We start from the raw sequence: 223,782 nt of genomic DNA on the forward strand, positions 1-223,782 counted from the left end.
CGGCAAGCCGCTCTGGGGCGTTTGACCCCGATCGAATTCGAGACCATCATGAACACGACCGTCGCCCTCGCGGCGTGACTAGAAACTGTCACCTAACCGTGCAGCAGTCCCAAAGGCACGCCGCGCTGCGTGTCTCATAACCTGGGTGTCGCGTAACCCATGGGTTACGAGACACCCAGGTTACGAGACAGGTTGGTCGGGACTGCTGCACGGGAGTGCCGCCCGTCCGGTTCCGTGGTTATGGCAGAAGTTCGAGCATCTGCGGTCTGGCGTTCATGGCGTGAATGATGAGCTCGTTACCGCTGTCGAACACGAGAACAACTGTCTCGAGCAACCGGCCATGTGTGTCGAATCCCAGTCGAAGCTCACGGGCAGGCGATTCGTCGTCAAGGCTCACGATCCAGGTCGGCCACGATGCCGCTTGAATGGAATCTTCGGATGAAACACCGTGCCTGAGCGCGGAGTCGTGAACCTTCACGCCGCGTACATCGCCAGCGCTTCGCGAATGAGCTCCGAACGGGTCTTGTGCTGTCGCTCGGCTGCCATGTCTATCGCGGTGAGCTCCTCGATCGTGAGGCGCAAGGCGACGACCTGTGAGGGTTGTGCACCACGGCCGGGTCGACCGCGACCGCGCCTCTTCAACGCTCCAATGTCGTAGCCGGCCTCTGCCTCAGCTGACCACTCGGCGATCTGTTCTTCAGTGACGGGCACGCCGTTGATTGTTTCTTCTGCTCCCATGTATTTAGTGTATTACGAAAATCACGCCAAGTCACCAGGCCTGGATCCAATGGAGTCGACGATGACGAGCCGTCTCGCATCCCATGGGTTGCGACACAGCAGATACCGAGGCTGTCGGACGGCTGTCGGAGTATCTCAGGGAGCGCGGCCATACTGGCCCCATGAGATTGGTGATGCGTGCAGCCCTGGCCTTGGCCGCGTTGGGTGTCATCGCATCGGTGTCGGGGTGCTCGAGTGCGTCAGATCCTGTCGAGCCTGCCATGTCGCGTCAACTGGACGCCGCAGAAAGTGTCGTCTACGGCGTCATGACTGACCCCACTGCGAGCGCGCCGACGCCCGAAGCGCTCCTTGGCCTACTGTCCGCTGCCGCCGTCCGCTGGGACGCAGAGGAAGATGCGCCCTCCTTCTCCGAGGATGAGGGGACGCCGGTCCTTTACAATATTCAGGTGGGCGCTGGCGATGAAGATGGGGCCTTCGACCTATTCGTCGCGTCAGGGATCGACAAGCATCTTTCGAGACCGGGATGGTTCGATTCCAGGCCGAGTCGGGTCTACACCTGTTATCGGATCGAGGTTTCTTTTGAGGCTGGAACTCTTTCCGACTTCCGTCGGAGTCATGATTACGGTGAGGATCAACTTGCGTGCCCCCCGAAGCTCGTGAGCGTGCTCGGCGATGGTGCCCAGTATCGAGAGCCGTGGATGTTCGACGGGTGACGGACACTCTGAGCGCAGCCTGCCAAGTGTCTCGTAACTCCGGTGTCTCTTAACCCATGGGTTTCGAGACACCGAGGTTACGAGACACTCAGTTGATTTCTGCGAAACTCGTCGGATGGCATCCGACGAGTGCGTAACTCTCGTCGCCAGTGAGCACGAAGCGTGGGCGCGAAAGGCCGCTGAGATGACGGTCGAAATCCTAGAGCACCTACCTCACGCCAAGATCGAGCACATTGGATCCACGTCTGTTCCAGGGCTACCGGCGAAGCCGGTCGTCGATCTAGCGGTCGGCATGGCTGCGGATGAGATCGTGCTTGCTGGTCACGAGCTAGCGCGCCTCGGGTTCGACCTTGAGGAAAACGAGCCGACCACGCATGGCTCAGCTATCCGGATCGCTCCGCTCGGTTATTCGTCATCCACATCTTCGAGTTTCAAGGTGAGGAATGGAACAAGCGGCTGCGCTTCCGCGACATCCTGCTGACGAAAAAGAAGAGCCGGGAGAGATACCTCGCCGTCAAACGGGAGGCGGCAGCATTGGCGGATGGATGGGGCGAGTACACCAGAGCGAAATTATCTGTCGTGTCCGAAATCCTCGCGAACGACTCGTTCGACCGAACCTGCTGAGAACTGAACGTCTCGAAACGCATGGGCTATGCGACACCCTGGTTACGAGACACATCGCCAGCTTCGCTGCTTGAGATCGCATAGCACCACCATTCAGGAGGGTTGGCGGTCTGCGCTGTCGGCGTTCGACGGAACGGAGCATCCGCTGACGAGTGAGGTCAGATCGATTGTCAGTGTTGGCGGAAGCAGGAGGTCGGTGGGCTGGGGGTGAAACATTCAGGTCTCGCTTTCCACAGGTTCGGTAGACAGGCCGTTGTTCGCAAGCGTCGGGTCGAGTGCGTTTCGAAGGAACTCTCTTGCCTTCGCCAGCCGCGATCGCGCCGTCGAAGCGTTGAGGCCGAGGATCGCTGCAGCTTCGTGGGAGGCGAAACCATCCCAGTAAGTCAGGCGTACGAGTTCGGCGTCGACAGTCGGTAGAGCATCGATCGCTGCTCGAATCTCGACAGCAGCGCCCATACTCATGCCCGCCGAGGCAGACGTCGTCATTTCCGACGCGAGACGCTCCACGGCCGCAGATCGTCGAACGCGCGTCCGCCGCGAGTTGAGCATGACATTGCGGGCCGAAGCAAAGAGCCACATTCGCGCCTCGGTCGAGTCGACGGGCACCTTGCGACGAAGTTTCCAAGCAAAATACAACACCTCTCCGAACGCCTCGGCGGCATCTGCGCCGTTGGCTAAACGGCGCTGGAGGTACCGCAGTAAGTCGTCTTCGTTAGCGCGGACGAGTTCGTCAAAACGGGCGTGTTCGGCAGCGGACGTTGCGTCGTGATTCCGACCAACCATTATCAGTTGCAGTTCTCGGATTGACTCGAAAGGCTCACTTCGTGCCCCGGGGTCATCTCATACCCCTCCGCAAGCAGTTCGTTGAACAGCGCCTTTGCAACCAACTCATGCACAGCTTGCTGTGTGAGTTCGGCATCGCTCAACTCAATACGCACGAGATCGCCATATTCGTTCGGCACAGGGTCCGCAGCGGCCATGTCGGCTTTGAGCTCGGCCGCCTGCTTCGTTGTGTCCAGGCTTTCGAGGTCGAGATTTCTGACGAACTCCTGCGCATCCTGAACCAGCGGGTCGTCGGCTGCCAGCCCTTCCCACTGCACACGGATACCTTGGAAACACGCAGACCCATCGGTGCTGTTCGCGATGAACACATTGTCCGCGAACCATCCCCACGGGGTCTCATATCCATCGCCGGCGGTCGCGATCGAACCGCCCCCGACGACCAGAGCGGCCACCGCCACGCTTCCAGCCCAGATACGGGAGCGGCGCGTCCGACGTCGCCGCACATCGCTGAGGATGCGCTCACGATGCACAGCAAGTCCCACGACCGGTGTCACCGGCGGCGCGGAGTCGCGTAACAACGTTTCGAACTCAGTGTCATTCATCGGAGAGCCTCTCTCGAACTCGTACCTCTACTAAGTACATGTCCGCAGCATGAGAGATTGTCCAACAACGGCAGAAGAAGTTCTGCGACCTGAACGTGTGCAAATGAATCGACGGCTTCTCAACTGTTTCGAAACCCATGGGTTGCGAAACACCGAGGTTACGAGACAGCCGGTCTAAGTCGGTGCCGTCTCGTCAAACTCCTCGTTAAGGGCGGCATCTGAGGGACTGATGGGATACGTATCGGGATTGAGCCTCGAGCGAGGGCATGCCATCCTGGAAGCATGTGGCTCTACTATCTGGCGAAGATTCGTTGGTTCATATGGGCGCTGTGCGCGATCCTCGTGGGCGTGGGGATCTTTAGCCTGAGCCAGGGTGTGATGCAGGGTTGGATCCCCATAGCAATCGGCATCGGGCAATCTGTCGTTCAGATCTACATAAACAGAGAAGCGCGACGCCCTGACGTGAATCCGCTCGACACCATCGGATAGCTGTCGATGTCCGAAGTCGTCGACACTTCTGTCCGAAGTCCTCAACACTCGTGTGTGTCAGCCGAACTCGCGGGTGGGCAGCTGTCTCCTATCCCATGGGTTTCGAGACACCGAGGTTATGAGACACATCCGCGAGCCCAGCGCGCCTCGTTCGCGAGGTCGGTTTCCGGGTGTTGCTAGTTCGGCCAGACCGCTCGTAGCAGGCGGATGGCCTCGTCCAGGGAAGCTCCCTCGGACGTGCTGATATCTGCTAGGTGACGCGCTGCTTCGATTACTGGACGTGGAGTGGTGCTGGCCTTCGCGCTGACTCGTGTGCTGCCGCCCGCGCGTGCGTCTACATAGCCGTCTGCGTCGAGCGCTCGATATGCCTTGGCGACGGTGCCTGGCGCGACGCCGAGGTCCCGTGCGAGCTGTCGCACGGAGGGCAGCTTTTCGCCGGCTCCCATTCGCCCGGCCGCGATCAATCCTCCGATCTGTTCGCGGATCTGATCAGCGGGTGGCGTAGACCCCCGAAGCTCGATCTCCATGTCAGGCCGCGCTTACTCGCCGGCGTGCCGGACGCCGCACGCTACTGAGCACGATCTCGAACCAGCATGCGAATCCGAGGATCGATGCCATCACACCCATTGCCCAGAGCAGGGGGCCGAAGGCAGCGAACGGCGCGATGATCGGAATGATGTCCTCGCCTTGAAAAATGCCAACGCTGCTTGTCCCGGTATACCCGAGGAAACTCAAGACAGCGCCGAGGTGCAAGAGCAGACCGCCGACGAGGACGCCCATCACGTTTCGAGTGCGTTCCTTCCGAACTGCAGTGTCCTGGAGGGTGTCGGCAGCCAGCGGCGGACGAGCGATCAGACCGAGCGCGAGGAGTGCGGCTCCTGCAAACAGCACGAGAGCGACGAGGCTAGGGAGCGAGTAGTACCAGCCGTAGATCAGGACATGGATCTCAGCCGCACCAGATTCCATCGCAAATAGGCGGTAACGCCCGCCCTCGTCCGGGCTGGATACACGGCCGGCCGCAATGCTGAGTACGACGATTGCCGCGATGAGGGAGCCAGCGAGAATGAGCCACCACCGGTGCACGAAGCTGAATGCGGTTCGCCGCGCAAGCTGCGCAGATCCTCTTGACCCATGGCCGAGCAATGGCAGCGTCATTACGAGAACACCGGCGAGGCCGGAAACGAGCGGGACCACGTATTTCCAATCGCCTGGCACCCATGCCAATGGCAAGGGAGAAGTCATAGCTGAGTACGCGGTGTTCCCGCTCAGTTCGACGATCAGAGCGCCGAGAAGTGCGATGCCGACGCCAACGAAGGTGAAACCTCGTACGTTCCAAGAGATTCCAGTCGCTCCTCTGGGTGGGCGAAGGCCGACCCAGACCAAGGCAAGGACGAGACCGATAACTGGAGCTATTGTCACGAGCATTTCCACTCCTTCATCCGTATCATTCGATTGATACAGATGACTGTACCACTCAGATGCTACGGAGCCCGCGACATCGACATCACCACAGCGTCCAGCACTGTTGCCGTCTCTTATCCGATGGGATATGACACGCAGGAGTAATGAGACAGGCTCGGTCTGGGTCGTAGGCTCGTCCGTGTGGCGCAGTACTCCGGGGACGACTTCTATTGCGACGTGGCGATGCCTCGACGCGAACCGCTACAGGTGGTGTTCGAGGACCGCGATGTGCTTGCGTTTCATCACACGCGACCGTTCTGGCCGGTGCATATTGTGGTGGTCCCCAAGGCCCACGTGGATTCGCTGCTGACGCTAGAGGACTCCGGTCTCGCTTCCAGATTGTTGGAGGTTGTCCAGTCGGTCGCTGCGGATGTCGTCGCCCGTCACGGCAAGGCAAGCGTCATGACGAACCTCGGCGACTATCAGGACTCGAAGCACCTGCATGTACACGTTCATGCGGGTCGGCCGCTCAGATCAGTTTCTTGATCCAAGCGAACATGGCGTGGAGGGCTCCGGCTCCCCGGCACCGGGGCCAGCTCGCGGGGAGCCTAATCAAGAGCGGGTCAGAGTTGCGACACCGTCAGTCCCGTCCCCTCTCGTATCGCATGGGTTATGCGACACCGAGGTTACGAGACACGTTGGGTGGAGCCCAACGTGCCAGGTGGGAAAGCACGAGCACCTGTCGCTTCTCCGTGCCACACCCCACTGAACACCATCGTTTGGAGTCCTGAGTTTCTCGCCCTCTGAGGGTCCTTAAGGACGTCGGCTGAGAGAGATCGGGCCGCCGCCTTCGAAGCCCATTTCGCGATAGAGCGGCGCGGACGCAGAGCTTGCGTGTAAATCTACGACGCCGGCATCGCGCTCCTCGAACCAGCCAAGAAGTTGAGCAACCGCAGCTCGCGCGAATCCCCGGCGGCGCATTCGAGGCTCGGTGGTTACCCACTCCACATATCCGGAAGTCGTTCCGCGTCGGCGGGGGCTAGGAAGGGTCGTTTGGAGGCGGCCGACTGCGACAGCGACGATATCGCCAGCGATCGAGGGATGCTCGATAACGAACGCCATAACGTCGTCTCCGAGACGTTCCAAAAGCGCTGTCTCCGCAGCTCGCACCCAAGTGGGGTTGGCTGGCGGCCGCGCGCCGGCGTACTCCTCAGCCATCTCGGAGTACATTCCCTCGACGAGACGGATGATGCCGGCGACGTCTCGAGGTCTCGCGGGCCGGGCAATCGAAGGCATGTGGTCAACCCTAGTTCTGTCCGCCCAAGGCCAGCGGAGCTGGCAACGTCGATCGCACTATAGCTGTGTCTCAAAACCCTAGCGATACGAGGCGTCTCATCGGTGCTGGGTGCTGGACCAAGCGCAGTGACGGCTGTCTTGCATCCCATGCGTTTCGAGACACTTAGGTTACGAGACACTGCGGACCAGGGCCCGTAGCCGATGCCGCTGGTTATCGTGGGCACTTGAAGGCCGTTTGCTGCTGTTGCTTGACCTTCAGTCAGGGTGAACGTTGATGATGGTTCCATGGTGGAGTTCCGAGAGCCCGGCGATGTCCAGCTGCGTGTCAGCAGGCGCTCGTTGCAAACGATCAGCGCGTTCGCTCAAGCAGTTGGACTCAGCGCCAGCGCGCTTCGGCAGTATGGCGAGAATGGGCTGCTCGTGCCTGCTGAAATCGAGGAACGAACGGGCTATCGCTACTACGCCCAGGATCAGCAACAGCGCGCGATCTGGATTCGACGTTTGCGGGACGCTGGTCTGAGCCTGGAACGCATCAGGATCGTTCTCGAAGGCGATGCCGTCGGCGCAGCGAGCGTACTGGACGAGTGGTTGACGGATGCTCACGAGCGGTCTGCTGCGGCTGAAGAGTTGGTCAGAGATCTCAAGCTCAGCCTGCGGGCTCGCGTTGACCGGAACCCCACACGACGCACTTGCGTCCGATTCGATGCCATGGTTCTCGAGTCCGCGATCCGTCAGGTTCTGTCTGCGTCAGGTAACGGGGACGCCGACTTCGATGGTGTGCTGATTGACGTTGCATCCGATTCCGTGGCCGTGACTGCGACCGACCGCTACATCCTGATGGGTCGAATGGATATCGCAACGGATATCGATGGGCCCCCTGCCAGGGTGCGGTTCAATCCCACTCCAGCGCTTGACTGGCTTCGCGCTCGTCGACACGTTGAGCTCGTTATCGAGGCTCCGATCGGTCGCGATCATCCTGCGGTTGAAGCCCGCGTCGAACTCCGAGATTCTCAAGGTGAGACGTTCGCGCTGAGTCCGGAGCCGGACCGATTCCCGAGTGTCCATCAACTTCGCCTCGAAGACTCAGATGTGTCAAGCAGAGTTCTCTTCAAGCGAGAGGACGTTCGCGGTCTCGTAACGTCTGCTGAGAGTCAGAGTGTGGTGCTGACGTCAGATGGCAGTGAGAGCCTGTTGGCGTTGGAGAACCGGAACATCTCGGGGTTCGCTAGCGGCGCGCCCGCGTCCCTCGAACTCTCGGCATCGGCGCTGGCGCGTATCGCCGATGCTGCAGTCGGGTCCGAGCTCGTCTGCGATATCGGCGAGCCGAACGAGGCAATCGCGTGGTGTTCACCAAGTCAGCCAGACTTCATCGCGCTGGTCATGCCGCGGCACTCATGACCCGACCCACAGTGCCGACAGGTTTCAACGCTTGGGTAGCTGCGACTGTCGGCTCAGAACTCGGATCTGGCGTTCTCGCCTTTGCTTTGACGTGGGTGGCATCCGGATACGGACCGAACGTCGCCGCGGCTGTGCTCACTCTGACGGTTGCTCCGTCCGTGCTTCTGGGGCTGCTCGGCGGGGCTGTCGCAGATCGGTTCGGGCCACGTCGAATGATGATCCTCTGCACACTCGCGCTGATGATGCTCAGTGCGTGCCTCGCGATTGCCGTCACGCTCTGGGCGACGCCACCAGTGTTGCTGATGATCACCGCAGCACTCATCGGGACAGTCTCTGCATTTCACCGCCCCGCCGCGGGCGTGTTTCCTCGTCTGTTCGTCGCGGACAACACACTCGGCGCGGCCATGGCACGCGTCGGGATGGCAAGCCAGCTCGCACGCACAATCGCCCCGCCGCTCGGTGGATTACTCATCGGCATCATCGCGCTGAGCGGAGTCGCCCTGCTCGATGTCCTCGGATGCGTTGCCATGCTGGTGACACTGCTGATGATCCGCCCACCGATTGAGCACGTGACTGCGCCGCAGGCGGTCACATTCCGTGGCATCGCGAGCGGCATCACGACCGCAAGAACCACCAAGGGCGTGCCGGCGCTCCTGGCCTGCGTCGCGATCGTCGCAGGGGCAGTCATCCCCGCCGTCCTGCTCGGAATCCCTCTCGCCGCACGAGAGCGCGGCTGGAGTGCAACGGAGGCCGGTGTGATCGAAGCCGGATGGATCGCGGGCGGCCTGCTGTGTGGCGCGTGGTTCGCCTGGCGAGGCACCGCCTCCCGAGCCTGGCGCCCCATGGCTGCTGGGCCACTCGTCGTTGCCGCCGGACTTGGACTACTCGCGATCTCCCCGACCTGGCCCATCGCCGCGGCAAGCACAACCCTCGTCGGCATCGGTGTCGTCATCTTCACCGCGCACGTCTTCCCGACCTACGTGCTCCTTGCCCCGGCATCGATGATCTCAAGATTCCAAAGCCTGCTGATACTCGTCCAACAAGCACCCCAACTCATCATCAACCCCCTCATCGGAATCCTCGTCGCCGCAACCGGAACAGGCCCGATGCTCGCAGCGTCAGCGGTAGTCGCGATACTCGCATCCGTGGTCGTCGCCTCGGACAAGACCCTGCGAACTTTCACCACGACATCCGCTTCAGCCAAATAGCGCTCTTCCGGCATGCGTCGGCGTCTCGCATCCCATGGGATGCGAGACACCGAGGTTACGAGACACCTCAATCGGCTCGCAGGGGGGCCAGTTGATGCCGCGATCTGGCACCTCTCTGCGCGGTTATTCCCTTCGTTAGCGATAGTCGACATTGAGATCGAGCGCCGACGCCAGGCCGTCAGCGCTTTCCCGGTAGCGCTCGATTAGCTTTGCGCTCATGCCAGCTGCGATCGCTCCCGCGACGTCCTGTTGAGGGTTGTCGCCGACGAACAAGCACTCGGCAGGTGTGACTCCGAGTCGTTGCGCCAGGGTTTTGAAGGCGCGCGGATCCGGTTTCTGCACGCCGATTGCCTCGGAGACGCAGACGACGTCGACTGATTCGTACAAACCAATCGTTCTCAGTTTCTCTAGCTGCTGTTCCTCGTTGCCGTTGGTCAGGATTCCCAGTCGAAACCCCTGGCTCCGCAATGAAGTGAGGACGTCGACCGCATCAGGGAAGGCCCTCCACGCCGCTTGATATTCGCGGAGATATTCCTCGAACAGTTCGTCGAGGAAAACCGGGTTGTCTTCGATGGCTACGCCGAGCGCAGGCAGCACCGTCTGTAGTCTGCGGCGTCGTTGCTCTTGGAAGCTGATCTGCCCGGTGCGCCATCGCTCGAATTCCGCGTCCTCCGCCGAGAACCACAGTTCCCGCGCGTCGTCCGACGGAAGTGCGCCAATGAGCCGTAGAAAAGCGTCCACCGCGTCCGTCGCTGAGCCACGGTGGTCGAATAGCGTCCCATCAAGGTCAAATCCCACCGCCCGAATCTCCGCCACGTCCCCAACCGTATCCGACGTCGGAATCGCGTCTGGCTGCCTCCAATAGTGCGGTGTGCGGATGGCTGTTCCAGTGACTGTCGATATAGAGTCCTGTCTGTGAACGCATCAGTGCCGCGAATGCACGACAGGTTCTCCGTAGGTCTGCTGAACTTACACGTCCTCGCTCTCGACGACGCTGATGAGCTTCACCGGCTGATCTTCTCCGATCCTGCAACGCATACGATCGGGACCGGCCCATTCTCGGACATCGCCCAGACTCACGAATGGCTTGCGCGACGGCAAGTACGGCGTGAACAACACGGTGTGACCTGGTATGCCGCGCGTGCGGCGGATTGCACATTGGTCGGCATAACTGGACTCTCCTTCGGCAGAACAGGTTCCGAACCCGAGTTCGGCTTCGAGATTCGCCATCAGTTTCAGAGCCAGGGCAACGGCAGTGCCCTAGCGGCCGCCGTCGTTGCCGAAGCGCACCGTGCAGGGTTCGTCAGAGTTTGGGCTACCGTGCGGCCCCGGAACTTGCCATCACTGCGGGCTCTCGACAGGGTTGGATTCGTCCGCGACAGGATAGACGCCGACGACCGCGGCGACCTTGTCTACCTACGCCACGAGATCGGTTGAGCCGGCGTTGGACCGTATCCGGGCTGGGCAATACGCAAGTCACGATTACGCCGGGTCGCCATTCGGTTACACGCGCCGCAGCGTCGCCGGTCATTGCCTAGCGCGGGATCGTCGGGAGAACGAGCAGCGACGATGTGATGCGGCGCGCAGGTTGCGGCCTGTGTCGAAACCTATGCGTTACGAGACGGAGAGGTTACGAGACACCGACCGTGAGCGTGTGGTTGTCGGCTGCTCGCCGATTTCGTGCCATGGGAGACATTGTTGCTGTCCTCTGCCTATGACATGCGGTCCCTGCTGCGTCACCAGTCTTCCTCCGAGCAAGCGCGAGTACGGAGCCACGCGAATGCCCCCAAGTACGACCGATTGGAGCCAACCTCAGTAGGTTGCTTTATATGGCTGAGTTGCAGGACGACACCGACATCACCGCGAGCCTCATCCGCGATCTGCTGCGAGACCAGCATGCAGACCTAGCTGAGTTGCCGCTGCGTGAGGTGGAGGGCGGCTGGGGTAACCAGATGTGGCGCCTCGGGGACGAGCTGGCCGTGCGGATCCAGCGCATGGATACCGACTTCGATCACCAGCTTAAGGAGCGCCGGTGGCTACCGCTGCTCGCCCCGCGATTGCCATTGCCGATCCCTGTCCCGGTGCGAAATGGTGCACCTTCCGAGCGATTCCCCAAGATCTGGACGGTTATGACGTGGGTGCCGGGCCTTCCGTTGGACCACGCGTCAATCACGCGCAGCGAGCACGCGGCGGACGCCTTGGCGGCGTTTCTCCGGGCGCTGCATGTGGCTGCCCCCGTGGATGCACCGGCTGACACGGTTCGTGGTGGGCACCCGAGTGACCTCACGAACGGCTTCGACGACTTTTTCAAATCCGTTGACGTGGACGCGATCGGCTCTGACGCGGACGCAGTTCGGGCCGTCTGGGAAGACGCCGTTGCAGCCCCCGGATGGACAGGGCCACCGGTGTGGGTGCACGGTGACCTGCATCCGGCGAACGTCGTGGTCGAAGACGGGACACTGGCGGGCGTCGTGGACTTCGGCGACCTGTTCGCCGGCGATCCGGCCGCCGACCTAGCGGCCGCCTGGCTACTACTACCGATGGGAGCGGCAGCACGCTTCTTTACCGTCTACGCCAAGGCTGACGACGCGACGATTCGGCGTGCCCGCGGGATGGCCGTACTGAAGTGCCTTTTCCTGATACTGATGGGCCAGAACGGCGATCGCGGTTTGCCCGGCGGCAAGCAGGCGTGGGGGCCGGCGGGCCGGGCGGCGCTCGACCGGGTCCTCAAGGACGTCTGACACGACTCGGCTAGTAGGTCGTAGGCATACCGGCTCTCCGGCCGGCGAATCCTCGGCGTCTTCGGCATGAGCATTAACCGGGGACAACCTCAGCCGAATACCTCCGCCACGCAGTGGTTCCGGACGACGTTAACGACTGCCATTGCGAGGCTAAGAAGTCGCTGCCGCCAGGAACGATCGTTTCGGCGGAAGTCGCGGGGCCTCCTCTTGGATGTGAACTGACAGACGCATCGCTGGCATCTGATCGCAAGATGCTGGAAAAGGTCCAGCCTTCCGGCATTGGACGCCGCGCTCCGCCCCCCGAAGTGTCTCCTATCCCTACGAATACGAGACGTCTCACCGCTAAATCGCTGGTAGGAGTGCAGTTCCTGAAACTATCCGGTGCGGCCGAGTCTCATAACTATGTGTCATAACCGATCGTGGATTCCGCAGTACTCAACCTCGGTTACGAGACACCTTGTGAAGGGTCAGCAATGTTGACGCCGCTGGCGAGAAGCCGGCGTTTGCATCAACGCCAAGGGTTGGAGATCCTCGACGCCCTCATTCCGCGTTCGAACGCGGAACCCGTACCTACATCAGCTGTGTAGGTTCCGGACCGAAGTGGCGAAAATCACGCGGTTTCCGCGCTAGTTGGCATCGATCCACTGAGCTGGGTTCCACGCAAGATGGCGAAAACCTACATTCGCATCGGCGGCACCGACTCCGGCCGCGTCTAGGTCGGGCGCTGTGGGGTCGAGACCTAGCTTGTGCGCTGAGTCGTCTCGGATGGTGTCGACGGGGAGTGGTGCAAACACGGCGACGATGCCATAGAGGGCTCGCCCCATCGGGGTCGTCGTGTCAATCATCGGCTCGGTGAGACTGAAGAGACTGAACTGCGACGTGCTGTTGCATCCGATGCCCTGGCGCCTCATCGGCGGACGAAGCCCGAGGCATTTCGCTGCACCCCGGGCTTTCCATGGCATCCTGACCTCGCCGCGCAGTACCTATCCTGGAAGCGAAGCGGACACGGGCTAGCTACTTGGTCCCGCTCGAAGCTGCCCGAGCCGCCGCCGCATCGAGAACGATGAAGAAGCGGTCACTGAAGGACTCCGCCTGTTCGTGCACCCAATCAGGATCAGCAGAATAGGTGTCGCCACGGCCCAAGTCAGGACGCCAAGCACCGTGATCGCGAGGGTGAACCCGAACGCCACCATATCGATGCCTCGCCCATCACGACAGACGGCGCCCCCGCCGACACCCCCAACTGCCGCGCGCTGGCCACCGCCGGCGACGCCGCGATCGCGAACCGCCTCCCCTGAACATGTCGAGAAACTGGCAGCAACCCCGCGCACTGATTCGTCGATACTGCCCGGCGAAGCGTCGCATTCTCCGATTCAAGCCACGGCGATGTGTCTCCTTGCGCGGGAATCTGAAGATCAGCGAGTGAGCGCCGTGTAAAGCGACGACGGGAGGTGGACAGGCGCTTCAAGAACGCCACGGACGAGGTCGCGGTGCGCTTCAGTTTCGGTGGATAGCTTCTCGGCATGTGACGTGGACCCAGAGGTACGTGGCCGCGTTCTCAAAACGCTAAGTGACGGCCTTCGGTGGCTCAGCGCGACCGAACCCGGTTGCACGCTCTAAACGCCACCGATACTGAGAGAATCGGTGGGGTGCAGACTACGCAGAAGCATCCCCAGCGACTCAGCCTCACCGAGGTCACGCCGGCCCTGGTGTTCGCAGGGATAGCGTTCGGTGGCTTACTGCTCCTGCCGCTGCTGCAGGCGGCTGATCCCGAAGCGGGTGTCGTGCCGCTCTCACCCGCAGCTTTCGGGTGGTGGGTGCTCGTCGCGGTCATCGCAGTTCAGGCCACTGCCTTGCTCCGGGCGAAACGGTCGCCGCGGCTCGTGCTGCTGGTCGTGGCATCCGCGCCGCTGGTCCTCGCGTTCACCGCGCCGGCCTCCACCTTCAATCTCACCGTCGTCGGCATCACCTTCGCTGTCTTCCTCGCTGTGCTGCGCGAGCCGCTGCGCAATCTGTCCGCGGTGATGCCAGCCACGATCGTGCTCGTGGCCTTCTCGCAGGTCGTCAACGATGTGCGTGCCGGAGCACCCTTGGACGTCGCGACGGTCGGAATGGCTGCGGTGCAGGCCCTCGTCGCCGTCGGCGGGTCACTGGTGATCGCGCTGTTCTTCGCCGCCCGCCGAGACGCGAGGGTGAGCCGCGGCAACGAGGTGCTTGCGCTGAGGCGCGAGCGAGACGCCCTCATCCAGGCGGCGGTCTCGAGGGAGCGCATGGCCATGTCGCGCGAGTTGCATGACATCGCCGCACACCACATGTCGGGTATCGCGCTGCTCTCGTCCGCCATCTACCGACAGGTCGATACCGACCCCGAGGCTGCCAAGACCTCGGCGCAGCAGGCGCGGGCTCAGAGCACGATGGCGCTCGACGATCTCAGACGGGTGATCGGCCTGCTGCGTGACGATGCCAACAGCAGTCGCACTGTCGAGACGCTGGCTTCGGTGAGCGAGCTGGTCGAGCTGCGCAAGAGTTCCGGGTTGCCGGTCGAGTACGAGGTGCGCACCGGCGAGAGGACCCTCGGGACCGGTATCGGCCCGCTCGCGCAGTTGGTCGTGTACCGCACCGTTCAGGAGGCTCTCGCCAATGTGGTCGCACACGCGCCGGGCGCGCACTGCGTGGTGATGGTCGACGACCGCGCGCCCGATGTGCTCGTGGTGCAGATCACCAACGACGGATCCCACGCACCCGACCTGGGGCCCGGAGGGGGGTTCGGCCTCGTCGGCATGCAGGAGCGCGCCGACCTCATCGGCGCCGAGCTGCAGCATGGTCTCACCGATCAACTCGGCTGGCGCGTTCGTCTGACCGTGAAGCGAGAAGCAGCATGATCCGCGTCCTCATCGCCGATGATCAGCCCCTCGTGAGAGCCGGCCTGTCGGCACTCACGAATATGGAGGCCGACCTCGAGGTGGTGGGCGAGGCCTCCGATGGCATCGAGGCGTTGGCGATGGCAAGGCAGCTGCGTCCTGATGTGGCGTGCCTCGACATCCGCATGCCCGGCCTCGACGGTATCGCCGTTGCACGTGAGCTCTGCGGGCCTGACGCCGAGCTCTCGATTCCCGTCTTGATTCTCACCACGTTCGACCTCGACGACTATGTCTTCGGGGCTTTAGAGGCCGGGGTTTCGGGCTTTCTGTTGAAGGATGCCGATCCCGATACGATCACGAAAGCCATTCGCCAGGTGGCTGTCGGCATCGGCACGATCGACCAGAGCCTCACTCGCCGCATCATGCGGGAGTTCGTGCAGCGGCGCGGCCTGCGGCCGGTGAGCACATCGCTGAGAAGCGACGTGCTCACCGGCCGTGAGCAGGAGATTCTGATGCTGCTCGCCCAGGGCATGTCCAATGAAGAGATCGCGCAGGCCCTGGTGGTCGAGCTGTCGACGGTGAAGTCGCACCTCGCGCGTATGCTGCCCAAGTTAGGTGTTCGCTCCCGCCTTCAGGCGGTCGTCTGGGCGTACCAGAACCGCTTCGTCGATCTCCCCTGACTGCTCCTTGACGTAACCGAGCCGTCCTCGCGTTGCCAGGATCACGATGGCAGCGGCAATCACTGAGCTGATCGCAAGCGCGTTGGAGGTGGCGCCGTCGCTGATCGACGGGAACATCTCGACGAAGATGCCGGACATGAAGGTGTTCACGCTGACGTGCGCCAGCATGGCGAGCGGCAGACTCTGGCCTGTGCGGTTGAATATCCATGCCATGACGACGTTGAAGCCGATGCAGAAGACGGCGAAGCTCACGGGTCGCGTCCAGTCGGCGTCGGGGTAGCCGCCCCATTCGGTGAGGAAGAGGGGCATGTGCCACAGCGCCCACATCGGGCCCAGGATGAAGGCAGAGCGCATCGGGCCGAACTTGTCCTGCAGGCGGGGCAGGGCGAAGTCTCGCCACCCCGGCTCCTCGGCGAGGCCGGTGGTGAGCATCTGGATGATGAGCATCGGGAGGTAGGCGGCGAGCACCGCCAGCGACGGCGGCACGACCTGACCGCCCGCTACCACCAGGCCGGTGAGAATCAGTGCGGCCGGGACGCCGAGCAGGGCGATGGCGTACCAGTGCCAGCGAACCCGCCAGCGCCACAGGCGGGCCCCCCACTGGCGAAGCCCGGCCACACCGCCGGTGACCCCCGTGACGATCAGGGCAGACGTGATGGGCCCCAGATAGGCGCCGGGAAGCACCCCGGCGATCATGCCGAGCTCGAAGGTGTAGTCCCAGACGCCCAGCCCGTTGTTCGAGAGGATGTAGGGCATCCACGCGATCCAGCTGAGCGCATTTGCGAGCACGAAGAAGCTCACGAGAGGATACCGCCTGATGATCCCCCTGAGGCCCCGCTGTTGTGTGACTTGTTTCATGACTCTTCCCCTCATCGATTGCCGCGGCACGAAATGGCCACATTTCGACGCTAGAAGGCACCCACTTCTGCCACGAGAGTCGAAGGGTTGCACCTCGAGAGAGCCATCGAAGGGCGCAATTTGCATCCAAAGATGTAAGCGCCACAGTTCATCCGAAGGCCCGTAGAAGGGCTCCTCCGGTGTACCTACTGTCGATTGGAGGTGCTCATCGGCACCCTCGATAGAAAGGCCAGCCATGACCTCGACCATCAGCGCCACCACGGTCGATACCGCCGTGCGCCTCATTCATCTCACCAAGACCTACCCCAACGGACCGGAGCAGATTGCGGCGCTGCAGGGCGTCTCGCTATCGATCACACCGGGGTCGTTCACCTCGATAATGGGCCCGTCGGGCTCGGGGAAGTCGACCTTCCTCAACCTCGCCGCCGGTCTGGATACGCCGACGAGTGGCCAGGTCTTGATCGGCGACACCGACATCACCGAGCTGTCTCCGGATGCCGTCACCCGCTTCCGCCGCCGCCACATCGGCTTCGTATTCCAGTCGTACAACCTCATCGGTCACCTGACTGTCGGCGAGAACATCCAGCTGCCGATGCTGCTCGACGGTCGCCGGCCCGACGAGCAGTGGCAGCAGTCGCTGCTCGACTCGGTCGGACTCACCGGCATGACCGACCGGCTGCCGAGCGAGCTCTCCGGCGGCCAGGCCCAGCGCGTCGCCATCGCACGCGCCCTGATCACCCGGCCCACGGTCGTCTTCGCCGACGAGCCGACCGGCGCGCTCGACCGGCGCACCGGTGAGCAGGTGCTCGAGGTGTTGCGCGGCACCGCCAAGCGTTTCGCCCAGACTCTGGTGGTCGTCACCCACGATCCGAACGTCGCAGCGGCATCGGATGACGTGCGCTTCCTGGCCGACGGACGCCTGGCCGGCGAGATCATCGCCCCCACCAGCGCCCAGATCGCCGCCCGCCTCATCGAGTTGGGTAGGTAACGCCATGTGGTCTTTCGCCCGCTCAGCAGTTCTCGCCTACCGCGGCAGCTTTATCGGCAGCTTTCTCATCGTCGTGTTCGCCGCCGCCCTGCTCTCGGCCAACGGGGTGCTCATGGAGACCGGCCTACGCTCGGACGCGCCGCTGCTGTCGACCGTTGCCGCCTCATTCGCCGGCACCGCCATTCTCGTGGTCGTGCTCGTCGTCGCCTCCACCTTCGCGTCGGCCCTGCGCCAACGGCACGAGCAGTTCGCGCTGCTGCGGGCTGTCGGAGCCACCGCCTCGCAGGTGCGCTCGATGGTGACCGCCGAGGTGTCGATCGTCTTCGCGATCGCAGCGCCGCTCGGCGCGCTGCCCGGGCTCTGGGCAGCGAACCTGCTGACTCCCGTGCTCGAGTCTGGCGGCATCATTCCTGTCGACCTCCCGCTCGTCGTCACGCCGCTGCCCGCCATCGGCGCGCTGCTGCTGCTTTTCCCGACCGCCCTGCTCGCCGCGCGCCTGGCTGCCCGCAAAGTCACCAGTGTCAGCCCCTCGGCGGCCGTGCGTGGCTCGGATGCCGAGTCGGCGCACCTCAGTCCTTCGCGCCGCATTGCTGCGGTCGTTCTGCTGGTAACCGGAATCGTGGCCGCCGGCATCCCGTTCGTGATGCCGGGCGTAATGGGCAGCGCTGCCGGGTCGACATCCGCGTTCCTGCTGATCAGCGCCGCGGCCCTCGCCGGCCCGGCGATCGTGGGCTTCGCCGCTCGTCGGGCGGCACGAGCTACCCGGTCGTCGCGATTCGCGTCGCTCATGCTGGCTGTCGTCAACACCCGCGGCTTCTCCCGACGGCTGACCGCAGCCATCATCCCGCTCGCGCTGTTTCTCGCCCTGGGAACAGTGCAGACCGGCGTGAACAGCAGCCTCGTGCAGGGGGCCGCCATTCAATTGCGCGACGGACTGGGATCAGATCTCGTCATCACCTCACAAGACGGCGTGACTGCCGCTCAGCTGACTGAAATCGCATCGACGCCCGGTGTCGACTCACTTGTCGCGAGCTCAGCCGTGCCTGCAGAAATACTCACGCGGGATATGGACGGGGTGACCACGTGGGAGGCCTCCGGCGTGCACGCCCTGACCGGCAGCCCCGCAGGCCTGATCGACGCGGATGTGACGTCGGGTTCGCTCGACGATCTGGCTGCACCTGGCACGATCGCCGTGAGCAATGAATCGGGCTTCGGTACGAGCATCGACCTTGGCGACACGGTTTCGCTTCGCTTCGCTGATGTCGTACTCGACGCAACGATCGTCGCGGTCTACGAGCGCGGCCTCGGTTTCGGTGAGTACATCATCGACGGGCGAAGCCTCCCGACGACACCCGCTGTCGCCGACACCGTCTTCACGCAGGGCTCTCGTGTGGACCTTCCTGGATTGGAGACGCTGACTGTCGACGAGTACGTGGATCAGACGATGGCCGGCGCGGCATCGTCGCAACAGCTCGGAGCGGTATTGCTGTTCGTGCTCATCTTCTTCATCGCCATTGCTGCCGCCAACACCCTCGTGATGCTGACGGGCGCGCGCAAGTCCGAGTTCGCCCTCCTGCGCCGCATCGGAATCACACGCCACCAGCTGAACTCGATGATCGGTATCGAGTCGATATTCGTGGTGCTCGCGGCCCTGGTCATCGGAACCATGTCAGTGCTACCGGCGTTGCTCGGCGTCGCCTACGGTATCCTCGGTGGCTTGTCGCTGGCAATCGACTGGGCGGTGTACGGGGTGCTAGCGGCGGCGGTCGCGGTGATAGTAGGTGCGGCGATGGTCGCGCCGGTGTGGGCTGGACGCCGAGCTTCGGTCTGAGCGAGAGACAGAAGCATGCGTGGCGACGATGATGGCGGCATCGGCCACGGAACACCAGATGCCGTCGTCGCCGGGCTCCGCGGGCTCTCGCCGGAGGCGTGCGACCCCTCCGAATTTGCAGTTGGTTTGCAATGTCCCGTGGAATTTGCAGGTTCTATCGAGAACCTTCAACCAGCGCCACATTTCCAATCTGCAGTTCGTTTGCAAGAACAATCAGCTGTTGAAGTCCCCACCGGGCGCCATGTCCATGAACCTTGAGTAGTGACCCTGAAATGCCAGGTTGATCGTAGCGGTCGGGCCGTTACGGTGCTTGGCGACGATCAGGTCGGCCTCGCCTGGGCGAATGTCCTTGTCGTAGACCGAGTCGCGGTGCAGCAGGATCACCATGTCGGCATCCTGCTCGATCGACCCGGACTCACGAAGGTCGCTGATCTGCGGCTTCTTGTCCGTGCGCTGCTCAGAACCACGGTTCAGCTGCGACAGTGCGATGACCGGCACCTGCAACTCCTTCGCGAGCAACTTCAGCGCACGCGAGAACTCCGAGACCTCTTGTTGGCGCGACTCCACGCGCTTGCCGCTCGTCATCAGCTGCAGGTAGTCGATGACGACCAGGCGCAGGCCCTCGCGCTGCTTGAGGCGGCGGCACTTCGCACGGATCTCGACCAGCGTCATGTTGGGGCTGTCATCGATGAAGAGGGGCGCGTCGTTGATGCGTCCGCGGGTCGCAGCGACCGTGGTCCAGTCGCGCGGATCGAGCGATCCCTTGCGCATGTGCTGCAGCGGAATCGCGCCTTCCGCACTCAGCAGACGCATCGCGATCTCGCTCTTACCCATTTCGAGAGAGAAGAAGACGGCCGGCTGATTGTGACCGATCGCCGCAGCGCGGGCAAAATCCAAAGCAAGCGTTGACTTACCGACAGCAGGCCTCGCAGCCACGACAATCATTTGCCCGCCGTGCAGACCGTTCGTGAGCTCATCGAGTTCTTTGAACCCGGTGGGCACGCCCGTCATCGAGCCGTCACGGCCACTGGCCGCCTCGATCTCTTCCATCGCAGCATCCACCGCAACAGTCAGCGGAACGTAATCTTCTGCGGTCTGCGTACCGGAGACCGCATAGATCTCGGCCTGCGCGTTGTTGACAAGATCGGTCGCATCGCCCTGGCCGTCATAGCCAAGCTGCACGATGCGCGTGCCCGCATCGACGAGGCGGCGCAGGATCGAGCGCTCGGCGACGATGCCGGCGTAGTACCCGGCGTTCGCCGCGGTCGGCACGATCGAGGTGAGCGTGTGCAGGTAGTCGGCGCCACCGGCGCGTCCCAGCTCACCGGTCTTGATCAACTCGTCAGTGACTGCGACAACGTCGGTGGGCTCACCGTGCGAGTACAGGGTAAGGATCGCTTCGAAGATGAGCTCGTGCTTGGGGATGTAGAAGTCGGCGCCCTTGAGCGTCTCGATCACATCGGCGACAGCGTCCTTCGACAGCAGCATGCCACCCAGCGCACTCTGTTCGGCGAGGAGGTCATGCGGCGGAACGCGCTCTGGTTTGCGGTTCCCTCCGAGACGCTCCTCCGAGATGTCGGCAATCGACACGGTGCTCCTTCGGTGCGCTTGTGGCTGGTGTGGCACAGGAGTCTCTGACCCGAGTGCCGTACGACGGCGGTGTGTTCCGCGGTTGCAATGAGCGAACCACCAACCACCGACATCTCGTCGCTCGTCCACGCTACGAGCGACCATTTCCCCATGCAACAGCGCCTGTGGATAACTCTGTGGATAGTCTGCGGAGAACGTGGGAGTGTCTGTGTAAAGCGGGTGTGGATAACTCTGTGGCACGAGGCAATCTTTGCCTCTTATATTGGCCTTGACCTAGTGTTTAGAGTTTCCCCACCCTGTGGATGAGATTCTGTTTAAACACGCTATTGAAGGTTGGTGCCATCGCAGGGGGCATGTGTACAACTTGGGGAGAAGTCAAGTCTTGATTTTCTCGGGCGCGTTCCAGGCAGTGTCGCCTGTAACGCGCCGGTCACACGCAAGATTCTTCAGAGCGCCGTGGACTCGCGTTCGATGAGATCCAACGGAACCAGCATCTCGACGCCGACCTGCTCGCCCTTGATCAGCCGCACGATGGCCGCCATCATCGCAGCGCCCTTTGTGGCGGTGTGCAGGTCGACCGTCGTCAGCTGCGGCGTCGTACTGGTCGAGAAGATGTTGTTGTCGAGGGTCGCCACTGCCACGTCCGCGGGCACGCGCAGCCCACTCTCCTTGAGTACGGTCATCGCGCCCGACGCCATCTGGGCCGATGCAATGAAGATCGCGTCAAACGGTGCATCCGCCTCGATCAGTCGACGGGCAGCCGCCGCTCCGCCCGCCGGCGTGTAGTCGCCCTCCGCGCTTGTGCCGGGCTCTAGTCCAGCGGCAATGAGAGTTTCGCTCCAGCCATTCTGACGTTCCCGTCCTGCGGACGTGTTGAGCGGTCCGGTGATGGACACGATGTGCTTGTGTCCACGATCCACGAGGTGCTGCGTGGCGAGGGCTGCGGCCGCGAAGTTGTCGACATCGACGACATGGATCTCCTCACCCATCTCACCGGGCGGCCGCACACCGAAGACCACGGGCAGCGTACGCGCCAGCTCCCGATACGTCGATGAGTCACTGTGGTGGGAGAGGATCAGAGCACCGTCGACGTTGCCGCGCCGAAGGAGCTGGTGAGTCTTCTCCGGGTCCTTCTCGGACTCGATCAGCAGCGTCAGGGAGTACTCCGTGGACGACGCGTGCATGGCCGCGCCCTGGATGACTTCGGCGAAGTACGGGTCAGCGAAGAACTCGGCTGTGCGCTCCGGAATCATCATCGCGACGGTCTGGGTCTGCCTGCGTGCAAGACTGCGAGCGGCTCGGTTGGGCACGTACCCGATCTTCGCGATCGCATCGTTGACCCGTGCGATGGTCTGCGCAGTCACCAAGGGTGATCCGTTGATCACTCGCGACGCGGTCGAGCTCGATACGCCGGCCAGCGCCGCAACCTCTTCCAGCGTCGGGATCCAAGACTGCGCCGTGCGGGGCGGCTGGGTCGTCACTTCTCGTCTCCTGCTGCCCGGCGGGGGCGCGTTCGTGGGTCCTCACTTTGGAGGTGGACTTCTTCACCGTACGCTACGACGGCATGCTCTTCACGCGGGAATCGCGTGGCCGTCAATGAGCCGTGTCAGCCACTTCCCGCTGTCCTTGACTGTGCGCTTCTGCGTGTTGTAGTCGACGTACACGATTCCGAAGCGTTTGCTGAAACCATAGCCCCACTCGAAATTGTCGAAGAGCGACCAGACGAGGTATCCGCGCAGGTCGACGCCCTGTTGCATCGCGCGGTGCGCCGCGGTGAAATGGCGACGCAGATAGTCGACGCGGGCCTCGTCATGCACTCGGTCATCGACCAGTGTGTCGTCGAAGGCCGCGCCGTTCTCAGTGATCATCAGCGGCAGTGTGGGATGCTCGCCGCTGAGCCTGAGCAGCAGGTCCTCGAGCCCGTCCGGAGCGATGTTCCAGCCCATCGCGGTGTACGGTCCGTCCTGACGCACGAACTCGACATCTTCGCTCCCTGGCCACGACGATCCGGCGGCGCCTTTATGGCCGTCCGCGTGCTGGCGGTCGGAGATGCCGTCCCACGTGCGCACCAGGGTGGTCGAGTAGTAGTTGACCCCAAGAAAATCGATGCTCTGATGGATGATCTCCGTGTCACCGGGGAGCACAAACGACCAGTCCGTCACCGATGCGGTGTTCTCGATGAGGTCGTCCGGATAGCCGCCGACGAGCATCGGCCCGGTGAACGCACGGTTCGCGAGCGCGTCGATCCGACGTACTGCCTCCGCGTCCGCGCCGTCCTCCCCACGGACGACGTGGAAGTTGAGGGTGACTGAGACGTCTGCCTGCGGGACCACCTCGCGGAGAACCTGCACCGCGAGGCCGTGCGCGAGGTTGAGGTGATGCATGGCAGCGAGTGCCGCTGCACCGTCGGTGCGTCCCGGCGCGTGACCGCCCGAACCGTAACCGAGGAAGGCGCTGCACCACGGCTCGTTTAGCGTGGTCCACACCCGTACGCGGTCACCGAGAACCTCAGCGACGTGGCGTGTGTACTCCGCGAATCGGTGTGCCGTCTCGCGGTTGGTCCACCCACCGGCATCCTCGAGCGCCTGCGGGAGATCCCAGTGGTAAAGCGTGGCCATCGGGCGGATGCCACGGGCGATCAGCCCGTCGACGAGACGACTGTAGAAGTCAAGACCGGTCCGGTTCACCGGGCCGGATCCGAGCGGCTGGATCCGTGGCCATGCGATCGAGAAACGGTAGGCCTCGAGACCGAGCTCGGCCATCAGGTCGAGATCTGACTCAAGACGATTGTAATGATCGTCTGCGACAGCGCCGGTGTCACCGCCGACGATCTTGCCCGGGCTAGCGCTGAAAGTGTCCCAGATGGATGGACCGCGACCATCCGCGGTCGCGGCGCCCTCAATCTGATACGAGGCCGTCGCGGCCCCGATCACGAACTCCGCGGGAAACTCGAGCCCCGAGTCCCGGTAGTCGGGACTCGCACTGATTTCCGGGCTCTCGCGAGTGTGGGCGTCTATCTCAATGGTCATGTCAGCCTTTCACTGCGCCTTGCATGATTCCGGCCACGAGCTGTTTGCCCGCGACGAAGAAGAGGATGAGAAGGGGGATGACTGACAGCACGGCACCTGCGAGCACCATGGCGGTGTCGGGGTTCTGCCCGCCGCTGGCGCTGAGCGTTGCCAGCGCCGTCTGCACGTTCGGATTTCGCGGACCAAGCACGAGCATCGGCCACAGATAGTCGGTCCAAGATGCCATGAAGGTGAACAGCGCGAGCACCGCCATACCCGGCCGGGCCGCCGGGATCGCCACATGCTGGAACGTACCCCACATGCTGGCGCCGTCCATACGTGCGGCCTCGATAAGCTCGTCCGGAATCACGTCAACCAGAAACTGCCGCATGAAGAACACGCCGAATGCGGTGACCAGACCGGGCACGATCACGGCCTGCAGCGTTCCGGTCCATTTCCATTCAGCCATCAGCATGAACATCGGGATGATGCCGAGCTGTGTTGGAATCGCCATCGTAGCGATCACCGTCAGCAGCAGACCTGTGCGTCCTCGAAAGCGCAGCTTCGCGAACGCGTAGCCGGCGAGCGTGGAGAAGAACACCACGGAGATCGTGATCGCGCCCGCGATGATGGTGCTGTTCAGCAGCGCCAGCATGAACGGGACCGTCTCGAACACCTTCGCGGCGTTGCCCAGAAAGTTCGGGCCGGGGATCGCGACCGGTGGCACGACATTGGTATCCGACGACTGGCGGCTGGCGATCACGAACGACCACCACAGGGGGAATGCCGAACCGACGAAGAACGCGGTCAGCAGGGCGTAGGTCAGCAGGCCGGGGCGTTCGTAGGCGCGTGCTCGCTTGGCGCGACGCTCACGGGCTGCGACCCGAAGATCATCGTGCGGTGCCCTCGGTGCTGCCTGCGGCGGCGTGACGATGGCGGTCATGATGACACCTCCTGCTTCGTTCGGGCAGATATTCGGCTGGCGCGGGATGCCTTCGCATCGGCGGTGCGCACCGTTCGCGTTGCCGCGTAGCTGAGCAGCCCCACGAGCACGATGACGATGAAGAGAATCCATGCGGTCGCTGAAGCGCGACCGAAGTCACGCCGGGGGAACGCCAGTTCGTAGAGGTAGAGCACGACTGTCTGGAACTGACGGCCACTGCCACCGTTGGTTCGGCTGTCGAAGAGCTTCGGTTCGGTGAAGATCTGCAGCCCGCCGATGGTCGCAGTGATGACGACGAAGATGATCGTGGGACGAATCATGGGAATGGTAATGGACCAGAAACGGCGTATTTTGCCCGCCCCGTCGAGTGTGGCCGATTCGTACACATCGCGCGGGACGGCCTGCATGGCCGCCAGCAGCAGAAGCGTGTTGTACCCGGTCCAGCGCCAGTTCACCATGGTGGCAATGGCGACATGCGAGGGGAAGACGTCGAATGCCCAGCGGATTGGGTCGAGCCCGAACAGTTCGAGCAGGCCGGCGATCGGGCCGTGGTACTGGTTGAACACCTGTAGGAAGATCACCGTCACCGCGACGGGCGCGACGATGTACGGGATCAGAATACTCATGCGCCAGAAGGTCTTTGCTTTGATCGCCTGATCCAGGAGTGCCGCGACGATAGTGGCGACGATGAGCTGTGGGATGGCGGAGAGCAGGAAGATGCTGATGGTGTTTCGGAACGAATTCCAGAAGAACGGGTCGGTCAGAACAGCGATGTAGTTCTGAAGTCCGACGAAGTCGCCCTGCCCCTTGAGTAGGTTCCAGTCGTACAGCGACACGTTCAGCGTGTACGCGATCGGGAAGATGCCGATCAGAGCGAACAGGATGAAGAACGGGGCGACATAGAGGTAAGGGGAGAACCTGTAGTCGAAGCGACTGACCTTCTGGCGGAACGTCAGTGCGGAACGGGCCGTGCGGCCCGGTGAGCTGGTCATCGTTGAGCCAATCCGCGAGAGGTGGATGAGGTGGATGAGCGGGTGGCTCGGCGCGGCGCGCCGAGCCACCCACGAGGATCAGCCGACGAGTTGGTCGAGCAGAGTCATCGCTTCATCCCAGGCCTTGTCGGGATCGGTGACCTCACCCTGACTGACCCGGTCGAAGATCGGGCCGAACACGTTGTCCTGAATGTTCGAGTCCTCCGGTCCCTTGACCTGGGCGACGACACCCTCCGCACGATTCGCGAAGATCTCACCGACGGGCGCATCGTTGAAGAACTTGCTAGTCGTGTCTGCGACGAGCTCCTGCCCCTTCGGCGTGCTCGGGTATGGGCCGGCTACTTCAAACGCTGCGGCCTGCTGCTCAGGCGAGGCGAGCCACAGCGCGAGCTTGGCTGCTTCCTCAGGGTGCTCGGAGGCCGAGGAGACACCCAGGAACGCACCGCCCCAGTTCGCTGAGCCGCCGGGCAGCACGTTTGCGAAGTCCCAACCACTGTCAGTGGTGCCCTCGTCGTAGTAACCCTGCACGATGCCCAGCATCCAGCTCGGGCACATGTAGACGGCGAAGTCGCCAGCTTTGGCTTCAGGGCCGACCTCCCAGCCCGGCAGGCCCGCGCCGAGACCGGCCTTCTCTGCTTCGACGATCTTCGCGAAGTGCTCTTTCAGCACCTCGTTGTCCTTGATGTTGAGAGTCTCGCCGTCCTTCTTGTAGTAGCCCTCCTCCTGCTGGTTCACGAAGGAGTTCCAGAAGAATCGCGGGCTGTGGTAGAACGCCTTGCCGGTGTTGTCGACGTATTCCTTTCCGACCTCGAAGAAGCGCTCCCACGTGGCGTCATCGCCGCCCAGGTACTCCGCGACCTCCGCGCGCTCGCTGGGAAGACCGGCGGCTTCGAAAAGGTCTCCGCGGTAGCACAGACCCTGCGGACCGATGTCCAGACCCGCGCCGATGACCTGTCCGTCAGAGCCGGTGCCCTGTGCATACTTCCAGTCGAGCCAGCTGTCCTTGGCGTCCTCGATGCCGTAATCGCGCAGGTCGACGAAGGCGTCCGAGACCTCGGCGATCGTGCCCAGCCAGCCCTCTTCGATTGCGACGATGTCACTCAACCCGGTCCCGGCCGCGATCTTCGCATACGCGTCGTCTCGGGCCGCGCCACCGCCTTCAAGGTTGGTCGCCTCGATCGTGATGTTCGGATTGTCATTCATGTACTGCTCGTAGTTCGCCTCGACTCCCATCGTGCCGAAGGTCGTGATCGACAGCGTGATGTTCTCGTCACCGCCGGCGTCACCACCGCCCGACGAGCAGCCTGTTGCGATGAGCGCCAGCGCTGTGGCACCGGCGAGGGTTGCGGCGATCCTGCTTCGTGATGATTTCACGGTTCACTTCCTTGTGTGCGCGAGGTGGCAATGGGAGCGCTTGCATTTTCGGATTGAGAGCACTCTCCGTTGATTTATAGCGACAATATGCCCAATTGTCAGAGTCTGTCAACAACAAATGGGCGCGCTCCCATAGATTCTTCAGCGCATGCCCGTGCATCTAGCTGGATGCCGCGGTCGAATCAGGTCGGCTGTGTCGCAACGCAAAACGCCCCCTGCCCTGATGGGCAGAAGGCGTCTCGCGAAGGTGTTGCGAACTACTTGGCCGCGACGACCTGAAGGGTGATGACGGCCACAAGGTCGTCGTGCAGACGCACGGTTGCCTCGTGGTTACCCGTCGACTTGATCGGCGCGGTGATGGTCACCTTGCGCTTGTCGATCGAGCCGAGGCCAGCAGCCTCGACCGCAGCAGCGACGTGATCAGTCTTGACCGAACCGAACAGGCGTCCGGAAGCGCCAGCCTTGACGGCCAGGCGAACCTTCGTGCCCTCGATCGTGTTCTTGAGAGCCACAGCCTCGTCACGATCGTGGATCGCACGCGCCTTGCGTGCAGCCTGGATCGATTCGACCTGCTTTGCACCACCGCGGGTCCACGCCGTAGCGAAACCCTGGGGGATGAGGTAGTTACGGGCGAACCCGTTCTTGACCTCGACAACGTCACCGGCACTACCGAGCCCGGAGACCTCATTCGTGAGAATCAGCTTTGCCATCTCAATACCCCTTAACGGCCAGCGCCAGCGTAAGGCAGGAGTGCCATTTCGCGTGCGTTCTTGATCGCCGTGGCGAGCAGACGCTGCTCCTGCACCGAGACACCGGTGATACGACGGGCGCGGATCTTCCCACGCTCCGAGACGAACTTGCGAAGGGTTGCGACGTCCTTGTAATCAATGACGCCAACCCGGATCGACTTCGCGGGAGCGGTGGGCTTGCCACCCTTCCGCGGCTTGCGGCGGTCGCCGCTCGACTTTCCAGCCATGGTTTTTCCTTTGATGAGCGGATGCCGGTCACTTCAACGAGCGAAGCGGCCGGATCCAGAAGTTGTTTAGAACGGGGTGTCGTCGCCGAAGCTGCCCGGAGTGCTCCACGCATCCGCACTTGTCGACGAGCCGGGAGTAGACCACGGCTCTGACGACGCCTGCTGTTGCTGCGCGGGACGCACCTGTCCACCGCCGCCACCGGCACCGCCGGAAGCCGCGCCAGAACCGCCAGAAGCCGCACGGGTAACCTGCGCTGTCGCGTACCGAAGCGAGGGGCCGATCTCGTCGACCTCCAGCTCGATCGACGTGCGCTGGTTGCCTTCGCGGTCCTGGTAGGAGCGCTGACGCAGGCGACCCTGCGCGATGACGCGCATGCCCTTCGTCAGAGAACCCGCCACGTGCTCAGCGAACTCGCGCCAGACGGACGCACGGAGGAACAGCGCGTCGCCGTCCTTCCACTCGTTCGCGGCACGGTCGAAGCTGCGCGGGGTAGATGCGATGGTGAAGTTCGCCACCGGCAGCCCGTTCTGCGTGTAACGCAGCTCGGGGTCGGCCGTGAGGTTTCCCACAACGGTAATGACGGTTTCGCCGGCCATGAGTCTTAGGCCTTCGCTGCCTTGGCAGCCTTGCGAGCAGCCTTCTCTTCGGAGCGCTTAGCTTCGAAAGCAACCATCGCCTGAGCTTCTTCTGAACGAAGAACCTTGGTGCGCATGATCTGCTCGTTCAGGCCCAGCTGACGGTCGAGCTCCTGTGTGGTCTCGCTCGTTGCCGTGAAGTTGACGACGGCGTAGATGCCCTCGGTCTTCTTCTGGATCTCGTATGCAAGACGGCGCTTGCCCCAGATGTCGACCTTGTCCACAGTGCCACCATCGTTGGTGATGACCTTGAGGAACTTGTCGAGCGTAGGGGCTACCTGGCGCTCGTCGATCTCGGGGGTCAGAATGACCATTAGTTCGTACTGGTGCGTCACTTACCCACCTCCTTCGGACTAGAACGGCTTCCGGGAATTTCCCGAGAGCAGGAGGGTGTGTGCACGTGTCCGTCCGCAGACCGCCGAATGCGGGCCGATAGACAGACAACCTGGACAGTCTACCGGAATCGCGGGCGTGTCGTGACCGACGTCAATCGGCCGAGCCCCGCGGAACGATCCAGCGGTGCGAGAAAGTCGGCTCGATGGCGGCAAGGCTGTCGAAGTCCGCGTCATAGTGGACGACGCTCACCCTCTGGTTCCCCGTCGTATTCCGAAGTGCAGTGGCGGCGATCTGCAGATCACTCACACCAACGGATCGACCTTGTCCGGCGGCGAACAGCCTTCGCTGCAGCTCAACAGCGATACGCGCGACCTCAGCGTCTGGCTGCAGGAATATCTTTGCTTTTGCGCTCGCATCAATCAGGATTCGATGCTCCTCAGTGCTCCTGGCGGAGTACCCCTCCTCGAGCAACTGCGGCAGGCAACTCGCCAGTTCACCGATGGCCAGCAACGCGATCAGCGCGTCGGCCACCGCATCCGAGCGATGAATCCGCTTAAGCGCAGAGTTGTCAACCAGGAAGAGCTGGTTCATCGTTGTGAATCAGTGGTGACATCCGCGTTATCGAGCTCGATCGCCACGCCGCTACGCAGCAGATCGATGTAGCCCATCGCCTCGCCTCGCCGCACGACCTGGGCGAGCGCCTCGTTGACGGCGGCCTTCTTCGTCGTTGCGCCCGTAAAGCTCATCGCCTGTTCCAGCAGCACGTCGTCAATGTCAATGATCGTCTTCGTCATCGCACCTCCTGCGGATATACGAAATCTATCCTGAGTATATACCCTCAGCGGCGAATCGGGTCCCGGTGCGGCGTCGGAGCGATCGTGAAGTCTGTCCCGTTGTCCGCCCACGTGTCCTCGCCTGCCCGACCTCTGGCGCGGCGCAGCGCGACGATCGCGCGGACGGCCGGCGTCCCGACGGCGAGCGCGACCGCGCCCAGGAGCGAACGATCCTCATCGCCCAGCACACTCTTGCGGTGCCAGGCGGCGTGCAACGTACCGCCGCGACCGACCGGTACAGTCCTCGCACGCAGCCTGTCCTCGCGACGCAACGCCACCAGTTCTTCGACCTGGCCCCACCACGTGGACTCGGTGTCCGGGTGGAAGTAGTTATCCTGCATCCACCGCGGGTGCGCATGCCGGAATCGCCGGCCGATGACCTCTTCCGCTCCTCCTAGCAGCCCGCTGCCGAGGAAGACTGTGTTCAACAGCGGCTTGTGCACACCGAATGTGTCAAGCGCGATCACCGGGATGCCCCGGGCAATCGCCTCGACGACCGCAGTGGAACTGACGGTAACCAACCCCTCGGCACTCTCCAAGGCGGCCGCCATCGGCTGATGGGAGAACACCAGGTTCGCGGGGCGCGCGGAGAGCAGATCTGCATAGGCGTCCCGCTCGAGGTGCGTCTCGGTCTCGCCCGGCCGCGAACGCAGCTTGACCACGACACGGCGGGTTGGATCTGCTTCTGCCGCGCGGCGCAGCATGCTTGCGAGCTCGGCACGCTCCGCGCGGTCAGCGGGAACGAGCGCCTGGGCGGCGAACACGAGGTCTGTGCCTGATGCGCGTGGTGCAGGTGGTGCGGCGTGCGTGGCCGAGACCCCCAAAGAGCCGGGGCCACCCCTTGCGACCGAACCCCGGCGCGCTCCAGCCCCGACGAGCTCCCGCACTGCGGCATCCTGCCCAGCCCGCTCGTGCTCCCGCTCCGTGGGCTGCGCGAACGGCAGCGTCGCGAGCGCCGTCGGGACCGGCACGTCGATCTGGCGGCTTAGCTCGGCGAATGCGCGCTCCTCGCGGTGCGAGTGCAGCACGAGCAGATCACTCTCTCTGCGGTATTCGAGAGCTCCCCGTTGGGCAGGGATCGACATCCCTGGTAGCCCACTGACGACCACCGGGCGATGCGCCAGCCGGTCGATCTGTCGCGCGACGAGCCGCACGAACGGCCCCCGCCCTGCCAGCACGACGACGTCGGGAAGGTGACCTCCCAACCAGCCGCCCAACTCGTCGAAGTTGAGCCGCGTGACCCCAGCATCCTGAAACGACGTACCGACAAGCGCCGCCCGCTGCTGCGCGGCGCTCACCGTCAGCGGCGTGCGCACAAGCAGCAGGTGCCGTCGGATGCCGGGAACGGCGTCGAGCAGCGAAGCAGACCACTTCACGAAAGAATCGGCATCCGCGATCGCGACGACCCGCAACTCGCCCGTGCTCATGCCGGGATGCGGCGCAGCTTAGCCATCGGCGCCTGCTCGCCAGGGAAGACCCGCTTGACGCCGTCGCCGAGAGCCGTCTCGATGACACGAATGTCACGCACAAGGTGCTCCAGGCCGGTTGGCTCGAGCGAAGCCGCGTGATCGGAGCCCCACATGGTCCGATCGAGTGTGATGTGCCGCTCGATGGCGACAGCGCCGAGCGCGATGGCCGCCAACGAGATCTGCAGTCCGCGCTCGTGACCGGAGTAGCCGATCGGCACGCCGGGGTAGCGGTCACGGAGCGCCGCGATGACGCGGATGTTCGCCTCATCCGGCTCCATCGGATAGGTGGAGGTGGCGTGCATGAGCACGACGCGATCGGTGCCGAGGGTCTCCAGCGCACGGTCGATCTGATCGATCGTCGACATGCCGGTGGAGAGGATGACCGGCTTCCCCGTCTCACGGATCGCGTCGAGCAGCTCGATGTCCGTGACACTCGCGGAGGCGACCTTGTGAGCGACGACGTTCAGGTCCTCGAGGAAGGCGACGCTGGGCACATCCCACGGGGAGGCGAACCAGTCCAACCCTTGGAGTGTGGCGTGATCGCCGATCTCGACGTATTCGTCGCGCCCGAACTCGACGCGGCGGCGGTAGTCGAGATACGTCATCGTTCCCCACGGCGTCTCCCGCGGAACGTCGCGCATGTGCTGCGGTGTGGATATCTCGGGGGTGCGCTTCTGGAACTTCACAGCATCCGCTCCGGCGCGCGCAGCGACGTCGATGAGGCGCTTAGCGATGTCCACATCACCGTTGTGGTTCAAGCCGATCTCCGCGATAACGTACGCGGGTCGTCCGCCACCAATTACGTGCGATCCGATGCTGACAGTCATATCGTCCTCCAGTCGTGGGGCCCCTCAGTCCTGAGTACGCCGCGATGATGAACACCACGCGAATCGCGGGTTACCGAGGGCGGTCGGCTGTCAGAACGCGTTCAATGAGCTCCCGAACGGCCCCCTGCCCGCCAGAGCGACTCAGCACCACCCGCGCCTGTGCGCGCACCAGCGGATGGGCGTTCGCGACCGCCACCGGCCAGCCCACGATGCGCATCGCACCGAGGTCGTTGACGTCGTTTCCGAGGTAGGCGATGTCCGACAGGCCGATCTGGTTCTCCGCCGCCCACTCGGCGAGCGCCGACTCCTTATCCTCGATGCCGTGCAGCACCGGCACACGGAGCTTGTCCGCCCTGGCGCGGACCACTGGGTTGACCTCGGTGGAAAGGATGAGCATCGGGATGCCAGCATGCCGAAGCCGGGCCACCCCCATCCCGTCCTCCCGGCTGACTCGCACCTGTTCTCGGCCGTCGCTGTCCACCAGGACGGTGTCGTCAGTGTGCACGCCGTCGAAATCGGTCACGACAGCCCTCACGTCGATTCCCCCCGACTCGTCGACTGGGCCCGACTCGTCGACGGTGCCCGCCTCGTCGACGAGATTCGCCAGAGCGGATGCCACGGCAAGGTGCTGCGCGTCGTCGATCTCGACCGCCGACCACTCGGGAACCTCGACGATGCCCACCCGCCCGAAGAAGCGATGCCCGGCCTGCCGGAACCCCTCGGCATTGAAGGCGTAGAACGCGCCGGTCTCCAAATAGTGCGGCTCACGATCCTGTCGGCGCGGGCGGTGCGCGGCATCGTGGTTGATCGCGACCGCGGCATCGTTCTCGTCGCAGCGCCAGAGGAACCCGTAGGTCTCATGAGCCGCGAACACGCTGTCGTACCGGTCGGAGCGGATGTCGTCGACCGCAGCGTCGATCCCGGCACTGGAGATGAATGGAGAGGTGGCCTGCACGAAGACGACAACGCCGACCGACTCTCCCCCGCGCTCAAGCTCGTCCAGGGCGTGCAAGACCGCACTCTCGGACGATGCGGTGTTCCCAGAGAGCTCTGCCGGACGGCGGATGACACGGGCGCCCGCCGCGGTGCTCACGTCGGCGATCTCGTCGTCGTCGGTGGAGACGACGACGAGATCGACGCCGTCGGCACCAGCCGCAGAGCGCACCGCGCGCTCGACCAGAGGGATACCGCCGATGCGGCTCAGGTTCTTGCGGGGCACCTGCTGGGAGCCGCCACGTGCGGGGATGATCGCGACCGTGATTCCCTCGCCGGCCGTCACTGTCCCGATATTTTGATTGATCATCGTCCTCGTATCGCCTTCCATGCGTGAGCGGCCCGGCGGCGCGCCCCCCTAATCGTCAATCGGAGCTCCTCGATGCGCCCGACACCACCAGCGGAGCGGAGTGCTCGACGACCGATCCCCTCCCGTGGGGCACCGGGCAGACGCAGCTCGGCGAGTCGCGCACGGGAAAAGTAGCGATCACGCTCGGCCACATCCAACTGCCGGAGAAGTTCTTCAGCTCGGGGACGCAGGTGCTCCGCGATGATCGGCTGCATCGCATAGCCGACGGCATCGACGAGCAGCTGCAGCCGCTCCGGATCACGGTACGGCGATGAGGGTCGGGTCAGCGCGTCGACGATGGTAGCGGGTACCCGGTTGCTGTTCTCGAACGGGGTCAGGCGTCCCAGCACGAGCGCTGTGCCGGCGGCGGCGATCGGTCGGTCGAACAGTGCCCGCACCGTGGGCAGGGCCGTGGAGAACCCGGCGACCACCCCCAGCGCATCCAGTCGCTCGGCAACGAGCTCGGCGGGCTCCGCGCCGCGATACTCGACGAACTCGGCGCCGTGATGCCGCGCACGCTCACGTACTGCAGCGGAGATGAGCGGTGGCGCGGACGGGTGCGGCTTGAAGACGATCCGCTTCGGTCGCCACACTGCCATCGCACGATCCACCATGTCGCATTGCATGGCGATCTCCTCCTCGGCAGAGACCAGGCCGAGCACAGCAAGGTATTGCCCGAGCACGAGCGCGGTGGACGTTCCGTCCGCGAGGGCGTCTAGCTGCGAGTCGGCAACACCGGCCTCGGCGAGCGCCCTTCGGAAGGCGGCCGGCGGCACCGGCACCCGTTCGGCTCCGGCGCTGGCTCCCGCATCCGTTCCGGCTCTCGTAGCCGCTCCTCCCGTAAAGACAAGTGGCTCGACGCCCGGCACCACATCCGCGTAGACGACGCGTCCGATCCGCTCAACGACCGTGCGCGGCAACTGCACGCGGATCGGCGAGTAGGTCATCAGACCGTCACCGATAATCGTGATCCGCGCATCGGGGAACAACGACAGAAGCGTACGGGCTGGAGCCACCTGCGGGCTCTGCACGAACAGCTCGAGATCAGCATCATCAAGATCCCAGGCGCGCGTGAACAGGCGGTTCAAGATCGGAAGGTCAGCGGGCTCCGGATCCCAGGAACTCGGATGCAGCGGCGAGAGGATGTCGTCGAGAGGTTCGATGCGATCAAACCGGCCGTGCAGCGTCTGAAGGTTCGACTGCTCATGGATCGCGGTGCTCGTCTCCGGCACTCTGGCGGAATTGACCGGGACGAGGACCCGCTGGCCACGAGCTTCGATGAGTCCCTCGTCGAGGGCGGCGACCGCCGTGGCGAGCCCGTAGACGCTGTGCAGAACGAAGAGCTGGGTCATCTCATCTCTCCCGTTCCGCGGAGGGTTCGAGCGAGTACCCGACGCCTGGGACCGTCGAGTCGTTCAAGGGCAACGGCGACCTCTCGAGCTGGAAGAATGGCGAGCAGGTCGCGGATGCCGCGGCGCATCTCTCCCCGCAACAGAGGGGGCATCCGCCGTGAGCGGACCATGTGATGCGAGCTGAGCGCGAGAGCGGTCCACACCACTTTCGGCATGAAGCGTGCCGCCTCGGCATCCTGCTTCACGATCTCTACCGTCTGCGCGAGCGCGCGAACGAAGTCGAGCTGACGCTGATCTCGCACCTGGGTGAGCGACGTCGAGACGCCGCGGCGGTAAAGAAGAGCGGGAGCGTCCACGACTGCAAATGACTCGGCCTGCAGGTGCAGGCGCCAGATCCACGGACGATCTTCCGCGGTGAAAAGGCCTTCTGGGAATGCGGCGAGGCCACGGTCGATGATGCGGCGGTGGAAAATCCCTGCCCAGGCATACGGGTAGTCGACCATCGTGGTGTCATCCGCCGGAAGAATCGCATCGCGAGGAGATGCGACGGTGCCACGCCAGGCAAACGGGGCGCGTACGATTTTGCGCTCGGCACCCGTGACGCGGACATGGTCGGTGCGCAGAAAATCGCAATCCAGATCGCGCAGTCGTGAAGCGAGTACCTGCAGCCGGTGCGGCTGCATCCAATCGTCGCCGTCGATGAAGCAGAACGCGTCGCCCTCTACGTGCGCCAGCCCCTGGTTGCGCGCGCTGGCCAGACCGACGGCGCGCGGATTGGTGATCACCTCGGCATGGGTGAAGCGTTCCGCATACCGTCGCATCTGCACGCCGGTGTCATCACTGGATCCGTCGTCGATCGCGACCAGTTTCAGAGCGTCTGGGTCATCGAACTGGCGCAGCAGCGTCTCCAGTGTCGTCCCGATGAAGGGCGCAGCATCCTTCGCCGGAAGAATGACGGTGACAAGGGGTGTGCGCACAGGGCTCCAGATGGGTCGACGGTGTCCGGCATGGTCGCATTCCCGCCTTTCCGGTTGTCGACGCACGGGTGAACGCCGGGTGTCCGCGCGCGCGACGGGTAGCGTGGGCGACATGGAGTGGAACCCGGATCCCGATTCAGCAGGCACATGGCTGCGTGACCGACTCGACGTCGACTACGCGACCATGCACGGCGTCGTCCCGCACGGCTTTGAGGCGTATGCGCGCATCTTTCACCCAGCGGAGGTTCGATCCCTGCCGGATCGCGCGGTGCCGACGATGGACGAATGGAATCGGATGCCGGACGAGGAGCACGTCCGCCTCATCGAGCTGTTCGTCGACGAGCCGGCGACCTGGGCCGATGCTGCGGCCGCTTTCGACACGAGTCTGCACGCGCTCGCGCAGTGGCAGCGGCTCGTGAAGACGCCGCCGGAGGCGGACTGGCGCACCCGCATCGCCCCAGATGGGCGCGAGTTCACCTCTCCCCGAGAGGGCGAAATGACGCCAACGCTGCTCGCGACCCTCGCTCGGCACCTGGTTGCGCACACGTCAACCCCGGATGCCGGGTTCGCGGCGGTCTGGGAAGGATGGGGCGGCTTCGTCGGACACTACGGCGAGGCCCCGAGCCGCGCCTACCTCGAGTTCACCGATGACCCGCTGCACGCGCAGGTGCTGCAGCAGAGCATCCACGACCGCTTCAACAATCCGTTTCGGAAGGCGCAGTGGCAACCAGGCATCGTCTCTGACGAGGTCTCGAAGGGCGAGCGTCTCTCGCTCCCCGGCCGCGACCACGTGCTCTTCGCTGCACCCCCGTCGGCATTTGCCGATCCGGGGTGGATCCTGGATGCCCCGTGGCGCGACCTCGAGCAGGAGCAGCATGGCTTCCCGCCTGCCGCTCAGCATCCGAGCATCCTCTGGCCCGCCGACCGCGCATGGGTGATGGCCAGCGAGATCGACTACGACTCGACAATCGTGGCCGGCTCCGCCGAGCTCATCCGTGCGATCTGTGCGGATGAGCGCCTCGAGGCGTTGCCGATCCCCGAAGGCGCCGACCTCGGCTGGGAGGCCGACACCACTAACCGCTGACCGCGAGAATGGCTTTCCCGCATGAGACGGGGCCTAACAAGCCCTTTCTCATGCCACAAACCCATTCTCAGGCTCAGGCTCAGCGCACGATCGGCGGCACCGTCGACCACGCCGCGCGATCCTCGGCCGAAGGCGCGGCAGGAATCACACCCTTGCCATCCGGCTCTGGGATCGCCGCGAGCAGCGAACGCGTGTACGGATGCTGCGGCGCAGCCCAGAGCTCGGCCGTATCGCCCGACTCCAACACCTGCCCCGCGTACATCACGAGTGTCCGATCAGCGATGCGCCTGACCACCGCGAGGTCGTGCGAGATGAACAGCATCCCGGCGCCCACTTCGGCGACCAGGTCACGCATGAGCGCTGCGACGCTAGTCTGCGTCGAGGCATCCAGAGCAGAGATCGGCTCATCCGCGATCAGCAGCTTCGGCCGTGCCGCAAGCGCACGCGCAATCGCGATGCGCTGCTTCTGACCACCGGAGAACTGGTGCGGAAAGCGCGTCACCCACGCCGGATTCAACCCGACCCGCTCCAGCCACTCCTCGACCCGAGACCCCTCATCGCCGCGGGCGAGAGCGGTCTGGATGCCGTCCTTGATCTGGTCGCCGATACGTCGGCGCGGGTTCAGTGAGGTCGAAGGGTCCTGAAAGACCATCTGGATGCCGGTCAGCGCGACAGACCTGCGCCGAAGACCCATCGTGGTCACCGGCATCCCGTCGAAGAGCACAGTTCCGGCAGCGGTCTTCTCGATTCCCGCCGTCGCGCGAGCGAGCGAAGACTTGCCGCTGCCCGACTCACCGACGAGTGCGACGGTCTCCCCCACCGCGACGTGGACCGAGACGCTGTTGACGGCGATCACCGGCGGATTCCCCGGGTAACGAACCACGACGTCGTGTGCGTCGAGCACCAGTGCGTCAGTCATCGGTGTTTTCTCCAACGCTGTCTTCTCCAACGGTGCCCCCTTCGTTCTGCGACGCGAGCCGCGAACCTGGCAACGCCGCGAGGAGCGTGCGCGTGTACTCGTGCTGAGGGTTGGCGAACAGCGTCGCCCGATCTGCGCGCTCGACGATCCGACCGTCCTTCATTACCGCGACATCATCGGCGATCGCACTCATGACGCCGAGGTCGTGCGTGACCAGCAGGACGGCGAGATCGCGTTCGACCGCGAGATCGCGCAGCAGCTGCAGGATGCCAGCCTGCACCGTGACATCCAGCGCTGTGGTCGGCTCGTCGGCCAGCAGCACCTCTGGGTCGCACGCCAAGGCGCACGCGATCGCGATGCGCTGACGCTGTCCACCCGAGAACTGGTGCGGGTAGCGACCGAGTGACTCTGCCGCACGCGGCACCTGCACTCGTTCGAGCAGTTCCACGGCGCGCGCCGCGGCTGCCTTGCCCTTGAGCCCCAGGTGCACACGCATGTGGTCTGTGAGCTGCTTGCCGACGGTGAGCTGCGGATGCAGCGACGAGGACGGATCCTGGAACACCATCGCGATGCGGTTGCCACGGACGCGGTTCAGCGCGCGGCGCGGCATCCCGAGCAACTCCTCATCGCCCAGCCGAATCGAGCCGGATGTCTGCGCCTTACGCGGCAGGAGTCCGAGCACGGCAAGTGAGGTGAGCGTCTTGCCTGAACCGGATTCACCGGCCAGCCCCTGCACGCGACCGCGCTCGAGGTCGAGCGAGATGCCGTGCACGAGGGGACGCCCGATGGCGATCGTGAGGTTCTGGATGCTGAGCGCGGTCGAGGTCATGCCTTCGCCCCCTTCGCGGATGCGGTGAGGTCGGCCTGGTTCTCATGGGCGATCTCGGCGGTGGGGTCAAGCACGTCACGCATCGCATCACCGAGGAAGTTGAACGCGACCACGACCGTGAGGATCGCAAGTCCGGGGAACACACCCAGCCACCAGGCGTCGAAGTTCTGCATGGCGGCGGAGATCATCGATCCCCACTCGGCAGTCGGCGGCTGCGCGCCGAGACCGAGGAACGACAGACCGGACAGCAGCAGGATCGCCGTACCGATGTCGAGAGTTGCGAGCACCAGCACGGGGCCGGCGATGTTCGGCAGCACGTCGACGAACAGGCTGCGCACCGGAGAGTGGCCGAGCAGTCGGCCCGCGACGACGTAGTTCTGCTGGCGCAGACTCAGCACAAGGCTGCGTGTGACGCGGGCATACTGCGGCCACGAGACGATGACGGCCGCGATCACCGCGTTGAACAGTGAGGGGCCCAGCGATGCCGCGACCACCATCGCGAGGATGACGGTGGGGAACGCCATGAACAGGTCGGTGATCCGCATCAGCATCTCATCGATCCAGCCGCCGAAGTATCCGGCGACGGCTCCCATGATCGTGCCGATGATGAGGGCGGCGACGACCAGCATGAGGGCGAGCGGAATCGTGACGGTGGCGCCGGTCATCAGCCGGGAGAAGATGTCCCGGCCAGTGCCGTCAGTGCCCATCAGCGTGTCGATGCCCGGCTCCTGCAGGCGCGGCAGCACCTGCGCATTGGGGCCGAACGGCACCCACCACTGCGCGGTGAAGGCGATGATCACCCAGGCCAGGGCGATGACGGTTCCGATAATGCCCAGGGGCGTCCGCCAGGCACGGGGCCAGCGGAAGCGGATCTTCCAGCGGGAAGCGACCCGCTTGTCATCGAAGGCGCTCATGCGATCCTCACTCTCGGATCCAGCACGCCGTACAGCAGGTCGACGATGAGGTTGATGACGAGATAGATGACACCGACCACGAGACCGACGCCCATGATGCCGGTGAGGTCGAGGTTGGCGGCCGCGTTGTAGGCGTACGTTCCCAGCCCGGGCCAGGCGAACACCGACTCGACGAGCACGGTGCCGCTCAGCAATGCGCCGAAGGCGACACCGACGACCGTCATGATCGGCAGCGCCGCACCGCGCAGCACGTAGTCGAGCACGACGCGCGTACCGGAAAGGCCCTTCGCCCGCGCCGCCCGAACGTAGTCGCTGTCGAGCACCTCCAACACCGAGGTGCGCACGAACCGAGTGAGCAGACCGATCGTCACCAGCGAGAGCACCATGACGGGTAGCGCCAGGTGGGCTGCCGCATCGAGGAAGCCGACGCTGTCGCCGTTCAGCAGATAGTCGACCGTGTAGAAACCGGTGATCCGCGGCGGCGGTGTGATCGAAGGCGAGACGCGCCCTGACCCCGGTGCGATCCCGAGCTCGAGGAAGAAGAAGTAGTAGCTGACCAGGGCGAGCCAGAACGTGGGTACGCTCAGTCCGACCAGCGTGACCACGCGCACAACCTGGTCGGTGACGAGCCCGCGGCGGTAGGCCGCGAGGGTGCCGAGCACGATGCTGACCGCGAGGCTGACGATGATCGCGCAGACGGCGATCTCAATCGTGGCCGGCACGGCGGTCGCCAGGTCTGCGGTGACCGCGCGGCCAGTCACGAGCGAAGTGCCGAGGTCACCGCGCAGCAGGTTCCCCATATAGATGAAGTACTGCACGATGAGTGGCTGATCGAGGCCGTGCGACTTGATGAACGCCTCACGCGTCGCCGGGTTCTGGGCTGCGCCCTCACCGAGCGCGGCAGAGACCGGGTCACCCGGCACCAGGTTCGTCAGCAGGAACGTCACGATCGTGACGCCGATCAGCAGCAGCACCGAAGTGCCGAGTCGGCGCAGCAGGTACCCGACCAGCGGAGAGCGGGTCGGGCGCCTGCGCGCGACGGTGGCAGTACTCACTGAGTTGTTCAGCCTGCGGGGGCGATCTCGGCGATGTCGATCTCCCACACCGAGTTGTACACAGCACCGCTAACGTCACCCGCGGTCGCGATGTTGCGACCGGGAACGATCAGCGGCACGAACGGGCCATCGACCTGCATCGCCTCAGCGAACTCGGTGAAGGCTGCCGTGCGCTCGTCTGGGTCGGTCGCGCTGGCAGCGACATCGGCGAGGGCAGCGATCTCGGGGTTCGCCTCTGCGGCCCAGCCTGAGCGCAGACCGACCTTCAGGCCGGGAGCGAACGGCAGGAAGTTCGCGGAGTCGGCGTAGTCCGGACCCCAGAACCACAGGCCGAAGCCCTCGGTGCCGTTGACGTAGGCGTCAAGCTCGGTGGCGAACGGCGCCGGAGCGAGTTCGACCTCGATGCCGGCATCCTTCAGCTGCGCCTGCACACGCTCGGCGAGCGGAGTGAACTCCACTCCACCCACTGGGTAGTCGTTCGGGAACTGCAGCTTCAGCGTCTGACCGGCGTATCCGGCTTCGGCGAGCGCGGTCTCGACGCGGTCGAGATCCTGTTCGACACCGGCATCCAGAGCACCCTCGAACCCGGGAGGGATGACGCCGGTGGCCTTCACGGAACCGGCACCGGCGAGCTCGAGCAGCCCGTCATAGTCGAGGGCGTAGCGGATCGCCTCTGCGATCTTGACGTTCGCGAGCTCGCCCGCGTTGTCCGCAGTCTGGTTCAGCAGCAGGAAGATCGTCTGGCCGGAAGGCACCGAGTCGATGTTGATGTCGTCGCCCAGGGTTGCGACCTGGTCACCGTTGAGGTCCAGGGCAACCATGGTGTCGCCACCCTTGAGGTTCGCCAGCTGCGTGGCGCTCTCGGTGACATTGCGGATGACGACGCGGTCATACTCGCTGGACTCGTCGCCGTTGTATTCGTCACTCTTGGTGAGCACGATCTGCGACGAGAGGTCGAGAGTGTCGAGCACGAAAGGACCGGATCCGGCAGATTCGCCGTCGAGGAACGCCTGTGCGGTGTCGGCGCCATCAGTGGTGCCACCGTTCTCGATCACAACATCCGAATTGACGATGCCGAGTGCCGGGTTCGCCAGGATCGCGGGCAGCTGCAGCTGCGGCGTCTCAGTGGTGAACCTGATGGTCTTCTCGTCGACCTCTTCGATCGTCACGCCGGCAAGAAGGAAGTTCGGCTTGGCCTCGACCATCCCCTGGATGCGCTGCAGAGTGAAGACGACATCCTTCGCCTCGATAGGTGTGCCGTCCGAGAAGACGCGGCCATCCTCGAGCGTGAAGGTGAACTCGGTGGCCTCATCGTTCTGCTCCCAGGAAGCGAGCCCCGGGATCGGCGTGGAGACGTCGGATCCTTCAAAGTCGACCAGCGTCTCGTAGAGCGCCTTGGCCAGCATGTTGCCGGTCGGGTCGTAGCTGTGTCCAGGATCGGCGGTCTCGATGGAGAACGCGGTGTCGATCACCAGCGATGAGGCGTTGCTGGTACCTCCACCGTTTGCAGAGTTTCCACCTGAGCAGCCGGTGACGGCCAGGAGCGCGACGGCTCCGACGGCGACCAGGGACCTGCGGGACAACGAGGACATAGACCCTCCTAGGGAAGGGGAGTGATGGGGAATGGTCGGACGGCTGTGGACGACCGAGTTCAGATTGGCACGATGCGTGACGATTTGTCCAATGAGAGCAGACGTTCAGACACATATCACCCTAAGATTCGAGAATGGGAGACAGTATGTCCAACGATCGGCCTACCGATTCGATATCCGCTGGACGAAGTGCGCCTGCACTCGATGATGTCGGCTACCGCATCCTGGCAGCGCTGCGGGAGAACGGCCGCCTCTCGATGGCCGCACTCGCCGATCGCGTCGGCATTTCCCGCGCGAATGCCTACTCGCGGGTGGAGGCGCTTGTGGATGGCGGCGTGATCACAGGTTTCGCCGCATCCATCAATCCAGCGAAGGCCGGCCTCTCGATCGGGGCACACGTCTTCGTGACGGTGCATCCGCAGTCTTGGCCGTCATTCCGCGAGCGCGTGCGGGAGCTACCGGAGGTCGAGTACTGTGCTGTCACCACCGGCGAGCACGATGCGATGCTGATGATCCGTGCCACGGATGTCGGCGGGGTGCACGACTTCTCCACCGGGGTCATCGCGCAAATGCCGGAGGTGCGCACAGTGGTCAGCGTCGTGATCCTCGACGAGGTCGTGCGCCGGCCGTTCATCCTCCCCACCGACATTCCGGAGCGCGCATCGGCGCCTGCGCAGATGGGGATGACGCGCTGGACTCCCGCGCCAGGGGCCAGGGATCCGCTGCCGCCGCGCTGAGCGCCGCCCCGCTAGCGGGCTGAGGCCGCGGCATCCTCCACGCAGATACTCAACTGCGCCTCACCATGCATCTCGTAGTGCTCAACCAGGCGCAGACCGTTCTCGTCCTGCTCGATGTCACTGTCGCCCGATCCGGTGACGACGGTGCCATCCGCAACGAGCACGTGCACGAAGTGGATGCTGATGACGTTTCCGGTACGAGTGCCGACGAATCGGCCGAACGTCACCGTGTCACCGGTGTAGTCGCCCCAGATGGCGCCGTCTTTCTCGAAGTAGAGGAACACGCTCGGGGCATCGTGATTGACCACAGAGGTGGTCGAAGAGGTCATCCGGAAAGTGCGTCCGTCAAGCGACGGGAGGGTTGTCTGCGTGTTCACCCCTCGATTATGGCAACCGCCACGCGCTGTCGTTGACCAACCATCGCGCTCCTGCGGTTAGCGTGGACGGGTGACCATGCCCTCCTCCGGCCCGCAGCCGATCTCCTTCGATGCACGGCCGCTCACCGATCCGGTCGCCCCAGGCGCCGTGAGTGCGTTTGTGTCCGCGATGCGCGCGCGCCGCCCGTCGTCGATGACCGCGACCAAGATCTTCATAATCGTCATCGGATCTATCGTCGGCTTCGGCTTCCTCACGATCCTGCTCCTGACCACGTCAATGCTCCTCGCGGGGATCAGCAACGGCGGGCCGCTCATCATGCTGATGCCGGTTCTGATCATCGTCGGGATCGCGGTCGTGTTCGGGCTGGTGTTCTGGTCCTCCTCCCGCCAGGACAAAATCGCTCGCTATCGCATTAGCCAGTTCGCCGCGGCGAACAACATGACCTACGAAGATCAGATCAAGGACCCGGCGCTGCCTGGCATGATCTTCAGCCTGGGTAGTTCGCGGCAGTCCGCACGCCTCGTGCGTGGTTCGTCCCCGCGGTTCGTCGAGTTCGGCAACTACCAGTACACAACGGGGTCGGGAAAGAACTCCACTACCCACAAGTGGGGCTACGTTGCTGTGCGACTGGACGTTCCGCTGCCCAACATCGTGCTGGATGCTCTGGGCAACAACGGGTTCGGCACCAACCTGCCGGCATCCTTCCGCAAGGAACAGCATCTGTCTCTCGAAGGCGACTTCGACAAGTATTTCTCGCTGTATTGCCCGCAGGGATATGAGCAAGATGCGCTGTACCTGTTCACCCCCGACATCATGGCCCGCTTCGTTGACAACGCAGCCCAACTCGACGTCGAAATCGTGGATGACTGGCTGTTTCTCTACACGCGGCGCGAGGCATCCACGCTGGACCCGGCGACCTGGGCCTGGTTGTTCGGCGCCGTCGGTGCACTGATCACGAAGTTCGACCAGTGGGCACGGTGGCGCGACGAGCGCTTGCTCGAAGTGCAGGGTCAGGCGCCCGCGGCCGCGGCACCGGCCGGCTCGCATGCGCTTCCGTTCGCCGCACCGGCGGGGATGCTGACGCCACCACCTGGTGTGGCACAGAGCGGACGTCGACTGAAGCGCCGAGGTCAGTGGGTGACAGTCGTGCTCTTCGCCGGCGTCTTGATCTTCTGGTTCTTCTCGCGCCTGCTGTACTGAGCGCTCAGAATTCGGCGGGTGTGGAGGTGAGCGCGGTCTGGGGAACTGCGCTCACCTCATCCCCCCGGGATCAGAAGAAGACGAACTCCCTCCGCATGAACGGCCAAGGCCGTCCGACGCCAGATGTCAGCTGGGGACTGAACAATCGCGGCGTATGACCCCGACGGTATACCAAAACAGGTTGCAGTGGGTTGCAAGTTCGGATGAGCGCGTCAGGCGTTCAACCCGAAATACTCCAGTTCCGCGTCGTTCAGCATCCGCGAGCGGATGAGGAATCGCATCCCGGTCGGGCCTTCCACACTAAATCCAGCACCTCGGCCGGGCACGACGTCGATGGTCAGGTGCGTGTACTTCCAGTACTCGAACTGCGACTCCGACATGAAGACCTCAATCGGGGCATCCATGCCGGCGTCAATGTCACCCAGCAGCACATCGCTGGGGCCGGTGATGAACATGCCCACCGGATAGCACATGGGGCTCGAGCCGTCACAGCATCCGCCGGACTGATGGAACATCAGCGGGCCGTGCTGGGCGGTCAAATCCCGAAGCAGGGATGCGGCAGCATCCGTCACTGCCACCCGGTGGTACGTGCCGATGCTCACCATGTCGCTCTCCTCACGTGGTTCTCGGGTGGGCGCCAGCGGCGACGCCCACCCGAGGGTCAGTCAGATCAGAAGAAGCCCATCGGGCCCCCGGCATACGACACGAGAAGGTTCTTCGTCTGCTGGTAGTGATCGAGCATCTTCAGGTGGTTCTCCCGCCCGATGCCGGACTGCTTGTACCCACCGAATGCCGCGTGCGCGGGGTACTGATGGTAGGTGTTCGTCCACACTCGACCGGCCTGAATCGCCCGCCCGGCACGGTAGGCGGTGTCACCGCTGCGCGTCCAGACGCCGGAACCCAGGCCGTACAGGGTGTCGTTGGCGATGTCGATTGCGTCGTCGTAGTCGTCAAAGCTCGTCACCGCGAGCACCGGACCAAAGATCTCCTCTTGGAAGATACGCATGTCGTTCGTGCCCTCGAAGACGGTCGGCGCAACGTAGTACCCCCCGCTGAGATCGCCGCCGAGGTCGACGCGCTCTCCACCGGCGAGCAACTTCGCCCCCTCCTGCTTACCGATATCGATGTAGCTGAGGATCTTCTCCAGCTGATCGTTGGACGCCTGCGCGCCGATCATCGTGTTCTTATCGAGCGGGTTTCCCTGAATGATCTGTCCGACACGGTCGAGACCGTCGGCGAGGAACCCATCGTAGATCGAGCGCTGGATGAGGGCGCGGGACGGACACGTGCAGACCTCGCCCTGGTTCAGCGCGAACATCGTGAAGCCCTCGAGCGCCTTGTCGTAGTAGGAGTCATCGGTTGAGCGGGCGACGTCTTCAAAGAAAAGGTTCGGCGACTTTCCGCCGAGCTCGAGCGTGACCGGAATGAGGTTCTGCGAGGCATACTGCATGATCAGCCTGCCGGTCGTCGTCTCACCGGTGAAGGCGATCTTGCGGATCTTCTTGTGCTGCGCGAGCGGAGCACCCGCCTCGATGCCGAAACCGTTGACGATGTTGACGACACCGGCTGGCAGCAGGTCGCCGATGATCTCGAACAGATACAGGATGGATGCCGGCGTCTGCTCTGCCGGCTTCAACACGACACAGTTGCCTGCGGCGAGCGCGGGAGCAAGCTTCCACACCGCCATCAGGATCGGGAAGTTCCACGGGATGATCTGGCCGACCACTCCCAGCGGTTCTTGGAAGTGATAGGCGACGGTGTTCTCGTCGAGCTGACTGAGCGAGCCCTCCTGCGCACGCAGTACGCCGGCGAAGTAGCGGAAATGATCGACGGCGAGCGGAATGTCGGCGGCCAGCGTCTCACGGACCGGCTTGCCGTTGTCCCACGTCTCTGCGACCGCGATCTCCTCGAGATGCTGTTCGATGCGGTCGGCGATCTTGTTGAGCACGATACTGCGCTCGGCGGGGCTGGTCTTGCCCCACGACGAGAACGCCTTCCATGCCGTGTCGACGGCACGGTCGATGTCTTCCACGGTGCCACGGCCCACCTCGGTGAACGGCTTACCGTTGATCGGACTGACGTTCTCGAAGTATTGCCCCTTGACGGGTTCGACGAATTCTCCTCCGATGTAGTGACCGTATCGGGGGCGATAGTTCGCCACGGCGCCGGCGGTTCCCGGCGCGGCGAATGCAGTGGACACGATTTCTTCGACGATGGTCATGGTGCGTCTCCTTCGACGGGCCGCAGCCTCAGTGCTGCGCGGCATTGGGTCGAAGGTAGGCCTGGCAACGTTGCACTCGGATGCGCAACGTTGCGGATGGTTGCGGTCAGACCCGATCGAGCTTCTCGATGCGGCTCACCAGACCCCCGCGGCGCGGCGAACGCGCCGGCAGCATCTCCAGGCACAGGCGTAGCACTTCTTCGTCTTCTGCACCCTCGGGGATGTCGGCGTAAACCAGCAGCACGTCGATGCTGGCCTCCGTGAGCATCGCCTCTCTCAGGGCCGCACGCACAGTGTCGCGGAAGTCCTCGATGCCCGGTGCCGTCGACTCCGGCAGCACCGGTCCTCGGTACGCGGTCAGGGCGACGCGGTGCGCACCGCGATCGAGGAGCGACAGCACGTTCTGCGCGTCGGTCTCCAGTGGCACGGTGAGCCGGTATGGGCGCGACTCTGGCACCAAATCCGGGGCGATCCGCTGCAGCACCTTGCGCAGTCGCACCATCTCGGGACGCAACGTATCGGGAGATGCGCCCTCGCCGTAGACGAGCTCGGCGAGCCGATCGGCCGACACCCCCTGTCGATGGATCGCCAGCACGAGCAGGATCTCGGCGTGCCGAGCGCTGAGCTCGATGACCGATTCCGATTCGTCGCCGCAGACCTCCAGCCTCGCGCGATCCCGACCCAGAACTCGCAGCGTGGCGCGCGTCGTCGTCACAGCGCGCCTGGATTTGCGGGGCGAGACGAGCGGAGCGGCGCTGCGCGCACGCAGGCGGGCCACGAGCAACTCTGATTCGACGGCCCTCGCCGTGGCATCCACAAGCAGGCGCGCCTGGGGAGTCGCGACTTCCGGGCCGCCGGTGACATCGATGACGCCGAGGATCTTCCTGCTTTCCGGATCGAAGACCGGGGCAGCCGTGCACGACCACGGATGCACGAGGCGGTTGTAGTGTTCGGCCTGATGTATCTGCACCGATTGTCCGAGCGCGAGCGCGGTGCCGGGCGCTGAGGTACCGACGGCGTCTTCTGACCAGTTCGCACCCGCGACGAGACCCATTTCACCGGTGAGCATGCGCTGCTGCAGGTCGCCCTCGACCCAGAGGAGTCGCCCGGCGTGATCACCGACGGCCACCATCACGCCAGATTCTGCGGGATCGCCCGGCAGCAGCAGACTGCGGATCATCGCCATCACGTCGGCGAGCGGATGCTCGAGCCGGTAGCGTTCCAGTTCTTCTGTGACGAGCGCGAGCGGAGGGAGGCTTTCCGCTCCGACGCGCTGTCTCCAGGACCTCTCCCAGGACTCGCGAACGAGAGGGCGCACATGCTCAAGCCGTCGATCGTCCAGGTTGCCGGCGACGAGCTCTTCATGTGCGCGCTCGATGATGAGGCGCGAGGCTCCAGGAGAAGCGTCACGTGATGACGACCATGACGACGGCATGTGCCCCCGATCGACAGTGATGGAGTGTGAGCACCAGTGTATGAGCACGGCCCGTCCGTGTCAGCCCATCCTTGCGTGGGGAGGGGATGAACTCGTCAACCCCGCGCAGCCCACCACTCGCGCAGGCGCTGCTCAACAACATCCGGGCCGAGCATTCCCTCGTCCAGGCGAAGGTCGAGCAGGAACTTGTAGGCCTGGCCGACCTCGCGTCCGGGCTTGATGCCAAGGATGCCCTGGATCTGATTGCCGTCGAGCTCCGGGCGCATCGAATCGAGCTCCTCCTGCTCACGCAGGTCGGCGATGCGCTTTTCGATGTCGTCGTAGGCGCCGGCCAGACGGGACGCCTTGCGGCGGTTGCGCGTGGTGACGTCTGCACGAGTGAGGATATGGAGGCGCTCCAGCAGGTCACCGGCGTCGCGCACGTAGCGGCGCACCGCGGCATCCGTCCATGCACCCTCGGCATAACCGAAGAAGCGCAGATGCAGCTCGATCAGGGTGGCCACGGCATCCGTGGTGTCACCATCGAACCGCAGCGCCTGCAGACGCTTGCGCGCCATGCGGGAACCGACCACATCGTGGTGATGGAACGTGACCACACCGCCGGACTCGAGCTTGCGTGTGCGAGGCTTTCCGATGTCGTGCAGCAGCGCAGCGATGCGCAGCGCCACGTCTGGCGCCTCACCAGGCTGGCGCGTGTGCTCGAGTTCGATCGCCTGTTGCAGCACGGTGAGCGAATGCTCGTAGACATCCTTGTGGTGGTGGTGCTCGTCGACCTCGAGGCGCAGCGCGCTGACCTCGGGCATGAACTCCTCGATCAGCCCGGTGTCGACCAACACGCGGATGCCGCGCACCGGGTCGTCTGTCTGCATGAGACGGACCAGCTCGCTCTGAATGCGCTCAGGGCTGACAATCTTCAGCGTCTCGCGCAGCCGGGTGATCGCGTCGCTGGTCTCCGGGTCGATATCGAAACCGAGTTGGGCGCTGAAGCGGGCGGCACGCAGCATCCGAAGCGGATCGTCGCCGAAACTCACGTTCGCGTCAATTGGTGTGCGCAGGATGCCGGCAACGAGGTCTTCCACGCCGCCGGTGGGGTCGACCAGCTTGATCTCAGGCACGAGCAGTGCCATCGCGTTGACCCGGAAGTCACGGCGCACGAGGTCGCCATCGATCGTGTCGCCGAACTCAACGGTTGGCTTGCGCGTCACACCGTCATAGCTGTCAGCGCGGTAGGTGGTGATCTCCACCTGTTCGCCCTGCACTCGAGCGCCGATCGTGCCGAACGCCCGACCGATGTCCCACTGGGTGCTCGAGATCGGCGTGACGATCTTCAGAATCTCATCCGGCGAGGCGTTCGTGGTGAAGTCAAGGTCATGCGTGGAGCGCCCCAGCAGCGCATCGCGCACCGGCCCTCCGACGACGGCGAGCTCGAAGCCCGCATCCTGGAACGCATCGGCGACCGCCGAAACGACCGTTCCCTCTGCGAGAGTGCGCAGTCGCGCGAGTCCCTCGGCCATATTCAGCATGGGTTCCAGCGTACCGGGCGCTGCGGGCTCCACCTCAGTTCCCGGTGAGCTCACGCATCTCGTGTGCGTGGCGGCGGACCATGGTGAGCAGGGAGAAGCTGAGGACTAGTCCACCGATGGCCGCGATTGCCACAAGGATCCAGATGCCCTGGTCTACGTCGACGATTCCGAGAACGAAAATAACCAGGACGGCCGCGACCACCAGCAATCCTTCGACGAGCGCGAAAGTGATGAACAAACGGTTCTGTCGCTGCCGATGTTGCTCGCGCAGGGCATCGACGCGAGGATCCTTCGAACTGCCGTTCAGCGAATAGCTCATCCGGTCAGGATATCGCTGGCACCGAGTGTGCGGCGGGGCCGACCGACTGGTACGTGAAGCGTTGAGCAGACCCCAGAATGACCTAGCCCAGGCCGAGGCCGTACCCGCCCCTAGCGTTCGGCGACAACCGTCACCGAAACGTTTCCGACCGCGTTGGGAGGAGAGAAGCGCACTTTGCCGGCAAGAAGGAACACCACGAGAACCATGATGGCGGGTAGAAGCAGAGCGAAATTGAGCGGCATCCAGGTCGCCAGCAACCCGATCAGCACCGGACCCGCGAGCTGGACCACATAGGAGATGCCGACGACCGTCGCCATCGTCCGGCCGGATCGCTCAGGATCGCGGCCGGCGACTGCCGCAGCTCGAAAGATCTGCGGAGTGACACCCGAGAGGCCCAACCCGAGCAACGTCCATCCGATAATCGCGATGATTGCGTTCGGTGCCAGCACGACGATCAGGAGCGCTCCCGCAGCCGCGAGCGATCCCCAGCGCACGACGAACCCTCCACCGAGGCGCTGCACGATGCGATCCGTCAGCAATCTTCCGACAAACATCGCAGCGCTGAACGCGACGAACGCGACAGGTGCCTGCGCCGTGGTGGCGCCCAAGACATTGGCCATGTACAAGGTCGCCCAACTTCCTGCGGCTCCTTCGGCATTGTGCGAGAAGCTGGACATCACTGCCAGCATGGCCACGTAGAGCCACCATTGTCGGAAGACAGGCGGCTCCTTTCGGGCTGTGGTGCCTTCCGGCGCCGGCTGATCGTACTTCGCACGGAGCAAACTCTGCTCGCTCGTCCGCCGGAGTAGCGTGAACCACAGCACCACCGCGATGTTCACGAGAACAAACGACCACAAGCCAATCGTTTGCCAACGCGGCAGTCCCAGCGCGAGCCCCGCCGCACCGACCGCAGCGCCGATGACGCCTCCCACGGACCACATCGCGTGAAAAGAAGTGAAGATCGCCCTCCGGTAGCCATTCTCGACTGCGACTCCGTGGATGTTGATCGAGATGTCGATAGTCCCGATGCCGTATCCCAGGACGAACCATCCGAGCCCGAGCACCCACGCGTCAGGGGCAAGAGCAAGGATATTGATTGCTACGGCGATGATCAGCGCACCTGCGACGACCACGGGTCTGCTTCCCCGTGAATCTGTGAACCGTCCCGTGAGCCGCAAAGCAGAGAACGCTCCGAGGCCACTGAAGACCATGAGCGTGCCCAGGAGTCCGTAGGGCAGATCCAGTTCGCGTTCGACGACCGGGAGATGCGCGGTCCACACTCCGATTGCCGACCCGCCCACGCCGAACCCGATAAACGTGGCTATACGCGCTCGTCGCACTGCCGGCTCCATTCGATTGAGAATCACCATGAATTGAAACGTTATACTTTCGCCATGGCGGCTGGCAAGCCTCCACTACCTCGGGAAACGATCCGTTATGTTCTCGATAACATCATTTACAACACCACTGAAGGAAGACAATGTACACCGCAGATGGTTCTCGTTACGATCGAGCCGATTACCGCGCCGCCGGGGCGAGCGGACTGAAACTCCCAGCCCTCTCGTTGGGGCTCTGGCACAACTTCGGCGACACGACGCCGTTCGATATCCAGACCGGCCTGGTCACCCACGCGTTCGATCGCGGAATCACCCACTTCGATCTCGCGAACAACTACGGGCCGCCGTATGGCGCAGCCGAGACGAACTTCGGACGCATTCTCCACGACACCCTTAGGTCGTATCGGGACGAACTGATCATCACTTCGAAGGCGGGCTACGACATGTGGCCAGGACCATACGGTGATGGGGGGTCCCGGAAGTACATGATGGCGAGTATCGACCAGTCACTGACCCGCCTCGGGCTCGACTACGTGGATGTCTTCTACAGCCACCGCCGCGACACGAGCACTCCTTTGGAGGAGACGATGTCGGCACTGGCCGACATCGTTCATACAGGGAAAGCACTCTACGTCGGAGTGTCGAACTACAACGCGGCGGATACCCGCAGGGCGGCCGCGCTGCTCGAATCACACGGCGTGCCGCTGGTCCTCCACCAGGCCCGATACTCGCTCTTGGATCGCCATATCGAGCATGACACGCCACCACTGCTCGACGTTCTCGAAGAGGTCGGCAGCGGATGCGTGGTCTTCTCCCCACTCGCGCAAGGCCTACTGACTGATCGCTATCTGGATGGTGTCCCTGAGGGATCGCGTGCCGAGCACAGTCGCTATTTCTCGCGCGACGACATCACCGCTGAGCGCATCGATGCCGTCCGAGCCCTCCGCGAGATCGCTCACGCTCGTGGCCAGTCGATCGCGCAGCTGGCGCTCGCGTGGGTGCTTCGGGATGAACGGGTCACATCGGCGATCATCGGCGCATCGCGCACTGAGCAGATTGACGACAACCTCGCGGCATTGGACCGACGCATGTTCACCCCGGAAGAGTCGGCAGCGATCGACACAATCCTGCAAAGGCTCGACGCAGAGAAGGCGCGTGGGTGATGACTGCGCCGTTCGGCCCGCCATCCGCCATCCGCGATGGCACGTGGCCAGTCATGCTCACTCCCTTTCACGCCGATCGCTCAATAGATTGGAAGACCCTCGACCGCTACACGGAATGGTTGATCTCACACGGCGCATCCGGTCTCTTCGCCGTCGCACTGTCGAGCGAGATGTATCAGCTCTCGCCGACCGAACGCCATGCAATCGCGCGACGGGTCGCCTCGGCAGCGGAGGGCCGGGTTCCCGTCGTCGCGTCTGCGATCGCTAGCTCAAGCGTCGATGAGCAAGTCGCGGCTATCCAATCGATGGCTAAGACCGGCGTTGACGCGGTGGTACTGATCTCCTCGCTCATCGCCACGGAGCTAGACACGGACGCCACGCTGTCTCGGCGCCTCGACGAGATCCTCAATCGCTGTCCGGATCAGCCTCTGGGCGTGTACGAGTGCCCTATCCCGTACAAGCGCCCGGTCACCGATGAGATGCTCACCAGACTCGCTCATAGCGGCCAGGTCGTTTTCTTCAAGGACACGAGCCATTCGATCGAGACGATGCACCGACGCATCGCGATCACCCGGGGAACTCCGCTTCGCATGTTCAACGCGGAAATCACGTCTCTGACCGCAACGCGCCGGGCAGGCGGAGCAGGATTCTCAGGTTATGCAGCGAATGTCTTCCCTGAACTCGTGCAACGGCTCTGCGCGGATCCGGAAGCATCGGGGGCGGTCGATATTCAACGACTTCTATCCATCGCCGAGGGCCTGATCGGCGCCGGGTATCCAGCCAGCGCTAAGCTGCTTGTCGACTTTCGCAGCGCGATCGGCATGTCACAGGTCTGCCGAAGCACAGCCTCCGCGCTCAACGCCCACGACGCCGGGCCCATCCAGGATCTCGCCGATTACATCGCCTCTACTGGACTGCTCAGCTTTCGCTGACCGCTCCGTCGATGTCCTTCGCGCGAGCGGTTGACGCCCGCACCACAAGCTCGGGGAGGGGGCCAGTTCCCTCCTGCACCAGAGAGCGACCCTCGATGAGACCGATGAGACGCGCGGCAGCATGTCGTCCGAGCGCCGCGAAGTCTTGACGGCATGTCGTCAACGCAGGGCGCGAATATGCGGTGTCCGCGTGGTCATCGTAGCCGGTGACGCTGATTCGGCCCGGGACATCGATCCCGCGGTCCGAGAGCGCCTTAATGAGCCCGATAGCCATACGGTCATTCGCCGAGACCACCGCTGTCGCCCCCGAAGCGATCACCTCGTCTACCGCGCCGAACCCTGATACCGGCAACCAGTTGCCTCGAGCGACGGTCACAGGTTCAAGATCATGGTGATGCATGGTCTGTTCATATTGAGCCTTCCGGTCACGGGCGGCAAGCCATCCGCTCGGGCCGGCCAGATGGACGATGCGCCGGTGTCCTAGCCGGATGAGGTGCTCGACCGCGGCACGGATGCCCACTGCGTGCGTGTCGCAGTCTTCGAGACCACGCGCGACAACCAGCGGCCCCGAAGTGAAGGAGCGCATGCTGGTCTCGGCGATGTCCGTCGGCGCTGTCGTGATGACACCCTCGACGTGCAGCATCGCCGCGCGGGCAAGTGCATCCGCCATCGATTCCTCACTCAACGGATCGGCGATCATGATCGTCATCGCGTATCCTTCGGATGCGGCAAGTTGGTATGCGCCCTCGACGAGGAGCCCGAGCCCCATCCCGGAGATCTCATGAACGATCGCGGCGATCTGCCGCGATCGGCTCGTCACCAACGAACGGGCGACGAGGTTCGGCCGGTAGCCTAGTTCGATGATCGCCGATGCGATTCGCTCGCCTGTGGATGCTTTGACGCCAGCTGTTCCGTTGAGGTAACGCGAAACGGTGATATGCGAAACCCCCGCGAGAGTGGCAACATCGTAGATCGTGGCGACCCTATGACCGTGCGTCGGAGTCGTTGGGTCATTCATCTGTCAAGTCTGGCATGCACCTCGCCAAGTGCTCAGTAATGAGCCGGGCCGAGCGCTCGCCGCTCGGCAATCCGGTTCAGTGCTGTGTCGATCATCTCGAGACTCGTGGCGAAATTGAACCGCACATGCCCTTCGCCTCCGGGTCCGCACTGCCGACCGTCCAAGACAGCCACGCCCGCATCCCGCCAGCCGACGGCAGAGTCGAGGGCCCCGGTCATCCTGCGCACATCGATCCACGCGAGATATGTCGCATCAGGCGTACGCATTCGGGCGCCATCGATGACCCGCGGGAGCCGATCGGCGAGATGATCACGGTGGCGTCGAAGCCGCACGAGGAGCCCATCGAGCCAATCATCGCTGTGACGATACGCCTCGACAGCCGCGATGGCCCCCAGGATGCTGCCGGACTGACGAGGTACCGGGTCCAGTCGCGTCCACGTGCTCGCGTGGGCCTCTCCCGACAGGATGACCTGCGCGGATTTCAACCCTGGTACGTTCCATCCCTTCGACGCTGCCGTCACGGTGACGGTTCGTTTCGCTGCTGCTGCTGAACGATGTGCGAAAGGAACATGGCGCGGCCCGAAGCTGATCGGAGCATGGATCTCGTCGGAGACGATGAGTGCGTCGAACTCCTCGGCCAACAGCAGCAGAGCATCCAACTCAGCGTCCGAGTGGATCTGACCGAGAGGATTGTGCGGGTTGCAGAGCACAATCGTGCGTGCTCCGTCCGCTAATGCCACCCGTATGGCTTCGAGTCCAAGCGACCATCGACCGTCGGCCGCACGGTTCATGGGTGCCGTGACCACGCGCCGGCCCACCTGCGCCGGCGCCGTGAGGAAGTAGGGGTATGCGGGCGTCGGAACGACGACGGACGAATCCTCCGGAGTGAGGATCGCGATGGCGAGCGTGATGCCGGTCATCACATCGGGCACCAGGCGCACCGATGCGGGATCGACGCTCCATCCGTAGCGGCGGTCCTGGAATCCGGCGCACGCGCTTTCGGCCTGCGCGGCGAGGCGCTCAGGCAGATATGTGAGGAAACCAGCATCTACTGCTCTGTGCAGCGCTCTGCCGATCGCAGGCGATGTACCGAAGTCCGACTCCGCGATGTGCGCGCCGATGATGCCCTCAGGTTGGTCCCACTTGCGCGTCACCCAATCGCTGGCTCGCATGTCGATTGTGGCCGTCACCATGCAAGCACATCGGTGCGGGCGGCGTGCGCAGACACCAATGAACGCACAACCCGATCTGTCTCGCGAATCATATGCGAATTCGTTCCGATGACGGGACTGATGACCGTCCCGCCTTGAGTGTCCTCCGTCGGTATGCCGAGGAGGTGGACGGACGGATCGACGACGCCATCGTGATGGATCAGTCGACTATCGGCGCGGGAGATGTCCGCCGAGCCGGTCTCCCACGACGGTCCACGAACCCCGGGGATGACCGCCGCACGCATCCTCCCTTGTGACGCGAGAGCACGATGCAGCGGATCAGACGGCCGGAGCACATCGGGTGGTGTCACGAACGCATCGAGGAGCACTCGCGCCCGACGCGTCGCACGGCTGGCATCGGAAGTCGCGACGAACGCGTCGTCATCGACCTCTACCCGTGCGCGCGGGCCGAGGAAACGGACGATCCCAGCCTCATGCAGGGCACGGAGCTGACGCATTCGGAAAGCAGGCGGTCCGCTGCCGGCGGCCGCGCCGAGATTGATGAGCTTGCGGTAGGACGGCCACGACGCACCATCGAGGCCTGACCACTCCGCAGCCTTGGCTGCAGGGCCGCGGGCAGCACCGAGTGACCAGTATGCGGCCTTGAGCGGACTGTCTTTGCCGCGCGCCGCTTCGCGCACGTCCTCATCGATGTACTCCCGAACGTACGCTTCGTACTCTGCCTGAGAATCCCATCTACGCGATTCGCTACCGGTCAGCATCTCGTGATCCAGTTTCGGCAACTCGCCCGGCAGCAGGCGCTCGACCTCGCGATCGAACGCCGGCAGATCGTCTGGATCAAGGAGCTCGTCGATCGCCGTCTTCATTGCGCCCCACCACGGTGCACACTGATCCGGGTCAATGCCGGCGAGCGTCTCGTAGAACGCGGACAACGCATCTTTTGTGATCGCCATCCACATCGGAGCGAAATCCAGCGGGCCCTCTGGTGCTTCGGCGAGCGCTCTTTTGAGGTGGGTTTGCGCACTGGCAGGCGGAAGTCCGCCATACAGCGCCTTCGCTCGATACGGCAGCCCACGGCCGGATGTCACATGCATGACAGGCTCTTCACCAGAGGGCTGGTAGTGCAGTCCTGCGGCTTCCTCCTCAACGAACACTCCGCCGCGATCGAGCGTGAGCAACGCCATGGTGTCGAAGAACCCCATGCCGAGGCCGCGCACCAGCACGTCCTCGCCGGGCCGGATTTGCTCAATTCGCTGGTCCGCCGGAGGGGCTGGAGGTATCCACAGCAGAGAGCTCTTCCGTGAAAGGTTGTGAGATAACGCACGATCCTCTGGAGACGGAGCGACGCTGACCCATCCGCCGGTGATCACGACGCGATCGGCGAGCACACTGTCTGTGTTCCGCATCCCCAACAGCTGCTGAGCCGATCCAGGGCGGTCGCTGATGTCAACGACCCGATCGAGCACGAGGTCGACATCGAGCCACGAGCGCAGCCGCGTGACGAGCGCGTTGAAACACCACGTCAGATACCTGCCGAACAACACCCTCGTCGGATGAGATTGCACGCGCATGGACGCCACCTCGTCTCGGAATCCCGAGTCATCAAGATCAGGCGACAGCGGGAGCGCGGCGAAGAGTGACGATTCTGTGATCGGCGGAGACAACACCGTCTCAACGCGCGACACTCGCGCCCATTCCAGACACCATTCCAGGAAGGTCGGCCCGTCAACCGCAGGCGCGGCAACGACAACACTGCGGTCGGGAAAGAACGTCACAGCCCCGGCGAAGGTGTTCATGCACAACTCACGAGACTGCGCTTCACGCCAGGTCATGCCGGCGCCGAACTGCGTGTCCTCGATAACGACGATTCGGGCGATGTCGATATGCTCACCACCGTCGAGCGTCGCCAAGATGCGCTCGAGAAGCGAGATCGCACGTGGACCGCCGCCGACGACAGCGAGAGTCGGAGATTTCGGATGCATGATCCGATGATCCCCGATACCGGACCCTCGACACCAGCAGCCATCACAACCTCTGATCACCCCTGCCGGATGCGCAATGATCCCGGCGGCGGAACGCGTCGCCTCATATTCTCTGTAGAGACGGACCAGAGGATGGAGATGCGATGACCGATGTCGTGAACGAAATGCTCGGTGATCGCCGCGCCACTGCGGTTCACCGAGTGCGCGCCGCCCGAAGCGAGTCCGCGGAACAGATGCAGAAGAGCTTCCACGTGCTCGTGCTCGCCGACGACAATGCCGCCGCGACCCGACGGGAACGCGTGTGCGTCGCCACGTTCACTGCACTACTTCATGGCGAGGATTGCGCCGCTGCGTTCTACACGGACCTCCTCCGACAGCACGACGATGCGCTGCCCGCAATCGTGACGATACTGGCTGAACGGTCGCTGACGCGCGGTCCGTACGGGCAGAGCGAGGTCAACGCGGCAGAATCTGTACCCGGACCGACATTTACGGTCGATGACATCGCGGCGTTGTATGCGCTGGACGATCGACTCACCGCGGCGATCGAGTTCGCGCACCTGTTGGTTTTCCACCCTCGCGACACGCGACGCGCACACCTCCAACAGTTGATCGATGTGGGCTGGACAAACGACGGCATCGTGACGCTCGCTCAACTCATCGGTTTCGTGACATTTCAGATGCGAGTCATTGCGGGGCTGTCGGTGCTTGCCGACCGCATCATCGAGAGGAGCGCCGCATGAACACGGACCGCGAGAACCTTGCCCCGCCTCGAGCAGCTCACGTGCCCTCGCGGTACGTCATGTCCGGAGTGGAGTGGATCCCCTGGGTCCTGCCCTTAGAGATCGATGAACTCACCGAGGAGCATTACGATGCCGTGATCCATCGCCCGCGAGCGCAAGCGGAGTATTTCCGCGTCCTGCTTCGTGACACAACGGCCCTGCGCGCCCGCACCCGCGTCGATGACGACGTGTTCGGCAACACAAATCTGGGTCTGGCGCGGGCCGAACGAGAACTGGCCGCAACGGCAGCATCACGCCTCAACGGGTGCCTGTTCTGCACCGGATTCCACGCCGGGTTGGCCGCCCAACTCTCGGGCCGAGCCGAAGATGTGGAGAGCCTGCTCATCGACGGCGATGCTCGCCGACTGGATGCTCGTTGGCAAGCAATCGTGGATGCCTCTCGCGCACTGACCACCACACCGTCGTCACTCGACGCACAGGCGCTGTCGGCCCTCGAAGACACCGGACTAGACGACCTGGCGGTTTTTGATACGATTCAAGCGTGCGCGTTCTTCGCCTGGGCTAACCGCCTGATGCTCGCGCTCGGTGAGTCGAGCGTTCCCTGACACGCCTCGACGATTCGTCAGCGTTGACAGGAGATCGCATGATACGTACGCACTGCGACGACAGCGCTCTGGCTTTCGCCGCGGCAATAGACATCCAAGCCGTGCGGATCGTCAGCGCCATCGCCGATGCGGGCTCGATCACGGCGGCGGCCAAGACCTTGGGTTTCAGCCAGCCAGCGATCTCACAGCAGCTGCAGCGCGCGGAAGCCCGGATCGGTGCGACACTTGTCAATCGCGAAGGACGCGTACTCACGCTCACCGCGGAGGGTCGAGTGCTCAGCCTGCTCGCACCACGACTGGACGAAGTCCTCCTCGAAGCCGGACGCGAGCTCGCCGGCCTGACCAACGCCCGTTCCGGAGTCATCACGCTCGCCGGATTCCCGTCCGCGTCATCGACGTTACTTCCCGCCTTCTTGAACCTCCTGCGTGGGCATGCTCCAAGAGTGCGTCCCTCATACATCGAGGCCGAGCCTCCCGAGGCGATCGCGATGGTGATAGCGGGAACGGTGGACGTTGCGATCACGTGCGTTTATCCGACCCTGGGCGAATCGAGCCCGCTCGCCCGCAGCGGACTGGTGGGACTCCCCCTCTTCACGGACGAACTCTTCGTCGCCCTTCCCGCTGCCCACCCGCTGGCGAAAGAACCAACCATATCGATCGCCGACCTCGAATCCGATGACTGGGTCGCGGGATGCCACTCATGTCGGGCGCACATGGTGCACGCGTGTGCCACTGCAGGATTCCAGCCGCGCATCACGTTCGAGACAGACAACCACGTCGCCGTTCTCGGGCTGGTCTCCAGCGGCCTCGGTCTCGCCGTACTCCCCGGTCTGTCAATCAGTACTGCGGCGACGCCGGATGATGTCGTCATCCGTCCCACCGAGCCACGAACAGTGCGCCACATCTTCGCAGTCACCGACCGTGAGAATGCATCCACAGAGCACGTGCGTGCGGTGATGGGACTCCTGCGCACGATCGACGGCGCGCAGTGGGGTCTGCGCCGCATGTCCACATCGATGCCCGTTGCTAGTACACCTGAGGAAACGAGAATCAGTGGTTGATGCCGATCGCAAGCCCGACCTGACCGACCTCGTTAGTGAGGGGAGCCCCACGCGATTCGCGATTCGCACGTGGCTGGAAGACCACCGCGACGAGTTAGCACAGGACATCCTGCAGTGGATCGCCGTGCCGAGCGTGAGCGATCCGAGCGCCGCCGAACCTGGCGCCCCGTACGGGAAGGCCGTGGCCAAGATGTTCGACGTCGTCCGCCTCGCGGCGGAAGAACTGGACCTGCGCTGGGAAGACCATGGAGGCCATGTCGTTTCGGTTCTGTGGGGCGCGGCATCCGAAGAGATCGGCATCGTCACGCACGTGGATGTTGTTCCGGCCGGTGACGGGTGGACAACGCCACCATTCTCCCCTCGCTACGTTGCCCCGTACGTCATCGGGCGCGGGGCATGCGATAACAAGGGCCCCGCTGTGGGCACCCTCTATCTCGTGCGGATGCTTCGGGATCTCGGTGTCTCATTGCAACACCGCGTACGGCTGATGTTCGGCGGCGCTGAGGAGATCGGCATGCCGGATCTTCGTGCCTATCTCGCCGACGGTCACCCCGTTCCGGTCCGCTCGATCGTCGCCGACGGGATGTTCCCGGTGAACATCGCCCAGAAGGGAATGCTCACGTGCCTCGTGCGGATCCCTGCCGGGACGGATCGCTTCCGCTCTCTTAAAGCCGGACTCGTCGCGAACGCCGTACCCGCATCGGCGACCATCCAACTCAACTCCGGCTGTCCCATGCCACGCCCGCATGACCGACTCACGGTCGACGGCGATGCGACCGATGCGCTGCTGACGGCTTCCGGCCGCCCCGGGCACGCCGCATTCCCCGAAGGAACTCTCAACGCCGCCGCTGTCCTGGTGGAAGCACTCTTGGCGAGCACAGCATGGGAGGAACGAGATGAGTCCGCGTTACGGACGCTCCTCGCGCTCAGCTCCTCGCCATACGGCGATGGCATCGGTCTCGCCCTTACGGATGACCTCACGGGCGCGCTCACGGCGAACGCCGGAATCGTGACCGGGTCGGCCGACGGGATCGATGTCGTCCTCGACGTTCGCTACCCTGCGTCGTACCGAGGCGACGAGATCACCTCCAGGCTGACGGAATGGTGCGCTGCTCAAGGCGCCACGGTCCAAGATGTGCGTGACAGCTCACCCAGCGTCATCGATCCCGACGACGCCATCGTCTCCCTGCTCTCCGATACGTACGCCGAGATCAGCGGCAGGAACGACGAGCCATACTCGATGGGCGGTGGGACCCACTCGCGGGTGCTTCCTCACAGCGTCACCTTCGGCCCCGGAGCCCACGACCTCGGTCCTTCGCGGCCACCCGCGGGCATCGTCAGCGACTCCGCCGGTGCCCACGGCCCCGACGAATGGCTGCACATGGACGACCTGCTCGACGCGCTCGAGATCTACGCGATCGCACTGATCCGTATGGACGCCCATCTGAGCGCCTGAGCGGCGGAGCCAGTTCGAGCCCATGATGATGCGGCCCAGATCCTCACGGATTCTGGGCCGCATCTTCGTGGGTTCAGCCTTTGACGCCGCCGGACAGCAGATCGAGCTTCCAGAAGCGCTGCAACGATCCCATCAGAATCAGGATTGCGACAATCGAGATTGCCGACCCCATGATCGCCTGGTTCCAGAGCATGCCTTCGGATGTCCCTCGGTTCAGCAGTGTGTACAGACCGATGGTGATCGGGAACTTGTCTTCGCTCGAGAGCATCAGGAACGGAAGGAGAAAGTTGTTCCAGATACCAATGAACTGCAGGAGAAAAACAGTCACAAGCCCCGGCAACATCATCGGCAGCGCCACCGAACGGAAGGCGCGGAACTCTGACGCCCCATCGATGCGACACGCCTCGAGCGTCTCACGGGGGAATGCCGCCTCCGCATAGATCCGCGACAAATAGATCCCGAACGGACTGACGATTACCGGGAGCAGCACCGCCAGGTAGGAATCGGTCAGCCCGATCTCGGCGAAGAGGAAGTACTGCGGAATCGCGAGAACGATCCCGGGAATCAGCACGCCCGCGAGCAGGATCCCGAACAGTGTCTTCTTCCCGCGGAAGTCATACACCGCGAACGCGTACCCGGTGGCGGCGGAGACCAGGGTCGACAGGAGCGCGCCACCCAACGCGTAGATCACAGAGTTGAGTGACCAGATACCGAACGAACCGTCCCCGTAGCTGAACAGCAAACCCAGATTCTCGAAGAACGCTGTCCCCGGAGCGAATGTGAAGGTGGTGAAAAGCTCGTTCACCGATTTGGTCGATGCGACGAAAATCCACGCAACCGGGAACAGGCAGTAGACGGCGCCCAGCAGCAGCACAAGTGTGCTCAGTACGCGACGATCTGTGATCGTGCGTGTTCGGGTGTTCATGTGTTTTGCCATGGTGGTTCCTATACCGCTCGGTTGCGACGCCACTGCACTGCGCCGAGGATCACTGCCGACAGAAGGAGCACGCTCAGCGCGATCACAACCGACGTCGCCGAAGCGCCGTAGACGTTGTCACCGTGGAATGCCTCTCGATACACAGCCATCAGCGGGAAAAAGGTCGACGAGACGCTGCTCGTGATGGTGCGCAGGATCATCGGCTCGCTGTACACCTGGATGGTGCCGATCACCGAGAACAGGCCCGACAGCACCAACGCCGGGGCCATCAGCGGGATCTTGATGCGCAGCGCGATGTGCCATTCGTTGCAGCCGTCGATGCGTGCAGCGTCATAGATCTCCGCGGGGATGGCTCGCAGCGCCGTGTACATGATGATCATGTTGAATCCGAGCGCGCCCCAGATGGCGATGTTCGCCAGCGAACCGAACAGTTGCGGCAGACTCAGCACGTCGAGCCCTGGGTGCCCAAGAGAACGTGCGATGAAGCTGGCCGGACTGGTGCTGGGGAGGTAGAGGAACCCCCACATCAAAGCGGCGATCACGCCCGGCACCGCGTACGGCAGCAGCAACGCCGTACGGGCGAACCGCACGAAGCGCTGACGCGGCAAATCCAGCAGCAGCGCGGCGACGAGAGCGAGACCGAGAGTAGTCGGGATCACCAGGACGGCGTATATCCCGAGTCGTTGCAATGACGCGAGCAGCTCGACGTCCTGGAACGTCGCGATGTAATTGTCGAACCCCACGAAGGTCTCCGTGCGACGCCCGAACGCACCACCACCCGTCACACGAAGCGCGTGCAGGCTCAGGTATATCGAGTACACCAGCGGCAGCAGGAAGGTAAGGATGAAGAGAATTGCCCCGGGAAGGATGAACAGATAGGGGGCAGCGCGATGCTGGCGTCTTGAGACACGTACTCCGCGCTTTCCTGGTCCCAGGATTAGAGTTTCGGTTGTCATCGTTTCGTCCTCTCGGTCAGCGATGCGACCGGTGGGGAAGCGGATCCGCTCCCCCACCGGCCACGCAACGGTCAGTTGACCTCGAACCCGCTCTCCTCGAGATCCTCAATCGCGAAATCCTGCACCTTCGTCAGCATGTCGGGCCACGACGACCCTGCCGTGATTGCTCGTCCGAGCTCATCCCGGTAGGCGGTGAACACCGAGTTGGCGTTCGGCCCCCAGCCGACATCGGCGGTGTCAAGGGCGATCTCGGCGATGATCGAGTAGAAGTCGTCCTGGCCTGCTGCGACGCCGTTGGCCGGAGAGCCGGACAGCGCACCCTGCCCCGTCTTGGACGCGGGATACTCTGCACGGTTGCTGAGAGCCTCATTCGCTACCGGGTCCGCCGAGAGCCACGCGAGCACCTTAGCCGCAGCTTCCGGGTGCTCAGAGCCCGTCGTCACTGACGCCGCCGAGCCTCCCATGAATCCTGAGGGGTCACCCTCGTCCCAGACAGGGAGGGGAGCGACGTTCCACTTGTCGAGCTGGTCATTGCCTTCACCCAGCTGGTTGCCGATGCTTCCGGCGAACCAGGCGCCGGCCGGGAACGATGCCACCTTGCCACTCGTCAGTGCGTTGCTGAACTCCGGGGTCCACCACGGCTCCGCGCGAACGAGGCCATCCGTTGTGAGGGACTGCCAGTATTCGGCGACCTGCTTGTTCGCGTCGTCATCAATGTGAACGCTCCACGCTCCATCTTGGACGTCCCACCAGGAGCCACCGAGCTGCTGGCTGAGGCCGGTGAACTGACCGACATCCGTCGATCCGAAGAGCGTCATTGTCACGTCCGGGCGGACCTCGACGATCGTCTGCGCGGCTGCACGGTACTCGTCCCATGTTGTGGGGACCTCGACGCCAGCCTCCTCGAAGATGTCGGTCCGGTAGAACAGCGCCATCGGCGCGACGTCGACCGGCACGCCGTATGTGAGGCCCTCGAGATTGACGAGATTCCAGATCGAGTCGGTGAAGTCTCCCTTCACGTCACCGACGTAGTCGCTGATGTCGAGCGCGACGTCAGCCACCACAAATGACGGGAGCGTGTGGTATTCGGCCTGGAAGATATCCGGGCCCTCGCCAGCGCGCATCGCGGCCAGCAGCTTCGCCGACTGCTCGTCGCTGCGCCCCATGTCTACGGTCTTGACCTGGATGTCAGGATTATTCTCGTTCCAGACCGCGATGGCCTCCGCTGTTCCCGGCGACCATGTCCAGTAGACGAGTTCGACGGGGCCTTCCGACTCGGCTGGCCCCTCCGATGACGAGCATCCAGAAAGGACAAATCCTGCGCTGACGACCACCGCGGTCGCCGTCAACAGCTTGCTACGCACTGACATGAGTACCTCCGTGTATTCACAGTCAAACATCTTGTCGGGCAGAATGTTCTCGATATCATTGGACCGAATATATCGTTTCAATTGAGAACGTAACTGACGGTAGACCGCCACTGAAGGAGGTGTCAACACGGCAAAACTTATTGCAGCTGTTGATTCTGCAATCGCCGTTGACAGCCCCTCGTGGGCCTCATAGTTTTCCAATTTGAACCGGCCCATCGAAGGAGATGCCCCAATGACCCCCCACACAGACGCCTCCCCTCACATCCGCATCGAGAACAATCAGCTGGTCATCGACGACGCCCCGTTCCTGGTGCTCGGCGGAGAGCTCCACAACTCCTCGGCAACGACGCAGTCGGACCTCGAGGCACGGTGGTCGACGCTGAAGGCACTCAACCTCAACACCGCACTCATCGCCGTCCCCTGGGAATCGGTTGAGCCACGCGAGGGCGAGTTCGACTTCACGATGGTCGACAGGATCCTCTTGGGAGCGCGAACGCACGACATCAAGGTCACACTGCTGTGGTTTGGCAGTTGGAAGAACGGGCTGTCGAGTTACCGCCCGTCCTGGGTCAAGGCAGATCCAGTGCGATTCCCCCTGGTCGCAGGTATCGACGGCGAATGCGTCCAGGTGCTGTCCGTCTTCTCCGAGGAATCACGTGACGCCGACGCCCGAGCGTTCGCCCGGCTGATGCGCCACGTGCGGGAGGCAGATGCGGGACACGACACAGTGATTATGGTCCAGGTGCAGAATGAAGTGGGCATCCTCGGGCCCTCGCGGGATCACACCACGGCGGCTCGAGAAGCATACGGCCAGCCGGTCGACGCAGCACTTGTGGAAGCCGTTGCGTCGGGACGCTACGCTGTCAAGCCCGAAATACTCGAGGCCGCGCGCGCGGCACAACCGGGCACCGACTGGGCCAATACGTTCGGGGAGTCGCTCTCCAGCGACGAGTTGTTCATGGCTCTCGGTTACGCCCGATACATCAATACCATCACCGTGGCTGGCAAGGCCGAGCACGACGTGCCGATGTTCGTGAACGCGTGGTTGGACTCCCCGGACTTCACTCCCGATGTCAGCCACATCGCGCCGTTCGGCGGACAGGTCCCCGGCAACTATCCGAGCGGCGGACCGCTCCCTCAGGTTCTTCCGGCGTGGCTTCACGGCGCGCCGGCACTGGATATCCTCACCCCTGACATCTATTGGGGTGACTTTGCTCAGTGGTGTCAGCAGTACACCGTCGAAGGCGCGCCGCTATTCATCCCGGAGATGAAGCGGAACCTCGACGGAGTCGCCGATCTGCACATCGCAATCGGGAGTTTCGGCGCGATCGGCACGTCACCCTTTGGCGTCGACGGGCGGGATAACGAGTATGCGCCCGAGGTCAAGGCCCTCCTCTCCCAGGCGTACGGGTGCCTGCAGGAACTGTCTTCCAAGATCCTGCGCGCCCAGCGGGCGGGGACCATCGTCGGATTCCACCTCGACGCCGAGCACCCCGAGGTGCTCGCCGAGCTGGGCGGCTTCACTGTGCGGATCCGCCGGGATATGGATAACGGCCGCCTGCCGGCAGCTCCCCCGGCCTGGGGAATCGTGCTGTGCGATGAGAACGGCGACTATTACGGCACCGGCGTGGGCTTCGCGGCGCAGTTCGAGACTGGCGACGGACGAAAGGCCGCTCTCGACCGTGTCGAACGCGTCTCGCTGATCGACGGCGAGTGGGTCGTCGATCAGGTGCTCAATGGTGATGAAACAGTTTCCGGAGAGTACTTCCGCTTCCCATATCTGGGGCACATCCCCGGTATCTCGTTCGGCGAATCGTATGACGAGCCTGCCGTTCGCCGCTGCGCGGTATACACGTACTGAGGACACATGATGATCCCGACGACGATGAGAGCGAGCCAGCTTCAGGGACCGCTCGTCTTAGAGGTGAGGTCGATCCCTGTCCCGGTCGCGCGCGCTGAGGACGTGATCGTGCGGATCGAAGCCGTGGGCCTGTGCGGTTCCGATGTGCACTTCTACCAGCACGGTCGAGTCGGAGACCTCGTGGTCGAGCACCCGCTGGTGCTCGGGCATGAGGCCTCCGGGGTGATCGTCTCAGTCGGGTCGGGAGTGGACCCGCGCCGGATCGGTGAGCGCGTCGCGATCGAACCCCAGCGCCATTGCCGAGAGTGCCGCTACTGCCTCGACGGGCGCTACAACCTCTGTGTCGCCATGGAGTTCGCGAGCGCACCGCCCGTGGACGGCGCGCTCGCAGAGTACATGTGCATTCCGTCCATATTCGCTCATCCGATCCCTGGCGAGATGTCCTTCGTGCAGGCGACGTTCGTCGAGCCGCTATCGGTCGGACTCGCTGCGGCACGGAAGGCCGGCATCGCACCCGGGATGAGGGTCCTCGTCGCAGGTGCGGGGCCGATCGGCATCCTCACTGCCGCCGCCGCGAAGATCCACGGCGCGGATACCGTTGTGCTGGTCGACCCACAGGAGCAGCGTCTCGAAGCGGCCAGGCAGACCGCGGCCTTCCGGACAGCCAGCCCGCTCGACCTCTCCGATGAGACGTTCGATATCTTCGTCGACGCTTCCGGTGCTGCCGCGGCGATCGACGATGGTCTGCGGCGCCTGTCGGCCGGCGGAATCGCCGTTCTCGTCGGTATGGGGTCCGCTCGCTACGATCTTGACGTCTTCCTCGTCCAGAGCAAGGAGCTCAGGATTGAGGGGCTGTTCAGGTATGCCAACACTTGGCCGACTGCGATCCACATGATTGCATCGGGAGCGGTCAAGGTCGACCACCTCGTAGCAGCGATGTACGGGCTCGATGATGTTCAGGCCGCGATGGAGCGCAATGGCGACGCCGACGCCATCAAATTGATCGTCTGTCCGCTGCGGTAGCAAGCAGATGTATCCCTCGACCGGGCCCTATCCAGCCGGTAGCTGCCATTACTCGGATAGTTCAGCGAAAGCGCCAGCTTGGGCGCGTTGAGTGCGAGTCGCCTGAGCGTTCAAGTTCGTGCACCATGCGGGGTATACCCGAAATCCCCTCTTGCCCGGAGCATGAGCAGACTGAACAATACCGAGTCCCACCAGACGCTCACGAGTAAATGTGAATAGCCCGAACCGCGATCCGTCTTTTACGAAGACCAGGAGGCCCTCGCAGCTATCGGTGCTCTCGAAAGGTTGAGTCTTTCCCGATGGTGATCTTTTCCACACCGCAACGAACGCACCAGGCTTTGTTGGAGTGACTCGCGCCGTTCTGATGCGCCAGCAACCCGAACCTATCTCTACTTGACCGGCCTCATAGTCACTGCCCTGCTCCTCCGTGACAATTTCCGAAGAGGCTAAGCCTGATCGAAGTCGATACTCTTCGAAGGCCGAGAATCGCATGACCGTAGCCTAGTCAAGACCCCGGGAACTTCTTGACGAAGTATGTCGGAGGTGCTGCTACCCCGCAGCGGAGCGCCGCGATGGACTCAGATCGCGTACCCCTCGACTGTCCCCTCGGTGTTCGGCTTCCACCCGAGCGCCGGTGCCACGTGCTTCGCGAATGACTCCAGCACGTGCAGGTTGTAATCCACACCGAGCTGGTTCGGGATGGTGAGCATCAGAGTGTCGGAGGCCATCACGGCTTCGTCGGCGAGGAGCTGCTCGATGAGCACATCCGGCTCTGCGGCATACGTCTTACCGAACGTCGAGCGGAACCCGTCGATGATTCCGATCTGGTCGCCGTTCTCGGCACTGCGCAGGCCGAAATAGCCTCGATCGCGGTCATCCATGATCGGGAAGACGCTGCGGCTGACCGAGACGCGGGGCGTGCCGGTGTGGCCGGCCGCCTTGTAGGCGGCTCGATACAGGTCGATCTGTTCGCGCTGCAGCTGGTCGAACGGCACGCCGGTGGCCTCGGTGAGCAGTGTCGAGCTCATCAGGTTCAAACCCTTGCGCCCGGTCTCTTCTGCGGTCGCGCGTGACCCCGAACCCCACCAGATGTGCTCGCGCAACGTCTCGGAGCGCGGTTCGATCGCCAGGTAGCGCCCCTCTCCGACCTGCTGGGGGTCGCCCTGAACGACACCCGCGCCGTCGATCGCCTCGAGGAACAGGTCAAACTTGTCGCGAGCGAGGTCGGCGCCGCGGGGGTCCTCGCTGCCGACGTAGCCGAATGCCTCGTAGCCGCGCAGCGCGGTCTCGGGTGAACCGCGGCTCACTCCGAGGGCGATGCGTCCGCGGGCGATGAGGTCGAGCGCGGCTGCTTCCTCAGCGAACTGCAGCGGATTTTCGTACCGCATGTCGATGACGCCGGTCCCGACCTCGATGCGCTCAGTCTTCGCCGCCATCGCTGCGAGCAACGGCATGGGAGAGGCCGCCTGGCGCGCGAAGTGATGCACCCGCACGTAGGCACCGTTGACACCGATCTCATCCGCGCCGACCGTGAGATCGATGGTCTGGTGCAGCATGTCGCCGGCCGTGCGCGTGCCTGAACCGGGAACGGGCGCATAGTGCCCGAAGGAGAGGAATCCGAAAGCCTTCATGTGCGTATTCAACCGCATGGAAGCGGAGTTATTCCCCCGCCCGCTCCGAGTTGGGGACGAGGAACCCATCCATCACGAGCTGACGGATGCGCGGCTCGAGATCCTGCCACAGCGCCACCAACGGCACCTCGAACAGGTCAGCAAGTGCCGCCACGATCTGCGTGACGGTCAACTCGCCATCGCAAGCCCCGACGAAACCGGCAAGTGCAGGATCCACCAAGACTGTGCGTCCGAACCCGCCGCCCTGGCGGAGCTCGATCACGCTCGGATCGTCGTTTCCGGGCATGAAGTGCCGCGCCTCTGTGACATCCGGCGCCGTGACCAGCGTCATCGGGACGCCATCGCCGAGCACATCGTGCGCAGTCAGTCCGTCACGCAGCGCGCGCCCTGGCGCAGACAGCGGCTGGGCCACCTTCTCGAATCGGCGCAGCGGCTCGTGACCCACCGGTCCACGCCGCAACAGCACGTACCCGAAGCCGATGGCGGTGACGCCACGTGCGGCGAAGTCGTCGAGCCAGGCTTCCAGCATCCGCCCGAAAGCCGCTTCACGCGGGGTGGTGCCGCCATCGCGGATCCACAGCTCTGCATAGGAGAGAGGCGTGAGCTCTTCGCGCTCGACGACCCACACGTCAAGAGTGTCGTGCACCCACGATTCCACGCGCTCAAGACCCGCGGCAGTGCGCGATTCCCAATTGCCCAGCAGCTGTGCCACCCCGCCGGGCTTCAGGTGCGCGGGAACTTCACGCACGAACTGCTCGACGAGCGCGTCGCCAATGAGTCCGCCATCGCGGTATTCGTACTCGGTCACGCCGTCGACGCGCGGAGTGATGACAAACGGTGGGTTGGAGACGATCAGATCGAATGCCTCGCCTGCAACGGGCTCGAACATGCTGCCCTGGCGGAACGTGATGTTGTTCACACCGTTCAGGCGCGCGTTGAACTCGGCGAAAGCGAGCGCCCGCGCGGAGATATCGGTCGCGACGACTTCGCCGGCATGACGAGCCACAAGCAACGCCTGGATGCCGCATCCGGTACCGAGATCGAGCGCCCGCGCGACCGGCTCTGGGATGATCAGCTCCGCCAGCGTGCGGGATGCCCCACCCACGCCGAGCACATGGTCCGGCGGCAGCGCAGTGCCGAGGGCGAGTTCGTCGAGGTCGCTGGCGATCCACCACTCCCCTACGCCGTCAGCATCGACGAAGGACTGCGGATGCAGGAGCACAGATGGCGCAGCATCCGCGCCCGAAATCGTGGCGAATCCGAGTCCGACCAGACCGTCAACTCCCAGCCGCGGCAGCGCCGCCGCAACGAGGGTGCTGGGCTGCGCCATCCCGAGCACGAAAAATCGACCGAGTGTGGCGAGGGCGCCGTCGTCACCATGGATCGCCCGAAGCAGCGGCTCACGCACCCCACGTGCGATCGCATCGTCTGCTTCCTCTCCCCACAGCTGCCGGAGCGGCTCTGAGCGGAAATCTGCAGCATCGAGATCGGCCGACAGCGCAGCGACGAGGGAGGGATCTGGAGTGGGCGGGAGAGCGTCGGACACGGCCGTCACTCTACGCGCCTTCAGGGTTCCGCGATGCCATCCGCCTAGAATTGCGAGGTCACAACTCACGGGCTGGCCGCCACGGCGCCCGAGGAAGACCAGAGACGTTGATCAGCCCCCGAATCGGCAGTCGTGTGCGCGCGCAGCGCTGTGCACGCGGTTTCGTCGCGTTCTCACTCACTGCCGGCCTCCTCGCTGCGCCGCATTTCATCGCCGTCTCGCCGGCGGCCGCCGCGGTCACGGCGGTCACGGCGGTCGAAGACACCGATGCCGGAACTGTGGAGCTTTCGCTCTCAGCGGGTCTGCACGGCGTGATCCAGCCGGGTGTTGCGCTGACGACGAGCATCACCATCAACAACAGCAGCGACGAAGAGCTCCCCGCGGGGCGCGTCGCCATCGAACTCAACCGCACGCCGCTCGCAGACCGCACGGCGGTCACATCGTGGCTGGATGCCGGCGAGACCGGTGGCGAATTCGACCTGCTCAGCAGCGAGCTCTCCACGGCCGTCCCGGCATCTGAGACTGCGATGATCTCGGCTGTCACCCCCGTCACCACACTGGGTGTGCTGGCGGACGGTGTCTATCCACTGCGGGTCACCCTTGAGGACGGAACGACCGGCGATGCGTCGGACACGGATGCTCCTCGCAGCATCACGGCGAACAGCGTGCTCATCGTCAGTGCGGGCGCAGCAACCCAGGTGACGATCATGGTGCCGATCACGGCGACACCCGCCGATGGCGCCCTCCTCACCGCCGATGAGCTGAGTACACTCACCGCACCCGACGGCGCCCTCACCGCGCAGTTGGACGGCATCTCCGGCACCGCGGCTGTGCTCGCCGTCGACCCGCTGATCCCTGCCGCCATTCGTGTGCTCGGCTCTGCGGCGCCGCTGACCGCGAGTGATTGGCTCTCCCGGCTCGAGACGCTCTCCAATGATCGCTTCGCGCTGCAGTACGGCGATGCGGATGCCACCGTTCAGGCCCAGGCCGATCTACCGGAGCTGCTTTCTCCGTTGCCATTCACGTCGTACCTCAACGAGGCGAACTTCCTCCAGACAGAGGGCACCGCCACTCCTTCGCCTTCACCCTCGCCCTCACCGACGCCGACCGCGCCGGCGCTTCCGACCGATGACGAGCTGACGGTGATTGATGCTGAGGAATCTGGGATCCTGTGGCCCCTCGGAGACGTCAACACGGCTGATCTCGCCAAATTCGCCACGTACTTCGACAGCGATGTCACGACGATCCTGCCCTCATCATCCATCGCCGCATCCACAGGCACACTCATCGAGATCGACGGCGACAATGTGCTGGTGATGGATGCCACGGCCTCCGCCACACTGTCGGATGCCGCCGCTGAAGAAGACGCCGCGCTCCGCGAGCATGAGATCGCTGAAGCCCTCGCTCAGCTCACTTTCACCGGTGGCCACACGCCCCTGCTCGTCGGTCTCGACCGCGATGAGAACCGCACGGCGGATGCTCTGCGAGAAACGATTCTGTCGCTCTCCACGATCTCTGAGCCGATCGGTCTGGATGCGCTGCGCACAGCGGCACCGGTATCCGCCACGCTCGCCGTCGAGTCCTCGGCGGATCGTGTGGCTGTCCTGAGCAAGTTACTTGCCGACGAGGCGCATCTAGCCGCGTTCTCGTCGATTCTCGACGATCCGCTTGTACTCCGCTCGCCGGAGCGCCTGCAGATTCTCCGCCTGATCGGCGTCGGGGCATCCGACAGCTATGCAGAGGATGCCGGTGCACACCAGACGAAGACCCGCACGACGCTCAATGCGGTGGGTGTACAGCAGCCCAGCCCCATCCAGCTGTTCACCTCGGCGGCGCCACTGCCGGTGTGGGTACGCAACGATCTGCCGTGGCCAGTGAATGTGACACTCACCTCAACTCCCTCGGATGCCCGCCTCGATGTGCAACCGACGAAGGATTTCGTGGCGCAGCCCGCGAACAACGAACGTGTCAAGGTACCTGTCGAGGCTCGAGTGGGCAGCGGTGAGCTCGAAGTCAGCTTCAGCCTCAGCTCGCCCACCGGTGTGCCGATCGGGGTCGATCAGACGGCGAAGGTGACCGTCCGCGCCGAATGGGAGAACATCGGTCTGGGCATCCTCGGCGGAGTCATCGCTCTGCTGCTCGTGCTCGGTGTGGTGCGCACCGTCGTGCGGCGTCGGAAGGCTGCGGGCCAGCCGGCCTCCGTCACTTCAGAGGAATCGGGCGACTCTACGGAAGAGGTGACCGGTGAGTAGTCTCGGGCGCGCCAGCGCCGTCATCGCCGCGGGCACCATGGTGTCCCGGGTGACAGGGTTGCTGCGCAGTATCGTGCTCGTCGCAGTCATCGGATCCTACGGCGAGGTTGCTGACTCATTCGCGTATGCCAATCAGCTACCGAACAGCGTCTTCGCGCTGATCTCCGTCGGCATCCTGACCGCTGTCATCGTTCCGCAAATCGTGAAGGCGACAGCTGACGCCGATGGTGGCAACGCCTTCATCTCCAAACTGTTCACGCTTGGCACTGTCGTGCTGGTCGTCACCACCGCCATCGCCACGATCGCCGCGCCATGGCTGGTGATCATCGTCGCAGGACAGGCAGATCCGGACATCATCGCGCTTGCCACTGTGCTTGCGTACTGGTGCCTTCCGCAGATCCTCTTTTACGGTCTCTACGCTCTGCTCGGTGAGGCGCTGAACGCCCGCAAGATATATGGTCCGTTCACCTGGGCGCCGGTGATCAACAACATTGTCTCGATCATCGGGTTCATCCTGATCGGCATCGCGTTCAGCCCCGTGTCCACGGATGCGACGCGATGGACGCCAGGCATGATTGCCGCGCTCGGTGGCACGGCGACTCTCGGCATCGCGCTCCAGGGTCTCGTGCTGTTGATCTTCTGGCGCCGCACCGGGCTGTCTCTCAAGCCCGACTTTCGCTGGCGCGGCGTCGGTCTGGGCAACGTCGGGCGCCTGGCCGGTTGGACCTTCCTCATGGCTTTCGCCAGCCTCACCGCCGGCATCCTGCAGGGAAACATCGTCAGTGCTGCCGCGGGCGTCGGTGCATCCGCAGCGGTGACGGGGAACGCGTGGCTGATCTTCATGCTGCCGTATTCAGTCATCGTGCTGTCGATCGGCACTCCATACTTCACGCAGATCAGCGAACACGCTGCGGCTCGTCGTCACGACGAAGTACGTGCAGACATCAGCCGAAGCATCCGCACTCTCGTCTTCTTCATCGCTGCAGCCCTCGCGGCCGTCGCGGCCGCTGCGATCCCCGCTTCCCGCGTCTTCACGAGAAGTCCCGATGAGGCAAGCGGCGCCGCCATTGTCCTCCTGGCGTACCTCATCGGCTTGCTCCCGTTGACGATTCTGTTCATCGTGCAGCGGACGTTCTATGCGTACGACGACACCCGCACGCCCTTCTGGTTCACGATTATCCAGTGCGCGCTGATCGTCATCACCGCCCTCACTGCCGCGGCGTTGTTCGCCGCTGACGTGCTGCCGCTCTCCCTGCTCGCGGCGGCTGTCGCGCTCGGGCAGTCGATCGCCAGCACGTTGCAGGTGATCCTGGCCACATGGCTGCTGCACCGCAAAATCGGTGGGCTGCAGATCCGTTCCTGGATGACGGCAATCGGACGCTTCGCGATCGCTGCGATCCCCGCCGGATTCGCAGGATGGGGTGTATTCCTCCTGCTCGGCGGTTCGAACGGATGGATGCTCTCCAGCCAACTCCTCGGTGCGGTCGGCACCGCGATCATTGGGCTCATCGTGGTGGTCGTCTACATCGCGCTGCTCGCTCTCATGCGCGCGCCCGAGCTCAAAGTCGGCGCAGACCTGCTGAAGCGCTTCTTGCCCGGACGCTGACGCACAGCGCGGCTCTCAGGCCCGGGAATGTCCCGCGGCTACCATTGGTTGAAGCAGTGGAGCGTCCTGCCCAGGCAAAGAGAGAGAACACATGCGCAAGGTCATCATCATCGGCTCCGGCCCCGCCGGATTTACCGCCGCCATCTACGCGGCGCGCGCGAACCTCGAGCCGCTTCTCATCGCGAGTTCGGTCGAGGTCGGCGGTGAGCTGATGAACACCACCGACGTGGAGAACTACCCGGGCTTCCCCGAGGGCATCCAGGGACCTGAGCTCATGGCTAAGTTCCAGGAACAGGCAGAAAAGTTTGGCACTGAGGTCGTCTACGACGATGTCACCTCACTGGATCTAGACGGCGATGTCAAGACGATCACGCTCGGCAGCGGCACCGTGCACGAGACTCAGTCGCTGATCTACGCGACCGGCTCGGCGTACCGCAAGCTCGGCGTCGAGGGTGAAGAGCGCCTCTCCGGCTACGGCGTCTCGTGGTGCGCCACCTGCGACGGCTTCTTCTTCCGTGAGAAGACCATCGCCGTCGTCGGCGGCGGCGACTCGGCGATGGAAGAGGCCACTTTCCTCACCCGCTTCGCGGACAAGGTCTACGTCATCCACCGCAAGGACACGCTGCGTGCGTCGAAGATCATGCAGGATCGCGCCTTCGCGAACGAGAAGATCGAGTTCATCTGGAACAGCGAGGTCACCGAGGTTACCGGTGGCGACAGCGTCGCAGGAGTGAAGCTGCGCAACACTGTGGACGGCACGCTCTCCGATCTGGCGCTCGATGGTCTGTTTGTCGCGATCGGCAACGACCCGCGCACCCACCTGGTGCACGAGAAGCTTGAGCTCACATCCGAGGGCACGATCTGGGTAGAGGGTCGCTCCTCGCGCACCTCTACGCCTGGTGTGTTCGCCGCGGGTGACGTCATCGACCCGACCTACCGTCAGGCGATCACCGCTGCCGGGTCCGGCACGGTTGCGGCCCTCGACGCCGAGCACTACATCGCAGCCCTTGAGGACACCGCCCCGATTGGGGCATCCGTCTAGGGAACACAATCCATTCACTCGCTGTTGTAGCGGATGAACCTCAATTCAAGGAGAAACTGATGACTGCGAAGGTAACGAGCCAGGCGACATTCGAGCAGGATGTACTGCTGGCCGAAGGCCCCGTTCTGGTCGATTTCTGGGCCGAATGGTGTGGTCCGTGTCGCATGGTCGCACCGGTGCTCGATCAGATCCAGGCGGAGAATGCCGACAAGATCACCATCGTCAAGCTCAACGTCGACGAGAACCCCGAACTTGCCATGAAGTACCAGATCACGTCGATTCCGGCGATGAAGGTCTTCCAGGGCGGAGAGGTCAAGGCGACCATCATCGGCGCCAAGCCGAAGCCCGCGCTCGAGAAGGATCTCGCCGCGTTCCTCGCCTGACCCCAAACGACAAAACCACGCCGAGACGACACGTATAGGACGTGGTTTCGGCGTGGTTTTGTCGTTTCGCGAAGCGTTCGTGGATCAGGACACGTCAGCGACCGTGGTGTCCCACTTTCGGTGACGTGTCTTCTCGCCCAGGAGTCCCCAGACGGCCGGAGTCAGTTCCGGATACTCGAGTGCGATCTGTCGCATGACGCGGTAATTACGCGCAGCGTTCGGACGCACGCCGTCGTTCGCGGAGATATTGTCGGCGCGCAGAAGATAGACGACCAGCTCATCGACGCTGGGGAGATCTTCCATGAATTCCCACGGATCCTCGCCGCCCAGCAAGCGCTCCTGAACGATAACAGCCAGTTCGTCAGTCGCCTCCGCGCGTAGAACTTCCAAACTCGCGCGACGCGGAACAGCTTCTGACATGCCTTAAGCCTACGCGGGCTTGTGCCCACCTCGGCGCGGGAGATTCACAACATCCGTCATCGTCTCGAGCTCTCGGCCCTTCGTCTCTGGCACCTGGAAGTACACAAAGAAGAACGACACGATCGCGAAGAACGCGTAGAAGCCGTAGGCGAACGTGAGCCCGATTTCAGCGAACGCGGGGAACGTCGTCGAGATGAAGAAGTTGGCCACCCACTGGGCGGCGGCGGCCACCGCGAGTGCGCCGGCACGAATGCTGTTCGGGAACATCTCCCCCAGCAGCACCCACACCAGCGGGCCCCATGTCGCACCGAAGAAGACCACGAATCCGTTCGCGCATACCAGCGCGACCAGCGACCAAGGCTCCGGCAGCACGACATTGCCGTCCTGCAGCGTCCCGAAGGAGAAGGCCACTGCCATCATCCCCAGGGTCACGGCCATGCCGATGGATCCCGTGAGCAGCATGGGGCGACGGCCGACCTTGTCGACCAGCAGAATGGCGATGATCGTGACGACAATGTTGGTTATCGAGGTGATGACGGAGGTCATCAGAGCCTGAGACTCGTCGAATCCCACCGACAGCCACAGCGTGGTCGAGTAGTAGAAGATCACGTTGATGCCGACGAACTGTTGGAAGACACTGAGCAGAATGCCGACCCACACAATGGGTTTCAGGCCGAACTTGTCCCCGCGCAGGTCACGCAGTGACTCCTTCTGCTCGGCATTCAAGGTGGAACGGATCTCCTCGATTTTGAGATTCACGTCGAGCTCGCCGGTGAAGTCGTAGAGCACCCGCGAGGCCTCGTCGATTCTTCCCCGTGCGACAAGGAATCGAGGAGACTCTGGCAGGCGCAGTGCCATCACCCCGTAGACCACGGCCGGAATCGCCTCAACCATGAACATCCAGCGCCACGCCTCGATACCAAACCAGAGAATGGATGCTGCGGAGCCGGCGATACTCGCCAGTAGGGCGTTGGAGAGCAGCGCAGTGAAGATACCGGTCACGATTGCGAGCTGCTGGAGGGAACCGAGACGGCCGCGCACCTTCGCCGGCGATACCTCCGCGATATATGCCGGCGCGATCACGGATGCCGCACCCACGCCGAGTCCGCCGATCACACGCCACACGATCAGGTCGATGACCCCGAAGGCGAGCCCGGAGCCGAATGCCGAGACGAAGAAGAGAATGGCGGCGATCACCATCACCGGGATACGGCCGAGCTTGTTCGCAAGGCTCCCCGCAAACCAGGCACCGACAGCGCAACCGATCAGCGCGGAAGATACGGCGAAGCCCTGAAGACCGGGCCCAAGAGTGAACGCTCCCGCGAGAGCTGTCACCGCGCCGTTGATCACGGCCGTGTCGAAGCCGAACAGGAAGCCGCCGAGTGCTGCGGCAATGCTGATCCCGATGACCCGGCCGTTGATGCGTGCGGCCGGACTCTTCTTATCTGCCATGATCTCTCCCCCGTTGTGCCCACTCTAGGAGTTGGGCCCACCTGAACGCGAGGGCGAGATCAGGATCCGTACTGCTCTTCGCCCAATTCGGAGAGGATGCGATTCAGGTCCTGGATCGACGCGAATTCGATCGCGACCTGGCCTTTTCTCGCGCCCAACGTGATCTTCACGCGCGTGTTGAGACGGTCACCCAACTTGCCAGACACCTCATCGAGGTAGGCACGACGAGCTCCCGGCTGCGCCTTGACCTTCTTCGTTCCGGCACCGGGGAAGGCCTTCGCGGCTTCTTCGGTGGCGCGCACCGACAGATCCTCGTTGACCACCTTGTCGGCGAGCTTCTGCATCGCTGCGGCGTCATCAAGCGAAAGTAGCGCACGAGCATGACCAGCGGTGAGGACACCTGCCGCAACCCTCTGCTGCACGGGAACGGGCAGTTTCAGCAGGCGAATCGTGTTGCTGATCTGCGGCCGAGAGCGGCCGATGCGTGTTGCGAGCTGCTCCTGCGTGATCCCAAAGTCTTCCAGCAACTGCTGGTAGGCGGATGCCTCTTCCAACGGGTTCAGCTCCGAGCGGTGAAGGTTTTCCAACAGTGCATCACGAAGCATGTCCTCGTCTGCGGTATCGCGGACGATCGCAGGGATCTCTGTAAGACCAGCCTCACGTGCGGCGCGCGTGCGGCGCTCCCCCATGATCAGTTCGTAGTCGCCATCGGCGTTCTTGCGAACGATTACCGGCTGCAGAACGCCGAACTCGCGCACACTGTGAACAAGTTCTGCGAGATCGTCTGTGCCGAAGTGAGTGCGCGGCTGGCGCGGGTTGGGAACGATCTGGTTCGGATCTATCTGAATCAGATGGAGGCCCGGAATTACGGCGAGATCAGCCTCTTCTTCGACGGGAGTTGTTTCCTCGCCGATACCAGCGTCCGTCTTCGGACGAAGGGAGGCACCCGGGAAGAACACATCGACCGGACGCTCAGACTGAATTCCCGTGGGGATGAGTGCGCCGATTCCTCGACCCAATCCAGTGCGCTTGGCCATCAGTTCTCCTTGCTCTGCGTCTTCTGGGACGCGATCTCAACAGCGGCCTCGCGGTATGCGATCGCTCCGGCGGAGTTCCCGTCATAAGCGATCACCGTCTGACCGAAACTTGGTGCTTCTGAAACACGGACTGACCGCGGGATCATCGTTTTAAGTACCTGATCCGGGAAGTGGTTGCGCACCTCATCGGCGACCTGCTGTGCAAGACGGGTGCGTCCGTCATACATCGTGAGCAGAATCGTGGAGAGATAAAGACTCGGATTGAGGTGCTTCTGAATCATCTGGATACTGCCCAGCAGTTGGCTCAGCCCTTCCAGCGCGTAATACTCGCACTGAATCGGGATGAAGACCTCGGACGCCGCCGTAAATGCGTTGATGGTGAGGAGACCGAGCGAAGGCGGGCAGTCGATGATGACAAAGTCGAGAGAATTCTCGCGGAGGTACACGTCCAGTGCTTTGCGCAACCGGTGTTCCCGTGCGACCTGCGAAACGAGCTCAATCTCCGCACCTGCAAGATGAATCGTGCTCGGTGCGCAGAGTAGATTCTCGGATTCCGGGCTCTGCTGCACGATATCGGCAAGCGGAACGTCGTCGATCAGGACGTCATAGACGCTGGGTATGTCAGCACTGTGTGGAATCCCCAGAGCTGTAGAGGCATTTCCCTGAGGATCGAGATCGATGACCAGGACCTTCGCACCCAAGCTTGCAAGAGCGGATGCGGTATTCACCGCCGAGGTGGTCTTACCGACACCGCCCTTCTGGTTCGAGACCGTCAAAACACGGGTCTCGCCACTGAATTCCATCGAGGTCGCTTCAAGTTGGCGACGACGAGCGCTCAAATCGGCGATTTCACGCGCCAAAGGCGTGTCTACCCCGAAAGTATTGTTCGGTGTTACCTTCTCGGATTGTTTCACGTGAAACATCCACTCCTTTCGAGGGCCGTATTCCACTCTAATCGCTAGGTCAGACGTTTCAGAACGCAGCTACCACTGGTGGATGTTTCACGTGAAACATCCCCGCGGATGCCATGATCGAACCCTAAGGAAAGTAACTACGAGACCCGAACCTGAGCCCGAACAACGCGGGTGGTCTCTTCCAGCAAACCTTCGCCAAGTACTTCAATCCGCACATCACTGAGCCGATACTTCTTGATCTGCTTGGCGGCAGCGTCAATCTCTACTCCGGCATTCTTCCCCTTGAGGAGTGCGAGCTCTCCCCCGTTGCGCACCAGAGGCGCCGTATAAGGGAGAAGAGTGCGCAATGCGCTGACCGCACGAGCTGTGACGACATCAAACTTCTCGGTCGTGCGCACATCCTCCGCACGGGAGCGCAGCACCACGACGTTATCCAACTCAAGCTCGTTGACCTGCTCGGTGAGCCAATTGACGCGGCGCTCCATCGGTTCGACCAGCGTCAGCTTCACGTCTGGCCGTGCAATCGCGATAATCAGGCCGGGCAGTCCAGCCCCAGAGCCAATATCGGCAGCCGAGCCATGGAAGAGCGGAGCGGCGATCGCGCTGTTGAGGATATGCCTTGTCCACAGACGGGGCAGCTCCAGCGGACCAATCAGCCCACGTTCCTCCCCCTGCGCAGCCAATGCCGCGGTAAAGGCGCGGGCAACATCGATCCGCTCTCCGAAAATGGATGCCGCAGCCGCGGGCTCTGTCTCAACCGAAAGTTCTGCCTCAGTATCTGACATGCTCACACCTCACGATGTTTCACGTGAAACATCAGCGACGGCGGATGACCGTGTGGCGGTCAGGGCCCTCGCCGTATGACTCCGAGATTAGGTCGCGATCGGCGGCGATATCGTGCACAAGCTTTCGCTCGTAACTGGACATCGAAGGCAGCGAAGCCTGCGACGCTCCCTCGTCTAGCTTGATGAGAGCGGCATCGACCAGCTTCTCCAGCTGACGGCGGCGAGCGTCACGCGAGCCGCCAACGTCGAGGATCAAGCGGGAGAAGGATCCCGTCTTGTTCTGAACAGCCAGGCGGGTGATCTCCTGCAGTGCCTGAACCGTGTCGGGATTCGAGAGCACCGAGATGTCCTCGCCCTCAGCCTCGACCGAAACGTAGGCACGCCCCTGACGCACGTCGAGGTTCAGGTCACCATCGATGTCCGCGATGTCCAGCAGCTCCTCGATGAAGTCGGCAGCAACGTCACCTTCGTGTTCAAGCTGTTCGACTGTGGGTTCGGTGCGTTCGGGACGCTCGACGACATTTTCAGCGGTCATGAGTTGGGACCCTTCTTCTTCGAACGCTTCTTACCCACCGGCTGCTGACGCTTCGGAGTGTTCAGCTTGGCCTTCTCAACCTCTTCGAGCTTGCGCTGCTGCTCAGCCTCATACGCTGCCATCGGAACAACCTTGCCGGATGAATCGATTGCCTTGCCCTTGCGTGCCAGTCGCTCTTCGCGAGACTTGGCCGCTTCCGAGCCAGGGGTGGGCATCTCACGGATAACGAGGAACTGCTGTGCCATGGTCCACAGGTTCGAGACGAACCAGTACACGACAACACCGAGGGGGAAAAAGACGCCCGAGAAGATGAAGCCCAGCGGCAGCACGTAGAGCATGATCTTCTGCATCTGGTACGCCTGGCCGGTCTTCGCTTCCGGCGAGAGGTTCTTCGAGATGATCTGCAACTGCGTGAAGAACTGCGAACCGATCATCAGGACGACGAGGATCACGAGGAGAATGATCGCAACGGTGTTCTGCGTCTCGACAGCGTGGCCGAGGGTGCCGTGCAACGAGACTGATCCGAAGATCGTGGCGTCGTAGAACTCCTTGGTCAGCTCAGCGCTCAGTAGGCCCACACCGCCAACGCCATTATTGGCATGCTTGGTGACGTCGTTTAGCACGCTGAACAGGGCAAAGAAGATCGGCATCTGCACGATCATCGGCAGACAGCTCGACATCGGCGAAGTGCCGTGTCGCTTATACAGCGCCATTGTCTCGCGGCTCATCGCCTCGCGAGACAGCTGGTCCTTCTTGCCCTTGTACTTGGCCTGGACCTTCTTCATCTCAGGAGCGATTTCCATCATCTTGCGCTGGCTCTTGATCTGCCGCACGAAGAGGGGGAACACCGCACCACGAACGACGATCACGAGACCGACAATCGAGAGGATCCAAGTGATGCCGGCTGCTGCGGGCAGCCCGGCCGTGGTGAACAGCCAGTGCCAGGCCACGAGGAGGAGCTCAACGACCCACTTGAGCGGCCACAGGATCGTGCCGAGCAAATCGAAGCCGCCGCCGGTATCGGCATCCGCTGTTGGCATCGCAGAGGCGAGCAGAAGGTCAAGACCCACTGTTCAGTCCTTTCGAGAAGGTACGACGAAACCTCGGGCGGTCAGGTCGAATCGGAAATGGTCGTGAGGGCGAACGTCATCAACGCCGCCTTTTGTCCAGGGGTTGCACCGCAGAATTCGCCATGCCGAGAGCACGGCTCCCTTGACCGCGCCGTGCTGCTGCACAGCACCTACAGCGTAAGCCGAACAAGACGGATAAAACGCACACACATCGCCATAGATCGGCGAGATGACGGTTCGATACCCGGTGAGAAATCCCAGGATGAGATTGCGCGGTACGAGAGGGATGCTCCGCACCAGGTCACCGGGCTTCAGATGCGCTGACCCCATCGCATAGGAGGGCAGGGCACTCATGCCGACATCCTTGTGCGGTCAAGTTTGGCAAGACACCGCGTGACATCGGCGTTGAGCTCGCCATATGTCGCAGTGGCAGACGCAGGAAGGGCACGGATGACGATATCCGTGCCCTCGGGCACCATTGACAGCGCTTCCGCGCACACAGCTTTGAGCCGTCGACGCACGGTGTTGCGGATCACAGCTGTGCCCACCTGCTTGCTAATGATGAACCCGAATCTGGGTTCGCGTGCTTCACCGGTCGTCAACAATGAGGTGATGACCGTTGCGCCCCCGCACCGGACTCCGCGACGGACAACCAACCGATAGTCGGTACCTCGCGTCAGTCGGAACGGACGGGCGAGCACGAGGCTTACGCCGAGAGCTCGACGCGGCCCTTCGCGCGGCGGGCCGAAAGGATGCCACGGCCGGCGCGGGTGCGCATGCGCAGGCGGAAGCCGTGCTTCTTGGCGCGACGGCGGTTGTTGGGCTGGAACGTACGCTTGCTCATGGAATCACTCCGGGAACGCTGTCACCGGATGTGTACGACCGGAGACATAGGGATCTGCCCTTTTTCGGGCATAAGTCAACCGATTAAGAATACGTCGCACGGGCCCAGAGATCAAATCTCCGTGCCACGACCGGTCTGAGCGTGTTGCCCCGCACAGTAATTATCCACAACCTCGGCGCTGATGGCGTGCTCGACACACCGTTGATTTTCCGTGGGTAGGTTGCCGTTCTCAGGTTGGATGACTACCGTTGCATCCGAAGTTATCCACAGGGGGGAACTGCCAAAATCGGCCTACCCTCCGCGAACCTTTTCCCGGAGCACCATGTCCTCTCCTGCCCAGCCCGACGTTCCGATCTGGGCACAGGTTCTGGACCTGCTCGATCAGGATGATCGCGTCACCCCACAGTTGCAGGGATTCCTGAGCCTCGCTGTTCCCGCCGGTGTCATGAGCGCAACGCTCTATCTCGACGTCCCCAACGATCTGACCGCCGCTCAGATCAACAAGCGCCTGCGTGTTCCGATCATGGAGGCACTGGGCCTGCTGGGTGAAGAAGTCACATCGTTCCGTGTTGTCGTGAACCATGAACTCGCCGAGCACCCTACGGCCCCGATTGCGGTCGCCGACTTCGGTCGCCCTGAGGCACCACGCACCGACTACCCGATCGAACAGCCCACCCAGCTGCGTCACGAGTCGCGACTGAATCCTAAGTACACCTTCGACAATTTCGTGATCGGCCAGTCGAACCGTTTCTCACACGCAGCGGCGGTCGCTGTCGCTGAGGCGCCGGCGAAGGCCTACAACCCGCTGTTCATTTACGGCGATTCCGGTCTCGGTAAGACACACCTGCTGCACGCGATCGGCGATTACGCACAGTCGCTCTACACCGGGGTGAAGGTTCGATACGTCTCCAGCGAAGAGTTCACCAACGACTTCATCAACTCGATCGCCAATAACCGGGGCTCTGCGTTCCAAGCGCGCTATCGCGACGTCGACATCCTCCTCATCGATGACATCCAGTTCCTACAGGGTCGCGCCGAGACGCAGGAAACCTTCTTCCATACCTTCAACACCCTGCACGACCACAACAAGCAGATCGTCATCACCAGTGATGTCGCGCCGAAACACCTGACCGGGTTTGAGGACCGGATGCGCAGCCGCTTCGAGTGGGGCCTGATCACCGACGTACAGGCCCCTGACCTCGAGACCCGTATCGCCATCCTTCGCAAAAAGGCCCAGAGCGAGGCACTCCATATCCCAGACGACGTGCTGGAATACATCGCGACTGTGGTCTCGTCGAACATCCGTGAGCTCGAGGGCGCTCTCATCCGCGTCTCCGCATTCGCAAGCTTGAACCGATCAGCGCTCGATATCTCCCTCGCACAGACAGTGCTGCGGGACATCATCGATACGACCGAAGACAACATCATCTCGCCGACCGACATCATCACTGCCACTGCGCAGTACTTCAAGCTCACAGTCGACGACCTGTACGGATCGAGTCGATCCCAGCAGATCGCGACTTCCCGTCAGATCGCCATGTATCTGTGCCGCGAACGCACGAACCTCTCGCTTCCGAAGATCGGTCAGCTGTTCGGCAACCGCGATCACACAACGGTGATGTACGCCTATAAGAAGATCAGCGACCTCATGAAGGAACGTCGTTCCATCTACAACCAGGTCACCGAGATCACCACGCAGCTCGGTCGACGCTGACATATCACGAGATTCATGCCTGTTTACACATGTGGATAACTTGTGGATGAATCCGCTTAACATCGGGACGAATCTGTGAAAAACACCTCTACCTGTGGATAACTCTCGCGACAGCGGCATCCACCGCCTCCCCGTATTAGTGCGGATTCCTCAGGGTTTCCACATCTCACACGCTTGTAGTTCCTTACTCGCGAGTGCTATCCACCGAGTTATCCACAGTATCCACAGGTGTTAAGACTGTTAAGGAGTTAACCCTTAGAGAGCGCGATCCGATCACCTCAAAGGTGTTGAAACCCGGCGTATGGCGCAGCCCAGACGTAGGGATACGATGGGAACCCCTGACGTGGGCCCATGCTCATCAGGTTTTGTAATTACGACGAGGGAGCGCCCGTGAGGTTCCAGGTCAACCGCGATGTCTTCAGCGAAGCTGTGTCCTTCGTCGTCAAGCTTCTGCCGCAGCGCAATCCCCAGCCAATCCTGGCTGGAGTGCTCATCGAAGCAAGCGACTCAGGGCTGACACTTTCGGCCTTCGACTACGAAGCATCCGCTCGCACGACGATCGAGGCGACAGTCGAGTCACCCGGCACGATCCTCGTGCACGGTCGATTGCTTTCTGACATTGCCAGCCGGTTGCCGAACGCGCCGATTGAGATCGCGGTCGAAGAAGACGGTGGCATCGCTGTCACCTGTGGTTCGGCTCGATTCACTCTGGCAGCCATGCCTGTTGAGGAATATCCCTCGATTCCTGAGGTTTCAGGTTCGTCGGGTGTCGTTCCGGCAGACGATTTCGGTACCGCGATCGCGCAGGTCGGTTTCGCCGCGTCTCGCGATGACGTGACTCCCGTGCTCACGGGTGTGCAGCTCGAAGTATCCGGCCACAGCCTGAGCCTTGTCGCCACCGACCGGTACCGCGTTTCATTGCGTGATGTTCCGTGGGACGGCGAAGCTCCCGAGAAAACTGCGCTGGTTCCCGCGCGCACACTGACCGAGGTCGGTAAGACCTTCGGGCATGCCGGAACCATCCAGGTTTCCTTCTCCGGTGCAGGTGACCGCGAGATCATCGCGTTCACCGCCGGCAACAAGACGGTCACATCTCTCCTGATCAAGGGGAATTTTCCGCCGGTCCGGCGACTGTTTCCCGAGCAGACCGAACACTACGCGGTGGTCAATACCGCCGACTTGATCGAAGCCGTTCGGCGTGTGGCATTGGTGCTTGATCGCGCCGCTCCCCTGCGATTCACGTTTACGTCAGACAGCGTGACGATGGATGCCTCTGGCAGCGAGCAGGCTCGAGCATCCGAGTCAGTCGACGCACATCTGACCGGTGGCGATGACGTGACGCTCGGCTTGAACCCGCAGTATCTGATCGAGGCACTCAGTGCGGTCAAGAGCGGTTTCGTACGGATCACGTTCACATCGAGTGACAACGCGAACAAGCTCAGCCCGGTGCTGATCACGAGTCAGACGTCTGTCGACCAGGCAGGAAACGACTCGTACAAGTACCTGTTGCAGCCGAACCTTCTGCTTCGCTGATCGTCTCCGTCTCACTCGACGAGCGATCTCGAGGAGAGTGTTCGGGGAGAGTGTCTGCCCCGAAAGGTAGGGTGAATCCGTGATTGTGGAGCACCTGAGCCTTGTGGACTTCCGCAACTACGCGACCGCAGAACTCAGCCTTCATCGAGGGCCCAATGTGCTCGTCGGCCGTAACGGCCAGGGAAAGACAAATCTCGCCGAGGCGGTCGTCTTCCTTGCTACGCTCGGCTCGCATCGGGTGTCATCGGACGCTCCGATGGTGAGAGATGGTCAGGAATTCGCGGTTATTCGTGCCCGGCTTTCGGTGGGAGAACGCAAGGTTCTCGCCGAAGTGCAGATCAATCGGCAGGGGTCGAACAAGGCCCGCATCAACGGATCACCATCCAAGACCAGTGAGCTGCCGCGTTACGCCCATGTCGTGTTGTTCGCGCCAGAAGATCTGCAGATCGTTCGGGGAGACCCGTCATCGCGGCGTCGATTCGCGGATCAGCTGCTGATCCAGCGCGCACCGCGCATGTCTGCGGTGCTCGGTGATTATGACCGCGTACTCAAACAGCGCACCGCGCTACTGAAATCCGCTCGCGCACGTGGCATCCGAGGCGAAGCGCTCACGACCCTCGAGGTGTGGGACGACAAGCTCATCGCCCTGGGATCTGAAATCATCGACGCTCGCCTCCGGCTCGCGACTGATCTGCAGCGGCCACTTGCCGACGCGTACACCGCGATCGCCGGCGCCGATCATCAGCCTGAAGTGGAATGGGCGCTGTCTGTGCGTGGCGGCGACCCCGAAGAAGGCGAAGAGGTGGCGTCCGAGACTCGCGGTGAAATTGCCGACATGTTCCGCGCAGCTCTGCTGGCCAAGCGCAAGCAGGAACTCGACCGCGGACTCACTCTCGTCGGCCCTCATCGGGACGATCTTCTGATGCGAGTGCGCGGACTTCCGGTGAAGGGTTATGCCTCGCACGGCGAATCTTGGTCGGTTGCGCTCGCTCTGCGCCTGGCATCCGCGGAACTTTTGCGTGCTGAATCTCCGGCGGGAGATCCGGTTCTCATTCTCGACGATGTCTTCGCCGAGCTCGACGCTGATCGCCGGCACCGTCTGGCGGCTCTCACCGTCGGATACGAACAGGTGGTGGTGACCGCGGCTGTCGAGGAAGACATTCCCGAGGCGTTGCACCGGCACGTCGTGCGCATCAGCGACGGAGTAATCAGCGACGATCGCAGCGACAATGACAGCGAGAGCGACAACAACGGTCAGGTCGAACAGAGCGATCAGGAGGAAGACGATGAGTGATGCAGCATCCGATACTCCGGAAACGGTCGCGACATACCTGCGTCTTCGGGGTCTGAAGCCAAGTTCGAAGTCGTGGAAGCGCAAGCGTCGCATCCGAGATGATGACGACAACGCGCCGTTCACTCCCGGTCGTGACCCTGGGGCTCTTGGTGCCGTGCTCGACAAGCTCAGTCGAGACTCTGGCTGGGAGATCACGCTGGCGCGGGAAGACCTGGTGCGGCAGTGGGCCGACCTCGCCGGCGCCGATACCGCGAAACACTCCGAGCCCGTAGGTCTCGACAACGGCATGCTGACCGTCAAGTGCGATTCGACGGCCTGGGCGAAGAACCTGCAGTTCATGCGCGCGACCATCCTGACCGAGATCGGACGACGCTATCCGCAGGCGGGTGTGAACAACCTCCGATTTATCGGACCGGACGTTCCCTCTTGGAAATGGGGTCCGAGAGCCGTTCCAGGCCGGGGTCCACGCGATACCTACGGGTAGGGCATCAACGGACGCCCCTTGATCGATTTCAGGGCCACACACGGCCGTATAGCCACGTCAAGGTGCCTGAGTCAGGGTAGACTGGAGATTCGAGATATCGATGTGGAGAATCACCTCTGATGACGCCTGAATCCCCTGCTGACGAGCCTGAATCGACAACCGGGGGCACCCCCGTTGATAACCCGACCGCCGAGTATGGCGCGGATAACATCCAGATCCTCGAAGGACTCGAGGCCGTGCGTAAACGGCCCGGAATGTACATCGGCTCCACTGGTCCGCGTGGCCTGCACCACTTGGTCTACGAGATCGTCGACAACTCTGTCGACGAGGCTCTGGCTGGCTACTGCGATGCGATCCTGGTGACGATCCTCGAAGACGGCGGTGTGCGTGTCGTCGATAACGGGCGTGGTATCCCGGTTGATCCGCACTCTTCTGACCCGAACAAATCGAGTGTCGAAGTTGTGCTCACAATCCTGCATGCCGGTGGAAAGTTTGGCGGCGGCGGATACGCGGTCTCTGGCGGTCTGCACGGCGTCGGCTCCTCTGTCGTCAATGCGCTCTCCACGCGCTTCGATGTGGAGATCAAGCGCCAGGGCCACGTCTGGAACCACAGCTTCTCCCACGGTGGCCAGCCCCAAGAGCAGGGACTGATCAAGGGTGCGGCGTCCGATGAGACCGGCACCACGATCACATTCTGGCCCGATACCGAGATCTTCACTGAGGGCGTCGAGTTCGAGTACGACACTCTGCGCACTCGCTTCCAGCAGATGGCGTTCCTGAACAAGGGACTGCGTATCGAGCTCAGTGATGAGCGTGAAGGTGCCACCTATGAGGTGGAAGAAGATGGCGCGATGCTCACCAAGCAGCGCGGCGATGTCTTCCTCTACGAGCGCGGTCTCGTCGACTACGTCGAGTACCTGAACCGGGTGCGGCATGCCGAGGTCGTCAATGACGAGATCATCGACTTCGAGTCGGAAGACACCGAGCGCAAGATCTCGCTCGAGATCGCGATGCAGTGGACGACGGGTTACACCGAGAATGTCTTCACCTACGCGAACACCATCAACACTCATGAGGGCGGCACGCACGAAGAGGGTTTCCGTGCGGCACTGACGACTCTCGTCAACAAGTACGCCCGCGCGAACAACCTGCTCAAGGAGAAGGACGAGAACCTCTCCGGCGATGACGTGCGTGAGGGTCTGACTGCGGTCATCTCGATCAAGCTCGGCGAACCGCAGTTCGAAGGTCAGACCAAGACCAAGCTCGGTAATACCGAGGCGAAGGCTTTCGTGCAGAAGGTTGTCGGCGATCAGCTCGGTGACTGGTTCGGTCGAAACCCGGCGCAGGCGAAGAACATTATTCGCAAGTCGATCGACGCGGCGACCGCGCGTATGGCTGCCCGCAAGGCACGCGAAACCGCTCGTCGAAAGAGCGTTTTCGAGTCTGCGGCGATGCCGGACAAGCTCAAGGACTGCACCAGCAAGGACCCGTCGATCAGTGAGATCTTCCTGGTGGAGGGTGACTCCGCCGGCGGTTCTGCCGTGCAGGGTCGCGATCCGCACACGCAGGCGATTCTCGCGCTGCGTGGAAAGATCCTGAACGTCGAGCGTGCTCGCCTGGACAAGGCTCTGGGAAACCGCGAAGTCCAGGCGATGATCCAGGCCTTCGGCACAGGTATCGGTGAAGACTTCGATATCGCCAAGGCGCGCTATCACAAGATCGTTCTGATGGCGGATGCCGACGTCGACGGCCAGCACATCACCACGCTGCTGCTGACGCTGCTGTTCCGCTATATGCGGGGCCTCATCGAGGCGGGCTTCGTCTACCTTGCGATGCCGCCGCTGTACCGGCTGAAGTGGACGAACAAGCCGCACGAGTACGTGTACTCGGATGCCGAGCGTGACGCGCTGATGAAGCACGGACTCGAAAACGGAAAGCGCATCGGCAAGGACGGCGTGCAACGGTACAAGGGACTTGGCGAGATGAATGCCAAGGAACTCTGGGAGACCACGATGGATCACACCACGAGGACGCTCCGTCAGGTGACCATCGAAGATGCCGCCTCTGCGGATGAGATCTTCAGCGTGCTCATGGGTGAGGACGTTGAATCCCGACGCAACTTCATTCAGCGCAACGCCAAGGACGTCCGCTTCTTGGACATCTGACGCGTAGGCAACGCTCAGCGAACGATTGAAAGATACCAATGACTGACGATAATTCGACGGGCGAAACGACCGGATCCGGTCGCGAAGAGCCGTATCACGAGCACGGCAAGATCGACCAGGTCGATCTGAAGTTCGAGATGGAGCGCAGCTACCTCGACTACGCGATGGCGGTCATCGTGGGCCGCGCGCTGCCTGATGTGCGCGATGGCCTCAAGCCCGTGCACCGCCGGGTGATCTACGGCATGTACGACGGTGGCTACCGCCCAGACAAGGCGTTCTCGAAGTGTGCCCGCGTCGTCGGTGAAGTCATGGGTCAGTACCACCCGCACGGTGACACCGCGATCTATGACACCCTGGTGCGTCTGGTTCAGCCCTGGGCACTGCGGTACCCGCTCGCTCTCGGCCAGGGAAACTTCGGCTCCCCCGGCAACATGGGTGCGGCTGCACCGCGTTACACGGAGACGAAGATGGCTCCGCTCGCGCTCGAGATGGTGCGCGACATCGAAGAGGAGACTGTCGACTTCCAGCCGAACTACGACGGCCAGACTCAGGAGCCGACGGTTCTGCCGGCGCGTTTCCCGAACCTGCTTGTCAACGGCTCCGTCGGCATCGCGGTCGGCATGGCGACGAACATCCCGCCGCACAACCTGCGCGAAGTGTCCGCTGCCGCGCTCTGGGCACTCGACAACCCTGGTCTGCCGCGCGAGGAGCTTCTCGAGGGGCTCATCCAACGCATCTCTGGTCCTGATTTCCCGACTGGAGCGCAGATTCTGGGCACCAAGGGCATCCAGGAGGCCTATCGCACCGGTCGTGGTTCGATCACGATGCGCGCAGTCGTGAATGTCGAAGAGATCCAGGGCCGCAACTGCCTGGTGATTACCGAACTCCCCTACCAGGTGAACCCCGACAACCTCGCGGTGAAGATCGGTGATCTGGCGCGTGACGGCAAGGTCACCGGCATCGCCGATATCCGCGACGAGACCAGCGATCGTACCGGTCAGCGTCTCGTGGTGGTTCTCAAGCGGGATGCTGTCGCCAAGGTCGTGCTGAACAACCTGTACAAGCACACGCAGCTGCAGGACAACTTCGGCGCGAACATGCTCGCGATCGTCGATGGTGTTCCGCGCACGCTCGCGCTCGACGGCTTCATCACGAACTGGATTTCACACCAGATCAACGTGATCGTCCGCCGCACGCAGTTCCGTCTGCGCAAGGCGGAGGAGCGGATGCACACCCTGCGCGCCTACCTCAAGGCGCTCGACGCGCTCGATGAGGTCATCGCGTTGATCCGACGCTCGCCCACTCCGAACGAGGCGAACGAGGGGCTGCAGAGGCTGCTCGACATTGACGAGGTTCAGGCTGATGCCATCCTCACGATGCAGTTGCGTCGCCTGGCAGCTCTCGAACGCCAGAAGATCATCGACGAAGCCACCGAGATCGAGATCAAGATCGCCGACTTCAAGGCGATCCTTGCCGATGAGATGCGCCAGCGCACCATCATCCGCGAGGAGCTCACCGAGATCGTCGACCGCTTCGGCGATGACCGCCGCACGCACATCCTGCACGGTTTCGACGGTGACGTCTCAATGGAAGACCTCATCGCCGAAGAGGAGATGGTCATCACCGTCACCCGCGCTGGCTACATCAAGCGCACCCGCAGTGACAACTATCGTTCACAGCACCGCGGCGGCAAGGGCATCAAGGGTGCTCAGCTGCGCGCAGATGACATCGTCGAGCACTTCTTCGTGACGACCACGCACCACTGGCTGCTGTTCTTCACCGATAAGGGTCGTGTCTACCGCACCAAGACCTACGAGGTGCCGGAGGCCGGTCGCGACGCCAAGGGTACGCACGTTGCGAACCTGCTCGCACTGCAGCCGGACGAGAACATCGCTCAGGTGCTCGATATCCGCGACTACGAGGTGGCAGATTATCTGGTGCTCGCGACGCGTAATGGTCTGGTCAAGAAGACCCGACTGGATGCGTACGACACGAACCGTCAGGGTGGCGTCATCGCAATCCGTCTGAACGAAGACGACGAGCTCGTCAGTGCGCTCATGGTCAATGCAGAAGACGACATCCTTCTGATCAGCCGTCGCGGTATGTCGGTACGCTTCAGCGCGACCGATGAGGCCCTGCGACCGATGGGTCGCGCGACCGCCGGGGTGAAGGGCATGAAGTTCCGTGAGGGCGACAGTCTCCTGTCGGCATCCGTCGCCGCGCTCGATCAGTTCGTGTTCGTGGTGACTGATGGCGGATTCGCGAAGCGCACAGCTGTAGGTGAGTATCGCGTGCAGGGACGCGGCGGATTCGGCATCAAGGTGGCGAAGCTCAACGACGATCGAGGTACTCTCGCGGGTGGTTTGATCGTGGCTGAGGACGACGAGGTTCTGGTGGTTCTGTCCAGCGGCAAGGTGGTACGCTCTGCCGTGGCCGAGGTACCCGCGAAGGGTCGAGACACCATGGGAGTGGTGTTCGCCCGGACTTCCGAGAAGGACCGGATCCTCGCCATCGCCCGCAACAGTGAGCGGGGCCTTGCCGAAGAAGAGGCAGAGGCGGAGTCTGACACAGAGGCTCTCGAATCGACACAGATCTCTGAATCGACACAGATCTCTGAGGAAAGCACGGACGAATGAGCACAGTAGCCGACAAGTTGGCGAAGAAGTCCACGCGCAAGACCGGTGGCAAGCAGGTTCGCCTGCGCCTGGTCTATGTGGACTTCTGGTCGGCCGTGAAGCTGTCTTTCCTCGCCGCGGTTGCGCTCGCGATCGTGACGATGGTGTCGTTCTTCCTGATCTTCCTGGTGCTGCAGGCAACGGGAATTCTGGCGGGGGCCGACGAATTCGTTGGTGAAATCACCGATGGTGCCATTTCGATTGCCTCGATGATGGGCCTGCCCCAGGTCATGGCGTTCGCCGCGGTCGTGTCGATTCTGAACCTGATCGTGGTCACTGTGCTCGGCGCCGTGTGCGCCGGCATCTACAACCTCGCAGTGAAGGTGACGGGTGGCCTGCTAGTCGGCTTCATGTCCAACTAATAACAACCTTCCGAGTGGGCGCTCGTGGCTCGCTTTCGCCGCGGCGAAGCGCCACAAGCGCCCACTCGCACGTGTATGAGTAGGGGAAACCCGAAGGCGTCGCGGGGGCTGGCACGGTGTTCGGGGCGCGGCCTGCGGCCTACGTTTGAGACATGACCACTCAGACCACCCCGGCCCCGGTCGGCGCCTCCCCATCGGAGAAGCCGCCACTGCGGCTGTTCCTGACAATCCTGCAGCTCGCCTGCCTCGGTGTTTTCGGCGCCGGTGCTATCGGCATCCTCAGCGCGCTCGTCGGCGCCGGTGTCGCATTGCTGTTCGTCTTCGGAATCGGCGCGGTGTTTCTCGTCGGTCTGGTTTATGCCCTGTACGGACTGGGCTGGTTCGAGATCGCTCGCGTTGACGGCCTCTACCGTCTAGGTCTCCCGCCGCTGGCTCCGCGTCCGCGCCAGCGTCCCGGCTTCGGAGGATGGCTGCGTTCACTCGGTCGCCAGTCGATTGACGGGCGGATGTGGCGGGCCGTGGCGAACTTCACGATCGCCTGCATCTTCGGGACGCTGGTTCTTCGACTCTTCTGGGGGATGCTCTGGTCAGCGATTTACACGATCTCACCGCTGTTCGGTGGCGGCTCAACAGCCGGTCCCTTCGGCACAGTCGTCACTGCCGGATGGGCGCCGCTGGTCGGCATCCTCGGCGTTCTCGCTGCGGCTGCCGGCATCATCGGCCTCGCGCTGCTGCACCGCGTTCTCACCCGAGCAATCGTCGTGCCGAACCGCGAGGCTGAGCTCACCGAACAGGTTCGCACGACCAGCGCACAGCGCGAAGGCGCCGTGCGCGCTGCAGATCTCGAGCGCACGCGTATCGAACGTGATCTGCACGACGGCGTTCAGCCGCGACTGGTCTCGGTCGGCATGACCCTTGGCCTTGCGCAGCAGAAGATCGAGAGTGACCCGGACGTCGCGAAGCAGCTGATCAGCGAGGCACACACCTCCACAAAGGCCGCAATCACGGAGCTGCGTCAGCTCGCCCGTGGCATCCATGCGTCGGTTCTTGACGATCGTGGGCTGGATGCCGCGCTGTCAGCGATCGCCAGCAGGTCGCACGTCCCGGTGCAGCTTGACGTGCGGATGACCGGCCGATGCAGCCGTGAAGCTGAAGCCGCCGTCTACTTCTGTATCGCTGAGTCGCTCACGAACGCCGCCAAGCACTCGCGAGCCAGCGAATGCCGAGTCATCGTGCGGATGCGCGAGGGCGGGGTGCTCTGGGCCCGCGTGGAAGACAACGGTATCGGCGGTGCGCAGGTGCAGCCCGGCGGTGGCCTCGACGGCATCTCGAACCGGGTGGCAGCCGCCGGCGGCACGTTCCGACTCGACAGCCCGCAGGGCGGTCCGACTTCCCTGGAGGTGAGTGTGCCATGCGCATCCTGATCTGTGAGGACTCGGTTCTCCTTCGCGAGGGTCTGGTTCGTCTGCTGGAGGATGCCGGACACGAGGTGGTCGCGGCCCTGGCCGACACCGAGGGTCTGACCGAAACCGTGCAGAGCACGGACCCTGAGCTCTGCATCCTCGATGTGCGGCTGCCCCCGACTTTCACCGACGAGGGCATTCGTGCGGCGCTGGCGCTGCGGTCCACGCATCCGACATTGCCGCTGCTGGTGCTGTCGCAGTACGTCGAGGAACGCTATGCCAGCGATCTGATCGCCGCGCAGGGTGGGCCGCTCGGCTACCTGCTCAAGGATCGCGTCGCCGATGTCTCCGAATTTCTCGCTTCAGTGGAGCGGATCGCAGAGGGAGCATCCGTGCTCGACCCGGAGGTGGTCCAGCAGTTGCTGACACGTCGCAATCGTGACGATCGGATGCTGCAGCTCACCGAGCGGGAACGGACGGTGCTCGCCCTGATCGCCGAGGGAAAGTCGAATCAGACAATCGCGGGTCTTCTTTTCCTCTCGGAGGCGAGTGTCGAGAAGAACATCACCGCCATCTTTCAGAAGCTGGGCCTTGAGCCAGAGGCCGGCAACCGGCGCGTGCTCGCAGCTCTCGCTCATATCGAAAACACCGGCGGTACGCCCCCGCTCGGAAACCAGACAGGAATGACACGATGAACACCGAACCTCAGCACACGCCTGGCGGCGCACGCACCCACGCCGGCGTCACGGCAATCACCGTGACGACTGCGATCGTGGGCGGGATCGCTCTGCTCGGCGCCGGCGGTACGGCTGCCTTCGCCGCAGTGAATGACGCGACGGTGAGCAGCGAAGCCCAGTCCGTGGAAGTTGGTGGGATCGAATCGTTGGAGATGGACGTCAGCGCCAGCAGCGTCACTGTGCGCTTTGCCGACGTCGACGAGGCGCAACTGCAGGTGGAGGGCAGCCGTGGCGGTTGGACGATGCGTCGTGACGGCGATGAGTTGATCGTGCAGAGTCCGCGGGGGCTGTTCGACGGCTGGTTCGGCGGCGGACTGTTCGGCAACTGGTTCAATGACGACGAGCGCGTTGTACTGACCCTGCCCGAAGCGCTGCAAGATTCTCGACTCGACGCCGACTTCACGCTGAGTGCGGGCAGCCTCGACGTGGACGGGGCGTTTGACGGCCTGGACATAGAGCTGGGGGCTGGCGGCCTCATCCTGAGTGGATCGGCGTCGTCTGTTGACATCGATATGAGCGCAGGTCGTGCTGACGTCAACCTCGCAGACGTGGAAGAAGCCGACTTCACCGTGGCGGCCGGCCAGGTGGTGGCGGAGCTTGCTGGGAGGGCGCCCAGCGAGGTGACCATCGACGTCAGCGCTGGTTCTCTCGAGCTGACGCTTCCGGATGTCGCCTACGACGTGCAGCAGGAAGTCAGCGCCGGCTCCCTCGACAACAACCTGCAGACGTCCTCGAATGCGCGGAATTCTGTCGTGGTCAGCCTCTCTGCTGGCAGTGTGGATCTGCACCCCGGTCGCTGAGCACCGTCGATTCGGATTTTCCTCAAATCTCAGGTAAAGTCTTGGAGGTTGACGGGGATATAGCTCAGTTGGTTAGAGCGCTTCACTGATAATGAAGAGGTCCCAGGTTCAAATCCCGGTATCCCCACTCCGTCACCATAATTAAATAGTTTTTGGGGCCTTAACTCAGTTGGTAGAGTGCCTGCTTTGCAAGCAGGATGTCAGGAGTTCGATTCTCCTAGGCTCCACATTCAGAACCGGCCAGACATCACGTCTGGCCGGTTCTTTTTTCTCAGGTGCATCGTTTCTCAGGTGCACGGTTTCTCAGGTGCATCGTGCAGTGATCGTCAGGGCCGCCTGTTCAACCACCTGCTCCTTCTCTCCGTCAGTGAGAGCCCATCCGCCATGGACCAATCTCGGCCAGAACACCATCGTCGCGATCATCCCGAGGAACTGCGCTGAGATGGCCTCCGCATCGTCGAAGTCGGCAGTCCCTGTGTCCCGCGCAGCGATGAGGAAGTCTTTGAGAGCCGTGAGCACGGGGAGTGTACCGAAATCGAAGGTTCGCTCACGAAGTTCAGGGAAGCGCGGTGATTCCGAGATCACGATCCGCATCAGGTCGGCCATGCCGGAACGATCAAGTAGCCGCACGTAGGCCTTCCCGAGAATCACGAGTCCGCCGAGGAAGTCATCAGGATCTGGCGCAACCGGTTCGGTGCCCGGCATGCTCCCAGCCGCGAGCACGGTCGCTTCGAACAACTCCGCCTTTGTGGGGAACTGCTTGAACAACGTGGCCTTCGATACACCTGCTTGCCTGGCGATCTCCGCGAGCGAGGTGCGATCGTAGCCGTTCTCCAGGAACGGGCGCGCGGCCGCCGCGAGAATCGCCGCGCGGTTGTTCGCCGCGATATGCCGGTGGTACACGGAGAGCTTGCGAGTCATTGCCTCAGTATCGCATTGTGGTGAGCTACTTGACTCACCTTAAAGAGAAGAATATGTTTTCGTTATGGTGAGTCGCTCGACTCACTTCTACGAAAGGGCAAAGCATGTCAAAGGTGATGATCCATGCCACCGTGTCGGTCGATGGGTTCATGGCGGATCCCGACGGAGGAATGAACTGGATGAACGGATTTTCCGTCGCCCCGGAGGACGAGCAGATCGTGGAAGCGATCTGCTCCGACATCGGATCCATCGTCGGGGGCGCGAACAAGACTCAGACCATTGAGGACGGGGAGATCCCGTACGGCGGGTTCCTGAAGGTGCCGGTGTACTTGATGACGCACAGTGAGCAAGCGGCGGTCGAGCAAGACGGGACCAGGTTCATCTTCGTCGTCGACGATATCGAAGAGGCTGTGCGGCGTGCGCGGCAGGATGCTGGAGAGAAGTGGGTGAGCCTTTTGGGGGGCCGCGTCGCGAGGCAGTGCCTCACCCTAGGGCTCGTGGACGAGCTCCGCCTGCATGTCGTGCCCGTCGTGCTGGGCGAAGGGATCCCTCTCTTTGCAGGCCTGCAGCGTCAGCTCCGCCTCGAACGCATGGAGACCTCTGCATTCGCCAGTGAGGTCCACCTCCGCTACCGGGTCTTGCGGGATGTGCCTGCGTCCGGAGACTGAGTACCGATGCGAACCTCGTCAGCGCCGCACGTCGTAGACGAGCCTCACCACTCCGTTCGCATACGTCGCGGAGTCGCGCAGCGCTAGGCCGCGGCGATCGGCGCCACTCTCGCCGAAGATCCTTTTGCCGCCCGGCAAGAGGTAGGGGAACATCAGCAGGTTGTAGCGGTCGATGAGGCCCGCTTCGCCCAGGCGCAGAGCGAGGTCAGCGCTGCCGTGAATGAAGATCGCGCCGCCGTCGGTCTGCTTCAGGCTGGCGATGTCCTCGGTGGTGCGCAGGATCGTCGTCGGACCCCAGCCGTCGACCAGGTCGTCGTCGCCGAGGGTCGTGGATGCCACGTACTTCGGCAGGTCGCGGTACGCCGCGTGATCAGGCGACGTCGGCCAGAAGTTCGAGAACGCCTCGTAGCTGTTGCGGCCGAACAGCAGAGCCGTCGTCTCCTCGAGTTCTTCCGCCTTCAGCGAGAACGCTTCGGGGACGAACTCGGTGTCGAATACCCAGCCGCCACCTGGGTGCCCCTCGGCTGCGCCGCCGGGAGAGTCGACCGCCCCGTCGAGAGTGATGAATCCGGTGTAGATCAGTTCGCGTGCCATGGTTTCGCTTTCGTGTAGGGAGGACATCCGTTTGTGTCTTCATAAGGACGTCGAACGAGGCGTCCGCAGATCGACATCGCCCGGACATTATTTCCCGAGGATGCCGAGATTCGGTTCACGCGCCTATCGACGCCGGCGCTCGTAGCCAGGGCGTGCGCCGAGGCTTCGTCCCCGCTCGACGTAGGATCAAAGAGTGCTGATCGGTCTGATGCGTCCCGTGGAAACCACCTCTGTTGACGTTGAGGCGGCAGATCTCGCCGCTGTCCAGACCCAGCTTGCTCTGCAGAAGCCACAAGGCTTTGATCTCATCTCCGCACCCGTCAAAATGATCAAGGGTGCGTCGACGCTCAAGGCAACGGGCACTTTCGCCCGACGTGACCAGATTCAGCAGATCGACGCCGACGATATGGATGCGCTGCTTGCCAAGGTGCCCGAGGGCTGGCAGTTACTAAACGTCCGCGACGCGTCCTGACCTGAGCCTTTCCTGTCGCAGCGGGAAGAAAAATCCGGCTTGCGGGGCGGATTAAGCCCGGAAAGTCTTCCCGCCACGGCCAGATTCCACCCGGACCGCCTCACCCCCGACGCCGGCGCACACCCTCGGCAAGAGCGGTCAGCGAGACGGCCGTGGCGTCCCAACCCATGCAGGCATCCGTCACGCTCTGGCCGTGCACGAGCCGGCTGCGTACAGACACATCAAGCTTCTGGGCCCCGGCGACAAGGTTGCTCTCGAGCATCACGCCCGCAATCGCCGCGCCATCCACAGCGATCTGCTCACCGAGCTCGGCAGCAACCTCGGCCTGACGCACGTGGTCCTTGCCGCTGTTGCCGTGGCTGGCGTCGATGATGACGCGCGACGTGAGAGACGCAGCATCCAGACGCTGCGATGCACGCCGCACGGTCTCGGCGTCGTAATTCGGTCCGTCGGCTCCGCCGCGCAGGATCACCGAGGTGTCGGGGTTTCCCGTCGTGGCCACAAGGCTCGCCCGCCCGTCGGCGCCGATGCCGAGGAACGCCTGCGGGGCGGATGCTGAGGCCGCAGCATCCAGCGCCACCTGAAGTCCGCCGTCGGTACCGTTCTTGAAACCGATCGGCATCGACAGCCCGGATGCCAGCTGCCGGTGAATCTGGCTCTCCGTGGTGCGCGCGCCGATGGCGCCCCAGCTGATGAGGTCGGCGGTGTACTGCGGGCTGATCGGCTCGAGGAACTCGGTGCCACACGGCATCCCGAGTGCGGTGACATCGCGCAGGAACCCGCGCGCCATCCGCAGTCCAGCCTCGATGTCGTGGCTGCCGTCGAGGTGCGGGTCGTTGATGAGGCCCTTCCATCCGATCGTCGTGCGCGGCTTCTCGAAGTACGTGCGCATCACGATCAGCAGGTCGTCGCGGTGCTGTTCGGCCTCGCGCACCAGTCGACCTGCGTATTCGAGCCCTGCGGCGGGATCATGAATCGAGCAGGGGCCGACGACGACGAGCAGTCGGTCATCCTCTCCCGCCATGATCGCGCGCACCTCATTGCGGGTGCGGGAGACGAGCGCCGCGCGCTCATCGCCGACCGGCAACTCGGTGGCAATGTCGCTGGGTGCGGGGAGCGAAGTGAACTTCGCGACGTGCAGGTCAGCCGTGGAGTCAGTGCTGGCGGTGGCTTCGATAGTGCTCATGGGTCCTGGGTCCTGTCTTCGGTGCGAAGGCGGACCCCGGATGCAGAGCCCGCCGAAACGGCGAAAGCCAGAGCAAAAATGCTCTGGCTTGTCAGCTCTGAAGGTGTCGGTACGCGCTAGATTAGCGCCGGCCCCTCCAGAGCCGACTCATAATACGCATACCAACGGGTTGTCATGGGAATGACCCTACAGCATGCGCACGGGGTGCGTGCGCATGCTGTAGGGCTCACACCAGCGCCGTGAAATCGCGATTCGCGATGTGTCCGGGTCTGGCCGTGTTCGCCGCGAACGGCTCTACGAGCGTGTTCTCGACACTGTTGAACACCATGAACACGTTCGAGCGCGGGTATGGAGTGATATTGTTCCCGGACCCGTGCATGATGTTCGAGTCGAACCACAGTGCGCCGCCCGCGCCGCCCGTGAATTGATCGATGCCGTACTTTTCAGCCATCGCCGTGATGGCGGCGTGACTCGGCACCCCCGCCTCCTGTGCTTGCAGCGACTGCTCGTGGTTGTTGTCCGGAGTCTCGCCTACGGCGGGAACGAACGTGCGATGAGAACCGGGCATCACCATCAGCCCGCCGTTGAACGGATAGTTGTCCGTCAGCGCGATCGACAGGCTGACGGCTCGAGGGATCGGCATGCCGTCCTCGGCATGCCAGGTCTCGAAGTCCGAATGCCAGTAGAACCCCGTGCCGGTGAAGCTCGGCATGTAGTTGACTCGCGTCTGGTGCAGGTACACGTCGGACCCGACGATCTGTCCGGCACGGTCGAGCACCTTGGGGCTGCGGGCGAGGGCATCCAGCACTTGGCTCAGCTTCTCGACCTCGAAGACTGAACGCACCGTTCCAGTGCTGCGTTCGGTGACCATTCGATCGTCGTTCTGTAGCGCAGTGTCTGCGGCGAGCCTGTCGAGCTCACCGGAATACAGCGCAACCTCATCAGCCGAGATGAAGTTGTCGAGGATCGTGAAGCCGCGCTGCTCATGCGCGCCTAGCTCGGTTTCCGTGAACGGTCCGTCATCCGGGGATCCCCACACCGTCGGCTGGGTGCGGGTGATGAAGTCCGAGGGCTGGGTCAACCGGGTCGGGAACAGGTCCTCTGCGGTCTTTGTGGTGGTCATGCGTCCTTCTCCTGTCTCTCGTGCTGGTGTCGTTCGGATGCGGTCAGGCGGGCTCGACGACCAGCGGATACACGCCGTTCTCGTCGTGCACCTCGCGCCCGGTGATGGGTGGGTTGAACACGCACACCGTGCGCATCTGCGTGCGCGGGCGTACTTCGTGCTTGTCGTGGTTGTTCAGCAGATACAGCGACCCCGGTGCGAGCTGGTGGGTCTCACCGGTGGCGAGGTCGGTGATCTCTCCCTCGCCCTCGACGATGAACACCGCCTCGATGTGGTTCGCGTACCAGAACTGATTCACCGTGCCCGCGTACAGCGTGGTCTCGTGCACTGAGAAGCCCACTTGCTCCTTCGCGAGCACGATGCGCTTGCTGCGCCAGTTCTCGGTCTTGATGTCGGCGTCGGTGTCGGTGATCTCGTTGATGGTACGGACGATCATGCGGGGGTGTGCTCCTTGCTCTCGGCGATGTGGTCGATGTGGTCGGCGGCATCCGGATCGGGCTCGCCGAGCACGGCGCGTATCGATTCGTCGATGATCATGAGGCCGCGTTCGAGCTCGGCATCGGTGATCGTCAACGCCGGGAGGATCTTCATGACCTCGCCCTCGGGCCCGGACGTCTCCATGAGCAGGCCTCGCGCGAACGCCGCCTGGCAGACAGCATCCGCCAAGTCACCCGACGGGAACTGCAGACCGCGCGCGAGACCGCGGCCTTTGGCGACGAGGTCGTGCTGCGGGTACCGCGCGACGAAGGTGTTGAACCACCCTTCGACGCGAGCCCCCTTGGTCAGGGTGGAGTCGCGCAGGGAGTGGTCGGTCCAGTAGCGACGCAGGGCTTCGGCTGCGGTCGCGAAGCCGGGGCTGATTCCGCGGAAGGTGCCGTTGTGCTCACCGGGCTGCCAGACATCCAACTCTGGCTTGATCAACGTGAGCGCCATCGGGATGCCATAACCGGAGATCGACTTCGACAGACAGACGATGTCTGGGACGATGCCGGCGTCTTCGAAACTGAAGAACTCACCCGTGCGGCCGCAGCCCATCTGAATGTCGTCGACGATCAACAGCATGTCGTACTTCTTGCACAGCGCTGCCAGCGCGCGCAGCCACTCTGCACGCGCGACGTTGATGCCGCCCTCACCCTGTACTGTTTCGACGATGACGGCGGCCGGAGCGTTCAATCCGCTGCCGGTGTCCTCGAGCAGCCGCTCGAAGTAGAAGAAGTCTGGGTAGTCGCCGTCGAAGTAGTCATCGAACGGCATAGGCGTCGCATGCACGAGCGGCACGCCAGCACCGCCGCGCTTGAGCGAGTTTCCGGTCACGGACAGTGCGCCGAGCGTCATGCCGTGGAAGGCGTTGGTGAAGTTGATGACCGATTCGCGGCCGGTGACCTTGCGCGCCAGCTTCAGTGCGGCCTCGACGGCATTCGCGCCACCCGGGCCAGGGAAGACGACCTTGTAGTCGAGATCGCGAGGCTTCAGGATCACTTCATTGAAGGTTTCGAGAAAGTCCCGGCGGGCCGAGGTGAACATGTCGAGCGAGTGCACGATGCGGTCATCGGCCAGATAGTCGAGAAGGACTTTCTTCAGCGCGGGATTGTTGTGTCCGTAGTTCAGTGCCCCGGCGCCGGTGAAGAAGTCAAGGTATTCCTTGCCGTCTTCGTCGTACATCGCGGTGCCGACAGCACGGTCGAACACGACCGGCCATGAGCGAGAGTAACTGCGGACTTCGGATTCCAGCTGAGTGAAAATATTCATGTGCTGTGGTTTTTCTCCTGGTTTTTGTCGCGCGGGAGTGCACGCCGCCCTCAACGGGCGGATGGGGGACGGCTAAGTCGGCGGACCGATCTCGTAGAGCCGTTCGGGATCGTGGGACGCCGCATCCGAGCTGTCGAGGCTCAGGTGTGCGCTTTCGAAAAGCGGGGTGACAACCATCGGCGCGTCACTCCAGCGACGCGCAAGACTGCGGAACGTCTGCTGAGAGCCGACGTTGTCGTCAGTGATCGTGGTCTGCAGCGTGCGCACCGGAGGATGCACAGCGGTGTCGTGGATCAGGTCGTCGAGCATCCGCCCCGCGAGACCGAGTCCGCGGAAGCGCTCATCGACGGCGACCTGCCAGATAAACAGGCATTCGGGATCGGAGGGTCGGCGGTAGCCGAGCACGAACCCGGCAGGGCGCTCATCGACAAGAGCGATACGACACGTCGCGGCGAAGTCGCGGGCGTAGAGAACGTAGGCGTATGACGAGTTCAGGTCGAGTGTCTGAGAGTCGCGCGCGATGCGCCAGAGCTCGATTCCCTCGTCGATTCTCGGTGCCCGAATCAGGCTCGTCCTGCCCGACCGCGCATCGATATGCGCGGCCCGTGCTGACGTGCTCGGCTCAATAGAGCCGGGGGAAGTCAGAGCGTTTCACCGTCCCGGATCGGGGGGTGCAACGCTGGCAAGTTCATGTTCATAAGGGTGTGACCTCTGCGGAGAAACAGCTTCGGTTCGCTCTTCACACTGTCATGCCCATGCCGAGACCTCAAATTCAGGCCCGTCTCCGCGACGCAATATGTGATCGGGAGCGCAGCGGCCTCATAGGCTGGCCGCATGGCACGTTCGAAGCGTAAAACGCTCCCGAAGAACTTCGATGAGATCCTGCGTTCCGGTGATCTGGTCGCCGTGCAAAAAGTTTTCGACAAGAGCGCTCTGGACGCTTATGGGGGATATCGCCGGCAGTCCGCGATCGGGTACTCGGATGCCGGGGAGGACGTCATTCGATGGCTCATCGCGGAGGGTGCTGATCTTGAAGCGGGTGATGAGAAGGATGCGACGCCGCTGATCGCGCATGCCGGAGCATGGAACGGCAAGGTCGCGCTGCTCCTGGAGATCGGCGCCGACATCACCGCACGTGACCGGAACGGGAAGACGGCTTTGCACGAGGCGGTCCCGTTCCACGCCCAAAACGTGCGTGTTCTTCTGGATGCCGGAGCCGACGCGCTCGCCCGCGACGACGACGGGCAGACCCCGCTCGCGCGCGGTCTGCAGCAGTGCTCGACCACCACGATCGAGGAGATGGCCGAGATCGCCGATCTGTTCCTCACGGCGGGTGACGTGGTCGACGACGGGATGCGTGAGTCCGTGCGCCGAATCGCGGCGAACTTCCAAGACATCCGCGAAGTCTTCAACGAGGAGTCTCTGCCGAGAACGGATGCTGCGCTGCGCCGTCTCTACGAACTCTTCAGCGTTGCCCCCATCATCGCCCGTGAGCGCCATGACGGTACCTCGCCGATCCTGCTCCCCGAGGGCGGCTGGGTCGAACAACACAGTGCCCTGTTCGACTTCCTTGTCCCGGCGATGGGTGCGGCGACCACGGCGCAGGGCGAGGCGATCCGCATCAGCGGGCGCGTGGCCAACGAGTTCGACGGCAACGGCGGCGTCAACTGGGGCGACGACTTCCGCCAGATGGTCGACATGCTGCTCGTGCTGCTGCGTCGCGGCATCCCGCTCGATGATGAAGACCTGGTGGATGCTGCGAATCGTGCAGCGCGCGTGCGCAAGGCGCGACCGCGTGAAGACGACGTCGCAGCCCTGGCCCGGTATGCCGTGGTCTGGGTCGGGCGCAACCCCACTCCTCTTCCTCTCGGCGAGGTGCCGTACAAGCGCTGATGGCCGCGCGATGAACTGGTAATCTCAGCGGGTCTGTGCGTGATGCACAACGATCACCGCGTCGGGGAGGACGAGATGACCAAGATCAAAGCTGCGATGGGTGTCATGGGAGCAATCGTGCTCCTTTCCGGCTGCGCTGCCACGGCACCCGAGTCAGAGAACGCCGAGAAGCCGGATGCCGTGACATCGGCGGAGCCGGTGGTAGAACCTGCAGGCTGGGTCGCACCGGACTCCTGCACCTCGCTGAGCCTGCTGCCGGGGAACACGCTCGCCGGTGACGCACTTGGCGCCTGTGTCGAAGAGATCATGCCGAGCCTGGGCAGTGGCAAGGAGATCTTGCACAACTCCTACGGAACCGGGCAGGCGGTCTTCCGCTTCGTGCCGGACTTCGCGCTTCAGGGGACGACCGCGGGATCTTCCGGCGGCATCGGCGTTACCTTCCTCGGCGATCAGATGTGGGTCGACTTCGGCAATGGACCAGTCAAGGGCGATGTGAACTCGACCGACCCGGAGGAAGTGATCGCGGGCGCAGCCAGCGAGCTCTACCGCTTCTTCACGCTGCCGAGCACGAACGCCACCATGGTCGCTAGCAGCCCGTCGTGGAATGTCTCCGAGATCGAGACAGTCGACATCGGCAACGGCGAGACCGCCGAGGCATACCGCATCACCAGCACTGAGCCCTTCACCTGGCTTGAGATGCCGGTGGATGAATACGTGCTGTGGTTCGCCCCAGACTGGACTCCCGTTGGCAGTGAATCGACGGCGACGATGATGGGTGTGACCGAGACCAGCCGCCAGACGTACTACGACATGGGCGAGCCGGTCGAGATCACGCCGGTTGAGTGAGCGCGGTGTGTGGGATGCTGGGCGCATGATGACCCAGCCGCACCTGCCGCACGAAGATGTCGACCCGGATGGCCTGCTCGAGTACTCGGTGGTCTTCACCGACCGGTCCCTGAATCACATGTCCGCCCGATTCGTGGGCGTCATGCAGCAGACCCTTGAGATCCTCGGTGAGGCGTACAACGCGCACACCTCGGCGATCGTCCCCGGTGGCGGCACCTATGGGATGGAAGCGGTCGCCCGCCAGCTCGCCAGCGGCCGGCGTACCCTCGTCGTGCGCAACGGTCTGTTCTCGTTCCGATGGTCGCAGATCCTCGAGGCCGGCGGCATCAGCGACGACGTCACCGTGCTCGCGGCCCGCCCCGACACCGATGACCTGCAGGCCGCGTGGGCCCCGGCGCCGATCGACCAGGTCACCGGAGTCATCCGCGCTCGTCGCCCCGAAGTCGTCTTCGCACCTCACGTGGAGACCGCCGCCGGCATGATCCTGCCCGACGATTACGTGCGTGCCCTCGCGGATGCTGCGCACGAGGTCGGCGCTCTGCTCGTGCTCGATTGCATCGCTTCCGGTGCGATGTGGGTCGACATGAAGGCCCTCGGCGTCGATGTGCTGCTCAGCGCTCCCCAGAAGGGCTGGAGTGGATCGCCGTGCGCCGGGTTCGTCATGCTCAGCGACGCGGGCGCAGATGCCGTGCGCTCCCGAGTCTCGACGAGCTTCGCGATCGACCTCGCCAAGTGGCTGACGATCGCTGACGAGTATCGCGCCGGACGAGCGGCGTACCACGCGACCATGCCGACTGACCCACTCACCCATAACCTCGCCGCCATGATCGAAACTCGTGAGCGCGGGTTTGAGGCACTGCGTGCGGCGCAGATCGAGCTCGGCACTCGTGTTCGGTCGTTGCTGGCCGAGCGCGGATTCCGCTCGGTCGCGGCACCCGAGTTCGCCGCCCCCGGCGTTGTCGTCGTGCACACGGATGACCCCGCGCTGAAGTCCGGTGCGGCGTTCAAGGAGCAGGGCCTGCAGATCGCTGCCGGAGTTCCGCTGCATTGCGATGAACCGGAGGGCTTCTCGACGTTCCGCCTCGGGCTGTTCGGCCTCGACAAGCTCGGCGACGTCGATGGCACGGTGGCCCGGCTCGAAGCAGCGCTCGACCGGATCGGAGCCTGACGTCGTGACGACAGTTTTTACCGGCAGCATCCGTCCGCTCGCGACCGACATCGATGAGCAGGTCGAGGCGATGGCCATCGATGACGGCCGTATCGTCGCGCTTGGAACGACGACCGAGCTGGTTGGCCGTTTCCCGGATGCCGAGACCGTGGTCCTGGACGGCTGGGTCATGCCGGGGCTCATCGAGCCGCACGGCCACCCCGCGTATTCGTCGATCCTGTTGTCGCATCTGGTCGTCGATATCCGTCCTGTCGTGATTCCGGATGCCGCTGGCGTGCTCGCCGCGCTGACGCAGGCGGTTGCCGCCGCCGATGGCCAGGCCGTCTTCGCGAACGGGTGGGATTCGCTGCTGCAGCGGGGGCTCCCCGACCCGGACATCCACTGGCTCGATGAGTTCGCCGGCTCCACTCCGATCGTCGTGATCCACAACTCTGGCCACTCCGCGTACTTCAACAGCGCCGCCGCTCGTGCAGCAGGCATTGACCGCAGCACTCCCGATCCGGCCGGCTCCCGCTTCGCTCGTGACGCGAACGGCGACCTCGCCGGAGTCGCCTTTGAAGAAGCCGCGGTCGAGCAGGTCGTCGCCCCGATGCTCGGCAGTGCGAAGCAGCATCTGCCCGAGTTGCTCGTCGCGCATCTGCGCGATCTGTCGCGTCGCGGAATCACGACGGTGTCCGACCTGTCCTGGAACCCTGACCTCAACCCGCTCATCGAGGGTCTGCACGCTCAGGGCGCGTTGCCGGTGCGGCTGCGCTGGTACGAAATGTCGCGTCCTGGCGGCACGGCGGCACCTCGCGGAGAGGACGATCCGGTGTTCCGTCAGATCGGGGTGAAGACCTGGTCAGATGGCTCTCCGTGGATCGGCAACATCGCGACGTCCTTCCCCTACCTCGACACCGATGCGACCCGTGGTCTGGGCCTTGAACCGCACCACGTCGGCACCGCGAACTACACGACGCAGCAGCTGCTCGCCATCGCCGAGCCCTACGCGGCGGGCGGATGGCAGCTCGCCTGCCACGCGCACGGCGATCTCGCGATCGATTCCACGCTCGACGTCTACGAGCAGATCATCACCAGGCACGCCCTGACCGACCATCGCTTCCGGCTCGAGCACTGTGGTGCGATGACTGCGGCACAGTTCGAGCGCGCAGCATCCCTCGGCGTGACCGTCAGTCTGTTCGTCGACCACATCACGTACTGGGGAGAGGTGCTCGTCGACGATCTTTTCGGCGCCGAGCACGGCGGAGCCTGGGCGGATGCCGGCGCCGCATTCGCCGCTGGGCACCGCGCAACTTTCCACAACGATGGCTGGGTCACGCCGAACGAGCCGTTCCGCAACATGGCCGTCGCCGAGTCGCGCACCACTCGTAGCGGATTCCGGATGCCTGGTGGCACGCCGGTCACTCGCGCGCAAGCCCTCGCGGCCCAGACGACGAACGCGGCGTGGCAGCTGTTCAGCGAGCACGAGGTCGGCGCGCTCGCACCGGGACTGTTCGCGGACTTCATCGTCGTCGACCGCGATCCGGTGACCGTCTCCGCGGAGGACCTCGCTGAGACGGTGGTGCGGGAGACCTACCTGGCTGGTGCGCTCGTCGACTGAGCACGTCGCACGAGGCGCATGCTACAGTGACTCAAACCGACTAGACGGTATGTAGTTGCGCAAGGAGGCGCCATGTCCGCAGCACGCTTCGACGGCACAGCACGATCTAACGGCACTGCACGCTTCAACGGCACAGTTTCGCTCATCACCGGGGCAAGCCGCGGGATCGGCTTTGCCATCGCTCGGCGCATCGTCGCCGAGGGTGGCTCCGTGGTCATCACGGGTCGCAAGCAGGATGCGCTCGATGCTGCCGTCGCAGAGCTCGGGCCTGCGGCATCCGCCGTCGCTGGCCGCGCCGATGATGCCGATCACCGCGGCGCAGTCTTCGCGCACATCGCCGCTCAGCATGGCCGCTTCGACCACCTCGTGAACAACACCGGCATCAACCCCGTTTACGGGCCCATCGTCGACGTCGATGCAGACGCCGCACGCAAGATCCTCGAGGTCAACGTGGTCGCAGCTCTCGACTGGACGCGCGCCGCACTTGCCGCCGGCCTCAGCCGCAGCATCGTGAACATCGCCTCGGTGGCGGGTCTGAGTGCAAGCCCCGGCATCGCGTTCTACGGCATCTCCAAGGCGGCGCTCATCAATCTCACCGCGCAGCTTGCCTTCGAACTTGCTCCCGACATCCGTGTCAATGCCGTCGCACCGGCGGTGATCAAGACCGCGTTCGCTCGGGCGCTTTACGAAGGACACGAGGGTGCGGTGTCCGCAGGCTATCCGCTCGCGCGCCTCGGCGAACCCGACGATGTGGCCGGTCCCGTCACCTTCCTGCTCTCTGATGATGCCGCGTGGATGACCGGGCAGACCGTGTCCATCGATGGCGGCGCCAGTATCCGTCCGCTCTGATGGATGGCGCTGATCCATATGTACGACGCGTGATCATGATTCACGGAAAGATGAGGATATGAAGGATTCACACGTCCCTGAAAACGTCACCCGCGCCGCCGTCGAGTTGTTCGCCACCCGCGGCTACGCGAACACGAGCGTGCAGCAGATCGTCGAGGCTGCCGGCGTCACCAAGGGTGCGATGTACCACTACTTCGAGTCGAAGGATGATCTGCTCTTCGGCATCTACGACTCGCTGCTGACGCTGCAGAAGGCGCATCTCGACGAGATCATCGCGCGGGGCGGGACGACCGATGAGGTGTTGCGTGCGGCGTGCATCGACGTGCTGGAGACCTCGATCGACCACATCGCCGAGGGGGCTGTGTTCTTCCGCAGCATGAACATGCTCTCGGCGCCCAGACAGCAGGATGTCACCCGTCGCCGTCGCGGATACCACGACGAGTTCGCCGCCCTCATCGGGAGCGGACAGCGCGAGGGGATCTACCGCGATGACATCCCTGTTGCGCTGCTTGTCGCGCACTTCTTCAGTGACGTGCACTATCTGTCGCATTGGTATTCACCAGAGGGACCGGAAGGTAAGACGCTCATCGCCGAGCAGATCACCGACCTGTTTCTCGCCAGCTTGAGGAGAACGGATGCCGTCCCCCATTGAAGTTCCGCAGTCCATGCGCGCCTGGCAGGTCACCAGTCTCGGTGAACCCGCAGAAGCGCTGACACAGCAGAGTGTGCAGACACCGGTGCCGGCTGAAGGAGAGGTGCTCATCCGGGTCGCGGCAGTCGCAGCGAACTTCCCGGATGTGCTGCTTGCTCGCGGCGAATACCAGGTGAAGCCGGAGCTGCCCTTCATTCCCGGCATAGAGTGCAGCGGAACAGTGATTGCCGTGGGCAGCGGTGTCTCCACACACGCTGTGGGCGACCGGGTCGTCGCGGGGAAGATCGGCGTTCTCGCCGAATACGCGGCCGTGGATGCGGCATCCGTGCATCCGATTCCGGACAGCTTCGATTTTCTGGCGGCGTCAGGATTGAACATCGCCTACCAAACCTCGTGGTTCGCGCTGCACCGTCGCGCGAAGCTGCAGGCGGGCGAGTGGTTGCTCGTGCATGCGGCGGCGGGCGGAGTTGGCGCTGCCACCGTGCAGCTGGGCGCCGCCGCCGGTGCCAGGGTAATCGGCGTGGTTGGCAGCGAGGCGAAGGCAGAGGTCGCTCGCGCCGCGGGCGCTGAGCACGTCATCCTGCGCGGCGATGACATCGTCGGCGAGGTCAAGCGCATCACCGGCGGCCACGGCGCAGACGTGGTGTTCGATCCGGTGGGAGGAGCGGCATTCACCGCATCCACCCGTGCGGTCGCTTTCGAGGGACGCATCGTCGTGATCGGCTTCGCGAGCGGTGAGATTCCGCAGCTCGCGGTGAGCCACGCTCTGGTCAAGAACTACGCCGTGCTCGGGCTGTACTGGGGTCTCTACCAGGAGCGTCTGCCGCACCTGGTCGATGAAGCGCACGAGGAGCTGATCCGCCTGTTCGAGTCTGGGAAGATCGCTCCGGTCATCGACAGTGTGGTGCCATTCGACGATGCACCGGCTGCCATCACCAAGCTCGCCACAGGCACGACGGTGGGTCGCGTGGTCATCCAGGTCTCGTCATGAACGATCTGGGCGGGCGGGTGGCGCTGGTCACCGGTGGTGCGCGCGGCATCGGCGAGGCGTACGTCCGCGCGTTGCATGCTGCGGGCGGACGGGTCGTGATCGCGGACATCCTCGAGGATGCCGGACGGGCTCTTGCCGCGGAGCTGGGGGAGCGGGCGCTGTTCGTCTCGTTGGATGTCACCCAGGAGATGCAGTGGGATGCCGCGGTGGATGCGTCGGTTCAGGCCTTCGGCGCCGTCGACGTGCTGGTCAACAATGCCGGTATCGCGAATGCCGCGCCGATCGAGCATCTCAGTACCGAGAAATGGGACGCCGTGATCGCGGTGAACCTCACCGGCACCTTCTTCGGCTGCCGCGCGGTGGTGCCGATCATGAAGCAGCAGGGCAAAGGATCGATCATCAACATCTCCTCGGTCGAGGGGATGCGCGGCAGCGCAGGGTTGCACGGTTACACGGCGGCGAAGTTCGGGGTGCGCGGCCTCGCCGCGTCTCTCGCAGTCGAGCTCGGACCGTTCGGGATCCGGGTCAACTCGGTGCACCCTGGATTCATCAATACCTCGATGACGACAAGGATCGACCCCGCGCATCTCGACATTCCGCTCGGGCGCCCCGGCGAGCCGGAAGATCTGGCGGGCACCATCGTGTTCCTTGCGAGCGATGCGTCGTCGTTCACCAGCGGCGCGGAGTTCGTCGTCGACGGCGGCATGATCGCCGGTATTCCGCACCGCTGAGATGTTCGCATCGCTAGGCTCTTCGCCCCGGTCCGCCCCGTGCTCAGACGGTGGCCGGTTGTCGATGGCGAGGTGGAGATTGAGGTCGTGGTCGCCCGGCCGGCCGCCAACGCTGTTCACGGTCCCACCAGAGGGGGCCGCGCACCTCGGGAACGCCGCCGTTCATCCGGATACGCCACTCTGACAGGTGCAGATTCCGGTGGTGCCACCAGCACAGCAGCACGCCGTTGTCAGTGTGCGTCGGCCCGCCGTCGGCGTGCTCACGAACATGATGGATTTCACACCAGGTGGCCGGGATCGTGCAGCCGGGGATGATGCAGCCACCGTCCCGCAGCGTGATCGCACGCCGCTGAAGGGCGTTGAAGATGCGGGCCGAGGTGCCGATCGAGACGATCCTGCCCTGGCTGTCGAAGAGGACGCGTTGGATGCCGCCCGCGCAGCCCGTTTGTGCGGCGACACGTGCAGGAATGAGGTCACCGGTGTTCTGCACGCTCGCGTGACCTGCGCCGGTGGCGTAATCGTCTGCGTTGACGGTCACCACCAGGGTCGGCGCGGCGCCGCCCAACGTCGGGAAATTGCCCGTGCGCGCAGCGGTGTTGAGTATCGCGGCGAACGCATCGTGGCGCTTCTGCGCACGGGTGCGCGAGTCGACGGGGGAGAGGCCGTGGTCGGCGTCAGTGCCCACGCTGGCGTCATCGTCCGTCGGCGCGAAATGCACTCCGCCCGTGGATGACAGGTCTTCCGGACCGTCGACCCGAGGATTCAGCAGGCTGTCGAGCAGAAGCTGCAGCTGCCCCGCCACCTCAGGGAGCAGGTCGGCGCGGACAGGAATGGTCCCATCACGCAGGCGCCCGATCGTTAACCCGCGTTTGCGGGTGGCGGTGTCATCCGTCGGCTCGGCGCCGTCTGGGTCGAGGTACGCGACGAGCACCTGCGAGAGGAGCCCGAGATCTTCGGGTGTCGGTAGCGGTCCGCGGCCGATGGAAGCGTCGGACTCCGCGTCGGTGTCGATCCCTCGAGCGAGCGCCCCGAGTTGCCGGTCGGCGTCGAGTCGCTGATCGTCGAGGATGCGCGCGCGTGCCTGCTCCAGCGGAGTGATCGCGGCCAGCAAACCCGACAGCCCCAGGTATCCGTCAGTGACGGCCTCGCGCAGCGCGGGATAGCGCGCCGGAAGGAACACGCCCTCGGTGATGCTGCGGGTGCGCTTCAGGAAGCCGGCGGCCCGCACCAGCCGGTGAGCCTGGCGGGAGTCGACCAGGGTGAGCATCCGAATGAGGTCCACCGCCGTCGCGCACCCGTAGGTGAGGGTGATCCGGTCGTCGCGCATCGGAGCCGAGCGCTCCTGCACCTGCACGGCCGCCTCGATCTGGAGGGCTTCAAGTCTGCGCTGAACTCGGCCGGTCGCAGCGAGCAGCGCAGCGACGTCGGCATCACTGAGATCGGGAATGACTTCGCGGCCGAACGCGTCCCGCGTCAGCACGGCGAGGGTCTCATCGAGACCCTCGAGCTGTGTGACGACGTTGTTCATACTGACCATTCAACACGGGGGCACGGACATTCGAATATTTGTTCATCACAAGCCCGCAACAACTACATACCGCCCGGTCGGTTTCTGATGTAGAGTGATCAAACCAGCGACACGAAGAGGTGCCGATGTACCCGCACACCCTGCAATCCGACCAGCCGCCCGTCCGGCTCGACGTGAGCCATCTCACGGTGACCTTCGGGGGACTCACTGCGGTCGACGACGTCTCCTTCGACGTCCGGTCCGGCGAGATCGTCGCCCTCATCGGGCCGAATGGCGCGGGTAAGACGACGGTGTTCAACGCGATCTGCGGTCTCGTTCGCAACCGGGGGACCATCTCGCTCGACGGCCGTCCCGCGCCGCGACGCACGGCTCGCCTCATCGGGCAGGGACTGGCCCGCACGCTGCAGGGACTGGGACTGTTTCCCAGCCTGACGGTGCGTGAGAACGTCGGCGTTCCGCTATCTGGGCGACGGGATGCCGAGACCGCGGTGACCGCGCAGCTGGAAGCCCTTGACCTCACCGCGCTGGCTGATCGTCCGGTTGCGGCGCTCGCGTACCCCGACCGCAAGCGTGTCGCCCTCGCCAGGGCCCTCGTCTCAGAGCCCACCATGCTCTTGCTCGACGAGCCGGCCGGTGGCCTCGGCGCCGATGACATCGATGCACTCGCGGAGACGGTTCGCCGGGTGGCGGATGCAGGATGCGCCGTGCTGCTGGTCGAACACCACGTCGACTTCGTGATGGGGCTTGCCGATCGCATCGTGGTGCTGGACTTCGGCCGCGTTATCGCCCACGGGACGCCCGATGCGGTGCGTAACGACCCCCGCGTGGAAGAGGCCTACCTCGGCGTGAAGGCGGATGCTGCCGCACCAGAGGGAGCCAGTTCATGACCGAAACCACCACGCGCACCGGCGCCTCTCTCACCATCAGCAGTCTCACCGTCGGCTACGGCGGCGCACCCGTTCTGCACGACGTCAGCATCGACCTTCGCCCCGGTGAGGTGGTCGCGCTGCTCGGCGCCAACGGTGCGGGCAAGACCACCCTGCTGCGCACCCTCGCGGGGCTCGTGCCCGCGGCATCCGGTTCCATCACGCTGGACGGAACCGATCTCGGATCCGTGCGCACCGAGGACCGCGCGCGCCGCGGACTTGCGCTGGTTCCTGAAGGGCAGAGCGTCGTCGCCGAACTCACCGTCGAGGAGAACCTCCGCCTCGGCGCCCTGTGGCGTCATCGCGGTGCCGCCCGCGAGCGCGCGATAAATGGCATCTACGAGATGTTCGAGCCGCTCGCCCGTCGCCGTACCGCCGATGGGCATCAGCTCTCCGGCGGTGAGCGGCAGATGCTCGCCCTGGGCCGGGCGCTCATTTCTGAGCCCCGAGTCCTCGCGCTTGATGAGCCTTCGCTCGGCCTCGCGCCACTTGTGGTCGCACAGCTGATGAGCACCCTTCGTGATGCCGCAGAGCAGCGCGGAATCACCGTGCTCCTCGCCGAGCAGAACGTCACAGGAGCCCTCTCGATCGCCGACCGCGGCGTTGTGCTCGACCTCGGTCGCGTGGTGGCGGATGCTCCGGCATCCGAACTCGCCGGCGACGCCGCCCTCCGACACGCCTACCTGGGGTTCTGATGGATCGTCTCGCCTTCCTGCTCGCCACCGGCCTCGCCCGCGGCGCGATCTTTGCGCTGTTCGCGCTTTCGCTCGTGCTGATCTGGCGTGCTGCGCGCATCATCAACTTCGCGCAGGGCGCGATGGCGCTCGTCGCCACCTACGTCGCCTTCGCGGTCAGCGCGCTGACCGGCAACTACTTCGCCGGACTCGGCGCGGGGCTGATCGCCGGCGCAGTCGTCGGGCTCGTCATCGAACGCGGTGTGATGCGATTCGCCCCGCACGCCAGTCCGCTCACCGGTGTGATCGTCGCGATCGGCCTCGTCATGGTGCTGCAGTCGCTGCTCGGCATCCTGTTCGGACCGCAGTATCGTCCCATGGCGGCGCCGTTCGATGACGCACCCATCCTCGTCGGCGGCGTGCCGCTGCTCTCACCGAACGATCTGTTCATCCTGATCGTCGCGCTGGTCGTGATGGCCGCCCTTGCGCTCTTGTTCACCCGCACCTCACTCGGCCTGCAGTTGCGCGCAGCGGCATTCGCCCCCGAAGTGTCACGCGTGCTGGGGGTGCGGGTGAACAAGATGGTGACGATCGGATGGATGCTGTCGAGCGCCGTCGCCGCCCTCGCGGCGATCCTGCTGGTGCCGACCGAACTCGGATTGAACCCGCACTCCACCGACATGCTGTTCGTTTACGCCTTCGCGGTCGCGGTAGTTGGCGGCCTGGATTCGCCCGCCGGCGCGATGCTCGGCGGCCTCGTCGTGGGCGTCGCCATAACCCTCGTCACCGGCTACCTCGGCGCCACGGTCGCCCCGATCGGCGTGCTCGTGCTGCTCGTCGCGGTGCTGCTGTTGCGGCCAGGCGGAGTGTTCTCCCTACGAGAGGCGCGCAGCGCATGAACCGCATCCTGCCCTCCCTGCGCGGCCCAGGTCGCACGATCGTGTTCGGCGCGATCCTCACCATCCTCGCGATCGGTGGCACATTCCTGCTCGATCCGTACCGCAACTTCCAACTCGCCACGATCGCCGCCGCCTTCTGTACGGTTGCAGGACTCACACTGCTGGTCGGGCAGAGCGGACAGCTCTCCCTCGGCCACGCGGCCCTCATGGCCACCGGTGGCTACGGGTATGCGCTGTCTGCCAATGCTCTGACCGAGGCAGGCATCGCCGGTGCGCCGCGATTACTGCTCTCCCTCTTCGTCGCCATCCTCGCTGCCGGTGCTCTCGGTCTGCTGCTGGGGCTTGCCGCCGCCCGCCTCCGTGGGCCCTATCTCGCCGGTGTCACTCTGGCGCTCGTGATCGCGGTCCCCGCCGTCACCGCGGTGTTCTCCGGAGTGTTCCGCGGCGACCAGGGACTGCAGATCTCCTATGACGGGGTGCCGGAGGCGCTGAGCGCGATCATCGCCCTCGAGCAGTGGCAGGCGTGGGTCGCCGTCATCGTCGCCGGAGTCGTCGTCACGACGCTCACCGTACTTCGCGGAGGCTCGCTGGGGCTGCGGATGCGTGCCGTTCGCGATGACGAGACCGCGGCCCGCCTCAACGGTGTCGCCGCCGCGCAGGTGAAGGTCACCGCTTTCGTAGTGAGTGCGGTTGCGGCAGGTGCTGGCGGCGCGGTGCTCTGCTTCGTCACCCAGTCGGTGAGCCCTGGCGCCTACACTCTGGCGTTCTCGCTGCTGCTGCTGGTCGCGGCCGTGCTCGGTGGCCTCGGCAGCATCGGCGGTGCGGCGATCGGCTCCGCGCTGATCGTCATGCTGCCCTGGCTCATCGGCACCGCGACCTCGGCGCTTCCGCTGCCGACGGAGGTCGCGCAACGCCTTGCGGGCAACCTCCCCGTGCTCGTTTTCGGCGCACTTCTCATCATCACGATGCTCGTGCGGCCCGGCGGTCTCGCAAGTCTTCGCATCCGTTCTGCAATCTCCCGTACCAAGAACGATTCCGGTCCCAAGAAAGACTCCCACTCCAAGAAAGAGGCGTTACATGTCACAGCAATCACCGCTCCGGCGGATCGCGACTCTCGCCATGGCATCCGCCGTCGTGATCGCGCTCGCCGGTTGCAGCACTCCCGCCCCGGCCGATCCTGAGGCCGCCACCCCCGGTGTCACCGACGACACCGTCACGATCGGCACACACACGCCGCTCACGGGTCCCGCAGCTGCGGGCTACTCGTCCATCTCGGCCGCAGCCACCGCCTACTTCGCGTACCTGAACGATCAGGGCGGCATCAACGGGCGCGATATCGAGTACATCGTCAAGGATGACGGCTACAACCCCGCCACCACTTTGACGGTTGTGAGAGAACTTGTTCAGGAGGACGAGGTCTTCGCCATCGTGAACGGTCTGGGAACCGCGCCACACACGGCCGTGCTCGACTTCCTGAACCAGAACGAGGTGCCCGACCTGTTCGTCGCGTCCGGTTCCACGAACTGGAACCAGCCGGAGAAGTATCCGTTCACCTTCGGATTCAACGCCGACTACATCGTGGAATCGGCTGCGCTGGCGCAGTATGCCACCGACGAGTACCCCGACAAGAAGGTCTGTCTGCTCGGGCAGGACGATGACTTCGGCGACGAGATGATCGAGGGCGCCGAGCTCGTCCTCGGCGAGGGCGGGCTCACGCACGTCGAGCGTTACTCGACATCCAACCAGGACGTCACTGCGCAGATCGGAGCGCTCAAGGCCGCCGGCTGTGAGATCAACATCCTCGGCACAATCAATGGGTTCACGGCGCTCGCGCTGGGTACCGCTGCACAGCTGGGCTGGTTCCCGCAGTGGTTCTCGTCCTCCTCCGGTGCCGACTACCCGACCCTCATCGGCTACCTCGGTGAAGAAGTCGGCCCGCAGCTGCTGCAGGGATTCGTGGGGACGAACTACCTGCCCGCACTCGGTGGCGACAGTGACTGGGTGACGCTGTTCCAGACGGTCAACGACGAGTACAACAACGGCGCACCGTTCGACGGCAACACCATTTACGGGATGAGCGTCGCGTACCTGTTCGCTGAGGCATTGGCTGCCGCGGGTGAGAATCCGACACGCGAATCGCTGGTGGATGCTGTGCGCTCCGGTGACCTCGCCGGCAACGGCATCCTGCCCCTGTCGTTCAGTGACGACAGCCATGCCGCCTACCTCGGCGTCGGCATCAGCATTGTCGATCAGGGTGTGCAGGCCTACGTCGGCACGACGTACTCGGTCGAGGGTGGCAACGTCACCTCGGTCGAACCGGCGCCGGTGGCGCTCACCGCAGAGGGCGTGCCAGGGTCCTGACCTCACGTCCTCGCGAAGAGGCGGCCCGGATCTGGGGATCCGGGCCGCCTCTTCATCTCCAGGATCTCTGTCTCTAGGATCTCTGTCTCTACGACCGCCGCCGCCTACTACTTACCGGCGAGAGTGGCGGTCAACAGGTTGGGGTTGTCCTGGGTGACATAGGCGGCGCTGGGCACGTAGATCGTGTCGTCCTGCACGAGCACCGAGGTCGGATTGCTGAGCCCGTCATCTTCGGTGAGCACCGTGGTGCGCTCACCATTGGTCACCAGGACGACTTCACTGCTCGGATCGAGGGTTGCGACGATCTGATCTTCGCGTCCGGTGAAGGCGAAGTCATCGACGCCGACAAGATCCTCGGCTGCGACGGTAATCTCACCCGCAGCCCCGTCATCCTGAATGTCGATCTGGAGAATCGTCCCGGCGTCGAGATTTGAGACGTAGACGTCACCGCCGTGCAGCTGCACACCGTTCGCACCGAGGAAGCCGTCCTGAGCGAGAACAGCATCCGCCGACCAGGTCGACACGTCTCCGTCGAGCGTGATGCTGTAGATCGCAGAGAGGACCGAGTCTGCGGCCAGAAAACGGTCATGCTGCTCGTCAAAGGCCAGTCCGTTCGGCAGGCCGGCCGACGGAAGCAACGCGACCAGGTCAAACTCCCCGGCGGCGTCAAGCTTCCACAGGCCGGTAGTGTCTGCCTCCCCGGTTGCGTACAGCGCGTAGTACGCGTCGTCGACGAGCGCGAGGCCGGTCGCCAGCGGGAATCCGAGCACGGGGGTGGCCGTGCCTCCGCCGGCGGGGGCGGGGAGTGTGCCCAGGATGTCGACGTCGCCGGCGGCGGAGATCTCGGCAATCTGGCGGCTGGCCGCGAAGGTGACCGCCACTGCGTCGCCGGCGGCGCTCACGATGTTCTCGGGCAGCTGCCCGGCGGTGAGGTCGAAGGACGCAACGATGGTGGCGTCGGTCGCTGTGGAGAAGACTGCGGGTGAGGCGTCGGCAGGGGCCGCGTCGGCAGGTGCCGCTGGCACAGAGCAGGCGCTGAGCGTGAGTGCAGCCCCCACGGTGAGCAGGCCGAGACTGGCGGTGGCGAATCGTGTGGTGAACATGAGCGTGTACCTCTTTGGTTGGTGTCGGTGCGGGGGGATGCCCGAATCCCACTGTGCGACCGTGGCCGAGAACGGACCAGCCCGCCGTGTGGGTATCCCTGAGCGGGATACCCAGCCGTCGGCAGTCGCAGGCACAATGGGAGGATGACCGAGAAGAACGGGCTGGGGATGTTCCTGCGTGCGAGCCGCGCCAGGATCACGCCGGAACAGGCAGGGTTGACGCTGTATGGCGACAACCGCAGGGTGCAGGGACTGCGCCGCGAAGAACTCGCGGTGCTGGCCGGAGTCAGCTCCTCGTACTACACGCGTCTCGAGCAGGGCCAGGCAAACGGCGCTTCCGCCCAGGTGCTCAACTCGATCGCGGCAGCCCTGCTACTCACCGATGATGAGCGCGCGCACCTCCACGAGTTGGCCAGCCATCACGATGGGACTTTGCGCACGCGCGCCATTCGCGGCGTCGAAACGGCTGATCGGGCGCTCCTCGAACTGATCGACTCGATGCCTGACGTCCCGGCGATGGTGCTGGGGCGGCGCAGCGAGGTCCTCGCGTGGAATCGGCTCGGCCACGCGCTGCTCACTCCGCATCTCAGTTACGAGGCCCCGCAGCATCCGCGGTCGCGGCCTGTGCTCGCAGAGCTGGTCTTTCTCGACCCGGCGCTGAGGACCCTCTACGTGGATTGGCCAGCGAAGAGTCGTGCCGTCGTCGGTGACCTGCGGTTGGCCGTGGGCACGTATCCGGATGACACCGCATTGGCATCGCTGATCGGGATGCTGTCGATGAAGAGCCCCGAGTTCGCCCGGCTGTGGGCAGACAATCGGGTGCAGGCTCGCAACACCGCCGTCTACGAACTGCGCCATCCTCTGGTGGGCTCACTCACGGTGACGAAGCAGTCGCTGCAGTCACCAGGCTCGCATGCGCAGTTGCTGGTGACACACACCGCCCCCGCCGGTTCGGCATCGCGGGAGGGACTGGCGCTGCTGCACCATGTCGTTCCACCCCATGCCGTTCCGGGCATGCTCAGCGAGAGTACTGCTCCACCAGCTCACGCTTGAGTACCTTGCCGCTGCTGCCAAGTGGCAGCTCGGTGACCAGATGCACGACGCGCGGGTACTTGTAGGCGGCGATGTGTTCGCGCACGAACGCGATGACTTCGTCTGCATCCAAGGACACGCCCTCACGGGCCACGACCGCGGCGTGCACCTCCTGACCCTTGACGTCGTCGGCGATGCCGAACACGGCGGAGACAGCGACACCAGGATGCCGCGCGAGCACAGCCTCCACCTCGGTCGGATACACGTTGTAACCCGAGCGCACGATCATGTCCTTCTTGCGGTCGACGATCGTCAGCACACCATCGGCGTAGGTGCCGAGATCACCGGTGCGGAACCATCCGTCCACGACCGCGGCGGCCGAGGCCTCCGCACGCCCGAGATAGCCCTTGAAAAGGTTGTGTCCGCGCACGACGATCTCCCCGAGCGCCCCCGGTGAATCGTCGAGCACGGTGCGGTCATCGATCTCGGCATCCGCGATCGCCACATCGACGCCCCACAGTGTGCGCCCGACGGTGCCGGGGCGGATCGGCGTGCCGAGCGGGTTCGACGACACCGTCGGCGCGGTCTCGGTGAGGCCATACCCTTCATGCACGTCCGCGCCATAGGCATCATGGAATGCCTCCAACACGGCGACCGGCAGCGCGGCCCCACCCGAGACGGCGAACCGCAGCGGTGGGCGTTCTGCCGAGCGGCGAGCAGCTTCCAGCATCCCGACGTACATGGTCGGCACGGCGGTGAAAACGGTCGCCTGGTGCGTCATCATCAGCGCGAGCGCCTCATCCGGGTCGAAGCGCGGCAGCAGAATCACCGCAGCGCCGACCCGGAACGCGATGTTCATCACCGCGGTCTGCCCGAATGTGTGAAACAGCGGCAGGCCGCCGAAGACGGTGTCGGACGCGCGGATGTCGAAGGCATCGATGAGAGTGCAGTGCACCTGCTCGATGATCGACAGGTGGCTGCCGACCGCGCCCTTCGGCGTGCCGGTGGTTCCGCTTGTGTAGAGGATCGTCGCAGGATCCAGTGGTCCGGTCGCGACATGTCGCACGATCGGCTCGGATGCCGCGGCCTCCAGTTCCAGGCGGGGAAGCTCGATACCGGCATCCGCAGGAAGCAGCACGGTGGTCAGCGGCACGCCCGCCTGCTGCGCGGCAGGGACAGCCTCGCCGAGCATAGGGGCGGCGACCACGAGCAGATCCGCCTCGGCATCGCGCAGTACGTAGGCGATCTCCTCCGATTTGAACAGCAGATGCACCGGCACCGCGATCGCGCCGAGCGACAGCACCGCGTAGTACACGCGGGCGAAGTCGGGCACGTTCGGGATCAGCATCGCCACCCGGTCGCCCTTGCCGATGCCCCGATCACGCAGCGCCCCGGCATACGCACGCGTCTGGTCCCACAGATCGCGGTAGGTGGTTGCGGTGCCAGCGAAGTGCACGGCCGTGCGGTCGGCATGCCGGACGGCTGATTCGGCGAGGATGGCGGCGACCGACAGTGTCGGAAAGCCGGGGCCGTCGATGGCGGGGTCAGCGGTGTGGGTCATCATGTCTCCTTTGACGTGAATATTTGAGATGAACAGGGCTCGATCAGAGGCGCAGTTGCGCGCGCCCGAGGCTCGACAGGTGCACCTCATCAGGGCCGTCGGCGATCCGCAGCGAGCGGATGCCGGCATACAGCTCGGCGAGCGGAGTATCACCCGATACGCCGGCACCTCCGTGCACCTGGATGGCGCGGTCGATGATCGTCTGCACTGCGCGCGGCACCGCGATCTTGATCGCTTGGATCTCCGTCGACGCCTGCCGGTTGCCCACGGTGTCCATCAGCCAGGCGGTCTTCAGCACGAGCAGGCGCAGGGCCTCCAGCTGGATGCGCGACTCGGCCACCCACTCACGGATCACGCCCTGCTCGGCCAGCGTGCGACCGAAAGCATGCCGTTCATTGGCGCGCGTGATCAGCAGTGAGAGGGCACGCTCACCCATGCCGAGGGCGCGCATGCAGTGGTGGATGCGACCGGGGCCGAGACGCGCCTGCGCGATCGCGAAACCGCCGCCCTCCTCTCCGATCAGGTTCGCAGCCGGCACACGCACGTCATCGAAGACGACCTCGGCGTGGCCACCATGATCGCGGTCGTCGTACCCGAACACCGTCAGCGGGCGCACGATCTGCACCCCAGGAGTGTCCCGCGGCACCAGGACCATCGACTGCTGGCGGTGGCGCGCAGCATCCGGATCCGTCTTTCCCATCACGATGAAGATCGCGGCATCCGGATTCATCGCGCCCGTCGACCACCACTTGCGTCCGGTGATGATGTACTCATCACCCTCACGGCGGATGCTCGTGCCGATGTTCGTGGCGTCGCTGGATGCGGCATCCGGCTCCGTCATGCAGAACGCACTGCGGATCTCGGCGTTCAGCAGCGGGGTGAGCCACTGCTGCTTCTGTTCGGGAGTGCCGAAGTCGTTCAGCACCTCCATGTTGCCGGTGTCGGGGGCCGCGCAGTTGAATGCGACGGGAGCGAGCCGGGGGCTCCATCCGGTCAACTCAGCCACCTGCGCGTACTGCAGGTTCGTGAGCCCTGCGCCTCCCGTCGCTGCGGCCTCGCCCGGCAGGAACAGGTTCCACAGTCCGCGTGCGCGTGCCTTCTGCTGCAGCTCGCGAACGATCGGGCGGAACGACCACTCGCCCGGCATCGCTGCGAGCTGCGCATCGAGGGTGGCCTCGGCGGGGAACACCTCCTCGTCGAGGAAGGCGCGCACCTGCGCGGTGATCTCGGTGGTTCGTGTATCCGGAGCAAAGTCCATCAGTGCACCTGCAGCCCTTTCCTTGCGAGCGGCTCGACGAGCCCGCCCATGCGTTCGAAACCTTCGCCGACGGTGTCGCCTGCGCGAAAGCGGTAGTGGATGCCTTCGAGGATGACGGCGAGTTTGTACGCGGCGAAGGCGCGGTACCAGCTGAGGTTCGGCAGCGTGATGCCGGCGTGCGCCGCGTATGCGTCGGCGAGCTCGTCGAAACCGGGGTAGCCGGCCGACGGATCGACGGCACTCGGCACTGCTCCGCCGCCACCGGGGAGGTCGGCGATGTCCCAGTACAGCGCGAAGATGCCGAGGTCGACGAGCGGATCGCCGAGTGTGGCCATCTCCCAGTCCAGGATCGCGGAGATGTGCGGATGCTCGCGCGGGCCGTCGACGAGGGCATTGTCGAGGCGGTAGTCGCCGTGCACGATGCCGGTGCGCGCAGTCTCGGGTACGCCGCCGGCGAGAGTCTCCTGCAGACGGTCGAGATCGGGGGTCGCACGCGAACGTGAGGCGTCGAGCTGTCTGCGCCAGGTCGCGAGCTGACGTGCCAGGTAGCCGTCGGGGCGGCCGAAGTCACCCAGGCCGACTTGCGCTGGGTCGACGGCGTGCAGGTCGGCGAGATGTCGCACGAGCTCAAGGCTCAGCGCGTGCAGCCCGTTGGGGGAGTAGTCGGCGTTCTGCGCAAGGGATGCCAGCACTCGGCCCGGCGCGCGCTCCATCAGGAAGAACGGGCTGCCGGTGATGGCTCCGCCGGTGTCATCGACGAGATCCACCGCCACCGGAACCGGAATCGGTGTGGATGCCAGGGCAGAGATCACGCGGTGCTCTCGCCCCATGTCGTGCGCGCTGGAGAGCACGTGTCCGAGCGGAGGACGGCGCAGGATCAGCGGAATCGTCGCCCCGTCGATGGCGTAAGTGAGGTTGCTGCGGCCGCCGGCAATGACCTCGGCGCGCAGGCCGTCACCTGTGGAAAGCTGCGCAGGCGCGAGTTCAGGGTGGGTGGTGGCCAGCCATGCGGTCAGCGCCGTCACGTCGAGCCCGGGTACCTCAGGCATCTGTGCCCGCCTTCCTGCAGCTCTGCGATGAGCCGTCATGAATACCATACCGGATGGTCGGTATGTCCACGACTACTCCTTGCGCGGCCATTCCTTGCACGGATGCAGGGAGATCGTACGCCTGCAGGGCGAAACGCCGGTGAATGGCCGTGCATCCGTTCATCGGCCCTGCATGTGTGCGGGCCTGGCGGGCCTGGCGGGCTCGGCGGGACGTGCGGGCGGATTCGACGTGTGGGCTCAGTGCGCGGGGACGATCTGCGACTCGATCGCCTCTCGGATGGATGCCGGAACTGGTGTGGGCTTTCGGGTCGCGGCATCCACGAACACGTGCACGAAGCGACCCGTCGCGATCTGCTCATCTCCGAGCAGGATGCCCAGCTTCCACGTGATGCTCGTGGTGCCCAGGCGCTCGATCCCGATGCCGACCGCGAGGGGATCAGGAAACGACGCTGAGGCGTGGAACTCGCACGAGGATGCTGCGCACAGCGCGATCGCGTCGCCTTGGGGATCGAGGCCGCCTTCCCTGATCATCCAGGTGTTCACGGCGGTATCCATTGCCAGGTAGTAGACGGTGTTGTTGATGTGGCCGTACTGGTCGTTGTCGTTCCACCGCGTCGGGAACGGCTCGTGCACACGAAAGGTCGTCATGGTCTGCTCCTTGAGAGGTCGCGAGTGGGGGCGGGTGCCGGCGAGTTCTGGTGAGTTCTGGCGAGTGACGGGGAAGCCTCAGGCGTCGACGCGCAGCAGCAGTCGGAAGGCGATGCGGGCACGCGCGGCGCTGGGCTGGTCGCCGGAGATCAGGTCGGCGTAGGTGAACGACTCCGACATCCGCACCAGCAGGTAGGCGAGTCCGGCCGGATCGATCGCGCCGCCCAGCGGTTCATCGCCGATTTCGCGACGCACCAGCCACTCGGCGGTCGCGACGTAGCGGCGCTGAATGGGACTCTCCTTGGTGGTGAGCAACCGCAGCGCGCGGGCGGGCTCGCGACGAAGAAACTGGCGGAAGTAGTCGGCCGTGATCAGGTCATCGACGAAATGCGTGAGGATGCTGGCGATGCGCTCGCCACCGCTCAGCGCGGCGGCCGCATGCTCAGCGTGTATGAGTGTGGGGACGGCGAGTGACCAGAGCACTTCGCCGAGCAGGGCATCGCGGTTGCCGACCCAGCGAAACAGCGAGGTGCGCTCGACGCCGAGTGAGGTGGCGAGGCTGCCCATGTCGATGCGATGACCGGCGATGAAGCTCTCCCGTGCCGCATCGAAGGCCCGCCGCGCATCGGTGTGCGTGCTCAGGCGATCGGATAACCAGGACGGTGCCGCGATTAGGCCAGAGTCGGCGATCGTCACTGCAGTCGTGGTCTTGGCGACAGCGTGGGTGGCGGCGGTGCTGGTCATGCCAGAACTCTACCCGCGCAACACTCGGCAAATGCAACGTTTCCAAATATGTTGTGCAACATTCTTGAAAATGATGCATACTCGATCGTGATCACCGACGATCGGAGACACAATGACGTCCACCCTGAGCCCGTCCACCCTGCCCACACCCACGCCGAACCCGACTGCACTGACGGATGCCCCGCGCGCTGCGCTGCTGGCTGCCGACTTCTACGAGTTCCAGACCCGACTCACCGACACCGAGCAGCGGGCGCTGACGTCGATTCGCGCGTTCCTCGACACTGAGGTGCGACCGTTCGCCGATGACCATTGGGAGCGCGCGGAGAGCCCGCGCCACCTGGTGCCGCGAATCGCGGAGCTGGGCCTGTACGGCAACGCATTCCCGGAGACCTGGCAGTTCGAGAACAGCGCGGTCTTCCGCGGGTGGGTGGCGATGGAGATCTCCCGCGCCGACCCGTCGACGGCCACCTTCATCGGTGTGCACAGCGGCCTGGCGATGACTGCGATCTGGGTCGGTGGCTCCGACGAGCAGAAGGCCGAATGGCTGCCCACACTCGCCGCCGGCGAACTGGTCGCGGCATTCGGTCTCACCGAACCTGACCACGGCTCCGACACGGCCAAGGGGCTGGAGACCACGGCGGAGCGCCGCGGTGATGAATGGGTGCTGAACGGCGCGAAACGATGGATCGGCAACGGCGCCTTCGCCGATCTCGTCGTCATTTGGGCGCGCGACGTCGCCGACGACCAGGTGAAGGGGTTCCTCGTACGCACGCCAGCGATCGGATTCACCGGCACCAAGATCGAGCGCAAGCAGTCGCTGCGCGCAGTCGAGAATGCCGACATCGTGCTCGAGAACGTCGTCGTGCTGGAAAGCGATCGGCTGCAGAAGATCGACGGCTTCCGCGACCTCGCGGTGGTGCTGCGCCTCACTCGTGGCGATGTCGCGTGGCAGGCGCTCGGTGTCGCAGTGGGTGCCTACGAGGCATCCGTCGAATATGCCAAGACTCGTATTCAGTTTGGCAAGCCGATCGCGTCGTTCCAGCTCGTGCAGCAGAAGCTCGCCGACTCGCTCGCCGACATCACGGCATCCATCGCGATGTGCATGCGCGTCTCGCAGTTGCAGGATGAGGGCGCGCAGCGCGATCATCACTCCGCGATGGCGAAGGCATTCGTGACGAAGCGGATGCGTGAGGTCGTGGCCCGCAGTCGCGAGATCTGCGGCGGAAACGGCATCCAGCTCGATCACGGCGTCGCACGGTACTTTGCCGACGCCGAGGCCGTTTACACGTTCGAGGGCACCTACGACATGAACTCGCTCATCGTGGGGCGTGCCATCACTGGCATCCCCGCCTTCGTCTGACTCATCACCCACACGCGCACACCCACAGGAGATCTCATGCCCGAGGCATACATCGTCGCCACCGCCCGCTCCCCGATCGGCCGTGCCGGAAAGGGATCGCTCACCTCGCTGCGCGGTGACGATCTCGCCGCGCGCATGGTGCAGGCCGCGCTCGACAAGGTGCCGGGCCTGGATCCGACTCGCATCAATGACCTGCTGCTCGGCACCGGGCAGCCGGCCGGCGAGCAGGGGTTCAACATCGCCCGCATCGTCTCAGTACTGCTGGGGCTGGACACCGTGCCAGGCACCACGGTGAATCGCTACTGCTCATCGTCGCTGCAGACCACCAGGATGGCATTTCACGCGATCAAGGCCGGCGAGGGCGATGTCTTCGTCTCGGCCGGCGTCGAGATGGTCAGCCGGTACGTACACGGCGCTGCGGATGCCTCGCCAGGGCATGTAATCGAGAACCCGGTGTTCGGTGCGGCCGGCGAGCGATCGACGGGACGCGCGGCGGCCGGGACTCCGGCATGGACCGACCCTCGCCTCGGCGGCGCGCTTCCTGACCCCTACATCGCGATGGGGCAAACGGCCGAAAACGTGGCCCAGGTGCATGGCATCACCCGCGACGAGCAGGATGCCTTCGCCGCACGGTCGCAGCAGCGGGCCGAGGCCGCGATCGCCTCGGGATTCTGGGCACGGGACATAACGCCGGTGACCCTTGCCGACGGCACGGTGGTCTCGGCCGACGACGGGCCTCGTGCCGGGGTGACGGCCGAGACGCTCGCGGGACTGCAGCCGGTGTTCCGCCCGGACGGCACGGTCACCGCGGGCAACTGCTGCGCGCTCAATGATGGGGCAGCGGCCGTGGTCATCGTGTCGGATCGCGTCGTCGACGAGCTGGGGCTCGAGCCGCTGGCGCGGATCGTCTCGACCGGGGTGAGCGCTCTGTCGCCAGAGATCATGGGGCTGGGGCCCGTTGAATCCTCGCGACGCGCGCTCGCCCTGGCGGGACTCAGCATCTCAGACATCGACCTGGTCGAGATCAACGAGGCTTTCGCGGCACAGGTAATTCCTTCGGCGCGTGAGCTCGGCATCGACGAGGGGCGTCTGAACGTGCACGGCGGGGCGATCGCCGTCGGGCATCCGTTCGGCATGACCGGTGCGCGCATCACCTCGACGCTGCTCAACGGCCTCGCCGTGACCGGTGGCCGCTACGGGCTCGAGACAATGTGTGTCGGCGGCGGCCAGGGCATGGCGATGGTGCTCGAGCGGGTGTGAGGTGATTCGAGCGGGAGGCCGGCTGGCAGTCAGTCGTAGATATCGCCGCGGTGCCCAAGGTCGAGGGCGACAATGACGACCTGGCCGCGGTTGATATCAAGGATGACGCGGTAGTCTCCCACGCGATAGCGCCACAGCCCGATCATCGGACCGCTGAGTGCTTTGCATGAGACGGCGGGGTCTTCGAGCGAGGCGAGCCGGACAAGCCCGTCTCGCACACGACGCGCGACTTGCTTGTCGAGCTTGCGCATTGCCTTCTCAGCACGAGGCGATAATTCAATGCTCCACACGGCTCAACCCCGACTCGCAACTAGCGAAGTTGCTCAGTCGAGTTCGAGTTCTGTCGCAACCTCGTCGAGGGAGCGGGTGCGAACTTCGCCTCGGCGAATCGCCTCAGCCTCCGTGCGGAGTGCGTAGGCATACTCGATGTCGGCGAGATGCTCGGCGACAGCTTCACGCACGTAAAAAGCAGCGGGGCGTCCCGTTGCTTCGGCGAGGGCATCCAGCCGAGCCTTGATCTCCTCTGGGAGTCGCACACTGAGAACGCCTGTAGACATGTTTACAGTCTCGCACACTTCCGTGCACGCGTCTCAGGGCGTATACCTGCAGGTATGACTGAGATCACCCTCACCGATGCTCGTGATCGCCTCGCCTTCGTGGTCGATCAGTCGCGACGTGAGCCCGTCTATCTGACTCGGGGTAACGTGCGAGTCGCCGTCGTCGTCGATACGGACTCACTTGCTCGACTCCTCAGTGACGCGGAAGAGCTCGCCGACATCCGCGCGGTGGATGCGGCGTGGGATGAGACTGACCGGCTCGGCGAGACGCCGATTCCGTGGAAGGACGTCACGCGTGAAGTCGGTCTGTGAGGCCGGTAGCTCCTGCTCCTACGCCGGGATGAACAGCGCGACCGTCTCGGCGACCAACGCCGGACGCTCAGAGTCCTCGATCTCGACCGTCGTACGCATCCCCACACGCCAGCCCTGCGCGCCGCCTTCGGCAGAAGTGACCTCGGTGACCGCGCGCACGCGGGATCCGGCCGTCACCGGCTGCAGGAAGCGCACCTTGTCGAGACCGTAGTTCACGACCATGGCGGCACCGTCGACCTGCAGCAGTCCTTCGGTGAGGCGCGGCAGCAGGGAGAGGGTGAGATAGCCGTGCGCGATGGTGGCGCCGAACGGACCGGAGGCCGCACGCTCAGGGTCAAGATGAATCCACTGCCAGTCTTCGGTGGCATCCGCGAACGCCTGGATGCGTGCCTGGTCGATCGTGAACCAGTCGCCGGTGGCGCTGTGTCCGATCGCTCCGACGAGCTCTGAGGGGTGCCCGGCGACGATGCTCATGATGCCGGCCCGCCTGCCACGTACAGCACCTGACCGGATACGAAGCCGGCCTGCTCGGAGATGAAGAAGGACGCCGCGGCAGCGATGTCTTCGGGCTGTCCCGCACGACCCACGGGGATCTCCTTCGCCATATGCTCAACGAAATCGTCGAAGCCGACACCCACGCGCTCGGCGGTCGAGCGGGTCATATCGGTGACGATGAAGCCGGGTGCGATCGCGTTGGCAGTGACCCCGTAACGACCCAGCTCGATGGCAAGGGTCTTCGTGAAGCCCTGCATCCCGGCCTTTGCCGCCGCGTAGTTCGCCTGGCCGCGGTTGCCGAGCGCCGAGGTGCTCGACAGGTTCACGACCCGACCCCAACCCGCGTCGACCTGATGTTTCTGCACTGCCCTGCTCATCAGGAATGCGCCGCGCAGGTGCACCGAGATGACGGAGTCCCAGTCATCCTCGGTCATCTTGAACAACAGGTTGTCGCGGATGATCCCGGCGTTGTTCACCAGGATTGTCGGTGCGCCGAGCTCGACGGCGATCAGGTCGACGGCCGCGGTGACCGCGGCGGCATCGGCGACATCCGCACCGACAGCGATGGCGCGGCCGCCCGCATCGGTGATGATCTGCACGGTGTCGGCGCAGGCGGCTTCATTCAGATCGAGCACGGCGACGGCGTGACCGTCGGAAGCAAGGCGAATGGCCGTCGCGGCGCCGATGCCGCGGGCGGCTCCTGTGACGATGGCGGTGCGGGTCATGGAGTGTCCTTTCGGTGGGGATAATCGCCATCATACCGACCGGGCGGTATGTAATCTAGTGTCGTGCGATCTTGGCGCCCCACTAGTGTGAGTCCCATGGATCTGCGGGTCGCAGCGTACGCGGTCGTCACCGACGACGAGGGCAAGGTGCTGCTGGCGCGCTGGACCGAGGGGCGCCGCGTCGCGTGGACGATGCCCGGTGGCGGGCTCGAAGCCGGTGAAGATCCAGAGGACGCTGTGCGCCGAGAGGTCCGTGAAGAGACCGGCTACACGGTGCACGTGCAGGAACTGCTCGGTGTGCATTCCCGAGTCATTCCTGCTGGTCGTCGGGTGAAGAAGGCCAACGTGCCGCTGCACACGCTGCGCATCGTCTACCGCGCGAAAATCTCTGGCGGCAAGCTGCGCTTTGAAGAGGATGGCTCGACCGACATGGCCGGCTGGTTCACCGTTCCCGCTGTCGCAGAACTGCAGCGCGTGAAGCTCGTCGACATCGCCCTGCGCATGGCCGAGGTTATCTGAGCCGGATGGTGCCGTTCGGGCGGGCCGTTCTTGTCAGGCGGTGCCGTACTGCTCGCGCAACCGCTGTGCGTGCGCCCCGGCCACCGCAGCTTCCGGTTCGTGCCCGACACGCGTGAGCACGAACACCTTGGCCTCCTGCAGCTGGATCTCGGCGAGCACGATGCCATCGCGGTGTGCGCGCGTCAGACCCTCGTCGAGCAGACGGCGCGATCCCTGCGGGTCGGTGTCGACGATCGACCGCGCGCGCCAGGCGAGTGCCAGCGCGATCAGCTCCGTTTCTCGGGTGCGTCGGGCAAGCTTCAACGCGGTTTCGAGGATGGCCGCCGCTCGGATGCCATCATCACGGACGAGCGCTGCCCGGCCCAGTACCAGGGTGGCGTAAGCCTCAATCACCAGATTGGCATGCTCGCGCGCAGCCTCAATCGATTGATTGGCCAACGCGGCTGCGCGGTCGACATCGCCGCTTTCGATCGCCCACTCGGCGAGATGGCACGCGCTGTACGCCAGCCTCGACCGTCGGCCCTGCGCGAGGTCCACCTCGTACCGCTCCACCAAGATCGGCTCGGCTTCATCGAACCGGCCCAGCTCGGTGAGCGTGGTGCCGATATTGCTGTCCGCGACGCGGATGCGTTCGGCATCATCGAGCTCAACAGCGAGGGCGCGCGCCTCCCGATACAGGTCGAGGGCTTCCTGTTGCCGGCCCACCACCGCCAGCAGTACTCCGAGATTGTTCGCGATGACCGCGCGGGTCGCGGGATCTTGGGCGCGCTCGGCCAATTCGCGTGCGTGCAGCAGCTGTTCGATCCCGTCCTGCGGCCGGCCGCGTCGATGCGCAGCGATGCCGATCGCCCCGATCGCGCGCGCTCTCGCAGAAAGATCCCCCAGGCGATCCGCCGCTGCGAGCGCACTCGCAAGCAGCCGATCCAGCAGGTCGTGAGCGGACGCCCGGAGCAAGACGAGATAGAGGCTTTGCGACAGCTCTACAACGGTGAGATCGCAGCTCACCGGCAGATGGGATGCGGTGTCGACAATGAGTGGCAGCGCGTGCAGGAGCCAGTCCCGCGCCGCATCCGAATCATCGAACTCGTCGGTTTCCGTACCGGTCTCCCACGCGTCGCGCGCAGCGCTGCTGCGCGCGAGCAGATCGTCGGCAAGCCCGATCAGCATGTGCTCCCGGTTGTCGTTCTCAAGCTCGCCTGCGCAGTCGCGGGCGTAGGCCGCGAGCAGGTCGTGCTGGTGCACCCACCCGTCCTCGAGGGTCGCGAGATGCGCGCGCACGAGCGCGTCGACGCCTCGGCGGGCCCGCGCAGTGTCGAATCCGGTCAACGCCTGGATGCCGGTGAGGTCGATCGTTGCGCTTGGCTGCACGCCGAGAGCGCGGAAGATGGCCGCCGCATCGTTGGGGAGTGCACGGTACGACCAGGAGAGCACGGTTCGTGCGCTGCCGGCGGGCTCGCCGAGCTCGAGCCGGTCGAGCGTCTCGCCGGTGGGCGCGGAGACCAGCGTGTGCAGCGCGGTCGGATCCTCGCGGACGAGCTCGCCGGCGACCCGCAGCGTCAGCGGCAGGCGGCCGCAACGGTCGGCGAGATCGAGCCACGCGGTGTCGGACTCTGAGGCGGCGCCCGGCGCATCGCGCGATGCCTTGCGCAGCAGCGTCACACTCTCGGCAGCGCCCAGCCCGCCGAGTTCGACGCGCAGCGCGTCGAACTCGGCGGTAAGCCCGCTCAGACTGTCGCGACTGGTCACCAGCGCGAGGCAGCTCGGGCCACTTGGTAGCAGTGGGCGCACCTGCTCGGCCGAGCGCGCATTGTCGAGCACGACCAGCACAGATCGGTGGGCAAGGATGCTGCGGAAGGTGGCGGTGCGCTCGCGGATGTCGCGGAGGCCGCTGGGATCTGCGCCGAGCGCGCGGATGAAGCCGTCGAGAACGGCATCCGGGCGTAGTGGTGTGGTCTCGCTGTAGCCCTGCAGGTCGACGAAGAGTTGTCCGTCGGTGAAGGCATCGCGGTGCCGTGACGCCCAGGTGACTGCCAGTGCACTTTTGCCGACCCCTGGCGGCCCGCTCAAGACGGCGAGGGTTCCGGACGCCATACCGTCAAGTACGTCGAGTTGTGTGAGCTCCGTCTCGCGGCCGATCAGGGGTCCTGCGGGCGGCAGCTGCGCGGGCGTCGGACCCGACTGGATCGACGCGATCGCATCCGAGCCGGTGAGCACCGCCTGCTGGATGCTCTGGAGCGCACCGGACGGCTCGATGCCCAACTCGTCGACGAGGGTGTCGCGCGTGATCCGGTAGACCTCGAGAGCATCCTGCGACCTGCCCGACTGGTGCAGCGCCGACATCAGCAAACCCTGCAGTTGCTCGCGAAGCGGGTGTTGCTGGGCTGCCCTGCGCAGGTCGAAAAGCACGTCGAGGTGGCGACCCTCGTCGATCTCCGCGGCGAAGAAGGCCTCGGCGACATCGATCCGCAGTGCATCGAGCAGTGCCGACTCGTCACGGCACGGCGGCGCATCGGCACCGGCGAAGGCGACACCACCCCATGGTTCCGACCAGGTGTCAAGCGCCGCGCGTGCGGCGGCGCTACGGCCCGGCGTACCGGGTGTGAGCGCGAGCGCGGAGTGTGCCGCGCGCTCGAACCGCAGCGAATCGACAGCATCAGGCGCCGCCTGCAGTCGGTAGCCGCCCTGCTCGCCGACGATCAGCTCGGGCTCTGCGAGTTCGAGGCGCAGTCGGTGGATGTGCAGGTGGAGCCGCTGCTGTGCGTTGGCGACCGGCTCACCCCACAGAGCCTCAGCGAGCGCGTCATACCCCACGAGCTCGCCCGGGCGGGTGAGTAATACGGCTAACAGTTGTTGCCGGAGCTTTCCGCTCGGTCGCCGCCAGACACCGCCCGAACTGAATGACACCGGCCCGAGCACGCGGAATTGCATGACCTCGCCCTTTCAGCCGCGAGGCTGCTCAGGAACTGAGATGTCGGCAACCGTTGCGCCGTACGCGGCGATCAGCGCATCCGCGTCGACGAACAGGCTGAAGCCATGCGAACCTGCGCCCATGGCGACCTGCTGGCCGACGATCGACTCATCGGCGTAGATCGGCCAGTCGGTGGTGCTGCCGATCGGAACGATGGTGCCGCGCGCGTAACCGGTCGCGGCCAGGGCCAGCTCGGGTTCGGGCAGGCGCAGCTTGTTCACGCCGACCAGAGCGCGCAGCTTCGGCCACGAGATCGAGCGCCCGCCCGGCACCAGCGCGAACAGGTATGTGTTGTCTGCGCGCTTGACGACGAGCGTCTTCACGATGCCGGACGGGTCGATGCCGAGCAGCGAGGCAGCCTCGTGCAGGCTGTTCGCCTCTGGTCGTTCGCGGATCTCGATGTCAAGACCACGGGCCGCCGCAGCTTCCCTCACCCGCGAATGCAGGTCAGGTGAACTCACGCGTCCGGTGCGGAAAGCGGGTCGTCAGCAACCCAGAGCTCATCGTCGGTGCGCAGCGCCTGCCACGCGGCGTAGAGCACACCAGCAGCTGCAGCGACACCGAGGATGACGGCGATGACCGATCCGAGGCCGGGGCCGTTCTTCACGGGAGCTGCGGGCTGGTGCGAGAACGACAGGCCCTGACGCTTCGCGTTCGCGACATCCCACGCCGACAGCGCGGTGCCGACGACGCCGCCGACGATCGGGACAACCTTGTCGTCCATCACCTGGCGGCCGATCTTGATTCCGCGATCGACGGTCGGTGCGACACGACGGTTGTAGGTGTCCTGCACGACAGGAAGAACCTGCTCGCGGCCGACGTTGCCAAGCTGGCGACCAGCTTCACGGGCGACGTCTGCTGCATGACCGACGAGTACCTGCTGGGATTCCCAGAGTTCCGTGGCGTCGTTCTGCAGACGGCGCAGTTCCTTCTTGCGCTTGCGGGTGAGGCTCACAATGTTCTCCTGCCGAGTTGGAGTACGGGGTTCCCCATCTTGCCAGACGAGTCTGGATGCAGGGGGAGAATCGACCATCTCATATGAAGCTCTGCGAGAATGTAGTCATGGCTCAGCACTCTCACATTGCAACTCTGCACACCAACCACGGCGATATCGTCGTCAACCTCTTCGGCGACCACGCTCCGAAGACGGTCAAGAACTTCGTCGGACTCTCCGACGGCACCCAGGACTGGACGAACCCCGCCACCAACAAGCCGGGCGAGGGCGCACTGTACAAGGACGTCATCTTCCACCGCATCATCCCGAACTTCATGATCCAGGGCGGCGACCCGCTCGGTCAGGGCGTCGGCGGCCCCGGCTACAACTTCGACGACGAGATCAACATGGAGCTCAACTTCAGCGAGCCCTACATCCTCGCCATGGCGAACGCCGGCCTTCGTCGCAACGCGATCACCGGAAAGCCTGAGGGCACGAACGGCTCGCAGTTCTTCATCACCACCGATCCGACCCCGTGGTTGCAGGGCAAGCACACGATCTTCGGCGAGGTTGCCGACGACGCCTCCCGGAAGGTCGTCGACGCGATCGCCGCTGTTCCCACCGCCGCTGGTGATCGCCCGGTCAAAGACGTCGTCCTGCAGTCGGTCGACATCGTCGCCGTCTGATCACGTCAGCTCTGGCCGATCCGGATGACTTCGCCTGAATTCGCGAACAATCGCGAGAATTACTGCTATCGCCATCCGGATCGGCAGAGCTTCGTGCTCTGTCAGCGGTGCATGCGCACCGTCTGCCCCGAGTGTCAGACTCAGGCGCCCGTCGGCGTCATCTGCCCGGAGTGCATGAAAGAGCAGCGCACCAACCGCACCCCCGCGCAGAAGCGTGCCCAGCGGCAGTGGGGTCGCCGCTCCACAGTCTCGATGGCCACCGTTCAATCCGGCAATCCGGTCATGACCTACAGCATCATCGGTGTCACCGCATTCGTCGGCCTGCTGCAACTGGTACCCGGTCTGAACATCACCGGACTGTTCCAGTTCTGGGTGGGCTACCTCTTCCCTGAACTTTCCGGTGCGCCCTTCCAGCCCTGGCGTCTGATCACCGCGGCGCTCGTGCACAGCGGAATCTGGCACATCGCTCTGAACATGCTTGCGCTCTGGATGCTCGGACGCAGCCTCGAGCCCATGCTGGGCCGCTGGCGCTTCCTCGCCCTGTACGTGCTCGGCGCACTCGGTGGTTCGGTCGCGGTCGCTCTGATCGCGCCGGACACGGCGACGATCGGCGCATCCGGCGCGGTCTTCGCCCTATTCGGTGCCCTTTTGGTGATCGGCCTGCATCTCGGTGCCAACATGACCGGGCTGTTCGTCCTGCTCGGCATCAACCTCGTGATCGGATTCGTGCCGGGCTTCAACATCGCGTGGCAGGCGCACCTCGGTGGTGCCGTTGTCGGCGCACTGGTCGGACTCATCGTCCTGCGCACGCGCAAGCGCTCGCAGCGGCGCTGGCAGATTCTGCTGCTGATCGCCCTCGCCGTGATTCTGCTCGCAGCCGTCTTCATCGTGCCGCCGTTGATTCTGACCTGATCAGAAGTTGTTAACAGGGTTTTCCACCCCTGTGAATAACAAGCGTGTAATTCTCCCCAGGCTGTGGATAACTCTGGGGATAACTTCTGGGCATGCGAAAGGCCCCTCGCCGAGCTTCACAGCGAGGGGCCTTTTCAGAAAACTGGGTGCGGGGCTCAGCGCCAGCGCGTGGTCATGAGGAAGCCGATCATCGCGATGCCGAGGCCGATGGCAAGGTTCCATGAATCGATGCCGGGAATGGGGAACTGCATCCCTGAGACGTAGAACACGAGAATCCACGCCAGGCCCAGCAGCATGAAGCCCAGCATCACCGGCTTGAACCACACGGCATTCGGGGCCTGTTCGCCTTCCGCGCGCTCAACAACGGGTTCTTCGCTCTTACGGTCACGTGCCATGGGGTCATTCTACCCAAGACGGTCCGGTTTGCAGTTTTCACGGGTTTCCGTTCACCCGCGGGGGATAAGATCGCCCCTATGACTGCCTCCGCCGCGCCGCTGACCAGGCGTGCCCGGCGTCAGCGCAGGCGCCCTCCCGCCACCGTCACCAGTGTGCTCGGCGAGCTTCTGCTGACGGCGGGAGTGGTCGTGCTGCTGTTCGTCGCCTGGCAGATGTGGATCGGCGACCTCATCATCAGTGCACAGAGCAACAGCCAGGGCCAGGAGATCACGCAGGAGTGGGAGCAGTTGCCCGTTCCGGAGCTGCCGCCAGTCATCGAAGACGAAGAGACTGGTGCCCTCTGGTACGAACCGCCGCTTCTGGAGCATCCGGGCAGCGGTCAGTCTCTCGCACAGATGCGCATTCCTCGCTTCGGCGACGACTACAACGTCACCATCGCGGGCGGAACCAGCCGTTCCGTCACCCTCGATAACGGTTGGATCGGTGTCTACGATCAGTCCGTGATGCCGGGGCAGGTCGGCAACTTCTCGGTCGCCGGTCACCGGACGACCTGGGGCTTTCCGCTGAACCGCATGGACAAGCTCCGCCTGAATGACGCCATCGTGATCGAGACGCAGGAGGGCTGGTACACCTACCGGTTCCGCACGCTGGAATACGTCCAGCCGAACGAGGTCGATGTGCTTTTGGATGTTCCCCAGGTTCCCGGTGTCGCCACGGGGGAGCGATACCTGACACTGACCGCCTGTTCCCCCCTTTACTCGCTGGCCGAGCGCATCGTTGGTTACTCCGTATTCGAAGGCTTCCAGCCTCGCGCCGAGGGGGCGCCAGAATCAATGGCATCCGTCGACGAAGTCGCATCCCTGTCATGGTGAGGAAGATCTGATGTACGCAGCAATCTGGCGCATCCTGCCCGGCCCGTGGTGGATACGAGTGCTGATCCTGCTCGTCGTGGTCGCCGCGATCCTCTACGGGCTCTTCTTCTACGCCTTCCCGTGGGTCAGCCCGCTCATCACCCCGGGCGAGGTCGATCTGGAGTGAGCGTGCGCGTGCTCGTGGTGGACAACCACGACAGCTTCGTGCACACGCTCGTCGGCTACCTTCGTGAGCTCGGTGCGGACGCCGAGATGATCGAGGCGGATGCCGAGACGGCAACGGGCTTCGCCCGAATACTGCCTGCGTTCGATGGCGTGCTGCTCTCGCCCGGCCCCGGCCGGCCACGGGATGCCGGAGCGTCGGTCGAAATCGTCCGCCTCGCGGCCGACCGACAGCTGCCACTACTGGGGGTCTGCCTCGGACACCAGGCGATCGGCGCCGCCTTCGCCACCGAAGTTTCCGAGGCGCCGGAGCTCATGCACGGTATGGTCTCGACGATCACGCACGACGGATCGGCGCTGTTCGACGGCATCCCCTCACCGTTCGATGTGGGTCGGTACCACTCACTGGCCCTGCCGGAGGCAGAACTGACGCCGGAACTCATCGTCACGGCACGCACTGCGTCGGGCACAGTCATGGCGCTCTCCCACCGTGAGTTGCCGATCCGAGGCGTACAGTTCCACCCGGAGAGCGTGCTCACTCAGCATGGCTACCGGCTACTCGCCAACTGGCTCAGCGAGGTCGCGTCAGCGGCTGGAGTAGCGTACGACGCGGGAAAGGCATCGGCGGGGCTGACGCCGCTGCCCTCGGATCACTCGCAGTAGCGCAGTTCGACCTCAGAGTGCACCGGAACATCACCCGGCGCGAGTGACAGCGACAGCACCACCCCAGGAGAATCCTCCGCACCGCACGCGCCCATCAGCGTCGGCACGGCGGTGAGTTTGAGATTCTCCAGCTCAGCCGTGGCAGCATCCAAGGTGAATCCGGTCACATCGCGCATCGCGACTCGCCCACTGGCAACGACGAGATCCACGATCGAGCCCGGCGCGACTTCGTCACCTGCCTCGACGTTCGTCGTCTCGAGCACCGTGTCGGCGGCGCTCTCCGCATCGTTTCTCGGATTCACATTGCCCAACGTGAGGCCCTCTGCCACCAGAGCCTCCATCGCCGCTGCTTGCGAGAGACCGATGATCGTTGGCACGATCACCGTCTCGACGCCCGCAGAGACATAGACGGTGACGGTCTGTCCGACCTCCACCGACTGCTCGGCGTTCGGATCGGTGCGGATCACATTGCCCTCGGTGACCTCGGCATTGGCTTCGGTGACGATGGTGGAGAGGAGGCCGAGTTCTTCGAGGTCGGCCTGTGCGCGCTGTGAGGAGACATCGATGAGGTCGGGCACGACGCGAGATGAGGTCGGAATCTGCTCGCCACGTGGCATCAGAATCACCCACAGCAGCACCGAGACGAGCAACACGGCCAGCAGCGCGACGCCTGCCCAGATCCACACCACAGGCGGACCCGACTGGGTACGGGCCATCGTCGTGTCGGTGCTGAGCTGACGAAGGGAGCGCGCCGTCTCCTGCGCTTGGCGCGGGCTCGGTCCATACAGTTCGCTGGTGAGTGCGCCGAGCTGCTTCTTACTCGGAGCCTTGCCCGCGGCGGCGCTGTCTAGTGCCGCACGGAAGCTCGCTGCATCCGGATAGCGCTGATACGGGTCTTTCGCGAGAGCACGCAGCACGATCGGGTCAAGAGCGCCGGGGGCGTCCTCATTGACCTCAGTGGGCGCCAGGGGCGTCTCGCTGACGTGCTGGTACGCGACAGCCACCGGCGACTCGCCGCGGAACGGCTGACGGCCGGTGAGAAGTTCGTAGAGCACGACGCCGGTCGAGTACAGGTCGGCACGTGCATCCACCGGCTCGCCCTTGGCCTGCTCGGGAGAGAAATAGGCGGCCGTGCCGATGATCTGGGTCGTCTCAGCCACGGTCGATGATGAGTCGGACACCGCTCGCGCGATGCCGAAGTCCATGACCTTGACCTGGCCTTTTTCAGTGACCATCACGTTGCCGGGCTTGATGTCGCGGTGCACGACGCCGGCGCGGTGCGAGTAGTCGAGCGCCTCAAGGATGCCGTCGACGTAGCGGAGCGCATCCTCGACCGGCACGGGGCCTGCAGCGATGATCTCCTTCAGCTGGCGTCCCTGCACGAGCTCCATGACGATGTATGGCTCGCTGCCCGGCGAGCCGGCCACAGCAGAACCGTCGCCACCCGACATCGGGTCTCCGGCGTCGAACACGCGCACGACCGATGGGTGCGACATGCGCGACGCCGCCTGTGCTTCCAGACGAAAGCGCGTGCGGAAAGCCGTGTCGCGAGCGAGGTCAGGATCAAGGATCTTGATGGCGACTTCGCGACCGAGCGTGATGTCGTAACCGCGATAGACCTTCGCCATGCCGCCGTGGCCGATGGGTTCGTCCACACGGTATCGCTCGGCAATGATGCGCGGCTCTGCGGACACGGAAGGCTCCCCCTGGTCTAGCAACGACGTGAATCTACCAAGGATACCCTTAGCTTTCGCCGGTCTTGTTGTCGGTGCCGTCCTTGTTGACGACGTCGCCGCCATCGACGACTCCGCCAACATCGCCGCTGTCCGCGCCAGGCGTAGGCGTCGGCGGTGTCGGCTCCGGTGCCGGCTGGGTGATGGTCACCGAAAGATCATTCGAATTCGCCGAGGTGCGCGGTTCTCCGCCGCCAGCGCAGATCCCGGCGTAAGAGGCGACCATGCGCTCGGCATCGGAGACCAGAACCTGCACGCTGCGCACGTCCGCGGCGAACGTGGGTCCGACGCCGTCGACGAACGTGGCACCGGTGAGATTCACCGTGTAGCCGTCGACATTGGTTCCGCTGGGGCACGTGAACCCTGCGCCCCACGTGATCGTCACGGTCGAACCGGCCTCGACCTCGGTCGGGTTCCCGTTGATCACCGGGGTGTCCGACGGCGCAGTCAGCGGTGTGCGATCCCCGTAGTGCGTGAGCGTGATTGTCTGGTCGACCGCCACGTTGCCGCCCGGCTCAACCTGGTAGATCCGGCCCACCTCTTCGTCTGAACTTGCCGCGTTGCCAGGGACGCAGCTGAACAGCGTGAAGCCGTTCTCGGTGAGCGTTGTCGTGGCCTCTTCGCAGGTCAGCCCGCTCAATCCCAGCGAATCGACGTTCACGCGTGTCGGCTCCGGTGCCGGGGTGGGAGTGGTGGGTGGTGGTGTCGTCGGCGCTGCGGATGTGGGCGTATCGACCGGCGTCGGATCACCCTGGTTCGTCAGCGCGTACACGGTGCCGGCGAGCACGATCACGAGCAGCGCGATCAGTGCGATCAGCGGCCACGTCCACGAGCTGCGCTTCTTCTTCGAGTGACCTTCGTCATCCGCGCTGCCGGCAGGCAGCTGCGCCGTGGTCGCGAGGATGCGCGTGGCGCCGTCCTCGCCGTTCGAGGTGAGGAGTCTGGTCACGTCATCGGTTGCGACGCCGCCGGATGCGATCGCCGGTACGGCGATCGCTGCGGAGTTCAAGTCGCCGCGTCGCAGGGCCTGCGCGGCACGTGCGACGGTTGCCGAGGACGATGGTCGGTCGGCCGGCTTCTTCGCGATCATCGCCATGACGAGGTTCTGCACCGGGATCGGCACCGTCGGCGGCAGCGGCGGGGGCTGCTCGTTGATCTGCGCCATTGCGATCGCGACCTGAGACTCGCCGGTGAACGGGCGCTTGCCTGCCAGGCACTCGTACGCGACGATTCCCAGCGAGTACGTGTCGGTCGCCGGGGATGCCGGGTGACCCGAAGCCTGCTCAGGCGACAGGTACTGCACGGTGCCCATGACCTGACCGGTCGCCGTCAGTGGCACCTGGTCGGCGATTCTGGCGATGCCGAAGTCGGTGATCTTCACCCGGCCATCCGGGGTGATCAGCAGGTTGCCGGGCTTGATATCGCGGTGCACGAGACCAGCGGCATGTGCGGCCTGTAGAGCGGATGCCGTCTGCGCGACGAAGTCGAGCGTCTTGTCGGCGCTCAGTGCACCATCGCGCTCGAGAAGCGTGGAGAGTGCCTCACCGGGCACGAGCTCCATGACGAGGAAGGCACTGCCATTCTCTTCGCCGTAGTCGAACACGCTGGCGATGCCCTCGTGGTTGACGAGTGCGGCGTGCCGGGCCTCAGCGCGGAAGCGCTCGAGGAAGCCCGGATCCCCCATGTACTCGTCCTTGAGGATCTTGATAGCGACGATGCGTCCGATGACGTGATCAGTCGCTTCCCACACCTCGCCCATACCGCCGATCGCGATACGTGACTGGAGCTCGTATCGACCACCGAACGACACACCCTGCGTCGGCCTCATTTGTAAAGCACCGCCTCTATGACCTTCTTCGCGATCGGGGCGGCGAGCAAGTCACCGGATCCCGACTGTCCCATTCCGCCGCCGTTTTCGACTACGACCGCCACCGCAACGCGGGGGTTGTCCGCCGGCGCAAAACCGGTGAACCACAGCGTGTACGGATCGTCATCATCGTGCTCGGCCGTCCCCGTTTTACCGGCGACGTCGATACCGTCTATTCTTGCACCCGTCGCCGCGCCGTTCGCGACGCTCGCCACCATGGAAGCGGTGACCGCATCGGCGACGTCGGCATCGACTGCGCGGTCGAACTCCGTGTTCTCGTATTCACGGATGACCGAGAGATCGTTGCCGATCACGGCATCCACCAGGCGAGGGTTCATCACGACTCCATCGTTAGCAAGGCCGGCCGAGATCATCGCAACTTGCAGCGGCGTTGCCGTGACGTCTCCCTGACCGAACCCGGTGAGCGCCGTCTTGTCGTCGCTCAGCCCGCGGGGGTACTTGGAAATGGCGGATGTCAGCGGCGTGTCGAAGCGCTGATTGAAGCCGAACTTCTCGGCGGTCTCGAGGATCGCCTGGTCACCGATCTCGACGGCGAGCTCCGCCATCGGGATGTTGCAGCTCAGGCGGAGGGCCTCGGCGATCGTCACAGTCTCCCCGGATCCGCACGTGCCGTTCCAGGCGTTGAACACCGGATCCGTGGAACCAGGCAGCGTGTAACGGGCAGGGTTGGGCAGCGTCGACTGCGCAGTCCAATCCCCGGTGGCGTATGCCGCGGCCGCGACCAGAACTTTGAAGGTCGACCCGGGCGGATTGAGTTCGCCGATCGCGCGGTTCGCGAGCGGGTTGGGCTTCAGGGCGTCGAGAGCATCGTAGGCGGCTTCGGCCTGGCTGCCGCTGTGCACCGCGAGCGAGTTCGCGTCGTATCCGGGCGTGGAGACCATGGCGAGGATCCTGCCCGTCGCAGGCTCGATGGCGACCACGGCACCCTGCAGATCGCCGAGTCCTTCGTACGCGGCCTGCTGCGCTGCGGCATCCAGAGTCAGCTCGACGCTGAATCCGCGCTGCGGCTGTCCCGAGAAGATGCGCTCGATCTCCGTGAAGAAGGCGCTCGCTCCGGTTCCGGAGAGCTCCGGGTTCAGGGCGTTCTCGATACCTGTGGAGGACTGCAGCACCGGGTTGAAGAAGCCGGTGACGGTCGACCAGATCGGCGAGTCGGTGTACACGCGCTGGTACCGATACTCGTCGTCTGAGGTCACCGACGTCGCGATCGGCATACCATCGGCGATGATCGAGCCGCGCTGGATCTCAAAACTGTCCAGCACAGCGCGCCGATTGCCCTCCGCCTGCGCGAGGGGGTCGGCTTCGATCACCTGAATCCAGCTGGTCGCAGCGAACAAGGCCAGGAACATGAACAGCATCACGATGCTGAGGCGTCGGAGTTCTTTTGTCATCAGCCGATCACCACCCGGGGTTGGCGCCGTACGCCGTCAGAGATTCGCAGCAGCAACGCCACGATGAGCCAGTTCGCGACCAGCGACGAGCCGCCGGCGGCGAGGAACGGCGTGGTGAGACCGGTGAGCGGAATGAGGCGGGTGACGCCGCCGACCATGATGAACACCTGCAGGGCGATCGTGAAGGAGAGGCCGATGGCGAGAAGCTTGCCGAAGTCGTCTTGGCCGGCGATGCCGATGCGCACGCCGCGACTGACGAACACCATGTAGAGGCACAGGATTGCGAACAGGCCGATCAGGCCGAGCTCTTCACCGAGGCTGGGGATGATGTAGTCGCTCTGTGCGAGCGGGGTGATGTCGGGCCGACCCTGACCGAGACCGGTACCGATCAGCCCGCCGTGTGCGAGTCCAAAGATGCCCTGCACGAGCTGGTATCCGGAACCGGAAGGGTCGACCACTTCCGGATCGAATGCGAACAGCCAGTTCGTGAAGCGGCCGCGCACGTACGCCAGGATCTGGGTGGCGGCGAACACTCCGGCCGCCACGAGCGTCAACCCGATCAGCACCCAGCTCGTCTTGCCGGTAGCGACGTACAGCATGGCGATGAACATGCCGAAAATCAGCATTCCGGTGCCAAGGTCGCGCTGCACGACGATGATGCCGAGCGAGATTACCCAGACGACGATGACGGGTCCGAGCTCTCGCATCCGGGGCCAGGTCATGCCAAGGAATGACTTCCCCACCGAGGTGAGGCTTTCGCGGGTACGCACCAGGTAGCCGGCGAAGAAGATCGCCAGGCAGATCTTGGCGATCTCACCGGGCTGGAAAGAGAAGAGGCCACCGAGTGAGACCCACACGTCGGCCCCGGCGTCGCTGACGCCCAGCCCGGGGACGAACGGCAGCAGCAGCAGCACGATTCCGGCGAGACCGAACACGTAGGTGTACCGGAAGAGGATGCGATAGTTGCGCAGCAGGATGACGATCGTGATGGCGCCGGCGAGTGAGATCGCCGTCCACACCAGCTGCTTCGTCGAATACGCCGCCCACCCGGTGAGGTGCTCGGCGATGTCGAGCCGATAAATCATCGAGATACCGAGGCCCGTCAGCAGGGTAGCGATGGGCAGCACGAAGGGGTCAGCATCGGATGCCACGAACCGCAGCACGAAGTGCAGAGCAAAGGCGAGCACGGCGAGGCCGCCGCCAATGAACAGGATGAACGGGTCGATACCCCCGAGGGCACCCAACTGCACGAGTGTGAGCGCCGCGCCGCTCAGGGCGCAGGCGAACAGCAGCAACCAGAACTCACGGTTGCGCTGCGTCTGCGGCATCCGCATCCGGCGCAGTGCCTTGATGACCGCGGTATCGGCGGCGACGTCGGCGCTCATCCGGCGTCCTCGCCTTCGGCAGGGGCAGTCGGGGTCGCGGGCGGCGCCGTGGGAGTGGGCGTCGGCGTGGGGCGGGGCATGGTGGTTTCGCCGGTGACGGCTTCTGCCCCAGCGCGCAGGCGGTCAACGATCGCCATGGCATCGGCGAGCGAACGCGCGTTGATCGTGCGCTCCACGGAGGAACGCTGGTACGGCGGCAGGTCGGCGAGCAGGATGTCGGTGTCTTCGAACTCGGTGGACAGCGAGATCGGGCCGATGCTCTGCTGCACGCCCTGGAAGATCACGACACTGTCTTCGTCAGCGCCGATGAAGTAGCGCGTCTGAGTCCAGCTGTACGCGAGGAATCCCGCGCCGGTGAGTGCGAGGATCACGACGACCAGCGCAGCGATCCAGCCGATACGACGGCGCTTGGCGCGGCGGCGATCCTCTTCGATGAGTTCTTCGAGGTAGTCGGCGGCCGGCTCGAAGTGCGAGGGCTCGTTGGCGGCCTGCCGCACGGGGTGCAGCCAGCTGGCGCGGCCAGCGCGCGCGGCCGGGATGAGCATGCCGGAGGGGTTGGATGCGGATCCGACGATGGTCGCGGGGCCGGAGGAGAGCGGATGCGCGCCACCCACCTCGACCAGCACGATCGTCACGTTGTCGGGGGCGCCGCCGTCGAGTGCCTGCTTGAGCAGATTGTCGGCGGTGCGGCCCGGGGGCAGGCCCAGACGCATGGCCTTGAGGATGTGCGGGTCGTCGACGACACCCGTGAGGCCATCGGAGCAGAGCAGCCAACGGTCGCCCGGGAGCGTGGGCATGACGAAGAGGTCGAGCTCTGGGTCATTGTCCATGTCGCTGAGCACGCGCATCAGCACCGAGCGGCGCGGATGGTATCGAGCCTCTTCCAGGGTGATGCGGCCGGAGTCGACCAGGCGTTGGACGAAGGTGTGGTCGGCGGTGATCTGCGTCAGCTCGTCATCGCGGTAGAGGTAGATGCGCGAGTCGCCGATGTGACCGATGACGGCGTGGTCATCGACCATGATGATTGCGCTGACCGTGGTGCCGAGACCGGCAAGCTCCGGGCGCTCTTTGGCAGCACGGATGAGGTCTGCTGCGGCCGTGGTGACCACCGCCTGGAGGGACGCTTGCGCATCATCGGTGGAGTCGTAGTCCTGGTCGAGGCGTTCCAACCGTTGGATGGCGATGCTGGATGCGACATCGCCTCCGGCGTGGCCGCCCATGCCATCGGCGACGGCGAACAGGTTGTCGCCGGAGTAGCCGGAGTCTTGGTTGTTGGAGCGGATCTTCCCGGTGTGGGAGATCGCAGCACTCGATCCTTCGAAGACCATGCCCGCGTCAGGCTCGCAGCTCGAAGGTTGTGGCGCCCACCTTGATGGAGTCGCCGATGCTGATCGGTGCCGGAGCCCCGCTCACGCGTGCGCCGGCGAGGAACGTGCCGTTCGTGGAGTCGAGATCCTGGATGATCCAGCTGTCGCCACGCAGTAGCAGACGGGCGTGGTGGCTGGAGGTGTAGTCGTCGCGGATGACGAGGCCGGATTCGCTCGAGCGGCCGATCGTCATCGGCTCGGTGCCGAGGGGAAGCTCAAGTCCCGCTTTCGGGCCGGAGGTGATCATGAGCTTGGAGACAGTGCGTGTGGTGGCGGCTCCGCTGGTGCGCGGTGCGCCCTGCGGCCTTGCGGCCGGTGATGCCACTGCTGCGGTGACCGCGGCCGGTGTGGCGATCGGTGCCGGTGCGCCGGCCGCTGCCTCGGCGGGAAGCTTTCGCACTTTCACGCCGAACAGGTCGGCGCGCAGCGAGTAGACGACACCGAACACGAAGAACCACAGGAGTACCAGGAATCCGATGCGCAGCAGCAGGAGCGTCAGTTCAGGGACATCGCTCATCGATTCACTCCCGACGTGCGATCGATGGTCACGGGGACGATTCTAAACACGAGGTCGGTGCGCCCGATCGTGATGGTGGTGTCGGTGGGCAGTGGCGCTTCGCGCACCTTGTCGCCATTGACCTTGGTGCCGTTGGTGGAGCCGAGGTCGCGCATCATGGCGCGCTCGCCGTCCCACAGAATTTCGACGTGCTTGCGACTGGATCCGGCATCCGCGATCGTGATGTCCGCGTCGCTGCCGCGCCCGATGACGCTGCGCGCGTGGGTGATGGTGTGGCGGCGTCCGTCGACGTCGACGACGGCCTGCCAGCTGACCCGACCTTCGACGGTGCCGGAGTCCACACGGACTGTTCCGGTGGCGACCTTTTCATCGGCTTCGAGTGCGATGGAGACGGGGCCAGCGAAGCTGTAGCCCTGTGCCTTCGCGTGGGTGTCGATGAGTGCGTGCAGTTCGTCGGTGAGGGTGCCGCCGAGTGCGCGCATCCGGTCGAGGTCGTCTGCACTGAGGTGCACGACGTAGCTGTTCGGTGCGATGATGCGATCACGGCTGACGACTGCGGCTTTGATGTCGGCTTCGCGGCGGATGGCCGAGGCGATCTCCACCGGTTGGATGCCGCTACGGAAGGTCTTGGCGAATGCGCCGTTTACGGCGCGCTCAAGACCTTTCTCAAAGCTGTCAAGTAGTCCCACTGGGCTCCTCTGGCATTGCCGACCGGTAGACACATCGTAGCCAGGTGAACTGAATGTGCGCCTGCCGGGTGTCGCAATTGGCGTTGTTCCGGTCGCGCTGAGGTCGAGAATGGCTTTCCTGCACGAGGCAGGGCTTGGCATCACCCGTCTCATGCCGCAGGGCCTTTCTCGCCGGCGTGGGGCGTGAGCGGGGCGGCCCTGGCGAGTTCAGGGAGAGCGATTCTGCGTGATATCCTCTTCAAGTTGAGTTCTTCGGAACAAAACGTTCGCGCGAGTGGCGGAATGGTAGACGCGCTGGCTTCAGGTGCCAGTGTCCTTACGGGCGTGGGGGTTCAAGTCCCCCCTCGCGCACGCGAATGAATACAGCCCTTCACCAGGTCTTCGGATCCAGGTGGAGGGCTGTTTCGTTTCGCGGCCTGATACTCGCTCATCGTCGGTTCGCGACCGTTCTCCTGCTGGAACGTCGCGGCCCACTCTGCTGCGGCCACAGGGGCGGGGCCCTGAGGCTCTGGCGGCAGTAAATGCCGACATGTCCTTGGCTGGGCGCACACGGCCGCGCCGTTTCGTGCAGTGCCCGTGTCATATTGCGCAGCCCGCGTGCTGCGCCCTCTGGTTCTTCATCTCCTCTGTGAACGCCCGAAGACTCGCTCGCTCGAGATCCGCAGGAGTTCTGAGCGGTTGCCGACTGGCATCCGCCCGCAGATCGAAGGAAAGAACCAGTGCCCGGACGTAGGGTGCACCGCCTCGGAGCGGTGTTGGGGATGCCCCTTCACGGATCGAGAGGATTGTCATGAACACGAGATATCGAGACGACGAGAGAGGTCCTCGGCTGCGAAAGGTGTCGTGGGCGGTGGCTATCGCAACCGGTTTGGTGCTCGCTGGCGGAGTAACACCCGCATCTGCGGCAGCAACGGTGATTACGCCTGACTACGAGTCGTCAGAGGATGCGCCGGGTGGCGTGTATACGGGGTTCGTTCTTGCGCCGGACGGGTTTGGTGCCTCTTTTGATAACCTGCCGACTTCCGCCACACCGACAGAGCTCATGGCGCTGGACCCGAACGTCCCCGGGTACACAGTAGATGCATCAATGCATGGCACCGCAACCATGACGAGCGAGCTGATCCTCGCTGGCAACGTTTCTGCGGCCCAATTCTCCACCGGTGGTTTCCAGCCGCCTTGGGGCCATGGAGCGCCCAACGACACGTTCCATGGTTCGACATTCGTCCGTACCCTCTGGAACGGAACTTGGCGATTCACGCTGGACTTCAGCGGCCTCGACGCTGGCGTTCTGCCCGCCGGGTCTCGGGTTTTCTTGGCTGATCTGGATCTGGCTATCGGCGCAGGCGAGAAAATCACGCTCACCTCTGATGCCGGAGGACCATGGTTGAGCTATGACTACGATCGCGTTCCGGATGGTAACGCTGCGCCCGCAGTGGAACCCGTAGTCACCTACGACCCCGCGAGCAATGAGTACGCGGCGACGGGACAAGGGCCCAACGTTGAGCTCTCCCACTGGTTCACCTTGACTCAGCCAGTGTCTAGTCTGGTCATCGAGGCCATCCATGCGGATTCGCCACACCGTGGCGCGCTGGTCTGGGGGCTTGCGATTCCGCTCGTCGACGCTGAGCCTGCCGTGGGGTTGGATAAGCGCGTCGCCGAAGTAACGGATGTGAACGACAACGGCGTCACGGACACGGGTGATGAGATCACGTGGGAGTTCGAGGTCACAAATACAGGCAACGTGCTCCTTGATGATGTTGCCGTTGACGACACCATGCTCGAGACCGTGGGTATCGGGGTCACGTGTGACCCCACGACCCTCTCGCCCGGCGAAAGCACAGTCTGTACGGCTGACGCACCGTATGTGATCACGGCAGCCGATGTCGATAACGGCAAGGTAGTGAATACCGCCATAGCGGAAGGCACCCCTCCGGGACTGCCCCCGGTGCAGAGCCCTCCGGACACGACCGAGACACCCACGGAAATCCTGCCGGAGCCGTCACCTGAGCCGGAGCCGTCACCTGAGCCGGAGCCGTCACCTGAGCCGGAGCCGGCGCCTGCACCTGAGCCGTCACCTGCGCCGGAGCCGGCGCCTGCACCTGAGCCGTCACCTGCGCCGGAGCCGGCGCCTGCACCCGAGCCGTCACCTGCGCCGGAGCCGGCACCAGCGCCCGAGCCGGCACCAGCGCCCGAGCCGGAGCCGGCACCAGCGCCCGAGCCGGAGCCGGCACCAGCGCCTGAGCCGGAGCCGGAGCCGTCGCCTGCGCCTGCGCCCGAGCCATCGCATGCGCCCGTTCCGAGCGAGCCCGAGGAATCAGGTCTCGCAGCGACGGGAAGCGATATCGCGGGAGGAACGATCGTAGGAGCGATTGCCGCCATCCTCATCGGTGGCAGCCTCTTCTTTGGCACCAGGAATCGTCGTTTCGGTAAGGACGGCAAGCTGATCCGCTGAAGTTGACAGACGGTCGGCCCGCTCCCGTCAGGTCCGATCCAAGTCCCAGGAGGGGCGAACTTTTTGAGCAGATCGCCCCTCCTCGTCTGTCTCTCGCCGAATCGCCGGTTTCACCTCGGCGGACGGCGCCCGGCGCGTCCGAGAGCCAGTGCTACAGTTCGGGAACCTGCACCCAGTCGTTCATAGGTGACGCCTATGTCGCCTCCATGATCGGGCGCACACCGTGAAAGGAAGCTGCCGTGCGAACGCTACGCGCTCGTTATCGCACACCTCTCCTGAAGGAGGAGTTCCGCATCACTGATCCGTCTGACGGAGCGAGCAATGCGGGCCTCGGAGAATATCTGCGCAGCGCGAACTTTGAAATAACGGAATTGGGGCGGGAGTTGGCCCTCGACGCACGCCTCGCTCACTATGCGCAGACCACGTTGGCGATGGTCACGACGCCTCGTGTGAGGGTTCGCTGGAAACGCGACGAAGCATCGAAAGCGCGCACCCTTCTCCTGTTCGCGCGCAAGGGCAAGCTGTCGGTGTCGACACAGGGACCCGTTGTCCGCCGCGGGGATAACGCCATCATGCTCTTGCCGAGTGACCGTCCGGCTGAGATTTCGGTCACGGGACCACAGAGCGAACTGATGTACATCAGCGCTGGGGCCGGAGTTGTGCCGCCACTCGCCCTTAATCTGTCGAACGACGTGCAAGGAACAGCTCTCCCCTGGCACCGGATCGCGCCGCTCTACGCTTTCGTGCACGCCGTGTGCGCCTCGCCGCCGCCCGCGGAGGATGAGCCGGATGCTCTTGCGGCCTGTTCGGAGGCGATCGTCGAATCCTGCGCACGAACGATCATCGGAGACATCTCTGCGCAGGGGAGTGTCGTTCTTCAGGTCCGAGCCTTCATCGCCGAATATCACACCAATCCGAACCTGACGCTGCCTTCTATCAGCGGTCGTTTCGGCATCGCAACCCGGACGCTGCAGGCAGCTTTCTCGACACAGGGCTCCACCGTGCGTCGGGAACTGCGAGAGGCACGCACGCGCACGGCGCAGGGGCTGCGTCGAACCCACTCTCAGCTTTCCCAGTCGCAGGTTGCACGTCTGTCTGGTTTTACATCACTTTCCGCCATGTACCGTTCACTTCACGCAGAATCCGACGCTGCGGTGGCCGCCACCGATAATTTGGTCATGACGCCGCCAGGCGTCAGCTCAACCCGATGAGCAGCTTCCCTCCCCAGGGCAGGGGGCGGGTACCGAAGTTGGTGCTCGCCCCGTTCGGATTCTGACCTTCGCGCCAGTTGATCAGCGGAACACTCGACTGATCGCTCCGCCGGTCTGGAACAGTTGCAGCCACACGAAGAAGCGCTGCAGCGGGCGCAGCAGAAATCCGACAATGCGGCGCCAGCCGCCCTGGCGCTGCCAGGATGACGTGAGAGTGACTTGCGTGCCGCCTGCAGCGGGCGAGAGCTCGATCGCCAGCGTTCGGGTAATCGCCTGAGGGGCGTCGCGGAACTCGATCAGCCAGACCACCGATGTCGGCTCCAGCGCCACCGCCCGCGTGACCCGTCGCCGCCGAAACGACTCCTTGATCTTGGCAGGCTTGCCATCGGGGTACTCGGTGCGTGAATGGACGATCCAGGTGTCCGCGGTCTCCGCCTCGACGGTTCCCGATTGCGGTTCCCACTCCGGCATCCGCTCAGCATCTGAGACGAGTGCCCACACTTCCGCGATCGCAGCGGGGACAAAAGTCTCGAATCGTCCCTGCACCATGTTCTTTGACGACGTCGGATGCTCGGGAATTCGTTCGGCATCATCGAGGCGTTCGGTCACAGCGGCTGGTGTCGTCCCTACTCGTTGAAGGATGCCCGCGATCAGCCCGCTCGGTTCCGTCAGCAGCTCGCGCAGAATCGCGGCTGCATCTCCTGTGCGCCGGCCCTCGCCGGCACGGGACATGATTCCCAGCGCTCGCTCACTCCATTCGTACCCTTCGGTCTCATGGAATGTAATGCGACCCGGCTCATCCTGCGCGATCGAGACGCCGAGCGACCGTAACTGCGCGGCGTGCTGTTCTCGTGTGGCGTCGCGCGCAGCATCCAGAGTGATGCCCAGCCCTCGCAATACCTGACCTGCTTTCTGCTCGCTGAGCACCAGCGCGAGCAGAAGATGTTCGATGTCGGCCTCACGACGACCCTCGCGGGATGCCTCTTCCATGGCAGTGGCGCTCAGCGTCTGCATGGTCGCGGCGGCGGTAAGGAAGCGGCTCATGAGGTCCTCCTCGGGACGGGGATGGTCGGATCGACGCGTTTGGCGTATTTCTTGTGCACGGCCTGCCGGCTCACACCGAGCGCATAGGCGATCTCCTGCCAGCTCATGCCCGCTCGCAGCGCGGCCTCGACCTGCTTGAGCTCGAGCGTGTCAGCGAGAACGCGCAGCGATGACACCGCGCGTAGACCTGCCCGGGGATCACTGAGATCGGCGGCGACGGCCGCAATGGTTGTTGACTCCATGTTGTCAACTTACGTTGCTTACGCGGATGCTGTCAACTTGGGTTGCTAGTGCCTTGCCAGCACCTGGCCGATGATGTGCGCGGCCTCGGGAAACGCGCCGGGATTCGGTCCGGAGTAGTTCAGGCGCAGGTACCGGCCGGTCGGTTCGGCCGGGAACCAGTCGTCGCCTGCCGCGAGGATGACTCCGCTGACTTCGCATTCGCGCGCGAACCGTACGAGAACGGTCTCATCGGGTAGTTGCAGCCAGAGATTCAGGCCGCCGGCGGGCACGGACTCCAGGTGCGCGGTAGGCGCATGCTCCCGCAGCGAGTCGACAAGCAGATCACGGCGTGCGGCCAATTGCTGCCGTAGCGACTTCACATGTGTGCGCCAGGCGGGCTGGGTGACGACATCGAGTGCGGCGGTCTGGAGTACTCCACTGACATACATCGCCTGCGACTGCGTGTCGGCGAGGATGCGGTCATGCGCAGGTCCGCGCGCGATCAGGCCTGCAACGCGGATCGCCGGTGAGACGCTCTTGGTCAGTGAACGCAGGTACACGACGTGTCCGCTGTCATCGCGGGCCGCCAGCGGTGCGGCTGTGGTGGTGATGCCGAAGTCGTGCGCCCAGTCGTCCTCGATGAGGAATGCACCTCGTTCGCGCACGATCCGCAGTATTGAGTCGGCGAGGTCAGGAGACCACTGCGCCCCGTTCGGGTTGGCGAAGTTCGGCTGGGCGTAGAAGGCACGCGCACCGGTCTGGGCGAATGCCCGATCAATCTCATCGGGGTCTGGGCCGTGGGGTCCGCTGGGGATCGGGACGAGCTGCACTCCCACCTGGGCGGCCGCGAGAATCGCGCCCCAGTAGCTCGGTGACTCGATCAGCATGGGCCTGCCGGCTCCGACGAGTGTGCGAAAGAGGGTACTCAGGCCGCTCTGGCTCCCCGGCAGAATCACCACATCGCTCGCGGTCGGAGGTGTGAGTCCCGTCGGCGTGTGCGCGCCGAGCTCGGATGCGAACCAGGCCTGCAACTCGGGCAGACCCGCGGCGGGAGTCTTGCTCATCACTGCATCCCCGCGGGCAGCCCTGGTGAGCGCAGCGCGCACAAGTCGTTCGGGGAGCAGTTCTCTGTCCGGGTAACCGGAGTGCAAGGCGATCACATCGTTGGGCGTCGCGCGCAGTGCGGCTGAGGCGTGTGGCATGCGATTCTGAGGTGAACCGAGCGCCGCGGTCTGCCAGCCATAATCGTGCGGACGAGCCACGCGGATGCTGCGCACGAAGGTGCCCACGCCGGGCCGGGTCTCCACCAGCCCCTGTCCGATCAAACTCTGCAATGCCTTCTGCACGGTCACCGGGCTGGCCTCATATTCAGCGACCAGTGCACGCGTGGAAGGGAGCTGTGCACCGGAAGGTGCGTTCGACACCCACTCGCGGAGTCGCTGCGCGATTCGCTCACTGCTACTGTCGGACATGAAGCAACATAGTAGCGCTACTCTGCAAATCTCGCCTCCGATATCGAGCGCACACGCCGGGCTCTGGTGGGGCCTGCTCGGAGTTACCGCCTTCTCATTCACCGTGCCGTTCACCCGCCTCGCAGTCGAAGGCGGTCATATGTCGCCACTGTTCGTCGGCGCCGGTCGCGCGGTCGTTGCCGCCCTGCTCGCCATCGCCGTGCTTCGCCTCACCCGTCAGCGGATGCCGCGGGGCACCCAGTGGTTTCGACTGGCGATTGTCGCCGGCGGCGTTGTCCTCGGATTCCCCCTGCTGACCTCGTACGCTCTCACCACGGCATCGGCCAGTCACAGCGCAGTTGTCATCGCCCTGCTGCCCGCCGCGACCGCGGTGATGACAGTGCTGCGCGGCAAAGAGCGACCCAGCCGGTCATTCTGGATCGCCGCCGCACTCGGTGCGGTCGCCGCCATCGGGTTCGCCCTGGTCCAGAGCAGTGACATCGTAGGGCTGAGCTGGTCAGACCTACTGCTGTTCGCTGCCGTCATCGCGTGCGCGATCGGATACGCCGAGGGCGGTCTCCTTTCCCGTGAGCTGGGATCGTGGCAGACGATTTCCTGGGCCCTTGTCGTCGCTTCACCCTGACGCTGATTCTCACCGGCCTCGCGATCATTCAGCATCCGCCGACCGGAGGGGTGATCGAATGGGGCGCATTCGGGTATCTCGCCGTCGTGAGCATGTTCTTCGGGTTTTTCGCCTGGTATCGGGGGCTGGCGATCGGTCCGATGGCGCAGGTCAGTCAGGTGCAGCTCGCGCAGCCGGTGATGACCATCTGCTGGGCGGCGCTGCTGCTCGCCGAGCAGATCGGGTGGCCCACCATCCTCGGTGGCGCCGCGGTCATCGCCTGCGCCCTGCTCGCCGTGCGAGCCAGAGTTCTCAGGCGACGATGAGCGCGCAGTAGATTTGCAGCACACCTCCCCTCACCACACGGAGTGCCTCATCATTCGTTCTGTTCTCTCCCAGGCTGCCGGTCGCGGCATCGCGGCATCGCTTCTGGCATCCGTGCTGTTCGGCGTGATCAGCGTGCTGGGCGGCCATCTCGACGGCTTCGCGCCGGCGGAGACGACGGCGTGGCGTGTGCTGTTCATCCTGATCCCGCTCCTCGCGGTGCACGCGTCCTCGAGGGCGCGCACCGCACTGAAAGCCGTGACCGTGCGTATCACGCGCAGCCCGAAGCTGCTGCTGATCGTTCTCGTCAACAGCGCGATCATATGGGTGCAGTTGTGGGTGTTCATGTGGGGGCCCGCCAACGGGCACGCGCAGGACATCGCCTTTGGCTACTTCCTGCTGCCGCTGGCGATGGTCGTCGTGGGGCGCGTGTTCTTCCGGGACCGGCTGAACAGGATGCAGTGGTCCGCTGTGGCGGCCGCGTGCGTAGGCGTGCTCGCGCAGCTGCTGATCGCCGGGGGCGTGAACTGGCCGGTCGCCATCATCGCTGGCCTCTACCCGATCTACTTCGCTCTTCGCCGCTGGACGGGTCTCGATTCGATGCAGGTATTCCTGATCGAGATCATCGTGCTCATCGTGCCGGCGGTCGTCGTGATCGTCGTCTCCTACGCGTCCGATCCCGCGCGGACAATTCCGGATACCTGGCCGTTGATGTTGCTGATGGCATCGCTCAGTGGCGTGGCGATGACCCTCTACATCCTTGCCTCGCGCCTGCTGCCGCTGTCGCTGTTCGGCCTGTTGTCATATCTCGAGCCGGTGCTGCTGCTCGGCGCCGCACTTCTGCTGGGTGAATTGTTCACGGTGAACGATGCGTTCGTCTACATCCCCATCGTCATCGCCCTCGCGCTGCTCGGAATGAGCGGGCGTCGTTACCGTGGCCGCTCCCGCCTCCATCTGGAAGAGCCGCCGCTCTGACGTCGCATCACAGGTCAAGTCGGGCGAACGGGATGCCGCGCACGCCGCGGCGTCGGTGGCGCATCGGGCGCCACATCGATCCGAAGGGTCCGAACACCGCCGTCAGTCCCCCAGTGCGGCGGTGAGCGCGGCGTCGACGTGAAGCGAGGTCGTGGGATAGACCGGCACTGCCGCATCGTCGGAGCCGATGAGCAGCTCGATCTCTGTACAGCCCAAAATGATCCCCTCGGCACCGCGATCGACGAGGTCTTCCATGACGCGTTGATAGCACTGCCGAGATTCCTCCCGGACGACGCCGTGCACGAGTTCGTCGTAGATCACGTCGTGCACCGCCCGTCGCCCTTCTGCGTCGGGGACGATCGTCCGGATGCCGTGAGCACCGAGTCGATCCGCGTAGAACGGCCGCTCCATGGTGAAAGCCGTGCCAAGCAACCCGACGGTTCGCACACCGGTGGGGTGGATCGCCTCGGCCGTGACGTCGACGATGTGCAGGAACGGGATGCTGACGGCATCCTGTATCCGTTCTGCCACGAGATGCATGGTGTTGGTGCACAGCACCAGCAACTCGGCTCCCGCGTCTTCGAGGGCTCGGGCGCGCCCGGCGAGCAGCTGTGCGGCGGCATCCCAGTCGTCTCGCGCCTGCATCGCCTCGATGTCCGCGAAGTCCAGCGAATCCAGCAGAATTCGGGCGGAATGGTGCCCACCCAGACGCTCCCTGACGCGCTCGTTCGCGAGGCGATACCACTCCAGCGACGACTCCCAGCTCATCCCGCCGAGCACTCCGATCGTCTTCATGGCATTACCTTTCGAGTCAGATCCAGCCACGCTCTTCGGCCATCAGAACCGCCTGCTGGCGAGTGGCGACGTGAAGCTTCGCGAGCACCGCCGAAATGTGATTGCGCACGGTCCCCGGTGCGAGTAACAGTGAGCGCGCGATCTGACCGGTCGTCTCACCGCGTCGCCCTGCGCGCAGCACGTCGAGCTCGCGATCGGTCAGCGGGCTTCGCTCATCACTCAGAGCATCGGCGGCGACCTCTGGGTCGACATAGCGCCCGCCGGCAGCGACCCGACGGATCACCTCCGCCACCTCATTCGCACCGCGAGACTTCGGCAGGAAGCCGGCGACTCCGGATGCCAGCGCTCGCCGCAGGACGCCGGGACGCGCATGCCGCGTCACCACTACGCAGCGCGTCGCCGGCAGTGTGCGGCGCAGCCGCTCGGCCACCTCGACACCGTCGAGCCCAGGCATATCCAGATCGAGCAGGCAGATGTCGGGCTGCAGCCTCTCGGCCATGACGACCGCCTGCTCGCCATCGGCACACTCTGCGACCACGTCGATGTCGTCCTCGAGCCGCAGCAGCGCCGCCAGGGCGGAGCGAATCATCGCCTCATCGTCGGCAATCAGCACGCGGATCATCGCTGCTCCCCCGGATCAGTCACATCGGCCACTGCATCGGCCACTGCTGGCACGCTCACGACGACAGTGAACTCATTCTTGCCTCGCTGCACTTCGACGGACCCGCCGACTTCTGCGGTGCGGCGGCTGATGCCGTCCAGCCCGGATCCATCGTCGCTCGCGGAGGTGTCGGATGCTGCGTCGTTCGAGATCTCGTAGCGCCAGGACTCCGCCTGCCGCACGAGTGAAAGACGCGCCCAATGTCCCCCGCCATGGCGGAGGACGTTCGTCGTCGTCTCACGGATCACGGGCCCCAGAACGGATGCCGGTGCACGATCTGCATCCTCATCCACGCGCGCTTCCGCTGCCGTACCCGCCGCCCGCAGCAGATCGACGGCGTTGGCGATCTCATCCCGCAGCGGTACAGAGCGGAAGCGCAGGGCGAGGTCGCGCGTGCCCTGTTGGGCTTCGGCCACGCTGGCTCTCGCCGCGCGCAGCTGCTCTAGCGCAGCATCCGTGTCTTTCGTCATCAGGCGCTCCGCGAGTTCGAGCTGAAGCGCGACCACCTGCAGGTGGTGTCCCTGCAGGTCGTGCACGTCCGTCGCCACCCGCAGACGTTCCTGGGTTGCGGCGAGGCGACTCTCAGAGGCTCGCGCCCGGTCGAGCCGGGCCAGCACATCCCACCACCACAACGAGGCGACGGTCATCGCGGGAAGAATGACGGAGAACGAGACGAGTAGCCCCCAGCCCGACGCCGCGGTCCCGACGTCTGTCGCATTCGCGTCGATCACGGCGAGTGCGACGAGCAGACCAGTTGCGGCGAGCAATGCCCGAACCCGAACGCCAGACTGCCAGTTGAGAAGCATGAGCGACTGCAGCAACGGCAAAGCGCCGACGATCCACAATCCGCAGACCGCGCCGGCCGTCACTCCATATGCCAGGGACAGCAAAAGTGGCAGCAGCTGCCTGCGCCACCGCACCAGCGGTGCGGAGTCCGTCCGATGCCGGTAATCGATCAGCAGCGCCACCGTCGCTGCAACCCACGCCAGACCGCCGAGGCCGACTCCAGCGATCGCGACGGGCGGTTGGGCTGGGGAGGAGGCGACGACGAGGAGCGTGGCAAGCACGATCCCCAGTTCGAAGAAGAGGAGGGCCGCGACCGTGTACCACCAGGTGGCCGACACACCGCGTGCGAGCCGCAGTGAGCCGCGCTCGGCCACAGCTGCTGAACCGGCCGGCACCGGGGTGGATTTGTTGCTCATGCGTCCAGCCTACGGGCGTGACACATGTCACCCATCAGCCATGCAAAGCACCCTGCAAGAGGTGACAGAACGACACTTCCCGCAATCGATGAGAAGCGATGGACTGGTTTCACACCGAGATCCGGTGCAGAACGGCAGGAGCAAATCATGAACCTCATCGAGATCTTCCAGAACCTCGTTGGCCAGGTGCCCGAAATCGTACAGCCCCTCATCGTTGTGCTGGCCGGCGCGATCCCCTTCATCGAGGGAGAGGGCGCCGTCTCGATCGGCATCCTCGGTGGAATCAACCCGGTCATCGCGGCGATCGCGGCGATCGCCGGAAACTTCCTCACGGTCGCACTGCTCGTGCTGCTCAGCTCGGGTGCACGCACCGCGGTCGTGAACCGTCGCCGTGCCAGCGTGCTCGCCGGATCAGGCGGCAGCGTCGATCTGGATGCCGCAGCCGAGGCGCTTGCGGCCGAAGACGGGAGCGAGCGCAAGACCGCGCGTCGCCAGAAGTTCCTGCGGGCGCTGGAGCGCTACGGTGTTCCCGGTGTGAGCCTGCTTGGCCCGCTGCTGCTGCCGACCCAGTTCACCGCGACCATGCTCGCCGCCGTCGGCGTCGGCAAGGCGCGCATCCTCATCTGGCAGGCCATTGCGATCATCGGCTGGACGACCGTGTTCGCGGTGATCATCAGCGGCGTCGTCCAAGCTGTGAGCTGAGCATCATCGGGCCAGCATCGCTGGGCAGCGCCGCATTGATGGCGCTGCCCAGTCGACCTACTTCTTGAAGGCGTCTTTGACGTTGTCGCCGGCCTTCTTGAGATCGGCCTTGGCCTGGTCAGTCTTGCCTTCTGCTTCCAGCTTCTCGTTGTCGGTGAGCTTGCCGGCGGCTTCCTTCATGTGACCGGCCATGTCCTCAGCGACGTGCTTCGCCTTGTCTCCAATACCCATTGATCCGTTCCTTTCGTCGGGGATCAGGTGATCCATGCCATCGACTGTCACACGGATCTCGAGGTGGGCCGACGGGGTTGACGCGCGGTGGTGGGGAAGGTAGTGCGACTACTCCTACGTCGTCGGGGCGGGTTTGCGGTAGGCCTCGCGCATGTGGTCGCTCGTGAGGAAGTCGGCGATGCCGATCATGATCAGGCTGAAGATGATCTGCTCGGTGACCATCCACGCCGGGTACAGGCCAGGAATCGCCGCCATCACCAGTGTGATCACGGGGAAGATCTGTGCGAACAGGCGAAGACGCTGATAGCCCCACCGCCAGCCGAGCTTCGCACGCCATGCAAAGTAGAACAGCGTCACGGTCATGCCGAGCACAACGACCGTGCGCATCCAGACTGCGAAGCCCACTGATTCACCGTTTGTCGCCAGCAGCATGGCCACGACGAGGGCGCCGACGCCGATCACGAGTTCGGCGACGAGCAGCCACGTGATCCAGCGGAATGCGCGCACTGTCTTCGGATGGGTGCGTGCATCTTCGGAGATCATGATTCCGGACCCGCGGCCGCCGGCGAGTCGATCTACCCGCAGCAGAAAAGTTTCGAGCGACATACCCGGAGCCTATTGCGCTGTTCGTCTGCGGGCGAGTTCGCGGTCTCCACCTTTTGAGCGATGCCATCGAGTGAACTGCTTGGTGAGCTTGAGGCATGACAACTTCTCGCGCGCGCTTCTCCGACCGACTCACCTCGCGGCGCGGTGCATGGATCTCGCTCGGCATCGTCCTGATCGTTTTCACCGCGCTGTTCGGCCTGTTCAGCCGGATCGATGCCCCCTCCGCAAACGAGGCGGCGCCCGCCGACTCGGAATCCTCCCGCGTGAGTGCGCTGCTGGACAAATTTCCGGATGCTGACGAGCAGTCGGTTCTGGTGGTTGCTTCACGGGCGGATGCCACGATCCTGACCGATTCCGACATCGAAGCGCTGAAGGAAGTCGCTCGCGTGCTGGGCGCGCACACCGGCCTGGCGTCGTCCGGTCCGAGCATCAGCGATGACGGAGAGGCAGCGGTGATCGTCACCCCGATCACTGTCGGCGCCGACAACGCCGAGACGGCCACCGTCATCAAGGACCTGCGCGGTTCGATCGCGGGCCTCGCTCCAGACGGCATCATCCTGCAGGTCACTGGCGGGCCGGCCTTCGGCGCCGACATCACCTCCGCGTTCGATGGCGCCGACTTCACGCTGCTGCTGGTGACGATCATCATCGTCGCGCTGCTGCTGATCATCACCTACCGCTCCCCCATCCTCTGGCTGCTGCCGCTGACCGTGGTCGCGTTCGCAGATCAGCTCGCTGGCAAAGTCACTGGCGCCGTCGGTGCATGGCTCGATCTGCAGTTCGACGCCGGCATCATCAGCGTGCTCGTCTTCGGTGCCGGCACCAACTACGCCCTGCTGCTGATCTCCCGGTACCGGGAAGAGCTCGCAGTGAACGAAGACCATCGCCAGGCCCTGAGCGCCGCCTGGCGCAAGACCGTGCCCGCGATCGTGGCATCCAACATCACCGTTGTGCTCGCGTTGCTGACGCTCGCGCTCGCAGTGATCCCCGGTACCCGAGGGCTCGGTGTCTCGTCTGCCGTCGGCCTGCTGATCGCGCTCGCCGCCGTGCTGTTCGCGCTTCCGCCGGTGTTGGCTCTGTGCGGCCGGAGGGTGTTCTGGCCCTTCATGCCGAAGCCGTTCACGTCTATGGCCGGTGCAGATACCGCGCGTGACACGATCTGGCACGGCATCGCGACACGGGTCATGCGGCGACCGGTGGTGAGCCTGGTCAGCGGCCTCGCCCTATTGGCGATCATGACCACTGGACTCCTCGGAACTTCGGTCGGTCTCGATCAGGTTGAGAAGTTCCGCGTGCAATCCGAATCTGCTGCCGGACTCGAGGTGCTTGCCGACCACTTCCCGCCGGGAGAGTCTCAGCCGATCTTCATCGTTGCCGACAGCACGCACGCAGACGAGGTCGTGAGAGCCGCAGCCGATGTCGACGGTGTGCTGCGCGCGCATCCGCTTGGCGAGACCGACGATGGCTCGCTCACCAAGATCATGGTCATCGGTGAATATGCGCCCGGTACTGCCGAGAGCCTTGCGCTCGTGACAGAGCTACGGACGACGGCCCACGACGTGCCGGACGCCGACGCTCTGGTGGGCGGCGCGATCGCCACGGATCTGGATGCCAGGGCAGGAAATGAGCAGGACCTTCTGCTCATTGCGCCGCTGGTGCTTGCCGTCAGCTTCATCGTGCTTCTGGTGCTGCTGCGATCTGTGCTCGCACCTGTCGTGCTGCTGCTGGTCAACCTGGTCAGCGCCGTCGCAGCGATTGGCGCCGGCGCCTGGCTGAGCAGGGTGCTGTTCGATCAGCCTGCACTTGATCTGCAGGTGCCGCTGCTCTCCTTCCTCTTCCTTGTCGCGCTGGGGATTGACTACACGATCTTCCTCGTGCATCGTGCGCGCGCTGAGGCCGAGACGCTGGGCACGCGAGAAGGCATGGTGCAGGCGGTCACGCACACCGGTGCCGTCATTACCAGCGCGGGGATCGTGCTTGCCGCTGTCTTCGCCGCCCTCGGAGTGCTGCCACTGGTCACGCTCGGGCAATTGGGCTTGATCGTCGGGGTCGGAGTGGTAGTGGACACTCTGATCGTGCGCACTGTGGTCGTACCGGCGCTGTTCGGGCTGCTGGGCGAGCGCATCTGGTGGCCGCGCAGGTGATCCCGCAGTTTCGGGAGAGGCGAGGCGCCGGATCAGATCCGTGCTGTGCGTCCCATCTCATCCCGAAACCTGTGATCCCTACGGGATCAGTCCCCGACCTCTGCCGGACTCGACTCCCCGAATACTTCGTGGACGAGTCATGCATCCTCCCCTAATGTGAGGTGCATGCGCACGGGGTTTGACCGTCACCGTCGTCCCCAGCTCAAGCCCGACGATCCGCGCATGCGAGTGGGCCCTCGTGAATAATTCATTCCCCAACGGACTATTCCAGAGGGCCGCTTTCGGGTTATCCTCCCACGTTTTTTCGAATTTGTCCCCCATATGGGGGACAAGAGTAACCATTTAGGGATAGGGTGTTTTCTGACGCACCCTCCGGTCGTCTTTGGCCCTCATCGCTCCCCCCGCGATGAGGGCCGTCCTCTTCTCTACCGTCGTGCGCCACGATGTGTACATTGCAGGCGAAAACTCCCCCCGAAAGTGGGTAGTTTCGGCGATTCTAGGTTTCTGTGTATGCACAAGATCCGGGTTGGTGTGTCAGAATCGCCGCACGCGAAGGAGAGTTCGATGATGAACAAAGCAGGCGACATCTACCGCGAGGCCTACCGGAAAAGTGTCGAGGACCCCGAGAAATACTGGCTTGACGCCGCACAAGCGATCGACTGGTACCGCGCACCGAGCCGTGCGTTCGATCCTGACAGTGGTCCCTACGGGCGTTGGTATCCCGATGGTGAGCTGAACACCAGCTACAACGCGCTTGATCGGCATGTGCTGGCTGGGCACGGTGACGACGTCGCTCTCATCTACGACTCCCCCGTCGTCGGCAAGGTGCGCGAGTACAGCTATGAGAATCTGCTCGGCCGAGTCGCACGCTTCGCGCACGTGCTCGCGGATGCCGGAGTCGCGAAGGGGGATCGCGTCATCCTCTATATGCCGATGATCCCGCAGGCAGTCGTCGCGATGCTCGCGTGCGCTCGTCTGGGAGCCGTGCACTCCGTCGTGTTCGGCGGGTTCGCAGCCAAGGAGCTCGCTGTGCGCATCGATGATGCTCGACCCAAGGCGATCATCACCGCATCCGGCGGTATCGAGCCGAGCCGCACCGTGGAGTATCTCCCCACTATCCGCGACGCGCTCGCCCTGGCATCACACACGGTCGAGACGGTCATCGTGAAAGATCGACCCGAGATTCCGGGTTCCGCGGCGGATTTCGAGGGCACCACCGAAGGCACCCGATGGTGGGATTGGGCGAGCAGGTCGATTCCGACCACGCCGTACCCCGCCATCCCGGTGCGGGCGACCGATCCGCTCTATGTTCTCTATACCTCTGGCACGACAGGTACGCCGAAGGGTGTACTTCGTGACAATGGTGGGCACGCGGTCGCGCTCGCATGGTCGATGAAGAACATCTACGACATCGGACGCGGTGACGTCTTCTTCACCGCCAGCGACATCGGATGGGTCGTTGGCCACAGCTATATCGTTTACGCACCTCTGCTCGTCGGCGCGACCACGATCCTCTACGAGGGAAAGCCGGTCGGAACCCCGGATGCGGGCGCGTTCTGGCGGGTGGCAGAGCAGCATGGCGTCAAGGCGCTGTTCACCGCACCGACTGCCTTGCGCGCCATCCGTCGCGTCGACCCGGAAGGCGTGTTCGCGAAGGGACGCGACCTGTCGAAGCTGTGTACCTTCTACCTTGCCGGCGAACGACTCGACACCGATACCCTGCGATGGGCGCAGGAGCTGCTCGGCAAGCCGGTGATCGATCACTGGTGGCAGACCGAGACCGGCTGGTCGATATCAGCGAACCTGCAGGGGTTCGACCCGATGCCGGTCAAGCCAGGATCGCCCTCGGTACCGGTGCCCGGCTATCAGATCGACATCCTCGACGAGCACGGCCGATCGCTGCCGACGGGCGAAGAGGGCAACATCGCGATTCGTCTCCCGTTGCCACCAGGAGCGCTGTCGACGCTGTGGGGTGGTGACGATCGATTCGTATCGTCATACCTCAACGCCTTCCCCGGCCACTACGCGACGGGCGACTCGGGTTACCTCGACGAAGATGGCTACCTGTTCGTGATGGGTCGTGCGGATGACGTCATCAATGTCGCCGGTCACCGGCTGTCGACGGGGACGATGGAGCAGGCGCTGCTGGAGCATCCTGCGCTCGCCGAATGCGCGGTCGTCGGCGCCGCGGATGCGTTGAAAGGCCAGGTTCCGGTGGGTTTCGTCGTGACGAAGGCGAACATCGATCAGGGCGAGGCTGAGCTGGTGCGCGAGCTCGTGCAGCGCGTGCGGGATGACATTGGCGCGGTGGCCGCGTTTCGAGACGTGGTCGTCGTGGCCAGGTTGCCGAAGACGCGGTCGGGCAAGATGCTGCGTAAGACAATTCGCGAGATCGTCGACGGGGTCGAGGATGTGAAGATCCCTCCCACGATCGAGGACATGAGCGTGATTGATGACATCCGGGAAGCCGCTCTGCGATTGAACGCCACCCGCAATCGCTGACGTGCTTCCGCGGCGTATCGCTCGTGCAACATTTGGATTACCTTCTTGCGAGAGCTATTCCACTCAGGCGCTACGCCGATAATGTGGGCTTCGTCGGGGCACCCTGCGTCGACAACATTCCAGCAGAACGGCAGTACATGAGTACCCAAGGCACGGTTAAGTGGTTCAACTCGGAGAAGGGCTTCGGCTTTATCTCCCCCGATGACGGCGGCGCTGACGTCTTCGCGCACTACTCCGCCATTGAAGCAAGCGGCTACCGCTCACTCGACGAGAACCAGCGCGTCGAGTTCGAGGTGGCGCAGGGCCCCAAGGGCCTGCAAGCCGAGAACATTCACCCCATCTAAGGGCGATAACACCGCACTCCCCGCTCCGGCGTGCGTCACCTCGTGCGCTGGCGGGGAGTGTTGTGTTTTCTACGCGGTCAACTGCGCCTGCTTCTGCGGGAGCAACAGCGCTCGCAGTGCCTTCGCGTCCGTGGCGCGGAACGCGGCCGGGTCGCCTTCTGCTGAGTCACCGAATCCCCATTCGGCGAAGATGACGGGGATGCCGAACCGTGCGGCGCCCTCGACATCGTGATGACGATCACCGACGAGCACAGGCTTCGAGGTGTCGGCGCCCGCGGCCTGTAGGCGTTCGAGGGCCCAGCCGACGACGTCGGACTTGCTGTCGCTGCGTCCGATGGTGCCACTGCGCGCGCCCGAGATCGCGGTGAACAGGTCGGTCAGGTCGTTGTGATCGAGAATCGCCCGCACCTGGTTCTCGGGCTTCGTGCTCGCGGTTGCCTGAGGAATGCCGGCCGCTGCCACGGCGCGGATCACGTCAGGGACACCGGGGTAGATATCGACGGATTCCGCGTATCCATCACGCGCCGCGAGCTCGCGGTAGCGACGGAGCGCATCCTCGGCCTGCTCTGGGCTCAGACCCGCGAGGAGCTGGAAAGATTCGTACATCGGTGGACCGACCCAGCGTGACAACGCGGTGGGATCCGGCGCCGGAACATTGAAGGATGCGAGCACCTCGAGGAGTCGAGGGAAGATGCCGGGCGTTGCGTCGGCGATGGTGCCGTCGACATCCCACAGCACGCAGGAATAAGGGGAGTGAGGCATGCTTCCAGCCTAGGCGCGGGTGGTCGTTCCCTCGGACCGATGGCTGACGGGACCTCTTAGTCTGCACCAATTCGATCTCATTGCGGTTATCCACAGAACACGTCTCTGGCGCCGATGGCTATCGGATCCTCGTGACAATCTGAACAACCAGGGAGACAATGGAGGTGTGTTCGTGTCAATGGATGTGGTGACGATGCTCGCGAGTCTCGCGACAATCCTCGTCGCGCTCTTCGGCGGGTTCGCGTGGATGATTCGCCGAATGGACGTCGGATTCGAACGGGTGGACGCGCGGTTCGCGGCGCAGGATGCGCGGATGGATGCGAGGTTCGACCGCGTTGATGACCGATTCGATCGCGTCGAGGATCGACTGGGTCGTGTCGAGCAGGAACTGACAGAGGTGAAGATCGCGATCGCGCGACTGGAGGGTCCAGCGCCGCGTCTCGTCACGACGCGCTGATCGGGCTCAGAACAGGCGCGGCACTCCGGACTCGATGCCCTTCATCTCGTCGTAGTCGAGCACGAGGCAGCGGATGCCTCGGTCCTCGGCCAGGACGCGCGCTTGAGGCTTGATCTCCTGAGCGGCGAAGATGCCGGTGATCGGGGCCAGGTGTGGATCGCGCCCGAGGAGTTCGAGGTAACGCGTGAGCTGCTCGACGCCGTCGATGTCGCCGCGACGCTTGATCTCCACCGCGATGGCGGCACCATTCGCATCCCGCACCATCAGGTCGACCGGACCGATCGCGGTCGGAAATTCGCGCCGTACCAGCGTCGCGCCCTCGCTGATCAGTTCGACCTGCTCGGCGAGCAGACGTTGAAGGTCGGCTTCGACGCCATCCTTCTGCAGTCCGGGGTCGATGCCGAGCTCGTGTGAGGAATCGTGGATGACCTCGTAGATCTGTACGCGCAGCGCATCGCCGGTCTTCTTGTGGGTGACGCGCCACACCTCGACGACGCCGGCGCTGCCTTCGCCCTCTCCTGGCTCCTCGGTGGTGAGGGTGCACGGCGGGCTCATCCAGTTCAGCGGCTTGTAGCTGCCGCCGTCGGAGTGCACCAGAAGACTGCCGTCACCCTTGTGCACGAGCAGACGCGTGGCGAGGGGGAGGTGGGCGTTGAGCCGCCCGGTGTAATCCACGGAGCAGCGGGCAATGACGAGACGCACCCGACGAGCCTACTTCGTCGTCAGTAGATCACGTGACCTGCCGGGTCAGGGACGCCAGACTTGCGGAAGAAATATGTCCGCACCTGGTCCCTCCACTCGACTGCGTTCCGTCGCTGTTCGGCGAGGAGTTCGCGCATGCGTTCGTCGTACTTCGATGTCAGCGCCGTGGTGCCGATGAGATCGGCGAGTGAATCCCACGCCTCGTCGACCGCGTCGAGCTGCTGCACCGCCTCCTGGCGCGAGTCGTAGATGTGCTGGATCACGGTCTTCCCAGAATGCAGCGCATGCTCGTATGGCACATGGTGGAAGAACAGCAGCAGCTCATCGGGGCAGGTCTGTGCTGACTCATAGATCTCACGCCAGGGCGAGGGGTACTGCCCTGCATAGCCGGTTCCTGTAGCTACCGAGCGATCCACACCCACGCCGTCGCGGTCGGCAAAGTGGTATGTGCCCCACTTGGAATACTCGTAGTCGTCTATGCCCGGTCCGTAATGATTCTGCGCGCTGACCATGAATCCGACCCCGAGTGGTGCGGTGTAGGCCTCGTAGCGGAGCCAGGACTCGTCCATCATCGCGTGCAGCGCGCTGCGGATCCGTGGCAGCTGTGCCTCTGATGCCGCGGCGAACGTGAGCGCGATCCATTCGTCGAGAAGCGCGATCGGCTCTGCCATCGGGTCCCAGCTGAGGCGTCCGAAGGCGTACAGGTTCGCCTGGGCGAGAGGATGCCCCGTCCAGAACATGTCGGCGCCGATGTTCGATACCGCGGTGATGCCGCCGCGTGCGCCATCGGAGCCGGCGACGATGTCGGCGACGCTGCGCTCTCCGTCCATCCGGAACCGCAGGTACTCGCTCCATGCGGGGGCCAGATAGCAGACATGCTTCTGATGACCGGTGTACTCCTGCGTCACCTGCAACTCCAGCGCCAATCGCGTGTTCGGCATCGCGGCCAGCACAGGTGACAGCGGTTCGCGCACCTGGAAGTCCAACGGTCCATGCTTGATCTGCAGGATGACGTTCTCGGCGAACGATCCGTCGAGTGGTGCGAAGTGGTCGTGGGCCGCGCGGGCGCGATCAGTCGAACGATCTTGCCAGTCCTGGCTGTGGTTGTAGACGAACGCGCGCCACAGCACGGTGCCGCCGTGCGGGCGAAGCGCCTGGGCGATCATGTTCGCGCCGTCGGCGTGGGTGCGCCCGTAGGCGAAGGGTCCGGGCTGACCCTCGGAGTCGGCCTTCACGAGGAAGCCACCGAAATCGGAGATCGCCGCGTAGACGTCCGCTGTCGTCGCGGACCACCAATCGGCCACGGTGCCCTCGAGCGGATCGTTCGTCGAGAGCCCGCCGAGCATCATCGGTGAGCCGAACGAGACCGACAGGAAGGTGCGGATGCCGTAGGCGCGGAACATTTCGGCGATGCGGACGACCTCGTGCAGATCGTCGGTGAGCAGCCGTGCTTCCCGGGCGTGCACGTTGACGTTGTTGATCGCGACGGCATTGATGCCGCAGTTGGCGATCAGTCGCGCGTATGCGCGCACACGCCCCAGATCGCTGCGGATGTTGCCCGCATCGTAGAAGATCGAGCCGCCTGCGTAGCCGCGCTCGACCTGTCCCATCCAGGGGTGCACGTCGATGTTGTCCCAGTGATCGAGCATGCGAAGTGGCTCAGCTGCAACGGAGATGCGTGTGCCGTGGGGGAGAGGCTCGCCGGTCAGCCTGGCCGTCGCCTCATCGCGCACCAGCGCGTAGAAGCCGCGGAGCGCGTCGGCATCCGTTCGTCCGATGATCAGGACGCGGTCTGCCGTACGGACGGTGACGTGGCCGTCGATCGGGGCATCGGGGAGATCGTTGAGCCCGGCGATAGCTGCGGCATCCGCTCGTGCAACGACGAGCTGCGCGTCAGCGACGCTTTCCGAAGGGGCTCCGGCGAGCTCGGCGCGCACCGTGTCAAGACACGGGCCTTCGCCGAGCACAGCGACTGTGCGGGTGAGTAGTGCAGCGAACGCCGCGTCGGGTAGCCAGGCGGGATGGGGCGTCAGGTCGGGGGAAGACATGATTCCGATCAGGGTCAGCGAGGGTCAGCGAGATTCGGCGACCAGCGGCGGCACGAGGAGGGTGGTCAAGGACGCGCGCCACAGCGGTGCGATGTGCCAGCCGATATGGAGGCCATCGCCGCCGCGGGTGACGATGAGCCGGTGCGGTGAGGTTGGCACGACGACGTGAACGAGAACGCTGCCGTCTGCGCGCTGCTCACCACGTGTGACAAGGACAAGCAGCTCGTCGCCGTCGCCTACCACTGTGCGCTGCCAGCCGTCGGCGCGCACTGTGATGACGCCGTAGGGCGTCATCAGCTCCCACTGGCCGGACTCGGTATCGACGAGAGCCCACCCTGTCGGATCCTCCACGGGAGTGGTGACGGAAAGAGTGGCCCGCGCATCCCAGGAATCAAGCCTGGCGGCACGCGTCGCGAGCGCAGCCGTCGCGGAAGCATCATCGGCGACCGCCGTGTTGTCGATGACGTCCACCAGTCGCCAGAATGCGTCAAGGACGGCGCCGGTGTCCGTCGTCGCGCCCTGGTAAGCGATGACGATGTTGCGCTCGGGGACCACGAGCACGAACTGGCCGAAGGCCCCGTCGAGGCGGAAGCCGTACCGGCTGCGCCACAGCTGATAGCCGTAGCCGAGCGCCCAGTCGCCGCCGCCTTCATCGGTCGTATCCGACCACGGGTGCGTGGCATCCGCGATGAACGCCTCCGGAATCACCTGGCGTCCACCGAAGCGTCCTTCATCGGCGAGGGCGATTCCGATTCGACTGAGGTCGTCGACGTTCAGGTGCAACCCGGAGAAGCCCTGCTCCAGGTCGTCCAGCTTCATCCACCAGCGGGGTGTGATTCCCAGCGGCTCGAACAGCCGCGGCGTCAGGTACTCGGTCAACGACAGACCGCTCACCGTCGTCACGATGGCGGAGAGTGCGTAGGTGGCGGGGGAGTTGTAAGCGAAGGATGCGCCGGGCGCATGTGCGGCCGGAATCGTCAGCACCGCCTCGATATCGAACGAAAGCTCCAGCGTCTGCTCGCGGCTGTGCCCGGTATTCATCGTAAGGAGGTGGCGCACTGTGATGCCATGCGGATTCGGTGTATCGAGATACCGGTCGACGGGGGCGGAGACATCGACGAGCCCCTCCGCTTCGAGGAATCCGATCGCGAGGGCGGTGAAGGTCTTCGAGACGGAGTAGACCAGGGCAGGCTGATGCATCGCCCATGGCTGCCACGCTCCGCGGAACAGCACGTGACCGCCCCGGATGACGGTGAGCGCGTGTGGATCCAGCCCGGCGTTCTCTAGTGAGTCGATCAGGTGCAGCAGGTCGGCCGAGCGCAGGCCGTGCTGCTCAGGGGACGCGGTGGGCAGGGGCATCGTTGCTCCGGGTTCGGGTGTGGTGGGGATCAGAGAGACGCGGGGGCAGCTGTGGATTCGCGCACGACGAGTTCTGTCATCAGATCCACCCGGGTCGACGACGGGGCGCGGCCGTCGGCGAGGGTGAGCAGCATCTGTGCGGCGAGGCCGCCCATCTCCCGCAGTGGCTGGTTGACGGTCGTCAGTGCAGGATTCAGCCATGCGGTGATGGGCAAATTGTCGTAGCCGACCAGGGAGAGGTCGTCGGGGATGCGAAGGCCGCACTCGCGTGCCGCGCGGGTTACGCCGAGTGAGATCTCGTCGGACCCCGCGAAGATCGCGGTCGGACGATCCGGGCGTGAGAGTAGATCGAGACCGTGCTGGTAACCGTTCACCGCCTCGAACTCGCCCCAACGCACCAGTGCCGGATCCCACGTGACCTCGGCCTGATCGTGCGCGCTGCGGTATCCGTCGACGCGGGCGCGGGAGCACAACACATCCGAGGGGCCCATGATCACGGCGATGCGCGTGTGGCCGAGTTCGAGTAGATGCTGGGTCGCGATGAGGCCGCCGTTCCAGTTGTTCGACCCGACCGTGGGGACATCCGTGGGCGGCTTGCCCTGGGTGTCGAGCACGACGAAGGGGATGGAGCGCGCACTGAGCTGGTGGCGCTGAGCCTCATCCAGATCGGAGAGGGCGAGCAGCACACCCAGCGGGCGGCGGGCCATCACATCGTCGAGCCACTGCTGGGTCGGACGGTGCGATCCGCCGAGCTCGGAGAGGACGACGCCGACCCTGGCGGGGCCGGAGATGCGCTCGACGCCGGCGATGATCTCCTGCGCCCAGAGATTGTCAGCCTCGTGGAAGACAAGATCGAGCAGTCGTGCCGACGTGCGGGGTCGTCCGTTGCCGCGCGCTGTCGCAACCGGCTTGCGGTACTCGTGGGCGGAAAGTGCAGCCTCGATGCGCGCGCGGGTGGCGTCTGCAACATCGGTGCGTCCGTTGAGGACTTTAGAGACGGTGGGCGCGGACACGCCCACCTCGGCGGCGATCTCGGCGATCGTCGGACGGCCATTCGCCATTGTGCACCCCTCGAAACTATCGGTAAAGCGTATCCAAGTCGTGTGGTGATTGTCACGTCTTTCACCAACTTTACGAAAGGGATTGACGACAGCGCCGTGTTTCCATAGTGTCAACCGATGTAATTGTTTCGCACTAAGTACCGAAACTTTCGACCTCCCGAAGAAGTGAGATTCATGCTCGACTCGTCTTCCACCACCCGCGTGGACGGTGCATGGCACGACGTCACCCTGCCCGCGACCGACAGGGCCCGCGCACTGGTGGCGCAAATGACCCTCGAGGAGAAGACGAGTCAACTCGTCGGCCTCTGGGTCGGTGCGGATGCCTCCGGCGGAGACGTCGCCCCGTTCCAGAGCGAGATGGTCGATGCGGGGCTCTCCTTCACAGACATCATCGCCAACGGCCTCGGCCAGCTGGTGCGGCCGTTTGGCTCTGACCCGGTGGATCCTGAACTCGGAGCGCAGTCGTTGGCCCGCGCGCAACGGCAGATCATGGCGGCTGGCCGATTCGGCATCCCGGCACAGGTGCACGAAGAGTGCCTGGCCGGCTTTGCCGCCTGGCGCGCAACCGCTTATCCGGTACCGCTGTCCTGGGGTGCCGCGTTTGACCCCGACCTGGTCGAGGAGATGGCCACGCAGATCGGCGAATCGATGCGGTCAGTCGGCGTTCATCAGGGCCTCGCCCCCGTGCTCGATGTCGTCCGCGACTATCGCTGGGGACGTGTGGAGGAGACGATCGGCGAAGACCCCTACGTCATCGGCGCGATCGGCTCCGCCTACGTGCGCGGTGTCGAGTCGACCGGCGTGGTCGCGACTCTCAAGCACTTCGCCGGCTACTCCGCCTCGCGTGCCGCCCGCAACCACGCACCGGTCTCGGCCGGCCCTCGCGAGATGGCTGATGTCTTCCACCCGCCCTTCCTCACTGCGCTACGCGAGGGCGGTGCACGCTCGGTGATGAACTCCTACGCCGAAGTCGACGGAGTGCCAGCCGCCGCCGATGCGTCGCTGCTAACCGGACTGCTTCGCGAGAAGTGGGGCTTCGGCGGCATCGTCGTTGCCGACTACTTCTCCATCGCGTTCCTGCGCACCATGCACCGGGTCGCAGCCACCGACGGTGAGGCGGCCGCGCTCGCGCTCGCCGCGGGCATCGATGTCGAGCTGCCATCCGTTGCCGCCTACGGCGAACCACTGGTGGATGCCGTGCGCACCGGTCTCGTCGACGAAGCGCTCGTCGACCGGGCCGCGATCCGCGTCCTGACGCAGAAGGCGCAGCTCGGGCTGCTCGACCCCGACTGGGCTCCCGAGATCGACGAGACGCCCGACTTCGACACGCCTGCTCAGCAGGAGACCGCGCTGAAGCTGGCACAGGAGAGCATCGTGCTGCTCGAGAACAGCGCCGGCATCCTGCCCCTGTCGCCAGCATCCCGCGTCGCCGTCATCGGTCCGCTCGCCGAGGACGCCTTCGCGATGCTCGGATGTTATTCCTTCCCGCTGCACGTCGGCGTGCGCCACCCCGACGTCGAGGTCGGCATCGAGATCCCCAGTGTGCGCGAGGCGCTCGAGGCTGCTCACGCCGGCGAGATCGCACACGCTCGCGGATGCGACGTGATGGAGCCTGGTCGTGAAGGATTCGCGGATGCCGTGGCCGCCGCCCGCTCGGCCGACATCGCCATCGTCGTCGTCGGAGATCGCGCTGGCCTGTTCGGTCGTGGCACCTCGGGCGAGGGTTGCGACGCAGCCGATCTGCGACTGCCTGGCGAACAGCACGCCCTCGTCGAGGCTGTGCTGGAATCGGGCACACCGGTCGTTGTGCTCGTGCTGTCCGGTCGCCCGTACGCGCTCGGAGAGTTCACGGGACGGGCGGGCGCGATGGTGCAGGCGTTCTTCCCCGGCCAGCGCGGCGGTCAGGCCATCGCCGAGGTTCTGACCGGGGTCGTCAACCCATCCGGACACCTGCCCGTCGGCATCCCCCGCCTGCCGGGCTCGCAGCCGTCGACGTATCTGGCCCCGCCGCTCGGACTCGCTGACGCTCCATCGGATATCGACCCGACGCCGCTGTTCGCGTTCGGGCATGGTCTCTCCTACGGCGAGCTCACCTGGGGTGCTGTTGCGGCCTCCGGTGCCGAATGGGCCGTGGATGGCGAGACCACCGTCACGGTCGAGCTCTCCAACGATTCAGATCGGGCCATCGCCGATGTCGTACAGCTCTACCTGCATGACTCTGTCGCTCAGGTGACCCGACCTGACATGCGCCTGATCGGCTTCCGGCGCGTCGAGCTGGAGCCGGGTGAGAGCTGCACCGTGACCTTCACCGCGCACGCCGATCTCACCTCCTTCACCGGGCTTTCCGGCGATCGGATCGTCGAACCAGGCGCTGTCGAGCTGCGCATCGGACGCTCCAGTGCTGATGTGCACCACGCCGTTGCGCTGACGATCGTCGGTGATACGCGCCGCATCGACGACACCAGGGCGCTGCTCAGCAGTGCCGAGGTGTTGGTGGGCGAAGGGACCCGCGGATGAGCGAGACCAGAACCCTCATCACGCCGAAGAACCCCAAGGAGCGGCGGCGCCGGATCAAGGCGGACGGCGGCAAGCTGACCTGGCGCCGGGCGCTCACCCGCGACTGGCGGTTGTACACGTTCCTCGTCATACCGGTGATCTTCCTGCTGATCTTCCGGTACGTGCCGATGATCGGAAACATCATCGCCTTCCGCCGGTTCCGTCCCGGTGGATCGATCCTCGGCGACGAGTGGGTCGGTTTCTACTACTTCGAGACCTTCATCCACAATCAGCAGTTCTGGACGGTGTTCTGGAACACCGTCATCCTCGGCGGGCTCACCCTGCTGATCTGCTTCCCTCTGCCGATCGTGCTCGCACTACTGCTGAACGAGCTGCGTTCGAGCCGGTTCAAGCGGATCGTGCAGACGATCTCGTACCTGCCGCACTTCATGTCGATCGTGATCGTGGCAGGCCTTGTGCTGCAGCTGACCTCACTCACCGGAACGATCAACCAGGTCGTCGAGGCCTTCGGCGGCGATGCGGTCGCGTTCATGCAGAAGCCGGAATGGTTCCGTACTGTCTATGTCTCGTCCGAGGTGTGGCAGACCGTCGGCTGGGGCACGATCCTCTACCTCGCCGCCCTCACTACGGTCGATGACCAGCTGTACGAGGCCGCACGTATCGACGGCGCCAACCGCTGGCAGCAGACCTGGCACATCACGCTCCCCGGCATCCGCCCCACGATGATGGTGTTGCTCATCCTGAACATCGGCTCGTTCATGGCGGTCGGCTTCGAGAAGGTGCTGCTGCTGCAGAATCCCCTGATCTACTCCACTGCCGACGTCATCTCGACCTACCTGTACCGCGTCGGCATCCAATCTGCCCAGTTCTCCTACGCGGCCGCCATCGGCCTCTTCGAAGCACTCATCGGCCTCGTGCTGGTGCTGGGCGCGAACTTCATCTCCCGTCGATTGGTGGGTACCTCGCTGTGGTGACCGAAATCCTTCCTCCCAAGCCCGATCTCGCTCACGTCCGCAAGGAAGGCGGTGTCATCAAGGAGTCCGTTGGATTCCGGGTCTTCCGTGGGGCGAACGCCATCGTGCTGATCCTGGTGTGCGTGGTGACGTTGTACCCGTTCGTCAACCTCATTGCGAAGGCGTTTTCCTCGGAGGGTGCGATCTCGGCGGGCCAGGTAAACATCATCCCGGTGGGGTTCAACGTCGCCACGTTCGGAGTAGTGCTCAGCGACTCGATGTTCTGGACAAACTACGGCAACACCGTGCTCTACACCGTCGTCGGAACGATCATCGCGATGGCGATCACGACGACGTATGCCTACGCGATCAGCCGTCCGCACCTGAAGGGACGCACCTTTTTCGTCGGCATCGCCGTGTTCACGATGTTCTTCGGCGGCGGGCTCATCCCGAACTACATCCTGGTGGCGAGCTTCCTCGGCTGGCGCAACTCGATCTGGGCGATCGTCATCCCTGGCGCGCTGAGCGTCTTCAACCTGTTGGTGATGAAGTCGTTCTTCGAGAATTTCCCCGCCGAGCTGGAAGAGGCAGCAGCGATCGACGGACTGTCGACGTACGGCGTCTTCTTCCGAATCGTGCTGCCGCTGTCGAAGGCCGTGCTGGCGACTATGACCCTGTTCTACGCGGTTTCACAGTGGAACTCGTGGTTCAGTGCGTTCCTCTACCTCGATGACAAGCGGTTGTTCCCGGTGACCGTCTACCTGCGCAACCTGATCGCCGCTGCGACCGGGTCGCAGGAGATCTCCGGCGGTGCCGGTGACGCCGTGCAGATCGCGTCCAACATTCAGTCGGTCACCATGCTGCTGACCGTGCTGCCCATCATCTGCCTCTATCCGTTCATCCAGCGCTACTTCGTATCCGGCGTGATGCTCGGCTCCGTCAAGGGCTGATCGCCACCTCCCCCCCCACCTCGTATGTCGAACGACGATGTCCATCACGAGGAACCAATCACAGAGAAGAGAAAGCACCATGAAGACAACTCGATTCCGGCTTGCGGCTGTCGCGGGCATCGCCATCGGCGCTATCGCGCTGAGCGGATGCTCCGGTGACAGCTCGGATGCCAGCGCCAATGGCGATGACGCCACGATCGACGCGGAGCACTCCGCCGGTGCGATGGAGAACTTCGCAGCAGGAGACACATTCAAGGCCACCGAACCTGTCGAGTTCTCGCTGATGTATCGCGACCACCCGAACTACCCGGTGCAGGAGGACTGGTCGATTCTGCAGAACATCGAGAAGAACAACAACGTCACCTTCGACCGCACCGACATCCCGCTGGCCGATTTCGATGCGAAGAAGGCTCTGCTGATCGGCAGCGGCGAGGCGACCGACATCATCTCCGTCACCTACGCCGGTCAGGAGACCCAGTACGTTTCCGGCGGAGCCGTTGTCCCCGTCTCGGACTACTTCGACTACATGCCCAATTTCCAGCAGAAGATCAAGGACTGGGGCCTGCAGGAAGAGCTGGACACCCACCGCCAGGAGGATGGCAAGATCTACATCCTTCCCGGCTTGCGTGAAGTTCCGGACGTGCAGTACTCCGTCATCATCAACGAGACGATGTGGGACAAAGCCGGTATCACTGAAGACCCGACGACGTGGGATGAGTACCTCGAGGACCTGGTGAAGGTCACCGAAGCCAACTCGGAGATCGCGTACGGCATGTCGGACCGCTGGACCGACTCGAGCACGCTCGGTGCATTCCTGCAGACCGCGGCACCGAGCTTCGACACCGTCGCCGGATGGGGCTACGCGAACTCGTACTTCAACCAGAAATCTGGCGAGTTCGAGTTCACCGGCACGACCGACGGATACAAAGATCTCGTCTCCTACGCCGCCGGCCTCGTCTCCAGCGGCGCACTTGACCCGGACATCACCCAGAGCGACGATCAGGCCGTGCAGAAGTTCATCTCTGGCGAATCGTCTGCGATCTCCGGCAACACGCAGATGCTTGCGGACTACCGCTCCAAGCTCGCGGATGCCGGCAAGAGCGACGTCACGATCCGCATGATCAACGTTCCTGGCGGACCTGCGGGCAGCAACCTGACCGGTAGCCGCTTCACCTCGGGCATCATGATCGGCAGCGACGCGGTCGATCAGCCGTACTTCAAGGCGCTGCTGCAGTTCGTCGACTGGCTGTACTTCTCCGACGAGGGCATCGAGTTCGCACAGTGGGGCGTCGAGGGTGAGACTTACACGAAGGATGCCGATGGTGTCCGCACCCTGGAGAGCAACGTCGGCTGGAGCGCGCTGAACCCCGATGCGGAGAAGCAGCTGAACGCTGACTTCGGCTACAGCAACGGCGTATTCATGTTCGCCAACGGCTCGTCGGCCGAACTCACGCAGTCGATGATGACCGACGAGATCGCCGACTGGACCGCGGCCCAGCTCGACGCGAAGACCGTGCTTCCGGTCACACCTGCAGCTCAGCTCAATGACATCGAGCTCGAGCAGATCACACTCTTGGACACCCAACTGAAGGACGCCGTTGCCACCGCAACCGCCGCATTCATCACCGGCCAGAAGTCGATCGACGCCGACTGGGACAGTTACGTCAGCCAGATGCAGAGCCTCGGCGCAGACCAGCTGATCGATACGTTCAACACCGCGCTCAAGCGCGCTTCGAAGTAATCCACCTGGCGGTCGGTCGTGCCACGTGCACGGCCGACCGCCGCATCAGTGAATCAGGAACATCCTCATGATCCGCGTCCCGTCCCAGCCAATCGCCTCGCTCGGCTCCGCTTGGCGCGCCTGTGTGGGGACCGGTCGCACGCGCGAGGTGCTGCATGCCGATTACCGCGACAGTCTGGAGGTCGTGCAGGCCGAGATCGGTTTCGCGGCGACCAGGGCGCACGGCATCCTGCATGACGACATGGGGCTGGTGCGACGCTACGAGCATCAGGGCCGGACGGCGACCAGGTATGGCTTCTCGTATCTCGATCTCGTGATCGATACCTGGTTGGATGCCGGGATCGCTCCGTTCCTGGAACTGGGGTTCATGCCGGAGGCGCTCGCTTCTGGCCCAGACACTGTGTTCTGGTGGCAGGGCAACATCACTCCGCCCCGTGATCAGGCAGAATGGGCCGAGCTCGTACAGGCCGTGCTGCGGCATCTGATCGACCGGTATGGGATCGAGCAGGTGCGCACCTGGCCGATCGAGGTGTGGAACGAGCCGAACCTCCCCGTCTTCTGGAAGGACGCCGACGAGGCCGCCTACCACCGCCTGTACGCGACCACCGCGCGGGCCGTCAAAGAGATCGATGCTGCTCTGCAGGTCGGCGGGCCGGCGATCTCTCCCGGCTCGGATGAATGGCTGCCGAACTTCGCCGAGTTCGTGGCGCACAACGACGTCCCCTGCGACTTCATCTCCAAGCACGCCTACACGACGGGGCCTGCCCAGCACGTGCCGTTCGGTGTGCACCAGACACTTCGCCCGCCGCAGCATCTGCTCGAGCAGTTCGCTTCTCCGCAGCATCTGCTCGCCGGGACCTCGCTGGCCGGTCTCCCCGTGCACATCACAGAGTTCTCCTCCTCTTACCGGCCGGACAACCCGATCCATGACACCGCCTACCAGGCGGCCTACCTCGCTCCCGTGCTCGCGCGCGGAGGAGAGCACGTGGCCTCCTTCTCGTACTGGACGCTGTGCGATGTGTTCGAAGAGGTCGGCATCCCCACCGCGCCGTTGCATGGCGGGTTCGGCCTGCTCGGCCACCGGCAGCTGCGCAAGCCCGCTTTCCATCTCTACGCGTTCATGGCGCGCATGGGCGACACGATCCTCGCCCAGGGCGACGACCACCTCATCACCCGGCATGCGGACGGGCGGATCGCAGCCCTCCTCTGGCAGTCGCTCGATGGCTCCGCGGTCGCCAGCACCGGCCACCGCGTGCGGCTTTCGCTTCCGGCATCCGGCCCCGCTCATGTCGTGGAGCGGCATGTGGATGCCGAGCGCGGCAACGTACGCGCCGCCTGGCAGGCGATGGGCAGCCCACTCGCTCCGGATTCCAGAGCGATCGCCGACCTGCATGACGCGTCCTCTCCCGCCGTGCGCATCCACCGGGTGCAGCCCAGCGAGGGCCGCTGGGAACTCGACGTCGCTCTCGGCCGGCACGGCATCGCTCTCGTCGAAGTCACCGGTTCCGCCGATGAGGTGCCGGAGTGGTTCGACGAGCAGCGCCTCCTCGGCGCCGATGGAGGTGCACAGTGAGCGAGCCGGCCGCACGTCGCAACTATGCGGACGAGGTCGGCCGCGGTCCGCTGTCGCGCGGCGCGGCGGCCATCTATCGGACGCTCGTGCTGGAGGGGCTGCTGCTGGTCGCCATCCTGCCGACGATCGCCGTGCTCCTGCTTCTGGGCAAGGACGCCTCCAACATCCCACTCTTCATGCTCGCCCTGATTCCGGTCGCCCCGGCGCTAGTGGCCGCCATCGCTGCCGTGCGGGCCTGGCGTGCGGCGCCCGATCTATCGCCTGCGCGCGCCTACGTCCTGGCGTATCGGCGCGACCTCGTGCCCACGCTGGTCTGGGCAGCGCCGGCGTTCGCCGTCCTTGCGCTACTTACCTTCAACCTCGTGCACCTGAATGCTGTCGCCGGAGGCGATCTGATCCGTCCTGTGCTCGTCGTCATCGCCGTACTCCTGCTCGTGTGGAGCGGGCACATGCTGCCGCTCACCGCCGGATTCCACTTCCGCACGCGGGATGCCGCGCGCATCGCGCTGGCGATGATACTGCCGCAGTGGCGCTTCTCGTTGGGCATCATTTCCCTGCTGATCGTCGCCGGCGCCGTGGTGCTGGCGGCATCCGAGATGGCGCTCCTGCTGTTCTTCTGGGCCTTCGCAATGATGCTCGCCCTGCTTTCCCGTCCGCTGATCACCACCGTCACCGAGAGGTTCACCTGAAATGCCTGAATCGGCCCCCGCGCGCCTGCCGCGCCTGGACCACGTCGCCTACGGTGGCGACTACAACCCGGAGCAGTGGGATCGGGAGGTGTGGGACGCCGACTACGAGGCGTTCGAAGCAGCAGGCATCACCCTGGTCACGGTCGGCGTCTTCATCTGGTCGCTGACCCAGCCCGATGAGGACACCTTCGATTTCTCCGAGCTCGATGACATCGTGCAGCGTGCGGCCGATGAGGGGCGCAAGGTCTGCCTCGGCACCGGCACCGGTGCGCTCTCACCGTGGATGGCGCGCAAGTACCCCGATGTCACGCGCACCGACCACGAGGGGCGTCGGCACGGCTACGGCCAGCGACACAACGCGTGCTGGAGCTCGCCGGACTACCGGCGCCTGGCCGCGCAGATCGCGGGCCGGATCGCCGAGCGCTACGCATCGCACCCCGCCGTTGTCGCCTGGCACATCGGCAACGAGTACGGCGGCCGCTGCTACTGCGAGCGGTGCGCTGCGGAGTTCCGCCTGTGGTTGCAGCATCGATACGAGACCCTCGAGGCGCTGAACACGGCCTGGAACACGACGTTCTGGTCGCACCGGTTCACCGGCTGGGACGAGATCGAGCCGCCGAGCGCCCTGACCGAGCACTGGCGCGGGCCCGGCTACACGGCGTTCCAAGGCATCACGCTGGACTACCACCGCTTCTCCACCGACAACGCGATTCGCCAATACAACGAGGAGAAGGCGGCGATCCGCGCGCACTCCGACCTGCCGGCGACGACGAACTTCATGGGCTTCTACGAGCCGCTCGACTACCATCGCTGGGCGGCGCACCTCGATTTCGTCTCCTGGGACAACTACCCGCGCAGCGTCGACGAGCCCTGGGTCACAGCGCTCGCCCACGACCTCATGCGCGGGCTGAAGGACGGCGCGCCGTTCTGGCTCATGGAGCAGACGCCATCGGTGACGGCATCTCGAGACGTGAACCCGGTGCGCCGCCCAGGAATCATGCGGCTGTGGTCGTGGCAGGCCGTTGCGCACGGTTCGGATTCGGTGCTGTTCTTCCAGATGCGGCAATCGCGCGGCGCCTGCGAGATGATGCACGGTGCGGTGCTGGACCACTCCGGCAGGCTCGACACCCGCACTTTCCGCGAGGTGGCCGGGCTCGGTGCGGAACTGGCCAGAACCGGGGATGCCGTGATCGGCGCGCGCACGCCGGCACGCTGCGCGATCGTCGTGGACTGGGACTCGTGGTGGGCCGTCGAGATGGCCGACGGGCCGAACCGTCTGCTGCGCTACATGCCGACCGTGCAGGCGTGGGGGCGGGCTTTCTGGGAGGCGGGAGCTCAGGTCGACATCGTACCGGTGACCGCTGACCTGACCGGATACGACGTAGTGGCAGCGCCGCTGTTGCACATGATCAAGGGCGATGTGGTCGAGCGGCTGACGCAGGTCGCCGAGCGCGGCGGAACCGTGATCACCGGTTACCTGTCTGGCCGTGTCGATGAGGATGATCGCCGCTTCCTCATGGATGGGCCAGGCCCGCTGGCATCCCTCGCCGGGGTGCGCGTAGCCGAGACGGATGCCGCCGAGCCAGAGGTGGGCAACCGCATCCGCTTCGAGGGTGCGGATGACTCCGTCGGGCGGATGCTGTTCGAGGTGCTGATCGCCGATGGTTCCGAGGTCGTCGCCCGCTACGGTGACGACTTCTATGCGGGTGAACCAGCCGTCACCCGGCGCGAGACTGAAGAGGGTGGCCACGTCTGGTACCTGGGCACGCAGCTCGAGCAGGCTGGCCTGTCCGGGATCATCCGGCAGGCGCTCGCCCGGCATAATCTCGTCGGTCCGTACGCGGATATCGCGGGGCTCGAGCACGCCGTCCGGGTCGCCCCTGACGGAACCCGGATCGAGTTCCTGCTGCATCACGGCGCCGAGCCCGTCACTGCAGCGCTGCACGCCGGCGGAACTGACCTGCTGACCGACCGTGTGTTCACCGTCGGGGATGCGGTGACGCTGCAGCCGACGGACGTGCTCGTCATCCGCTCCGCGCCTGCGAACGACTGAGGCGCGGGCATGGAGCACACCTGGCGCTGGTTCGGGCCGAACGACCCCGTGAGCCTGTCGGAGATCAAGCAGGCGGATGCGACCGGCATTGTCACGGCGCTGCACCACATCGACGTCGGTGAGGTCTGGCCGTTGGAGGAGATCCGCCGTCGGCAGGCGGAAATCGAGGCGGAGGGGCTGACCTGGTCCGTGGTCGAGTCCATCCCGGTGCACGAGCACATCAAATGGAGCGGCCCGCGGCGCGACGAGGCCGTCGAGAACTACGCGCTGACTCTCGAGAACCTGGGACGGGCGGGGCTGCGCACCGTCTGTTACAACTTCATGCCGGTGATCGACTGGGCGCGCACGGACCGGCGTTGGAAGCTGCCCAACGGCGGCTACGCCATGCGATTCGACTTCGCCGCGTTCGCCGCCTTTGACCGCCACATCTTGCGTCGTCCCGGGGCGGAGGACTCCTACGATGCCGAGGATCTGGAGCGCGCGGACCGCTGGTTCGCCGAGGCCGACGACGAGGCGCGCGCAGCCGTTCGACAGACGGTCCTCATCGGACTGCCGGGATCCTCGGACGCGCGGGAACTCGACACGCTGCGCAGCGGATTCGAGCCCTACGCCGATCTCGACGCGATCGGACTCCGCTCGCACTTGGTCTCGTTCCTGCGGGAGCTGATGCCGGCCGCGGAGGCCGCCGGCATCAGCCTCGCCATCCATCCGGACGATCCGCCACGGCCGCTGTTCGGGCTGCCGCGGGTCGTATCGACGGCCGACGATGTGCAGGCGCTGCTGGACGCTGTGTCGTCGCCGTCGAACGCACTGACGATGTGCGTCGGCTCATTCGGCTCGGTGCCGACGAATGACGTCGTCGCGATGACGGAGCGCTTCGCTGGCCGCATCCGATTTGCGCACCTGCGCAACGTCACCATCGAGGCCGACGGAAAGAGCTTCTTCGAGGACGACCACATCGACGGCGGCACCGACATGATCGGCGTCGTCCGCGCGCTGCTCGTCGAGGAGCGCCGGCGAAAGGATGCCGGAGAGCATGCCGCGATCATCCCGATGCGGCCGGATCACGGGCACTTTCTGCTGGACGACCTCGAGCGTCCCACCTACCCCGGCTACGCGCTGGTCGGGCGGCTCAAGGGTCTAGCCGCGCTGCGTGGTGCCGAGCGGGCGATCGCCGCCCAGCTCGATGCCCAGCTCGATGCGCAGCGGGCATGAGCAGGGGGCCGACTGCCGCCCGCCCCGACCACGTTCACTTCGTGCCGCGGCCCACCTTCGTATCTGCGTTGAGCGGTTTCGCGGCTCCCGTGAAGAGACCGGATGCCACGACCAGCGCGACCAGAATGAACAGCGTGTTCAGCAGCCCGATGTGTTCGCTGATCAGGCCCAGAATCGGCGGACCGCCGAGGAATGCAACGTAGCCGATCGTCGCGGCCGCGCTCACGCGGGCGGCCGCCTTCTCCGGTTCATCGGCTGCCGCTGACATGCCGAGCGGGAACCCGAGTGAGGCGCCGACGCCCCAGAGCGCCGCACCCACGAACACGAGGGGGAGCGACGGCGCGAGGATGAACAGCAGAATGCCTCCCGCTGCGGCGACAGCGAGGATGCGCAGCACGAGCACACGGCCGAACGTGTCAACCAGTGGGCCGCCGAAGATCCGTACCGCAGTCATGCACACCGAGAAGACGGTGAGTGCGGCGGCGCCCATGGCCGTTCCGCCACCATGGTCTTCAGAGACACCGAGCGCGAGCCAGTCATTCGCTCCACCCTCGGCGAACGCCATGCCGAGCATGACGACCCCGAGCGCGTAGGTGCGAGGCTCGCGCCAGGCCGACAGTGCGACGTGCATTCGCTCACGCCAGTGCGGCTTCTCGCCGGGCTCTGCCGGATCGAGTGTGGCCTCGCGGTTCGGCACGTTCGCGATGCAGACGAACGCACCGACGAAGATGATCGCGGCGGCGATGAGTGCGTGTGTGGCGACGCTGATGTGCCAGTTCGTCGCAGCCCACCCCGCGCCCGCGCCGATGACTGTGCCGAAGCTGAAGAACGCATGGAACAGCGGCAGGATCGTCTTGCCCGCCTCCTGCTCGATTGCGGTGGCCTCGACGTTCATCATGACGTCCAGGCATCCGTTGCCGAAACCGAACAGAGCGAGACCGATGATGACGACGGGGAACGACGCGAGCACGGTCGTGCCCACACCGATCAGGGCGATGCCGATCGAGAGCGTGATCATCAGGGCGAGCATCCCTCGTCGCGCGCCGGTGCGCGCCATGACGGCGGGGCTCGTCGAGATGCCGAGAATCGAGGCGATACCCATGCCCAGCAGCAGCAAGCCGATCTGTGCGTTATCGATCTCGAGTGTGAGCTTGATGTCGGGTACGCGTGAGGCCCACGTGGCAATCGAGACGCCGCTGGCGAGGAAGATCGCGAAGATCGCGTTGCGCCAGCGAACGTACTGCGAGCGGGTGAGGGCAAAGTCCATGCACAGAGCGTATCGAATCGATTCGATCTACGCCAACGAATTCGGGTTATCCTCGGGATATGACCGCTGACTCTGCACCACGACGTGCGACCATCGCCGATGTCGCCCGCGAGGCGGGAGTGTCGACATCGACGGCATCCGTTGTGTTCAGTGGCAAGACGAAAGTCTCGGATGCGACGCGCGAACGGGTCCTCGTCGCGGCCACGAAGCTGGGTTACGCCGGTCCTGACCCGAGGGCTGCGTCCCTGCGCAGGGGCCGCAGCGGCATTGTTGCGGTGGTGCTTGAGGGTCAACTACGCGCCGCCTTCCTTGATCCGGTCACCATTGCGATGATGGATGGGCTCACGGATGGGCTTGCCTCGCTCGGGGCCGGTGTGCTGCTGCTGCGAGATGATCCGGAAGATGACGAGGCCTCAGCGCTGACGACGGCGCCGGTGGACGCTGTCGTGCTGATCGGATGCTCCGGACGAACTCGCGAGTCGCTGGAGCTCGTGCGAAGTCGCGGACTGCCGGTCGTCGTGATCGAAGGGGACGCGGGGGAGGGCGTCCCGCGCATCACTCTGGACAATGGTGAGGCGGCCGCTGAGATCGCGCGGTACGTGCAGAGCCTCGGACATGAACGCGTCGCCACCGTGACTCTGGCCCTCGACAGCGATCGCGTGCGCGGGCCGATCAGCCCGGATCAATGGAAGCGGGCAACAGTCGACGTCACGCGTGATCGTTTCGCTGGCGTACGGGGAGTCTTCCCCGATGTGCAGGCGATTTCGGCCGGCGGCAGTTCGATCGACGAGGGTGTGATCGCCGGGCGTGCGTTGCTCGCCGATCCCACCAGCAGGCCGTCGGCCGTACTCGCGCAGAGTGACCTGCTTGCGGCGGGCGTGATTCGCGCAGCGGAGGAGTTGGGGCTGCGCGTGCCAGAAGATCTCAGTGTGGCCGGCTTCGACGGCATCCGTGTCGACGGCATCGGTGAGCACGTTCTCACCACGATGGTGCAGCCTGCCGTCGAGAAGGGGCGCGCCGCCGGGGAGCAGGTCGCGCGGATGCTCCGTGACGAACCCTCGTCATCGTTGCACTTCACATGCCGTTTCCGCGCGGGCACGACGACGGCGGCGCCCGCCTGAGTTTCGCAATGTTTCGTTCTTGGGTGTCAATGGCGTTGAATTCGTAGCTTCGAAACTAAACGCAACATGAAGATGCAACTTCATAAGTAAACGCAAGATGACGTCTCAGCCAATCTCACTCAAACGAAGCATCTTTCGGCCGGATGGACAGGTATCTCTAGAGAGGTACAGGTCAGCAATCTGGGTGGAGGACGCCGCGTGGGATCGATTGAGTTTCGAAGGATTACGAAGAGTTTCGGTGACAACACGGTCATCGATGACCTGAATCTCAAAATCGAAGATGGCTCGTTCACGGTTCTCGTAGGTCCGTCCGGGTGCGGCAAGACCACGCTTCTGCGGATGATCGCAGGACTCGAGACTCAGACCTCGGGACAGCTTCTGATCGACGGGCGGGACGCGACGCACACTCGCCCAGGTGAGCGGGACATCGCGATGGTCTTCCAGAACTACGCGATCTATCCGACCATGACCGTTCGCGGCAACATTGAATTCGGCTTGAAGAACAACAAAGTCGGACGCGCTGAACGCCGCGAGCTTGTTGAAAGCATCAGCGAGACCGTCGGCCTCGCGGACTACCTCGAACGCAGCCCGAGCACACTTTCCGGCGGTCAGCGGCAGCGGGTAGCGCTCGCCCGCGCGATGGTCAAAAAGCCTGGTGTCTTCCTCATGGACGAGCCGCTGTCGAACCTGGATGCCAAGCTCCGATTCCAGATGCGCGTGGAGCTCATCGAGCTGCACAAACTTCTCGGCACCACGTTTGTCTACGTCACGCACGATCAGGGTGAGGCCATGTCCATGGCAGACACGATCGTGTTGATGGACGCGGGGGCGGTGCAACAGCAGGCCGCACCAGAGGAGATGTACCGGCATCCGGCGAATGTCTTCACCGCGCAGTTCATGGGGATCCCGCCGATGAACGTCGCCGACGCCGATGTCGACGGCATCCGCATCGGATTCCGGCCCGAGGATGCCCTGCTCTCCTACGGCCCCGCGACTGAGGAATTCTCGACGCGAGGCACCATCGTGACACGCGAGATGCTCGGTTCAGAGACGGTCTACCAGGTGCGCACGCAGAACCAAGTCTTCATGGTCAAGTCGACTGATTCGAGTCTTGACGTCGACCGAGAGGTGAACCTCGCAGTGGCCGCCGCGAACCTGGTGCGGTTCGGCACGGACGGCATCCGGATCGAATCCAATGCGGCGAGCATCCATGCCTGAGAACGTGGTGACGGAAAAAACCGCGCACCGGGAGCAGGCGAACCGGAGAGCGCCGAAGCGGATCACGAGTTCGAGGACAGTGGGCTCCCGCCTGCGGCCATATCTCATGGTCGCGCCGGTGCTCGTCGGAGTCGGCTTGTTCGTCTTGTACCCCATCATCTACCTGGGCCTTCTCAGCGTGCAGGACTACAACCTGCTCAACCCGGCGATGAATGAGTTCATCGGGTTCGATAATTACCTGGAGATATTCTCGCGCGGCGATTTCTATGTCGCGTTGGGTAACACCCTGATTTACACCCTGGGCACAGTCACGCTGACTCTGGCCTTCGCGATCATCTGTGCACTGTTCCTGAAGAAGCACGGGGCGTTCAACTCCTTCGTGCAGGCGGGTATCTTTACTCCCCACATCATCTCGATCGTGTCGATCTCCCTGGTCTGGCTGCTGATGATGGAGCCGAGCTTCGGGCTGATCAACACCGTGCTCAAGTCGCTCGGGTTGCCGACCTCGATGTGGCTTCAGAGTTCGGAAACCTCGATGCTCTCGATCATCATCGTCTCTGTCTGGCACAGCACCGGGTACTTCACGCTCATCGTGCTCGCCGCGTTGCATTCCATCCCCGCTTCGATCTACGAAGCGGCCGCGCTCGACAACGCCGGTGTCTTCCGCGTCTTCTTCCGCATCACGCTGCCGATGCTGTCTCCGCAGCTGTTCTTCATGCTGATCATTTCAACCATTGGCGCATTGAAGGTCTTCGACACCGTGAACATCATGACCGGAGGCGGTCCGAACAACTCCACGACGACGCTCGCCTACTACATCTTCCAAAACCGCACGAGCAACATCGGCTATGCCTCGGCGTCCGGCATCGTTCTCATGCTCATCGTGGCGGTGTTCACCGTGGTCTACTTCCGCGTTCTCTCGAAGAAGGTGCATTACCAATGAGCATCGACATCAAGGAACCTGTTCTCGTCGCGCAACCGGCGGAGCCTGAGCGCGACGTCATCCTCCCCCCGCGCAAGCCTGTCCTGGCGGCTGTCGGGCGTGTGCTCGCCGTAATCCTCAAGGTCCTTCTTCTGTTGAGTTTCATCGGACCTTTCCTCTGGATGCTGTCGACTTCGCTGCAGACGACAGATGAGACCATGCGGTTCCCGTTGACGCTGATTCCCGAGGTGCCGCAGTTCAGCAACTATGTCGATGCGATGACCGCCGGCCCCTTCTTGACGTACTTCCGAAACTCGGTTGTGGTCACCGGCAGCATCATCGTGTTGCAGTTGGCGCTCATGATCCCGGCGGCATATTCTTTCGCCCTGTACGAATTCCGGTTCAAGAAGATCCTGTTCGGCGTGGTCCTGTTGGCGTTCATGATCCCGGGCCAGGTGACCTTCATTCCGGTATATCTGATGATGGCTGACTGGGGCCTGATCCAGACCCTGATACCGCAGATCGTGCCGGCGATGACCAACGCATTCGGCGTCTTCCTGCTTCGTCAGTACTTCATGCAGGTGCCCAAGGAGATCATCGAGGCTGCGCGTCTAGACAACGCCAGCGAATGGCGGATCATGCTCCGCATCATGGTCCCGATGTCGATCCCCGCGTTGGCAACCGTCGTGCTGTTCAGTTTCGTCTCCCATTGGAACGACTACTTCTGGCCTCTGGTGATGACCGACTCGGCAGATGTGCGGCCGTTGCCGATCGGTATCGCGATGCTGCGCCAGACCGAGGGCATCAGCCAGTGGAACGTGATTATGGCCGGAAACGTCATCCTCGTCGTGCCGATCCTGATCATCTACTTCTTCGCGGCGAAGCACATCATCCGTGCCTTCGCATACTCCGGGATCAAATGATCGTCCCCCCTGAACCATTCCTTTCCCTGAAACATCCCTGTTCCGCGCGCTTGCGCACATCACGAAAGTTAGGAAATCCATGAAGATCTCGAAGGCGGTACGCACAGGCCTTGGCCTCGTGGCTGTGGCCTCGTTGGTTTCGCTCGTCGGTTGCTCGAGCAGCGGCGGCAATGACGGCAATGACGGGGAGTCGTCGTCGGACGGCCCTGTCACGATCCAATTTTGGCACTCGATGGGCGGCGCGAACGGTGAGAGCCTTGATCGCGTCGTCGAAACGTACAACGAGTCGCAGGACGATGTCGATGTCGTCGCCACATTCCAGGGCGGCTACGGTGAGGCGCTCACCAAGCTGCAGCAGGCGATTCCCGCAGGAACCGCGCCGGACATCTCAATGCTCGAGCGTGCGTTCGTGCCGCTTCTGGCGGAGTCCAAGGTGCTCGCCGATATCAATCCGTACCTCGAATCGTCCGGCATGTCGGAAGACGATTTCGTCGAGGGGCTGATGGGCAACGTCACCTTCGACGGCGCGTTGAATGCCATCCCGTTCAACCGCTCGAGCCCGATGCTGCATGTCAACAAGACGGCGCTCGACGAGGCTGGGCTTGAGATCCCGACGACATGGGAGGAACTCGAGACGGTCGCCAACGCGCTTGTGGTGAAGGAGGGCGAAGAGGTCTCCCGATACGGCGTCACGATGAACTATGAAAGCTGGTGGCCGATCTCGCTCATCGTTCAGCAGGGTGGTGGCTTCTTCAACGAGGACGCTACTGACCTCGGCTTCGATGAAGAGGGGGTGGAGGCATTCGACTTCATCAAGGGCATGCAGGAGACCGACGCGCTGTACTACCCGCCGACGACCGATTCCGGAACGGTGGTGTCGCAGATGTTCCTGAGCGACCGAGTCGCGATGGTGATCAACTCCAGTGGCAGCATCGGCGGCTATATCGAGGGTGCCGATTTCGACTACCAGACAGCATTCCTCCCCGAGGGTGAGCGTGCAGCGGCACCCACCGGAGGCGCGAATCTCATCATGCTAGATGCGTCTGAGAAGAAGGATGCCGCGTGGATGTTCCTCGAATGGCTGGTGACGGACCCAGAGGGTGGCGCTCAGTTCATCATGGACACCGGCTATGTTCCCTTCACGCCTGCGATGGCGGAGTCCGATGCGTTCCAGGAGCTGTTCGAGGCTGAGCCGCAGCGTGAGGTGGCGTACGAGCAGCTCGCGAACTCGATCGACACCAACAACAGTGCACACTTCGCTGAGGTCGACGCAGAGTTCCTCAGCACGATCCAGGCGATCATGTACGACGACGCCGACATCGAGGGGTCGCTGGCCGAGTTCCGTCAGCGCGCACAGGCGATCCTGGCCGACTGAGCAGTCTACGCAGGCGGCCCGGGTGGGCGTGAGCCCGCCCACCCGGGCCCGGATGAACGGAAGAGCAATGAAGATCAGAGGCATCGCCCACCGCGGATACTCGGGCAAGCACCCCGAGAACACACTCACCGCGCTGAGGGCAGCGGTGGACTTGAACTACAGCCACGTCGAGTTCGACGTGCAGCTGACACGCGATGGCATCCCCGTCTTGATGCACGACTACACGGTCGACAGGATCGCCGGTCGCCCGGGGGCAGGTGCAGTAGCTGATCTGACGCTGGCCGAGCTGCAGTCATTTGAGCTTGCCGAGGGTGAGCGTGTGGCGACGCTGGAGGACGCGCTCAACCTCGTCCATGGCAGGATCACCGCGATGGTGGAGATCAAGCAGGCAGGCCACCTGTATCCCAGGCTTGAGGAGAAGACCCTCGAGTTGCTGCACTCGACGGGGGTAGCCGATGACTGCATCGTCATCAGCTTCGATCACTTCGCCATTCAGCGACTGCGACGCCTCGACGATGACATCCCGCTCGGGCTGACCAGCAGCTGCGCTATGCCATATGTCTTTGACTTCATGGACGAGACGCGGTGCGAGTTGCTTGGCGTGCCGGTGCGAATGCTGACACCGGAGTACGCCCGTATGATCTCTGAGCGCGGACACATCGTGGGTCCGTGGGTGGTCAACTCGATCTCGGACATGGAGCTCATTGCTGCTTCCTATCCCGACACGCTGATCACGACCGACGAGCTGGAGCGTTGGTCTGAGTTCTATCTGTCTCATCCGGAGCTGCACCGCGAGGGAACGGCATGACGGTCGTCGATGCCAACCAGCCGATGATGACCGCAGCTGTGCTGCACGGTCCGAACGACCTGCGCGTCGAGCAGATTCCGCGACCAGCTCCCGGGCCCGGCGAGGTATTGGTCCGCGTCATGGTCAGCGGAATCTGCGGATCCGACCTGCCACGCGTGCTCGCAGGCGGCGCGCACTTCTATCCACTCGTCCTCGGCCACGAGTTCTCGGGAATCGTGGCCGAGCGCGGCGCCGGCGTATCGACAGCTGTCGGCACTCGCGTGGCGGGTGCGCCGCTGCTGCCGTGTCGGGACTGCGAGCACTGCGAACGCGGTCACTTCAGCCAGTGCGGGCAGTACTCCTTTCTCGGATCGCGCATCAATGGTGCGTGGGCGCAATACGTCGTCGTGCCGGAGACCAACGTGCTGCCAATCGCGGACAGCATTTCGTTCGAGTCGGCTGCGATGATCGAGCCGTCCTCCGTCGCGCGCCACGCCTTCTCGCTGGCCGAATATGCCGGTGGCGGTCGTGTCGCGGTCGTAGGGGCGGGCAACATCGGGGTCATGGCGATTCAGTGGGCGCGCATTCTCGGTGCCGAGCAGATCACCGCGTTCGATGTCGACGACTTACGGTTGCAGACGGCAACACAACTGGGCGCGCATCTGGTCGTGCGGCCCGATCAAGAGAGCGATCTCTGGCTGAACGCCACGGAGGGCCACGGCTTCGATCTTGTGATCGAATCGTCCGGCGTTGCGGAGATATTCGCCCAGACTCTGCAACTGGTCGCGAAGAAGGGGCAGATCGCCTTCGTCGGCACGCCTACCCGAGCGGTCTCCTTCGAACCAAGCGTGTTCGAGCTCCTCAATCGCAAAGAGGCGAAGATCGTCGGCTCTTGGATGTCATACAGCGACCCGTTCCCTGGACTGGAATGGACCGAGACCATAAGCGAGCTCGAAAGTGGACGGTTGGTGTGCGAAGACTTCGTCGCAGCACGTGTACCGCTGAACGACGCAGATCAGGCCTTTGATCTTTTTCGCGCAGATGAACCAGTTCGTGGGAAAGTGCTGTTGTGCGATGCAGGGTACTTAGCGACCGGGAGGGTGTGATCGGATGATGGTCAAAGAGGAACGTCGTCGCTATCTGGCGATCGAACGGCGGGAGCTGATCCTGGATCTGCTCCGCGAGCACCGAAGCGTTGAGGTGTCGGCTCTCTCAGAGGAGCTCGGTGTCTCTGAGGTCACAGTTCGCAAGGACCTCGAGAAGCTTGAGATCGAGCGGCTCATCGTGCGCAGCCATGGTGGGGCCGTTCTCAGCGCCGGACTTCTCATCGAACCCTCATTCGTGGAGAAGGATGATCAGCTCGCCGAAGAGAAGGCAGCGATCGCCGCCGAGGCGGCATCCTTGGTCGGTGACGATTCCATCGTCGCGCTCGCGACCGGCACGACCGTCGGTCGGCTGCCGGCGATGCTGGCGGGCCGTGGAGGTCTGCGAGTGGTCACCAACGCCGTCAACGTCGCAACCGCCTTCCTTCCTCATGGTGTGGATGTCTTCCTCACCGGAGGAACGATCCGCCCTCGTACCTTTGGTCTTATCGGCGAGGTGGCGGAGCGTTCGTTGGATGGTGTGATGTGCGATTTCGCGTTCATCGGCACGAACGGCATCAGCTTGGAGAGCGGGCTCACGACCCCGAACATGGACGAGGCTCGTGTTGTGCGCGCCATGATGAACAGCGCTCGCCGCGTGGTTCTGCTCGCAGACCACAGCAAGTTCCCGCACACCGCGTTCTACCGCATCACGCCGGCGGAGCGTGTGCACATGATCATCACGGACGCCGGAGCGCCCGTGGAAGAGGTCGAACGGTTGCGCGCGGCCGGAATCGAGGTACGCGTCGTCTGAACAGGAGAACGAAACCCCACCTGTTCGTGATGACGGTCGACGGAGTACGAGCTAAGGCAGCTAGGAGCGCGGCGGACCCAGCGGCAGCGCGACCGGCGTGAAGTCGTAGATCGTGTACTGACCGCACTCGATCACGTCGGTCGGCAGCGCGTTCGTGTGCAGCCCCCAGGCGACGCTCTGCGCATCCTCGATCAGGAACGTCACCTCGCCCACCTCGAAGTCCGTGCGATTGACGAGCCACGCGTAGGCGTTCAGCTGGTGGTCGACCTGCACCAGTTGCGATGGGTCATCGAGGTGCAGCTTCGGAAGACGGACGGTCCAGAACTGTCCGGCGCCGGTCTGGCCCGATGCGCCTATCCAGTCGTTTACACACGCCAAGTCATCGTTCGGATGCTGCGCCGCTGTCGCCAAACGCGGGACGCTGAGGCCCCCACCAACGACAAGCACGACGCCGACGGCCGCGGTGATCGCCGTCATGGTGCGTCGCGGCATCCGCACGGCGCGAGGCGATGCGACCAGCGCGAGTATCGGGGCGAAGGCAGCGGGCTCAAGGTATCGAGCGGCGTGCGTGCCCAGTGCCACTGCACCGACCGTCACGAGCACCGGCATCACCCAGGCGGATGCAGCGACGAGCCGGGCTCCCACACTCTCGGCGCGCAGCGTCTGTCGCACGGCGAACAGCAACAGCACCAGCAGCACGGCGCAGCTGATCGCACCGAGCGGTGAAGAGAGACGGTCGGCGAGCAGGTCTCCGTAGTACCGCACAGACTCGGGCCAGAGCGCGGGTCGGGCGTACTCGGCGCCGGTTTTAGTGATCCATGCTGAAAGTGGAATGCGTCCGATGAAGCCCAGCACTGTGCCGCCGACGAGCCAGCCAAGAAGCATCAGCGCGCGCTGCCGAGATGCGGCGTAGACGGCAGCTGCGCCGAGCATGATGCCCAGCGGCACCGTTGCCCATGCGGCAAAGAGTGGATTTGAGAGCACGGATGCGGCAGCCACGACGCCCAGCCACACGGGAAGTGCCCGGCCCAGAATCGGTCGGTCAAAGCTGCGCCGGATGATGCCGACACTCAGTACGACCGCGATCACGGTCGCCGAGTAGTACGTCGTCGTCGTCAACAGCGATGCCAGCTCGAGAGAATCACGCGAGCTTGTGGTCTCAGTGGCGGCGATCAGGCAGAAGGTCGCGATCGCGATGACAGACCACGCGACGGGGGCATAGCCGCTGCGTCGGCGCCCAGCGGCCAGGCGTACGGCGCCGTACAGCGCCACCAGATTAACCACTGCGCCTGCGGCCAACACGACGTTGATGTCGAGGGACAGCAGCTGGCCCAGCATCCAGAGCACACCGAAGACGAGAATCTCGGGAAGGAAGAGCACGCTCGACATCGCCCAGTCGAAGCGCTCTCCATCTGCAATCGACCGCACTAGCAGCGCGACGGCCATGGAGTCTCCGTCACGGAAGACCAGCTCCGCGCGCGCCGTGGACGCGATCTGAGCCACCGTGGCGATCGCGATCAGGATAGCGGCGATCCAGCCACTGGTCTCTCGTGTCCACGTGCGCCGCATCTGTCCACTCTTTCATGCTGGTCCCGGTCGGAAGGCCGAAGCCCATTTTGGGGATGGCGTGACTATGCGGCGGGTAAACTGTGAAAAACCCCTGCCCGCCTGTGCCGCAAGGCCGACGAGCCCTTTGAGGAGCCGCCGATGCTAGTGCTCCTCGTCGTGTTCCTTCTCGGGGCTCTTCTTCTTCCCGTGTTGGTCCGTTGGCTCGGAGCGCAGGCGTTTGCCATCGCCGCACTCATTCCCGCTGCGGCATTTGTGCACGCGCTGGTGTTGACGCCGCAGGTGCTGGCTGCTGATCCGGCGCCGTTCGAGACGATCGAGTGGATCCCGCAGCTGGGGCTGAATCTCTCCATGCACATGGATGTGCTCGGGTGGGTGCTCACTCTCATCGTTACCGGTGTCGGTGCGCTCGTGCTGCTCTACTGCCGTTGGTACTTCTTCGACGACTCCACCGATCTCGGTCAGTTCGCCGGCGTCCTGCTCGGTTTCGCGGGTGCCATGTACGGCCTGGTGCTCACCGACGACCTCGTCCTGCTCGTGATGTTCTGGGAAGTCACCAGCATCCTCTCCTACCTCCTGATCGGTCACTATCGTCGTCGCGCGGCCAGTCGTCGTGCGGCGCTTCAGGCGCTTCTGGTGACGACCCTCGGTGGACTGGTGATGTTCGTCGGCGTCGTGCTGCTGGTGGTCGATACGGGAACATCGAGCATCGCCGAGATGCTCGAACTCGCGCCGACCGGTCCCGTCGTGAACGCGGCGATCGTGATGCTGCTCGTGGGCGCGCTGAGCAAATCGGCGATCTTCCCGTTCCATTTCTGGCTCCCCGGAGCCATGGCCGCTCCCACGCCCGTCAGCGCGTATCTGCATGCGGCGGCGATGGTCAAGGCCGGTATCTATCTCATCGCTCGGTTCGCGCCGATCTTCGCGCTGTCTGATCCCTGGCGACCGATCGTCGTCTCGCTCGGTGTGTTCACGATGCTGCTCGGCGGAATCCAGGCGCTGCGCGAAACTGACCTCAAACGCATCCTCGCGTTCGGCACGGTGAGCCAACTGGGGTTCTTCACCGTCGTGGTCGGCTATGGCACTCAGGCGACCGCACTCGCCGGCCTCGCACTGGTGATCGGTCATGCACTGTTCAAGTCGGCGCTTTTCCTCATCGTCGGTGTCATCGACCGTCAGCTCTCTACGCGAGATATCAACGAACTCTCCGGCGTCGGCAGACAGGCACCGGTGATGGCGACGGTCGCCTTCATCTCGGTGGCCTCCATGGCCGGTATCGCGCCGACCATCGGCTTCGTAGCCAAGGAATCAGCGCTGACCGGTCTTCTCGACGATGCGCTGGGCGGCTCGACGTGGGCGCTGGTGGCACTGATCGGCGTGATTCTGGGATCCATGCTCACCGCGGCATATGGCGTTCGATTCCTGTGGGGCGCGTTCTGGAAGAAGCGCGATACGCACGGCGCCCCTCAGCCGGACACGGTCTGGCCTGACCCCCCGGTCGGCTTCCTGTCGGCGCCGATCATCCTCGGCGGTCTGACGCTCGCCGCCGGCATCGGCGCCCCGGCGATCGACGTGGCATTGCACGGTTACGCCGTCACCGCCACTCCGGGCCTGGACGCCGCCGGCCAGGCTGTCGAAGGGCCGGGCCATCTCGCCCTCTGGCACGGATTCGAGCCCGCTCTCGGTATCTCGGTGCTCTCGGTGCTGCTCGGTATCGTACTGTTTCTGCTCACCCGCCGCACCGGATGGGATCGCAAGCCGCGTCTGCTGAAGTTCACGGCCGCCGACGTGTATGCCCTGGTCATGCGTGGCGTCGACCGACTCTCGGTCATCATCACGACGTTCACCCAGCGCGGTTCACTGCCCGTCTATGTCGGCACGATCTTCATCGTTTTCGTGGTCGCCGAGACCACTGCCCTCCTCGCCAGCGACCTCGACCGCATCAATCTCTCCGCGTGGCACACCCCGACCCAGATCGCCGTCGCCCCGATCATGGCCATCGCCGCCGTCGTCGCCGTGCAGGCGCGCAAGCGCTACACCGGCGTCGTGCTCGTCTCTGTCACGGGCCTCGGCATGGTCGTACTGTTCGCGACGAGCGGTGCACCAGACCTCGCCCTCACGCAGATCCTGGTCGAGACCGTCACGCTGGTGACCTTTGCCCTGGTGCTGCGCCGACTGCCGGCTCGCATGGGAGAGCACAACGCCTCGGTGTCGCGCATCCCGCGCGCGGTTCTCGCCATCGGCGTCGGCGTCACGATGGCGTGCATCGCTGTCGTGGCGACACAGGCACGCATCTCTGACCCGATCTCGCTCTCCTTCCCAGAACTCGCGTACGAACTCGGTCACGGCAAGAACGTCGTCAATGTCGCCCTCGTGGACCTCCGTGGCTGGGACACCATGGGCGAACTCTCGGTGCTGGTCCTTGCCGCCACAGGCGTGGCATCCCTCGTGTTCGTCACCCATCGCGATGACATGCTCTCCCAGCGGCCCTCGCTGCCCAAGCGTGTCAAGCGCAAGGTGCGGATCGCACCACTCGTCGAGACGACCGAAGGCATCCGATTCCAGACCGCCGAGAACCGCAGCAACCCGCGGGCCTGGCTGGTCGGCGGCCAGCAGATGAAGCCCGAGGACCGCTCGATCCTGCTCGAGGTGATCGTGCGCATCCTGTTCCATACGATCATCGTCGTGTCGATATATCTGCTGTTCGCCGGACACAACGGTCCCGGCGGCGGTTTCGCTGGCGGCCTGGTCGCGGGCATGGCTCTCGTCATGCGATACATCGCCGGCGGGCGCTGGGAACTGGGCGCCGCCGCACCGGCGGATGCCGGTCGCCTCCTCGGCGCCGGACTCATTCTGTCCGTCGGCACCGCAGTGGTGCCGCTGTTCTTCGGTCTGGCCCCGCTGACGAGCTCGTTCTGGGAGTGGGAGATCCCCGGTATCGGACACATGGAATTCGTCACCTCCACGATCTTCGACGTCGGCGTCTACCTCGTCGTCATCGGGCTCGTCCTCGATGTGCTGCGCAGTCTCGGTGCCGAGGTCGACAAGCAGGCGCACGAGCTGCGCATGCGGGGGGTGAGCCGCTGATGGACGTCTCGCTCACGCTCATCCTCGTCATGGCGGTGCTCTTCGCGGCCGGCGTCTACGCCATGCTGGAGCGCAGCCTCACCCGGGTGCTGATCGGCTTCCTGCTGCTGGGCAACGCCACGAACCTGCTGCTGATGATCGTGATGGGCGTACCAGGCAATGCGCCGTTCTACGGCGAGACCGACATCAGCGATCCGCTGCCTCAGGCCCTCACACTGACAGCGATCGTGATCACATTCGCCGTCTCAGCATTCCTGTTGGCGCTGATCTATCGCTCCTGGCAGCTGGGCCAGGCAGACACCGTTGAGGACGACGAGGCCGATATCGCCCTGCGTGAGCGCACCGACGACGACGAAGACGTCCTGGACGACGAGGACTTTGCCGAGGACGAGGATGCTACAACCGACTTCGTCGACGTGCGCACCTCTCCGATCACGGTGCTGCAGATGCGCGATCATCCCGCGATTCACGACGACGCACCCGTGGACAGGGTGTGGACGCCGCCGGACACCACCACAGCATCCGACGCAGCAGCACCTGACGACGAAGCATCCCGCGACGGAGAGGAGGATCGCACGTGACCGCGCTCGTTCCTCTTCTGGTCGCACTCCCGCTGCTGGGCGCGGCGATCACCCTCGTGTTCGGGCGCAGCCCGCGGCTGCAGGTGTTCGTCAGCGTCGCCACCCTCGTCGCCGTCGCGGTGATCGCCGCGGTGCTGCTGATCGCGGTCGACGGCGGCACTCCGCTGGCGGTATCCGTCGGCGGTTGGCCGGTGCCGTTCGGCATCGTGCTCTATGTCGATCGACTGGCCGCGCTGCTGGTGCTGATCTCGAGCATCGTGCTGCTCGCGGTGCTGTTCTTCTCCATCGGCCAGGGTGCGGCAGACGGCACGGATGAGACACCGATTTCGATCTTCAACCCGTCGTATCTGATTCTTGCCGCTGGTATCTTCAACGCCTTCATCGCGGGTGACCTGTTCAATCTCTACGTCGGCTTCGAGATTCTGCTCGTCGCGTCGTATGTGCTGATCACGCTCGGCAGCACCGAGTCTCGCATCCGCACTGGTGCGGTCTACATCGTCGTTTCATTGGTCTCGTCGATCATCTTCCTTGCGGCGATCGCAATGATCTACGGCGCCCTCGGCACCGTGAACATGGCACAGATCGCCGAACGCATGACCGAGCTGCCGCAGGAGACCCAACTGGTGCTGCACCTGATGCTCCTCGTGGCATTCGGTATCAAGGCGGCCATCTTCCCGGTGTCGTTCTGGCTGCCTGACTCCTACCCGACGGCCCCTGCGCCGGTCACGGCCGTCTTCGCCGGCCTGCTGACGAAGGTCGGTGTCTACGCGCTGATCCGGACCGAGACGCAGCTGTTCCCAGACAACAGCATCAACACGCTGCTGCTGATCGTCGCACTGGCGACGATGGTCATCGGCGTACTCGGCGCCGTGGCGCAGGCCGAGCTGAAACGAATACTCTCGTTCACGCTGGTGAGCCACGTCGGATACATGATCTTCGGCCTCGCCATCGCGACACCTGCGGCCGTCGGCGCGACGGTGTACTACATCGTGCACCACATCGTCGTGCAGACGACCCTGTTCCTTGCCGTGGGTCTCATCGAGCGCAGAGCAGGCAGCACATCGATTCTGCGGGTGAACGGACTACTGAAGGCGGCGCCGCTGCTCGCTGTGCTGTACTTCGTTCCCGCCATCAACCTCGGCGGTCTGCCACCGTTCTCAGGGTTCATCGGCAAGTTCGCGTTGTTCGAAGCCGCGGCATCCGTGGGTACTCCGCTCATGATCGTGTTGATCTTCGCTGGCATCCTGACCTCGCTGCTCACTCTGTACGCGCTGATGCGCGCATGGAACCTCGCGTTCTGGCGCGAGGAGGCGGACTCGACGGAGACCGATGCTGACCGCCGCATCTCCTACCTCGACAACGCTCCCGCAGCTGACGAGCAGAAGGAGCGTCGCAGGATCCCGCGGATCATGACTGTCGCCACCGGCGGCATGGTCGGTGTCACACTGCTGTTGACGATCTTCGCCGGTCCTCTCTATGCGCTATGCGACCGCATTGGTGACTCGCTGTTGCAGCCCGTGAACCTCGTCCAGTTGGAAGAGGAGGTGGCACCGTGAGTCCCGACGCCCGCCACGTGCTGCGTGATGTGTGGCTGCAGATGCCGTTCCTCGCCTGGCTCGTCCTGCTCTGGATGCTGCTGTGGAGCCAGTTCACGGTGCTGTCGTTCGTCACCGGGTTTGTCGTCGCGATCTTCGTCACCCGTGTCTTCCGGCTGCCGACGATCGAGCTATCGGGGCGCATCAACCTCTGGTACGCGGCGTTGTTCGTCGTGCAGTTCCTGTTTGCCGTGTTCGCCGGCGCGATCGCCGTCACCCTGCAGGTGTTCGACTTCCGCCGTCAGCCGGGCGCGGCGATCATCGGCGTGCCCTTGAAATACGCGGATGACCTGATCATGACCCACGTCTCTGTCACCTCCTCTCTGATCCCCGGTTCGCTCGTGGTCGAGACGGATCGTGACCGAGGCATCCTCTACCTACACATCATCGGCGTGCGCACACGGGCCGATGCCGATGCACAGCGTGAGGGTGTTCTGCGCTGGGAGAAGAGAATCGTGCGGGCGCTCGGCAGCCCGGCGCAGTATCGCGCGCTGAAGGCGGACGAGCGCGCAGGAGGTGAGCGATGAGCATCCTGATGACTTTGATCGTGGTGGTGTTCGGGCTCGCGGCGATCCTGGCAGTGTTCCGGATCATCCGCGGTCCGTCGATTCTTGACCGCGCCGTGGCATCCGACGTGCTCCTCACCGAGGTCATGTGCGTGTTGGGTGCCGAGATGGCGATCAACGGACACACCCGCAACATTCCCGTGCTGCTCATCATTGCCGCTGTTGGTGTGTTCGGATCGATCTCGGTCGCCCGCTACGTGGCGCGAAGGGACAACACGACATCATGAACATGCTCGGTCTTGAGATTCCGGATTCCGTCATCGACATTGCGGTATTGGTGCTGATCCTGCTTGCCGCTGTGTTGTGCCTGTCGGCGTCGGTCGGCCTGCTGCACTTTCGCGATGTGCCCTCTCGCCTGCACGCTGCGACCAAGCCGCAGGTGCTCGGCGTCATCCTGATCTGCCTGGCGATCGCACTCTCACAGCGCTCGGTCGGGGGCATCCTGCTCGGCCTCGCGCTGGTGGCGCCGATCGTGCTGATGCAGTTCGCCACCGCGCCACTGTCGGCGCACATGGTCGGACGTCAGGCGTATCGAAACGGCTCGATTGAGGAGCGTCGGCTCGTCGTTGACGATCTTGCAGACTCGAAGCAGACCCCGCCCGGCGCGGGCTGAGCCACGGAACACTCGGGGGACAGATGGGCGCACAGCCTGGTTGGTATGACGCGGGCATTCCGGGGCGAGAGCGCTGGTGGGACGGCCTTCAGTGGACGGCACATGAGCGTGAGGTGGCTGCAGGGCTCCCGCCCACAGGATGGTACTCGGTCGGCGACACTTCGGATGTGCGCTGGTGGGATGGCGCCGGATGGACCCCGTATCGCATCCGCGCGGGTAGGCCCCGACCCGATGCCCTCGCCATCGAGCCTTCGAAGACCGGCATCATGCTCGGTGTTCTGTTCATCGCCCTCGGGCTGATGCAGTTCGGTCTGTATAGCGTGTCGAGCAGTTCGAACTCCGCATTCCTCCCGGTGCTGACCCTCGCGGCTGGCGCGATCTGGCTCATCGGCGGCGTCCACACCAGTCAGCTGCGCAAGCTGCCGGTCCCGCAGACCGCAGCCGTATTCGATCCGTCAGCCAGACCTTTGCCCGGCGAGGTCGAAGGCGTGGGCGCCGGTTGGTATCCGGTCGCTGGCCAGGTGACCCGGTGGTGGACCGGAACGCGGTGGAGCTGGTACATCGGGCAGAAGTTCGGGGTGCGTCCTGGGCATGCGGGCCCGCGTGGGTATCTCATCTCGGTGATCGCGGGAGGGGTCCTCGCTGGCCTCGGTGTGCTGGGCGTGCTCCTGGGCATCACGCTGATCGGCGCGCTGGGCTCTATCTGGGGCGTCGCCATCATCATCTTCGGGGTGTTCATGGTGCTGATGGGCGGCCTCATACTGCTGTTGACCCGGTTCCGCCGCTTCGCGATGATCCTGCCGCCCGGGCCGCCGCCGCTGCGGTGACGTCAGATTCCGGGCCGTTCGAGATGAACAGCAACCCTCTCAGAGACGGTCCGCGAAGCCCGCAATCAGCGCTGCGGCGAGCCCGGCGTCGCTGATGAGCGTGCCATGGCCGTGGTCAGGGATGGTGCGCAGTTCGGCACCGGGGATCGCGTCGACGATCTCCTGGCACCAGCTTTCCGGTGCCAGCGGGTCACTCTCTCCGCGCAGCACGAGCGTGGGGCAGTGCACCTTCGCATAGGCCTTCTCCGGCTCATGCACGATCGTCGCGCGCATCTTGCGGATGAGATGCGGCCCACCGCGCAGATACTCACGCGCACCGCGCCAGAGTACGATCGGACGCTCGCCGATGAGATCGCGCAGCAGGTACGACGCCTGGGCGCGGATATTGCGCGAGGCGCTGTTCACGGTAGGGCCTGCGAGCACGAGACCCGCGACCAGATCCGGATGCCGCGCAGCGAGCTCCGCCCCGATCTGGCTGCCCATCGAGTGCCCGATGATTACGGCTTCGGTCACGCCGGCGCTGCGCAGATAGGCGGCCACGAGATCGGCATGCCGCTGCATCGTGAGCGTGCGGGTCGGCTCAGGCGCTTCGCCGAAACCCGGCAGATCGAGGCCGATGATGCGGCCAGGCAGCTTCTCGATCAGGTCGAGGTAGACGCTGCGCCCCATGCCAATGCCGTGCAGCAGCACGAATGGCCGCCGGCCGACGCCGAAGGACTCGGCGACGAGGGTAGCCCCGCCATGGGTGAACTCGACGATGGATGCCGGCATGCCCTGAGGGGCGAGAAGACGAGATGGCACGGTTCGAGCCTATAGCGCCCCGCCGGCACGCACCCGACGGGCGCCCGCGGCACCCCTCAGAGCACCGCCGACAGGAAATCGCGCGTGCGCTGTTCCTGTGGATTACTGAAGATCTGCTCCGGCGAACCCTCTTCGACGATGCGTCCGCTGTCGAACATCAGCACGCGGTTCGAGACGTCCCTGGCGAACTGCATTTCGTGCGTGACGATCAGCATCGTCACGTCAGTGTCGCGGGCGACGTCGCGGAGGATGTTCAACACCTCGCCGACTACCTCGGGGTCCAGTGCGCTGGTGACCTCGTCGAGCAGCAGGATCTCCGGCTCCATTGCCAGTGCGCGAGCAATCGCGACACGTTGCTGCTGACCACCCGAGAGCTGAGTGGGATGAGCGTTCTCCTTGTCGGGCAAGCCGACCTTCTCCAGCAGGGCACGTGCCTTCGTCAGGGCTTCCTGCTTCGGCATCCCCAGCACGTGCACCGGCGCCTCGATGATGTTCTCGATGACTGTCATGTTCGGGAACAGGTTGAACTGTTGGAACACCATTCCGATGCGTTTGCGCATCTCGTTCTTGTGCTTCTCTTTCAGCTCGACGCGCTTGCCATCACGGAGATAGTGCGTGAGGGGATTGCCGTCGATGAAGATATACCCGGCATTCGCCTCCTCAAGGGTCATCACCAGGCGCAGGATCGTCGTCTTGCCCGAGCCGCTGGGCCCGATCAGGGTGACGCGGTCACCCTTGCGCACCGTGAAGTCGAGATCGTGCAGCACGACGTGATCGCCGAAGCGTTTCTCGACCTTGTCGAGACGGATGGCGGGCACGTCGCCGTCGTCCAGCGTGATCGCGCCGGTGTGCGTATCAAGCGGTGGTGTATTCAAGACGTTTCTCCAATCGCCTGGTGAGCAGTGAACTCACGTAGCTCGCAACCAGGTAGATGAGGCCGGCGAGGATGATCGCCTCGACAAAGCGGAAGTTCTTTCCGCCGTAGAGCTGTGCCTGGCGCACCAGTTCGACGACGGTGATGACCATGAGGAACGGGGTGTCCTTGAACATCGAGATGACGTAGTTGCCCAGCGCCGGCAGCGTCGAGCGCAGCGCCTGCGGGATGATCACCGCGGTCCAGGTGCGTCCGCGCGACATCGACAGCGCGGTCGACGCCTCCCACTGACCGGGCGGCACCGCGTCGATGCCCGCGCGGTAGACCTCGGCCATGTAGGTCGCGTAGTGGATGCCGATGATGACGGTGCCGAGCACGAGTGGCGGCACCGAGGTGAACACGTAGTAGGCGAACAGCAGCTGGACCACGAGCGGAGTCATGCGCACGAAGTTCATCAGCAGGGTGATGATCGCGCTCACCGGGCGCGGTGCGGTGCGGCGCCCGAGCGCGATGAGCAATCCGAGCACAGCGGCGATGATGCTGCCGATGATCGTCACCACGAGAGTGACGGTGAAGAATTTGAGCAGTAGCTCGGGAAGCACGGCGAATGCGTGGTCCCAGCTCCAGAAACTATTGTCGTCGTTCATCCGGCGGTACCCGCCCCCTTCATATCCGGGATCGGGGTGGTGGTGGCGGTGTCGCGCCACCTTCCGCCGTACCCGAGGCGGTGCTTGGCGCGGGTCTCGAGCGCGTTCATGCCGAGGGTGAGCGCGTATGCGATCGCGAAATAGATGAGCAGACCCAGCGAGTAAGCGAAGAACACATCGGTCTGGATGCGAAGTTTGTTCAGCTCCGCGGTGAGATCGACGATCGTGATCAAGTAGACGGCTGCGGTGCCCTTCAGTAACTGGATCAACAGATTGTTCAGCGAGGGCACCATCAGCACCCAGGCCTGAGGGAAGATCACGCGCCACATGCGCTGGGTGCGCGACAGGCTGAGCGCGGTCGTCGCCTCCCACTGGCCGATCGATACCGCATTGATCGATCCGCGCACGACCTCGGCGCCGTAGGCGCCATAGTTCATGCCCAGGGCGATGATGCCGGCGAGCACGGCGGGAATCTCGATGTTGAACGGCGGAAGTGGCAGCACGAAGAAGATGAAGAAGAGCTGCACCAGCAGCGAGGTGCCGCGGAACAGCTCGATGATGACGCGTGCGGTGCCGCGCAGCAGGATGTTGTCGAATCGTGCCAGCAGGCCGAGACCGATGGCGGCGACGAACGCCAGGAGGGCGCCGCCAGCAGTCAACTGCAGGGTCATCAGGACCCCGTCGATGATCTGCGGCAGCGCCCTCCAGAGCGCTTCGAAATTCTCAGTCACGGCAGTGTGATCAGCCCAGGTCGCCGGAGCAGAGCTGTTCGGTGGTCAGATCTGCCGGGGGCAGGTTCTCGGCGGTGAAGCCGAACGGCTCGACCAGGTCGAGGTAGGACTTCTCATCGGCGGTGATCTTGGCGAGCTCAGCGTTGTATGCCTCGAGCAGGTCGGTGTCCGCCTGGCGGAACACGGTGGCGCCGGCGCCGATCTGCTCGACCCCGTCGATCTCCTGCACGAAGGCCTCAGTCGTCTCGACGTCGTCCAGATCTTCCGTCATCCAGTTCAACGAGACGGCGGTGAGGGCGAAGGCATCCGCTCTCCCGGCCTGCACGACCTCGATGCCGGCCTGTGCGCTGTCGACCTGAACGATGCCCGCGATGCCGAGGTCTGCGGCGTAGCCCTCTTCGATCGCGCCCGACTGCACGGCGAGCGTGACGCCATCGGCGGCGGCGACCGAGTCGAGGTCACTGAGACCCTTGGGGTTGCCCGCGGCCACGACGAGCGTGGTGGTGTACATGATCTCCGGGTCACTGAACGCCGCCTCTTCACAGCGGTCAGGGAGAATCGACATGCCGGCGCTGACAGCATCCCATCGGCCGGCGTTCAGGCCGGGGATCAACGAGTTCCAGTCGACCTCTTCGATCTTGATGTCATCGATGCCGAGGTTCTGGAAGATCTGCTCATGCATCGCGATGGTGGCGCCGGTAGGCTCGCCGCCCTCGACCCACGAGTAAGGCTGCTCGGAAGCGATCGCAAGGGTGATCGTGCCGTCTTCCTGCGCCTTCTCGAGCGTGGTCATGTCGCCGGCGTCACCGGTGGACTCGCCGCCCGTGTCTCCAGCGTCGCCGCCCGATGCGCATCCGGCGAGAAGACCGAGGCTCAGGGCCCCGATGGCTACTGTGGCGATGCCGATTCGTGTCGTTCTCTTCGTCATGATGTCCTCGCGTTCCGTATGGGTTCCTTATTCGGGCGCTCCGCACGGGCGCCTTTGACCGTGCCCCAGACTAGGGAATCTGTCGAGCGATGTACAGTCAGACGCGCATATTGTCGACACGTATACAAAAACGTGATCATGCGGCAGACTGAGAAACCGGCGTCGACTTCGCTTCTCGGCGCGGAGGATCGACAATGAGATGTTCGCGGTTTCGCGCGACAGCTTGAAGGGATGCAAATGGCTTCACACACCCCTCGTGCGGTATCTCCGATCTCGATGGTGCGCGTCGCGCGACCGTCGACCGTAGACCTCATCACCGCCGAGTTGCGCAAGGCCATCTTCACCGGAGCACTGCCGGTCGGCAGTCCGATCGGAGAGGTCGAGATGTCGTCCCAGCTCGGCGTCAGCCGCAGCCCGCTGCGGGAATCGACGCAGCGCCTCGTGCAGGAGGGGCTGCTCACGGCATCCCCCGGCCGAGGCATGCGCGTGAGCGTCATCGGACCCGAGCATGTCGCCGATGTGTATGACGCGCGCCTCGCCATCGAAGGTCAGGCCGTCAGGCTTATCGTGAAGTCTGGCTCTGTGTCGGCCATCCACAATCTTGAGCGCGCGTACGCCGAGCTCGTCGAAGCCAGTGCAGGCACGGATGCACGCACCATCGGTGATGCGGATATCGAGTTTCATCGGCTGCTCGTCGATTCCGCAGGCAGCCGCCGGTTGTCTCACTACATGGCGACGCTCGCGATCGAGACACGCATCGCCAGTCTCAGCGATCCGAACGGGTACACCGTGCGTCGCTCAGTCTCCGAGACCTATCGCGAACTCCTCGACGCGCTCACCGCAGGTGACGTGTTGGCCGCGTTCGTCGCGCTGGAACGTCAGTTCGCCGAGGCCATCGCGCGGCTGACTGGCCGGGACGAGAACGTCGAGACAGTCGAGACGCCTGCCGACGAGGAACCGCCTGCGATCGGTCCGATCGAGTTCGTCGAAGAGGTCTGAGTCACCCCTTCGGCGCATTACCCCTTCGGCGACAGCACCAGGGTGTCGACGGTCGCATCGTCGACGGCATCCGTACTGAACGCCCATGGCGTCTGGATGCCGGCAGCCCAGTCTTCGGTCTGATCGACGTAGTTCGGGTGGAATGCGTGACCAGATGCTCCGGTCAGGTTGTTCCACGTTGAGGTGTCGAAGTCTGCCAGATCGACCACCATGCGCATCGAGGGCACCGTCGTCGTCGCATAGGACTCGCCAAGCTCCCAACCCGTGGCGTTGACGACGGATGGGCCGCCACCAACCGGGTACGGTCCGCGGTTGAACAGTGCTTCGATCGGCGCAATGCCGGACGAGCCGAGAGTGTCGCTGGTCAGCGTGATCGCGTGCAGGCTGCCCCAGTTCCATCGAGCTGTGACGTTGCCCTGTAGTGAGACCAGCTCGTCGTACGCGTCCTCAGCGGAGAGCGCGAGCATCTCCTCCATGGTGCTGACACCGATGCTCTCGTTGATCCAGAGGGGATCGTCTGGATTGTCCAGCAGAGCGGAGACGACCGTGAAAAGGCGCGCCTGACCGCCGTGAGGCAGCGGCTCCTCGCGGTTCTGGAACACGTTCAGCACCAGGTTTGACCACAGCACGTTCGCGTACGCGGCACCGGCCGAGTCGACATTGTTCTGGGCATCCCAGGTACGTAGCAGCGCGACGGCTTCCTGCGGTCCCTTACCCGACACCTCAACATCGCCCATCACGGTGGCCAGTTTTTTGCCGATCCACATCTCGTTGTCGTTCTGGATGTCGCGCATGTCCTTCGCAGTGAGCGGTGCGAGCGCGGCGCGACGCTCGATCATGTGCGCGATGCGTGCGGCGCGGTAGCCGTAGTCCCAGTCGCGGGACAGAAAGTACTCGTAGTCGTCAGTAACGATCGCGTTGTTCGCGGTGACGATGAATCCTGACGTCGGATTATACGAAACGGGGAGCTCTTCGAACTCGATGAATCCCGTCCAGTCATATGCACTGTCCCACCCCGGCTGTGGCATCCATCCGTCACCGGCGCCGCGGATCGGCAAACGGCCGGGTGCCTGATAGCCGATGTTGCCGTCGACATCCGCATAGATGAGGTTCTGCGCGGGGACATCGAACAGCGATGCTGCGCGCCGGAAATCCTCGAAGTTCTGGGCCGTGTCCAGGGCGAAGATCGCGCTGGCGGCGGTGCCGGCATCCAGCGCCGTCCAGCGCAGGCTTACGGCGTACTCGCCCGACATGGCTCCTGCGGCATCCGTCTCGCCGTGTGCCAGTGCGCCGCCGTCGGCCATGACCAGGTCGTCGGCCATGGCAGTGAAGTCATCGGTGAGCCCAGAGATGATCGGACCATGCACGGTGGAGCGGATCGTGAGGTCGATGTCGTCTCCGCCAGCGACCTTAACGGTCTCCTCGCGCACGTCGAGAGGAACGAGGGCACCGTCGCGCCAGTATTGATCGCCGTCGATCTTCTCGATGTAAAGGTCTGCAACATCGGTAGTGAGGTTCGTGAAGCCCCAGGCGACCTGGCTGTTGTGCCCGATGACGACGCCGGGAAGCCCCGAGAAGGAGAAGCCGCCCACGTCGAACGGGCACTCAGCGCTGACCGTGGAGCATTTCAGCTGCACCTGATACCAGACGGAGGGAAGCGCGGCGCCGAGGTGTGGATCGTTCGCGAGCAGCGGCATCCCGCTTTCGGTCAGCGAACCGGACACAACCCAGGAGTTCGAGCCGATGCCCTCGCCGACGTCGCCGAGTAGCAGGCTGGCAGCTTCGATGACGCTGCCTGCCTCTTCCCACTCGATCGTGGTCACTGCTGCCTGTGCCTCATCTTCGCTGCTCAGGTTGAAGGATGCGGGTTCGGCGTCTGTCTCTGGTTCCAGCGCCGGAACGGTGGAGATCGTGGGGACGATGACCGGGTTCTTATCGAATGGATACGTGGGGTAGAGCTGCTCGAGCATCGACATACTGTCGGCGGGGGCGGTATCATCGCCCACCTGCGCCACCAGGAGGGCGCGCTCGGTCTCATCCTCGATGTTTGTGCGCAGATCCCAGGCCATTGCCTTCAGCCAGGCGACTGAATCCGCGGGTTCCCATGGCTCTACTTCATATTCAGGATTCTGTATTCCGAGAACGGCATATTCCAATGAGAGCTCTGCGCCGTCGTTCGACGCGAGATACGCGTTCACTCCATCGGCGTATGCGTCGTAGTACGCGCGAGTGGTTTCATCCAGTGCCTCAACCTCTTGCTCTGCGACGTCCCGCCAGCCGAGAGTGCGCAGGAACATGTCGGTGCCGGCCTGTGATTCGCCAAACATCTCGGCGACTCGACCAGCGGTGACATGGCGGCGGAAGTCCATTTCGAAGAAGCGATCCTGCGCGTGCACGAAGCCCTGCGCATAGAACAGATCGTGCGTCGAGTCGGCGGTGATCGTCGGCACTCCGAGCTCATCGCGTTGCACTGTGGCCGGGGCTTCAAGACCGGAAAGTTCGAGTTCACCCGCGGTCTGCGGGAAAGAGCGTTGGATCGTCCAGACGACGAAGAACGCGACCGCAACAGCGATGACGAGCAGGCCGGCGATCACGCCGAACGCGATGCGGCCGATCTTCGGGCCGAGGCTCCGGCGCGAAACAGGTTCCGAGGATGCAGTCGTCATTGAGAGTTCTTTCGGGTCGTCGGTGGGACTCGGTTTCACCGACCCCGGTACGCGTTTCGGGCGCGCGTGTGAAAGCCTATCCGGGCGCGCGTTGCGTTGCGAACCTTCCCGTGTTCCAGATTGCGCAGGTTGTTGCACCTGACGGAGGAATCTGCGGGATTAGTCCGTCATTTGCAACAGCTTCCGTCATTTGCAACAGGGGCTGTCAGGCAACAGGGGCTGCCGGATGGAACGAGTGAGGGGCGAATGCCGCAGCATCCGCCCCTCAGAAATCCGCAGTGTCAGTAGAAAACCGCAGTGTCAGTCGGTGCCGGAATCGAAGGCGGCGCCCTCGGATGCCGAGTCGACGGCGTCCGCGAGCTTCTCGTCTTCTGCCGAGAGCGTGCCCTCGGTGATCTCGGATGCTTCGCCTGCGGTGACGCGTCCGACGAGCTCGCCGGTGGCGCCGCCGACGAGGCCGAGGCTCGCGTACTGCTCCAGGCGTGCACGCGAGTCTGCGATGTCGAGGTTGCGCATGGTGAGCTGTCCGATGCGGTCGACGGGGCCGAAGGCGGCGTCACCCACGCGCTCCATCGAGAGCTTTTCCGGTCCGTAGGACAGATTTGCGCTGGTGGTGTCGAGGATCGTCCAGTCGTCGCCGCGGCGCAGGCGAATGGTGACGGTGCCGGAGATCGTCAGACCGACCCAGCGCTGGATCGACTCGCGCAGCATGAGCGACTGCGGCTCGAGCCAGCGGCCTTCATACATCAGGCGGCCGAGGCGGCGACCCTGCTCGTGATAGGTCGCGAGGGTGTCTTCGTTCAGGATGCCGTTGACGAGGCGCTCGTAGGCGATGAAGAGCAGCGCCATGGCCGGAGCCTCGTAGATGCCGCGTGACTTCGCCTCGATGATGCGGTTCTCGATCTGGTCGCTCATGCCGAGGCCGTGGCGTCCGCCGATCGTGTTCGCCTCGTTCACCAGGGCAACCGGGTCGGCGTACTCGACGCCGTTGAGAGCCACAGGGCGGCCACCCTCGAAGGTGACGGTGACATCTTCGGTCTCGATGGCAACCGAGGGGTCCCAGAACTTGACGCCCATGAGCGGGTCGACGGTCTCGAGCGAGACGTTCAGGTGCTCGAGAGTCTTCGCCTCGTGGGTGGCGCCCCAGATGTTGGCGTCGGTCGAGTAGGCCTTCTCCGCAGAATCGCGGTACGGGAAGCCGCGTTCGATGAGCCATTCGCTCATCTCCTGGCGACCGCCGAGCTCGGTGACGAAGTCAGCGTCGAGCCACGGCTTGTACACGCGCAGGCGAGGGTTGGCGAGCAGACCGTAACGGTAGAACCGCTCGATGTCGTTGCCCTTGTACGTGGATCCGTCGCCCCAGATGTCGACGCCGTCATCCTTCATGGCGCGCACGAGCATGGTGCCGGTGACGGCACGGCCCAACGGCGTCGTGTTGAAGTAGGTCTTGCCGCCGGAGCGGATGTGGAACGCGCCACACTGCAGCGCGATCAGGCCCTCTTCTACGAGCGCGGTCTTGCAGTCGACCAGGCGAGCGATCTCAGCGCCGTACTCCAGGGCGCGGCCGGGGATCGAGTCGATGTCGTCTTCGTCGGGCTGGCCGAGGTCGCCGGTATAGGTGCACGGCACTGCCCCCTTTTCGCGCATCCACGCGACGGCGACGGAGGTGTCAAGACCACCGGAGAAGGCGATGCCGACGCGCTCGCCGACGGGAAGAGACTGAAGGACCTTGGACATGGTTTCCATTCTACCGGCGCGCGGCGTGTCGCCATGCTCGCGGGTGGGTTGCGCACTGGGTGCGCCCGAGATCAGGACGATCGCCCTAGATCAGGAGGAATCTCGGGAAATGTCCTGATCTCGGGCTGAGTTCCTGATTTCGGGCGGCGATTCCGCGGATGCCCCCGCTCAGAGTCCCGGGTACTCCTTGAGTCGCGTTTGGAACTCTTCCTGATCGGCCTCGCTGAGCAGTTCGGGGGCCAGGAAGTAGATCTGCAGACCCTCCAGCGGCTCGCCGGTACGCGCGCTCTGTGCCTCGCGCTCGCCGAGGAACTCCCCGGTGCGGTCGTTCGAGAGGTCGTACATCACCGCGTAGAAACGCATCGGGTCGGGGTAGTTGTCGGTGTACCACTCCCATGTGTTCTGCGTACGAGGGTCCGTGCTGCCGTAGAACTTCTCCAGGATCGTGTCATCCAGGCCAGATGACGGGTCGTTGAACGAGTACAGGCTGTACATGTCGTAGTCGTACAGCACCTCTTCGATGATGCCCATCACCTGACGTTTGCGGTTGTAATCCTGGATCGGCTCGTTCGTCATCCACGGCACCGATATGTACTGCACGAGCATCGACTCGCCACCGTAGCCGTTGCGCTCGGGGCGCAGATCTTCCTCCGCGACCTCGGTCCATGTGTACCCGAACTCATCGCTCAGCCGCGCGCGGATCTCGCCCAGCGCCTCATCACTGAGCGCGCGGACCTGTTCCAGAGACATCTGGGACAGGATCGTGCTCGGCGGGACATCCTTGATGCCGGGGTATGCCTCTTCATGCTTCTGTTCGGCAGTCTTCTCGCCCTGATAGTTACCGGATGCCGACGTCTGCAGCGCACTCATCGCACCGACGGTCGCGACGTTCAGCAACAGCGTGATGACAAGAGCGGATGCGCCGAGCGCCCGTCCGCGCGGCGTGACGAGCGCCGCGATCACGACACCGATCACCACCAGCTGCAGTGTCAGCATCGTGACGCCGTAGAGCGTGTCAGTGAAGCCGGCGAGCAGCGTGCCGAGCAGGGTCAGTGCGAACAGGATCGCGACCACGAGAGCGCTCCAGCCGATCGCGTTCGCCGGTTGCTTGTCTGCGGGGGCCGTGGCCGAGCCGATGATCGGTGCAGTCGGGGCGCCGTAGGGGCCGCCGTAGGAAGCACTGTCTGAAGTACTGGGCGCCTGCGCGCGGCGGGCGCCGTGATATCCGCCGGGTGGCGGCACCGGGGGTGCACCCTCAGTGCCGGCCACATAACGTGCGCGCTGCTTCTCGGGTTCTACCATGGCTTATCCGTCCCGGAGCCTGGGCTATCTGGATCGTCCTGCTGGTTCTGCTCGCGTTCCTTGGCGCCCTGCTCGAGCTTCTCCTGGATCTCGTCGAGCTTGCCCTGATCGGGCTGCTGCGGCTGCTCTTCCTGACCGTCCTCGCCGTCAGCAGGCGGGGGCGGCTGCTGATTCCGCTGCTTCTCCTGCAGGCGGTCCTCCAGCTCGTCGAGGGTGTCACTCATGCTGCGATCCGGATCCGGTGACTGCGAGTCTGCCTCTTCGCTGTTGCACTCCTCCGGCGTCTCAGCCGTGACGAGCAGAGCCTCGCCGTAGAGCGCGGCGCCGCCGACCCCATCGCCCTCATCGACCAAGGAATCACCCTGCCGCTCGATCACGATGGCGAGGTTCACGCGCACGGCGCAGACTTCGAGTCCGGTCGCCAACGGCAGCGCTTCCTCGAATTTCGTGCGTGCCCCGTCAAGCTCCTCGGCACCGGCCAACGCCGTGCCGACGTTGTAGGGGGCCTTGAACGGTTCGAACCAGTTCAGGAACTCCTGTCTCTCGGCGGCTGCGGTGGATCCCGAGTAGTCCGCGACGACATACGACGTGATCGCCTGGTGCGCGAACGCGTACATACTCAGCAGCTTGCCGACGAACAGCAGGGCTGCCAGCGTCAGGGGCAGCGTGCCGATGGCGACCCAGCGACGGATGCGCCGGCGGCGCAGGTTCGCCGCACGCAGAGCGGCAGCGGCATCCGCGTTCGAAGGGGTGAGGGGATTCGTCACGCGCCACCTCTCCGAATCGCGAGTCCGCGCATCTGCGTGATGAGCATCGTGGCGCGTGCGAGTTCGACGCCGAGCAGTGCCACCATCACGAGCGCGAAGATCCAGTACAGCTCGATCACGTTGCCGACCGAGCCGGACTCGGTGTAGTTCTTCGTCGCGGTCGGCGCCTCCGGAAGCTCGATCGCGGTGTCGGCGGAGCGCAGCTGATAGCTCACGCCGAGGTCACCGGCGATGGTCTGCAGGTTCGCGTCGTCGATCACCGACATGGCGGGCTGGCCCTCGTACTCGATGTATCCGTCAGCGCCGGCTGAACCGTCCGTCGAAGAGCCGAAGCCACCCGTCGTGATCTTCATCGGTCCGCCCTCGCTGGTGCCGTAGCCGAGCACGGAGCCGGCGTCGATGTACTGCGCGCTGCCTGCGAACGACTCCGGGTCGCGACTGTCCGTCTGCTCCCCGTCGCCGAGATAGAACACCATGCGTGAGCGATCGGATGCCGATTCAGCGGCCGATGCCAGAGTCTCCTTCAGCATCCTGTTCGCGATGCCGATCGAGCTGCCGCGCGACTGCGAGGTGACCTCAGGGTGCAGAATCTCCAGTGACGAGATGAGTGCGGTGGTGTCGGTGGTCAACGGCAGACGCAACTCGGCCGATGCATCGAACGTGATCAGGGCAAAGCGTGCACCGGGGTATTCGTCGACGATTGACTGCACGTCTTGGCGGACGCCGTCCAGTCGCTGCTGGCCGTCGTCCCAGTCTTCCGCGACGATGCTCGCCGTGGTGTCGACCACGATCACGATGTCGGTTTCTGTCGCGAGGGTCTGTGTCGCGCCTCCGGGGATGCCTGGGCGCAGCAGCATCATGAAGCAGGCGAGCAGCATCAGCAGTCGCAGCACCCACATGAGCGCAGGGGCGCCGGCCGCGGGCCCCGCCGAAGCTCCAGCTACGGGGCGCAGGCACTTCACCAGCATCCACCCCGCGAGGAACACCACCGGCGCGAATAGCAACACGAGCAGGAAGACATTGAGGACGGGCTGAAAAATCACAGTCTCACCCTCCACAGCAGCACGATGAAGCCGAGGCTGGCGACGAGCAGCACGGCGATCCACAGGTTCGGGGTGTCGGTCCACACGACCTGTGCCTGGCCACGCAGCTCCGCGGCATCCTGCTCCTGCACGTCCGCGATGATGTCGGCGACGGTCGTCGTTTCGCGGAGGCCATAGGCCTCGCCGCCGGTGATCTGGGCCGCAGTGACGAGCTCGTCACTGATCTCAGTGTTGACGCCCTGCACCGGGTTCAGAGCGAAGACGCGCACTCCGACGGATGCCGCATAGTTCGCGGCTTCTTCCAGAGTGACGATGGATGCTCCGGCGAGCTCGTTGTCCGTGGCGAGGATGATCGAGCGGCTGCGTTCCTCATCGAGGTGGTCGAAGCGCATGGCGCACGATGCAAGCCCATCGCCGATCAGTGAGGCACCTGGACCATTCAGCGTGCCGACCCAGTGCTCGGGGATCTCTTCCATGAAATCGAAGCTTTCCCGAATGCTCTGCAGGTGTGTGCGGATGAAGTCATAGTCGTCGGTCAGCGGGAAGACCTGCACCGGCGAACTGTTGAAGATTGTCAGGCCGATGCGCTCGCCCTCGAAGCCATCGAGGAGCTCCTCGAAGACGGCGAGCACCTCGACATCCACGTCACTCATTGACCCGGAGACGTCGAGGCAGAGCATGATGTCGCGGCTCGAATTGATCGGCTGGATTGTTTCGGATGACATCGGGCGGGCGGCCACGACTCCGCCGATTGCGGTGGCAATTACGCCGAGCGCGACGACTCCGACGAGGGCCGCTGTGCGCCTGCGGACAGCGTGCTGGAACGACGGTAACGCGCGCAGCCGCTCGGCACGCGCGATCGGAGCGCTGGGCGTTTCGCGGTGTCGCGCGCCGCCACGAAGTCCGATGAGAAGACCGACAGTGATCGCGATGACGATGACGGCGACCGCGATGAGGATGAGCCACCAGTTCGCTAGTGCCATGACGCCACCACCGTGCGCGCGGCCTCGATGCCAGCGGTTGGGTCGTTCGCGGATTCCCTGCGGAAGATGCTCGGGTAGTAGTGCCTCTTCATCGCGTCGATCAGCGCGGGTTGCACGCCGAGTCGCTGCAGATCATCGAGCGCGAGCACTGGCGCTTCCAGGCCGCTGTACTCATTGACGAACATGCGAACCGTGCGACTGAGTTCGAGATTGGCGCCGCGCGCAGTGAGGGCGCCCGTACGGTAACCGGCCTCGATTTGGCTGATGCGGTCGTTACATTCCATTCTCAGCATGGACAGCACCTCGCCGGTGGGCGGAGTGATCTGTGGTGGCGGATCCTGCACAGACGTGGCGCGTCTGGGCCTGGTCAAGAAGATCAACAACCATGCGGCGAGGATGAGCACGGCGATGATGCCGATCGCGAGCAGCATCCAGCCCCAGCCGTACTGGGCGGGAGGGTAGAGCTCGTCAGTTCCTGACATGCGCCCTCCGATTCAGCATGCGCAGCAGCTGAGGGACCGCGTCGTCCTGGGTGTCGAGGGTCGTGTGGCTGATCTCGAGCCGGTCGAGCAAGCGGGTGCGGTGCTCGGCATCCGCCTGCGATTGCGCGAGCAACTCGCCGAGAACTTCCGTGTCGCCGTGCACGAAGTCGGGAACAGCCCACCGGGTGTACACATCGGCGCGTGCCGCGTGGGACGTGTGATCGAGCACTGGGTCGGCATCGCGAAGGGTGATCCACAGCACGTCGTGCTGCACGCGGAGCCGGCGCAGCATCCGCTCGCTCTCGTCGGTGACGGGAGCGTCATCCGTGATGATGACGACAATGCAACGTCGTGCGATCGTTCTCGCGACAAAAGAAAGGAGTGCATCGCGGTCGCTGGGTGCTGTGGCGGTGGAGATGGTCTGATCGATCGTGCGCAGGGCGTGTTCGAGTGCGCCCTCGCTGCGTCCAGGAGCGCGGCGACGGATGCGCTCGCTATCGCCGTGAACGACGCTGAAGTCGTCTCCGTGGCGGAGCGCCAGGATGCCGAGTACACCCGTAGCCAGCACTGCCAGATCCTTCTTGGGCTTCTCATCGTGCGCGAGCGCGGTCATCGCGCGTCCGGTGTCGACGACGAACAGCACGGTATGCATACGGTTCGCGCGATGGCGTTTGACCAGCGGGGTGCCGAGCCGGGCAGTCGCCCGCCAGTCGATGTCGCGCACCTGATCGCCGTACTCGTAATTGCGCAGGTCTTCGAAGTCGAGGCTGCGCCCGTGCAAAAGCGACGCGTAGGCGCCATCGAGCGCATGCATCGACTTCTGCGAAGAGTGGATGAAGAGTTTGCTCTTCACCTGCGTGATCAGGCTGGCCATATACGCGGATGCCGTTACGGCGTCGGCACCGAGGTGAAGATCTGGTCGATGATCTCCTCGCTCCGGGTGCCCTCAGCATCCGCTTCGAACGTCAGCAGTACGCGGTGGCGGAGGATGACGTGACGGAGCGTGCGGATGTCTTCGGGGATGACGTGCGTGCGGCCGTTGAGCATCGCCAGGGCGCGGGATGCCTGCAGGAAGGCGATGCTGGCACGGGGGCTGGCACCGTACTTGATGTAGCGGGCGCGGTCCTCGCCGATGTACGGGCCCGGGTTACGCGTGACGTAGGCGAGCGAGACGATGTAGTTGCGAATCGCGTCGTCGACGTAGATGCGGCTGGCGACCTCCTGCAGCATCTTCACGTCTTCGAGGGTGACGGCGCTGGTGACGTGCCGGTCAGGATCGAGTACGCCGGAGTCGATGCGTCGGAGGATCTCGAACTCGTCTGCCGGGCTCGGATAGTCGACGATCTCCTTGAGGAGGAACCGGTCCATCTGCGCCTCGGGGAGCTCGTAGGTGCCCTCCTGCTCGATCGGGTTCTGTGTGGCGATCACGAGGAAGGGCTTCGGCAGGTGATGTACCTCGCCGCCGATCGTGGTCTGGTGCTCCTGCATCGCCTCGAGCATCGCCGACTGGGTCTTGGCGCTGGAGCGGTTGATCTCGTCGAGCAGCACAAAGTTCGCGTGCACCGGACCCAGGATGGTGCGGAACGAGCCCGTCGCGGCGTCGTAGATCTGGTTGCCGGTGATGTCGCTGGGAAGAAGATCAGGCGTGCACTGGATGCGCTTGAAGCTGGCCTTGATGGTGTCGGCCAGCGTGCTTGCGGCCGTGGTCTTCGCAAGCCCCGGCACAGACTCGAGCAGGATGTGCCCGCCGGCGATGAGGGAGACCAGAAGGCTGGTGCGCAGTCGCTCCTGGCCGACCATCTTCGCCGAGTACGCGTCGGAGATGACCTTGAGTACTTCGCCGGCACGCTGCATCTCCGCGGCGCTGGGCCCGGCGTCTGAGCCTGGTGTGGGGCGTGCGGGTGCCGGTGCGGGCATCGGAGCCGGTGCTGGCGGGCTTGCGGGCGCTGTCGGGCTTGCGGGTGCTGCCGGTGCCGGAGCCGGAGGCGCTGGCGGCGGAGGAACAGCCGAGCCGGGGTTCGACGCGGGATACGGCTGGGTCATCTGTGTCTCCTCGATTTCACCAGGGATACACACCACTGCATTCCCCCGCAGAACAGGCTAACCCCCCGCATCCTAAGAGCGCGCGCGGCGCCGGCCGATCCACACCACGAAGGCGGCGGCGCCGACGATCGCCGCAGCGATCCCGACGATGTAACCGGAGACCCCCAGATACCCGCCAGGTACGAGGTGCGGATCGAGGAACGGGTACGGGTACCACCAGGCGTCACCTGTGGCGGGGGCGATGATGACATTCGCGCGCAGCAGGGTGTAACCGGCCCAGACGACGGGGAAAATCGCCGTAATCGCCACGGCGCTCCACGGGAGCGCGCGCCGCTTCGGCGCGAAAAGCACATCAGCCAGCAAGAAAAGCGGAATGACGACGTGGAGCACTTCGTTCGACCATGGCACCGTGACACCCTGCGGGAGTTCAACGTTTCTCAGCAGCAGGTTGTAAACGATGCCAGTCACGATCATGTACGTGCTCACGCAGGTGAGCAGCACCGCGAACCAGCCCGGTTCGCGCTCTTCCTTTCGACCGCTGGTCCACGCCCAGATCGCGCCGATTGAGAGGACGATCACGGCGAGAAGATTCGATTCGATCGTGAAGAAACTGAGGAAATTCGCCGCGAGCGTCGGAACATGCGCGCCCCACTCGGTCGGCGAGATGGCACCGTTCTGCAGGGATCTCATCAGCTGAGTGATGATCGCGGCTGCGCCGAGTACTGCTGCGGCAAGTCGTGCGTATGGCCACCAGGTTGTCATGGTTCCTCACTGTATTGGGTACGATCACGACCTACGATATATCGGTGGCTCATTGGGGTGAGTTTGCGATGGAAGGCTGGGGAAAACATGGAGCAGGACACGCGGTTGCCGTTGAGTGATCGAATCGGCGCGCTGGAGGTTCAAGGCCATGCGCTGGGCGACCGGGTCTACGAGAGCATCAGCGGCGCGATCGTCGACGGACGGCTGGCCCCCGGTGAGCGGGTGAGCGACAAAGAGCTTGCTGAGGCGCTCGGTGTCTCGCGGACGCCGGTTCGTGAGGCGCTGCAGCGACTGAGCTGGGCAGGGCTGATCGAGATGTCGCCGAGCCGGTACACGCGCGTGACCGAGGTCACCGAGGAGATGATCGCCAGCACCCTCGAGTACACCGGCCTCCAAGCAGGCATCGCCCTCCAGCTCGCGGTGCGGCGGATGGATGATGCAGAACTGGCCGAGGCGATCGCTCAGCTCGACCGCATGATCGAGGCGTCCGACGCCGAGGATGCCGCGGACCTCATGTTCGCGTCTCGGATCTTCGTCGGGTACCTCACCCGGCTATCGGGCAATCCAGTCCTCGGCAAGGTCATGCATGAGGCCAGTCTGCTGGCCGAACGCAACCTCCGCCAAGCGCGACCAGTGCTGGGCACCCGTGAATTCCGGGGGGATTGCTATCGAAAGATGCGGCTCGCGATGCTGGCCAGAGACGCGAATGCCGCGGAGCACTGGTTCCGCGTTCAGCACGGCATCGCCGCCACGGGTCTGATGTCCTCCTGACCGATGTCCTCCTGACCGATGTCCTCCTGACCGACGTCCCGCTGTCGCGCCGCGATGCGCCGCGCGGAATAATTTCTCTCGCCGATGTACCGGTATATCGCTAGGGTCGTGACTGAGTTGCGTTTCCGATGCGCAGAACGGCGGAGAGCATATGAGTGGCAGCGGTATTGACGCGGTGGCGACGAATGCACGGTCCAGTCGGTGGCGAGGTGGACTGAGCATCCAATCGAAGCTCCTCATCATGCTGCTGGGGGTGAGCTTGGTCTCCTCGGTCGTCGTGGGAGCGATCGGGTTCATTAATGGTCGGCAATCGCTGCAGGCCGCGGCAATCGATCAGCTCACGACCATTCGAGAGTTGCGAGCGGATGCGATCGAACGGGAGTTCCAGAGTCTGCAGACCGGAGTGGAACTGGATTCGCGCAATGCCAGTGCCGTCGAGGGGACGAAGGCGTTCGTCGACGGTTTTGCGGCGCTCAAGGATGTCGAAGTCACCGAGGAGCAGGCAGCGTCTGTTGCAGCGTTCTATGAGGATGAGTTCGTTCCCGCGCTGGAAGATCGCTCCCAACTGGAGTACGTCTCGTCAACATTTGTGCCAGCGACAGCGGCAGGAACCTATCTGCAATCCTTCTATACGGCTGGCCGAGCATACGACGACTATGACGCCGGCCTGGCGCTGAGTGATGCCGGAGATGGCAGCGCATGGAGTGCCGCAAATGCAACCTTCGGCCCCTATTTTCAGAGCCTGGTCGAGACGCTGAACTACGAGGATGTGGTCCTGCTCGATCGCGATGGCAACGTCGTATACAGCGCCTATAAGAGTGTCGACCTTGGCGTTGACATCCATGAGGAACCGTATTCGGATTCCTCGCTTGCCGGCGCATTTGATGAGGTGATGCTGAGCGGATCTCTGAACAAGGTCGTCACCACCGATTTTGAGCGTTACCTGCCCTCTCTGGGCCTTCCCACCTCGTGGGTCGTGTCGCCTGTCGGCGAGGGCAGCGACATCATTGGCGCGATGGCAGTCCAGATTCCGACGGATCAGATCAACGAGGTCATGACCGGAGACGGAAACTGGAGCGAGCAGGGTCTTGGTGAAACCGGCGAGGTGTATCTCGTCGGTCGTGACGATCTCATGCGCAGCAATTCGCGCCAGCTTTTGGAGGACCCAGACGAGTATGCGCAGCTCGCCATCGAGGGCGGCACTGCCCCGAGCATCGCGAAACGTGCTGCGCAGGTGAACGGAAACGTCCTTCTTCAGCCGGTCAACACCTTCGCGGTAGAGGAGGCGCAGACCGGGCGCAGTGGAATCACCACGGGAATCGGCTATCTCGGTTCGGACAGCGTCACCGCGTACGCACCGTTGGAAATCGATGGCCTCGACTGGGTGATCATCGCGCGGATGGACTCCTCGGAGGCTTTTGCGCCCGTCACCGATTTCACCAGGAACGTCCTGCTGTCAATGCTGGGCATCCTGCTCGTCGTTTCGCTTCTCTCCCTGCTGCTCGCACAGGTGTTCACTCGTCCGGTCCATCGCCTCGTCGGGGCTGTCCGTCGGGTCGCCGAGGGCGATCTCGATGTGCAGGTGCCGCAAGGCTCTCGCGACGAGTTTGGGGATCTCGGCAGCGCCTTCAACGACATGGCCTCGAGCCTGCGCATCAAGCAGGAACTCATCGACGAGCAGAAGATCGAGAACGAGAAGCTCCTGCTCACACTCATGCCGGAAAGTGTCGCGGCCAAGTACAGGCAAGGCGACGAGGCGATCACCGAGGCCCATGAGAACGTCTCGGTCGTGTTCGCGGAGATGGTTGGTTTCGATGAACTCGCGAAAGGCCTCAGCGGTGAAGAGGAGATCGGGCTGCTCAACACGCTCATGCGTGGCTTCGACGAGGCTGCGGAGAAGTCGGGCGTCGAAAAGGTGCGCACGCTTCGCGGTGGATACCTCGCGTCGTCTGGGCTGGTTGTACCCCGTGTCGACAATGTTCGTCGCAGCGTCGAGTTCGCTCGAAGCCTTGTGGACGTGCTTGAGCGCTTCAATGCGCAGAACGGCACGCACATTTCGCTCCGCGCCGGAGTTGACACCGGCGCTGTGACGAGCGGTCTGGTCGCGCGGACCACACTCGCCTATGACCTGTGGGGCGACGCGGTGAGCCTCGCATACCGGGTGCGATCGGTGACCGGCGAGCCGGGAATCTACGTCAGCCAGGCGGTCCGCGACCGCACCCAGGAACTGGTGACCTACGTCGAGGCCGGCACAGTCGAAGCGCAGGGAAAGACCGAGACCGTGTGGAAGGTCGCCTGACATGGCCGATATCTTCAACGACGGCTGGGCATGGTGGGTGATCGCACTGGCGGTCGGCGTGCCCGTCGTGCTGGTCGTCCTCACCGAGCTTGTCGGCGCCTTCAGCCGCCGGGGCAATCCGATCGCCGGGCCACTCCGGCTGCTGCGCAATTGGGTGGTTCCTGCTGGCGCCGTGTTCGCGCTGCTGGGATTCGCGATCCAATCGCCCGCCGATCAAGTGTGGGTGCGAGTTGTGGCGACCGTCTTCGGCTTCCTCCTCATCCTGCTGGTGCTGTCGTCGTTCAACGTGGCACTGTTTGCGAATGCGTCCCCCGGATCCTGGCGCGAGCGGATCCCGACGATCTTCGTGGAGATCGCACGGCTTGCGCTGGTCGTCGTCGGGCTCGCACTGCTGTTCTCCTGGGTGTGGGAAGCCGACGTCGGCGGACTGCTCACGGCGCTGGGGGTGGGGTCGATCGTCATCGGACTCGCCCTGCAGAACGCCGTCGGCGGTGTCATCTCTGGGCTCCTGCTGCTCTTCGAGCAACCTTTCAAAATCGGTGACTGGCTCGACACCGGCGGCGTCAAGGGGCGTGTCGTCGAGGTGAACTGGCGGGCAGTGCACATCGAGACCGGGTCCGGCATCCAGATCGTGCCGAACTCCACGCTTTCCGGGGCATCCTTCACGAACCTGAGCGAACCGGCCGGTCCCCACTCCGCGACCACGTCGGTGAAGTTCTCCACCGACGATCCGCCGCACGAGGTGATGGCGCTGCTGCGGGAGATCGCCGATGCGCTGCCTATGCGAGTCCAAGGTGAGCGTGCATCGATCGACTACGCCGGGTCTGGCGCATACGGCGTCTCGATCCCGGTCACAGGTCCCGCGGACGCCGGCCGCGCGCTGTCGATGTACCTTTCCTGGCTCTGGTACGCGGCCCGTCGTCGCGGGTTCGCACTGGACGGAGACTCCACCGATCCACTCACCGAGCCCCAGCGTCTCGTCGAGGCCGTTGCGGCGATCGCACCCACTCTGCATCTGCGCGAGGAGGACACCGAGCAACTACTCTCCTCTGCACGTCTCGAGCGATACGGCGTCGGGGAGGTCGTACTGCCGGCCGGTGTCATTCCCGACGAGGTGAAGGTCGTGCTGTCTGGGCGGGCGACGCTCGCCCTTGAGATTGACGGCGCTCGGATCGAGTTCTCCTATGCAGAGCGAGGCGAGATCGTCGGGCAGACCGCCCTTACGCGCGAGCGCACGCAGTCGGTCACGGTGGCGGGAGACATCCTCACTCTTGTGGTCCTCCCGCTCGAGACGGTGGATGCCCTGATCCGCACCCGCCCGAGGCTGGCCATGGAGATCGGTGAGTCGCTCGAGTTGAAGCGAAAGCAGGCCGCGGATCGGCTCGCCGAGCTCGGTCTCGGGCGTGGCGTCATCTCGGATCGCTGAGTTCGACGGAGACGGCAGGGGGGCCTTCGGTAAGATGGACAAGCCCGACTAGGGCCAGCTCATCCGCCGGTGCAATCCCGGCGAAAGCAGAGGCATATTTTGCCAGGGGGTACCCATGCCAGGAATTGTGATCGTCGGAGTCCAGTGGGGCGACGAGGGCAAGGGAAAGGCCACCGACCTGCTCGGTGACCGCACCGACTGGGTGGTGAAGTTCAACGGCGGCAACAACGCCGGCCACACCGTCGTCGTCGGCAACGAGAAGTATGCACTGCACCTGCTGCCCTCTGGCATCCTCTCTCCTGGTGTCACGCCGGTGATCGGCAACGGCGTGGTTATCGACCCCGAGGTGCTCTTCGATGAACTCACGGCGCTTTCGGCGCGCGGGATCGACGTCTCCAAGCTCAAGGTGAGCGCGAACGCGCACCTCATCACGCAGTACCACCGCACGCTCGACAAGGTCACTGAGCGCTTCCTCGGCAAGCGCAACATCGGCACGACCGGTCGCGGGATCGGCCCGGCGTACGCCGACAAGATCAACCGCGTCGGCATCCGCGTGCAGGATCTCTTCGACGAGAACATCCTGCGCCAGAAGGTCGAGGGCGCGCTCGATCAGAAGAACCACCTGCTGGTGAAGGTCTTCAACCGTCGTTCGGTCACCGTCGATGAGATCGTCGAAGAGCTGCTCTCCTACGCCGAGCGGCTGCGCCCGATGGTCGCCGACACCGGCCACCTCCTCGACGAGGCACTGGATCGTGGCGAGGTCGTCGTCTTCGAGGGCGGTCAGGCGGCCATGCTCGATATCGACCACGGCACCTACCCGTTCGTCACCTCTTCGACCGCGACGGCGGCAGGCGCGGCATCCGGATCCGGCGTCGGACCCGGCCGTCTTGACCGCATCGTCGGCATCGTGAAGGCCTACACGACCCGCGTCGGATCTGGACCGTTCCCGACCGAGCTGTTCGACGAGAAGGGTGACTGGCTGCGCTCCGCAGGTTTCGAGTTCGGCACGACTACCGGCCGTCCGCGCCGGGTCGGCTGGTACGACGCCCCGATCACGCGCTACGCGACGCGCATCAACGGCATCACCGACCTCGTGCTCACCAAGCTTGACATTCTTACCGGTCTCGAGCACATCCCGGTGTGTGTCGCCTACGACGTCGACGGAGAGCGCTTCGACGATGTTCCGGTGAACCAGACCGACTTCCACCACGCGAAGCCGA

At 64.2% G+C, this 223,782-nt stretch carries 215 protein-coding genes, 3 tRNA genes and 2 pseudogenes (1 of these 220 only partly in view); 104 read left to right on the plus strand and 116 right to left on the minus strand.

From position 1 onward, the window contains the following. Positions 1-238 precede the first annotated feature (238 nt). Together ACSU1G_RS26115 and ACSU1G_RS26120 are read right to left on the minus strand one after the other, a co-directional pair. Positions 239-478: a toxin gene (locus ACSU1G_RS26115; protein ID WP_439283139.1), complete on the minus strand. Its 240-nt coding sequence runs from the start codon at positions 476-478 to the stop codon at positions 239-241. Next, positions 475-738 carry a ribbon-helix-helix protein, CopG family gene (locus tag ACSU1G_RS26120; protein WP_439283140.1) on the minus strand — a complete coding sequence of 88 codons (264 nt, stop codon included), beginning with the start codon at positions 736-738 and terminating at the stop codon, positions 475-477. Before ACSU1G_RS26120 ends, ACSU1G_RS26115 begins: the two co-directional genes overlap by 4 nt. A gap of 161 nt (positions 739-899) precedes the next feature. On the opposite strand from ACSU1G_RS26120, the gene ACSU1G_RS26125 reads away from it, so the two are divergent. From ACSU1G_RS26125 to ACSU1G_RS26135, 3 genes are all read left to right on the plus strand, one after another. Further along, positions 900-1,451 (plus strand): hypothetical protein, encoded by a 552-nt coding sequence (locus ACSU1G_RS26125; RefSeq protein ID WP_439283142.1) that lies wholly within the window; start codon positions 900-902, stop codon positions 1,449-1,451. Positions 1,452-1,566: 115 nt separating this feature from the next. After that, entirely contained in the window at positions 1,567-1,932 is a 366-nt protein-coding gene (locus ACSU1G_RS26130; RefSeq protein WP_439283144.1) for a GrpB family protein, read from the plus strand. Then, the gene (locus ACSU1G_RS26135) at positions 1,872-2,075 is read left to right on the plus strand and encodes a GrpB family protein (protein WP_439283632.1); all 204 of its coding nucleotides are present in this window, start codon (positions 1,872-1,874) and stop codon (positions 2,073-2,075) included. Before ACSU1G_RS26130 ends, ACSU1G_RS26135 begins: the two co-directional genes overlap by 61 nt. A gap of 216 nt (positions 2,076-2,291) precedes the next feature. On the opposite strand, the gene ACSU1G_RS26140 is transcribed toward ACSU1G_RS26135, so the two are convergent. Beyond that, positions 2,292-2,858, minus strand: a complete 567-nt coding sequence (locus ACSU1G_RS26140; RefSeq protein ID WP_439283146.1) for an RNA polymerase sigma factor — start codon at positions 2,856-2,858, stop codon at positions 2,292-2,294. A gap of 2 nt (positions 2,859-2,860) precedes the next feature. Further along, positions 2,861-3,460 (minus strand): hypothetical protein, encoded by a 600-nt coding sequence (locus ACSU1G_RS26145; protein ID WP_439283148.1) that lies wholly within the window; start codon positions 3,458-3,460, stop codon positions 2,861-2,863. A gap of 282 nt (positions 3,461-3,742) precedes the next feature. Here ACSU1G_RS26145 and ACSU1G_RS26150 point away from each other — a divergent pair, with 282 nt between their 5' ends. Beyond that, positions 3,743-3,949: a hypothetical protein gene (locus tag ACSU1G_RS26150; protein WP_439283150.1), complete on the plus strand. Its 207-nt coding sequence runs from the start codon at positions 3,743-3,745 to the stop codon at positions 3,947-3,949. A 176-nt stretch (positions 3,950-4,125) separates the two neighbouring features. Here the strand turns inward: ACSU1G_RS26150 and ACSU1G_RS26155 are convergent, their stop codons facing one another. Continuing rightward, positions 4,126-4,476: a GntR family transcriptional regulator gene (locus ACSU1G_RS26155; protein ID WP_439283151.1), complete on the minus strand. Its 351-nt coding sequence runs from the start codon at positions 4,474-4,476 to the stop codon at positions 4,126-4,128. Between the two features lies 1 nt (position 4,477). After that, complete coding sequence (locus tag ACSU1G_RS26160) at positions 4,478-5,143, minus strand: hypothetical protein (RefSeq protein WP_439283153.1); 666 nt, start codon at positions 5,141-5,143, stop codon at positions 4,478-4,480. Between the two features lie 408 nt (positions 5,144-5,551). Between ACSU1G_RS26160 and ACSU1G_RS26165 the strand changes: the two genes are divergently transcribed. Then, positions 5,552-5,896 carry an HIT domain-containing protein gene (locus ACSU1G_RS26165; protein ID WP_439283155.1) on the plus strand — a complete coding sequence of 115 codons (345 nt, stop codon included), beginning with the start codon at positions 5,552-5,554 and terminating at the stop codon, positions 5,894-5,896. A gap of 267 nt (positions 5,897-6,163) precedes the next feature. Here ACSU1G_RS26165 and ACSU1G_RS26170 read toward each other — a convergent pair whose 3' ends face one another. Continuing rightward, a complete protein-coding gene (locus ACSU1G_RS26170) occupies positions 6,164-6,646 on the minus strand; it encodes a GNAT family N-acetyltransferase (RefSeq protein ID WP_439283156.1) in 483 nt (160 codons plus the stop codon). Positions 6,647-6,931: 285 nt separating this feature from the next. Here ACSU1G_RS26170 and ACSU1G_RS26175 point away from each other — a divergent pair. The 3 genes and pseudogenes from ACSU1G_RS26175 to ACSU1G_RS26185 form a co-directional block, all read left to right on the plus strand. After that, a pseudogene (locus ACSU1G_RS26175) lies at positions 6,932-7,135 on the plus strand (MerR family DNA-binding transcriptional regulator); the annotation flags it as partial. 321 nt (positions 7,136-7,456) lie between these two features. Then, positions 7,457-8,044, plus strand: a complete 588-nt coding sequence (locus ACSU1G_RS26180) for a hypothetical protein (protein WP_439283648.1) — start codon at positions 7,457-7,459, stop codon at positions 8,042-8,044. Then, positions 8,041-9,252: an MFS transporter gene (locus ACSU1G_RS26185; RefSeq protein WP_439283158.1), complete on the plus strand. Its 1,212-nt coding sequence runs from the start codon at positions 8,041-8,043 to the stop codon at positions 9,250-9,252. Before ACSU1G_RS26180 ends, ACSU1G_RS26185 begins: the two co-directional genes overlap by 4 nt. 135 nt (positions 9,253-9,387) lie before the next feature. On the opposite strand, the gene ACSU1G_RS26190 is transcribed toward ACSU1G_RS26185, so the two are convergent. Continuing rightward, positions 9,388-10,068 (minus strand): HAD family hydrolase, encoded by a 681-nt coding sequence (locus ACSU1G_RS26190; protein ID WP_439283160.1) that lies wholly within the window; start codon positions 10,066-10,068, stop codon positions 9,388-9,390. Between the two features lie 99 nt (positions 10,069-10,167). Between ACSU1G_RS26190 and ACSU1G_RS26195 the strand changes: the two genes are divergently transcribed. The 4 genes from ACSU1G_RS26195 (at position 10,168) to ACSU1G_RS26210 (ending at position 15,534) form a co-directional block, all read left to right on the plus strand. Next, a complete protein-coding gene (locus tag ACSU1G_RS26195) occupies positions 10,168-10,689 on the plus strand; it encodes a GNAT family N-acetyltransferase (protein ID WP_439283162.1) in 522 nt (173 codons plus the stop codon). A 392-nt stretch (positions 10,690-11,081) separates the two neighbouring features. Continuing rightward, positions 11,082-11,993, plus strand: a complete 912-nt coding sequence (locus tag ACSU1G_RS26200; RefSeq protein ID WP_439283164.1) for a phosphotransferase — start codon at positions 11,082-11,084, stop codon at positions 11,991-11,993. Between the two features lie 1,649 nt (positions 11,994-13,642). Beyond that, a complete protein-coding gene (locus tag ACSU1G_RS26205; RefSeq protein ID WP_439283166.1) occupies positions 13,643-14,875 on the plus strand; it encodes a histidine kinase in 1,233 nt (410 codons plus the stop codon). Next, positions 14,872-15,534 carry a response regulator gene (locus tag ACSU1G_RS26210; protein WP_439283168.1) on the plus strand — a complete coding sequence of 221 codons (663 nt, stop codon included), beginning with the start codon at positions 14,872-14,874 and terminating at the stop codon, positions 15,532-15,534. The genes ACSU1G_RS26205 and ACSU1G_RS26210 overlap by 4 nt, the downstream gene beginning before the upstream one ends. Here the strand turns inward: ACSU1G_RS26210 and ACSU1G_RS26215 are convergent. After that, positions 15,466-16,335, minus strand: a complete 870-nt coding sequence (locus ACSU1G_RS26215; protein ID WP_439283170.1) for a CPBP family glutamic-type intramembrane protease — start codon at positions 16,333-16,335, stop codon at positions 15,466-15,468. The genes ACSU1G_RS26210 and ACSU1G_RS26215 overlap by 69 nt on opposite strands. A gap of 292 nt (positions 16,336-16,627) precedes the next feature. Here ACSU1G_RS26215 and ACSU1G_RS26220 point away from each other — a divergent pair, with 292 nt between their 5' ends. Both ACSU1G_RS26220 and ACSU1G_RS26225 read left to right on the plus strand, forming a co-directional pair. Beyond that, complete coding sequence (locus tag ACSU1G_RS26220) at positions 16,628-17,380, plus strand: ABC transporter ATP-binding protein (RefSeq protein WP_439283172.1); 753 nt, start codon at positions 16,628-16,630, stop codon at positions 17,378-17,380. Positions 17,381-17,384: 4 nt separating this feature from the next. Continuing rightward, a complete protein-coding gene (locus ACSU1G_RS26225) occupies positions 17,385-19,211 on the plus strand; it encodes an FtsX-like permease family protein (RefSeq protein ID WP_439283174.1) in 1,827 nt (608 codons plus the stop codon). 213 nt (positions 19,212-19,424) lie between these two features. Here the strand turns inward: ACSU1G_RS26225 and dnaB are convergent, their stop codons facing one another. The 17 genes from dnaB to ACSU1G_RS26310 all read right to left on the minus strand — a co-directional run bounded on the left by dnaB (position 19,425) and on the right by ACSU1G_RS26310 (position 35,866). After that, on the minus strand, positions 19,425-20,801 hold the full coding sequence (gene dnaB / locus ACSU1G_RS26230; RefSeq protein ID WP_439283176.1) for a replicative DNA helicase: 1,377 nt from the start codon (positions 20,799-20,801) through the stop codon (positions 19,425-19,427). A 446-nt stretch (positions 20,802-21,247) separates the two neighbouring features. Next, positions 21,248-22,282: a LacI family DNA-binding transcriptional regulator gene (locus tag ACSU1G_RS26235; RefSeq protein WP_439283178.1), complete on the minus strand. Its 1,035-nt coding sequence runs from the start codon at positions 22,280-22,282 to the stop codon at positions 21,248-21,250. Between the two features lie 90 nt (positions 22,283-22,372). After that, positions 22,373-23,830 (minus strand): GH1 family beta-glucosidase, encoded by a 1,458-nt coding sequence (locus ACSU1G_RS26240; protein ID WP_439283180.1) that lies wholly within the window; start codon positions 23,828-23,830, stop codon positions 22,373-22,375. 1 nt (position 23,831) lies between these two features. Beyond that, positions 23,832-24,752: a carbohydrate ABC transporter permease gene (locus ACSU1G_RS26245; RefSeq protein WP_439283182.1), complete on the minus strand. Its 921-nt coding sequence runs from the start codon at positions 24,750-24,752 to the stop codon at positions 23,832-23,834. Beyond that, positions 24,749-25,744: a carbohydrate ABC transporter permease gene (locus tag ACSU1G_RS26250; protein WP_439283184.1), complete on the minus strand. Its 996-nt coding sequence runs from the start codon at positions 25,742-25,744 to the stop codon at positions 24,749-24,751. Before ACSU1G_RS26250 ends, ACSU1G_RS26245 begins: the two co-directional genes overlap by 4 nt. A 78-nt stretch (positions 25,745-25,822) precedes the next feature. Continuing rightward, complete coding sequence (locus tag ACSU1G_RS26255) at positions 25,823-27,118, minus strand: extracellular solute-binding protein (RefSeq protein WP_439283186.1); 1,296 nt, start codon at positions 27,116-27,118, stop codon at positions 25,823-25,825. 257 nt (positions 27,119-27,375) lie between these two features. Then, complete coding sequence (rplI, locus tag ACSU1G_RS26260; protein ID WP_439283188.1) at positions 27,376-27,828, minus strand: 50S ribosomal protein L9; 453 nt, start codon at positions 27,826-27,828, stop codon at positions 27,376-27,378. A gap of 11 nt (positions 27,829-27,839) precedes the next feature. Next, positions 27,840-28,094 (minus strand): 30S ribosomal protein S18, encoded by a 255-nt coding sequence (gene rpsR / locus ACSU1G_RS26265; protein ID WP_439283190.1) that lies wholly within the window; start codon positions 28,092-28,094, stop codon positions 27,840-27,842. 66 nt (positions 28,095-28,160) lie between these two features. Further along, on the minus strand, positions 28,161-28,691 hold the full coding sequence (locus tag ACSU1G_RS26270; protein WP_439283192.1) for a single-stranded DNA-binding protein: 531 nt from the start codon (positions 28,689-28,691) through the stop codon (positions 28,161-28,163). Between the two features lie 5 nt (positions 28,692-28,696). After that, positions 28,697-29,065: a 30S ribosomal protein S6 gene (rpsF, locus tag ACSU1G_RS26275; RefSeq protein ID WP_438253718.1), complete on the minus strand. Its 369-nt coding sequence runs from the start codon at positions 29,063-29,065 to the stop codon at positions 28,697-28,699. A gap of 151 nt (positions 29,066-29,216) precedes the next feature. Further along, the gene (locus tag ACSU1G_RS26280; RefSeq protein WP_439283194.1) at positions 29,217-29,657 is read right to left on the minus strand and encodes a PIN domain-containing protein; all 441 of its coding nucleotides are present in this window, start codon (positions 29,655-29,657) and stop codon (positions 29,217-29,219) included. Next, on the minus strand, positions 29,654-29,860 hold the full coding sequence (locus ACSU1G_RS26285) for a type II toxin-antitoxin system VapB family antitoxin (RefSeq protein ID WP_439283196.1): 207 nt from the start codon (positions 29,858-29,860) through the stop codon (positions 29,654-29,656). The genes ACSU1G_RS26280 and ACSU1G_RS26285 overlap by 4 nt, the downstream gene beginning before the upstream one ends. Before the next feature lie 44 nt (positions 29,861-29,904). Continuing rightward, a complete protein-coding gene (locus ACSU1G_RS26290) occupies positions 29,905-31,326 on the minus strand; it encodes a DUF6716 putative glycosyltransferase (RefSeq protein ID WP_439283198.1) in 1,422 nt (473 codons plus the stop codon). After that, positions 31,323-32,195, minus strand: a complete 873-nt coding sequence (locus ACSU1G_RS26295; RefSeq protein ID WP_439283200.1) for an N-acetylneuraminate synthase family protein — start codon at positions 32,193-32,195, stop codon at positions 31,323-31,325. The genes ACSU1G_RS26290 and ACSU1G_RS26295 overlap by 4 nt, the downstream gene beginning before the upstream one ends. 70 nt (positions 32,196-32,265) lie before the next feature. After that, the gene (locus tag ACSU1G_RS26300) at positions 32,266-33,498 is read right to left on the minus strand and encodes a cytidylyltransferase domain-containing protein (RefSeq protein ID WP_439283202.1); all 1,233 of its coding nucleotides are present in this window, start codon (positions 33,496-33,498) and stop codon (positions 32,266-32,268) included. Then, complete coding sequence (locus ACSU1G_RS26305; protein ID WP_439283204.1) at positions 33,495-34,889, minus strand: polysialyltransferase family glycosyltransferase; 1,395 nt, start codon at positions 34,887-34,889, stop codon at positions 33,495-33,497. Before ACSU1G_RS26305 ends, ACSU1G_RS26300 begins: the two co-directional genes overlap by 4 nt. Continuing rightward, complete coding sequence (locus tag ACSU1G_RS26310; RefSeq protein WP_439283206.1) at positions 34,886-35,866, minus strand: glycosyltransferase family 2 protein; 981 nt, start codon at positions 35,864-35,866, stop codon at positions 34,886-34,888. The genes ACSU1G_RS26305 and ACSU1G_RS26310 overlap by 4 nt, the downstream gene beginning before the upstream one ends. A 112-nt stretch (positions 35,867-35,978) precedes the next feature. Here ACSU1G_RS26310 and ACSU1G_RS26315 point away from each other — a divergent pair, with 112 nt between their 5' ends. Beyond that, positions 35,979-36,950, plus strand: coding sequence for a hypothetical protein (locus ACSU1G_RS26315; RefSeq protein WP_439283207.1), 972 nt, complete (start codon positions 35,979-35,981; stop codon positions 36,948-36,950). Positions 36,951-37,029: 79 nt separating this feature from the next. On the opposite strand, the gene ACSU1G_RS26320 is transcribed toward ACSU1G_RS26315, so the two are convergent. From ACSU1G_RS26320 to ACSU1G_RS26340, 5 genes are read right to left on the minus strand one after another with little or no spacing between them, the layout of a single operon-like run. Further along, positions 37,030-37,869, minus strand: coding sequence for an ABC transporter ATP-binding protein (locus ACSU1G_RS26320; protein ID WP_439283209.1), 840 nt, complete (start codon positions 37,867-37,869; stop codon positions 37,030-37,032). Then, positions 37,862-38,698: an ABC transporter ATP-binding protein gene (locus tag ACSU1G_RS26325; protein ID WP_439283211.1), complete on the minus strand. Its 837-nt coding sequence runs from the start codon at positions 38,696-38,698 to the stop codon at positions 37,862-37,864. Before ACSU1G_RS26325 ends, ACSU1G_RS26320 begins: the two co-directional genes overlap by 8 nt. Continuing rightward, positions 38,695-39,612 carry an ABC transporter permease gene (locus ACSU1G_RS26330; RefSeq protein ID WP_439283213.1) on the minus strand — a complete coding sequence of 306 codons (918 nt, stop codon included), beginning with the start codon at positions 39,610-39,612 and terminating at the stop codon, positions 38,695-38,697. The genes ACSU1G_RS26325 and ACSU1G_RS26330 overlap by 4 nt, the downstream gene beginning before the upstream one ends. Further along, entirely contained in the window at positions 39,609-40,667 is a 1,059-nt protein-coding gene (locus tag ACSU1G_RS26335) for an ABC transporter permease (protein ID WP_439283215.1), read from the minus strand. Before ACSU1G_RS26335 ends, ACSU1G_RS26330 begins: the two co-directional genes overlap by 4 nt. Positions 40,668-40,675: 8 nt before the next feature. Next, positions 40,676-42,259, minus strand: coding sequence for an ABC transporter substrate-binding protein (locus ACSU1G_RS26340; RefSeq protein ID WP_439283217.1), 1,584 nt, complete (start codon positions 42,257-42,259; stop codon positions 40,676-40,678). 134 nt (positions 42,260-42,393) lie between these two features. On the opposite strand from ACSU1G_RS26340, the gene ACSU1G_RS26345 reads away from it, so the two are divergent. Next, positions 42,394-42,996, plus strand: a complete 603-nt coding sequence (locus tag ACSU1G_RS26345; protein WP_439283219.1) for an Lrp/AsnC family transcriptional regulator — start codon at positions 42,394-42,396, stop codon at positions 42,994-42,996. 11 nt (positions 42,997-43,007) lie between these two features. On the opposite strand, the gene ACSU1G_RS26350 is transcribed toward ACSU1G_RS26345, so the two are convergent. Beyond that, positions 43,008-43,373 carry a hypothetical protein gene (locus tag ACSU1G_RS26350; RefSeq protein WP_439283221.1) on the minus strand — a complete coding sequence of 122 codons (366 nt, stop codon included), beginning with the start codon at positions 43,371-43,373 and terminating at the stop codon, positions 43,008-43,010. Positions 43,374-43,449: 76 nt separating this feature from the next. Between ACSU1G_RS26350 and ACSU1G_RS26355 the strand changes: the two genes are divergently transcribed. Then, complete coding sequence (locus tag ACSU1G_RS26355; protein WP_439283634.1) at positions 43,450-44,574, plus strand: hypothetical protein; 1,125 nt, start codon at positions 43,450-43,452, stop codon at positions 44,572-44,574. Positions 44,575-44,786: 212 nt separating this feature from the next. On the opposite strand, the gene ACSU1G_RS26360 is transcribed toward ACSU1G_RS26355, so the two are convergent. From ACSU1G_RS26360 to ACSU1G_RS26385, 6 genes are all read right to left on the minus strand, one after another. Then, the gene (locus ACSU1G_RS26360) at positions 44,787-45,179 is read right to left on the minus strand and encodes a DUF779 domain-containing protein (RefSeq protein WP_439283222.1); all 393 of its coding nucleotides are present in this window, start codon (positions 45,177-45,179) and stop codon (positions 44,787-44,789) included. A gap of 65 nt (positions 45,180-45,244) precedes the next feature. After that, positions 45,245-46,795: an acetaldehyde dehydrogenase ExaC gene (gene exaC, locus ACSU1G_RS26365; RefSeq protein ID WP_439283224.1), complete on the minus strand. Its 1,551-nt coding sequence runs from the start codon at positions 46,793-46,795 to the stop codon at positions 45,245-45,247. Between the two features lie 106 nt (positions 46,796-46,901). Continuing rightward, positions 46,902-48,230: a GAF domain-containing protein gene (locus tag ACSU1G_RS26370; RefSeq protein ID WP_439283226.1), complete on the minus strand. Its 1,329-nt coding sequence runs from the start codon at positions 48,228-48,230 to the stop codon at positions 46,902-46,904. A gap of 95 nt (positions 48,231-48,325) precedes the next feature. Then, a complete protein-coding gene (locus tag ACSU1G_RS26375; RefSeq protein ID WP_439283228.1) occupies positions 48,326-49,753 on the minus strand; it encodes a CCA tRNA nucleotidyltransferase in 1,428 nt (475 codons plus the stop codon). 34 nt (positions 49,754-49,787) lie between these two features. After that, positions 49,788-50,072, minus strand: coding sequence for a hypothetical protein (locus tag ACSU1G_RS26380; RefSeq protein WP_439283230.1), 285 nt, complete (start codon positions 50,070-50,072; stop codon positions 49,788-49,790). 110 nt (positions 50,073-50,182) lie between these two features. Then, entirely contained in the window at positions 50,183-51,412 is a 1,230-nt protein-coding gene (locus ACSU1G_RS26385; RefSeq protein WP_439283231.1) for an MFS transporter, read from the minus strand. A 140-nt stretch (positions 51,413-51,552) separates the two neighbouring features. Here ACSU1G_RS26385 and ACSU1G_RS26390 point away from each other — a divergent pair, with 140 nt between their 5' ends. Beyond that, positions 51,553-52,572, plus strand: coding sequence for an aldo/keto reductase (locus ACSU1G_RS26390; RefSeq protein ID WP_439283233.1), 1,020 nt, complete (start codon positions 51,553-51,555; stop codon positions 52,570-52,572). Beyond that, positions 52,572-53,504: a dihydrodipicolinate synthase family protein gene (locus ACSU1G_RS26395; protein WP_439283234.1), complete on the plus strand. Its 933-nt coding sequence runs from the start codon at positions 52,572-52,574 to the stop codon at positions 53,502-53,504. Before ACSU1G_RS26390 ends, ACSU1G_RS26395 begins: the two co-directional genes overlap by 1 nt. Here ACSU1G_RS26395 and ACSU1G_RS26400 read toward each other — a convergent pair. From ACSU1G_RS26400 to ACSU1G_RS26410, 3 genes are read right to left on the minus strand one after another with little or no spacing between them, the layout of a single operon-like run. Beyond that, positions 53,491-54,522: a LacI family DNA-binding transcriptional regulator gene (locus ACSU1G_RS26400; protein WP_439283236.1), complete on the minus strand. Its 1,032-nt coding sequence runs from the start codon at positions 54,520-54,522 to the stop codon at positions 53,491-53,493. The two genes, ACSU1G_RS26395 and ACSU1G_RS26400, sit on opposite strands and share 14 nt — an antisense overlap. 32 nt (positions 54,523-54,554) lie before the next feature. Then, on the minus strand, positions 54,555-55,715 hold the full coding sequence (locus ACSU1G_RS26405) for a MalY/PatB family protein (RefSeq protein WP_439283238.1): 1,161 nt from the start codon (positions 55,713-55,715) through the stop codon (positions 54,555-54,557). Further along, positions 55,709-57,676, minus strand: coding sequence for an FAD/NAD(P)-binding protein (locus ACSU1G_RS26410; protein WP_439283240.1), 1,968 nt, complete (start codon positions 57,674-57,676; stop codon positions 55,709-55,711). The genes ACSU1G_RS26405 and ACSU1G_RS26410 overlap by 7 nt, the downstream gene beginning before the upstream one ends. A gap of 143 nt (positions 57,677-57,819) precedes the next feature. Between ACSU1G_RS26410 and ACSU1G_RS26415 the strand changes: the two genes are divergently transcribed. Genes ACSU1G_RS26415 through ACSU1G_RS26430 form a run of 4 tightly spaced genes read left to right on the plus strand, consistent with a single transcriptional unit; the run spans position 57,820 to position 61,541 of the window. Continuing rightward, positions 57,820-58,419: a CMD domain protein gene (locus tag ACSU1G_RS26415; RefSeq protein ID WP_439283241.1), complete on the plus strand. Its 600-nt coding sequence runs from the start codon at positions 57,820-57,822 to the stop codon at positions 58,417-58,419. Beyond that, the gene (locus tag ACSU1G_RS26420) at positions 58,416-59,024 is read left to right on the plus strand and encodes a peroxidase-related enzyme (RefSeq protein WP_439283243.1); all 609 of its coding nucleotides are present in this window, start codon (positions 58,416-58,418) and stop codon (positions 59,022-59,024) included. The genes ACSU1G_RS26415 and ACSU1G_RS26420 overlap by 4 nt, the downstream gene beginning before the upstream one ends. A 38-nt stretch (positions 59,025-59,062) precedes the next feature. Next, a complete protein-coding gene (locus ACSU1G_RS26425) occupies positions 59,063-60,085 on the plus strand; it encodes a LysR family transcriptional regulator (protein WP_439283245.1) in 1,023 nt (340 codons plus the stop codon). Next, entirely contained in the window at positions 60,078-61,541 is a 1,464-nt protein-coding gene (locus tag ACSU1G_RS26430; RefSeq protein WP_439283247.1) for a Sapep family Mn(2+)-dependent dipeptidase, read from the plus strand. The genes ACSU1G_RS26425 and ACSU1G_RS26430 overlap by 8 nt, the downstream gene beginning before the upstream one ends. Positions 61,542-61,614: 73 nt before the next feature. Here the strand turns inward: ACSU1G_RS26430 and ACSU1G_RS26435 are convergent, their stop codons facing one another. From ACSU1G_RS26435 to ACSU1G_RS26445, 3 genes are all read right to left on the minus strand, one after another. After that, a complete protein-coding gene (locus ACSU1G_RS26435; RefSeq protein ID WP_439283249.1) occupies positions 61,615-62,466 on the minus strand; it encodes a carbohydrate ABC transporter permease in 852 nt (283 codons plus the stop codon). Between the two features lie 20 nt (positions 62,467-62,486). Then, positions 62,487-63,434: a carbohydrate ABC transporter permease gene (locus tag ACSU1G_RS26440; protein ID WP_439283251.1), complete on the minus strand. Its 948-nt coding sequence runs from the start codon at positions 63,432-63,434 to the stop codon at positions 62,487-62,489. A 71-nt stretch (positions 63,435-63,505) separates the two neighbouring features. After that, complete coding sequence (locus ACSU1G_RS26445) at positions 63,506-64,804, minus strand: ABC transporter substrate-binding protein (RefSeq protein ID WP_439283253.1); 1,299 nt, start codon at positions 64,802-64,804, stop codon at positions 63,506-63,508. A gap of 232 nt (positions 64,805-65,036) precedes the next feature. Between ACSU1G_RS26445 and ACSU1G_RS26450 the strand changes: the two genes are divergently transcribed. Together ACSU1G_RS26450 and ACSU1G_RS26455 are read left to right on the plus strand one after the other, a co-directional pair. Then, a complete protein-coding gene (locus tag ACSU1G_RS26450; RefSeq protein ID WP_439283255.1) occupies positions 65,037-66,665 on the plus strand; it encodes a GH35 family beta-galactosidase in 1,629 nt (542 codons plus the stop codon). Between the two features lie 24 nt (positions 66,666-66,689). Beyond that, a complete protein-coding gene (locus ACSU1G_RS26455; protein ID WP_439283635.1) occupies positions 66,690-67,688 on the plus strand; it encodes an NAD(P)-dependent alcohol dehydrogenase in 999 nt (332 codons plus the stop codon). A gap of 48 nt (positions 67,689-67,736) precedes the next feature. Here ACSU1G_RS26455 and ACSU1G_RS26460 read toward each other — a convergent pair whose 3' ends face one another. From ACSU1G_RS26460 to ACSU1G_RS26470, 3 genes are all read right to left on the minus strand, one after another. Continuing rightward, positions 67,737-68,180, minus strand: coding sequence for a MepB family protein (locus ACSU1G_RS26460; RefSeq protein ID WP_439283257.1), 444 nt, complete (start codon positions 68,178-68,180; stop codon positions 67,737-67,739). Positions 68,181-68,266: 86 nt separating this feature from the next. Then, entirely contained in the window at positions 68,267-69,319 is a 1,053-nt protein-coding gene (locus ACSU1G_RS26465) for an LLM class flavin-dependent oxidoreductase (RefSeq protein ID WP_439283259.1), read from the minus strand. Between the two features lie 28 nt (positions 69,320-69,347). Next, positions 69,348-70,874, minus strand: a complete 1,527-nt coding sequence (locus ACSU1G_RS26470) for a class I SAM-dependent methyltransferase (RefSeq protein ID WP_439283261.1) — start codon at positions 70,872-70,874, stop codon at positions 69,348-69,350. Positions 70,875-70,972: 98 nt separating this feature from the next. On the opposite strand from ACSU1G_RS26470, the gene ACSU1G_RS26475 reads away from it, so the two are divergent. From ACSU1G_RS26475 to trxA, 4 genes are all read left to right on the plus strand, one after another. Continuing rightward, positions 70,973-73,117, plus strand: coding sequence for a DUF6049 family protein (locus tag ACSU1G_RS26475; RefSeq protein WP_439283263.1), 2,145 nt, complete (start codon positions 70,973-70,975; stop codon positions 73,115-73,117). After that, positions 73,110-74,723, plus strand: a complete 1,614-nt coding sequence (gene murJ / locus ACSU1G_RS26480; RefSeq protein WP_439283265.1) for a murein biosynthesis integral membrane protein MurJ — start codon at positions 73,110-73,112, stop codon at positions 74,721-74,723. The genes ACSU1G_RS26475 and murJ overlap by 8 nt, the downstream gene beginning before the upstream one ends. Positions 74,724-74,814: 91 nt before the next feature. Next, the gene (trxB, locus tag ACSU1G_RS26485; protein ID WP_439283266.1) at positions 74,815-75,765 is read left to right on the plus strand and encodes a thioredoxin-disulfide reductase; all 951 of its coding nucleotides are present in this window, start codon (positions 74,815-74,817) and stop codon (positions 75,763-75,765) included. Between the two features lie 59 nt (positions 75,766-75,824). Then, positions 75,825-76,148 (plus strand): thioredoxin, encoded by a 324-nt coding sequence (gene trxA, locus ACSU1G_RS26490; RefSeq protein ID WP_439283268.1) that lies wholly within the window; start codon positions 75,825-75,827, stop codon positions 76,146-76,148. A gap of 84 nt (positions 76,149-76,232) precedes the next feature. Here trxA and ACSU1G_RS26495 read toward each other — a convergent pair whose 3' ends face one another. From ACSU1G_RS26495 to rpmH, 10 genes are all read right to left on the minus strand, one after another. After that, on the minus strand, positions 76,233-76,568 hold the full coding sequence (locus tag ACSU1G_RS26495) for a tryptophan synthase subunit alpha (RefSeq protein WP_439283270.1): 336 nt from the start codon (positions 76,566-76,568) through the stop codon (positions 76,233-76,235). Positions 76,569-76,577: 9 nt separating this feature from the next. Further along, the gene (locus ACSU1G_RS26500) at positions 76,578-78,020 is read right to left on the minus strand and encodes a sugar porter family MFS transporter (protein WP_439283272.1); all 1,443 of its coding nucleotides are present in this window, start codon (positions 78,018-78,020) and stop codon (positions 76,578-76,580) included. 59 nt (positions 78,021-78,079) lie between these two features. Continuing rightward, positions 78,080-79,057, minus strand: a complete 978-nt coding sequence (locus tag ACSU1G_RS26505; protein ID WP_439283274.1) for a ParB/RepB/Spo0J family partition protein — start codon at positions 79,055-79,057, stop codon at positions 78,080-78,082. Then, on the minus strand, positions 79,057-79,980 hold the full coding sequence (locus tag ACSU1G_RS26510; RefSeq protein WP_439283276.1) for a ParA family protein: 924 nt from the start codon (positions 79,978-79,980) through the stop codon (positions 79,057-79,059). Before ACSU1G_RS26510 ends, ACSU1G_RS26505 begins: the two co-directional genes overlap by 1 nt. A 128-nt stretch (positions 79,981-80,108) precedes the next feature. Then, the gene (rsmG, locus tag ACSU1G_RS26515) at positions 80,109-80,756 is read right to left on the minus strand and encodes a 16S rRNA (guanine(527)-N(7))-methyltransferase RsmG (protein WP_439283278.1); all 648 of its coding nucleotides are present in this window, start codon (positions 80,754-80,756) and stop codon (positions 80,109-80,111) included. Between the two features lie 31 nt (positions 80,757-80,787). Next, positions 80,788-81,291, minus strand: coding sequence for a protein jag (locus tag ACSU1G_RS26520; RefSeq protein WP_439283279.1), 504 nt, complete (start codon positions 81,289-81,291; stop codon positions 80,788-80,790). Continuing rightward, positions 81,288-82,361 (minus strand): membrane protein insertase YidC, encoded by a 1,074-nt coding sequence (yidC, locus tag ACSU1G_RS26525; protein ID WP_439283281.1) that lies wholly within the window; start codon positions 82,359-82,361, stop codon positions 81,288-81,290. Before yidC ends, ACSU1G_RS26520 begins: the two co-directional genes overlap by 4 nt. A 3-nt stretch (positions 82,362-82,364) precedes the next feature. Beyond that, a complete protein-coding gene (gene yidD / locus ACSU1G_RS26530) occupies positions 82,365-82,715 on the minus strand; it encodes a membrane protein insertion efficiency factor YidD (protein ID WP_439283283.1) in 351 nt (116 codons plus the stop codon). Next, a complete protein-coding gene (gene rnpA, locus ACSU1G_RS26535) occupies positions 82,712-83,062 on the minus strand; it encodes a ribonuclease P protein component (protein ID WP_439283285.1) in 351 nt (116 codons plus the stop codon). Before rnpA ends, yidD begins: the two co-directional genes overlap by 4 nt. A 5-nt stretch (positions 83,063-83,067) precedes the next feature. Continuing rightward, positions 83,068-83,205, minus strand: coding sequence for a 50S ribosomal protein L34 (gene rpmH / locus ACSU1G_RS26540; protein WP_439283287.1), 138 nt, complete (start codon positions 83,203-83,205; stop codon positions 83,068-83,070). A gap of 322 nt (positions 83,206-83,527) precedes the next feature. Between rpmH and dnaA the strand changes: the two genes are divergently transcribed. The 12 genes from dnaA to ACSU1G_RS26600 all read left to right on the plus strand — a co-directional run bounded on the left by dnaA (position 83,528) and on the right by ACSU1G_RS26600 (position 96,599). Next, a complete protein-coding gene (dnaA, locus tag ACSU1G_RS26545; protein WP_439283289.1) occupies positions 83,528-84,919 on the plus strand; it encodes a chromosomal replication initiator protein DnaA in 1,392 nt (463 codons plus the stop codon). Between the two features lie 390 nt (positions 84,920-85,309). Then, on the plus strand, positions 85,310-86,452 hold the full coding sequence (dnaN, locus tag ACSU1G_RS26550) for a DNA polymerase III subunit beta (RefSeq protein WP_439283290.1): 1,143 nt from the start codon (positions 85,310-85,312) through the stop codon (positions 86,450-86,452). Positions 86,453-86,531: 79 nt separating this feature from the next. Further along, positions 86,532-87,746 (plus strand): DNA replication/repair protein RecF, encoded by a 1,215-nt coding sequence (gene recF / locus ACSU1G_RS26555; protein WP_439283292.1) that lies wholly within the window; start codon positions 86,532-86,534, stop codon positions 87,744-87,746. Further along, positions 87,739-88,230 (plus strand): DUF721 domain-containing protein, encoded by a 492-nt coding sequence (locus ACSU1G_RS26560; protein WP_439283294.1) that lies wholly within the window; start codon positions 87,739-87,741, stop codon positions 88,228-88,230. Before recF ends, ACSU1G_RS26560 begins: the two co-directional genes overlap by 8 nt. A 119-nt stretch (positions 88,231-88,349) precedes the next feature. Then, positions 88,350-90,395: a DNA topoisomerase (ATP-hydrolyzing) subunit B gene (gene gyrB / locus ACSU1G_RS26565; RefSeq protein WP_439283296.1), complete on the plus strand. Its 2,046-nt coding sequence runs from the start codon at positions 88,350-88,352 to the stop codon at positions 90,393-90,395. Between the two features lie 38 nt (positions 90,396-90,433). Beyond that, positions 90,434-93,031 carry a DNA gyrase subunit A gene (gyrA, locus tag ACSU1G_RS26570; protein ID WP_439283298.1) on the plus strand — a complete coding sequence of 866 codons (2,598 nt, stop codon included), beginning with the start codon at positions 90,434-90,436 and terminating at the stop codon, positions 93,029-93,031. Beyond that, positions 93,028-93,432, plus strand: coding sequence for a DUF3566 domain-containing protein (locus tag ACSU1G_RS26575; RefSeq protein ID WP_439283299.1), 405 nt, complete (start codon positions 93,028-93,030; stop codon positions 93,430-93,432). The genes gyrA and ACSU1G_RS26575 overlap by 4 nt, the downstream gene beginning before the upstream one ends. Before the next feature lie 152 nt (positions 93,433-93,584). Then, positions 93,585-94,856: a histidine kinase gene (locus ACSU1G_RS26580; RefSeq protein WP_439283301.1), complete on the plus strand. Its 1,272-nt coding sequence runs from the start codon at positions 93,585-93,587 to the stop codon at positions 94,854-94,856. Further along, entirely contained in the window at positions 94,844-95,530 is a 687-nt protein-coding gene (locus ACSU1G_RS26585) for a response regulator transcription factor (protein ID WP_439283302.1), read from the plus strand. The genes ACSU1G_RS26580 and ACSU1G_RS26585 overlap by 13 nt, the downstream gene beginning before the upstream one ends. Beyond that, entirely contained in the window at positions 95,527-96,372 is an 846-nt protein-coding gene (locus ACSU1G_RS26590; RefSeq protein WP_439283303.1) for a DUF4097 family beta strand repeat-containing protein, read from the plus strand. The genes ACSU1G_RS26585 and ACSU1G_RS26590 overlap by 4 nt, the downstream gene beginning before the upstream one ends. 53 nt (positions 96,373-96,425) lie before the next feature. Further along, positions 96,426-96,499: transfer RNA gene (locus ACSU1G_RS26595), tRNA-Ile, on the plus strand. Positions 96,500-96,526: 27 nt separating this feature from the next. Beyond that, positions 96,527-96,599: transfer RNA gene (locus ACSU1G_RS26600), tRNA-Ala, on the plus strand. A 76-nt stretch (positions 96,600-96,675) separates the two neighbouring features. Here ACSU1G_RS26600 and ACSU1G_RS26605 read toward each other — a convergent pair. After that, on the minus strand, positions 96,676-97,293 hold the full coding sequence (locus ACSU1G_RS26605; protein WP_439283305.1) for a TetR/AcrR family transcriptional regulator: 618 nt from the start codon (positions 97,291-97,293) through the stop codon (positions 96,676-96,678). A 104-nt stretch (positions 97,294-97,397) separates the two neighbouring features. On the opposite strand from ACSU1G_RS26605, the gene ACSU1G_RS26610 reads away from it, so the two are divergent. Next, positions 97,398-97,961, plus strand: a complete 564-nt coding sequence (locus ACSU1G_RS26610; RefSeq protein ID WP_439283307.1) for a dihydrofolate reductase family protein — start codon at positions 97,398-97,400, stop codon at positions 97,959-97,961. 18 nt (positions 97,962-97,979) lie between these two features. Here the strand turns inward: ACSU1G_RS26610 and ACSU1G_RS26615 are convergent, their stop codons facing one another. Then, complete coding sequence (locus ACSU1G_RS26615) at positions 97,980-98,555, minus strand: dihydrofolate reductase family protein (protein ID WP_439283309.1); 576 nt, start codon at positions 98,553-98,555, stop codon at positions 97,980-97,982. 193 nt (positions 98,556-98,748) lie between these two features. Between ACSU1G_RS26615 and ACSU1G_RS26620 the strand changes: the two genes are divergently transcribed. Next, positions 98,749-99,027: a hypothetical protein gene (locus tag ACSU1G_RS26620; RefSeq protein WP_439283311.1), complete on the plus strand. Its 279-nt coding sequence runs from the start codon at positions 98,749-98,751 to the stop codon at positions 99,025-99,027. Between the two features lie 100 nt (positions 99,028-99,127). Here ACSU1G_RS26620 and ACSU1G_RS26625 read toward each other — a convergent pair whose 3' ends face one another. The 5 genes from ACSU1G_RS26625 to ectA all read right to left on the minus strand — a co-directional run bounded on the left by ACSU1G_RS26625 (position 99,128) and on the right by ectA (position 103,730). Continuing rightward, positions 99,128-100,213 (minus strand): 3-deoxy-7-phosphoheptulonate synthase, encoded by a 1,086-nt coding sequence (locus ACSU1G_RS26625; RefSeq protein ID WP_439283313.1) that lies wholly within the window; start codon positions 100,211-100,213, stop codon positions 99,128-99,130. Between the two features lie 226 nt (positions 100,214-100,439). Beyond that, a complete protein-coding gene (gene thpD / locus ACSU1G_RS26630) occupies positions 100,440-101,336 on the minus strand; it encodes an ectoine hydroxylase (protein ID WP_439283315.1) in 897 nt (298 codons plus the stop codon). Between the two features lie 43 nt (positions 101,337-101,379). Further along, positions 101,380-101,772 carry an ectoine synthase gene (locus tag ACSU1G_RS26635; protein ID WP_439283316.1) on the minus strand — a complete coding sequence of 131 codons (393 nt, stop codon included), beginning with the start codon at positions 101,770-101,772 and terminating at the stop codon, positions 101,380-101,382. Then, positions 101,769-103,085 carry a diaminobutyrate--2-oxoglutarate transaminase gene (ectB, locus tag ACSU1G_RS26640; RefSeq protein ID WP_439283318.1) on the minus strand — a complete coding sequence of 439 codons (1,317 nt, stop codon included), beginning with the start codon at positions 103,083-103,085 and terminating at the stop codon, positions 101,769-101,771. The genes ACSU1G_RS26635 and ectB overlap by 4 nt, the downstream gene beginning before the upstream one ends. Positions 103,086-103,157: 72 nt before the next feature. Beyond that, complete coding sequence (ectA, locus tag ACSU1G_RS26645; protein WP_439283637.1) at positions 103,158-103,730, minus strand: diaminobutyrate acetyltransferase; 573 nt, start codon at positions 103,728-103,730, stop codon at positions 103,158-103,160. A gap of 189 nt (positions 103,731-103,919) precedes the next feature. Between ectA and ACSU1G_RS26650 the strand changes: the two genes are divergently transcribed. From ACSU1G_RS26650 to ACSU1G_RS26685, 8 genes are all read left to right on the plus strand, one after another. After that, complete coding sequence (locus ACSU1G_RS26650) at positions 103,920-104,978, plus strand: ankyrin repeat domain-containing protein (RefSeq protein WP_439283320.1); 1,059 nt, start codon at positions 103,920-103,922, stop codon at positions 104,976-104,978. Between the two features lie 75 nt (positions 104,979-105,053). Further along, positions 105,054-105,824, plus strand: coding sequence for a hypothetical protein (locus ACSU1G_RS26655; protein WP_439283322.1), 771 nt, complete (start codon positions 105,054-105,056; stop codon positions 105,822-105,824). 25 nt (positions 105,825-105,849) lie between these two features. Then, positions 105,850-106,992: an aminotransferase class V-fold PLP-dependent enzyme gene (locus tag ACSU1G_RS26660; protein WP_439283324.1), complete on the plus strand. Its 1,143-nt coding sequence runs from the start codon at positions 105,850-105,852 to the stop codon at positions 106,990-106,992. Positions 106,993-106,996: 4 nt separating this feature from the next. Further along, complete coding sequence (locus tag ACSU1G_RS26665; protein ID WP_439283326.1) at positions 106,997-108,592, plus strand: amidohydrolase; 1,596 nt, start codon at positions 106,997-106,999, stop codon at positions 108,590-108,592. Positions 108,593-108,664: 72 nt separating this feature from the next. Further along, positions 108,665-109,441, plus strand: coding sequence for an SDR family oxidoreductase (locus ACSU1G_RS26670; RefSeq protein WP_439283328.1), 777 nt, complete (start codon positions 108,665-108,667; stop codon positions 109,439-109,441). A 58-nt stretch (positions 109,442-109,499) separates the two neighbouring features. Then, positions 109,500-110,093, plus strand: a complete 594-nt coding sequence (locus ACSU1G_RS26675) for a TetR/AcrR family transcriptional regulator (protein WP_439283330.1) — start codon at positions 109,500-109,502, stop codon at positions 110,091-110,093. Then, complete coding sequence (locus ACSU1G_RS26680; protein ID WP_439283331.1) at positions 110,077-111,084, plus strand: NADPH:quinone oxidoreductase family protein; 1,008 nt, start codon at positions 110,077-110,079, stop codon at positions 111,082-111,084. Before ACSU1G_RS26675 ends, ACSU1G_RS26680 begins: the two co-directional genes overlap by 17 nt. Further along, the gene (locus ACSU1G_RS26685) at positions 111,081-111,815 is read left to right on the plus strand and encodes a glucose 1-dehydrogenase (RefSeq protein WP_439283333.1); all 735 of its coding nucleotides are present in this window, start codon (positions 111,081-111,083) and stop codon (positions 111,813-111,815) included. The genes ACSU1G_RS26680 and ACSU1G_RS26685 overlap by 4 nt, the downstream gene beginning before the upstream one ends. 43 nt (positions 111,816-111,858) lie before the next feature. On the opposite strand, the gene ACSU1G_RS26690 is transcribed toward ACSU1G_RS26685, so the two are convergent. Then, the gene (locus tag ACSU1G_RS26690; protein ID WP_439283335.1) at positions 111,859-113,343 is read right to left on the minus strand and encodes a DUF222 domain-containing protein; all 1,485 of its coding nucleotides are present in this window, start codon (positions 113,341-113,343) and stop codon (positions 111,859-111,861) included. Between the two features lie 125 nt (positions 113,344-113,468). On the opposite strand from ACSU1G_RS26690, the gene ACSU1G_RS26695 reads away from it, so the two are divergent. From ACSU1G_RS26695 to ACSU1G_RS26715, 5 genes are read left to right on the plus strand one after another with little or no spacing between them, the layout of a single operon-like run. Then, positions 113,469-114,230: an ABC transporter ATP-binding protein gene (locus ACSU1G_RS26695; RefSeq protein ID WP_439283336.1), complete on the plus strand. Its 762-nt coding sequence runs from the start codon at positions 113,469-113,471 to the stop codon at positions 114,228-114,230. Then, the gene (locus ACSU1G_RS26700; protein ID WP_439283338.1) at positions 114,227-114,964 is read left to right on the plus strand and encodes an ABC transporter ATP-binding protein; all 738 of its coding nucleotides are present in this window, start codon (positions 114,227-114,229) and stop codon (positions 114,962-114,964) included. Before ACSU1G_RS26695 ends, ACSU1G_RS26700 begins: the two co-directional genes overlap by 4 nt. Further along, complete coding sequence (locus tag ACSU1G_RS26705) at positions 114,964-115,842, plus strand: branched-chain amino acid ABC transporter permease (protein WP_439283340.1); 879 nt, start codon at positions 114,964-114,966, stop codon at positions 115,840-115,842. The genes ACSU1G_RS26700 and ACSU1G_RS26705 overlap by 1 nt, the downstream gene beginning before the upstream one ends. Beyond that, the gene (locus ACSU1G_RS26710) at positions 115,839-117,023 is read left to right on the plus strand and encodes an ABC transporter permease subunit (RefSeq protein WP_439283342.1); all 1,185 of its coding nucleotides are present in this window, start codon (positions 115,839-115,841) and stop codon (positions 117,021-117,023) included. The genes ACSU1G_RS26705 and ACSU1G_RS26710 overlap by 4 nt, the downstream gene beginning before the upstream one ends. Beyond that, positions 116,920-118,203, plus strand: coding sequence for an ABC transporter substrate-binding protein (locus ACSU1G_RS26715; RefSeq protein ID WP_439283343.1), 1,284 nt, complete (start codon positions 116,920-116,922; stop codon positions 118,201-118,203). The genes ACSU1G_RS26710 and ACSU1G_RS26715 overlap by 104 nt, the downstream gene beginning before the upstream one ends. A gap of 107 nt (positions 118,204-118,310) precedes the next feature. Here the strand turns inward: ACSU1G_RS26715 and ACSU1G_RS26720 are convergent, their stop codons facing one another. After that, complete coding sequence (locus ACSU1G_RS26720; RefSeq protein ID WP_439283345.1) at positions 118,311-119,306, minus strand: hypothetical protein; 996 nt, start codon at positions 119,304-119,306, stop codon at positions 118,311-118,313. A 144-nt stretch (positions 119,307-119,450) separates the two neighbouring features. On the opposite strand from ACSU1G_RS26720, the gene ACSU1G_RS26725 reads away from it, so the two are divergent. After that, positions 119,451-120,359 (plus strand): helix-turn-helix domain-containing protein, encoded by a 909-nt coding sequence (locus ACSU1G_RS26725; RefSeq protein WP_439283347.1) that lies wholly within the window; start codon positions 119,451-119,453, stop codon positions 120,357-120,359. Here the strand turns inward: ACSU1G_RS26725 and ACSU1G_RS26730 are convergent. The 5 genes from ACSU1G_RS26730 to ACSU1G_RS26750 form a co-directional block, all read right to left on the minus strand. Beyond that, positions 120,325-121,899 carry an AMP-binding protein gene (locus tag ACSU1G_RS26730; RefSeq protein ID WP_439283639.1) on the minus strand — a complete coding sequence of 525 codons (1,575 nt, stop codon included), beginning with the start codon at positions 121,897-121,899 and terminating at the stop codon, positions 120,325-120,327. The genes ACSU1G_RS26725 and ACSU1G_RS26730 overlap by 35 nt on opposite strands. A 43-nt stretch (positions 121,900-121,942) precedes the next feature. Next, positions 121,943-123,157 carry an acyl-CoA dehydrogenase family protein gene (locus ACSU1G_RS26735; protein WP_439283349.1) on the minus strand — a complete coding sequence of 405 codons (1,215 nt, stop codon included), beginning with the start codon at positions 123,155-123,157 and terminating at the stop codon, positions 121,943-121,945. Next, positions 123,157-124,206: a phosphotransferase family protein gene (locus tag ACSU1G_RS26740; protein ID WP_439283351.1), complete on the minus strand. Its 1,050-nt coding sequence runs from the start codon at positions 124,204-124,206 to the stop codon at positions 123,157-123,159. Before ACSU1G_RS26740 ends, ACSU1G_RS26735 begins: the two co-directional genes overlap by 1 nt. 237 nt (positions 124,207-124,443) lie before the next feature. Next, positions 124,444-124,854: an acyl-CoA thioesterase gene (locus tag ACSU1G_RS26745; RefSeq protein WP_439283353.1), complete on the minus strand. Its 411-nt coding sequence runs from the start codon at positions 124,852-124,854 to the stop codon at positions 124,444-124,446. A 78-nt stretch (positions 124,855-124,932) separates the two neighbouring features. Beyond that, on the minus strand, positions 124,933-125,598 hold the full coding sequence (locus ACSU1G_RS26750) for a QsdR family transcriptional regulator (protein ID WP_439283355.1): 666 nt from the start codon (positions 125,596-125,598) through the stop codon (positions 124,933-124,935). Between the two features lie 112 nt (positions 125,599-125,710). On the opposite strand from ACSU1G_RS26750, the gene ACSU1G_RS26755 reads away from it, so the two are divergent. Next, positions 125,711-126,958 carry an acyl-CoA dehydrogenase family protein gene (locus tag ACSU1G_RS26755; protein ID WP_439283356.1) on the plus strand — a complete coding sequence of 416 codons (1,248 nt, stop codon included), beginning with the start codon at positions 125,711-125,713 and terminating at the stop codon, positions 126,956-126,958. A 36-nt stretch (positions 126,959-126,994) separates the two neighbouring features. Beyond that, entirely contained in the window at positions 126,995-128,218 is a 1,224-nt protein-coding gene (locus ACSU1G_RS26760) for an acetyl-CoA C-acetyltransferase (RefSeq protein WP_439283358.1), read from the plus strand. A 29-nt stretch (positions 128,219-128,247) separates the two neighbouring features. Here ACSU1G_RS26760 and ACSU1G_RS26765 read toward each other — a convergent pair whose 3' ends face one another. Together ACSU1G_RS26765 and relB are read right to left on the minus strand one after the other, a co-directional pair. Then, positions 128,248-128,508, minus strand: coding sequence for a type II toxin-antitoxin system RelE family toxin (locus ACSU1G_RS26765; RefSeq protein ID WP_439283360.1), 261 nt, complete (start codon positions 128,506-128,508; stop codon positions 128,248-128,250). Positions 128,509-128,541: 33 nt separating this feature from the next. Next, a complete protein-coding gene (relB, locus tag ACSU1G_RS26770; protein WP_439283362.1) occupies positions 128,542-128,775 on the minus strand; it encodes a type II toxin-antitoxin system RelB family antitoxin in 234 nt (77 codons plus the stop codon). A 54-nt stretch (positions 128,776-128,829) separates the two neighbouring features. Here relB and ACSU1G_RS26775 point away from each other — a divergent pair, with 54 nt between their 5' ends. Further along, positions 128,830-129,087, plus strand: a complete 258-nt coding sequence (locus ACSU1G_RS26775; protein WP_439283363.1) for a type II toxin-antitoxin system Phd/YefM family antitoxin — start codon at positions 128,830-128,832, stop codon at positions 129,085-129,087. Positions 129,088-129,105: 18 nt separating this feature from the next. Here ACSU1G_RS26775 and ACSU1G_RS26780 read toward each other — a convergent pair whose 3' ends face one another. Beyond that, positions 129,106-129,561, minus strand: a complete 456-nt coding sequence (locus ACSU1G_RS26780) for a MaoC family dehydratase (RefSeq protein ID WP_439283365.1) — start codon at positions 129,559-129,561, stop codon at positions 129,106-129,108. Continuing rightward, complete coding sequence (locus tag ACSU1G_RS26785) at positions 129,558-130,307, minus strand: SDR family oxidoreductase (protein ID WP_439283367.1); 750 nt, start codon at positions 130,305-130,307, stop codon at positions 129,558-129,560. The genes ACSU1G_RS26780 and ACSU1G_RS26785 overlap by 4 nt, the downstream gene beginning before the upstream one ends. A 96-nt stretch (positions 130,308-130,403) precedes the next feature. Between ACSU1G_RS26785 and ACSU1G_RS26790 the strand changes: the two genes are divergently transcribed. Further along, positions 130,404-130,826 carry an NUDIX hydrolase gene (locus ACSU1G_RS26790; protein ID WP_439283368.1) on the plus strand — a complete coding sequence of 141 codons (423 nt, stop codon included), beginning with the start codon at positions 130,404-130,406 and terminating at the stop codon, positions 130,824-130,826. A 33-nt stretch (positions 130,827-130,859) separates the two neighbouring features. Here the strand turns inward: ACSU1G_RS26790 and ACSU1G_RS26795 are convergent, their stop codons facing one another. The 3 genes from ACSU1G_RS26795 to ACSU1G_RS26805 are packed head-to-tail and all read right to left on the minus strand — an operon-like array spanning position 130,860 to position 134,749. Then, positions 130,860-133,754: a BTAD domain-containing putative transcriptional regulator gene (locus ACSU1G_RS26795; protein WP_439283370.1), complete on the minus strand. Its 2,895-nt coding sequence runs from the start codon at positions 133,752-133,754 to the stop codon at positions 130,860-130,862. Between the two features lie 12 nt (positions 133,755-133,766). Further along, a complete protein-coding gene (locus ACSU1G_RS26800) occupies positions 133,767-134,255 on the minus strand; it encodes an aminoacyl-tRNA deacylase (RefSeq protein WP_439283371.1) in 489 nt (162 codons plus the stop codon). After that, entirely contained in the window at positions 134,252-134,749 is a 498-nt protein-coding gene (locus ACSU1G_RS26805) for a DNA helicase (protein ID WP_439283373.1), read from the minus strand. The genes ACSU1G_RS26800 and ACSU1G_RS26805 overlap by 4 nt, the downstream gene beginning before the upstream one ends. Before the next feature lie 107 nt (positions 134,750-134,856). On the opposite strand from ACSU1G_RS26805, the gene ACSU1G_RS26810 reads away from it, so the two are divergent. Together ACSU1G_RS26810 and ACSU1G_RS26815 are read left to right on the plus strand one after the other, a co-directional pair. Beyond that, positions 134,857-135,414 carry a peptidylprolyl isomerase gene (locus ACSU1G_RS26810; RefSeq protein WP_439283375.1) on the plus strand — a complete coding sequence of 186 codons (558 nt, stop codon included), beginning with the start codon at positions 134,857-134,859 and terminating at the stop codon, positions 135,412-135,414. A 174-nt stretch (positions 135,415-135,588) separates the two neighbouring features. After that, the gene (locus ACSU1G_RS26815) at positions 135,589-136,326 is read left to right on the plus strand and encodes a rhomboid family intramembrane serine protease (protein ID WP_439283377.1); all 738 of its coding nucleotides are present in this window, start codon (positions 135,589-135,591) and stop codon (positions 136,324-136,326) included. A 155-nt stretch (positions 136,327-136,481) separates the two neighbouring features. Here ACSU1G_RS26815 and ACSU1G_RS26820 read toward each other — a convergent pair whose 3' ends face one another. Then, complete coding sequence (locus ACSU1G_RS26820; RefSeq protein WP_439283379.1) at positions 136,482-136,721, minus strand: cell division protein CrgA; 240 nt, start codon at positions 136,719-136,721, stop codon at positions 136,482-136,484. Between the two features lie 78 nt (positions 136,722-136,799). On the opposite strand from ACSU1G_RS26820, the gene ACSU1G_RS26825 reads away from it, so the two are divergent. Genes ACSU1G_RS26825 through ACSU1G_RS26835 form a run of 3 tightly spaced genes read left to right on the plus strand, consistent with a single transcriptional unit; the run spans position 136,800 to position 138,419 of the window. Continuing rightward, the gene (locus ACSU1G_RS26825) at positions 136,800-137,594 is read left to right on the plus strand and encodes a class E sortase (RefSeq protein WP_439283380.1); all 795 of its coding nucleotides are present in this window, start codon (positions 136,800-136,802) and stop codon (positions 137,592-137,594) included. 10 nt (positions 137,595-137,604) lie between these two features. Next, positions 137,605-137,760 (plus strand): hypothetical protein, encoded by a 156-nt coding sequence (locus ACSU1G_RS26830; protein WP_439283382.1) that lies wholly within the window; start codon positions 137,605-137,607, stop codon positions 137,758-137,760. Next, on the plus strand, positions 137,757-138,419 hold the full coding sequence (locus tag ACSU1G_RS26835) for an anthranilate synthase component II (RefSeq protein WP_439283384.1): 663 nt from the start codon (positions 137,757-137,759) through the stop codon (positions 138,417-138,419). The genes ACSU1G_RS26830 and ACSU1G_RS26835 overlap by 4 nt, the downstream gene beginning before the upstream one ends. Here ACSU1G_RS26835 and pknB read toward each other — a convergent pair. From pknB to ACSU1G_RS26870, 7 genes are read right to left on the minus strand one after another with little or no spacing between them, the layout of a single operon-like run. Further along, on the minus strand, positions 138,407-140,113 hold the full coding sequence (gene pknB, locus ACSU1G_RS26840) for a Stk1 family PASTA domain-containing Ser/Thr kinase (protein ID WP_439283386.1): 1,707 nt from the start codon (positions 140,111-140,113) through the stop codon (positions 138,407-138,409). The two genes, ACSU1G_RS26835 and pknB, sit on opposite strands and share 13 nt — an antisense overlap. Positions 140,114-140,162: 49 nt before the next feature. Continuing rightward, entirely contained in the window at positions 140,163-141,980 is a 1,818-nt protein-coding gene (locus ACSU1G_RS26845; protein ID WP_439283388.1) for a protein kinase domain-containing protein, read from the minus strand. Beyond that, positions 141,977-143,431, minus strand: a complete 1,455-nt coding sequence (locus ACSU1G_RS26850) for a peptidoglycan D,D-transpeptidase FtsI family protein (protein WP_439283390.1) — start codon at positions 143,429-143,431, stop codon at positions 141,977-141,979. The genes ACSU1G_RS26845 and ACSU1G_RS26850 overlap by 4 nt, the downstream gene beginning before the upstream one ends. Continuing rightward, positions 143,431-144,816, minus strand: a complete 1,386-nt coding sequence (locus ACSU1G_RS26855) for an FtsW/RodA/SpoVE family cell cycle protein (protein ID WP_439283392.1) — start codon at positions 144,814-144,816, stop codon at positions 143,431-143,433. The genes ACSU1G_RS26850 and ACSU1G_RS26855 overlap by 1 nt, the downstream gene beginning before the upstream one ends. Continuing rightward, complete coding sequence (locus ACSU1G_RS26860) at positions 144,813-146,144, minus strand: PP2C family protein-serine/threonine phosphatase (RefSeq protein WP_439283394.1); 1,332 nt, start codon at positions 146,142-146,144, stop codon at positions 144,813-144,815. Before ACSU1G_RS26860 ends, ACSU1G_RS26855 begins: the two co-directional genes overlap by 4 nt. A 7-nt stretch (positions 146,145-146,151) precedes the next feature. Next, positions 146,152-146,700, minus strand: a complete 549-nt coding sequence (locus ACSU1G_RS26865; protein ID WP_439283396.1) for an FHA domain-containing protein FhaB/FipA — start codon at positions 146,698-146,700, stop codon at positions 146,152-146,154. Continuing rightward, positions 146,697-147,389, minus strand: a complete 693-nt coding sequence (locus tag ACSU1G_RS26870; RefSeq protein WP_439283398.1) for an FhaA domain-containing protein — start codon at positions 147,387-147,389, stop codon at positions 146,697-146,699. Before ACSU1G_RS26870 ends, ACSU1G_RS26865 begins: the two co-directional genes overlap by 4 nt. A 268-nt stretch (positions 147,390-147,657) precedes the next feature. Here ACSU1G_RS26870 and ACSU1G_RS26875 point away from each other — a divergent pair. From ACSU1G_RS26875 to ACSU1G_RS26885, 3 genes are all read left to right on the plus strand, one after another. Beyond that, positions 147,658-147,740, plus strand: a tRNA-Leu gene (locus ACSU1G_RS26875). A gap of 1,183 nt (positions 147,741-148,923) precedes the next feature. After that, positions 148,924-149,841, plus strand: a complete 918-nt coding sequence (locus ACSU1G_RS26880) for a DUF7507 domain-containing protein (RefSeq protein WP_439283400.1) — start codon at positions 148,924-148,926, stop codon at positions 149,839-149,841. Between the two features lie 239 nt (positions 149,842-150,080). Next, on the plus strand, positions 150,081-151,052 hold the full coding sequence (locus tag ACSU1G_RS26885) for a hypothetical protein (RefSeq protein ID WP_439283401.1): 972 nt from the start codon (positions 150,081-150,083) through the stop codon (positions 151,050-151,052). An 81-nt stretch (positions 151,053-151,133) separates the two neighbouring features. Here ACSU1G_RS26885 and ACSU1G_RS26890 read toward each other — a convergent pair whose 3' ends face one another. The 3 genes from ACSU1G_RS26890 to ACSU1G_RS26900 are packed head-to-tail and all read right to left on the minus strand — an operon-like array spanning position 151,134 to position 153,790. Further along, the gene (locus ACSU1G_RS26890; RefSeq protein ID WP_439283403.1) at positions 151,134-152,096 is read right to left on the minus strand and encodes a Clp protease N-terminal domain-containing protein; all 963 of its coding nucleotides are present in this window, start codon (positions 152,094-152,096) and stop codon (positions 151,134-151,136) included. Continuing rightward, positions 152,093-152,338: a hypothetical protein gene (locus ACSU1G_RS26895; protein ID WP_439283405.1), complete on the minus strand. Its 246-nt coding sequence runs from the start codon at positions 152,336-152,338 to the stop codon at positions 152,093-152,095. Before ACSU1G_RS26895 ends, ACSU1G_RS26890 begins: the two co-directional genes overlap by 4 nt. Positions 152,339-152,383: 45 nt before the next feature. Continuing rightward, entirely contained in the window at positions 152,384-153,790 is a 1,407-nt protein-coding gene (locus tag ACSU1G_RS26900) for a PLP-dependent aminotransferase family protein (protein ID WP_439283407.1), read from the minus strand. Here ACSU1G_RS26900 and ACSU1G_RS26905 point away from each other — a divergent pair. Together ACSU1G_RS26905 and rarD are read left to right on the plus strand one after the other, a co-directional pair. Next, positions 153,789-154,717 (plus strand): annotated as a pseudogene (locus tag ACSU1G_RS26905) (DMT family transporter). The gene ACSU1G_RS26900 and the pseudogene ACSU1G_RS26905 sit on opposite strands and share 2 nt — an antisense overlap. Beyond that, positions 154,653-155,690 (plus strand): EamA family transporter RarD, encoded by a 1,038-nt coding sequence (rarD, locus tag ACSU1G_RS26910; RefSeq protein ID WP_439283409.1) that lies wholly within the window; start codon positions 154,653-154,655, stop codon positions 155,688-155,690. The pseudogene ACSU1G_RS26905 and the gene rarD overlap by 65 nt, the downstream one beginning before the upstream one ends. Before the next feature lie 102 nt (positions 155,691-155,792). Here the strand turns inward: rarD and ACSU1G_RS26915 are convergent, their stop codons facing one another. Genes ACSU1G_RS26915 through ACSU1G_RS26925 form a run of 3 tightly spaced genes read right to left on the minus strand, consistent with a single transcriptional unit; the run spans position 155,793 to position 158,348 of the window. Continuing rightward, positions 155,793-156,485 (minus strand): aspartate/glutamate racemase family protein, encoded by a 693-nt coding sequence (locus tag ACSU1G_RS26915; RefSeq protein WP_439283411.1) that lies wholly within the window; start codon positions 156,483-156,485, stop codon positions 155,793-155,795. 16 nt (positions 156,486-156,501) lie between these two features. Then, positions 156,502-157,107, minus strand: coding sequence for a response regulator (locus tag ACSU1G_RS26920; RefSeq protein WP_439283412.1), 606 nt, complete (start codon positions 157,105-157,107; stop codon positions 156,502-156,504). Further along, positions 157,104-158,348 (minus strand): sensor histidine kinase, encoded by a 1,245-nt coding sequence (locus tag ACSU1G_RS26925; protein ID WP_439283414.1) that lies wholly within the window; start codon positions 158,346-158,348, stop codon positions 157,104-157,106. The genes ACSU1G_RS26920 and ACSU1G_RS26925 overlap by 4 nt, the downstream gene beginning before the upstream one ends. Before the next feature lie 147 nt (positions 158,349-158,495). Here ACSU1G_RS26925 and ACSU1G_RS26930 point away from each other — a divergent pair, with 147 nt between their 5' ends. Continuing rightward, positions 158,496-159,050 carry a small multidrug efflux protein gene (locus ACSU1G_RS26930; protein WP_439283416.1) on the plus strand — a complete coding sequence of 185 codons (555 nt, stop codon included), beginning with the start codon at positions 158,496-158,498 and terminating at the stop codon, positions 159,048-159,050. A gap of 57 nt (positions 159,051-159,107) precedes the next feature. Here the strand turns inward: ACSU1G_RS26930 and ACSU1G_RS26935 are convergent, their stop codons facing one another. Then, on the minus strand, positions 159,108-159,281 hold the full coding sequence (locus tag ACSU1G_RS26935; RefSeq protein ID WP_439283641.1) for a CsbD family protein: 174 nt from the start codon (positions 159,279-159,281) through the stop codon (positions 159,108-159,110). 114 nt (positions 159,282-159,395) lie between these two features. Beyond that, positions 159,396-159,887, minus strand: a complete 492-nt coding sequence (locus ACSU1G_RS26940; protein ID WP_439283418.1) for a hypothetical protein — start codon at positions 159,885-159,887, stop codon at positions 159,396-159,398. 95 nt (positions 159,888-159,982) lie between these two features. Here ACSU1G_RS26940 and ACSU1G_RS26945 point away from each other — a divergent pair, with 95 nt between their 5' ends. From ACSU1G_RS26945 to ACSU1G_RS26955, 3 genes are all read left to right on the plus strand, one after another. After that, positions 159,983-162,031, plus strand: coding sequence for an MMPL family transporter (locus ACSU1G_RS26945; protein WP_439283420.1), 2,049 nt, complete (start codon positions 159,983-159,985; stop codon positions 162,029-162,031). 564 nt (positions 162,032-162,595) lie between these two features. After that, complete coding sequence (locus ACSU1G_RS26950) at positions 162,596-164,533, plus strand: AMP-binding protein (protein WP_439283421.1); 1,938 nt, start codon at positions 162,596-162,598, stop codon at positions 164,531-164,533. A 137-nt stretch (positions 164,534-164,670) separates the two neighbouring features. Continuing rightward, positions 164,671-164,877: a cold-shock protein gene (locus ACSU1G_RS26955; protein WP_439283423.1), complete on the plus strand. Its 207-nt coding sequence runs from the start codon at positions 164,671-164,673 to the stop codon at positions 164,875-164,877. A 69-nt stretch (positions 164,878-164,946) separates the two neighbouring features. Here ACSU1G_RS26955 and ACSU1G_RS26960 read toward each other — a convergent pair whose 3' ends face one another. Next, positions 164,947-165,639, minus strand: coding sequence for an HAD hydrolase-like protein (locus ACSU1G_RS26960; RefSeq protein ID WP_439283425.1), 693 nt, complete (start codon positions 165,637-165,639; stop codon positions 164,947-164,949). 178 nt (positions 165,640-165,817) lie between these two features. Here ACSU1G_RS26960 and ACSU1G_RS26965 point away from each other — a divergent pair, with 178 nt between their 5' ends. Continuing rightward, on the plus strand, positions 165,818-166,096 hold the full coding sequence (locus ACSU1G_RS26965; protein ID WP_439283643.1) for a response regulator: 279 nt from the start codon (positions 165,818-165,820) through the stop codon (positions 166,094-166,096). 6 nt (positions 166,097-166,102) lie between these two features. On the opposite strand, the gene nucS is transcribed toward ACSU1G_RS26965, so the two are convergent. Genes nucS through ACSU1G_RS26985 form a run of 4 tightly spaced genes read right to left on the minus strand, consistent with a single transcriptional unit; the run spans position 166,103 to position 171,266 of the window. After that, positions 166,103-166,798 (minus strand): endonuclease NucS, encoded by a 696-nt coding sequence (gene nucS, locus ACSU1G_RS26970; protein ID WP_439283427.1) that lies wholly within the window; start codon positions 166,796-166,798, stop codon positions 166,103-166,105. A gap of 20 nt (positions 166,799-166,818) precedes the next feature. Continuing rightward, positions 166,819-168,846, minus strand: a complete 2,028-nt coding sequence (locus tag ACSU1G_RS26975) for an alpha-glucuronidase (protein WP_439283428.1) — start codon at positions 168,844-168,846, stop codon at positions 166,819-166,821. Between the two features lie 24 nt (positions 168,847-168,870). Then, on the minus strand, positions 168,871-170,205 hold the full coding sequence (locus ACSU1G_RS26980) for a serine hydrolase domain-containing protein (RefSeq protein WP_439283430.1): 1,335 nt from the start codon (positions 170,203-170,205) through the stop codon (positions 168,871-168,873). A 29-nt stretch (positions 170,206-170,234) separates the two neighbouring features. Next, positions 170,235-171,266: a LacI family DNA-binding transcriptional regulator gene (locus ACSU1G_RS26985; RefSeq protein ID WP_439283432.1), complete on the minus strand. Its 1,032-nt coding sequence runs from the start codon at positions 171,264-171,266 to the stop codon at positions 170,235-170,237. Between the two features lie 174 nt (positions 171,267-171,440). On the opposite strand from ACSU1G_RS26985, the gene ACSU1G_RS26990 reads away from it, so the two are divergent. From ACSU1G_RS26990 to uxuA, 8 genes are all read left to right on the plus strand, one after another. Next, on the plus strand, positions 171,441-173,783 hold the full coding sequence (locus ACSU1G_RS26990; protein WP_439283434.1) for a glycoside hydrolase family 3 N-terminal domain-containing protein: 2,343 nt from the start codon (positions 171,441-171,443) through the stop codon (positions 173,781-173,783). Next, positions 173,780-174,757 (plus strand): ABC transporter permease, encoded by a 978-nt coding sequence (locus ACSU1G_RS26995; RefSeq protein ID WP_439283436.1) that lies wholly within the window; start codon positions 173,780-173,782, stop codon positions 174,755-174,757. Before ACSU1G_RS26990 ends, ACSU1G_RS26995 begins: the two co-directional genes overlap by 4 nt. After that, positions 174,754-175,686, plus strand: coding sequence for a carbohydrate ABC transporter permease (locus tag ACSU1G_RS27000; protein WP_439283438.1), 933 nt, complete (start codon positions 174,754-174,756; stop codon positions 175,684-175,686). The genes ACSU1G_RS26995 and ACSU1G_RS27000 overlap by 4 nt, the downstream gene beginning before the upstream one ends. 79 nt (positions 175,687-175,765) lie before the next feature. Next, positions 175,766-177,427, plus strand: a complete 1,662-nt coding sequence (locus ACSU1G_RS27005; RefSeq protein ID WP_439283440.1) for an ABC transporter substrate-binding protein — start codon at positions 175,766-175,768, stop codon at positions 177,425-177,427. A 67-nt stretch (positions 177,428-177,494) separates the two neighbouring features. Continuing rightward, entirely contained in the window at positions 177,495-179,000 is a 1,506-nt protein-coding gene (locus tag ACSU1G_RS27010) for a GH39 family glycosyl hydrolase (RefSeq protein WP_439283442.1), read from the plus strand. After that, entirely contained in the window at positions 178,997-179,689 is a 693-nt protein-coding gene (locus tag ACSU1G_RS27015; protein ID WP_439283444.1) for a hypothetical protein, read from the plus strand. Before ACSU1G_RS27010 ends, ACSU1G_RS27015 begins: the two co-directional genes overlap by 4 nt. A 1-nt stretch (position 179,690) precedes the next feature. Beyond that, positions 179,691-181,742 (plus strand): beta-galactosidase, encoded by a 2,052-nt coding sequence (locus ACSU1G_RS27020; RefSeq protein WP_439283446.1) that lies wholly within the window; start codon positions 179,691-179,693, stop codon positions 181,740-181,742. Positions 181,743-181,751: 9 nt separating this feature from the next. Further along, positions 181,752-182,957, plus strand: a complete 1,206-nt coding sequence (uxuA, locus tag ACSU1G_RS27025; RefSeq protein ID WP_439283448.1) for a mannonate dehydratase — start codon at positions 181,752-181,754, stop codon at positions 182,955-182,957. A gap of 34 nt (positions 182,958-182,991) precedes the next feature. Here uxuA and ACSU1G_RS27030 read toward each other — a convergent pair whose 3' ends face one another. Then, entirely contained in the window at positions 182,992-184,224 is a 1,233-nt protein-coding gene (locus ACSU1G_RS27030) for an MFS transporter (protein ID WP_439283450.1), read from the minus strand. A gap of 59 nt (positions 184,225-184,283) precedes the next feature. Here ACSU1G_RS27030 and ACSU1G_RS27035 point away from each other — a divergent pair, with 59 nt between their 5' ends. From ACSU1G_RS27035 to ACSU1G_RS27070, 8 genes are all read left to right on the plus strand, one after another. After that, positions 184,284-185,345, plus strand: a complete 1,062-nt coding sequence (locus tag ACSU1G_RS27035) for a LacI family DNA-binding transcriptional regulator (RefSeq protein WP_439283452.1) — start codon at positions 184,284-184,286, stop codon at positions 185,343-185,345. Positions 185,346-185,543: 198 nt separating this feature from the next. Next, positions 185,544-186,563, plus strand: coding sequence for an ABC transporter ATP-binding protein (locus ACSU1G_RS27040; protein WP_439283454.1), 1,020 nt, complete (start codon positions 185,544-185,546; stop codon positions 186,561-186,563). After that, positions 186,556-187,506: a carbohydrate ABC transporter permease gene (locus ACSU1G_RS27045; RefSeq protein ID WP_439283456.1), complete on the plus strand. Its 951-nt coding sequence runs from the start codon at positions 186,556-186,558 to the stop codon at positions 187,504-187,506. Before ACSU1G_RS27040 ends, ACSU1G_RS27045 begins: the two co-directional genes overlap by 8 nt. After that, positions 187,503-188,408 carry a carbohydrate ABC transporter permease gene (locus ACSU1G_RS27050; protein WP_439283458.1) on the plus strand — a complete coding sequence of 302 codons (906 nt, stop codon included), beginning with the start codon at positions 187,503-187,505 and terminating at the stop codon, positions 188,406-188,408. The genes ACSU1G_RS27045 and ACSU1G_RS27050 overlap by 4 nt, the downstream gene beginning before the upstream one ends. Before the next feature lie 79 nt (positions 188,409-188,487). Continuing rightward, positions 188,488-189,783, plus strand: coding sequence for an ABC transporter substrate-binding protein (locus tag ACSU1G_RS27055; RefSeq protein ID WP_439283460.1), 1,296 nt, complete (start codon positions 188,488-188,490; stop codon positions 189,781-189,783). A 67-nt stretch (positions 189,784-189,850) separates the two neighbouring features. Then, a complete protein-coding gene (locus ACSU1G_RS27060; protein WP_439283462.1) occupies positions 189,851-190,591 on the plus strand; it encodes a glycerophosphodiester phosphodiesterase in 741 nt (246 codons plus the stop codon). 26 nt (positions 190,592-190,617) lie between these two features. After that, the gene (locus tag ACSU1G_RS27065) at positions 190,618-191,676 is read left to right on the plus strand and encodes a galactitol-1-phosphate 5-dehydrogenase (RefSeq protein WP_439283645.1); all 1,059 of its coding nucleotides are present in this window, start codon (positions 190,618-190,620) and stop codon (positions 191,674-191,676) included. A gap of 4 nt (positions 191,677-191,680) precedes the next feature. Then, positions 191,681-192,466: a DeoR/GlpR family DNA-binding transcription regulator gene (locus ACSU1G_RS27070; RefSeq protein WP_439283464.1), complete on the plus strand. Its 786-nt coding sequence runs from the start codon at positions 191,681-191,683 to the stop codon at positions 192,464-192,466. Between the two features lie 60 nt (positions 192,467-192,526). Here ACSU1G_RS27070 and ACSU1G_RS27075 read toward each other — a convergent pair whose 3' ends face one another. Then, the gene (locus ACSU1G_RS27075; protein ID WP_439283466.1) at positions 192,527-194,035 is read right to left on the minus strand and encodes a hypothetical protein; all 1,509 of its coding nucleotides are present in this window, start codon (positions 194,033-194,035) and stop codon (positions 192,527-192,529) included. A gap of 138 nt (positions 194,036-194,173) precedes the next feature. Here ACSU1G_RS27075 and ACSU1G_RS27080 point away from each other — a divergent pair, with 138 nt between their 5' ends. Genes ACSU1G_RS27080 through ACSU1G_RS27110 form a run of 7 tightly spaced genes read left to right on the plus strand, consistent with a single transcriptional unit; the run spans position 194,174 to position 201,301 of the window. After that, complete coding sequence (locus tag ACSU1G_RS27080) at positions 194,174-197,119, plus strand: Na+/H+ antiporter subunit A (RefSeq protein WP_439283468.1); 2,946 nt, start codon at positions 194,174-194,176, stop codon at positions 197,117-197,119. Continuing rightward, a complete protein-coding gene (locus tag ACSU1G_RS27085; RefSeq protein ID WP_439283469.1) occupies positions 197,119-197,700 on the plus strand; it encodes a Na(+)/H(+) antiporter subunit C in 582 nt (193 codons plus the stop codon). Before ACSU1G_RS27080 ends, ACSU1G_RS27085 begins: the two co-directional genes overlap by 1 nt. Further along, the gene (locus ACSU1G_RS27090) at positions 197,697-199,256 is read left to right on the plus strand and encodes a Na+/H+ antiporter subunit D (RefSeq protein WP_439283471.1); all 1,560 of its coding nucleotides are present in this window, start codon (positions 197,697-197,699) and stop codon (positions 199,254-199,256) included. Before ACSU1G_RS27085 ends, ACSU1G_RS27090 begins: the two co-directional genes overlap by 4 nt. Further along, the gene (locus tag ACSU1G_RS27095) at positions 199,253-199,822 is read left to right on the plus strand and encodes a Na+/H+ antiporter subunit E (protein WP_439283473.1); all 570 of its coding nucleotides are present in this window, start codon (positions 199,253-199,255) and stop codon (positions 199,820-199,822) included. The genes ACSU1G_RS27090 and ACSU1G_RS27095 overlap by 4 nt, the downstream gene beginning before the upstream one ends. Then, positions 199,819-200,088, plus strand: a complete 270-nt coding sequence (locus ACSU1G_RS27100) for a monovalent cation/H+ antiporter complex subunit F (RefSeq protein ID WP_439283475.1) — start codon at positions 199,819-199,821, stop codon at positions 200,086-200,088. Before ACSU1G_RS27095 ends, ACSU1G_RS27100 begins: the two co-directional genes overlap by 4 nt. After that, positions 200,085-200,474, plus strand: a complete 390-nt coding sequence (gene mnhG / locus ACSU1G_RS27105; protein WP_439283477.1) for a monovalent cation/H(+) antiporter subunit G — start codon at positions 200,085-200,087, stop codon at positions 200,472-200,474. The genes ACSU1G_RS27100 and mnhG overlap by 4 nt, the downstream gene beginning before the upstream one ends. A 23-nt stretch (positions 200,475-200,497) precedes the next feature. Next, positions 200,498-201,301 carry a DUF2510 domain-containing protein gene (locus ACSU1G_RS27110; protein WP_439283479.1) on the plus strand — a complete coding sequence of 268 codons (804 nt, stop codon included), beginning with the start codon at positions 200,498-200,500 and terminating at the stop codon, positions 201,299-201,301. A gap of 39 nt (positions 201,302-201,340) precedes the next feature. Here the strand turns inward: ACSU1G_RS27110 and ACSU1G_RS27115 are convergent, their stop codons facing one another. From ACSU1G_RS27115 to ACSU1G_RS27135, 5 genes are read right to left on the minus strand one after another with little or no spacing between them, the layout of a single operon-like run. Continuing rightward, positions 201,341-202,102, minus strand: coding sequence for an alpha/beta fold hydrolase (locus tag ACSU1G_RS27115; RefSeq protein WP_439283481.1), 762 nt, complete (start codon positions 202,100-202,102; stop codon positions 201,341-201,343). A 56-nt stretch (positions 202,103-202,158) separates the two neighbouring features. Continuing rightward, entirely contained in the window at positions 202,159-202,941 is a 783-nt protein-coding gene (ehuA, locus tag ACSU1G_RS27120; RefSeq protein WP_439283647.1) for an ectoine/hydroxyectoine ABC transporter ATP-binding protein EhuA, read from the minus strand. A 16-nt stretch (positions 202,942-202,957) separates the two neighbouring features. Then, positions 202,958-203,623, minus strand: a complete 666-nt coding sequence (gene ehuD / locus ACSU1G_RS27125; protein WP_439283483.1) for an ectoine/hydroxyectoine ABC transporter permease subunit EhuD — start codon at positions 203,621-203,623, stop codon at positions 202,958-202,960. Further along, positions 203,620-204,354 carry an amino acid ABC transporter permease gene (locus ACSU1G_RS27130; RefSeq protein ID WP_439283485.1) on the minus strand — a complete coding sequence of 245 codons (735 nt, stop codon included), beginning with the start codon at positions 204,352-204,354 and terminating at the stop codon, positions 203,620-203,622. Before ACSU1G_RS27130 ends, ehuD begins: the two co-directional genes overlap by 4 nt. 10 nt (positions 204,355-204,364) lie before the next feature. Further along, on the minus strand, positions 204,365-205,282 hold the full coding sequence (locus ACSU1G_RS27135) for a transporter substrate-binding domain-containing protein (RefSeq protein WP_439283487.1): 918 nt from the start codon (positions 205,280-205,282) through the stop codon (positions 204,365-204,367). Between the two features lie 237 nt (positions 205,283-205,519). Between ACSU1G_RS27135 and ACSU1G_RS27140 the strand changes: the two genes are divergently transcribed. Continuing rightward, positions 205,520-206,281 (plus strand): GntR family transcriptional regulator, encoded by a 762-nt coding sequence (locus tag ACSU1G_RS27140; RefSeq protein ID WP_439283489.1) that lies wholly within the window; start codon positions 205,520-205,522, stop codon positions 206,279-206,281. Between the two features lie 17 nt (positions 206,282-206,298). Here ACSU1G_RS27140 and ACSU1G_RS27145 read toward each other — a convergent pair whose 3' ends face one another. The 10 genes from ACSU1G_RS27145 to ACSU1G_RS27190 form a co-directional block, all read right to left on the minus strand. After that, positions 206,299-208,947, minus strand: a complete 2,649-nt coding sequence (locus ACSU1G_RS27145) for a penicillin acylase family protein (RefSeq protein ID WP_439283491.1) — start codon at positions 208,945-208,947, stop codon at positions 206,299-206,301. A 300-nt stretch (positions 208,948-209,247) separates the two neighbouring features. Beyond that, positions 209,248-210,684 (minus strand): argininosuccinate synthase, encoded by a 1,437-nt coding sequence (argG, locus tag ACSU1G_RS27150; protein WP_439283493.1) that lies wholly within the window; start codon positions 210,682-210,684, stop codon positions 209,248-209,250. Positions 210,685-210,852: 168 nt separating this feature from the next. Then, complete coding sequence (locus ACSU1G_RS27155; protein ID WP_439283495.1) at positions 210,853-211,986, minus strand: hypothetical protein; 1,134 nt, start codon at positions 211,984-211,986, stop codon at positions 210,853-210,855. After that, entirely contained in the window at positions 211,980-212,753 is a 774-nt protein-coding gene (locus ACSU1G_RS27160; RefSeq protein WP_439283497.1) for a hypothetical protein, read from the minus strand. Before ACSU1G_RS27160 ends, ACSU1G_RS27155 begins: the two co-directional genes overlap by 7 nt. Beyond that, positions 212,750-213,796 (minus strand): vWA domain-containing protein, encoded by a 1,047-nt coding sequence (locus ACSU1G_RS27165; RefSeq protein WP_439283499.1) that lies wholly within the window; start codon positions 213,794-213,796, stop codon positions 212,750-212,752. Before ACSU1G_RS27165 ends, ACSU1G_RS27160 begins: the two co-directional genes overlap by 4 nt. Beyond that, the gene (locus ACSU1G_RS27170; RefSeq protein WP_439283500.1) at positions 213,793-214,779 is read right to left on the minus strand and encodes a VWA domain-containing protein; all 987 of its coding nucleotides are present in this window, start codon (positions 214,777-214,779) and stop codon (positions 213,793-213,795) included. Before ACSU1G_RS27170 ends, ACSU1G_RS27165 begins: the two co-directional genes overlap by 4 nt. Beyond that, positions 214,770-215,261 carry a hypothetical protein gene (locus tag ACSU1G_RS27175; RefSeq protein ID WP_439283502.1) on the minus strand — a complete coding sequence of 164 codons (492 nt, stop codon included), beginning with the start codon at positions 215,259-215,261 and terminating at the stop codon, positions 214,770-214,772. Before ACSU1G_RS27175 ends, ACSU1G_RS27170 begins: the two co-directional genes overlap by 10 nt. Further along, positions 215,248-216,114: a DUF58 domain-containing protein gene (locus ACSU1G_RS27180; RefSeq protein ID WP_439283504.1), complete on the minus strand. Its 867-nt coding sequence runs from the start codon at positions 216,112-216,114 to the stop codon at positions 215,248-215,250. The genes ACSU1G_RS27175 and ACSU1G_RS27180 overlap by 14 nt, the downstream gene beginning before the upstream one ends. A gap of 35 nt (positions 216,115-216,149) precedes the next feature. After that, positions 216,150-217,178: an AAA family ATPase gene (locus tag ACSU1G_RS27185; protein ID WP_439283506.1), complete on the minus strand. Its 1,029-nt coding sequence runs from the start codon at positions 217,176-217,178 to the stop codon at positions 216,150-216,152. A 198-nt stretch (positions 217,179-217,376) separates the two neighbouring features. Beyond that, positions 217,377-218,066: a Pr6Pr family membrane protein gene (locus ACSU1G_RS27190; protein ID WP_439283508.1), complete on the minus strand. Its 690-nt coding sequence runs from the start codon at positions 218,064-218,066 to the stop codon at positions 217,377-217,379. A gap of 87 nt (positions 218,067-218,153) precedes the next feature. On the opposite strand from ACSU1G_RS27190, the gene ACSU1G_RS27195 reads away from it, so the two are divergent. The 4 genes from ACSU1G_RS27195 to ACSU1G_RS27210 form a co-directional block, all read left to right on the plus strand. After that, on the plus strand, positions 218,154-218,837 hold the full coding sequence (locus tag ACSU1G_RS27195) for a GntR family transcriptional regulator (RefSeq protein ID WP_439283510.1): 684 nt from the start codon (positions 218,154-218,156) through the stop codon (positions 218,835-218,837). Positions 218,838-219,240: 403 nt separating this feature from the next. Next, complete coding sequence (locus ACSU1G_RS27200; RefSeq protein ID WP_439283512.1) at positions 219,241-221,136, plus strand: adenylate/guanylate cyclase domain-containing protein; 1,896 nt, start codon at positions 219,241-219,243, stop codon at positions 221,134-221,136. 1 nt (position 221,137) lies between these two features. Then, the gene (locus ACSU1G_RS27205) at positions 221,138-222,562 is read left to right on the plus strand and encodes a mechanosensitive ion channel domain-containing protein (RefSeq protein ID WP_439283514.1); all 1,425 of its coding nucleotides are present in this window, start codon (positions 221,138-221,140) and stop codon (positions 222,560-222,562) included. 115 nt (positions 222,563-222,677) lie between these two features. Further along, positions 222,678-223,782: the 5' portion of an adenylosuccinate synthase gene (locus ACSU1G_RS27210; protein WP_439283516.1), read on the plus strand. The gene runs 182 nt beyond the window's last position; 1,105 of the gene's 1,287 nt are visible here — the first part of the coding sequence; it begins with the start codon at positions 222,678-222,680; its stop codon lies off the right edge, out of view.

It is taken from the genome of Microbacterium sp. A93, from assembly GCF_051842835.1.

What these genes read in the sequence shown, in the direction of transcription:
- ACSU1G_RS26290 (WP_439283198.1), bottom strand. Translation starts at nt 31,326, where the DNA reads ATGAGCACGGGCGAGTTGCGGGTCGTCGCGATCGCGGATGCCGATTCT.
- ACSU1G_RS26865 (WP_439283396.1), bottom strand. Translation starts at nt 146,700, where the DNA reads ATGAGCGATGTCCCTGAACTGACGCTCCTGCTGCTGCGCATCGGATTC.
- ACSU1G_RS27185 (WP_439283506.1), bottom strand. Translation starts at nt 217,178, where the DNA reads ATGCCCGCACCGGCACCCGCACGCCCCACACCAGGCTCAGACGCCGGG.
- ACSU1G_RS26955 (WP_439283423.1), top strand. Translation starts at nt 164,671, where the DNA reads ATGAGTACCCAAGGCACGGTTAAGTGGTTCAACTCGGAGAAGGGCTTC.
- ACSU1G_RS26660 (WP_439283324.1), top strand. Translation starts at nt 105,850, where the DNA reads ATGATGACCCAGCCGCACCTGCCGCACGAAGATGTCGACCCGGATGGC.
- ACSU1G_RS26965 (WP_439283643.1), top strand. Translation starts at nt 165,818, where the DNA reads ATGGATGTGGTGACGATGCTCGCGAGTCTCGCGACAATCCTCGTCGCG.
- ACSU1G_RS26985 (WP_439283432.1), bottom strand. Translation starts at nt 171,266, where the DNA reads ATGGCGAATGGCCGTCCGACGATCGCCGAGATCGCCGCCGAGGTGGGC.
- ACSU1G_RS26120 (WP_439283140.1), bottom strand. Translation starts at nt 738, where the DNA reads ATGGGAGCAGAAGAAACAATCAACGGCGTGCCCGTCACTGAAGAACAG.
- ACSU1G_RS27070 (WP_439283464.1), top strand. Translation starts at nt 191,681, where the DNA reads ATGATGGTCAAAGAGGAACGTCGTCGCTATCTGGCGATCGAACGGCGG.
- ACSU1G_RS26915 (WP_439283411.1), bottom strand. Translation starts at nt 156,485, where the DNA reads ATGAAGACGATCGGAGTGCTCGGCGGGATGAGCTGGGAGTCGTCGCTG.
- ACSU1G_RS26725 (WP_439283347.1), top strand. Translation starts at nt 119,451, where the DNA reads ATGACCGAGAAGAACGGGCTGGGGATGTTCCTGCGTGCGAGCCGCGCC.
- ACSU1G_RS26615 (WP_439283309.1), bottom strand. Translation starts at nt 98,555, where the DNA reads ATGGCACGCGAACTGATCTACACCGGATTCATCACTCTCGACGGGGCG.
- ACSU1G_RS26945 (WP_439283420.1), top strand. Translation starts at nt 159,983, where the DNA reads ATGACAACTTCTCGCGCGCGCTTCTCCGACCGACTCACCTCGCGGCGC.
- ACSU1G_RS26245 (WP_439283182.1), bottom strand. Translation starts at nt 24,752, where the DNA reads ATGACCGCCATCGTCACGCCGCCGCAGGCAGCACCGAGGGCACCGCAC.
- ACSU1G_RS26635 (WP_439283316.1), bottom strand. Translation starts at nt 101,772, where the DNA reads ATGATCGTCCGTACCATCAACGAGATCACCGACACCGACGCCGACATC.
- ACSU1G_RS26585 (WP_439283302.1), top strand. Translation starts at nt 94,844, where the DNA reads ATGCGCATCCTGATCTGTGAGGACTCGGTTCTCCTTCGCGAGGGTCTG.
- ACSU1G_RS26815 (WP_439283377.1), top strand. Translation starts at nt 135,589, where the DNA reads ATGAAAGAGCAGCGCACCAACCGCACCCCCGCGCAGAAGCGTGCCCAG.
- ACSU1G_RS26845 (WP_439283388.1), bottom strand. Translation starts at nt 141,980, where the DNA reads ATGAGGCCGACGCAGGGTGTGTCGTTCGGTGGTCGATACGAGCTCCAG.
- relB (WP_439283362.1), bottom strand. Translation starts at nt 128,775, where the DNA reads ATGTCTACAGGCGTTCTCAGTGTGCGACTCCCAGAGGAGATCAAGGCT.
- ACSU1G_RS27045 (WP_439283456.1), top strand. Translation starts at nt 186,556, where the DNA reads ATGCCTGAGAACGTGGTGACGGAAAAAACCGCGCACCGGGAGCAGGCG.
- ACSU1G_RS26755 (WP_439283356.1), top strand. Translation starts at nt 125,711, where the DNA reads ATGACGTCCACCCTGAGCCCGTCCACCCTGCCCACACCCACGCCGAAC.
- ACSU1G_RS27205 (WP_439283514.1), top strand. Translation starts at nt 221,138, where the DNA reads ATGGCCGATATCTTCAACGACGGCTGGGCATGGTGGGTGATCGCACTG.
- ACSU1G_RS26220 (WP_439283172.1), top strand. Translation starts at nt 16,628, where the DNA reads ATGACCTCGACCATCAGCGCCACCACGGTCGATACCGCCGTGCGCCTC.
- thpD (WP_439283315.1), bottom strand. Translation starts at nt 101,336, where the DNA reads ATGACCACCACAAAGACCGCAGAGGACCTGTTCCCGACCCGGTTGACC.
- ACSU1G_RS27190 (WP_439283508.1), bottom strand. Translation starts at nt 218,066, where the DNA reads ATGACAACCTGGTGGCCATACGCACGACTTGCCGCAGCAGTACTCGGC.
- ACSU1G_RS26140 (WP_439283146.1), bottom strand. Translation starts at nt 2,858, where the DNA reads ATGGTTGGTCGGAATCACGACGCAACGTCCGCTGCCGAACACGCCCGT.
- ACSU1G_RS26280 (WP_439283194.1), bottom strand. Translation starts at nt 29,657, where the DNA reads ATGAACCAGCTCTTCCTGGTTGACAACTCTGCGCTTAAGCGGATTCAT.
- ACSU1G_RS26125 (WP_439283142.1), top strand. Translation starts at nt 900, where the DNA reads ATGAGATTGGTGATGCGTGCAGCCCTGGCCTTGGCCGCGTTGGGTGTC.
- ACSU1G_RS26850 (WP_439283390.1), bottom strand. Translation starts at nt 143,431, where the DNA reads ATGACAAAAGAACTCCGACGCCTCAGCATCGTGATGCTGTTCATGTTC.
- ACSU1G_RS26295 (WP_439283200.1), bottom strand. Translation starts at nt 32,195, where the DNA reads ATGACTGTCAGCATCGGATCGCACGTAATTGGTGGCGGACGACCCGCG.
- ectB (WP_439283318.1), bottom strand. Translation starts at nt 103,085, where the DNA reads ATGAATATTTTCACTCAGCTGGAATCCGAAGTCCGCAGTTACTCTCGC.
- ACSU1G_RS26825 (WP_439283380.1), top strand. Translation starts at nt 136,800, where the DNA reads ATGACTGCCTCCGCCGCGCCGCTGACCAGGCGTGCCCGGCGTCAGCGC.
- ACSU1G_RS26380 (WP_439283230.1), bottom strand. Translation starts at nt 50,072, where the DNA reads ATGAGCTATTCGCTGAACGGCAGTTCGAAGGATCCTCGCGTCGATGCC.
- rplI (WP_439283188.1), bottom strand. Translation starts at nt 27,828, where the DNA reads ATGGCAAAGCTGATTCTCACGAATGAGGTCTCCGGGCTCGGTAGTGCC.
- ACSU1G_RS26200 (WP_439283164.1), top strand. Translation starts at nt 11,082, where the DNA reads ATGGCTGAGTTGCAGGACGACACCGACATCACCGCGAGCCTCATCCGC.
- ACSU1G_RS26465 (WP_439283259.1), bottom strand. Translation starts at nt 69,319, where the DNA reads ATGAAGGCTTTCGGATTCCTCTCCTTCGGGCACTATGCGCCCGTTCCC.
- gyrA (WP_439283298.1), top strand. Translation starts at nt 90,434, where the DNA reads ATGACTGACGATAATTCGACGGGCGAAACGACCGGATCCGGTCGCGAA.
- ACSU1G_RS26740 (WP_439283351.1), bottom strand. Translation starts at nt 124,206, where the DNA reads ATGCCTGAGGTACCCGGGCTCGACGTGACGGCGCTGACCGCATGGCTG.
- ACSU1G_RS26395 (WP_439283234.1), top strand. Translation starts at nt 52,572, where the DNA reads ATGACTGCGCCGTTCGGCCCGCCATCCGCCATCCGCGATGGCACGTGG.
- dnaA (WP_439283289.1), top strand. Translation starts at nt 83,528, where the DNA reads ATGTCCTCTCCTGCCCAGCCCGACGTTCCGATCTGGGCACAGGTTCTG.
- ACSU1G_RS27155 (WP_439283495.1), bottom strand. Translation starts at nt 211,986, where the DNA reads ATGGTAGAACCCGAGAAGCAGCGCGCACGTTATGTGGCCGGCACTGAG.
- ACSU1G_RS27085 (WP_439283469.1), top strand. Translation starts at nt 197,119, where the DNA reads ATGGACGTCTCGCTCACGCTCATCCTCGTCATGGCGGTGCTCTTCGCG.
- ACSU1G_RS27055 (WP_439283460.1), top strand. Translation starts at nt 188,488, where the DNA reads ATGAAGATCTCGAAGGCGGTACGCACAGGCCTTGGCCTCGTGGCTGTG.
- ACSU1G_RS26305 (WP_439283204.1), bottom strand. Translation starts at nt 34,889, where the DNA reads ATGACCCAGCTCTTCGTTCTGCACAGCGTCTACGGGCTCGCCACGGCG.
- ACSU1G_RS26590 (WP_439283303.1), top strand. Translation starts at nt 95,527, where the DNA reads ATGAACACCGAACCTCAGCACACGCCTGGCGGCGCACGCACCCACGCC.
- ACSU1G_RS26370 (WP_439283226.1), bottom strand. Translation starts at nt 48,230, where the DNA reads ATGCCGTCGTCATGGTCGTCATCACGTGACGCTTCTCCTGGAGCCTCG.
- ACSU1G_RS26510 (WP_439283276.1), bottom strand. Translation starts at nt 79,980, where the DNA reads ATGTTTCACGTGAAACAATCCGAGAAGGTAACACCGAACAATACTTTC.
- ACSU1G_RS26325 (WP_439283211.1), bottom strand. Translation starts at nt 38,698, where the DNA reads ATGACCTCGACCGCGCTCAGCATCCAGAACCTCACGATCGCCATCGGG.
- ACSU1G_RS26185 (WP_439283158.1), top strand. Translation starts at nt 8,041, where the DNA reads ATGACCCGACCCACAGTGCCGACAGGTTTCAACGCTTGGGTAGCTGCG.
- ACSU1G_RS26300 (WP_439283202.1), bottom strand. Translation starts at nt 33,498, where the DNA reads ATGATCAATCAAAATATCGGGACAGTGACGGCCGGCGAGGGAATCACG.
- ACSU1G_RS26455 (WP_439283635.1), top strand. Translation starts at nt 66,690, where the DNA reads ATGAGAGCGAGCCAGCTTCAGGGACCGCTCGTCTTAGAGGTGAGGTCG.
- trxB (WP_439283266.1), top strand. Translation starts at nt 74,815, where the DNA reads ATGCGCAAGGTCATCATCATCGGCTCCGGCCCCGCCGGATTTACCGCC.
- ACSU1G_RS26330 (WP_439283213.1), bottom strand. Translation starts at nt 39,612, where the DNA reads ATGAGCGCCTTCGATGACAAGCGGGTCGCTTCCCGCTGGAAGATCCGC.
- ACSU1G_RS26675 (WP_439283330.1), top strand. Translation starts at nt 109,500, where the DNA reads ATGAAGGATTCACACGTCCCTGAAAACGTCACCCGCGCCGCCGTCGAG.
- ACSU1G_RS27030 (WP_439283450.1), bottom strand. Translation starts at nt 184,224, where the DNA reads ATGGACTTTGCCCTCACCCGCTCGCAGTACGTTCGCTGGCGCAACGCG.
- ACSU1G_RS26285 (WP_439283196.1), bottom strand. Translation starts at nt 29,860, where the DNA reads ATGACGAAGACGATCATTGACATTGACGACGTGCTGCTGGAACAGGCG.
- ACSU1G_RS26450 (WP_439283255.1), top strand. Translation starts at nt 65,037, where the DNA reads ATGACCCCCCACACAGACGCCTCCCCTCACATCCGCATCGAGAACAAT.
- ACSU1G_RS26320 (WP_439283209.1), bottom strand. Translation starts at nt 37,869, where the DNA reads ATGACTGACGCACTGGTGCTCGACGCACACGACGTCGTGGTTCGTTAC.
- yidD (WP_439283283.1), bottom strand. Translation starts at nt 82,715, where the DNA reads ATGAGTGCCCTGCCCTCCTATGCGATGGGGTCAGCGCATCTGAAGCCC.
- ACSU1G_RS26505 (WP_439283274.1), bottom strand. Translation starts at nt 79,057, where the DNA reads ATGGCCAAGCGCACTGGATTGGGTCGAGGAATCGGCGCACTCATCCCC.
- ACSU1G_RS27065 (WP_439283645.1), top strand. Translation starts at nt 190,618, where the DNA reads ATGACCGCAGCTGTGCTGCACGGTCCGAACGACCTGCGCGTCGAGCAG.
- ehuD (WP_439283483.1), bottom strand. Translation starts at nt 203,623, where the DNA reads ATGAACGACGACAATAGTTTCTGGAGCTGGGACCACGCATTCGCCGTG.
- ACSU1G_RS26155 (WP_439283151.1), bottom strand. Translation starts at nt 4,476, where the DNA reads ATGGAGATCGAGCTTCGGGGGTCTACGCCACCCGCTGATCAGATCCGC.
- argG (WP_439283493.1), bottom strand. Translation starts at nt 210,684, where the DNA reads ATGTCCAAGGTCCTTCAGTCTCTTCCCGTCGGCGAGCGCGTCGGCATC.
- ACSU1G_RS26240 (WP_439283180.1), bottom strand. Translation starts at nt 23,830, where the DNA reads ATGACCATTGAGATAGACGCCCACACTCGCGAGAGCCCGGAAATCAGT.
- ACSU1G_RS27170 (WP_439283500.1), bottom strand. Translation starts at nt 214,779, where the DNA reads ATGGCACTAGCGAACTGGTGGCTCATCCTCATCGCGGTCGCCGTCATC.
- ACSU1G_RS27035 (WP_439283452.1), top strand. Translation starts at nt 184,284, where the DNA reads ATGACCGCTGACTCTGCACCACGACGTGCGACCATCGCCGATGTCGCC.
- ACSU1G_RS26710 (WP_439283342.1), top strand. Translation starts at nt 115,839, where the DNA reads ATGAACCGCATCCTGCCCTCCCTGCGCGGCCCAGGTCGCACGATCGTG.
- rpmH (WP_439283287.1), bottom strand. Translation starts at nt 83,205, where the DNA reads ATGAGCAAGCGTACGTTCCAGCCCAACAACCGCCGTCGCGCCAAGAAG.
- ACSU1G_RS26670 (WP_439283328.1), top strand. Translation starts at nt 108,665, where the DNA reads ATGTCCGCAGCACGCTTCGACGGCACAGCACGATCTAACGGCACTGCA.
- ACSU1G_RS26270 (WP_439283192.1), bottom strand. Translation starts at nt 28,691, where the DNA reads ATGGCCGGCGAAACCGTCATTACCGTTGTGGGAAACCTCACGGCCGAC.
- ACSU1G_RS26655 (WP_439283322.1), top strand. Translation starts at nt 105,054, where the DNA reads ATGACCAAGATCAAAGCTGCGATGGGTGTCATGGGAGCAATCGTGCTC.
- ACSU1G_RS26745 (WP_439283353.1), bottom strand. Translation starts at nt 124,854, where the DNA reads ATGACGACCTTTCGTGTGCACGAGCCGTTCCCGACGCGGTGGAACGAC.
- ACSU1G_RS26760 (WP_439283358.1), top strand. Translation starts at nt 126,995, where the DNA reads ATGCCCGAGGCATACATCGTCGCCACCGCCCGCTCCCCGATCGGCCGT.
- ACSU1G_RS26425 (WP_439283245.1), top strand. Translation starts at nt 59,063, where the DNA reads ATGATACGTACGCACTGCGACGACAGCGCTCTGGCTTTCGCCGCGGCA.
- ACSU1G_RS26445 (WP_439283253.1), bottom strand. Translation starts at nt 64,804, where the DNA reads ATGTCAGTGCGTAGCAAGCTGTTGACGGCGACCGCGGTGGTCGTCAGC.
- ACSU1G_RS26960 (WP_439283425.1), bottom strand. Translation starts at nt 165,639, where the DNA reads ATGCCTCACTCCCCTTATTCCTGCGTGCTGTGGGATGTCGACGGCACC.
- ACSU1G_RS26605 (WP_439283305.1), bottom strand. Translation starts at nt 97,293, where the DNA reads ATGACTCGCAAGCTCTCCGTGTACCACCGGCATATCGCGGCGAACAAC.
- ACSU1G_RS26345 (WP_439283219.1), top strand. Translation starts at nt 42,394, where the DNA reads ATGGGAGACAGTATGTCCAACGATCGGCCTACCGATTCGATATCCGCT.
- ACSU1G_RS26145 (WP_439283148.1), bottom strand. Translation starts at nt 3,460, where the DNA reads ATGAATGACACTGAGTTCGAAACGTTGTTACGCGACTCCGCGCCGCCG.
- ACSU1G_RS26695 (WP_439283336.1), top strand. Translation starts at nt 113,469, where the DNA reads ATGTACCCGCACACCCTGCAATCCGACCAGCCGCCCGTCCGGCTCGAC.
- ACSU1G_RS27080 (WP_439283468.1), top strand. Translation starts at nt 194,174, where the DNA reads ATGCTAGTGCTCCTCGTCGTGTTCCTTCTCGGGGCTCTTCTTCTTCCC.
- ACSU1G_RS26415 (WP_439283241.1), top strand. Translation starts at nt 57,820, where the DNA reads ATGACCGATGTCGTGAACGAAATGCTCGGTGATCGCCGCGCCACTGCG.
- ACSU1G_RS26930 (WP_439283416.1), top strand. Translation starts at nt 158,496, where the DNA reads ATGAACCTCATCGAGATCTTCCAGAACCTCGTTGGCCAGGTGCCCGAA.
- ACSU1G_RS27175 (WP_439283502.1), bottom strand. Translation starts at nt 215,261, where the DNA reads ATGTCAGGAACTGACGAGCTCTACCCTCCCGCCCAGTACGGCTGGGGC.
- ACSU1G_RS27195 (WP_439283510.1), top strand. Translation starts at nt 218,154, where the DNA reads ATGGAGCAGGACACGCGGTTGCCGTTGAGTGATCGAATCGGCGCGCTG.
- ACSU1G_RS26830 (WP_439283382.1), top strand. Translation starts at nt 137,605, where the DNA reads ATGTACGCAGCAATCTGGCGCATCCTGCCCGGCCCGTGGTGGATACGA.
- ACSU1G_RS26720 (WP_439283345.1), bottom strand. Translation starts at nt 119,306, where the DNA reads ATGTTCACCACACGATTCGCCACCGCCAGTCTCGGCCTGCTCACCGTG.
- ACSU1G_RS26785 (WP_439283367.1), bottom strand. Translation starts at nt 130,307, where the DNA reads ATGACCCGCACCGCCATCGTCACAGGAGCCGCCCGCGGCATCGGCGCC.
- ACSU1G_RS27075 (WP_439283466.1), bottom strand. Translation starts at nt 194,035, where the DNA reads ATGCGGCGCACGTGGACACGAGAGACCAGTGGCTGGATCGCCGCTATC.
- ACSU1G_RS26895 (WP_439283405.1), bottom strand. Translation starts at nt 152,338, where the DNA reads ATGGAGTCAACAACCATTGCGGCCGTCGCCGCCGATCTCAGTGATCCC.
- ACSU1G_RS26410 (WP_439283240.1), bottom strand. Translation starts at nt 57,676, where the DNA reads ATGCATCCGAAATCTCCGACTCTCGCTGTCGTCGGCGGCGGTCCACGT.
- ACSU1G_RS27110 (WP_439283479.1), top strand. Translation starts at nt 200,498, where the DNA reads ATGGGCGCACAGCCTGGTTGGTATGACGCGGGCATTCCGGGGCGAGAG.
- ACSU1G_RS26680 (WP_439283331.1), top strand. Translation starts at nt 110,077, where the DNA reads ATGCCGTCCCCCATTGAAGTTCCGCAGTCCATGCGCGCCTGGCAGGTC.
- ACSU1G_RS26700 (WP_439283338.1), top strand. Translation starts at nt 114,227, where the DNA reads ATGACCGAAACCACCACGCGCACCGGCGCCTCTCTCACCATCAGCAGT.
- ACSU1G_RS26400 (WP_439283236.1), bottom strand. Translation starts at nt 54,522, where the DNA reads ATGAATGACCCAACGACTCCGACGCACGGTCATAGGGTCGCCACGATC.
- ACSU1G_RS27060 (WP_439283462.1), top strand. Translation starts at nt 189,851, where the DNA reads ATGAAGATCAGAGGCATCGCCCACCGCGGATACTCGGGCAAGCACCCC.
- ACSU1G_RS26355 (WP_439283634.1), top strand. Translation starts at nt 43,450, where the DNA reads ATGCCCTCCTCCGGCCCGCAGCCGATCTCCTTCGATGCACGGCCGCTC.
- ACSU1G_RS26855 (WP_439283392.1), bottom strand. Translation starts at nt 144,816, where the DNA reads ATGAGCGCCGACGTCGCCGCCGATACCGCGGTCATCAAGGCACTGCGC.
- ACSU1G_RS26610 (WP_439283307.1), top strand. Translation starts at nt 97,398, where the DNA reads ATGTCAAAGGTGATGATCCATGCCACCGTGTCGGTCGATGGGTTCATG.
- ACSU1G_RS26435 (WP_439283249.1), bottom strand. Translation starts at nt 62,466, where the DNA reads ATGAACACCCGAACACGCACGATCACAGATCGTCGCGTACTGAGCACA.
- ACSU1G_RS26690 (WP_439283335.1), bottom strand. Translation starts at nt 113,343, where the DNA reads ATGAACAACGTCGTCACACAGCTCGAGGGTCTCGATGAGACCCTCGCC.
- ACSU1G_RS26990 (WP_439283434.1), top strand. Translation starts at nt 171,441, where the DNA reads ATGCTCGACTCGTCTTCCACCACCCGCGTGGACGGTGCATGGCACGAC.
- rsmG (WP_439283278.1), bottom strand. Translation starts at nt 80,756, where the DNA reads ATGTCAGATACTGAGGCAGAACTTTCGGTTGAGACAGAGCCCGCGGCT.
- ACSU1G_RS26900 (WP_439283407.1), bottom strand. Translation starts at nt 153,790, where the DNA reads ATGTCCGACAGTAGCAGTGAGCGAATCGCGCAGCGACTCCGCGAGTGG.
- ACSU1G_RS26225 (WP_439283174.1), top strand. Translation starts at nt 17,385, where the DNA reads ATGTGGTCTTTCGCCCGCTCAGCAGTTCTCGCCTACCGCGGCAGCTTT.
- ACSU1G_RS27135 (WP_439283487.1), bottom strand. Translation starts at nt 205,282, where the DNA reads ATGACGAAGAGAACGACACGAATCGGCATCGCCACAGTAGCCATCGGG.
- ACSU1G_RS26250 (WP_439283184.1), bottom strand. Translation starts at nt 25,744, where the DNA reads ATGACCAGCTCACCGGGCCGCACGGCCCGTTCCGCACTGACGTTCCGC.
- mnhG (WP_439283477.1), top strand. Translation starts at nt 200,085, where the DNA reads ATGAACATGCTCGGTCTTGAGATTCCGGATTCCGTCATCGACATTGCG.
- ACSU1G_RS26210 (WP_439283168.1), top strand. Translation starts at nt 14,872, where the DNA reads ATGATCCGCGTCCTCATCGCCGATGATCAGCCCCTCGTGAGAGCCGGC.
- ACSU1G_RS26650 (WP_439283320.1), top strand. Translation starts at nt 103,920, where the DNA reads ATGGCACGTTCGAAGCGTAAAACGCTCCCGAAGAACTTCGATGAGATC.
- ACSU1G_RS26500 (WP_439283272.1), bottom strand. Translation starts at nt 78,020, where the DNA reads ATGGCAGATAAGAAGAGTCCGGCCGCACGCATCAACGGCCGGGTCATC.
- ACSU1G_RS26440 (WP_439283251.1), bottom strand. Translation starts at nt 63,434, where the DNA reads ATGACAACCGAAACTCTAATCCTGGGACCAGGAAAGCGCGGAGTACGT.
- ACSU1G_RS26890 (WP_439283403.1), bottom strand. Translation starts at nt 152,096, where the DNA reads ATGAGCCGCTTCCTTACCGCCGCCGCGACCATGCAGACGCTGAGCGCC.
- ACSU1G_RS26495 (WP_439283270.1), bottom strand. Translation starts at nt 76,568, where the DNA reads ATGTCAGAAGCTGTTCCGCGTCGCGCGAGTTTGGAAGTTCTACGCGCG.
- ACSU1G_RS26405 (WP_439283238.1), bottom strand. Translation starts at nt 55,715, where the DNA reads ATGGTGACGGCCACAATCGACATGCGAGCCAGCGATTGGGTGACGCGC.
- rpsR (WP_439283190.1), bottom strand. Translation starts at nt 28,094, where the DNA reads ATGGCTGGAAAGTCGAGCGGCGACCGCCGCAAGCCGCGGAAGGGTGGC.
- ACSU1G_RS26150 (WP_439283150.1), top strand. Translation starts at nt 3,743, where the DNA reads ATGTGGCTCTACTATCTGGCGAAGATTCGTTGGTTCATATGGGCGCTG.
- ACSU1G_RS26420 (WP_439283243.1), top strand. Translation starts at nt 58,416, where the DNA reads ATGAACACGGACCGCGAGAACCTTGCCCCGCCTCGAGCAGCTCACGTG.
- trxA (WP_439283268.1), top strand. Translation starts at nt 75,825, where the DNA reads ATGACTGCGAAGGTAACGAGCCAGGCGACATTCGAGCAGGATGTACTG.
- ACSU1G_RS26360 (WP_439283222.1), bottom strand. Translation starts at nt 45,179, where the DNA reads ATGGTGAGCATCGGCACGTACCACCGGGTGGCAGTGACGGATGCTGCC.
- ACSU1G_RS26790 (WP_439283368.1), top strand. Translation starts at nt 130,404, where the DNA reads ATGGATCTGCGGGTCGCAGCGTACGCGGTCGTCACCGACGACGAGGGC.
- ACSU1G_RS26980 (WP_439283430.1), bottom strand. Translation starts at nt 170,205, where the DNA reads ATGCCCCTGCCCACCGCGTCCCCTGAGCAGCACGGCCTGCGCTCGGCC.
- ACSU1G_RS26340 (WP_439283217.1), bottom strand. Translation starts at nt 42,259, where the DNA reads ATGTCCTCGTTGTCCCGCAGGTCCCTGGTCGCCGTCGGAGCCGTCGCG.
- ACSU1G_RS27100 (WP_439283475.1), top strand. Translation starts at nt 199,819, where the DNA reads ATGAGCATCCTGATGACTTTGATCGTGGTGGTGTTCGGGCTCGCGGCG.
- ACSU1G_RS26780 (WP_439283365.1), bottom strand. Translation starts at nt 129,561, where the DNA reads ATGAGCATCGTCGCCGGGCACCCCTCAGAGCTCGTCGGAGCGATCGGA.
- ACSU1G_RS26625 (WP_439283313.1), bottom strand. Translation starts at nt 100,213, where the DNA reads ATGAGCACTATCGAAGCCACCGCCAGCACTGACTCCACGGCTGACCTG.
- ACSU1G_RS27140 (WP_439283489.1), top strand. Translation starts at nt 205,520, where the DNA reads ATGGCTTCACACACCCCTCGTGCGGTATCTCCGATCTCGATGGTGCGC.
- ACSU1G_RS26795 (WP_439283370.1), bottom strand. Translation starts at nt 133,754, where the DNA reads ATGCAATTCCGCGTGCTCGGGCCGGTGTCATTCAGTTCGGGCGGTGTC.
- ACSU1G_RS26315 (WP_439283207.1), top strand. Translation starts at nt 35,979, where the DNA reads ATGGAGTGGAACCCGGATCCCGATTCAGCAGGCACATGGCTGCGTGAC.
- ACSU1G_RS26995 (WP_439283436.1), top strand. Translation starts at nt 173,780, where the DNA reads ATGAGCGAGACCAGAACCCTCATCACGCCGAAGAACCCCAAGGAGCGG.
- gyrB (WP_439283296.1), top strand. Translation starts at nt 88,350, where the DNA reads ATGACGCCTGAATCCCCTGCTGACGAGCCTGAATCGACAACCGGGGGC.
- ACSU1G_RS26940 (WP_439283418.1), bottom strand. Translation starts at nt 159,887, where the DNA reads ATGTCGCTCGAAACTTTTCTGCTGCGGGTAGATCGACTCGCCGGCGGC.
- ACSU1G_RS26520 (WP_439283279.1), bottom strand. Translation starts at nt 81,291, where the DNA reads ATGACCGCTGAAAATGTCGTCGAGCGTCCCGAACGCACCGAACCCACA.
- ACSU1G_RS26460 (WP_439283257.1), bottom strand. Translation starts at nt 68,180, where the DNA reads ATGCGATTCTCGGCCTTCGAAGAGTATCGACTTCGATCAGGCTTAGCC.
- ACSU1G_RS26375 (WP_439283228.1), bottom strand. Translation starts at nt 49,753, where the DNA reads ATGCTGAATATGGCCGAGGGACTCGCGCGACTGCGCACTCTCGCAGAG.
- ACSU1G_RS26580 (WP_439283301.1), top strand. Translation starts at nt 93,585, where the DNA reads ATGACCACTCAGACCACCCCGGCCCCGGTCGGCGCCTCCCCATCGGAG.
- ACSU1G_RS26775 (WP_439283363.1), top strand. Translation starts at nt 128,830, where the DNA reads ATGACTGAGATCACCCTCACCGATGCTCGTGATCGCCTCGCCTTCGTG.
- ACSU1G_RS26130 (WP_439283144.1), top strand. Translation starts at nt 1,567, where the DNA reads ATGGCATCCGACGAGTGCGTAACTCTCGTCGCCAGTGAGCACGAAGCG.
- ACSU1G_RS26390 (WP_439283233.1), top strand. Translation starts at nt 51,553, where the DNA reads ATGTACACCGCAGATGGTTCTCGTTACGATCGAGCCGATTACCGCGCC.
- ACSU1G_RS27005 (WP_439283440.1), top strand. Translation starts at nt 175,766, where the DNA reads ATGAAGACAACTCGATTCCGGCTTGCGGCTGTCGCGGGCATCGCCATC.
- ACSU1G_RS26950 (WP_439283421.1), top strand. Translation starts at nt 162,596, where the DNA reads ATGATGAACAAAGCAGGCGACATCTACCGCGAGGCCTACCGGAAAAGT.
- ACSU1G_RS26935 (WP_439283641.1), bottom strand. Translation starts at nt 159,281, where the DNA reads ATGGGTATTGGAGACAAGGCGAAGCACGTCGCTGAGGACATGGCCGGT.
- ACSU1G_RS26860 (WP_439283394.1), bottom strand. Translation starts at nt 146,144, where the DNA reads ATGGTCTTCGAAGGATCGAGTGCTGCGATCTCCCACACCGGGAAGATC.
- ACSU1G_RS26705 (WP_439283340.1), top strand. Translation starts at nt 114,964, where the DNA reads ATGGATCGTCTCGCCTTCCTGCTCGCCACCGGCCTCGCCCGCGGCGCG.
- ACSU1G_RS26750 (WP_439283355.1), bottom strand. Translation starts at nt 125,598, where the DNA reads ATGACCAGCACCGCCGCCACCCACGCTGTCGCCAAGACCACGACTGCA.
- ACSU1G_RS26715 (WP_439283343.1), top strand. Translation starts at nt 116,920, where the DNA reads ATGTCACAGCAATCACCGCTCCGGCGGATCGCGACTCTCGCCATGGCA.
- ACSU1G_RS26730 (WP_439283639.1), bottom strand. Translation starts at nt 121,899, where the DNA reads ATGACCCACACCGCTGACCCCGCCATCGACGGCCCCGGCTTTCCGACA.
- ACSU1G_RS27145 (WP_439283491.1), bottom strand. Translation starts at nt 208,947, where the DNA reads ATGACGACTGCATCCTCGGAACCTGTTTCGCGCCGGAGCCTCGGCCCG.
- ACSU1G_RS26810 (WP_439283375.1), top strand. Translation starts at nt 134,857, where the DNA reads ATGGCTCAGCACTCTCACATTGCAACTCTGCACACCAACCACGGCGAT.
- exaC (WP_439283224.1), bottom strand. Translation starts at nt 46,795, where the DNA reads ATGACCATCGTCGAAGAAATCGTGTCCACTGCATTCGCCGCGCCGGGA.
- ACSU1G_RS26820 (WP_439283379.1), bottom strand. Translation starts at nt 136,721, where the DNA reads ATGGCACGTGACCGTAAGAGCGAAGAACCCGTTGTTGAGCGCGCGGAA.
- ACSU1G_RS27020 (WP_439283446.1), top strand. Translation starts at nt 179,691, where the DNA reads ATGCCTGAATCGGCCCCCGCGCGCCTGCCGCGCCTGGACCACGTCGCC.
- ACSU1G_RS26925 (WP_439283414.1), bottom strand. Translation starts at nt 158,348, where the DNA reads ATGAGCAACAAATCCACCCCGGTGCCGGCCGGTTCAGCAGCTGTGGCC.
- ACSU1G_RS26975 (WP_439283428.1), bottom strand. Translation starts at nt 168,846, where the DNA reads ATGTCTTCCCCCGACCTGACGCCCCATCCCGCCTGGCTACCCGACGCG.
- ACSU1G_RS26920 (WP_439283412.1), bottom strand. Translation starts at nt 157,107, where the DNA reads ATGATCCGCGTGCTGATTGCCGACGATGAGGCGATGATTCGCTCCGCC.
- ACSU1G_RS27010 (WP_439283442.1), top strand. Translation starts at nt 177,495, where the DNA reads ATGATCCGCGTCCCGTCCCAGCCAATCGCCTCGCTCGGCTCCGCTTGG.
- ACSU1G_RS26560 (WP_439283294.1), top strand. Translation starts at nt 87,739, where the DNA reads ATGAGTGATGCAGCATCCGATACTCCGGAAACGGTCGCGACATACCTG.
- ACSU1G_RS27050 (WP_439283458.1), top strand. Translation starts at nt 187,503, where the DNA reads ATGAGCATCGACATCAAGGAACCTGTTCTCGTCGCGCAACCGGCGGAG.
- ACSU1G_RS26685 (WP_439283333.1), top strand. Translation starts at nt 111,081, where the DNA reads ATGAACGATCTGGGCGGGCGGGTGGCGCTGGTCACCGGTGGTGCGCGC.
- ACSU1G_RS26735 (WP_439283349.1), bottom strand. Translation starts at nt 123,157, where the DNA reads ATGGACTTTGCTCCGGATACACGAACCACCGAGATCACCGCGCAGGTG.
- ACSU1G_RS26170 (WP_439283156.1), bottom strand. Translation starts at nt 6,646, where the DNA reads ATGCCTTCGATTGCCCGGCCCGCGAGACCTCGAGACGTCGCCGGCATC.
- uxuA (WP_439283448.1), top strand. Translation starts at nt 181,752, where the DNA reads ATGGAGCACACCTGGCGCTGGTTCGGGCCGAACGACCCCGTGAGCCTG.
- ACSU1G_RS26575 (WP_439283299.1), top strand. Translation starts at nt 93,028, where the DNA reads ATGAGCACAGTAGCCGACAAGTTGGCGAAGAAGTCCACGCGCAAGACC.